This window comes from Pseudomonas cistanchae, from assembly GCF_054483635.1.
In genome coordinates, this window is record NZ_JBTLWN010000004.1 from 168,264 (window position 1) to 394,892 (window position 226,629).

The following is a 226,629-nucleotide window of genomic DNA, read 5'->3' on the forward strand; positions in this document are numbered from 1 at the left end:
TGTGCTGCACAGCCAGGCCGGGCAGAGCGCTGAAGACAAGCAGCTGTCGCTGCAACAGGCGATTCAGCAGCACTATCAGGCCCTGCATGGCCTGGCCGAAGCGAAGCGCGATGCGCTGGGCGGCGCGCTGCCGATCATCGCCACCGGCCACCTCACCACCGTTGGCGCCACGGCCAGCGACTCGGTCCGCGAGATTTACGTGGGCAGCCTGGAGGCCTTTCCCAGCAATGCCTTCCCGGCCGCTGCTTACATCGCCTTGGGGCATATCCACCGGCCGCAGAAAGTCGCCGGGCTGGAACACATCCGCTACTGCGGCTCGCCGATTCCCTTGAGCTTCGATGAAGCCAGGCAGCAGAAGGAGGTGCTCCTGGTCGAACTGGATAGCGCTGGCCTGCGGGCGGTTACTCCACTGGCGGTGCCCTGCTTTCAGCCGCTGCTGTCGCTGCGCGGTTCGCTGGACACACTGCAGCAGGCGATTCGCGCGGCGGCCGAGCAGGGCAGTGCGGCGCAGCCGGTGTGGCTGGAAGTGCTGGTCAGCACCGATGATTACCTGAGCGACCTGCATGTGCGCGTCGCCGCGCTGTGCGAAGGCTTGCCGGTCGAGGTGTTGCGCATCCGCCGCGAGCGAGGTGCGGCAAGTGCGTCCTTGAGTTCCGCGACCCGGGAAACCCTCGACGAGCTGACCACCGACGATGTATTCGCCCGCCGCCTGGCCAGCGAGGCGCTGGACGAACCCTTGCAGCAACGCCTGCAGCAACTCTACCGACAGACCCTCGCCGAGCTGCGCGACTAGCTGGCGCAGGCCATGCGCTTCGTCGGTTGCCCGCGGTGAAAGGCTGAACGCGCGTACCGCAGCACCGGTCACCTATGAACACCTTCATAGGAGAGCAGCATGTCTGAGTTCGATCAGCCGCTCGCGGCCACCCACAGCACGGCCGACGCCGGCATTCTCACCAGCACCGAACGCACCCTGTCCCTGGTCGGCGGCGGCATGCTGCTGGCCAACGGCCTGCGTCAGCGCGGCGCGCTCGGCTGGTTTCAGGTCGGCCTCGGCTCGCTGATCGCGGCGCGGGGTGCGAGCGGCCATTGTCGGCTCAAGCAGGCCATCACGCCGTCGCCCTGGGAGCAGCAGCTGCGACAGGAATACGGCTGGCACACCGTCGAAGCCTGCATGCGCACCGTGACCATCGGCAAACCCCGCAGCGAGGTGTTCGCGCTGTTCAGCGACACGGCCAAGCTGGCGCAGGTGCTGGGCCGCGTCGAGCGTATCGAGCAGATGGACAACAAGCGCTTTCGCTGGACGGCCACCGGCCCGCTTGGCAAACCGGTGCACTGTATCGCCTACCTCGATCACTCCAGAAGCGACCAGCAGATCGTTTGGGTGTCCGAGGCGGATGCCATGCTGCCGCACCGTTGCACCCTGAATTTCGCCGATGCGCCGCACGGTCGTGGCACCGAAGTACGGGTGCTGCTGGCCTGCGCGCCACCCGGTGGAGCCCTGGGCTATGGCGCCGCCTCGCTGCTGAGCAAGCTGTCCGGCAACCTGCTGATGCGCGAGCTGCGCCGGATCAAGCAGTACCTGGAAACCGGCGAAGTCTCCACCGCGCAGATCAAGCAGAGCGCGCCGACCGAGCGAGCCGCCCAGGCCCGCATCGACGCCGAGCCGCAATGGGAGGTGCACCCATGAGAGCCTTGACCTGGCAGGCCCCGAACAAGCTGCAGGTGGACACCGTACCTGACCCTTCGATCATCAACCCGCGCGACGTGATCCTGAAAGTGATCATGTCCTCGGTATGCGGCTCCGATCTGCATCTGCTTGGCGGTTATGTGCCGGCGATGAAGCCTGGTGACATCATCGGCCATGAGTTCCTCGGCGAGGTGGTGGAAACCGGCTCGGCGATCAGCGGTTTCGCCAAGGGCGACCGGGTGATCAGCATTTCCATCATCGGCTGTGGTGATTGCGAGCACTGCAAGCGCAGCGATTTTTCCTGCTGTGACAACTCCAACCCCAACCCCGAGGCGACCGATCTGGCGTACGGCCAGCCGTGCGCCGGGATCATCGGCTACAGCCATGCGTTCGGCGGTTACGCCGGCAGCCATGCCACCTACATCCGCGTGCCCTATGCCGACGTCAACCTGTTCAAGGTGCCGGACGGGGTGAGCAACGAGCAGGCGGTGTTCGTTTCCGATGCGGCGCCCACCGGCTATTTCGCCGCCGATATCGCTGAAATCCAGCCCGGCGACACCGTTGCGGTGTGGGGCTGCGGCGGCGTTGGCCAGATGGCGATTCGCAGCGCCTACCTGCTCGGCGCCGAACGGGTGATCGCGATCGACCGCTTTGCCGATCGCCTGGAACTTGCCGAGCGACGGGCCGGCGCCATCACCATCAACTACGAAACCACCAACGTGCACGAGGCGCTGCTGGAGTTGACTGGCGGCCGCGGGCCGGATCGCTGCATCGATTGCGTCGGCATGGAAGCCCACGGCACCGAGCTCGATTACGCCTACGACAAGACCAAGCAGATGCTGCGCCTGCATACCGAGCGCGGCACGGTGCTGCGCCAGGCCATTCGGGCCTGCCGCAAAGGCGGCACGGTTTCGGTGATCGGCGTGTACGGCGGCGTGCTGGACAAATTCCCCATGGGCGCGATCGTCAACAAGGCGCTGACCCTGCGCTCTGGCCAGCAACCGGGGCAACGCTATGCCGGCAAGCTGTTCGAACATATCCAGAAAGGCGAGCTGGACCCTGCCTACCTGCTGACCCACCCGATGAGCCTGGAGGAATCGCCGAAGGGCTACGAGCTGTTCAAGGAGAAGTCGGAAAGCTGCATGCGCGCGGTCTTTATGCCTTGAGCTGTAAAACCCAGTCTGTGGTACGACATTGCCATGGGGCAGCCGGACTCGGCTGCTTCGGCTAGGATAGCGGGTCCGGCAAACCGCCTGTTGCGAGCCCACCCTGCGCGATGAAAATCCTCAGCCTGCGTCTGAAAAACCTCAATTCGCTGAAGGGCGAGTGGAAGGTCGACTTCACCGCCGAGCCGTTCAGGAACAACGGTCTGTTCGCCATCACTGGGCCCACGGGTGCGGGCAAGACCACCTTGCTCGACGCCATCTGCCTGGCCCTCTATCACCGCACGCCGCGCATGAGCACGCTGTCGGCGAGCAGCAACGAGCTGATGACTCGGCACACTGCCGACTGCCTGGCCGAGGTCGAATTCGAGGTCAAGGGCGTCGCCTATCGCGCGTTCTGGAGCCAGCGCCGCGCCCGCGGCAAGGCCGATGGCGCGCTGCAGGCGCCCAAGGTGGAACTGGCGGCGGCCGACGGGCAGATCATCAGCGACAAGATTAACGAAAAGCTGCGCGAGACCGAGCGGCTGACCGGGCTGGATTTCGAACGCTTCACCAAGTCCATGCTGCTGGCCCAGGGTGGGTTCGCCGCCTTTCTCGAGGCCAACGCCAATCAACGCGCCGAGTTGCTGGAGGAGCTGACCGGCACCGATATCTACGGGCAGATTTCCCAGCGCGTGTTCGAGCGCACGCGTGAGGTGAAGGCGGCCCTCGACCAGTTGCGCGCCAAGGCCTCTGGGGTCGAGCTGCTGAGCGACGAGCAGCGGGCGGCGCTCAGCGATGAAGCCGAGCGGCTGGGTGTCGATGAGGTCCGCCTGCTCGCCGAGCAGGCCGAGTTGCAGCGCCAGCGTGGCTGGTGCGAGGAACTGAGCAAGGCGCAGCAGCAGCTACAGACCACTGCATTGGCCGTGCAACAGGCGCAGCAGCAGCTGCAGGCCGCGCAACCGCAACTGGCGCAACTGGCGGCCAGCGAGCCGGCTGCCCGATTGCAGCCGCTGTACCGTGAATGCCAGGCGGCGCAGCAGGCGCTCAGCCAGTGCGAGCATGCCCATGGCGCCACACGAACCGAACAGCAGGAGACCGCGCGGCAGATCGTCGACGGCCTGTGGCAGGCCCGGCAGCTTAGCCAGCAGGTACTGCAAGCCTGCGAGCAGGCCGCCGCTGCGCTGGCCGAGCAACGCCAGCAGTTACAGCAGCAGCTGACAGCCAAGGCCCGGCATGGGCAACTGGGCGAGCAGCTCGGTGTCTGGGCCAGCCGGCTCGAGGCCTTGCAGCAACTGACTGCCGAGATCGAGATGTTGGCCGACCGCCAGCGCCAGGCCGAGCAGAATGCGCAGGCCCTCGCCGCGCAACTGGGCCAGCAACAGGCGCAGCTGGATGAGCAGCAGACGCAGCTGCTGACGGCGCAACAGCTTGAAAGCGAGCACCTGCAGCAGCTCGATGCGCTTTTGGCCGGGCGCAGCGAGGCGGCGTTGCGCGAGCACTGGCAGCAGCTGCATGGTCGCGGCGTTGTGCTGGTGCAGTTGCAGCAGCTAGCCAGCGCCCGTGAGCAATTGGCCGCCGAGCAACAGGCGCTGCAGACCCAGGCGAAACAGCTGGGCGATCAGCACGCCTGCAAGGAACTGGAGGTCGGCGCATTGCGTGCCCGATACAAGGACCTGCAGCAGCAGGTGCGCGATCAGGAAAAGCTGCTGGAGCAGGAGCAGCGCATCCAGGCCCTGGAAAGCTACCGCAGCCAGCTGCAGGCCGACGAAGCCTGCCCGCTGTGCGGCTCCCATCAACACCCGGCAGTCGAGGCCTATCAGTCGCTCGACGTGTCGGCCAGTCAGCAGCGGCTGCAGACGAAAAAGGCCGAACTGGAAGCGCTGGCCAACACGGGTCAGCAACTGGCGGGGGAGCTGGCCAAGCTGGCCTCGCGGCTGGAACAGGGCCAACAGCAGCACCAACGCTGTGAACAAACCGCCAGCCAGCACACCGCCAGCTGGCAGCAACTGAGCCGGCAACTCGCCAGCGAGCTGGCCGACGCTGCAGCACTGGCGAGTTACGCGCAGCAGCACGCCGCCGACCTGCAGGCGCTGCAGCGCGAGCTCGAGCAGCTCGAGGGCTTGAAAAGCGCCCATGAACGGGCGCGGCTGGCGCGTCAGCAGATCGAGCAGGCGCATTCCGCCAGCCACCAGCAGCAGGCGTTGAGCACTCAGCAGTTGCAGCATCAGCAGGCGCAACTCGGCGAGATCGGCGAGCGATCACGCCAGCTGCTCGCCCAGCGCAGCGAATGCGAACAGAGTCTGGCCGAGGCGCTGGCTGAGTTCGGCTACAGCGTGCCGGCCGATAGCGCGCAGTGGCTGGACCAGCGCCGTGACGAATGGCGCACCTGGCAAGCGGCGCAGCTGCAGCGCCAGCACCTGGAGGAGCAGGCACTGCGCCTGGAGCATGAACTTGCCAGTGCCCGCACGCTGCAGGCGCAGTGGCAACAGCGCTGGGTGGCGGCGCACCATGAAGAGCTGGCGCCGTTGGCTGCGGTTGGCCATCCGCTGCAGGCGCTGCAGCACTGCCAGGCGCGGCTCGACGATGCGCAGAGCCGCCAGCAGCAATTGCAGGGCACCGCACGCACACAAGCCGAGCAGCTGCAGCGCGAGCGCGAAAACCTGCAGCAAAGTACTGCGCGCTGGCAGGCCGCGCTAGCCGCGAGCCCGTTTACCGACGAGGCGGCGTTCCAGGCCGCATTGCTCGACGACCCGCAGCGGCTGACGCTGACCCAGCTCAAGGAGCGTCTGCACCAGGGCTTGACCGAAGCCCAGGCGTTGCAGGTGGCGGCGCAGCAGCAACTGGCAGCGCTGCAGGACGCACCGGCCAGCAGCCTGAGCCGCGAGCAGCTTGATGACGCGCTGCAGGCGGTTGGCGGCCAGCTGAAAGTCCTCAGTCAGCGCCAGGGCGAACTGCGCGCCGAATTGCATGGCGACCAGGCGCGCCGGCAGGCCCAGCAGGGCCTGTTTGCCGAGATCGCCAGCCTGCAGGGCGCCTACGATCTGTGGCAGCAACTCAACAGCCTGATCGGCTCCGCTGACGGCGCCAAGTACCGCAAGTTCGCCCAGGGACTGACCCTGGACCACCTGGTCTACCTGGCCAATCAGCAGCTCGCGCGGCTGCATGGTCGCTATCAGCTGACGCGCAAAGGCAGCGGCGAACTCGAGCTGGAGGTGATCGATACCTGGCAGGCCGACGTGGCCCGCGACACCAAGACCCTGTCCGGTGGTGAGAGTTTTCTGGTCAGCCTGGCGCTTGCCCTGGCCCTGTCCGATCTGGTCAGCCACAAGACCAGCATCGATTCGCTGTTTCTCGACGAGGGCTTCGGCACCCTCGATGGCGAAACCCTGGAAGTGGCGCTGGATGCGCTGGACAGCCTGAACGCCAGCGGCAAGATGATCGGCGTGATCAGCCATATCGAAGCGCTCAAGGAGCGCATCCCGGTGCAGCTCAAGGTGCACAAGGGACTAGGCATGGGTTACAGCGGGCTGGATAAGCGCTTCGCGGTCACCGATTAGGCTGCTGACCTTGGCGTCCGACTTTGCCAGGATCGTGTTGACGGTATTGCCGCCCTTTGCGCACAGCGTAGCCGCCCGGGGCGCTGCAAAGCCCGCGAGTCGTCGCGCGCTGCTTGGCGCGGGTCCGCTGGCGGCGCATGATCGCCACTTGCCCCGTCGAGCAACCCTTATGCCCAAAACCCCGGCTCCACCGTCCGCTTCTGCCCTTGGTCGTTTCTTCAAACTGGCTGGCACCGCGACACGCATCGGCGGCAGCGTGCTGGGGCAGCGGTTGTTGCCAGGAAAAGCGACAGTCGACTGGCAGCCGGTCGGCGACCTGTTGAGCGAGGTGCTGGGGGAAATGAAAGGCCCGGTGCTGAAACTCGGGCAAATGGCCTCGCAATGGCAGGGCGTGCTGCCGGAGCCGGTCGCACAAGCCTTGGCGAGGCTGCAGAACCGCGTACCGGCGTTGCCGTTCAGTGCCCTGCAAAGCCATCTGCAACAGGTCTATGGCGCTGACCTGGGGCAGTTTTTCCAGCATATCGACGAGCAGCCGTTCGCCGCCGCATCGCTGGGCCAGGTGCACCGCGCGGTGGCGCTGGACGGTCGCACCGTGGTGCTCAAGGTGCAGTACCCCGGCATCGCCGACATCTGCGCCGCGGACCTGCGTCAGGTGCGTCGGCTGTTGCCGCTGGGGCGGTTGTTCCGGGCGCCGGCCGCGCAGCTGGAAGCGGTGTATCAGGAGCTGGCCAGCGTGATCGCCGCGGAACTGGATTACGCCGCCGAGCTGCGCCGCTTGCAGCAGTTCCGCGCGCATTTTGCCGCCTGGCCCGACCTGCGATTGCCGCAGCCGCAGGAAGACCTGTGCCGCCCCGGCGTGCTGGCACTGAGCGAGGAGCGCGGGCTGCCGTTCGCCGATGTGGGCCAGGCCAGCCTTGAAGTGCGCGAACGCCTGGCACATACCCTGGTGCGTTGGCTGAGCGCCCAGGCGTTCGACCTGGGCGTGCTGCACGCCGACCCGCACCCCGGCAATTTCGCCTACAGCGCTGCGGGTGAGTTGGTGGTGTATGACTTCGGCTGTGTGCAGGAGCTGTCACCGGTCCTGCTCGATGCCTATGTGCGGGCCTATCAGGCCCTGCAGGCACGCGATGGTGAACGGCTGGAGCAGGCCTTCCAGGCATTGGGCAACCGCCAGCCGGAGTCACCCACGCCCTACGGTCTGTACCGCCAGTTGCACGGCCTGCTGGGACCGCTGCTGCAACCGGGCGCCACCTGGGATTTCGCTGAAATCGCCCTGCATGAACAGGTGCAGAAGCTGTTGCCGGACGTGTTTGGCGCCCTTGGTAGCCTGCAGCCTGCGGCGGCGACCTTGCTGGTCAATCGCACCCTTGAGGGGCATTACTGGAACCTCAGCCGCCTGGGCGTGCCCCTGCCCCTGGCGGATTTGCTGGACGCGCGGATCGCGTCCCGCTGACGCGGCTACAGCGCGCTTGCAGGCGCCACCGCGGCGGGAGCGTCCAGCTGGTATTTGCCCTGTTGCAGGTCGTCGAAGTAGCGCTGATAGCGGCCGCTGTCGCGATAGTGCTGCAGGCGATGGTTGAAGCGTTTGAGCAGCGCCGGGCTGCCGGCGAGGCTTTTCGGCAGCATCAGGTAGCTGTGGTTGACCAGCAGCGGTTTGGGATGGTGGGTGATCTTGGCTCGGTCTTCGGCATTGAAGTGGCGCAGCAGGGCGGCGTAACCCACGTTGAGTTCCTGTGGGTAGAGCACAACGCGTTCCTTGAGCAGTTTCTCGAAGTTCTGCTGGTCCGACGACACGCGCTCAATCTTGACCTTGCCGCTGGCGAGAAATGCGTCGAATGCCGGTCCGTAGCTGTACTCCAGGCCGCCGCCCAGGGTCATGCCGGTCAGGTCGTCGAAGCGGCGCCAGTCGAACGGCAGACTCTTCAGGTGAAAGAACACGAATTGTTCGTCCAGCAGCGGCGCGCTGAAGAGAAATTCGGCCTCACGGTCGGCCTTGTGCATCCAGATCGCGCTGGCGTCGAACTTTCCCGCGGCGGCTGCTGCATAGGCGCGTGGCCAGGGCAGGAACTGGAAGCTGACCTGATAGCCTTCGTCGGCCAGCAGGTCGCTGATCAGGTGGGCGACCACGCCGTTATGTTTCAGCGCGCTGGAGAGATAGGGCGGCCAATCGCCGACGCTGATCGTCAGCGTCTGCTTCTCGCTCGCCTGGGCACCCAGGCACAGCAGCAGACACAGGCTGGCGATCAGTCGTTTGCTCATGCGGTTTCCTCGGTCGGATGCAGCCGTGCTGACAAAGGCGAGGCGCCCAGGATGCGGGCCTCGATTGGAGCATCTCGGGCGGCGGGCCGGCAAGCGCAACCCTGTGGCGTGGAAGCGATGATGACAGTGTAGTTGGGCACCGGTGGAGATGCGTCGGGCGTCACGACGGCCCCGTCGAAGTGCCATAAATGCGTCATCAGACCGTCACTTTGGCTGTGGAGACTGCTGCGGTTTTGCCCGTTTCCATTCTCTGTATAAGGATGTTTGCCAATGCTGCGTATTCCCGCGCTGTGTGCGCTCTTCGCCCTGGCGCCACTGGCCTCGGCGCTCGAACTGAAACCGCTGGCAGTTTACCGCAGCGGCTTTTCGGGTGGAACCGAAATCGTCAACGTGCAGGCGTCGAGCATGCGCGTGATCGTGTCCAACAGCGCCGAAGGCCTGGTGGATATTCTCAAGCTCGATCCGGCCGGCGATCTGAGCCGGATTGCCCGCCATGCGCTGGTGGAGAAAGGCACAGGCGAAATCACCTCCGCAATCTTCCACCCCAGCGACGACCTGTTCGCGATCTGCGTACGCGACCGCGACGGCCTGAAGAACGGCCGGGTCGAGTTCCGCGCGGCAGCTGACGGTGCGCTGCTTGGCAGCGTGGAAATCGGCGTATGGCCGGACAGCCTGGCCTTTTCGCCCACCGGCGATTTCGTCGTGGTGGCCAACGAAGGCGAAGGCTATGTGCGCGACGGCGACGGCTTTCGCAGCGGTGAAGGCTCGATCAGCCTGATCGACCTGCGTCAGGGCGTGGCGAGCGCCACCCACACGCTGATCCAGCTGCCGGATCTGGCCGGTGTCGCAGGCACCACCCAGTCCGAGCACAAGCGCCTGCTGGAGCGGGTGATCGACGGCGAGGAAATGAAGATTCCGTTCGGCACCAGCCCCGAGCATATCGAGCCGGAATACGTGACCTTCAGCCCCGATGGCGCGCAGGCGTATGTCAGCCTGCAGGAAAACAACGCAATTGCTGTGGTCGACGTGCTGCAAGGCAAGCTGGCCAAGGTGTTCGGTGTGGGCACAGTGCGTCACGCAGCGGATATCGAGGACGACGGCGCCTATGCGGCGAATGGCGAGCTGTTCGCCCTGCGCGAGCCGGATGCACTCAGTGTCAGTGCGGATGGCCGCTACTTGCTGACTGCCGACGAAGGCGACACCGACCCGAAAATCGCCAAGACCAAGGCCGGCCTGCCCAGCGGTGGCGGACGCACGATCAGCGTGTTCGCGGCCGACAGCGGCGAGTTGCTCGGCGATACCGGCGGCCAGCTGGACCAGATGGCGGCCAAGGCGGGCGTCTATCCCGATGGGCGCAGCCCGAACAAGGGCAGCGAGCCGGAAGGCGTGGTGAGTTTCGACGCGTTTGGCAAGCGCCTGGCCGTTGCAACCCTGGAGCGTGCCGACGCCCTGGCGTTGATCGACCTGCAGCAACCGGCGCAGCCCAAAGTGCTGCAGGTGGTGGGTGCGGGCGAGGGCGCGGGCTCCGGCGACCTGGCACCTGAAGGGCTGTCCCATGTCGAGCACGAAGGCCGGCATTTCCTGGTTACCGGCCTGGAAAAGAGCGGCAACGTCGCGCTGTTCGAACTGGTCGAGTAAGCCCTCTGGCGCGTCGACGACGCGCCACGTTCGTTGACAATCGGCGCAATGCCGATACGCCAACCGCACCTTCGCGGTTGGCGTTGTCATATCCCCTGACAGTTACCACTGCAACGCAGGCGCCGTGCGATGGCATCCTGCTGAACACGCGGGCCGTTGATTGGCTTGTGCGCGTTTGTCACGCGCGACATCCTCTAGGCTTGTGGCAAAACAACACTGGCAAAACAATAAGGTGGGTAAGCCATGTCTTTATCGGGTAGCAAATTCGCGCGCCTGCTCGCGGTGCTGGCGCTGTGTTCGGCAGTCGGTGGCGTGCAGGCACAGCAAGCGGTAGTGGTCGGCTCGAAGATCGACACCGAAGGCGCAGTGCTGGGGCAGCTGATCTATCAGGCGTTGCAGCGCGGTGGCGTGCCGGTCGAAGACCGCACCCAGCTGGGCGCGACCAGCATCGTGCGCAACGCGCTGATCGCCGGGGAAATCGGCATCTACCCGGAATACACCGGCAACGGCGCGTTCTTCTTCGACAGCGCCGAGAGTGGCGTGTGGAAGGACGCCGAGCGGGGCTACGCCAAGGTCAAGGAACTGGACCTGGCCGCCAATAAACTGGTCTGGCTGCAACCGGCGAATGCCAACAACACCTGGGCGATGAGCGTGCGCGGCGATCTGGCACGCGAGCATGGGCTGAAAACCCTGGATGATCTGGCCCGCTACCTGAAGGACGGCGGCGACTTCAAGTTTGCTGCCAGCGCCGAGTTCGTCGAGTCGCCCACTGCGCTGCCGGCGTTTCAGCAGGCCTATGGGTTCACCCTGGACGCCGACCAGTTACTGATTCTCGCGGGCGGTAACACCGCCGCCACGATTCGCGCCGCGTCGCTACAGACCAACGGCGTCAACGCGGCCATGACCTATGGCACCGATGGAGGCCTCAGTGCGCTGGACCTGCTGGTGCTGGAAGACACCCGCGGCGTGCAGCCGGTCTACCAGCCGGCGCCGCTGGTGCGCGAGGACGTGCTCAAGGCCCACCCGCAGATCGCCGAGCTGCTGCAGCCGGTCTTCGCCGCGCTGGACCTGCAGACCCTGCAACGCCTGAACGGTGAGGTGGCGGTTGAGGGCGCGGAGCCGGCCAAGGTGGCGGCAACCTTCCTCGACAGCCTGGGCCAATAATGCCCGCATGAGACCCGTCAATACGGTGATCCCGTTGCTGGCGCTGATGGCGCTGGCGTTGCTGTGGAACCTGGATTTCATCAGCGTGCACGCCAACCGCATCGCCCCGGGGAGGGGCGTGGGGCTCATGGCTGCCCTGAGTCTCGGCTGGGCATTGACGCTCAGCGGCCTGCTGCTGGGCTGCGCAGCGCTCGCCTGGAAGACGCCGAGATACGGATTGATCATGCTCGCCCTGGCGCTGTTGGCCGTGCAGTTGCCGTTCGGCCTGGCCTGGGCCATCGAGCGGCATATCGATGGTGACTTGCCCCACGGGCGAGTTGCACTCGGCGCGGGGTTCTGGAGCCTGGTGTTTCTGCTCGGCCTGCTGCTGATCGAGGTGCGTCAGCGCGTGCGCTTGCCGCGGCTGTGGCTGGGTGTGATCGCCGCGACGCTGCTGCTCGCGACGGCGTGGATCGTTGCTCAGCAATGGCTGGAGCCCTTGGCCTTGCTACGCGAATACGCTGCGCGAGAAAGCCAGTTCGCCGCTGCCTTGTCCAGCCACCTGGCGCTGGTGGGCGGTGCGGTTGGGCTGAGCCTGCTGCTCGGGTTCGCCATCGCCCTGGTGATCAGCCGTTTCCCGGCTGCGCAGAAGAGCAGCATCGGCATGTTGAACGCGATCCAGACCATTCCCAGCCTGGCGCTGTTCGGCTTGCTGATCGCGCCGCTCAGTTACCTCGCCGCGCGCTACCCGCTGCTGCAAACGCTGAACATCGGCGGTATTGGCTGGGCGCCGGCGCTGCTGGCGCTGGTCGCCTACAGCCTGTTGCCCATCGTGCGCAACAGCTGCGTCGCCCTGAACGACGTGCCGCCTGCGGTGATCGAGGCCGCGCAGGGCATGGGCATGAGCCCCTGGCAGGTGTTCGTGCAGGTGCGTCTGCCGCTGGCCATGCCGTTGATCATCGAGGGCGTGCGCATCACCACCATCCAGGCGATCGGCCTGACTGCCGTGGCGGCGCTGATCGGCGCGGGCGGTTTTGGGACCTTTATTTTCCAGGGCTTGGGCCAGGCGGCGATGGATCTGGTGATCCTCGGCGCACTGCCCATTATCGTCCTGGCGCTGCTGGCGGACGCCCTGTTCAGTCTGTTGGCGCGGCGCTACGCGGGAGGCGAGCGGTGATGATTGAGTTGAACAATGTCAGTAAAACCTTTGGCTCGATTCGCGCGGTGGATTCGATTTCCCTGACCGTGCAACCCGGTGAGCTGTGCGTGCTGGTCGGTACGTCGGGCTGCGGCAAGTCGACCAGCCTGCGCATGATCAATCGGCTGATCGAGCATTCGGCCGGCAGCATCCGTATCGATGGCGAGGACATCGATCGCATCGACCCGCAGCAGCTGCGACGGCGCATCGGCTATGTGATTCAGAGCACCGGCCTGTTTCCACACTGGACGGTGGCCCGCAATATCGCCGTGGTGCCGAGCCTGCTCGGCTGGCCAGCCGCACGGGTTCAGGCGCGGGTCGACGAGCTGTTGCACCTGCTCGGCCTGGAGCCAGCCGAGTTTGCCGGCAAATACCCCAGCCAGCTCTCGGGCGGGCAGGCCCAGCGGGTTGGCGTGGCGCGGGCGCTGGCCGGCGATCCGGATATTCTGCTGATGGACGAGCCCTTCGGTGCGCTCGATCCGATTACCCGCGACAGCCTGCAGAACGAGCTGCTGCGGATTCAGCAACAGGTGGCCAAGACCATCGTGTTCGTCACCCACGACATGGACGAAGCGCTGAAGCTGGCGACCCGCATCGTGGTCATGGACAAGGGGCGGATCGTGCAGCAGGACAGCCCACAGGCACTGTTGGCCAAACCGGCCAATGCCTTTGTCGAAACTCTGCTGGGTGGCCAGGAGCGCGGCCTGAAGCAGGCTGGTCTGCTGCAGGTGAGCAGCCTGATGCAGCGCCTGCCGAAGGCGCTGCCAGCGCCCGTAGGCGCGAGTGTCGACGCCGCTGCCAGCCTGCGTCAGGCGCTGTCGGTGATGCTCTGGCACCGTTGCAAACGCCTGGCGGTGGTTGATGGCGACGGATTGCAGATCGGTGTGCTGCACCTCGGCGCGCTGCTGGAAGACGACCAGTGCTGAGCGCATCCGCCATGCCTGCCGCGCGGCGCCAGGGCGGCGGGTGGCAGCCGCTGCTGTGGTTGGCGGTGCTGCTCGCGGCGACATTCGGCCTCGGTGAACTGGACGCGCTGTTTCGCCTGTTCGAGCCGGATTCCCGCACAGTTATCTACAACCGCGCGCCGTTTATCGAGCTGCTGGGCAGTCACCTCGGCCTGGTCGCGCTTGCCGCTGGCGTATCGACACTGATCGGCGTTGCGGCCGCGGTGGCGGTGACCCGGTCCTGGGGTGAAGACTTTCTGCCGCTTGCCGGGCAGGTGGCGTCGATCGGCCAGACCATTCCGCCGGTGGCGGTGCTCGCCCTGGCGGTGCCGGCACTTGGCTTTGGCAACCTGCCGACGCTGTTCGCGTTGATTCTCTACGGGCTGTTGCCGATTTTGCGCAATGCCCTGGTGGGGCTGCGCGGAATCGACCCGGCAGTATTGGAGGCGGCGCGCGGCATGGGCATGTCACCGTTGCAGGTGCTTTGTCGGGTCGAACTGCCGCTGGCGTTCACCGTGATAGTCGCGGGCGTGCGCACCTCGGTCACGATCAATATCGCCACCGCCGCCATCGGTTCCACCATCGGCGCCAGTACCCTGGGCGACCCGGTGATTTCCGGGCTGGTCACCGGCAATAGCGCGTTCATCCTGCAGGGCGCGATCCTGATCGGCCTCCTTGCGATGACGGTCGACAGCCTGTTCGAGCAATTGCAGCGCCGTGTCTCTCCCCTGGGCAGCGCTGCAGACTAGTGGGCGCTTTTCCTCGTGCCCGTGGCCCGCTAGAGTGCGCCGGCGCACAGCGAAATCGCTGAGGGCGCGTGAGCGGAGAGGGCCAGATGGCGGCGATGTCGTGGTGGGTGGTGGGTTGTTTCGTGTTGACCTACCTGGGCATGGCCGCGGGCGGCATCCGTGGCCTGCGTGTCGATCGCAGCTGGATCGCCGCGGCCGCTGCGGTGCTGTTGCTGATCAGCGGCGCGCAAACGCCAGGTGCCGTTGCCAGCCATCTGGATGCCGGCGCGCTGTTGCTGTTGCTGGCCCTGATGCTGATGTCCGCGCAGTTCGAGTTTTCCGGCGTCTACGCCTGGCTCAACGAGCGCCTCAGCCGCTATGCCGAGCGGCCGGCGCTGGTGTTGTTCGGTGTGGTGCTGCTGGGCGGGGTGTTGTCCGCCGTGCTGGTCAACGACATAGTCGCGTTCGCCCTGACTCCCTTGCTGTGCCACAGCCTATTGGCGCGCGGCCTCGACCCGCGGCCGTTTCTGCTGGCGCTGGCCCTGGCCTGCAATGCCGGCTCCTGTGCCAGCCTGATCGGCAACCCGCAAAACATCCTGATCGGCCAGGCCGGCGGCCTGGATTTCTGGTCTTACAGCCTGATCGCGCTACCACCGGCGCTGGTGACCCTGGCGGTCATCTATGTCTGCATCTGGCTGCAGTGGCGCACTCGCTGGGGCGTGGCCAAGCCACTGGTGGCGGATGAAACCCCGGTGGCGCGTATCTACGGCAGGCGCAGTTATCTCAAGCCGCTGCTGGCGACCTTGGTGCTGCTGGGCCTGTTTTCCACCGATCTGCCGCGCGAGCTCTCCGCGCTGCTGATCGCTGCGCTGGTGATGATCTCCCGCCGCGTCGACAGCCGCGACTATGTGCACCGGGTGGACTGGAACCTGCTGTTACTGTTCGCCGGGCTGTTCGTGGTGACCGGCGCGGCGCTGAGCCTGCCAGAAGTGGCCGGGCTGACGAATGACCTGGCTGAGGCCGGGATGCTGCCCAGCGGCATGGTATCGCTTGCCGCTGCGTCCCTGGTGGCAAGCAACCTGATCGGCAACGTGCCCTTCGTCATGTTGCTGCTGGGCATCGTGCCGGATGCCTCCGAGGGGATGCTGATCGGCCTGGCGATCATGTCGACCCTGGCCGGCAACCTGCTGCTGATCGGCAGCGTGGTCAACCTGATTGTTGCCGAAAGCGCTCGCCGCCAGGGCGTGGTGTTGGGGTTTGCCGACTTCGCGCGCAGCGGCCTGCCGGTGACGCTGCTCAGCATGACCCTGGCCGGCCTGTGGCTGGGGCTGGGCGGCTGGTTGCCCTGGTAACCAGGGGCGCCGCGATGGTGGACAAGGCTGCGCCATGTCCACCCTACCAAAGCGCACTTCAAGGGCAGCCAAACGCTCGCGCAAGACCTCGGCGCGCACAGTTTGCTCGTATCACCAGCGGTTGCGGCGCCAGTTCTGCTGCTGCTCGGGGGTGAGAAATGTCCAGGCAACGAAGCGGCTTTGCTTCTGGCCTTGGGCCATTTCCACGGTGCGCACGTCCAGCGCGCCGACCTTGTTCAAGGCGCTGTAGACGCCGGGCAGGTTACTGGCCTTGGAAATCAGGCTGGTGAACCAGAACACCTGCTGACCGACCTCGGCGCTTTCCTTGATCAAGCGGCTGACGAACGCCGCCTCACCGCCCTGGCACCAGAGTTCGGCCGCCTGACCGCCGAAATTCAGCACCGGCAGCTTGCGCTTGGGGTCGAGCTTGCCCAGGTTGCGCCATTTGCGTGTGCTGCCGCTGCTGGCCTCTTCCGCGCTGGCGTGGAAGGGCGGGTTGCACAGGGTGACCTCGAAACGCTCATCGGCGTGCAGTACCCCCTGGAAAATCTGTCGAGCGTCGGGTTGCAGGCGCAGCTCGATGGCATCCGCCAGGCCTGGGTTGCCCTGGACGATGGCGCTGGCCGAGGCGATGGCGTTCGCGGCGATATCGGTGCCGAGAAAGCGCCAGGCATATTCGCGGTGGCCCAGCAGCGGGTAGATGCAGTTGGCGCCCACGCCGATATCCAGCGCGCGCACCTGGGTGCCACGCGGTATTTCGCCGCCATTGCTGCTGGCCAGCAGGTCGGCCAGGTAATGCAGGTAATCGGCGCGACCAGGGATCGGCGGGCACAGGTAATCCGCCGGAATATCCCAATACTGGATGCCGTAGAACTGCTTGAGCAGCGCTCGATTGAACACCTTGACCGCCGCCGGGTTGGCGAAGTCGATGCTCTCCTTGCCATACGGATTGATGATCACGAACGCCGCCAGCTCCGGGCTGGTCTTGATCAGCGCGGGAAAATCGTAGCGGCCCTGATGACGGTTGCGCGGGTGCAGCTGGCCTTTTTCGGCTTTTGCGCTGCTGGGGGCGCCGTGCTTTTGCTGCGGACGGTGGCGAGGTGTGGACATGCGGGGCTGATCGTCGTCGGGAAAGCGCTCATGTTCCCATAGCAGCGAGCGCTTTGCAGGGGGCCGAGGTGTCTGGGCAGAAATCATCCCGGGTATCGCGTTGCTCAACCCAGGCCACGGGCAAGGTCAGGGGTAGCCGAGGGTCGCGCGGATCTGCGGCAGGTGCGCGGTGATCCAGTGGCGGTCGATAGCGCCCCAACTGCGGATCATGTAGTAGCCGGCGTTGTTACGCTCGCCGGGGTGTTGCACGAAGGCGCAGTCGATATCCAGGTCGGCGAGGGCAGCCAGAGTGTCCTGGGCGGTGCGCCTTGGCATGCCGGTGGCGTCCATCAGCGCGGCGACACTGACGGCGCTGCCGCTGTCGATCAGCCAGGCTACGTAGAGGCGTCGGTAGAAGCTGGTTTTGGTCTTGCTGATGTCCATTCGCGCCTCGGCTCAACAGGTTCGGCTGGCATCGCGGCGCCGGAGCGCGCGGTGTCGGCTGGAGAAAAACAGACGGAGAAAGGTTTTCACCACCAGGGCAGGCAGCAGCGGATCGACGCTCAGCTCGTCGATCACCCGCGTGCCGCCGCCCTGGGCTTCAATGCGCCGCTGATGTCGCCACAGGCGCATGCCGGTCATGGGCGACTCCTCGACAAAACCGACCCCTGGGTGCAGTTCGAGCAGGGTAAGGCGCGAGGTGCCCAGGGGCAGGCAACCGAACAGCCATAGCCAACTGGTGAACAGCGGCTGGCCGGGCTTTACGTCGACATCCTCGAGGTTGCGCACCTCTCGCGGCATGCTCATCCACAGCAGCGGGCGCATCTCCGCGCGCAGGCAGCTGACATCGGTGATCCAGCGCCAGACGATGTCCGGGCTGGCCTTGAGGGTCGATTCGAAGCGCAGTTCGATCGGCGCTGGCGGGTTTATCGTCATGCCAGCGTGGCGAGGCCGATATAGGTGGCCGCGCCGGCGATGTAGCCCATGAATGCCAGCAGGGTGATCTTCTTCAGGTACCAGATGAAGTTGATTTTCTCCATGCCCATGGCCGCCACACCGGCCGCCGAGCCGATGATCAGGCAGCTGCCACCGGTACCCGCGCAGTAGGCGAGCATTTCCCAGAAAGTGCCGTTGACCACGAAGTTGCTCAGCCAGGCGCTGTCTTCGCCGACCGCCACGACTGCCAGCGCCTCGGGGCTGACCAGCGGATACATCTTCATCGCGCCCGCGACCAGCGGTACGTTGTCCACCACCGAGGACAGCAGGCCGATGGCGATGTTGATCGCATAGACATTGCCCAGGCTTTCCTTCAGCGCGGTGGCGACCTGGGTCAGGTGGCCCGCAGTCGCCAGGCTGGACACTGCCAGCAGGATACCGAGGAAGAACAGCACGCTGGTGGTGTCGACTTTACGCAAGACGCCGACCACCGAAAGCGGGTGCTTGTCCTCGTCATTCTTGCCTCGGTGCAGCACCTCGGTGACGACCCAGAGCACGCCCAGGCCGAACAGGATGCCCATGTACGGCGGCAGGTGGGTCACGGTCTTGAACACCGGCACGAACAGCAGCGCGGCGATGCCGAGCACGAATACCAGGTTGCGTTCGAACGGGGTGGTGGGGTCGCGACGTTCTTCCTCGCTTTCAACCAGTTCGGGCCGAACGAATTCGCCTTTCATGGTGAAGCTGAGGAAGATCAGCGGCACCAGCAGGCAAACCAGGCTGGGGATGAACAGCTGGGTGATGATGCCGCTGGCGGTGATCTGGCTGCCAATCCAGAGCATGGTGGTGGTCACGTCGCCGATCGGCGACCAGGCGCCTCCGGCGTTCGCGGCGATCACCACGATGCCCGCATAGAACCAGCGCTCCTGCTGTTCGCTGATCAATTTGCGCAGCAGCGAAACCATGACGATGGTGGTGGTCAGGTTGTCCAGCGCGGCGGACAGGAAGAACGTGATGAAACCGATCATCCAGAGCAGATGCACGCGCTTGCTCGTGCGGATGCGGTCGGTGATCACCTTGAAGCCTTCATGGGCATCGATCAGCTCGACGATGGTCATGGCGCCCAGGAGGAAGAACAGGATTTCCGAGATTTCGCCGAGATGATGGCGCAGCTCACCGCTGACGCCATGGCCTTCGCTGCCTTGCAGCGCCGGCAGGATGCTGTCGGCGCCCAGTACCAGAACGGTCCAGCAGACCACCGCGGTGAGGATGGCCGAAGCGGCCTTGTCGATTTTGAGGGGGTGTTCCAGGGCTATGCAGAGATAGCCGACGACGAAAAGTAGAGCCATTAGTGCATACATGAAGTCATTCCGTGGCTGTTATTGTTTTGGGGTCCCGCATGCTTGCAAGCTATCTGCCGCCGCCCTGGAGCGGTTGCGGCAGATAAGAAAAAGCCCGCTGTCTTGCGACGGCGGGCTTGGTTTGGATCACAGGTTGGCGATCTTCTCGCGCTGCTCTGCCATCTTGCCGAGCGCCTGTTCGGCTTCGGCCAGCTTGGCGCGCTCCTTGTCGAGCACTTCGGCCGGCGCCTTGGCGACGAAGCCTTCGTTGCTCAGCTTGCCGCCGACGCGCTGCACTTCACCGGAGAGGCGGGCGATTTCCTTGTCCAGGCGCGCCAGCTCGGCGTCCTTGTCGATCAGCCCGGCCATCGGCACCAGCACCTGCATATCGCCAACCAGAGCGGTGGCGGACATCGGCGCTTCTTCGCCCGCTTCCAGTACGCGTACCGACTCCAGCTTGGCCAGCTTGTTCAGCAGCGGCGCGTTGTCGGCCAGGCGGCGGCGGTCTTCGTCACTGGCGTTGGCCAGGATGATATCGATGCGCTTGGCCATGGAGATTTTCATCTCGCCACGGATCTGCCGCAGGCCGAGCATCAGCTGCTTGACCCACTCGATATCGCCTTCGGCGGCGGCATCAATGCGGCTCTCATTAGCCACCGGCCAGGCCTGCAGCATGATGGTCTCGCCCTGCTTTTCACCTTGGGTGACACCTGCTTGCGCCTTGATGCGCTGCCAGATTTCTTCGGTGATAAACGGCATAAACGGATGGGCCAGACGCAGCGCCACTTCCAGCACGCGGATCAACGTGCGGCGGGTGCCACGCTGGCGTTCGATCGGTGCGGTTTCGTCCCACAGCACTGGCTTGACCAGCTCCAGGTACCAGGCGCAGTACTCGTCCCAGATAAATTCGTAGAGCGCTTGCGCGGCCAGGTCGAAGCGGAAGGCGTCGAGGTGGCGGGTCACGTCCTGCTCGCAACGCTGCAGGGAGGAGATAATCCAGCGGTCTACTGGGGACAGCTCAACCGGCTCGCCATTGACGCCAGTGTCCTGGCCGTCGGTGTTTTCCAATACGAAGTTGGCGGCGTTCCAGATCTTGTTGCAGAAGTTGCGGTAACCCTCGACGCGGCCCATATCGAACTTGATATCGCGACCGGTGGAGGCCAGCGCCAGGTTGGTAAAGCGCAGGGCGTCGGTGCCATAGGCGGCGATGCCCTCGGGGAACTCAGCGCGGGTCTGCTTGGCGATCTTCTCGGCGAGCTTGGGCTGCATCATGCCGCTGGTGCGTTTCTCCAGCAGCTCGTCCAGGGTAATGCCATCGACGATATCCAGCGGGTCAAGCACGTTGCCCTTGGACTTGGACATCTTCTGACCCTGGCCGTCGCGCACCAGGCCGTGCACGTACACGGTCTTGAACGGGATCTGCCCGGTCAGGTGGGTGGACAGCATGATCATCCGGGCAACCCAGAAGAAGATGATATCGAAGCCTGTTACAAGAACATCCGTGGGGTGGAAGGTCTTCAGTTCGGCGGTCTGCTGCGGCCAGCCGAGGGTGGAGAAGGTCCACAGGCCGGAGCTGAACCAGGTGTCCAGCACGTCTTCATCCTGACGCAGGTTGGCGTCGCCGAGGTTGTGGGTGGCGCGTACTTCTGCCTCGTCGCGGCCGACATAGACGTTGCCGGCATCGTCGTACCAGGCCGGAATACGGTGGCCCCACCAGAGTTGGCGGCTGATGCACCAGTCCTGGATGTCGCGCATCCAGCTGAAGTACATGTTTTCGTACTGCTTGGGCACGAACTGGATTTCACCGCTCTCGACCACGGCGATGGCTTTATCCGCCAGCGGCTTGGTGCTGACGTACCACTGGTCGGTCAGCCACGGCTCGATGATGGTGCCGGAGCGGTCGCCTTTCGGCACTTTCAGGGCGTGGGCGTCGATGCTTTCCAAGAGGCCTGCGGCCTCGAAGGCGGCAACGATCTGCTTGCGTGCCTCGAAACGATCCAGGCCGGCGTATTCGGCCGGCAGGCTGCAGTCGATCTGGCTGTTGACGCTGCCATCGACATTGAACGCCTGGACCTGTGCGAGCACGGCGGCGTTCTTGTCGAAGATATTCAGCAGCGGCAGGTTGTGGCGCTTGCCGACTTCATAGTCGTTGAAGTCGTGGGCTGGGGTGATCTTCACGCAGCCGGTGCCGAACTCGGGGTCGCAGTAATCGTCGGCGATGATCGGGATACGGCGGCCAACCAGTGGCAGCTCGACGAAGGTGCCGATCAGGGCTTTATAGCGCTCGTCTTCCGGGTGCACGGCCACGGCGCTGTCGCCGAGCATGGTTTCCGGGCGAGTGGTGGCGACGATCAGGTAACTCTTGCCGTCGGCGGTTTTATTGCCGTCGGCCAGCGGGTAGCGCAGGTTCCACAGGCTGCCTTTCTCGTCGTGGTTTTCCACTTCGAGGTCGGAGATGGCGGTGTGGAATTTGGTGTCCCAGTTGACCAGACGCTTGCCGCGGTAGATCAGGCCATCTTTATGCAGACGCACGAAGGCTTCTTTGACTGCTTCGGACAAGCCTTCGTCCATGGTGAAGCGCTCGCGCGACCAGTCCACCGAGCTACCCAGGCGACGGATCTGCCGAGTGATGGTGCCGCCGGACTGCTCCTTCCATTCCCAGACTTTCTCGAGGAATTTCTCGCGACCCAGGTCGTGGCGGCCAATGCCGTCGGCGGCCAGTTGGCGCTCAACCACCATCTGGGTGGCGATACCAGCGTGGTCGGTGCCCGGCTGCCACAGGGTGTTGCGGCCCTGCATGCGGCGGAAACGAATCAGACAGTCCATGATCGAGTTGTTGAAACCGTGGCCCATGTGCAGGCTGCCGGTGACGTTCGGCGGCGGGATCATGATGGTGTAGGGCTCGCCGGAACCTTGTGGGGCGAAGTAGTTGTTCGCCTCCCAGTTCTGGTACAGGGCGGTTTCAATGGCGTTCGGCTGGTAGGTCTTGTCCATGCGCGGCGGGACCCTTATGACGGCTAGACGGAAAAGCCGGCGAGTATAACGCCTTGCGTCGTCAGCCATAAGGCCGGCAAAGACGGCCGGTTTTAGGGGGGCAGACGCACTTGCGGCCGCTGCAGATGTTTTGGTGCGCGCGGCGCGCCCTACCTGTTAGTTTTTGCGCGGCGGTAGCAGGCGCGTAAGGCGCGCTTCCAGGCGGCGTTTCAGTTCGGCTTCGATCTGCGGAACGAAATCGTCGATAACGTCCTGCAGAATCAGCTGGGCGGCGGCGCGCAATTCTCCATCGAGGTGCTTTACCTCGTTGGTGAGTGTGCTGCGCAACTGGGCGCCAATCGGTGCCGAGGTTTGCGGCGTTGCTACGGTGTGGTGGCCGGGTATCGGTTTGGCTGCGGGGGTGACGATGTCGGAGAGCAGCGGGATGGTGTCGGGATCGAGCGAGTCCATCAGCACGGGCGGTTCGAGCGAACCTTCGCCCAGCAGTTCGCGGATCGACTCCAGGTCGTTCAGCAGTTGGGCGGGTTGTTGGGGCGGTTTCGGGTTATCCATGGTGCGGAACTAGAGTTCGACTCGTTTCGGGTCATAGCCACGTTGGCGATAACTGACAAAATTTTCTCGGCACGCGCTGAGCAGCTCAGGTTGCTGATTGACGATCTCGATGACGCGAGTGAAGCGCTCAACCTGAGGTGAAATCGTGCTGCTCAGATTAATCAAGACAGCGTGGGCATGCCCGGGTTCATCGTCGAGGCCGATGGCCACGGGCGCCGTGGGGTCTTCCTGGTGCAGATCGTGGGGAACGAAAGCTTCGGCCTTGAAGCTCCAGAGCAGTTCGTCGAGTTCGCTGCATTGCGCAGCATCGCTGCCACGCAGAAACACCGGAACGCCGGCGCGCCACGCCTTCATGGCGAGCTGGCAGGCCGCGCGCAGGCGGTCTGCCGGAGTCGCCGACGACAATACGTAAAACTCGATTCTCACTGCACCCGGTCCAGCAGGTACTGCGTCAGCAGCGGCACGGGGCGGCCACTTGCGCCTTTGTCCTTGCCGCCGCTGACCCAGGCCGTGCCGGCCACATCAAGGTGCGCCCAGGCGTAATTCTTGGTGAAGCGCGAGAGGAAGCAGCCCGCGGTGATGGTGCCGGCTTTCGGCCCGCCGATGTTGGCGATGTCGGCGAACGGGCTGTCCAACTGCTCCTGGTATTCGTCGAACAGCGGCAGTTGCCAGGCGCGGTCGTCGGCGGTCTGACCCGCAGCGAGCAGCTGCTGCACCAGGGCGTCGTTGTTGCCCATCAGGCCCGAGGTGTTGCTGCCCAGGGCGACGATGCAGGCGCCGGTCAGGGTGGCAACATCGATCACTGCCTGCGGCTTGAAGCGCTCGGCATAGGTCAGCGTGTCGCACAGCACCAGACGGCCTTCGGCGTCGGTGTTGAGAATCTCCACGGTCTGCCCGCTCATGGTCGTGACGATATCGCCAGGTCGGGTGGCGCGGCCGCTCGGCATGTTCTCGGCACAGGCCAACAGGCACACCAGGTTGATCGGCAGCTGCATCTCCAGCACGGCTTTCAGAGTGCCGAACACGCTGGCGGCGCCGCACATGTCGTACTTCATCTCATCCATCCCGGCGGCTGGCTTGATGCTGATGCCGCCGGTATCGAAGGTGATCCCTTTGCCGACCAGAGCGAAGGGTTTGTCGGTTTTCTTGCCGCCCTGATAGTTCAGCACGATCAGCCGTGGCGGCTGCTCGCTGCCCTGGGACACGGCGAGAAAAGCACCCGCGCCAAGTTCGCTGAGCTTCTTCTCGTCGAGTATCTCGACTTTAAGATTTTTGTGGGCCTTGCCCATGGCTTTGGCTTCTTCCGCCAAGAAGCTGGGGTGGCACAGGTTCGGCGGCAGGTTGCCGAGGTCCTTGGTAAACGCCATGCCCGCAGCGATTGCCTGAGCGTGGCCGGTCGCGCGCTCGACCTCGGCCAGGCTGGCCTTGTCGCTGAGCAGGGTGAGTTTCTTCAGCGCGCTGGCATCGGCCTTCTGGCTTTTGAACCGGTCGAATACGTAGGTGGCGTCTGCCAGGCTTTCCACCATCAGGCGGGTTTTGCCGTAGGTGTCGCGACCTTTGACAGCCACGTCCTGCAGGGCCAGTACCGCATCGGCGCCGCCCAGGCCCTTCAGCACGCCATAGATGGCAGTGCTCAGCTTGCGCAGCTGTCGGTCGCCGAGCTCGGCGTCCTTACCGATGCCGACCAGCAGCACGCGCTCGGCCTTGAGGTTGGGCACACTGTGCAGCAGCAGCGTTTGGCCGAGCTTGCCGGCCAGGTCGCCGCGCTTGAGCACTGCGCTGATATTGCCCGCGCTGACGCTGTCGATAAGCTGGCCGATTTCGCCGAGGGTACGACCTTCACCCACCGGGATGACCAGGGTGGCGGTTTTCAAGGTTTCTGGACGAGCGCTTTTGACGATAAATTCCATTGCGTGGAGTCCCCAAGACAACGAGTCGGTATTGCAGGATAATGCCGGTCATTTTTCCGATGGTTCATCTATCCGGTGAACCGGCAAGCAGTGCGGCTAGTTTGATCGTAGCCGCCTGAGCCTGACAACCCTGGAGTGTCTGGTTTGATCGTCTTCCGTTATTTGTCTCGCGAGGTAATGCTCACCCTGAGCGCGGTCAGCGCCGTGCTGTTGGTGATCATCATGAGTGGCCGTTTCATCAAGTACCTGGCGCAGGCGGCCCAGGGCCTGCTCGACCCAGGCGTACTGTTCTTGATCATGGCGTTTCGCCTGCCGGGGTTTCTCCAGCTGATTCTGCCGCTGGGCTTGTTTCTCGGCATCTTGCTTGCCTACGGTCGCCTCTATCTCGACAGCGAAATGACGGTGCTTTCGGCCACGGGCATGAGCCAACAGCGCCTGTTCGGTTACAGCATGGCACCGGCGCTGCTGGTGATGCTGCTTGTCGCGTGGCTGAGCATGGGCCTCGCCCCGCAAGGGCTGGAGCGAGTCACCCAGGTGTTCAACGAGCAGGACGCGCTGACCGAATTCGACACCCTGGTGCCTGGGCGCTTTCAATCGATGCGCGACGGTTCGCGGGTGACTTATACCCAGGAGCTGGCGGACGACCGCAGCGAGCTGAGCGGCATCTTCATTTCAGAGAAGCGTCTGTCCGAGAAAGACAAGGAAGAGCGCGGCATCACCGTACTGGTCGCCGAATCCGGTCGGCAGGAAATCCAGCCCGATGGCAGTCGCTACCTGATTCTGCAGAACGGCTATCGCTATGACGGCAACCCAGGGCAGGCCGACTACCGGGCGATTCAGTACGACACCTATGGCGTTCTGCTGCCCAAGCCTTCGGTCAGTGGCGATGTCAGTGAGCGCGAGGCTATCCCGACCCGTGAGCTGATCGGCAGCGAGGACCTGCGCCTGCAATCGGAGTGGCAGTGGCGCCTGTCGTTGCCGCTGCTGGTGCTGGTGGTGACCTTGCTGGCGGTACCACTTTCGCGGGTCAATCCACGCCAGGGCCGATTCCTCAAGCTGTTGCCGGCAATCCTTCTCTATATGGCGTATCTGGCGCTGTTGATTGCCGCCCGCGGCGCGATGGAGAAAGGCAGCATTCCACCGGCTCTGGGCTTGTGGTGGGTGCACGGGATATTCATCGTGATCGGGCTGGTGCTGCTTTATTGGGAAACGCTGCGCCTGAAGCTCGCCAGCCGTCGTTACGCCAAGGAGGTCGCCCGTGGTTAAGCTGGATCGATACATCGGTGGGCAGATAGTCACCGCCATTCTGGCCGTGCTTGGCATCATTGTCGGCCTGGCGCTGCTATTCGCCTTTATCGACGAGCTGGGCGACGTCGAGGGCAGTTACAGCCTGCTGGACGCGGCCTGGTATGTGTTGCTTACCGTGCCGCGGCGCTTGTACGAGATGCTGCCGATGGCCGCACTGGTGGGCTGCCTGATCGGTCTGGGCGGCCTGGCAAGCAGCAGCGAGCTGACAGTGATGCGCGCAGCGGGCGTGTCCGTAGGCCGAATCGTCTGGGCGGTAATGAAGCCGATGCTGGTGCTGATGCTGGCCGGCATTCTGATCGGCGAATACCTGGCACCGTTCAGCGAAAACAAGGCGCAGGCAAACCGGGCCATGGCCCAGGGCGGCGGTGAAGCACAAAGCTCCAAGCGCGGCCTCTGGCACCGGCAAGGCGAAGAATTCGTGCACATCAACGCAGTGCAGCCCAATGGCGTGCTGTTTGGTGTGACCCGCTATCGGTTCGATGAGCAGCGCCGCCTGCTGTCGTCAAGTTTCGCCCGGCGTGCTGAATACCAGGGCGACCACTGGCAGCTGGAAGGCGTGGCGACCACCCAGTTTGGCGAGGGCAGTACCGAGGTGGTCAAGGCCGCCAGCGAGCGTTGGGATGTGCAGTTGAATCCGGAATTGCTCGGCACCGTTGTGCTGGAGCCCGATGCATTATCGATGTCCGGGCTCTGGCGTTACACCCATTACCTGGCCGAGCAGGGGCTGAACAACGGTCGCTACTGGCTGGCATTCTGGACCAAGGTGCTCCAGCCGCTGGTCACGGCTGCGCTGGTGTTAATGGCAATTTCCTTCATCTTCGGCCCTTTGCGTTCGGTCACGCTTGGCCAGCGGGTATTCACCGGCGTTCTGGTGGGCTTTGCGTTCAAGATCACTCAGGACTTGCTGGGGCCGTCGAGCCTCGTATTTGGTTTTTCGCCGCTGCTCGCCGTGCTGATCCCAGCGGGAATCTGCGCCCTGGCGGGTTGCTGGTTGCTGCGCAGGGCCGGTTGAGCGCAAATCCTGGGTAATAAAAAGCCGGCTTCGCCTTGTAGGTGAAGCCGGCTTTTTTCTGCTCGTTATTTCTTGTGAATGTTCTTCGGCAATTGCACGGTCCGACTCTCGGAGTAGATGTCGTGCCAGCTGCGCTTCTCCTTGTCCCATAGCACCCACAGAAAGCCGAGCCCAACGATAAGCCATGAGCCGATCGCGACCAGAAAGCGCAGGGCGGCCTGCCACAGGCTGATGGCCGTGCCATCGGCGTTTTGAATACGGATGCCCCACACCTGCATGCCGAGCGTCTGGCCGCTGTGCGTCCAGAACTTGGCAAAGAAGGCGAACAGGCTGAGAAACAGCACCGTGGACAACACGGGATCGCCATCCAGCGCGCCGGAGTCGGACAGCTGGCGAAGCTGTTGCTCGCCGTAAAACCCCATTAGCACGAGCTTGTAGGCGAAGGTCACGACTATCAGCAGGGCGACGCACAGCAGAAAGTCATAAAACATGGCCGCCAGACGGCGAATCAGGCCGGCAGTGGGAAAGTCTCCCTGGGGGCGCAGTAAGTGTTTTGGCATGATGGGCTCACGGCTTTAAAAAAGCGGGCGCGCAGCTTGGAACATCCGCAGGCATAAAAAAACCCCCAATGTCACCATCGGGGGTTCTTCGCAATAACAGGCTTATTCCTGAACTTGAACCTGATCGGCTTGCATGCCTTTCTGGCCCTGCACCGCTATGAAGCTGACCTTTTGCCCTTCTTTAAGGCTTTTGAAGCCGCTGCCTTCGATCGCGCGGAAATGCACGAAGAGGTCGGGACCGCTTTCGGGGGTGATAAAACCAAAACCTTTCTCATCGTTGAACCACTTGACGGTACCGCTCTGACGATTCGACATGTCTGTATTTCCCTGAAACTTGAGTTGATGACAGCCTCCACGGGAGAGGCTGAGACACTGGTTGCAAGGCGTTATACGAAGTCGAGCGGGATGTAGCGGATCTTGACGATCTACTGCACCAGGTCACGATTTACGGCGACCCATGCAAACACAGTTGCGAAAACTCTACGCCAACTCAAAGGCAAATGCCAACCCCCGGAAAGCCTGCGTTTCAAGCCATTACGGCAGGTTTTTTGGATGGTTGACGATAGGGTATGGCGCACGTGGGCGGAGCAGATTTTTGCCGCGATCGGCGTCGCCAAAAATGCCCAATTCGAGCCCGCAGAATGGGTCGTGAAATCGAGAAGTCGCAGGTCGATTCAGGTGGTCGAGAGCGTCAGAAGAGGTGCGTATTCACTTTTCTATCGCCCACAAAAAAGGCCTTGATGATCAAGGCCTTTCTTTGAATCTATGGTGCCCCGGGGGAGACTCGAACTCCCACTTCTTTCGAAAACGGATTTTGAATCCGCCGCGTCTACCGGTTCCGCCACCGGGGCACAATGGCGGCGCAGTATAGGGATGCCTTTGGGGCAGGTCAATGCACTTGCGTGGTCAGCATGCATGTTTTCCGGTAAGCTTTGCCGCCCTGCAAGACGACCCCTTCCGCTATGCGCGTTGCCGACTTTCATTTCGAGCTGCCTGACGCCCTTATCGCTCGCCATCCGCTTGCCGAACGCCGTGCCAGCCGTTTGCTGGTGCTCGATGGCGCCAGCGGTGAACTTGCCCATCGCCAATTCGGCGACCTGCTGGAATACCTTCGCCCGGGCGATCTGATGGTGTTCAACGACACCCGGGTGATCCCGGCGCGTTTGTTTGGCCAGAAAGCTTCTGGTGGCAAGCTTGAAGTGCTGGTCGAGCGCGTGCTCGATAGCCATCGGGTGCTGGTGCATGTGCGCTCGAGCAAGTCGCCCAAGCCCGGTTCGAGCATTCTCATCGACGGCGGTGGCGAAGCCGAGATGGTGGCGCGCCACGGGGCGCTGTTCGAGTTGCGCTTTGCCGAGGAGGTATTGCCGCTGCTCGACCGCGTCGGCCATATGCCTTTGCCTCCTTATATAGATCGGGCAGATGATGCCGCGGATCGCGAGCGTTATCAGACGGTGTATGCCGCACGCGCCGGTGCCGTAGCGGCGCCGACTGCCGGCCTGCATTTCGATCAGGCATTGTTGGCCGCGATTGCCGCGAAGGGCGTTGAAAGCGCCTTCGTCACCTTGCATGTCGGTGCGGGCACCTTCCAGCCGGTGCGGGTCGAGCGAATCGAAGACCACCACATGCACAGCGAGTGGCTGGAGGTCAGCCAGGATGTGGTCGATGCCGTGGCCGCTTGCCGTGCGCGTGGCGGTAGGGTGATTGCCGTCGGCACCACCAGTGTGCGTTCTCTGGAAAGCGCCGCGCGCGATGGCGTGCTCAAGGCGTTTAGTGGTGACACCGATATCTTTATCTACCCCGGCCGACCGCTGCATGTGGTCGATGCGCTGGTGACCAACTTCCATTTGCCGGAGTCGACTTTGTTGATGCTGGTGTCGGCGTTCGCCGGTTACCCGGAAACCATGGCGGCCTATCGGGCTGCGGTTGCCGAGGGTTATCGCTTCTTTAGTTACGGTGATGCCATGTTCATCACCCGCAATCCCGCACCGCGCGGGCCAGAGGTTTGAGTATGTCGCGCAGCTGTCGCATGTCCTTTGAATTGTTGGCGACCGATGGCAAGGCGCGCCGCGGCCGTCTGACCTTTCCACGTGGGGTGGTGGAAACCCCGGCGTTCATGCCGGTGGGGACTTATGGCACGGTCAAAGGCATGCTGCCGCGCGACATCGAGGCGATCGGCGCGCAGATGATTCTGGGCAATACCTTCCATCTTTGGTTGCGCCCAGGCACCGAGGTGATCAAACGTCACGGCGACCTGCACGACTTTATGCAGTGGCAGGGTCCGATTCTCACCGACTCCGGTGGTTTCCAGGTGTTCAGCCTTGGCGCCATGCGCAAGATCAAGGAGGAGGGCGTGTACTTCGCCTCGCCAGTCGATGGCGCGAAGGTCTTCATGGGGCCGGAAGAGTCGATGCAGGTTCAGCGCGACCTCGGCTCTGACGTAGTGATGATTTTTGACGAGTGCACGCCGTATCCGGCGGAGTTCGATGTGGCCAAGCGCTCCATGGAATTGTCGCTGCGCTGGGCCAAGCGTTCCAAGGAAGCCCATGGCGACAGCAGCGCTGCGTTGTTTGGCATCGTCCAGGGCGGTATGCATGAAGAGCTGCGCATGCGCTCGCTGGAAGGTCTGAACGAACTGGATTTCGACGGGTTGGCGATTGGCGGCCTGTCTGTTGGCGAGCCGAAAGACGAGATGATTCGCGTGCTCGATTACCTGCCGGCGCAACTGCCGGCGGACAAGCCGCGTTATCTGATGGGTGTGGGTAAGCCGGAGGATCTGGTCGAGGGCGTACGCCGCGGCGTCGATATGTTCGATTGCGTGATGCCAACGCGCAATGCGCGAAATGGCCACCTGTTCGTGGACACGGGCGTGCTGAAAATTCGCAACGCATTCCATAAACAGGATGATGCTCCGCTGGATTCGACCTGCGATTGTTACACCTGTAAACACTTCTCCCGCGCCTACCTGCACCACCTGGATAAATGCGGCGAGATGCTCGGCAGCATGCTCAATACAATCCACAACTTACGTCACTATCAGCGCCTGATGGCTGGTTTGCGCGAGGCTATTCAACAGGGTACATTGGCCGCCTTTGTCGATACCTTCTATGCCAAGCGCGGGCTTCCGGTGCCGCCGCTCAACTGATTGATCTACGTTTTAACGACCTTTGAACAGGAGTGTTACATGAGCTTTTTGATTCCCGCTGCGTACGCTGATGCAGCTGCCCCGGCCGCTGGCCCCGCAGGTACCGGCTTTGAGTGGGTATTTCTGGTTGGCTTTCTGGTCATCTTCTATCTGATGATCTGGCGCCCCCAGGCCAAGCGCGCCAAAGAACACAAGAACTTGATCGGCAACCTGCAGAAGGGCGACGAGGTGGTAACCAGCGGCGGTATCGCTGGCAAGGTCGCTAAGGTCAGCGATGATTTCGTGGTCATCGAAGTCTCCGACACGGTCGAGCTGAAAATCCAGAAGGTTGCCATCGCCGCCACGCTGCCTAAAGGCACGCTGAAAGCGATCTAAGTTCCACTCTTCACCATTCGACGGGGCGCTTAATGCGCCCCGCGTCATAACGGGCGGCGTCATGCTCAACAAATTCCCCCTCTGGAAGTACCTGCTGATCCTGGCTGTGCTGGCGATCGGCTTTATTTATTCTGCGCCCAATCTGTACCCGGACGACCCGGCGATCCAGATCAGTGGCAACAGCACGGCCATGCAGGTCGAGCAGGCTGACCTCGATCGCGCCAGTCGTGCGTTGCAGGAAGCCGGCATTGCGGTAAAGGGGTCGAGCGTAGCCGCCCAAGGCCGCGCTGGATTGCTGCGCCTGACCAACCAGGCTGATCAGTTACCGGCCAAAGACGTTGTGCGCAAAGCGCTCGGCGAAGACTTCGTGGTGGCCTTGAACCTCGCGCAAACCACGCCGCAGTGGCTGCGCAACCTCGGCGCCGGTCCGATGAAGCTGGGTCTGGATTTGTCCGGCGGCGTGCACTTCCTGCTGGAAGTGGATATGGACAAAGCGCTGGATGCTCGGCGCAAGGTTTACGAAGGCGAGGTCAAGAGCCTGCTGCGCAAGGAGCGGGTGCGCTATCGCAGCCTGCCTGAGGTCGATGGGGCGATCCAGCTGGGGTTCACCGACGAAGAAACCCTGGAGAAGGCCCGTCGCCTTATCAGCAAGGACTTCACTGACTTTGAGCTGAGCGCTGCCGAGCGCAGTGGCTTGCAAGTGCTGCGCCTCGCTCTGACCCAGGCGAAGCTCGCGGAGATTCGCGAATACTCCATCAAGCAAAACCTGACTACGGTACGTAACCGGGTCAATGAATTGGGTGTGGCCGAACCGCTGGTGCAGCGCCAGGGCGCCAACCGCATCGTTGTTGAGCTGCCGGGCGTTCAGGACACCGCCGAAGCCAAGCGGATTCTCGGCAAAACGGCCAACTTGGAGTTCCGTCTGGCGGCAGCGCCGGACGCATCTCGCGCCAGCAGCGAAGCCTTTGAGTTCCGTGAGGAGGGTCGACCTCCTGCGCAACTGGAGCGCGAGCTGATCATTACCGGTGACCAGGTTACCGACGCCCAGGCCAGCTTCGATGAAAACGGCAGCCCGCAGGTCAACATCCGTCTGGATGGCCATGGCGGCGAGCTGATGAACCGGGCGACGCGCAGCAACGTTGGGCGCAGCATGGCGGTGATCTTTATCGAGCAGAAGCCGACCGTGCGCTACATGCGTCAGGTCGTTGACGGCGTCGAGAAAGAGGTCGCGGTACAGAGTTTCGTCGAAGAGAAAAAGATCATCAGCCTAGCGACCATCCAGTCGCCGCTGGGTAGCCAGTTCCGCATCACCGGCCTTGATGGTCCGGGCGAGTCGACCGAGCTGGCGTTGCTGCTGAGGGCCGGTGGCCTGGCAGCGCCGATGTACTTCGCCGAGGAACGCACCATCGGCCCAAGCCTGGGTGCCGACAATATCGCCAAAGGTATCGATGCGTCGCTATGGGGCATGCTGTTCGTGTCCCTGTTCATCATTGCCATCTATCGCGTATTTGGCGTTCTGGCGACCATCGCGCTGGGCTTCAACATGGTCCTGCTGCTGGCGTTGATGTCGCTACTCAGCGCCACGCTGACGCTGCCGGGTATTGCCGGTATCGTTCTGACGATGGGTATGGCGGTGGACGCCAACGTGCTGATCTTCTCGCGGATACGCGAGGAAATCGCCAACGGTATGTCGGTACAGCGTGCCATTCATGAGGGTTTCGACCGTGCCTACTCGGCCATCGTCGACTCCAACCTCACCACGTTGCTCGTCGGCGGGATTCTGTTTGCCATGGGCACCGGCCCGGTCAAAGGCTTCGCAGTGACCCTGTCGCTGGGCATTCTGACGTCGATGTTCACTGCCATTCTGGTGACGCGCGCCATGGTCAACTTGAGCTTCGGCGGGCGTGACCTGAAGAAGTTGTGGATATAAGGACTCAGATGATGCGTACGATTAACTTTATGGGCACGCGCAACATTGCGTTCGCCATCACCGTATTACTGACTGTTATCGCGCTGGGTAGCCTGGCAACCAAGGGTCTGAACTTCGGTTTGGATTTCACGGGCGGTACCCAGATCGAACTGGGGTACGAGCAGCCTGCGGATCTGGGCAAGATTCGCCAGCGCCTGGCCGAAGCTAATTATGGCGACGCGGTCGTGCAAAGCTTTGGTGCTACCACCGATGTGGTGGTGCGCATGCAGGGCGATGATCCTGACCTGGGCAACAAGGTTGCGGCTGTGCTGCAGCAGTCAGGCGACAAGTTGCAGGTGAAGAAGGTCGAGTTCGTGGGGCCGCAGGTAGGGGAAGAGCTGCGCGATCAGGGCGGCCTCGGCATGCTGCTGGCGCTTGGCGGCATCATGCTCTATCTGGCCTTCCGCTTTCAGTGGAAGTTCTCCATGGGCGCCTTCGTTTCCCTGGTGCATGACGTGATCATGACCCTGGGTGTGCTGTCGTTTTTCCAGATCACTTTCGACCTGACCGTACTGGCTGCATTGCTGGCCATCATTGGTTATTCGCTGAACGACACCATCGTGGTGTTCGACCGCGTTCGGGAAAACTTCCGCGTGCTGCGCAAGACCAGCCTGATCGACAATATCAACATCTCGACGACCCAAACTCTCCTGCGGACCATGGCGACCTCGATTTCGACGCTGCTGGCCATTGGCGCACTGTTGATCTTCGCTGGGGATAATCTGTTTGGGTTCTCCATCGCGCTGTTTGTCGGCGTATTGGTCGGTACCTATTCATCGATCTATATCGCAAACGTTGTGCTGGTCTGGCTCAACCTGAACGTGGATGACCTGATTCCGCCCGTCGTCGCCGAAGAAGTGGATGATCGTCCATAACTCGTTAGGTAGATAAGCTGAACTTTCCGAATGGATTTATGGTCCTAGGCACAGGGAAAGCTAATTCAGGAGGTTGTTATGAACAAGTCGATGATTGTGGGTGCCGTGCTCGGTGCGGTAGCAGTTACGGCGGGTGGCGCTGTTGCAACGTATAGCCTGGTTGGCGGCCCTGAGTATGCTGAAGTACTCGCGGTGAAGCCGGTTAACGAAACCATCAAAACTCCGCGCGAAGTTTGCCAGGACGTAACCGTTACCCGGCAGCGTCCGGTCAAGGACCAGCATCAGATTGCGGGTACGGCCATCGGTGCGGTAGTGGGTGGTTTGCTTGGTAATCAGGTCGGTGGCGGCAACGGCAAGAAGCTGGCCACTGTCGCGGGTGCGGTTGGCGGCGGCTACGCTGGCAACAAAGTGCAGGAGAATATGCAGTCCCGTGATACGTACACAACGACCGAAACGCGTTGCAATACTGTGACTGACACCAGTGAAAAGCTGGTCGGTTACGACGTGAAATACGAGCTGGATGGCAAGGTTGGCCAGGTTCGTATGGAGAGCGATCCAGGCAGTCAGATTCCCGTGAAAGACGGCAAGCTGGTTCTGGCTAAGTCGGCAGACTGATTAAATCGCGTAAAAAAAAGCGCCCCGAGGGGCGCTTTTTTTTATGGGTTCGAATCAGCGTTTCAATGACCCTGACAGGTGTGGTTGTATAGCTGTTAGGACGGCCTTGAAGCACTTGGTGTTGCCCGCGACGATTTGGCCCTTCTCGAGAAACTCGTGGCCACCGCTGAAATCGCTGATCAGTCCGCCCGCTTCCTGGATCAGCAGAGCGCCAGCCGCCATGTCCCATTCGGACAGGCCAAACTCCCAGAACGCATCGTAGCGCCCGGCAGCGACGTAGGCGAGATCCAGGCTGGCGGCGCCAGCGCGGCGGATGCCTGCGGTCTGGCCGACCAGATTGCGGAACATGCCCAGGTAGCTTTCCAGGTTATCCATCTGGCTGTCACGGAAAGGAAAGCCGGTACCCAGCAAAGCGCCATCCAGGCTTTTTCGGGTGCTGACGCGCAGGCGGCGCCCATTTAGCGCCGCACCGCGACCGCGACTGGCAGTGAATTCTTCCTGACGTACCGGGTCGATGACCACGGCGTGCTCTAGACGACCACGGTATTTGCACGCAAGGCTGACTGCGAAATGGGGAACGCCGCGAACAAAGTTGGTCGTGCCGTCCAGCGGGTCGATGATCCACAGGTAGTCGGCGCCTTCGCCGCTCCCTTCGATCAAGCCACCTTCCTCGCCGAGAAAGCCGTGGTTGGGGTACGCCTTGCGCAGTGCCTGAATGATCAACTGCTCGGCCGAGCGGTCGATTTCGGTCACATAATCTTTGGCATCTTTCTCGTCGACCGAGATGACGTCCAAGCGTTCGATCGAGCGGAAGATCATTTCACCGGCGCTACGGGCTGCGCGCAGCGCGATATTCAGCATAGGCTGCATGGATGTTTCACCTGGGTCGTTAAAGAAAGCCGGCCATGTTAGCAGAAAACCCTTCCTGATGAAGTGCCGTCTGTGTCCTGCATGGCATTACTGAGGGGGGGGCTGTAAGATTTGCTCCCCCTCCGGTGTCTGTGTGAGTGTCTGCGTTGCTGGAAAATATTCGCGTCGTTTTAGTCAATACCAGTCATCCCGGCAATATCGGTGGCGCTGCGCGTGCCATGAAGAATATGGGTTTGTCGCGGCTGGTACTGGTTGACCCACTGGATTTCCCGAGTGCCGATGCAGTTGCGCGGGCCTCAGGTGCGACGGACATTCTAGACAGCGCCGAGGTTGTCGCCACACTTGAGCAGGCGCTGGTCGGCTGCACGCTGGTACTTGGCACCAGTGCGCGTGATCGGCGGATTCCGTGGCCATTGCTTGATCCGCGCGAGTGTGGTGTTACCTCCTGCGAGCAGGCCATGCAGGGCGCCGAGGTTGCGCTGGTGTTTGGTCGCGAATATGCGGGTCTGACGAACGAGGAACTGCAGCGTTGTCATTTCCATGTGCATATTCCGTCCAATCCCGAATTCAGCTCGCTTAATCTGGCTGCGGCGGTTCAAGTGCTCGCGTACGAGGTGCGAATGGCCTGGCTGGCAGCGCAGGATCAGCCCACCAAGACGCTCAAGCTGGAGACGACGGCGATTCACAGCTCTCAGCCCGTCACGGCAGACGAGCTTGAGTCGTTTTACGCACACCTTGAGCTTGCCTTGGTCGAGATCGGCTTTCTCGATCCCGCCAAGCCGCGGCACTTGATGAGCCGCTTGCGGCGCCTGTACGGGCGCAGTGCGGTCAGCAAACTGGAAATGAATATCTTGCGCGGGATTTTGACTGAAACCGTCAAGGCTGCGCGCGGTGAGCACCATAAGCAGGGGAAGTCAGATGTTTGAGCGTATGCGAGAGGATATCCAGAGCGTCTTTCACCGTGACCCTGCTGCCCGCAATACGCTGGAGGTGGTGACCTGCTATCCCGGTCTGCACGCGGTGTGGCTGCATCGCATCGCTCACGGGCTCTGGTCTTCGGGCTGGAAGTGGCTCGCTCGTTTGGTGTCGAATTTCGGCCGCTGGATGACCGGAATTGAGATCCATCCTGGAGCAAAAATCGGGCGGCGATTCTTCATCGACCACGGCATGGGTATCGTTATCGGTGAGACTGCTGAGATCGGCAATGATGTCACCCTTTATCAGGGCGTAACGCTTGGCGGTACCAGTTGGGATAAAGGCAAGCGCCATCCGACTCTGGAGGACGGCGTCGTGGTGGGGGCTGGCGCCAAGGTGTTAGGGCCGTTCACCGTCGGCGCAGGGGCCAAGATTGGCTCGAACGCCGTGGTCACCAAGGCGGTGCCCGCAGGCGCGACAGCGGTTGGTATCCCCGGGCGAATCATTGTCAAGATTGATGACGAGCAGGAGGCAAAGCGTCAAGCGATCGCAGAGAAGCTTGGTTTCGACGCCTACGGCGTCAGTCAGGATATGCCCGACCCTGTCGCCCGCGCCATTGGTCAGTTGCTTGACCATCTGCACGCAGTGGACGGGCGCCTGGAAGGCATGTGTGGCGCCCTGAAGGCGTTGGGCAGCGACTATTGCGCGAAAGACCTGCCGCAACTGCGTAACGAGGATTTCGCGGGTGTGGTCAAAGAGGTGGACAGCAAGCCCGCTGGCTGATGCGTGCTTGCCGGCAGTTTGCTATGCTGCGCGCCTTTCAAAGCCGCCAATCCCGAGTAAAACGATAGGTCTAATAGTTGACTTAATTACTCGGGAATAGGATACTCGCGTCAAATTGTGCTCCCGTGGTAATCCTCGATGCGACTGACAACCAAAGGCCGTTACGCCGTCACCGCCATGCTCGACCTGGCGTTGCATGCGCAGCATGGGCCGGTGTCTCTTGCCGATATTTCCGAGCGGCAAGGCATCTCTCTTTCCTACCTCGAGCAACTGTTCGCCAAGCTTCGTCGCGGTAATCTGGTGTCCAGTGTGCGCGGTCCGGGAGGTGGCTATCAGCTGTCGCGGGCCATGCAGGGCATCCAGGTGGCCGAGGTGATCGACGCGGTCAATGAGTCGGTTGATGCCACGCGTTGTCAGGGCCAGGGTGATTGCCACTCGGGCGATACCTGTCTTACGCACCATCTGTGGTGCGACCTCAGTCATCAGATTCATGAATTTCTAAGCGGCATCAGCCTGGCCGATTTGGTGACTCGACGCGAAGTGCAGGAAATCGCACATTCTCAGGATCAGCGTCGTCACAACGGCAGGACGCCCCAGCTAGACAAAATTGCAGCGTCCACCATCGATTGATATAGGGCGCCGGCCTCCATGGCCACACCTGATAGGAGAGAACCAATGAAGTTGCCGATTTACCTGGATTACTCCGCTACCACGCCGCTTGATCCGCGTGTGGCGCAGAAGATGAGCGAGTGCCTGCTGGTTGACGGCAATTTTGGTAACCCTGCATCGCGCTCCCATGTGTTCGGTTGGAAAGCCGAGGAAGCGGTAGAGAACGGGCGTCGCCAGGTTGCCGAGTTGGTCAATGCCGATCCTCGCGAGATCGTCTGGACCTCTGGGGCCACCGAGTCGAACAACCTGGCGATCAAAGGCATCGCGCATTTCTACAGTAGCAAGGGCAAGCACATCATCACCTCGAAGATCGAGCACAAGGCGGTGCTGGACACCACCCGCCAGTTGGAGCGCGAAGGGTTCGAAGTGACCTACATCGAGCCCGGCGAAGACGGTCTGGTCACCCCAGCGATGGTTGAGGCAGCATTGCGCGAAGACACGATTCTCGTGTCGATCATGCACGTGAACAATGAAATCGGCACCATCAATGACATCGCTGCCATTGGTGAGCTCACCCGCTCGCGCGGCGTGTTTTTTCATGTCGATGCTGCGCAGTCCACGGGCAAGGTGGCCATCGACCTGGAATCGCTCAAGGTCGACTTGATGTCGTTCTCGGCGCACAAAACCTACGGTCCGAAAGGCGTCGGTGCGTTATTCGTGCGCCGTAAGCCGCGTGTTCGCCTGGAAGCCCAGACCCATGGCGGTGGCCATGAGCGCGGCATGCGCTCCGGCACCCTGGCAACTCACCAGATCGTTGGCATGGGCGAGGCGTTCCGCATCGCCAAAGAGGAAATGGCTCAGGAGAACCTGCGCATCCAGGCTTTGCGTGATCGCTTCTTCAAACAGGTGGACGGTCTCGAAGAGTTGTATGTGAACGGCAGCATGAGTGCACGCGTGCCGCACAACCTCAATCTGAGTTTCAACTATGTCGAGGGCGAGTCGCTGATCATGGCGCTCAAGGATCTGGCGGTGTCCTCGGGCTCGGCCTGTACCTCGGCCTCGCTTGAGCCGTCCTATGTGTTGCGGGCTCTGGGCCGCAACGACGAGTTGGCCCATAGCTCGATCCGTTTCACCTTCGGTCGCTTCACCACCGAGGATGATGTTGATTACGCCGCGCAGAAAGTGCGCGAGGCGGTCACCAAGCTGCGCGAATTGTCGCCGCTCTGGGACATGTACAAAGACGGCGTCGACATCTCCAAGATTGAGTGGGCGGCGCACTAAGTAGTCGCCGAAGAGCGATTCTCTGATGAGGAAGGAATACCAGCATGGCTTACAGTGAAAAGGTTATTGACCATTACGAAAACCCGCGCAACGTCGGCAAGATGGACGCGGAAGATCCCGATGTCGGCACCGGCATGGTCGGTGCGCCGGCGTGCGGCGACGTGATGCGCTTGCAGATCAAGGTCAACGAGCTGGGCGTGATCGAAGACGCCAAGTTCAAGACCTACGGCTGCGGCTCCGCGATTGCTTCCAGCTCCCTCGCTACCGAGTGGATGAAGGGCAAGACACTGGACGAAGCGGAAACCATCAAGAATACCCAGCTGGCTGAAGAGCTGGCATTGCCGCCGGTTAAAATCCACTGTTCGGTACTCGCTGAAGACGCCATCAAGGCGGCCGTTCGCGACTACAAGCAGAAGAAAGGTCTGATTTAAGGAGGTCTCGATGGCTATCAGCATGACCGAAGCTGCCGCTCAACATGTTCGTCGTTCCCTCGACGGGCGCGGCAAGGGCGAGGGCATTCGCCTGGGCGTACGCACCACCGGATGCTCTGGCTTGGCCTACGTGCTGGAGTTCGTCGATGAGACCGCCAGCGAGGACCAGGTGTTCGAAAGCCATGGCGTCAAGGTGATCATCGATCCCAAAAGCCTGGTTTACCTAGACGGTACGGAGCTGGACTTCGTCAAGGAAGGGTTGAACGAAGGCTTCAAGTTCAACAACCCCAACGTGCGTGGCGAATGTGGCTGCGGCGAGAGCTTCAATATCTGAGGCGCGTTGTGGGCAGTCCTTGTCATTTTGCTTTGTTCGAGTTGCAGCCGAGCTTCCGCCTGGATCTCGAGCAGTTGGCCGTGCGCTATCGCGAACTGGCGCGCAACGTCCATCCGGACCGCTTTGCCGATGCCAGTGAGCGCGAACAGCGCATTGCGCTTGAACAGTCCGCCAGTCTCAATGAGGCGTATCGCACGCTGAAGAATGCTCCGCAGCGCGCCCGTTACCTGCTGGCCTTGCGTGGCCCGGAGCTACCGCTGGAAGTCACGGTGCAAGACCCGGATTTTCTGATGCAGCAGATGCAGCTGCGCGAAGAGCTGGAAGACTTGCAGGACAGCGCTGACGTGGCCGGGGTGGCGGTGTTCAAACGTCGCTTGAAAACCGCTCAGGACGAGCTGAATGAACGCTTTGCCGTTTGTTGGGATGACGCAGCGCGACGCGAAGAGGCCGAGCGCCTGATGCGCCGCATGCAGTTTCTCGACAAGCTCTCTCACGAGGTTCGCCAGTTGGAAGAGCGCCTCGACGATTAACGCTGGCACTCCCCGTGGCGTGCCAGATATCCAGATAAGCATTGATTAATCATGGCCCTACTGCAGATCGCTGAGCCCGGACAAAGCCCACAGCCACACCAGCGTCGGTTGGCGGTCGGGATAGACCTGGGCACCACCAATTCGCTGGTCGCTGCAGTGCGCAGCGGGTTGTCCGAGCCGCTTGCGGATGACCTCGGTCGTGTCATCCTGCCGTCAGCAGTGCGTTATCACGCAGCGCACGTCGAAGTGGGCGATGACGCCAAGGTCGCCGCGTCGAGCGACCCGCTGAATACCGTACTCTCGGTCAAGCGCCTGATGGGGCGAGGCCTGGCGGACGTCAAGCAACTTGGCGAACAGCTGCCTTACCGGTTTGTCGGTGGCGAATCGCACATGCCGTTCATCGAGACGGTGCAGGGGCCGAAAAGTCCCGTCGAGGTTTCTGCCGAAATTCTCAAGGTCCTGCGTCAGCGCGCTGAGGCTGCGCTGGGTGGCGAGTTGGTAGGGGCGGTCATCACCGTGCCAGCCTACTTCGACGATTCGCAGCGCCAGGCCACCAAAGATGCCGCGCGCCTGGCCGGTTTGAACGTGTTGCGTCTGCTCAACGAGCCAACCGCTGCGGCCGTCGCTTATGGCTTGGATCAGCATGCCGAAGGACTGGTGGCCATTTACGACCTGGGCGGCGGTACTTTCGATATTTCCATCCTGCGCCTGACCGGCGGCGTGTTCGAGGTGCTTGCCACTGGCGGCGATAGCGCACTGGGCGGTGATGACTTCGATCATGCCATTGCTGGCTGGATCGTCCAGCAAGCCGGGGTTTCCGCCGACCTGGATCCGACGCAGCAACGGCTTTTGCTTGAGGCTGCCTGCGCGGCCAAAGAGGTGTTGAGTGCGAGTGCGCAAGCGTCGCTCAGTTACGGGAGCTGGCAAGGTCAACTCAGCCGCGAAAGCTTCGATGAGCTGGTTGAACCCATGGTCGCCCGCAGCCTCAAGGCATGCCGTCGGGCTGTTCGCGATGCTGGTATCGAACTGGAAGACATCCAGGCGGTAGTCATGGTTGGCGGCTCGACCCGTGTGCCGCGGGTGCGCCAAGCTGTCGCCGAGCTGTTCGGGCGTGAACCGCTGACCGATATCGACCCCGATCAGGTCGTCGCGATCGGCGCGGCGATCCAGGCCGACGCCTTGGCCGGCAACAAGCGCGGCGAAGGCGAAGAGTTATTGCTGCTGGATGTGATCCCGCTATCGCTCGGCCTGGAAACCATGGGCGGGCTGATGGAGAAGGTGATCCCGCGAAACACCACCATTCCGGTCGCGCGTGCCCAGGATTTCACCACCTACAAGGATGGTCAGACGGCCATGCTGGTGCATGTTCTTCAGGGCGAGCGTGAGCTGATCAGCGATTGCCGCTCCCTGGCGCGCTTCGAATTACGCGGCATCCCGCCGATGGTTGCAGGCTCGGCCAAAATCCGCGTGACCTTTCAAGTCGATGCCGATGGGCTGCTCAGCGTGGCGGCTCGTGAGCTTGTATCGGGTGTGGAAGCAAGCATTCAGGTCAAGCCATCCTATGGCCTTACCGATGGGGAAATTGCCCGGATGTTGCAGGATTCGTTTCAGAACGCCGGCGATGACAAAGAAGCCCGAGTGCTGCGCGAGCAGCAGGTGGACGCGCAGCGTCTGCTGGAAGCGGTCGAAGCCGCCTTGCTGGCCGATGGCGAGCGCCTACTGGATGGCGACGAGCGTTTGGCGATTGATGCCCAGATGCAGCAATTGCGCGAGCTGATGGCGGGGAACGACGGGCAGTCCATCGAGCAGGCGACCAAGCGCCTGACCCAGGTGACCGATGCGTTCGCGGCGCGTCGTCTGGATGCCACGGTCAAGGCCGCGCTGGCAGGTCGCCGTCTTAACGAGATCGAGGAATAAACATGCCGCAAATCATTTTTTTGCCCCATGCCGTGTTCTGCCCGGATGGGCTGGTCGTGGACGTCGAGCCTGGCGTCTCCGTTCTTGAGGTTGCGCATGACAACCATATCGAGATGGAAAGCGCCTGCGGCGGTGTCTGCGCCTGCACCACCTGCCACTGCATCGTGCGCGAAGGCTTCGAATCGCTGAATGAGGCCGACGAGTTGGAAGAGGATCTGTTGGACAAAGCCTGGGGCCTGGAAGCGCAATCGCGTCTGGCCTGCCAGGCGATTGTCGGGAATACGGACCTGACGGTCGAGATTCCCAAGTACTCGCTCAACCACGCTGCCGAAGCGCCGCACTGATTCAGGGAGCTGTCATGAGTCTGAAATGGGCTGACGTTTTGGAAATTGCCATTCAACTGGCAGAGCAAAAACCCGAAGTCGATCCGCGCTTTGTTAATTTTGTCGACCTGCACCGCTGGGTCGTTGGGCTGGCGGATTTCTCCGATGACCCGCAACGCGGCGGTGAGAAAGTACTTGAGGCCATACAGGCCGCGTGGATCGAGGAAGCTGATTGATCCAGGCGCGTTCCGGCCCTGGCCTACGCATTTAATCAGAACCCGCGTATAATTCGCGGGTTTAATTTTTCGCTTTAATCCTATGTTTTCTGGAGTTTCACATGGCTGTTCAACGTACGTTTTCCATCATCAAACCAGACGCTGTCGCTAAAAATGTTGTTGGCGAAATCGTCACCCGCTTTGAAAAAGCCGGTCTGCGTGTCGTAGCGTCGAAAATGGTTCAGCTCTCCGAGCGCGAAGCGGCCGGTTTCTACGCCGAGCACAGCGAGCGCGGCTTCTTCAAGGATCTGGTTAGCTTCATGACTTCCGGTCCGGTAGTTGTTCAGGTTCTGGAAGGTGAAAACGCCATCGCCAAGAATCGCGAGCTGATGGGCGCTACCAATCCTAAAGAAGCTGCTGCCGGTACCATCCGCGCTGATTTCGCCGTATCCATCGACGAAAACGCTGTTCACGGCTCCGACTCGGAAGCTTCTGCTGCTCGCGAAATTGCTTACTTCTTCGCTTCCACCGAAGTCTGCGCTCGCATTCGCTAAGCGAATCGGGTGAGGGTGAAGCCATGACTGAAACTACCGGTAAAACCAATCTGCTGGGTCTGACCCAAGTAGAAATGGAGCAGTTCTTCGAGCGTATCGGGGAAAAACGTTTCCGCGCCGGTCAGGTGATGAAGTGGATTCACCACTTTGGCGTCGATGATTTCGATGCCATGAGCAATGTCAGCAAGGCCTTGCGCGAAAAGCTCAAGGCCTGTGCTGAAATCCGTGGCCCGGAAGTGGTCAGCGAAGATATCTCCACCGATGGCACGCGCAAGTGGGTGGTGCGAGTGGCGTCGGGCAGTTGTGTGGAAACCGTGTATATCCCCCAGGGCTCGCGCGGCACGCTTTGTGTCTCGTCGCAGGCCGGCTGTGCGCTGGATTGCAGTTTTTGCTCGACTGGCAAACAAGGTTTCAATAGCGATCTGAGTGCTGCCGAAGTGATCGGTCAGGTTTGGATCGCCAACAAGTCGTTCGGCAGCGTGCCAGCGAAGATCGACCGCGCCATCACCAATGTGGTGATGATGGGCATGGGCGAGCCGCTGTTGAACTTCGACAATGTCGTCGCCGCCATGAAAATCATGATGGACGACCTCGGTTATGGCATATCCAAGCGCAAGGTGACGTTGTCCACGTCCGGCGTGGTGCCGATGATCGACAAGCTCGGTGAAGTGATTGACGTGTCCCTGGCGCTGTCGCTGCACGCGCCCAATGATGAGTTGCGCAACCAACTGGTACCGATCAACAAGAAGTACCCGCTGGAAATGCTACTGGCAGCGTGCAAGCGTTATGTCTCGCGTCTTGGCGAAAAGCGCGTGCTTACAATCGAATACACCCTGCTCAAGGATGTAAACGATAAGACTGAGCACGCTGAGGAAATGATCGCACTTCTCAAAGATGTGCCTTGCAAGATCAACCTGATTCCGTTTAATCCCTTCCCCCACTCCGGCTACGAGCGTCCGAGCAACAATGCCATTCGCCGATTCCAGGACCTGCTGCACAAAGCCGGGCACAATGTCACCGTGCGCACTACGCGGGGCGAGGATATTGATGCGGCTTGTGGCCAGTTGGTCGGTCAGGTTATGGACCGTACCCGCCGTAGCGAGCGCTATATTGCTGTGCGTGAATTGAGTAGCGAGGCCGAGACGCCGAGTTCCGCCGCCAATCGAACTTAAGGGAGGATACCCATGACTCTGCGCCCAGCGCTTTTCCTGCTTATTGTCGTCAGTCTGTTAGCGGGCTGCGTATCAACTGGCGATGTTGATCCGATGAAAACCGATAAAGGCCGAGATGAGGCGCATGACGCTTACGTACAGTTGGGTATTGGTTACGTCCAGCAGGGTGCGACCGCACGGGCGAAGGTGCCGTTGAAGAAAGCCCTGGAGCTTGATCCGTCCAGCGCGGATGCTCATGCGGCATTGGCATTGGTATTCCAGATCGAGATGGAAGCGAAACTGGCCGATGAACACTTTCGCAAAGCCTTATCGCAGAAGAGCGACGACGCCAGGCTGTTGAATAACTACGGCAGCTTTCTCTACGAACAAAAGCGTTACCAGGAGGCACTCGAGCGCTTCCAGAAAGCTTCGCAGGATACCCTCTACCCCGAACGTTCGCGGGTGTTCGAGAACCTCGGGCTGACCTCGCTGGAGCTCAATCAGCCCGCGCAGGCAAAAGCCTATTTCGAACGGTCATTGCGCCTCGATAGTCGCCAGCCGATCGCGCTGCTGCAGATGGGCCTGCTGTCCTTCGCTGACAAGGACTACGTACCGGCCCGTCGCTATTACGAGAGCTACAGCGCCGTAGCTGCGCAGAATGCTCGCAGCCTGTTGCTGGGCGCTCGCTTGGCAAAAATTTTCGACGACCGCGACAAAGCCGCCAGCATCGGCTTGCAGTTGAAGCGTTTTTATCCCGGTACGCCGGAATATCAGCAATACCTTTCGGAGCAATGATGAAAGCGGCGCCCCCTGAAGTTGCCACAGCCCCTCGCGTCAATCCCGGTGAATCCCTGCGCAAGGCCCGAGAAAGCAAAGGCTGGACAGTTGCCGAAGTTGCAGGCCAGCTCAACCTGACCGTTCAGCGTTTGGGGCAGATCGAAGCCGGCGCGTTCGACAAATTGCCGGGGCACACCTTTGCCCGTGGTTATATCCGCACCTACGCCAAGTTGCTTGGTATGGACCAGAATCGCCTGGTCATGGAGTTCGACCAGCTGACCGGCAGCGACGCTGCGGGAAGCTCGGTGCACAGCCTTGGACGGATAGAAGAACCGGTTCGCTATTCGCAGGGCATCCTGCGGTTTGTCAGTTTCATTTTGCTGCTTGCCCTGGCTGGTATCGGTTTTTATTGGTGGCAGGGGCAGTCGAGCAATCAGGCGCAGCAGTCTGCGACCAGCATTGGCCACGTCGAAGTGGAGGGCGCCGATGGCGCGACCCAGATTCACGTGCTCGACGAACCCGAGGATCAGGCTGTCGCTGATGCCCAGGTGGGCACCGAGCTGAATTTGCCCAGCGTTTCTGCTGAGGTTGCCGCACAGCCGCAACCCGCTGCGCCTGCGCCTGGTGATGAATCCGCTCCGCTCGAGCCCGGGATTGTTCAAACGCCGGCGGGTGAGCCTGCGGCTACCGCCGAGTCAACGCCATCGACGCCGGAAGCAGCGGTAGATGCCGGCGAAACCGACGCGGCGGCCTCATCAGCTGATATGCCTGCAGAGCCAGCTGTAGCTGAGGCAGCGCCTGTACTCGCAGCAGGAGAAGGGCTGGTGGCCGTGCAGTTCACTGCGGACTGCTGGGTACAACTGCGCGATGCATCAAACAAGGTGGTTTTCAGTGGTCTCAAGCGTGAAGGCGAAAATCTGCGCCTGGTCGGCAAGGCGCCGCTGGAGCTGCGCCTTGGGTTCGCTCGCGGGGCCCAGGTCAGCTATAACGGCGAACCGGTGAACGTGGCGCCCTTTGTCACAGGCGAAACTGCGCGCATCAAGTTGGGTGGGCAATAAGATGCATGGTGAATCACCGATCAAACGTCGTGTTTCTCGCCAGATCTGGGTGGGCTCGGTACCGGTAGGCGGCGATGCACCCATCGCTGTGCAGAGCATGACCAACACCGATACCAACGATGTGGCAGCAACCGTCGCCCAGGTCCGTCGGCTGCAGGATGCTGGCGCCGACATCGTGCGCATCTCGGTGCCCGATATGGACGCCGCCGAGGCATTCGGCCGCATCAAGCAGCAAGTCAGCGTACCCTTGGTCGCGGATATTCATTTCGATTACCAGATCGCCCTGCGGGTCGCTGAGCTGGGTGTCGACTGCCTGCGCATCAACCCGGGCAATATCGGTCGCGAGGACCGCGTGCGGGCCGTCGTGGAAGCCGCACGTGACCGTGGAATCTCGATTCGCATTGGGGTCAACGCCGGCTCGCTGGAAAAGGACCTGCAGAAGAAATACGGCGAGCCTACTCCCGAAGCGCTGGTCGAGTCGGCGCTGCGCCATGTCGAACACCTGGACCGTTTGAACTTCCCGGACTTCAAGGTCAGCGTCAAAGCTTCTGATGTGTTTATGGCGGTCGAGGCCTATCGCCTGCTGGCCAAACAGATCGAGCAACCGCTGCACCTGGGCATCACCGAAGCTGGTGGGTTGCGTTCGGGCACCGTGAAGTCGGCGGTGGGCCTGGGCATGCTGCTGGCCGACGGGATTGGCGATACCATTCGCATCTCCCTGGCTGCCGACCCGGTCGAGGAGATCAAGGTCGGCTTCGACATCCTCAAGTCGTTACGCCTGCGTTCCCGTGGCATCAACTTCATTGCCTGCCCGAGCTGCTCGCGGCAGAACTTTGATGTGGTCAAGACCATGAACGACCTTGAAGGGCGTCTGGAAGACCTGCTGGTGCCGCTGGACGTCGCGGTGATTGGTTGTGTGGTCAACGGTCCGGGTGAAGCCAAGGAGGCTCATATCGGGTTGACCGGTGGCTCGCCCAATAACCTGATCTACATCGATGGCAAACCCTCCCAGAAGCTGAACAACGTCAACCTGGTGGATGAGCTGGAAAAGCTGATTCGCCAGAAAGCGGCCGAGAAGGTTGCGGCAGACGCTGCCCTGATCGTACGCAGCTAGTGCCGTTAAGGAATTGAATTGAGCAAGCCCCTGCAAGCCATTCGTGGCATGAACGACATCCTGCCTGAGCAGACCCCGCTCTGGCGTTACTTCGAAGGTAAGGTCAGCGCATTGCTGGATGGCTATGGCTACCGGCAGATTCGCATGCCGATCGTTGAGTTCACCGAGCTGTTCAAGCGCTCGATCGGTGAGGTCACCGATATCGTCGAAAAAGAGATGTACACCTTCGAAGACCGCAACGGCGATTCGCTGACCCTGCGCCCCGAGGGTACGGCGGCCTGCGTGCGAGCGGTGCTCGAGCACGGTCTGTCCGGCGGCGGCCAGACCCAGAAGCTGTGGTACATCGGGCCGATGTTTCGCCACGAGCGTCCGCAGAAAGGACGCTACCGCCAGTTCCATCAGATTGGCGTGGAAGCGTTCAATATCGACGGTCCGGATATCGACGCCGAGCTGATTGTCCTGACGTGGCGGTTGTGGGGCCTGCTCGGCATTCGCGACGCGGTGACGCTGGAATTGAACAGCCTGGGCACCAGTGAAGCACGCGCCGTGTATCGCGACGCCTTGGTCGAATATCTGTCGGCCCGTGCCGATCAACTCGATGAAGACAGCCGCCGACGTCTGACCAGCAATCCGCTGCGGGTGTTGGATAGCAAGTCACCAGAAACTCAGGCGCTGCTGGCCGACGCGCCGAAGATGGCGGATTACCTGGACGAAGCGTCGCGCATGCATTTCGACGGGCTCAAAGCGCGCCTGGATGCTGCGTGCATTCCCTATGTGATCAACCCCAAGCTGGTGCGCGGTCTGGATTACTACAGCAAGACCGTCTTCGAGTGGGTCACCGATCAGCTCGGTTCGCAAGGCACCGTATGCGCCGGCGGCCGTTACGATGGTCTGGTCGAGCAGATGGGCGGCAAGCCTACTACCGGCGTCGGTTTTGCCATGGGCATCGAGCGTTTGGTGCTGTTGATCGAAACCTTGGGTAAAGTGCCGGCAGAAATCGCCCGTCAGGTCGACGTCTACCTGTGCGCCTTGGGCGAACCCGCGGAGTTGGCTGCGTTGGCCCTGGCTGAACATTTGCGTGATCAATTGCCGGGCATAAGGCTGCAGGTCAATGCGGGTGCCGGCAGCTTCAAGAGCCAGTTGAAGAAGGCCGATAAGAGTGGCGCCTTGTATGCCCTGGTATTGGGTGAAGACGAACTGGCCCAGCAAGTGGTAGGTTGCAAGCCGCTGCGGGACCGGGGTGAACAACAGAGCATCGTCTGGAGCGCTCTAGCCGAGCGTCTGGCAACCTGCCTCGAGCAGGCTTAACGCATACAAACCGAATTAGCGGATAGGAGTATTGGGGTGGTTTCGCGTACCGATGATGAAGAGCTGGCCGTAGTCAAGGAATGGTGGCAGCGCAACGGCAAGCCGCTGCTGGTGGGTTGCGTATTGGCGTTGATCGCGGTATTCGGCTGGCAGGGCTGGCAGGCCTATCAATCCAATCAAGCCCAGGGCGCCTCGGCGGTTTACCAGCAATTGCTGGAAACCGCGCTGAACCCGAGTGGCAAGCCCGATACGGCCAAGGTGGCCGAGCTGGCTGGAAAGCTCAAAAACGAATTTGGCGGTACTCACTACGCCCAGTACGGCAATCTGTTCGTGGCCAAGGTGGCGGTCGAGTCCGGCAAACTGCACGATGCAGCCGCTGAGCTGCAGGTCATTGTCGATAAGCCGGCCGATGCGACCCTGGCAGAACTCGCTCGTCAGCGCTTGGCCCGCGTGTTGGCTGCTCAGGACAAAGCGGAAGAGGCATTGAAACTGCTGGAAGGCGACGCCGATAAGGCATATGTCGCCAGCCGGGAGGAGCTCAAAGGCGATCTGCTGGTCAAGCTTGGTCGCAGCGATGACGCCCATGCCGCCTACCTCAAGGCCAAAGCCGCACTGTCCGAGGACGCCGCGGTCGGCGGCCTGCAAATGAAGCTCGACGACCTGGCCAAAGGGGATGCATGACGTGATGCGTTGGAAAAATGCCGCATTGCTGGCCCTCGCCGTTATGGCCGTGGGTTGCAGCAGCAACAGCAAGAAAGAACTGCCACCCGCCGAGCTGCCGAAGTTCGAGCGCGAGGTGCAACTGCAGAAAGAGTGGAGCCGCTCGATTGGCGAAGGCCAGGGCGAAACCTTCAACATGCTGGTGCCCGCAGTAGAAGGCGACAGCATCTTCGCCGCCGACGTCGAAGGTCTGATCGTGGCGCTCGACCGCATGAGCGGCAAAGTGCTCTGGAAACAGGATCTTGAGGCGCCGGTATCCGGTGCGGTCGCTGCCGGTTACGGCCTGGTGGTGCTGGGTACCTTGAAAGGCGAGGTCATCGCCCTCGACGCCAGCACTGGCGAAGAGAAATGGCGCGCTCGGGTGCCAAGCGAAGTGCTCGCAGCCCCTGCGATAAATGGCGATATCGTGCTGGTACAGACCCAGGATGATCGCCTGGTTGCCTTGGATTCTGATACCGGCAGCCAGCTGTGGTTGTTCGAAAACACCCCGGCCGTGTTGACGTTGCGCGGTACCGGCAGCCCGGTACTGACCAACCGGTTGGCAATTGCCGGCCTGTCCAGCGGCAAGGTCATCGCCCTCGACGCCCAGCGTGGCATCCCTGTCTGGGAGCAGCGTGTCGCTATTCCGCAGGGTCGTTCCGAGCTTGAGCGAGTCGTGGACATCGACGGCGGTCTGCTGCTGTCGGGCGGTACGCTGTATGCGGTCAGCTACCAGGGTCGCGTGGCCGCCATGGACCTGGAAAGCGGGCGTATTCTCTGGCAGCGCGAAGCCTCCAGTTCGGTCGGCGTGGCCCAGGGCTATGGCAGCGTTTACGTGAGCCTGGCCAACGGCACCGTCGAGGGTATCGACGAGCGTTCCGCTTCGGCTCTGTGGAGCAACGATGCGCTGGCTCGCCGTCAGCTGTCGGCGCCGGAAGTGTTCTCCAGCTACGTCGCGTTTGGCGATCTGGAAGGCTATCTGCACTTAATCAGCCAGGTGGACGGTCGTTTCGTCGGCCGCGAGCGTGTTGACAGCGACGGCCTGCGTGCCCGTCCGCTGGTCGTGGGCGACTGGCTGTACGCCTACGGTAACGGCGGCAAGTTGGTGGCGATGACCATCAAATGACCCCAGGCTGACGCCTTGGCTATGCTGCACAGCATTCACGCTGTGCAGCGGGGCCAGTGCAACGATCCCGGCCGCTGCTATGCAGCGGCCTTTGTATTTTCTGAAATAACGAAGTGGAGAGCCTGATGGTTCCCGTAATTGCCCTGGTGGGCCGCCCGAACGTGGGCAAGTCCACGCTGTTCAACCGCTTGACCAAAAGCCGCGACGCGATTGTCGGCGACCTGTCCGGTCTGACCCGAGATCGCCAATACGGCGAGGCCAAGTGGCAGGGCCGCACCTATATCGTCATCGACACCGGTGGTATCTCCGGCGACGAGGAAGGTATCGACGCGAAAATGGCCGAGCAGTCGCTGCAGGCCATCGAAGAGGCCGATGCTGTGCTGTTTCTGGTCGACGCTCGCGCCGGGCTGTCTGCTTCGGACCAGATGATTGGCGAGCACCTGCGTCGGCGCAACAAGCGCAGCTTCCTGGTCATCAACAAGGTCGACAATATCGACGCCGACCTGGCCCGCGCCGAGTTTGCCTCCATGGGCATGGGCGAATCCCTGGCGATTGCCGGCGCCCATGGTCGGGGCATCACCCAGATGCTCGAAGCGGTGCTGGGTTCCTTCCCCAAGGATGCCACCGAGCCGGAAGAGGGCGAGGAAGAGGAAATCGTCCTCGAAGGTCAGGAAGCCAAGCGCATCCCCGGCCCCAGCGAGAAGGACGGTATCAAGCTGGCGATCATCGGTCGGCCGAACGTTGGCAAGTCGACCCTGGTCAATCGCATGCTCGGTGAAGACCGGGTGATCGTCTATGATCAGCCCGGCACCACTCGCGACAGCATCTACATTCCGTTCGAGCGCGATGACGAGAAGTACACGCTGATCGACACCGCCGGCGTGCGCCGCCGCGGCAAAATCTTCGAAGCGGTGGAAAAGTTCTCCGTAGTAAAAACCCTGCAGGCGATCCAGGATTCCAACGTCGTGGTGTTCGTCATGGACGCCCGCGAGGGTGTGGTCGACCATGACCTCAACCTGCTCGGCTTCGTGCTGGAAAGCGGCCGCGCTCTGGTAATCGCCCTGAACAAATGGGACGGCATGGAGCCGAGTGAGCGCGACTACGTGAAGGTCGAGCTGCAACGCCGGTTGTTCTTCGTCGACTTTGCAGATATCCACTTTATCTCGGCGCTGCACGGCACCGGCGTGGGCAACCTGTACAAGTCGGTGCAGGCCTCGTTCAAGTCGGCGATCACTCGCTGGCCGACCAACCGTCTGACCACGATTCTTGAAGACGCCGTCAGCGATCACGCGCCGCCGATGGTCAACAATCGCCGCATCAAGTTGCGCTATGCCCACCTGGGTGGTGCCAACCCGCCGCTGATCGTGATTCACGGCAACCAGGTCGAGGCGGTGCCCAAGTCCTATGTGCGCTACCTGGAGAACACCTACAGGCGCGTACTCAAGCTGGTCGGCACGCCGATTCGGATTGAATTCAAAGGCGGCGAAAACCCTTACGAGGGTAACAAGAACACCCTCACGGACCGCCAGGTGAACAAGAAGCGTCGCTTGATGAGCCACCACAAGAAGGCCGAAAAGAAGCGCAAAGACAAGCGCTGAGGCGGGATTGATCGCTCTGCAAAGGCACCTTCGGGTGCCTTTTGCGTCTCTGGTCGATCGGCTATCCTGCCGCATCGTTGCATGCTCCGGTCCTAGGCTTTTCTGCCGAGGCGAACGCGGCCCCAAACGGCCGACTCGCTTGGCGTCACCACGTTGGAGTCACCATGCTCAGCAAACTGCCGAACGTCGGCACCACCATCTTTACCCGCATGTCGCAGCTCGCTGCCGAAACGGGCGCACTCAACCTGTCCCAGGGCTTTCCTGATTTCGATGGCCCGCAAGGTTTGCGCGATGCGGTGGCTCGGCATATCGCCGCGGGCCATAACCAGTACGCCCCGATGACCGGCCTACCGGCACTGCGCGAGCAAGTGGCTGCCAAGATTGCCCGCTGTTACGGCCGTGCGCTCGATGCGGAGACCGAGGTCACCATAACGCCAGGCGCGACTCAGGCGATCTTCTGCGCCATCCATGCGTTGATCCAGCCTGGCGATGAAGTGATTGTTTTCGATCCCTGCTATGACAGCTACGAGCCTGCTACGCAGCTGGCCGGAGGACGCTGCATCCACGTACCACTCGCGCCACCGGGATTCGCCATCGACTGGCAGCAACTGGCGGATGCCGTCAGCGACAAAACGCGACTGATCGTGATCAACAGCCCGCACAACCCCAGCGGCGCGCTTATCTCGCGCGCCGAACTGGACCAGTTGGCGCAGCTGATCCGCGATCGCGACATCTATCTGCTCAGCGACGAGGTTTACGAACACCTGGTGTTCGATGGCGTTGCCCACGCCAGCGTCCTCGCCCACGAGGAGCTGTATCAGCGCGCGTTCGTGGTCAGCTCCTTCGGCAAGACCTATCACGTCACTGGCTGGAAGACCGGTTATGTGGTCGCGCCGCCAGCCTTGAGCGCGGAGCTGCGCAAGGTCCACCAATACGTCAGCTTCTGTGGCGTGACGCCACTGCAGTGGGGGCTGGCCGACTATATGGCCGAGCAGCCAGGCCATGTCGAGGAGCTGCCGGCGTTCTACCAGGCCAAGCGCGACCTGTTCTGCAATCTGCTCGACGGCTCCCGGTTCACATTTACCCGTACGGCGGGGACCTACTTTCAGCTCGTCGACTATTCGGCGATTCGCGATGACCTCGACGACGTGGCGATGGCCGAATGGCTGACCCGCGAGCATGGCGTAGCGAGCATCCCGGTGTCGGTGTTCTATCAGCGGCCGCCGGAAGGCCTGCGCCTGGTGCGGTTGTGTTTCGCCAAGCGCGAAGACACCCTGCGGCTGGCAGCGGAGAAATTATGCGCGATCTGAGCCAGTTGCCTGACCTTGAGTTGGCGCTCGTGCAGAGCGAGCTGGCCTGGCAGGACCCGGCGGCGAACCGGGCGCATTTTCAACAGCTGATATCGCAGGCCAGTGGCGCTGATCTGATCGTGCTGCCGGAAATGTTCAGCACCGGGTTTTCCATGGATTCAGCCGCCCTGGCCGAACCGGAGTCCGGCCCGACCAGCGAATGGATGCTGGAGCAGGCCGCCGAATTGCGGGCCGTCATTGCAGGCAGCCTGATCATCCAGGCTGAGGATGGCAGCTACCGGAACCGCCTGTTATGGGCGCGACCGGACGGCAGCATGGCGCACTACGACAAGCGCCATCTGTTTCGCATGGCAGACGAACACCAGCATTACCGTGCAGGCACGCAACGGCAGTTGCTGGAACTCAAGGGCTGGCAGATTCGTCCACTGATCTGCTACGACCTGCGCTTCCCGGTATGGAGCCGCGATTCGCAGCACACCGACTTGCTGCTCTACACCGCCAACTGGCCCGCCGCCCGTCGGCAGCACTGGAACCGCCTGTTACCAGCGCGGGCGATCGAAAACCTGTGTTATGTGGCAGCGGTCAATCGGGTGGGTGAGGACGGCAAGGGGCATGGCTACAGTGGCGACTCCCAGGTGTTGGATTATCAGGGCGAGACGCTGCTGAATGCGGGCGCGGCGTCAGGCGTGTTTCACATAACGCTCAAGGCGGCCGACCTGGCGGCGTATCGCGAGCGCTTCCCGGCTTACCAGGATGCCGATCCGTTCGAGTTTAGCGAGCAGTAACGCGAGCACCCCACACTCGACCAGGCGCCGCAACGCGAGCTGCTGGCGTTTGCTGGTCGACCTTCTCATCCATAGGTAACCTCATGAATGAACCCGTGCCATTGACAGTCGAGGACAAGCGTCTGGTCGTCGGCGATAAGGTGTTCAACACCCCGGTCGAGGTCACGCTGGACGTGATTGGCGGCAAGTGGAAAGCGCTGCTGGTCTACCACCTGATGACTGGGCCGCTGCGTTTCTCCGAACTCAAGCGACTGGTGCCGCAGATCACCGAGAAGATGCTCACCCAGCAGCTGCGTGAGCTGGAGCGTGCCGGCGTGGTAAGTCGCAAGGTGTTTGCCGAAGTCCCGCCGCGTGTGGAATACCGGGTGACGGAGCACGGCATGACCCTCAAGCCCGTGCTGGAGGCCATGTGCGCATGGGGCCGCAGTCACTGGCAACAGCAGGGCTGAAGGGAGCTAGGTGGGTCGTCTGGCCACGCTGTGCTCAATCAAAACCCGCCCATGGCGGATTTTATCGTTTTGGTTCAGGCCGCCTGAGCATCGGCCTGATTCAGGGCGCGGTTCAAGGCGCTGAACAGGGCGCGGAAGCTTGCCGTGGTCAGGTTTTCGTCGATGCCGACGCCATGCAGGGCGCGGCCGCCATTGACCCGCAGCTCGATATAGGCCGCAGCCTTGGCATTGCTGCCGGCGCCGATGGCGTGCTCGCTGTAATCCATGATTTCCACGGCCACCGGCAAGCCCGCCACCAGGGCTTCCAACGGGCCTTTGCCGATGCCGCGCCAGTGCTGGCTTTCGCCACCGCTGAGCACCTCGACGTCGACCGCACTGGTGCCGTTTTCTTCCTGCAGGCGATGGCCTTTCAGGGCGTAGGGCGCGGTGGCCTGCAGGTATTCGCGGTCGAGCAGCTGGTAGATCTGCCCAGCGCTCATCTCCAGGCCGAGGCGGTCGGTTTCCTTCTGCACTACCTGGCTGAATTCGATCTGCATGCGCCGCGGCAGGCAGATGCCGTACTCCTTCTCCAGCAGGTAGGTGATGCCGCCCTTGCCGGACTGGCTGTTGACGCGGATCACCGCCTCGTAGCTGCGGCCGATATCAGCCGGATCGATCGGCAGGTAGGGTACTTCCCAGATGCCGTTCGGATCCTGCTGGCTGAAGCCCTTGCGGATCGCATCCTGGTGCGAGCCGGAAAACGCGGTGTGCACCAGGTCGCCGACATAAGGGTGACGCGGGTGCACCGGTATCTGGTTGCACTCCTCGACCACCTTGCGCACGGTGTCGATATCGGAAAAATCCAGGCCCGGGTGAATGCCCTGGGTGTAGAGGTTGAGCGCCAGGTTGACCAGGTCGACGTTGCCGGTGCGCTCGCCGTTGCCGAACAGGCAGCCTTCGACGCGGTCGGCGCCGGCCATCAGGCCCAGCTCGCTGGCGGCCACGCCGGTGCCGCGGTCGTTATGGGTGTGCAGGCTGATCAACACGCTGTCGCGGCGGCTGATATGGCGGCCAAACCATTCGATCTGGTCGGCATAGACATTCGGCGTGGCCACTTCCACGGTCGCCGGCAGATTGAGGATCGCCTTGTTGGCCGGCGTCGGTTGCCAGACATCGAGCACCGCATCGCAGACCTCCACGGCGAATTCCAGCTCGGTGGAGGTGAAGATCTCTGGCGAGTACTGGAAAGTCCACCGGGTGTCCGGCTGCAGGGCTGCAAGTGCCTTGATGATGCGCGCGGCGTTAACAGCGATGTTCACCACGCCGGCCTTGTCCTGATTGAAGACGATACGGCGGAAGCTCGGCGCGGTGGCGTTGTAGACATGCACGATGGCTTTTTTCGCCCCGACCAGCGATTCGAAGGTGCGGGTGATCAGGTCCTCGCGGGCCTGGGTCAGCACCTGGATGGTGGTGTCGTCAGGGATATGGCCGCCCTCGATCAGCTCGCGAACGAAGTCGAAGTCGGTCTGCGAAGCCGAGGGGAAGCCCACTTCGATCTGCTTGATACCGACCTGCACCAGGGTCTTGAAAAAGCGCGTCTTCTTTTCAGCGTCCATCGGCTCGATCAGCGACTGGTTGCCGTCGCGCAGATCCGAACTGCACCAGATCGGTACTTCGGTGATGGTCTTGGATGGCCAGGTGCGATCCGGCAGGTCGATAGCTGGAAACGCGCGGTATTTGCTAGATGGGTCTTTAAGCATGCTCATGGGGCATTCCTTCTGACAGCGGCCGTTAATGCGACGGCCAGGCTGAATAACTAATCGAGGAGGGCGCGGGCTTCAGTTACGCAGTCGCTGGCTGACCAGGCAGAGGTTTGCGTGTTGCCGCAGCAGAATCAGGGTGTGGAAGTTGTTCATGCATCAACCCTAACCAGGGTGGAGAAAAGTGGCAAGCAATGCTAAAAAAATGGTGATAACCCGCTCGTAGGGAGTAAATCCGAAAATAAATTGCGCGTTATAACAGTGTGGTGAGATTAAATTGCGCCAAAGGATTTCTGGTCGACGCTATCGCAGAAATTCCAGGCTGATTGCACGAAACAGATCGGTGCCTGCATGTTCCAGCCACTCGAATGCAACCATTTCGCGCGAAACGATCACCGCGCCGGCCTGTTGCATCCGGGCCAGCGCGAGGTTTTTGTCACTTGGCTTGCGCGAGCCGATCGCCTCTTCGACCACGAACACCTGGCGACCGAGCGCGAGCAGGTCGAGCACGGTTTGCAGTACGCATACATGGGCTTCGCTGCCACACACCACGAACTGCTCGCGTTCGCCACCGGGGCGGTTGAGCAGCTCGCCTTCGCTGACCGCCGAGAAATGCAGCTTTTCGATGATGGCGGAGGGCGCGTGCCCTTCACGCAGCGATGCAATGGTCTGCCCGAGCCCCTGGCTGTATTGCTCGGTCAACAGCACCGGCACGGCCAGGCGCCGCGCCACCTGTTGCAACCACAGGCTGTTGTCAGCAAGTGCCTGGCTGTTGGCGATAACAGGGAACAGGCGGGTCTGAATGTCAATGATCAGCAGCGTGGAGGCTGTCGCGCTGATGCGTGCGGTCGAGCCCTTCGCCGATGTCATGGGGTAAAGGCGCCGATGAAGATTGCCGGGTCGACCCGTGCATCGTTGAGGCTGACGTTCCAGTGCAGGTGGGGGCCAGTGGCCCGGCCTGTTGCGCCGACCTTGCCGAGCACCGCGCCGCGTTGCAGCTCGTCGCCGACCTTCACGTCGATTGCCGACAGGTGACAGAACATGCTGATCAGGCCCTGGCCATGGTCAACGAAGACGGTATTGCCGTTGAAGAAGTAACTGCCGGTCAGGATTACCTTGCCGGCCGCTGGCGCCTTGATCGGCGTGCCACTGTTGGCGGCGAAATCCAGCCCTGAATGCGGATTGCGTTCCTCGCCATTGAAGAAGCGGCGCAGGCCGAACGGGCTCGACAACGGACCCTTGACCGGTTTGTCGAACAGCAGGTTGCTCGGCTGGCGAGCGCTGAACTGCTGGTAGGCGCGGGTCTGCTCGGCCAGCTCGCGCTCGATACGCTTGAGGTTCTGCGGGTTGGGCGTGACCTGCTCCTGATTCTTGAGCGTGATGCGCTGCTCGGCATAATGCTTGGCGCCCACCTCGAAGCTCAGCGTGGTGGTGCCATTGAGCGTGATTTCCTGCGGCCCCGGACGGGTCGTCAGTGGAAGGCCGACGATGGCGATCCAGCGTTGGCCGTCTTCGTGAATCACCAGCACCGGCTTATTCTGATAGCGCACGGTTGGCGCACTCGTGGCCGGGCCGAGGTCGACCACGGCAACGCCGCCAGGCACCGGCTTGTTCAGCAGGCGGCTGATGAAGCCCTCGGCCTGGGCGGGCGCGGCGAGGCAAAACACGAGCATCAGGGTAAGCAAGCGTGACATGGGTCAATCCAGCAACGAAAGGGTGATGGGCGCAAGGTGGTTGTCTTCGACGCGCACCTCCAGTTGGCCTTCGCCAAGGCGCGCGGTCAGGCGCTGCCCCGGCTGGGTGTCAGCGGCACTGCGGATGGCGCGGTTGCGCTCGTCCAGCAGAATGCTGTAGCCACGCCCCAGGGTAGCCAATGGGCTGACCACGTTCAGCGTCTGCATGTGATTCTGCAACTGCAGGCGACGGGTTTTCAGCCCTTCACGCATTGCGCGGGGCAGGCGTTCGGCGAGGCTGTCGAGGCGCTGACGCAACAGCCGCAGATTGCGCTCTGGATGCTGGCCGCTGAGGCGGGTGTGCAGCCGCTCCAGGCGTTCGCGACGGGTGCTGAGCTGTCGCTCGAAGGCGCGTTGCAGGCGCATCTCCAGGTCATCGAGGCGTTGCGCCTGCTGACGCAGGCGCTCGCCGGGGTGACGTACCCGGCGGCTCAGGCCATCCAGGCGCATGCGTTCGCGTTCCAGATGGTTGTGCATGCGCAGTACCAGGCGTCGGCGCAGGCTGGTCAGGCGCAGGGCCAGGTCAGAGCTGTCGGGTGCAAGCAGTTCGGCGGCGGCGGAGGGCGTAGGCGCGCGCACGTCGGCGACGAAGTCGCTGATCGATACATCGGTTTCGTGGCCCACCGCGCAGACGATCGGCGTCTCGCAGGCGGCGACTGCGCGGGCCACGATTTCCTCGTTGAAACTCCATAAGTCTTCCAGCGAGCCGCCGCCGCGCGCCAGGATCAACGCATCGAAGCCCTGGCGGTCGGCCAGTTGCAGGGCGCGAACGATCTGCCCGGCGGCGTCGCGACCTTGCACGGCGGTGGGTATCAGCGTCAGTGCAACATGCGGTGAGCGGCGGCGGAATACGCTGATGATGTCGCGGATCACCGCGCCGGTGGGCGAACTGACGATGCCGATGCGCTTCGGGTGGCTGGGCAGGGCGATCTTGCGTTCAGTAGAGAACAACCCCTCAGCGCTGAGCTTTTCCTTCAGGGCTTCGAAGGCCAGGCGCAGCGCGCCGTCGCCCGCCGGCTCGACCGCATCGATAATCAGCTGGTAGTCGCCGCGGCCCTCGAACAGCGAGACCTTGCCGCGCACCCTGACGGACAAACCGTCGCGCAACGCCTGGCGAACCTTGGCCGCGTTCTGTCGGAACAGCGCGCAGCGCACCTGGGCCTGGCTATCCTTGAGGGTGAAATAAACGTGGCCCGAGGCCGGCTTGGCCAGGTTGGAAATCTCTCCCTCGACCCAGATGCCGCCGAACACTTCTTCGAGCAATAAGCGCGCACGGTTGTTCAACTGGCTGACGCTGAGGACTTCGCGGTCGAGGTTGAGCCGTTGGAAAGGGTCTTTGATCATGGTCCGCATGATAAAGGCTTTGCCAGGCGGACCATAGGTTGTTTGCCTTGACGGACAGGGCCACTGGACTAAGCTGCGCGCCTTTTACGTCAATCGAGCCTGTCATGAGCGAACAGCAAGCCATCATCGTGCCGCAGATCTCGAGCTTTCCCGGCCATGAGGCGAGGGCGCGGGTGGTGGTGCGTTGGTTGGTCCAGCAGAACATCATCGAGCCCCAACTGAGCACCTGCGGCCGCACATTCAAGCAGATGGGCCACGCCATCGCTCCTGGCGCGCGAGCAGTCGTCGAGCAGCCGCAGCTGCTGCCGTTCAATCAGCCGGTCAACGGGCTGGAAATCGTCTACAAGCGCTGCATCTTTACGCCGACCAGCGGGTTTCTGGAGGAGGCCGGTTGTCCGCAGTGCAGGCAGGAGGTTGGCGAGGCGCTGTTCGACAGCCTGGAAGAATGGATGCCGGGCCACAGCGACAACTTCAGTTGCCCTCAATGTGGCCATGAAGACGACATCAATGGCTTCCTGTTCCTGCAACCCTGCGGTTTTTCCAACCTGGGTTTCATTTTCAACAACTGGGCGCAGGCGTCTTTCAAACCCGCATTTCTCGATGAGTTCGCCGCCCGGCTGGGCTATCCGGTCTCGGTGGTACGGGTCGATCTGTAGCCGGCCCGCCCGTTTCCGCAACACGGCGCGGGCAGGTCGATAGTTTGCATTGAGTGGGTGGGCCTGGCTGAGTATAATGGCGCGCTTCCAATTTCCCGCCCGGGAGCCCCCGCCATGCTGCGTATCAGTCAAGAAGCTCTTACCTTCGACGACGTTCTACTTATTCCAGGTTATTCCGAAGTTCTGCCGAAGGACGTCAGCCTCAAGACTCGCCTTACCCGTGGCATTGAGCTGAATATCCCGCTGCTTTCAGCAGCCATGGATACCGTCACCGAAGCCCGTCTGGCGATTGCCATGGCCCAGGAAGGCGGCATTGGCATCATCCACAAGAACATGACCATCGAGCAGCAAGCGGCCGAAGTGCGCAAGGTCAAGAAGTTCGAAGCGGGCGTGGTCAAAGACCCCATCACCATCGAAGCAGACGCCACCGTGCGTGACCTGTTCGAGCTGACCCGTCTGCACAACATCTCCGGCGTACCGGTGCTGTCGGATGGCGACCTGGTCGGCATCGTCACCTCCCGCGACGTGCGTTTCGAGAACCGCCTGGATGCCACCGTGCGTGAAGTGATGACGCCGAAAGAGCGTCTGGTCACGGTCAAGGAAGGCGCCGACAAGAACACCGTGCGCGAATTGCTGCACAAGCATCGCATCGAGAAGGTGTTGATCGTCGATGAGGCGTTCCATCTCAAGGGCATGATGACCGTCAAGGACATCGAAAAAGCCAAGGCCTACCCGCTGGCCAGCAAGGACGACCAGGGTCGCCTACGCGTTGGCGCGGCGGTCGGTACTGGCGCCGATACTGGTGACCGGGTTACCGCGCTGGTTGCCGCTGGCGTCGACGTAGTGGTGGTGGACACCGCCCACGGTCACTCCAAAGGCGTCATCGATCGCGTGCGCTGGGTCAAGCAGAACTTCCCGGACGTCCAGGTGATCGGCGGCAACATCGCGACTGGCGATGCCGCCCGTGCACTGGCTGAAGCCGGCGCCGATGCGGTGAAGGTAGGTATCGGCCCAGGCTCGATCTGCACCACGCGGATCGTCGCGGGCGTCGGCGTGCCGCAGATTTCCGCCGTGGCCAACGTTGCCGCAGCGCTGGCCGGCACCGGTATTCCGCTGATCGCCGATGGCGGCATCCGCTTCTCCGGCGACCTGTCCAAGGCCATAGTCGCGGGCGCGTCCTGCGTGATGATCGGCTCGATGCTGGCGGGTACCGAAGAGGCGCCGGGCGAGGTCGAGCTGTTCCAGGGCCGCTCTTACAAGGCCTATCGCGGCATGGGCTCGCTGGGCGCCATGTCCCAGGCCCAGGGCTCCTCGGACCGTTACTTCCAGGATTCCTCCGCTGGTGCCGAGAAGCTGGTGCCCGAAGGTATCGAAGGCCGCGTGCCGTACAAGGGCGCAATGAGCGCCATCGTGCATCAGTTGATGGGCGGCTTGCGTGCGTCCATGGGTTACACCGGTTGCGCGACCGTCGAAGACATGCGTACCAAGCCCGAGTTCGTGCGCATCACCGGCGCCGGCATGGCCGAGTCCCATGTGCATGACGTTCAAATTACCAAAGAAGCACCGAACTATCGCGTTGGTTGATTTTTGATCAGTTGATATGAAACACGGGGCTGTCGCTGTTCCTACAGGGCAGCCCCGATTCATTTGCAATTCCGCTACGAGAGACGGCCATGGCTCACCAAGACATCCACGCCCACCGCATCCTGATCCTGGATTTCGGTTCCCAGTACACCCAGCTGATCGCCCGTCGCGTGCGCGAGATCGGCGTGTATTGCGAGTTGCATCCGTTCGACATGAGCGACGAGGACATTCGCGCTTTCGCTCCGCGGGGCATCATCCTCGCCGGTGGTCCGGAGTCGGTGCATGAAGCCAACAGCCCCCGCGCGCCGCAGGTGGTGTTCGACCTCGGCGTGCCGGTGCTGGGCATCTGCTACGGCATGCAGACCATGGCCGAGCAGCTCGGTGGCAAGGTGCAGGGTTCGGATGTGCGCGAATTCGGTTACGCCCGTGTCGATGTGGTCGGCAAGGGCCGTCTGCTGCAAGGCATCGAAGACCATATCGATGACGACGGCGTGTTTGGTCTGGATGTGTGGATGAGCCACGGTGACAAGGTCACCACGTTGCCGGAAGGTTTCCACATCCTCGCCAGCACCCCGAGCTGCCCGATCGCCGCTATGTCCGATGACACGCGAGCTTATTACGGTGTGCAGTTCCACCCGGAAGTGACCCACACCAAGCAGGGTGGACGCATCCTGTCGCGTTTCATTCTGGAAATCGCCGGCTGCGAAGCGCTGTGGACGCCGTCGAATATCGTTGAGGACGCCATCGCCAGCGTGCGCGCCCAGGTCGGTAGCGCCAATGTGCTGCTTGGCCTTTCGGGCGGGGTGGATTCCTCGGTCGTTGCGGCGCTGTTGCACAAGGCGATTGGCGATCAGCTGACCTGTGTGTTCGTCGACAACGGCCTGCTGCGCCTGCATGAAGGCGAGCAGGTAATGGCCATGTTCGCCGAGAACATGGGCGTCAAGGTGATCCGCGCCAACGCCGAGCAGCAGTTTCTCGACAACCTGGCCGGCGAAGCCGATCCAGAGAAGAAGCGCAAGATCATCGGCCGCACGTTCATCGACGTGTTCGATGCCCAGGCCAGCAAGCTGGACAACATCAAGTTCCTCGCCCAGGGCACCATCTACCCGGACGTGATCGAGTCGGCTGGCGCGAAAAGCGGCAAGGCCCACGTGATCAAGTCGCACCACAACGTCGGCGGTCTGCCGGAAGAGATGAACCTGAAGCTGGTCGAGCCGCTGCGCGAACTGTTCAAGGACGAAGTGCGCCGCCTCGGCCTCGAACTTGGCCTGCCGTACGACATGGTCTACCGCCACCCATTCCCGGGTCCGGGCCTGGGCGTGCGCATCCTTGGTGAAGTGAAGAAGGAGTACGCCGACCTGCTGCGGCGCGCCGACCATATTTTCATCGAAGAGCTGCGCAAGGCTGACTGGTACCACAAGGTCAGCCAGGCATTCGTCGTGTTTCAGCCGGTGAAATCGGTTGGCGTGGTGGGCGACGGTCGCCGTTACGCCTGGGTCGTGGCCCTGCGTGCGGTTGAAACCATCGACTTCATGACTGCCCGTTGGGCGCACCTGCCTTACGAGCTGCTGGAAACCGTCAGCGGTCGCATCATCAACGAAATCGACGGCATTTCCCGCGTTACCTACGACGTATCGAGCAAGCCGCCCGCGACCATCGAATGGGAATGATCCTGGGTGACAGATAAAAGAACCGGCTTAGGCCGGTTTTTTTATGGGCCGCTGCGGCTGCTGGTGGGCGACTGCAGCGCCATATTGAACGCCCCAGGACGCGCCGAAGTCGCGATCCGACCCGCCGCAGTGCTCATGCGCAGCAGCTCGTTGCGCGCCTTCCGTCCCAAGCGGTTTGTCGTGAAGCTGAATTAACCCCGCCATGGACTGTCAGCTACCCGGTAAGCCGACGGACTTGTTTCAGCAGCCAACGTCGGCTCTGCGCCTGAGGCGCACCGCTTGAAAAGGAGAACGCAGATGGAGGCAGCCAACGGCGCCCGCCCACGTACGATCAACCCACCGGTGTTCTACACCGCCGCCGCCTTGATTCTGGTCCTGGTCGTTTTCGCCGCCGCCGCGCCTGAGGTGGCGCAGAGCCTGTTCGGCCAGATCCAGGCGTGGATCATCGCCAACGTCAGTTGGTTCTACATCTTGACCGTTGCCATCATTCTGCTCAGCGTGGTGTTCCTCGCGGTCAGTCGCTATGGCGATATCAAACTCGGCCCTGACCACAGCGAGCCGGATTATCGCAATTTCACCTGGTTCGCCATGCTGTTCTCCGCGGGCATGGGCATCGGCCTGATGTTCTTCGGCGTCGCCGAGCCGGTGATGCATTTCATCGATCCGCCAAGGGGCGACCCGGAAACGGTTACCGCGGCCAAGGAGGCGATGAAGATCACCTTCTTTCACTGGGGCCTGCACGCCTGGTCGATCTACGCCATCGTCGCCCTGATCCTGGCGTTCTTCAGCTACCGCCACGGCTTGCCGCTGACCTTGCGCTCCGCGCTGTATCCGCTGATCGGCGAGCGCATTTACGGGCCGATTGGGCATGCGGTGGATATTTTCGCGATCATCGGCACCGTACTGGGCGTGGCCACCTCGCTGGGGTTGGGCGTGTCGCAGATCAACAGCGGGTTGAACCATCTGTTCGGCCTGCCGGTGAGCGTAACGGTGCAGGTGGGGTTGATCATCGGCACCTGTCTGCTGGCCACCGTGTCAGTGGCCAGCGGCCTGGACAAGGGCATTCGCCTGCTGTCCGAAGGCAATCTGGTGCTCGCGCTTATCCTGCTGCTGTTTGTGCTGGTTCTCGGCCCAACCGTGTTTCTGCTGCAGGCCTACGTGCAGAACACCGGCGCTTACCTGTCGGAAATCGTCAACAAGACCTTCAACCTGTATGCCTACGAACCGACCGACTGGATCGGCGGCTGGACGCTGTTCTACTGGGGCTGGTGGATCGCCTGGTCGCCGTTCGTGGGGATGTTCATCGCGCGGATTTCCCGAGGCCGGACGATTCGCGAATTCATCAGCGGTGTGCTGCTGGTGCCGGCCGGCTTCACCCTGTTGTGGATGACGGTGTTCGGTGACGGCGCGCTGCACCTGATTCTGGTGGACGGCGTGCGCAGCCTCGCCGACACGGTGAACCAGGACAGTTCCCTGGCGCTGTTCGCCTTTCTCGAACAGTTTCCCCTGAGCGGTGCGGTGTCGATGATCGCCATCGCCATGGTGGTGGTGTTTTTCGTTACCTCGGCGGACTCCGGGGCCCTGGTGGTGGACCTGCTAGCCTCCGGCGGGCAGGACCGGACGCCTGTTTGGCAACGCATCTTCTGGTCGTCATTGATGGGCGTGGTGGCCATCGCACTGTTGCTCGCCGATGGTTTGACGGCGCTGCAGACCGCGACCATTGCCAGCGCCTTGCCGTTTTCGATCATCATCCTGGTTGCGATCTGGGGCCTGTTCAAGGCACTCAAGCTGGACGCCACCAAGCGCGGGATTCGTTTCCAGTCGATTAGCCTGTCGCGGCCAGAAGGACGCTCGACGGAAGGCTGGCAGCGGCGCTTGCGCAGCATGGTGATGATGCCGCGACGGGCCGACGTGACGACCTTTCTCAATGAGGTGGTGCAGCCCGCCTGCGATGCGGTAGCGGATGAGCTGCGCCAGCAGGGCTTCGAGGTCACCCTCAGTCGCGGCGATGACGGCCGTGTCAGCCTGCAGGTTCAGCACGGCAGCGAGCTGGATTTCCTGTATGCCGTGCGTCCACGCGCATTCGCCCAGCCAAGCTTCGCCCTGCGCGACGCCAATCCCGACGAGGAGGCGCGCAAGTATTTCCGGGCCGAGGTGTACCTTAATGAGGGCGGACAGGACTACGACATCATGGGCTGGAGCCGTGATGGAGTGATCGGCGACATTCTCGATCAGTACGAGCGCCACCGATATTACCTGCACGTGGTGCGCTGATCGTCATGCGCCGAATCTAGATGCTCGGGACCTCCGCCGAACACGCCAATGGACGTGTTCGGCACTGCCGGTAAAGTGCGTGGCTGGCCAGTTCAGTCGTCGCTTGCAATGTAGCGCTTCTGGCAACCTTCGCAGAAATAGCTTTGCCGGTTGGTCAGGCCCAGCTTGGCTTTTACCAATGGGATCTGGCAGCGTGGACACGTCCCCTGCCGGTGCGCCTGCCAGTGTTGTTTGAGCACGAACGCCTTCTTCCATTTCAGGAAGTCGAAGGCGTATTGATGGGTCTCGGTGACCAGCTCCTGCAGCTTGGCGGCGGGTAACGCGCCAAGCTTGGTCATCGGGTGCACCTTGATGCGAAACAGCACCTCGTTTTTGAAGATGTTGCCGGCGCCGGCGAATATCTGCTGATCGAGGATCGCGTCGCATGCCAGTGTCCCCGGCATGCCTTGCAGTTTTTCCAGTGCGCGGCCGGCGTCCCACTGCTCGGACATGATGTCGGTGCGCCAGTCGTAGCGCTGCTCGAGCGGCTCTTCGATCAGCTCGACCGAGCAACCATAGAAATTCAGCTCGCCGTTATCGAAGCCCAGGCTCAGGCGTGGCGTGGCTTCCTTGCGTTCGTCGATGCGGTAGCTGCCAAACAGCAGCAGGTGGATGCGAACCGAAGCGTCTTCCAGTTCAATCAGGAAGTGTTTGCCCCAGCTGCGCAGCGAGCGCACGGTCTGGCCAAGCAGTCGGTTGAGATCGACCTTGCTGTTGCCCTCGACGCGAAGGATTTTGTGGCCGGAAAACTGCGCGGTTTCTTCGCGCAAGATGACGATACTGGGACCTTCGGGCATATCTTGGCTCTCTTGATTGGCCACGGGGTAGATGCTGGATAGACCGCCGCGCTGGCAGCGGAGTTGCGACTAAATCTCTCGGTCAGGCGGCGCGAAGCCGGGTTCGGGCGGGAAGGGGTTGGCGCTGGTCCGTCAGTTGATGAGAAACTGTTGCGTTTGTTGGCGCCGACAGTCTTCAGCAAGCGCGAGCGCACTCGATTTATCGGCAGGAGGTGCAGACGTATGCCGTTTACCCGCAGACAGATTCTTGCCGGCCTGGCGGGGCTGGGCGTGGTTGGTCTGGGCGCTGGCGGTGCTCGGTACTGGCTGGGCCGGCCGCTGGTGGCGGCCGAATACGATTACCAGCTGATCGCTGCGCCGCTCGATCTGGAGTTGGTGCCTGGCCACATCACGCCAGCCTGGGCCTATGGTGGTCAGGCGCCGGGCACCGAGCTGCGGGCCAGGCAGGGCGAATGGCTGCGGGTGCGCTTCATCAATCGGCTCGATGTGCCCACGACCATTCACTGGCACGGTATTCGGTTGCCGCTGGAAATGGACGGCGTGCCCTACGTGTCCCAAGCGCCGGTATTGCCCGGCGAGTATTTCGATTACCAGTTCAAGACGCTGGATGCGGGCAGCTTCTGGTATCACCCGCATGTCGCCAGTGGCGAGCAACTGGGCCGCGGGTTGGTCGGTGCCTTGATCGTCGAGGAGCGTGAGCCCAGCGGTTTTAAGCATGAGCGCACGCTCAACCTGAAGAGCTGGCATATCGACTCGCAGGGTGCATTCACTGATTTCAGCGTACCGCGCGAGGCGGCCCGCGGTGGTACGCCGGGGCGCCTTAGCACTGTGAACGGCGAGCATGCGCCCACACTTGATCTGCCTGCCGGGCAGGTGGTGCGCCTGCGCGTGCTGAACCTGGACAATACCTGGACCTATCGCCTCAACCTGCCGGACGCCGATGCCCGCATTTACGCCCTGGACGGCAATCCGGTGGCGCCGCGACCGTTGGGCGAGGCTTACTGGTTGGGCCCCGGCATGCGCATCGAGCTCGGGCTGAAGGTGCCGGCTGCGGGCACGCAGCTGTCGTTGCGCAACGGGCCGTTGCGCCTGGCCACCTTGCGCGCAGTCGGCGCAGATACCACGCCCGCCGAGTGGCCGCCGGCTTTGCCGGCCAACCCGATTGCCGAGCCCGATCTGGCCAGTGCCGAAACCCTGCGGTTCAATTTCGAATGGGCCGGCGCCGTCTCCACCGGGTTGGCGCAAGGTGCGGCCCACAGCTTCTGGCAGATCAACGGCGAGGCCTGGGACATCAACGACAAGACGTGCGCCGACCGGCCGATTGCGCGACTGCAGTTGGGCAAGAGCTATATCTTCGAGCTGCGCAACCTGAGCCAGTACCAGCACCCGATCCACTTGCACGGGATGACCTTCAAGGTGTTGCGCTCGAATCGCAAGACGATCATTCCTTATTTCACCGACACCTATTTATTGGGCAAGAACGAGCGCGCCCAGGTAGCGCTGGTTGCCGACAATCCGGGGGTGTGGATGTTTCACTGCCACGTGATTGACCATATGGAAACCGGCCTGATGGCCTCCATCGAGGTGGCGTAGGGTGCTGGCTCTGCGCAGGCTTCGCGGTATTTCTCTCGACGGAGTCGAGTCATGAAAAGACCTCAGATCATCGACCGCAGCCAGGATGCGCACTTCATGCGCGAGGCGCTGGCATTGGCCGCCGAAGGCGCGGTGCTTGGCGAGGTGCCGGTCGGCGCCGTGCTGGTGCGGGAGGGCGCGATCATCGGGCGCGGGTTCAACTGCCCGATCTCCACCCATGATCCCAGCGCCCATGCCGAGATGGTGGCGATCCGGGCAGCGGCACTGGCGGTTGACAACTACCGGCTACCCGGCAGCACGCTGTACGTCACGCTTGAACCCTGCAGCATGTGCGCCGGGTTGATCGTGCATGCGCGGGTAGCGCGCGTGGTATACGGCGCGACCGAGCCCAAGGCCGGTGTGGCGTCGAGCCGTGGCGAGTTTTTCAGTCAGGCGTTTCTCAATCATCGGGTGCTGGTTGAAGGCGGCGTACTGGCCCAGGAATGCAGCACCGCGCTGAGCGAGTTCTTCAAGGCGCGGCGCGAGCAGCGCGAGCCCTAGCGGGCGAGCGCGACTTACAGCGGCGGCAGCTGCTCGTCGGGTTTTTCCTTGTTCACGCCGGGCACGTGCATGTTGCCGACGGCGACCTGGCCGCCCTCGAGCTGAGGTTGCGTGACCCAGGTGAGGATGTCGTAGTAACGGCGGATGTTGCGCACGAAGTGCACGGGCTCGCCGCCGCGGGCATAGCCGTAGCGGGTTTTGCTGTACCACTGCTTTTGCGACAGGCGGGGCAGGATCTTCTGCACATCCAGCCATTTGTTTGGGTCCAGGCCCTCGGCCTCGGTTAACTTGCGCGCATCTTCCAGGTGGCCGCCGCCGATGTTGTAAGCGGCCAGCGCGAACCAGGTGCGGTCTGGCTCCAGAATGCTTTCCGGCAATTGCGCCTTTACATGGACGATGTATTTCGCGCCGCCATCAATGCTTTGCTTAGGGTCCAGGCGGTCGGAGACGCCCATGGCCTGGGCGGTTCGCAAGGTCAGCATCATCAGCCCGCGGACCCCGGTCTTCGACGTGGCAGTCGGCTGCCACAGCGATTCCTGATAGCCCATGGCCGCGAGCAGGCGCCAGTCCAGCTCATTTTTCTGCGCGGCCTGGCGGAAGAACTTCTCGTAGCGGGGCAGGCGTTGCTGCAGGTGTTTGGCAAAGGTGTAGGCGCCAACGTAACCCAAGACATCGACATGGCCGTAATAGCGCGCCTTGAGGCGATCGAGTACGCCGTTCTCATGGGCGCGGCGGATGAATGCATTCACTTCATTGAGCAGCGACGCATCTTCGCCGGGCGCCACGGCCCAGCCCAGGGCCTGCGAATCGCCCAGGTCGAAGGCCACCCGCACGTTGGGGAAGTACACCTGGTTCATCGCCAGCTCGTTCGAATCCACCAGGGTGAGGTCGATCTGGCCTTCATCGACCATGCGCAGCAAATCCACCACTTCCACCGCGGCGGATTCCTCATATTGCAGTTCCGGCAGGTCGCGTTTCAGCTCAGCGAGCTGTTCGGCGTGGCTGCTGCCTTTGAGCACCAGAATGCGTTTGCCGAGCAGGTCTTGAGCGCGGGTCGGTCGGGGCTGGCCGTTGCGGTAGATGATTTGCGGGGTGACTTGCAGATAGGGCAGGGAAAAGCGCGCGGATTGCTTGCGGCCTTCGCTTGCAACCAGTCCTGCGGCTGCCAGTGCCGGCCCGTTTTCCCGGTTCAGGCTGGAAAACAGCTCGTCGAGACTGTCAGCCGTCTCGATCTGCAGTTCCACACCGAGGTCGTCGGCGAAGCGTTTGACCAGCTCGTATTCGAAACCGGTTTCGCCGTTGCGGTCCTGGAAGTATGTAGCCGGGCTGTTGCGGGTGATCACCCGCAGTACACCCTCCGCCTGTACGCGCTCGATTGCACTGGGTTCTTCAGCACAAGCGCCGAGCAGCAGGAGGATTCCGACCGCCGACAGCCAGAGGGCGCAGCGCAAGCGGAACACGGATTGGGCAAACATTGGCGCAGTATACGCAAAGCTTTCAATGTGCCATATCTCGACAGCGGATGGCTTCTCTGCTAGCGCCGCAGCGGGGTTTGATCCTTGTCACGGGTGCCGCGGCGAACGCTTTAGGCTAGAATACGCGGCCTCAAAGTACACCCCCTTCCCAGAGGCTGTCTCCGATGTTGATCCTGCGCGGCGCTCCCGCCCTTTCTGCTTTCCGCCACGGTAAATTGCTTGAGCAACTGACCAGCAACGTACCCGCTGTGACCGGGCTGTATGCCGAGTTTGCGCATTTTGCCGAGGTGACCGGTGTGCTCGGCGCCGATGAAGAGCAGGTGCTGGCCCGGTTGCTGAAGTACGGCCCGAGTGTGCCAGTGCAGGAACCCAGCGGACGGTTGTTCCTGACGGTCCCGCGGTTTGGCACCATCTCGCCCTGGTCGAGCAAGGCCAGCGACATAGCCCGCAACTGCGGGCTGGCGAAGATCCAACGCATCGAGCGCGGCATCGCCTATTACGTCAGTGGCGAGCTGAGCGAAGCGGATGCGCAGCAGGTGGCAGCGTTGCTGCATGACCGCATGACCCAACTGGTGCTCGGCCAGCTGGAAGACGCAGCGGCATTGTTCAGCCACGCTCAGCCCAAGCCGCTGTCCGTTGTGGACGTGCTGGGCGGTGGTCGCGCTGCGCTGGAAAAGGCCAACGTCGAGCTGGGCCTGGCCCTGGCCGAAGACGAGATCGATTACCTGGTCAGCGCCTTCCAGGGCCTCAGGCGCAACCCGCACGACATCGAACTGATGATGTTCGCCCAGGCCAACTCCGAGCATTGCCGGCACAAGATCTTCAATGCCAGCTGGGACATCGACGGCCAGAACCAGGAGAAATCCCTGTTCGGCATGATCAAGAACACCTACCAGATGCACAGCGAAGGCGTGTTGTCCGCATACAAGGACAATGCCTCGGTCATCGTCGGCCACACCGCCGGGCGTTTCTTCCCCAATCCTGAAACCCGCCAGTACGGCGCGGTGCAGGAGCCGGTGCACATCCTGATGAAGGTGGAAACCCACAACCACCCGACGGCCATAGCGCCGTTCCCGGGTGCGTCCACCGGTTCCGGCGGCGAGATTCGCGACGAAGGTGCTACCGGTCGTGGGGCCAAGCCGAAAGCCGGCCTGACCGGTTTCACCGTCTCCAACCTGAACATCCCAGGTTTCGAGCAGCCCTGGGAACAGCCTTACGGCAAGCCCGAGCGCATCGTCACGCCGCTGGACATCATGATCGAGGGTCCGCTGGGCGGTGCCGCGTTCAACAACGAGTTCGGCCGTCCGGCCCTGACCGGTTACTTCCGTACCTTCGAACAAGCGATCAACACGCCCCACGGCGAAGAGGTGCGCGGCTACCACAAGCCGATCATGCTCGCCGGCGGTATGGGCAATATCCGCGAAGAGCACGTGCAGAAGGGCGAGATCACCGTCGGCGCCAAGCTGATCGTGCTCGGTGGCCCGGCCATGCTCATCGGTCTGGGCGGCGGCGCCGCTTCGTCGATGGCCACTGGCGCCAGCTCCGCGGATCTGGATTTCGCCTCGGTACAGCGTGAGAACCCGGAGATGGAACGCCGCTGCCAGGAGGTCATCGACCGCTGCTGGCAGATGGGCGACCAGAATCCCATCGCCTTCATCCATGACGTCGGCGCTGGCGGCATCTCCAACGCCTTCCCGGAACTGGTCAACGATGGCGGCCGTGGCGGACGTTTCGAGCTGCGCAACGTGCCCAACGACGAGCCAGGCATGGCCCCGCACGAGATCTGGAGCAACGAATCCCAGGAACGTTACGTGCTTGCCGTCAGCGCCGTCGACTTCGAGCGCTTCCAGGCCATCTGCGAGCGTGAGCGCTGCCCGTTTGCCGTGGTTGGCGAAGCCACTGCAGAGCCGCAACTGACCGTTACCGACAGCCATTTTGGCAACACGCCGGTGGACATGCCGCTCGAAGTGCTGCTCGGCAAGCCGCCGCGCATGCACCGTTCGGTAACCCGTGAAGCCGAGCTGGGCGACGAGTTCGATGCCAGCGAAGTGGCCATTGATGAAGCCGTCACCCGCGTTCTGCATCACCCTGCCGTGGCCAGCAAGAGCTTCCTGATCACCATCGGCGACCGCACCATCACCGGGTTGGTTGCCCGTGATCAGATGGTAGGCCCGTGGCAGGTGCCGGTGGCCGATTGCGCGGTTACCGCCACCAGCTTCGATGTCTACACCGGCGAAGCCATGGCCATGGGCGAGCGCACCCCGCTGGCGCTGCTGGACGCTGCGGCGTCCGGGCGTATGGCGATTGGCGAAACCCTGACCAATCTGGCTGCGTCGCAGATCGAGAAGATTTCCGACATCAAGCTGTCCGCCAACTGGATGGCCGCTGCCGGCCACCCGGGTGAAGACGCCCGTTTGTACGACACGGTGAGAGCGGTCGGCATGCAGCTGTGCCCTGAGCTCGGCATCACCATCCCGGTGGGCAAGGACTCGATGTCGATGAAGACCAGGTGGAGCGAAGAGGGTACGGAGAAGAGCGTCACCTCGCCGTTATCCTTGATCGTCACCGGCTTTGCGCCGGTCAGCGATATTCGCAAAACCATGACCCCGCAGTTGCGAATGGACAAGGGCGAGACCGACCTGATCCTGATCGACCTGGGTCGCGGGCAGAACCGCATGGGCGCCTCCATCCTCGCCCAGGTCTACGGCAAGCTTGGCCAGAAAGCGCCGGATGTCGACGACGCCGAAGACCTCAAAGCCTTCTTTGCAGTAATCCAGGGCTTGAACGCCGACGGTCGTTTGCTGGCGTACCACGACCGCTCCGATGGCGGGTTGCTGACCACCGTGCTGGAGATGGCGTTTGCCGGCCACTGTGGCCTCAACCTGGCGCTTGACTCGCTGGCGGGCAGCGCCGAAGAGCTGGCGGCGGTGTTGTTCAACGAAGAGCTGGGCGCGGTGATCCAGGTGCACCAGGACGCAACGCCTGAAGTGCTGACCCAGTTCAGCGCAGCAGGTCTGGATTGCGTCGCCGTGATCGGCCAGCCGGTGAACAACGATGAAGTGGCGATTCACTTCAACGACAAGCCGGTCTTTGTTGGCCAGCGTCGCCTGTTGCAGCGGCAGTGGAGTGAAACCAGCTACCGCATTCAGCGCCTGCGCGACAACGCCCAGTGCGCGGACCAGGAATTCGATGTGCTGCTCGAGGAGGACAATCCGGGCCTCAGCATCAAGCTCGGTTTCGACGTCAACCAGGACATCGCTGCTCCCTATATAAAGAAGGGCGTTCGTCCTCAGGTTGCGGTGCTGCGCGAGCAGGGCGTCAACGGCCAGGTGGAAATGGCCGCGGCCTTCGACCGTGCCGGCTTCAACGCCATCGATGTGCATATGAGCGACATTCTCAGTGGCCGTGTCAGCCTGGACGAATTCAAGGGCCTGGTCGCTTGCGGCGGTTTCTCCTACGGTGACGTGCTGGGCGCCGGCGAAGGCTGGGCCAAATCGATCCTGTTTAACAGCCGCGCTCGCGAGGGCTTCCAGGCGTTCTTCGAGCGCAAGGACAGCTTCTCCCTTGGCGTGTGCAACGGGTGCCAGATGATGTCCAACCTGCACGAGCTGATTCCCGGCAGCGAATACTGGCCGCATTTCGTGCGCAACCGTTCCGAGCAGTTCGAAGCCCGAGTGGCGATGGTGCAGGTTCAGGAGTCGGCCTCGATCTTCCTGCGCGGCATGGCCGGTTCGCGCATGCCGATCGCGATTGCCCACGGCGAAGGCCATGCCGAGTTCGAAAGCGAAGAAGCCTTGCTGGAAGCCGACCTGTCGGGTTGCGTGTCCATGCGCTTCATCGACAACCATGGCAAGGTCACCGAAACCTATCCGGCCAACCCCAACGGCTCGCCGCGCGGGATTACCGGCCTGACCAGCCGTGACGGCCGCGTGACCATCATGATGCCGCACCCGGAGCGGGTGTTCCGCGCCGTGCAGAACTCGTGGAAGCCGGACGAGTGGCAGGAAGATGGCGGCTGGCTACGGATGTTCCGCAATGCCCGTGTCTGGGTGGATTGATGGTCGGTGCGCCGGCTGATGCCTGATCAGCCGGCGCCAATCCTGCCCGAGGTGCGCCAGGTCCAGCCTGGCGATTCTCTGCTGTTGTGTCGCTGCGGGCGTTCGCCCAGGCTCCCCGATTGTCTGGCTCCGTGCGCTGATGGGTGTGAACTCAGACCTGTTCGGCCACAGTTGCTCCTGCTCTGTCGCTGTGCCAAGTCCGCTCGCTTGCCTTATTGCGATGGCAGCCATGCACCGCCCGCTAGCGGTTTCAAGGACAGGTGGCGACGCTTTTGGCATGGCTGAACAGCCGGTCCGACTGAGCGCATCTGTCGCCCATATCTGTCGCTTGCAGCTGTAGTGCAAGTGAACGTGCGCGCCCCTGGCGAGTCGAAAACTTCAGGCTGTGATGCCCGCCACTACTAAGGGTGGGGGCAAAATGCCATTATTTTGTGGCATGCTTAGTCAGCTGCCTAGTTTTCCTGCCTGCGGAGATGTTGATGTACAAACTGTGTTTCTACGTCCCGGAAACTCATCTGGACGAGGTCAAAAAAGCCGTATTCGCTGCTGGCGGCGGCCGCATCGGCAACTACGACAGTTGCTGCTGGCAGACCCTGGGCCAGGGTCAGTTCCGACCGCTTGAGGGCAGCCAGCCTTTTATCGGTCAGGTGGGTGCCATCAAGCAGACGGCGGAATGGAAAGTCGAGCTGGTGGTGGCCGATGAGCTGATTCACGAATCCGTCAAGGCGCTGAAAAACAGCCATCCCTACGAGACACCGGCGTTTGAGGTATGGCGGCTCTCTGATATCCAGTTCTGATCGCTATTGTGCGAGAAAAGCAAAGGCGCCCAAGGGCGCCTTTGTTATGTCCGGGTGTTGGCCCTCAGGGCCGTATTTCGATCAGCGTGCCGTCCTTCACCAAACCCCAGACTTCGCGCATGTCGGCATTTTTCATGGCGATGCAGCCTTCAGTCCAGTCGAGAGTATGGAAGAACCATTCGGGGTATTCGTCATCCAGCGGCGTGCCGTGAATCATGATCATGCCGCCTGCCGGTACGCCCTTAGCGCGGGCCTTACTCTGATCACGTGCGTTGGGGTAGGAGATATGCAGCGAGAGCTGGTATTTCTCACTGGTCTTGCGCCAGTCGATCCAATACAGGCCCTCTGGTGTGCGCAGGTCGCCTTCGCGTTCCTTGGCTCCGTCGGGCTGTTTGCCCAGGGAAATTCGATAGGATTTCAGTGGCTGGCCGCGGCTCAGCAGTTGCAGGGTACGTTCGGATTTGACCACCAGGACTTTATCGACCTGTCGTGTTTCCAGGCCTGGCGTAGCGGCTGCCGAAACGGCGCCCGCAACGGAAAAACAGATGAGTGCGAACAACCAGCGCATTGGAGCGTTATCCCACAAAGTTAGAAGTGTTTCGATAATGGGCGCGCAGGGCTTCGAGCGGTTCATTGCGAACCGGGTAGACGTGCTGCTGCCTGTCGGCGAAGTAGCATTCTAAGGTACGGCCTATGGTCGGGAAAGCCAGCTCGGACCAAGGGATCTCCGACTCGAGGAACAGCCGTACGTCGAGGCTTTCCTCGCCTGCGGCGAAGTCCAGGTCGACCAGCTCGGCGCGGAACAGCATATACACCTGATTGATATGCGGCAGATCGAAGAGCGTATACAGACTCAGGTCGCGTACCCGGGCGCAGGCTTCTTCCGCGGTTTCACGGGCGGCGGCTTGCTCGAGGGTTTCGCCGTTTTCCATGAAGCCTGCCGGCAGCGTCCAGTAACCGCGCCTCGGTTCAATGGCGCGGCGGCACAGCAGAACCTGTTCGCCCCATACCGGCAGGCAGCCGGCGACGATTCGCGGGTTCTGGTAATGCACGGTGGTGCAATGGCCGCAGACATGCCGCAGGCGATTGTCGCCGGGTGGGACGAGTTGGGAAACGGGGTTGCCGCAGTGGCTACAGAATTTCATGCCGGTTCCTCGTGGCTGGCCAGATATCTTTGCGCGCCAATGGGCCCTCCGGCAAGCGAATGATCGGTGCTTTGCGCGATGTGCTTTGGCTCGGGACTTGGGCCGCGCGACGCTTTCGTGCAATCATCTGACCCAGAATCGAGACTTGAGAATGCCCATGCTGGACGAGTTGATCCATCGCATGCGGGACTATAGCCCGCGCCTTCTGGAGGCAGAACGCAGCTACCCGGAAGCGGCGGTGCTGATACCCATCACCCGCGGCGATGAGCCAGAAGTGGTCCTGACATTACGCGCCAGCGGCCTGTCGACCCATGGTGGCGAAGTGGCTTTTCCGGGCGGTCGACGCGACCCGGAAGATGCGGACCTTATTCATACGGCGCTGCGCGAAGCCGAGGAAGAAATAGGCCTGCCGCCCGGTCTGGTCGAAGTCATCGGCCCGCTGAGCACGCTGATCTCGCTGCACGGCATTCAGGTCACGCCCTATGTCGGTCTGGTGCCGGATTTCGTCGAGTATCAACCGAACGACGGTGAGATCGCCGCCGTCTTCAGCGTACCGCTGGCGTTTTTTCGCGATGATCCGCGCGAGGCTACGCACCGCATCGACTACTTCGGGCGGAGCTGGTACGTGCCCAGTTACCGCTTCGGCGAATACAAGATCTGGGGGCTTACCGCGATCATGCTGGTTGAGCTGGTCAATCTGATTTACGACGATACCGCCATCGATATGCATGTGCCGCCCGAGCATTTCGTCACGCTCAGGTAAGGCGCCGTACTTTTCCGAGAGGTCACCGAATGAACTATCGCCTGGGTTCCTCCCATGTCGAACTGCACCCCGAAAGCTGGGTCGCGCCCAATGCCACGCTGGTGGGCAAGGTCAAGCTCGATGCCGGCGCGAGCATCTGGTTCAATGCCGTGCTGCGCGGCGATAACGAGCTGATCCATATCGGCGAGAACAGCAACGTGCAGGATGGCACGGTGATGCACACCGACATGGGCTTTGCGCTGAACGTCGGCAAGGGCGTAACCATTGGCCATAACGCCATGTTGCATGGCTGTTCGGTGGGGGATTACAGCCTGGTGGGTATCAATGCGGTCGTGCTCAACGGTGCCAAGATCGGCAAGTACTGCATTATCGGCGCCAACGCGTTGATCGCCGAAGGCAAGGAAATCCCCGACGGCTCGCTGGTGGTTGGCTCGCCCGGCAAGGTGGTGCGCGAGTTGACCGAGGCGCAGAAGAAGATGCTCGAAGCCAGCGCCGCCCATTACGTGCACAACGCCCAGCGCTACGCCCGTGATCTGCAGGAGCAGGGCGATTGACGCAGCCGCAGGAGCGTCCGGTCGCCTCGCCTTGCGTGCATGTCTGCGCATTGGACGATGAGGATATCTGTATCGGCTGCCAGCGCACGGTCGCCGAAATCACCCGCTGGGGTCTGATGGACAACGCCGAGCGCCGTGAGGTGCTGGTGCTCTGCCATACACGCGCGAAAGCTAAAGGCATTCTGCTGTAACTTTCTTGATCAGTTTGAGGATTCACCATGCCCCGTGTCGGAACCCCTTTGTCGCCGAGCGCGACCCGTGTGCTGTTGTGTGGCTCTGGCGAGCTGGGCAAGGAAGTGGTGATCGAGTTGCAACGTCTGGGCGTCGAGGTGATCGCCGTGGATCGCTACGCCAATGCCCCGGCTATGCAGGTGGCCCATCGCAGCCATGTGATCAACATGCTCGACGGCGACGCGCTGCGGGCGGTGATCGAGCTGGAGCAGCCGCACTATATCGTGCCGGAAATTGAAGCCATCGCCACCGCGACCCTGGTCGAGCTGGAGAATGAAGGCTTTACCGTGATTCCCAGCGCCCGTGCGGCGCAACTGACCATGAATCGCGAAGGTATCCGCCGCCTGGCCGCCGAAGAGTTGGGCCTACCGACTTCGCCCTATCGGTTTGCCGACTCCTTCGACGAGTGCCACGCGGCGGTGGAGGCGATTGGTTTTCCCTGCCTGATCAAACCGATTATGAGTTCCTCCGGCAAAGGGCAGTCGGTATTGAAAAGTCTGGATGATCTGCAAGCGGCCTGGGAGTACGCCCAGGCGGGCGGTCGTGCAGGCAAGGGTCGGGTCATCGTCGAAGGTTTTATCGACTTCGATTACGAGATTGCCCTGTTGACGGTACGTCATGCTGGCGGCACCACGTTCTGTGCGCCTGTTGGTCATCGCCAGGTCAAGGGCGATTACCAAGAGTCCTGGCAGCCGCAGCCAATGAGCGCCAAGGCTCAGGCCGAAGCCGAGCGCATCGCTCTGGCGGTTACCGGTTCGCTGGGTGGGCGTGGGCTGTTTGGTGTTGAACTGTTCGTCAAAGGTGATCAGGTGTGGTTCTGTGAGATATCGCCGCGTCCGCATGACACCGGCCTGGTCACCCTGATTTCTCAGGATCTGTCCGAATTCGCCCTGCATGCGCGGGCGATTCTCGGTTTGCCGATTCCGGCGATTCGTCAGTTCGGCCCATCGGCTTCTGCGGTGATATTGGTCGAGGGCGAGTCGCAGCAGGTCAGCTTCGGCAATCTGGGCGCGGCACTGGCCGAGCCGGATACGGCGCTGCGCCTGTTCGGCAAGCCCGAAGTCAGCGGGCAACGGCGCATGGGCGTTGCCCTGGCGCGCGATGAGTCGCTGCAGGCGGCGCGCGCCAAGGCGACCCGTTCGGCCCAGGCGGTAAATGTCACGCTGTGAGCTCGCTGCGTAGCTGGAGCTGGTGGTTGATCTTGCTGGCGGCGCTGCCGCTGGCGTTACCGCTGGCGCTGCTGACGCGCCGGAAAACAGTACGCATGCCTGTCGCGGGTGGACCGCAATCCGGTGTGGCGGGCGCCGAACTGGCCGGCACGCCGCTGCGCTTGCTGGTACTGGGCGAGTCGACTGCTGCCGGTGTGGGAGTGGCCTGCCAGGCGCACGCATTGGTCGGTCAGTTGGCTGGCGCCCTGGCAGCTCGTCATAACCGTCCGGTGAGGTGGCGGGCCTGTGGCGAAAACGGCATCACCGCGGCGCAAGCCTGTCGGCGTCTGCTTCCGCACGTCGAGAACGAGCCGGCTGATCTGGTGCTGCTGGTGTTCGGCGTGAACGACAGCACGGCGCTCAGTTCGCTACGCCGCTGGCGGGAAGCACTGAGCGTCATGGCGCTGCATTTCTCAGCCCGTGGCGCTCAGGTGGTGTTCAGCGCCGTGCCGCCGATCCGGCATTTCAGCGCGTTGCCCTGGGTGTTGCGCTGGTTATTGGGCGCGCGGGCGCAGTTGCTCGACCGTGAACTGCAGCGCATAGCGCCCGTGCTCGGCGCCAGTCACTGCGAGGTAGCGGTGCGTTTCTCTGCGGATTATCTGGCGCCTGACGGTTACCACCCGTCACGCCTGGGCTACCAGCTGTGGGCCGAGGGCCTCAGTCAGGCAATTATTCTGCAGTCGGTTCCGGCTTCGCCTTCGTGCTCGCCTGCCAGACCCTGACGCTTTTCACCCGGTTCTCCGAGGACTGCAGAATTTCCAGGCGATACGGCCCAATCTTCAGGCACACCGCGCTGTCCGGGATGCTTTCCAGGGCTTCGGTGATCAGACCGTTCAGGGTTTTCGGGCCATCGCAGGGCAGGTGCCAGTCAAGCGACTTGTTGACCTCGCGAATGTAGGCTGCGCCATCGATCACCTGGGTACCGTCTTCCTGAGGATGGATGTCGGGGCTGCGCAGGGTGTCCTGATTGCTGAAGTCGCCGACAATTTCTTCGAGGATGTCTTCCAGTGTCACGATGCCGATGACGTCGCCGTACTCGTCGACGACGATGCCGATGCGGCGCTTCTGCTTCTGGAAGTTGATCAGCTGGGTCGACAGCGGAGTGCTTTCCGGCACGAAGTAGGGTTCGTTGCAGGCGCCAACCAGGGCCTCTTTGCTGAGCTGGTTATGGGTCAGCAGCCGAGCGATCTGGCGCATGTGGACGATGCCTTCGATCTGGTTGATATCGTGGCGGAACAGCGGCAGGCGGGTATGGGTCGTTGTGGTCAACTGGTTGATGATGGTTTCCAGGTCATCTTCCAGGTCGATGCCGGTGACTTCGTTGCGCGGGATCATGATGTCGTTCACCGTCACTCGCTCCAGATCGAGAATGCCCAGCAGCATGTTCTGACGGTTCTTCGGCAAGTCGTGGCCGGACTCACGCACCACACTGCGCAGTTCTTCGGTCGTCAGGCTTTCGTCGTTCTTGCTGGCCGGATCAAGGCCAAGCAGCCGGAGCAGGCCGTTGCTGATCCAGCCGAGCAGGATCACCAGCGGGTAGAACAGCTTTTGCAGCAGCAACAGGGGCAGGCTGAACGGATAGGCAACCAGCTCCGGACGCAGTGCGGCCAGGGTTTTTGGGGTGATTTCACCGAAGATCAACAGCGCCAGGGTCAGGCCAATGGTGGCGATGGCAATGCCCGCTTCGCCCCATATCTGCAGAGCCAGGACCGTCGCGATCGAGGAGGCGAGAATGTTGACGAAGTTGTTGCCGATCAGGATGGTGCCCAGCAGCCGGTCCGGTCGGCTCAGCAGGTCGCTGACGCGTTTGGCCCCGCGGTGCCCCTCTTTGGCGAGGTGACGCAAGCGATACCTGTTGAGGCTGAGAATGCCGGTTTCCGAACTGGAGAAGAATGCCGAACAGGCAAGCAGGAAAATCAGCAGGCCGATCAGAAAACCAGGGTGTGCATTGTCCACGGTATATGCCTGAAGCTAGATATGCAGGATGAATTCGCGGACCAGCTTGCTGCCGAAATACGCCAGCATCAGCAGGCAGAAGCCTGCCAGGGTCCAGCGAATCGCTTTGTGTCCGCGCCAGCCGAGTTGATGGCGACCCCACAGCAACACGGCGAAAACCACCCATGCGAAGCACGAAAGGATGGTCTTGTGCGCGAGGTGCTGGGCGAACAGGTTTTCGATAAACAACGCTCCGGACAGCAGCGACAGCGACAACATCAGCCAGCCTGCCCACAGGAAACCGAACAGCAGGCTCTCCATGGTTTGCAGCGGCGGGAAGTTCTTGATCAGCCCGGACGGGTGCTTGTGCTTGAGCTGGTGATCCTGCAGCAGTACCAGCAGCGATTGCAGCACGGCGATCGTGAGCATGCCGTAGGCGATGACCGAGAGCAGGATGTGCAGGCGGATGCCGGGCTGCTCCATGATCGGCTGGCTGGTGCCGGTCGGCATGAACTGCGCGAGCAGCACCGTCAGACAGCCTAAGGGGAAAAGCAGCATCAGTAGGTTTTCAACCGGGATGCGAATGCAGGACAGCAGCGTCAGCAGGATTACGGCATAGGCAATCAGGCTGGCGGCATTGAAGAAATCCAGACTCAGGCCGGCTTCACTGTGCATCTGCATGAACAGACTGCCGCCGTGGAAGAACAGCGCACACACGCCGAGCAGCGCCAGCAGACGTTTATCCGGGGTGCCGCGCTGGCTGAGGCGCAGGCCTTGATAGAGGGCGGCGCCGGCGTAAAGAAAGGCGGCAGCCAGGCTAGGCAGCAGAGGGTGCATAAGTCCTTGTTGAGCGGGCCCGAAAGGCGCTGAGTGTGTCACACCAGGTTGTTTCACGAAAGACCGTTGGCGGTGTCGGTGCCGCGGACACTTCGCTATAATCCGCGACCTGCTGCAAGCCCACCCCTGGCTCAATAGGCCTGAAAGGAACGCGCATGTTCGAAAATCTGACAGACCGCCTCTCGCAAACCCTGCGAAATGTCACTGGCAAGGCCAAGCTGACCGAAGACAACATCAAGGACACCCTGCGTGAAGTGCGCATGGCCTTGCTTGAGGCTGACGTCGCGCTGCCGGTGGTCAAGGATTTCGTCAACAAGGTCAAGGAGCGCGCGGTCGGCACCGAGGTGTCGAGAAGCCTGACTCCGGGCCAGGCATTCGTGAAGATCGTCCGTGCCGAACTCGAAGAGCTGATGGGCGCGGCCAACGAAGACCTGGCGCTGAACGCCGTACCGCCAGCCGTGGTGCTGATGGCGGGCCTGCAGGGTGCGGGTAAGACTACCACCGTGGGCAAGCTGGCGCGCTTCCTTAAAGAGCGCAAGAAAAAGACCGTACTGGTGGTGTCTGCCGACGTCTATCGTCCAGCAGCGATCAAGCAACTGGAAACCCTGGCCAATGATATTGGCGTGACCTTCTTTCCCTCCGATATCAGCCAGAAACCCGTGGCGATCGCGGAGGCGGCGATCAAGGAAGCCAAGCTCAAATTCATCGACGTGGTGATCGTCGATACTGCCGGACGCCTCGCCATCGATGTTGAAATGATGGAAGAGATCCAGGCGCTGCATGCGGCGATCAAGCCAATCGAGACGCTATTCGTGGTCGATGCCATGACCGGCCAGGACGCCGCCAACACCGCCAAGGCCTTCAACGATGCGCTGCCGCTGACGGGCGTGGTGCTGACCAAGGTTGACGGTGACGCGCGCGGCGGTGCGGCATTGTCGGTGCGGGCAATCACCGGCAAGCCGATCAAGTTCATCGGTATGGGCGAGAAGAGCGAGGCGCTCGAGCCCTTTCACCCTGACCGGATTGCCTCGCGCATTCTCGGCATGGGTGATGTGCTCAGCCTGATCGAGCAGGCCGAGCAGACCCTGGATCGCGAGAAGGCCGAGAAGCTCACCAAGAAACTGAAGAAGGGCAAGGGCTTCGACCTCGAAGACTTCCGCGACCAACTGCAACAGATGAAGAGCATGGGCGGCCTTGGCGGCCTGATGGACAAGCTGCCGCAGATGGGTGGCGTCAACCTGGCGCAGATGGGCAATGCCCAGGGCGCTGCCGAGAAACAATTCAAGCAGATGGAGGCGATCATCAATTCGATGACGCCCGCGGAGCGCCGCGACCCGGAAATCATCAGCGGCTCGCGCAAGCGCCGCATCGCCATGGGTTCCGGTACCCAGGTGCAGGACATCGGGCGCTTGATCAAGCAGCACAAGCAGATGCAGAAAATGATGAAGAAATTCACTGCCAAAGGCGGTATGGCCAAGATGATGCGCGGTATGGGCAGCATGATGCCGGGCGGCATGCCGAAGATGTAAGGCGCATGAGCGGGGCTCTGCATGTGCTGCTCAGTGCCTTTAGGTCAGGCATTTCCATCATTCGGAAAAAGGCTTTGCAAAAGCCCCGATAATCCTTAGAATATGCGGCCTTTCGGGCCTAGTGCCCTATGCGTGCATTTCAGTTTTGCAGCACCGACTACAGGAACGAAGTTCAATGGTAACCATCCGTCTTGCCCGTGGCGGCTCTAAAAAGCGCCCGTTTTACCACCTCACCGTGACCAACAGCCGCAATGCGCGCGATGGTCGTTTCGTTGAGCGTATCGGTTTCTTCAACCCCGTTGCTTCGGGTGCCGAAATCAAGCTGTCCGTTGACCAAGAGCGTGCTACTTACTGGCTCAGCCAGGGTGCACAGCCGTCTGAGCGCGTTGCTCAGCTGCTCAAGGAAGCTGCTAAGGCTGCTGCCTAAGCATTATGAGCATGACGCCAGCTCCCGCCGAGGACCTTGTAGTTCTCGGCAAGATTGTCTCGGTGCATGGCGTGAAGGGTGAAGTGAAGGTGTTTTCCTTTACCGAGCCTTTAACCAACGTGCTCAATTACCCTCGCTGGACGCTCAAGCGCGACAACGAGGTTAAGCAAGTCGAAATAGCCAGTGGGCGCTTGCAGGGCAAGGTCCTGGTAGCGCGTCTCAAGGGGCTCGATGATCGCGAAGTGGCACGTACCTATGCCGGCTTCGAGATTTGCGTACCCCGCGGGCAGTTACCGGAACTCAGCGAAGGCGAGTTCTACTGGTATCAGTTGGAAGGTCTCAAAGTCATTGATCAGGCAGAGCAGTTGCTCGGCACAGTCGATCATCTGTTCGAGACCGGCGCCAACGATGTGATTGTGGTCAAGCCCTGCACCGGCAGCCTGGATGATCGTGAACGACTGTTGCCCTATACCGAGCAATGCGTGTTGTCGATTGATCTGGCCGCTGGCGAAATGCGGGTCGACTGGGATGCGGACTTCTAAGCCTGATGCCAAATCTGCGCGTTGGAGTCATTACGCTGTTCCCGGAAATGTTCACCGCAATCAGCGATTACGGCATTACCAGTCGGGCGGTGAAGCAGGGTTTGTTGCAATTGACCTGCTGGAACCCGCGTAGCTACACCTCGGATCGTCATCACACAGTGGATGACCGGCCGTTCGGTGGTGGCCCCGGTATGGTGATGAAGATCAAGCCACTCGAAGACGCTTTGCGTGAGGCGAAGCAGGCTACAGGTGGTGCGGCCAAGGTGATTTACCTGTCGCCGCAAGGTCGCCAGCTGACGCAGTCAGCAGTACGCGAGTTGGCCAATGAGGAGGCATTAATCCTGATTGCCGGCCGCTACGAAGGCATTGATGAGCGCTTTATTGAGGCGCATGTCGATGAAGAATGGTCGATTGGGGACTACGTCCTGTCCGGCGGTGAGCTGCCGGCCATGGTGCTGATCGACGCGGTAACGCGCCTTTTGCCTGGTGCATTGGGTCATGCAGATTCGGCCGAGGAAGACTCCTTTACGGATGGCTTGCTCGACTGCCCGCACTACACCCGCCCGGAGGTGTATGCGGATAAACGTGTTCCTGACGTGTTGCTTAGCGGCAACCACGAACACATCCGGCGCTGGCGTTTACAGCAGTCCCTTGGTAGGACCTGGCAACGCCGCGCTGATCTTCTGGAAAGCCGCTCGCTTTCTGGAGAAGAGAAGAAGCTGCTGGAGGAATACATCCGCCAGCGGGACGATAGTTAACGTATCGATGACAGGCCAGACGGTTTGTCTTAGGAGCGCAGCATGACCAACAAGATTATTCAGCAGCTCGAAGCTGAGCAGATGAGCAAAGAAATCCCGACTTTCGCACCAGGCGACACCATCGTCGTTCAGGTTAAGGTGAAGGAAGGTGATCGTCAGCGTCTGCAGGCGTTCGAAGGCGTTGTAATCGCCAAGCGTAACCGCGGCCTGAACAGTGCATTCACCGTTCGCAAAATCTCCAACGGTGTCGGCGTTGAGCGTACTTTCCAGACCTACAGCCCGCTGGTCGACAGCCTGGCCGTCAAGCGTCGCGGTGATGTGCGCAAAGCCAAGCTGTACTACCTGCGTGACCTGTCCGGTAAGGCAGCACGTATCAAGGAAAAGCTGGCATAAGCCACGCTTTCTTGAAAAAAAGCAGCCTTCGGGCTGCTTTTTTCGTTTCTGGGGTAGGCTGTCCAGCAGGTTTGTCGTACTGGCTTGTGCTGGTGAAGAGAGACACACAGCTGCGCGGCATCACGTGACAGCTTCAGACAGGAAAAAGACATGACTCCCCGAGAGCAAGAAATCCAGCGGCGCGCCGCCTTGTCGGAAACCCGGGTGACCAAGGCGGTGTTTCCACTCACCACCAATCATCACAATACCCTGTTCGGCGGTACGGCTCTGGCCTGGATGGATGAAGTGTCCTTCATCGCCGCCACACGTTTCTGTCGCCTGCCGCTGGTGACGGTTTCGTCTGATCGCATCGACTTCAATCATCCGATTCCGGCCGGGTCGATCGTCGAACTTGTCGGGCGAGTAATCAAGGTCGGCAACACCAGCCTAAAGGTTGAAGTCGAAGTCTTCGTTGAGAGCATGTACCAGGATGGTCGCGAGCGCGCCATCAGTGGTGTGTTCAGTTTCGTGGCGATCGACGACAAGCAGAAACCCGTGCCGGTGCTGGCGGACTATCCCTTGCCCGCGAGCCGCTGACAGCGAATTTTGTCCGGTGCTACCGCCATGGGACACTCGCGCAATTGACTACCGCCAGGCTGAACGATGCCCGCCATAGACCACCCGCTGATTGACCGCTTCCTCGATGCCTTGTGGCTGGAAAAAGGCCTGTCCGTACATACCCGCAGTGCCTATCGCAGCGATCTGGCGTTGTTCAACGGCTGGCTGCAGGGGCGTAATCTGGAGTTGGCAAGTGCGGGGCGCGAGCTGATCCTCGATCACCTCGCCTGGCGCATGAACGAAGGCTACAAAGCTCGCTCGACGGCTCGACTGATTTCCGGCTTGCGCGGCTTCTATCGCTTTCTGCTGCGTGAAGGCGTGATCGCTGCCGATCCAACCGTGCAGGTAGACTTACCCCAGCTCGGCCGGTCGCTGCCGAAATCCATGTCGGAAGCGGATGTCGAGGCCTTGCTGGCTGCGCCTGATCTGGACGACCCCATCGGTCTGCGTGATCGCGCGATGCTCGAGGTGCTCTATGCCTGCGGCCTGCGGGTCAGCGAATTGATCGGGCTGACGCTTGAGCAGGTCAATTTGCGCCAGGGAGCGCTGCGGGTTTTCGGCAAGGGCAGCAAGGAGCGCCTGGTGCCGATGGGGGAGGAAGCGATCGCCTGGGTCGAGCGTTACAACAAGGAGGCGCGAGCGCTGTTGCTCAACGGCAACCCCAGCGACGTGTTGTTTCCCAGCTTGCGCGGCGAGCAGATGACGCGGCAGACGTTCTGGCACCGTATCAAGCACCACGCCAAGGTCGCCGGAATCGCCAAGAGCCTGTCGCCGCATACCTTGCGCCATGCCTTCGCGACTCATCTGCTCAACCACGGCGCGGATTTGCGTGTGGTGCAGATGCTGCTGGGTCATAGTGATCTGTCTACCACGCAGATTTACACCCACGTCGCCCGCGCGCGCTTGCAGGCGTTGCATGCGCAGCACCATCCGCGCGGCTGAGTTGGCCGTCCGGCTCCTGTCGTCGGCCTTTGGGCGCTTCTATGATAGGCTTCGCCAACCGCTAAAAGACCGCTGCAACATGGCTGCGAGCCGCGCTCCCAGCGCTGCCACCGTCTGCAAGACATTCATCGCTCGATAGGAGTTTTCATGGGTTTTAACCGTATTTTCGCCGCTGTGGCCTTGAGTCTTGTCAGCAGCCTCAGCTTGGCTGCCGATGCCGACGAGGCCATTCGTAAAACCCTGCAGTCACTGCAGCCGGACCTGCCTATCGAAGCCATCGCTGAAAGTCCGATGCCGGGGCTTTACCAGGTGCAGCTCAAGGGCGGCCGCATGCTGTATGCCAGCGCAGACGGTCAGTTCGTCATGCAGGGCTATCTGTTCCAGTTCAAGGATGGTCAGGCGGTGAATCTCACCGAGCAAGCCGAGAGTGTGGCCGTCGCGAAAACCATCAACGCCATTCCCGTCTCGGAAATGGTGGTGTTTGCCGGTAAGCAGCCGAAAACACACATCACCGTGTTCACTGACACCGATTGCGGCTACTGCCAGAAGCTGCACAGCGAAGTGCCCGAGCTCAACCGCCTGGGTGTCGAGGTGCGCTACCTGGCATTCCCGCGCCAGGGTCTGGAGAGCCAGGCCGCCAAGGAACTGGCCAATGTCTGGTGCGCGAAGGACAGCCAGGAGGCCATGAACCGCGCGAAAACGCAGCAGAGCGTCGCCGACGTCGAGTGCGATAACCCGGTCGCCAAGCAGTTTGCCCTGGGCCAGATGATTGGCGTTAGCGGCACCCCAGCCATCGTGCTGGCGAATGGCAAGGTCATTCCCGGCTATCAGCCTGCCGCGCAACTGGCGAAAATCGCCCTGGAGTCCAACTAGTCGCGCAGTGCGCTGGATTGACTAATAAACAGCCGCTTCGTATGGTGCGGCTCTTTTTCCACGGCCGGAGCTTGCTCCGGCCGTTTTACGCAGTGCAGATGGGGAGTTCAGTGTGAAACCGGTGAAAGTAGGCATCTGTGGGCTGGGTACCGTTGGTGGCGGTACGTTGAATGTACTCAAGCGAAATGCCGAGGAAATTACCCGGCGCGCAGGGCGTGGTATTGAAGTTGTCCAGATTGCCATTCGCTCGCCCAAGCCGCAGTACGACACGACCGGTATTAGCATGACCAGCGATGCCTTCGAGCTGGTGAACAACCCCGAGATCGATATCGTTATCGAGTTGATCGGCGGTTACACCCTGGCCAAGGAGCTGGTGCTCAAGGCCATCGAGAATGGCAAGCATGTGGTCACCGCCAACAAGGCACTGATCGCCGTGCACGGCAATGAGATCTTCGCTAAGGCCCGTGAGAAGGGTGTGATCGTCGCCTTCGAAGCGGCCGTTGCCGGCGGCATCCCGGTGATCAAGGCGATTCGTGAAGGCCTGGCGGCCAACCGCATCAACTGGCTGGCCGGTATCATCAACGGCACTGGCAACTTTATCCTCAGCGAAATGCGCGAGAAGGGTCGCACCTTCGAAGACGTACTGGCCGAGGCGCAGGCGCTGGGTTATGCCGAAGCCGATCCGACCTTCGACGTCGAGGGCATCGACGCCGCGCACAAGCTGACCATCCTGGCTTCGATTGCCTTTGGCATTCCGCTGCAGTTCGACAAGGCCTACACCGAAGGCATCACCAAACTGACCACTGCTGACGTGAACTACGCCGAAGCGCTGGGCTATCGCATCAAGCACCTGGGCGTGGCCCGTCGTACTGACGCCGGTATCGAGCTGCGCGTACACCCGACGCTGATCCCGGCAGATCGCCTGATTGCCAACGTCAACGGCGTCATGAACGCGGTGATGGTCAACGGCGACGCCGCCGGCAGCACGCTGTTCTACGGCGCCGGCGCCGGCATGGAGCCGACCGCGTCCTCGGTGGTGGCCGACCTGGTCGATGTGGTCCGCGCCTTGACGGCGGACCCCACCAACCGCGTGCCACACCTGGCCTTCCAGCCGGACTCGCTGTCCGATCACCCGATTCTGCCGATCGAGGCCTGCGAGAGCGCGTATTACCTGCGCATCCAGGCCAAGGATCATCCCGGCGTACTGGCACAGGTGGCGAGCATCCTGTCGGAGCGCGGAATCAATATCGAATCGATCATGCAGAAGGAAGTCGAAGAGCATGACGGCCTGGTCCCGATGATTCTGGTGACCCACCGGGTGGTCGAGGCGCAGATCAACGAGGCCATCAGTGCGCTCGAAGCCCTGGAAGACGTTGTCGGCAATGTTGTGCGGATTCGCGTCGAACAACTCAATTAACCGATAACAGCAGCTCTCACCGACAACAGCGTCGAGCCAAAGCCGCAATCCTCAAGCCATTTCACCGGCTTCGGGCATCTAGGCAGGCTCGAGGCTCATACCGAAGGTTTGTACCCATGCGCTATATCAGCACCCGCGGCCAGGCACCGGCCCTGAATTTCGAAGACGTGCTCCTGGCCGGTCTGGCGACTGACGGCGGTTTGTATGTGCCGGAGAACCTGCCGCGCTTTACGCAGGAGGAAATCGCATCCTGGGCCGGTTTGCCTTATCACGAGCTGGCCTTTCGGGTAATGCGCCCGTTCGTGGTTGGTAGTATCCCCGACGCCGACTTCAAGAAGATTCTCGAAGAAACCTATTCGTCGTCGGAACAGGGCGTGTTCGCCCATAGCGCCATTGCGCCGTTACGCCAGTTGGGTGGTAACGAGTGGGTGCTGGAGCTGTTCCACGGGCCGACCCTGGCGTTCAAGGATTTCGCCTTGCAGCTGCTGGGTCGACTGCTCGATTACGTGCTGGAAAAGCGTGGCGAGCGCGTGGTGATCATGGGCGCCACTTCCGGTGATACCGGCTCGGCGGCCATTGAAGGCTGCCGTCGCTGCGACAATGTCGACATCTTCATCATGCATCCGCACAAGCGGGTGTCCGAAGTGCAGCGTCGGCAGATGACGACGATTTTCGGCGACAACATTCACAACATCGCCATCGAAGGTAACTTCGATGACTGCCAGGAAATGGTCAAGGACAGCTTCGCCGATCAGAGCTTTCTCAAGGGCACGCGCCTGGTTGCGGTTAACTCGATCAACTGGGCGCGGATCATGGCCCAGATCGTCTACTATTTCCACGCCGCCCTGCAGCTGGGCGGGCCGGCGCGCTCGGTGGCGTTTTCGGTGCCGACCGGCAACTTCGGCGATATCTTCGCCGGCTACCTGGCGCGCAACATGGGGCTGCCGATCAGTCAGTTGATCGTTGCCACCAACCGTAACGACATCCTGCATCGCTTTATGAGCGGTAATCAGTATGTGAAGGGCGATCTGCACCCGACTCTGTCGCCATCCATGGACATCATGGTCTCGTCGAACTTCGAGCGTTTGCTGTTCGACCTGCACGGGCGCAACGGTGCCGCTATCGCCGCGCTGATGGCTAACTTCAAGCAGGGCGGTGGTTTCAGCGTGGAGGATGACCGTTGGACCGAGGCGCGCAAACTGTTTGACTCCCTTGCGGTGGACGATGCGCAAACCTGCGAAACCATTGTCGAGGTGTTCAAGGAGAGCGGCGAGTTGCTCGATCCGCACACTGCGATCGGCGTGCGTGCAGCCCGCGAGTGCCGCCGCAGCCTGGCAGTGCCGATGGTGATTCTGGGTACCGCCCATCCGGTCAAGTTTCCTGAAGCGGTTAAAAAGGCAGGGGTTGGTCAGGCGCTCGCTTTACCTGCTCACCTGGAAGATCTGTTCGAGCGTGAAGAGCGCTGCACCGTGGTGGCCAATGACCTTCGTGCCGTTCAGAACTTCGTCAGTCAGCATGGCAACCGTGGCAAACCGCTGTAAGCCTGCCTGTCTGAATATCAGAAAGCCGGTTGCCGTGAGGTACCGGCTTTTTTTATGGGGCTATGCTTGCAGCAGTTGTGCGGGTTAAGGGTGCTCATCATTGTCGGGTTGTCGTCATCGTGAGGCCGTTGAAGTTGAGCAACTTGAGGTAGCGTGATGAAACGGGGTAGTAAAATCATTCTGAGCTGCGTGCTGGGCTGGTTAGGCATGACAAGCCCAGCGGCAGCGGCCACGTTTGAAGTCGGCTTCTATGACTATCCGCCGATGATGATCGAGCATGACAACAGCGGTATCTATAAAGACATATTCGATGAGTTAAGCCTGTTGCTCGGTGACGTTTTCAACGTGCGTTATTACCCGTATCCGCGTATCGGCCTGTTGTTCAATAGTGGGGAGTTGGATATCGAGCCGGGTGTTTATGCCGGATGGATGCGCGGGCAGCCGGTGCCTGGAGAGTTCTCGGTGCCATTTGGCAAGATTGTGGATGTCATGGTGTTCGCCCCGGGCAAGGCATTTCCCGTGAACAAGCCGGAAGATCTGCGGGGCAAGGCATTGGGTTTGGTTCGTGGTTATGCCTACCCCGATCTACGCGCGCTGATCGACGCCGGCCAAATCGACCGACGCAACGGCCTGAGCGAGATGCAGCTGTTGGAAATGCTGTCGGTCTCGCGCTTCGATCAGATCGTCATCAACAAGGCGGTGGCGCAATACAATATTCTGAAGGTGCCCGAATACCAGAAGTTTGAAGTCGGCAACTCCATCAGCGTGTTTGATGTGAGTATGCGTGTTCATCCGCGCAACAAAGCCTGGTTGTCCCGATTGGATAAAGCCATTCTCGAGTTAAAGCGTAACGGCGTTATCGAGCGTATCTACGCGAAGTATGGCGTACACCTTTAAGTCGGTAATTTCCCGCTGGCTATGCAATTACTGCCAGCATGAATCAGATAACGCCGTCGCGACGCAGTGCGGCGATCTGCTCGCTGCTGTAGCCCAGTCGACTGAGAACAGGCTCGTTGTGTTCACCCAATTGTGGACCGGTCCATTCCACGCTGCCTGGCGTGTCGGAAAGCTTAGGCACGATGCCGGGCATCTTGAACGGCTTGCCATCCGGCAGTTTCGCGCTAAGCAGCATCTCGCGAGCCAGGTATTGCGGGTCGCTGAACATGTCCTCGGCGCTGAAGATGCGGCTGGCCGGTACTTCGGCCAGATTCAGCGTAGCCAGCACCTGGTCCAGCGGTAGCGAGCCGACCCAGCGGTCGATCACGCCATAAATCTCATCGCGTCGCGCGTCGCGACCATCATTGCTGGTCAGTGTCACGTCGTCGGCCAGGTCCTGGCGGTCGATGGCCTGCATAAAACGCTTGAAGATCGCATCGCCGTTGGCGCCGATCTGAATATGTTTGCCGTCGCCGCTGGTGTGGATCGAGGAGGGCGTAATGCCGGGCATGATGTTGCCGGTGCGCTCACGGATAAAACCGAACACATCGAACTCCGGCACCATGGACTCCATCATGGCGAAGATCGCCTCATACAGCGCCACGTCGACCACCTGTCCGCTGCCGCCGTTGACCTCGCGATGACGCAGCGCCATCAGCGCGCCGATCACGCCCCACAGCGCGGCAATCGAATCGCCAATCGAAATGCCGGTGCGTACCGGCGGACGGTCCTCGAAGCCGGTGATATAACGCAGCCCGCCCATGGACTCGCCCACCGCGCCGAAGCCTGGTTGATCCTTCATCGGGCCTGTTTGACCGAAGCCCGACAGGCGCACCATCACCAGTTTGGGGTTCAGTGCATGCAGCACGTCCCAGCCCAGGCCGAGCTTCTCCAGCACGCCGGGGCGGAAGTTCTCGATCAGGATGTCCGCCTCGCTCAGCAGCTTCTTCAGCACCTCACGACCGGCTTCATGCTTGAGATTTAGTGTGATCGACTGCTTGTTGCGCGCCTGTACAAACCACCACAGCGAAGTGCCCTCATACAGCTTGCGCCACTTGCGCAGCGGGTCGCCGCCGTCCGGTGACTCGACCTTGATCACCTCGGCACCGAACTCGGCGCAGATGCGCGAGGCGAACGGCCCGGCGATCAGGGTGCCAAGCTCAATCACTTTCAGGCCGGCGAGGGGTTTGCTGGGCTGTTGCATGCGCTGTCATCCATCAGGCTGTGGCCGCGACTCTAACGTGAGTCAACCGCATCGGGTAGACTTGCCGGCTTATTCGACCAGTCAAGAAGCCCCGTCCATGGCCCTGCCGTCTACCACTTACAAAATTGAGCTGAACCTCACCGACATGGACCGCAGCGTCTATGAGAGCCTGCGCTTCACTGTGGCCAAGCACCCCTCGGAAACCGAAGAGCGCTTGGCGGCGCGGCTGGTGGCTTATGCCTTGTTCTATCATGAGCACCTGGCGTTCGGTCGTGGCCTGTCGGATGTGGACGAGCCGGCATTGTGGGAAAAGAGCCTGGATGACCGCGTGCTGCACTGGATCGAAGTCGGCCAGCCGGACAGCGACCGCATCACCTGGTGCTCGCGGCGTACAGAGAAGTTCAGCCTGGTGGCCTACGGCAATCTGCGTGTATGGCAGACCAAGGCGCTCGATCCGGTGCGCAGCCTGAAAAATATCAATGTCGTCGCCCTCGACCAGGAAGCCCTGGCCAAACTGGCTCTGGATATGCCGCGCTCGCTGAACTGGAGCGTGATGATCAGCGACGGCGAACTGTTTGTCACCGATGAGCGTGGCCAGCATGAGCTGCCCATCGAGTGGTTGGCTGGCGAGCGCTGAATCGCTGCTTTATGCGGGAGACGGCTTCCGTAGCCCGGATGAAATTCGGGGGCTGTTGAGGCCCGATCACACCCCGGATTGCATCCGGGCTACGTATCTGAATGGCCGCTACGTTTTGATTCCGGCGGGTTGCATCCGCCCTATATGACAAAGAATAAACATGCGTATCGAGTCCCGCCCGCTGCCTGAAACCCTGCCTGACCTTGGCGCTCTGCCGCCGCTGTTGACCCGCCTGTATGCCGCCCGCGGCGTGCAATCCGCCGTCGAGCTGGACAAGGGCTTGGCGCGGCTGATTCCGTATCAGCAGCTCAAGGGCATGGATGCGGCGGTCGAGCTGCTGGTGCAGGGTTTGCAGCAAGGCCAACGCATGCTGATCGTCGGCGATTTCGATGCCGATGGTGCTACCGCCAGTACGGTGGGGGTGCTTGGTTTGCGCATGCTCGGCGCGGCGCATGTCGATTATCTGGTGCCTAATCGTTTCGAATACGGCTACGGCCTGACCCCGGAAATCGTCGCCGTGGCCCTGCAGCGCCAGCCTGATCTGCTGCTGACTGTGGACAACGGCATTTCCAGTGTCGAGGGTGTGGCGGCGGCCAAGGCTGCCGGGCTGGCCGTGCTGGTTACCGATCACCATTTGCCCGGTGCCGAGTTGCCGGCTGCGGATGCCATCGTCAATCCCAACCAGCCGGGTTGTGAGTTCCCCAGCAAGGCGCTGGCTGGGGTTGGGGTGATGTTCTATGTGCTGTTGGCGCTGCGTGCGCGGCTGCGTGAGAAGGGCTGGTTTACCGTGCAGCGTCCGGAGCCAAATCTCGGCGAGCTGCTTGATCTGGTAGCCCTGGGCAGCGTGGCTGACGTGGTGCCGCTGGATGCCAACAACCGCATCCTGGTGCATCAGGGCCTTGCGCGGATTCGTGCCGGCCGGGCACGGCCGGGTTTACGCGCAATTCTTGAAGTGGCGGGGCGCGATCATCGGCGCATCACCTCCACTGATCTGGGTTTTATCCTCGGCCCACGGCTGAATGCGGCGGGGCGGCTGGATGATATGGCCCTGGGTATCGAGTGCCTGCTCTGTGAAGACGAAGCCCTGGCCCGCGATATGGCGGTGCAGCTCGATCAGCTCAATCAGGACCGCAAGGCCATCGAGCAGGGCATGCAGCGTGAGGCTTTAGCCCAGCTCAAGGACCTGCCCCTGGCGGATATGCCGTTCGGCCTGTGCCTGTTCGATGCGGAATGGCACCAAGGTGTGATCGGTATCCTCGCCTCGCGTTTGAAGGAGCGCTATCACCGACCAACCATCGCCTTCGCCGATGCGGGGGATGGTGTGCTCAAGGGTTCCGCTCGCTCGGTGCCGGGGTTTCATATCCGTGATGCGCTGGACGCGGTGGCAGCCAAACACCCACAGCTGATCAGCAAGTTTGGCGGGCATGCGATGGCGGCCGGGTTGTCGCTGCGTCAGGAAAATTTCGGCGCGTTCGCCGTCGCGTTCGATGCCGAAGTACGCCGCCAACTGTGCGAGGACGATCTCACCGGCCGGCTGTTGTCCGATGGCGCTCTGGCGATCGAAGAGTTTCATCTGCCCCTAGCCAAGGAGCTGCGCAACGCCGGGCCTTGGGGCCAACATTTCCCCGAGCCGATGTTCCATGGCGTGTTCCAGCTGGTGCAGCAGCGCATCGTTGGCGAGCGGCATTTGAAAGTAGTGTTGAAGAGCGAGTGCGGCAGCGTGCAACTCGACGGCATAGCCTTTGGCGTGGACCGCGAGGTCTGGCCGAACCCGACCGTGCGCTGGGTCGAATTGGCGTACAAGCTCGACGTCAACGAATACCGCGGGCAGGAGACCGTGCAGTTATTGATCGCCCACCTGATGCCGCGCTGACGCGCGTCTCAGCTTCGGTTGGGCAGGCTGGCGGAGCCGTCGGCGAGAGCGCGCTCGCTCAGGTCGTTCCAGCGCGCGAGAAAATTCGCCGGTTGGCTGACCTGCTGCGGCGCTTTCGCAAGGAACACGCCCAGGTTATTGAAGGAATAAACCGGTAGCAGGTCGCGGCGTTCGCTGGCGATTCGCACGCGTGAGTCGAGGTTGTCGAGAATCAGCGGTTGGGCGCTTGGGCTGGGGTAATAAGCCAGAACCATATGCGCCTGGTTGCGGGTCAGGTCTTTCACATAGGTCAGGCGCAGCTTTTCGGCAGCTACACCCAGCTGCAGCAGGCCAAAGTACTTGGCAATCGCAAAATCTTCGCAATCGCCCCGGCCACGGGTGATCGCCTGGGCTGGCGTTGCCCAGTAGTCGTGCTCGCCCCATACGTCCTGATCGCTGGCAAAGGCGACCGAGCGGTTGACGAATTGGTTGACCCTTTCCAGCAGAACCCCGTCTTCGGCATCGCCGCCATTCGCAAGCAGGCTATGCCAACTGCTCAGGCGCATGTCGCCCAGCGAGCGATTGAAGCCATCACCATTGCCGGATGGCAGCTCGGCCGCCAGCGCAGCGCCAGGCAGCACGCTACTGGCAAGCAGAATGCGCAGCAGCCGAAATGTGCAAGAGGAGAGAATGCGCATGGACTGAATCCGGCTTGGGCCAGTGGATAGCCGCGGCCTATGGACAATTGGGTGAAGTCATCTTATCGACGCCAAATACTAAACGCCCAGAGGCACGTTGTGACGCCGCACGCTATTTGGGAAAAATGTTCCCGCCAATGCGAAACAGCGCAGACCTCGCAATATCGCGAAGCACTCTGGTTGGCAGGTCGAGAACTGTGGACGCATAGAATCGGTCTCTATGACCAGTTCCCCTTATGGAGATACCCGATGAATACCCGAGGCTTGCTCGATCAGTTGCTCAAATCCGGTCAGGACATGCTGCACAAGCAGTCTTCGAAAACCGCTGGTAAACCCGGTAACGGCGGGCTTGCGGGCGGTCTGGGCGGTTTATTGTCCGGCGGCTCGGCCGGTGGCCTGGGTGGTTTGCTCTCGGGCGGCAGTTCCAGTTCCGGCGGCCTTGGCGGACTGATGTCCGGCTCGGGGGGCGGTGCTCTGGCCGCCGGTGCCATGGGGCTGCTGCTTGGCAACAAAAGCGCGCGCAAGTTGGGCGGCAAAGCGCTGACCTACGGCGGGCTGGCCGCATTGGGTGTGATCGCCTACAAGGCCTACGGTAATTGGCAGGCGCAGCAGGCCAACGCTCCCCAAGGCGAGCCGCAAACCCTGGATCGCTTGCCTGCGCCCCAGGTCGAGCTGCACAGCCAGGCCATCCTGAAGGCGCTGGTCGCAGCGGCCAAGGCCGACGGCCATGTGGATGCCCGCGAACGCGAGATGATCGAAGGCGAAATCGGCAAATTGACCAACGACGTCGAACTGCAACGCTGGCTTGAAGCCGAACTGAACAAGCCGCTCGACCCCGCCGAAGTCGCACGCGCGGCAACCACACCGGAAATGGCTGCCGAAATGTATATCGCCAGCGTGTTGATGGTCGATGAAGAACATTTCATGGAGCGTGCCTACCTGGAAGAACTGGCCCGCCAGCTGAAGCTTGATCCGGCTCTGAAAATCGAGCTGGAAGCTCAGGTGAAACTGCTGCCAGACGCCAACTGATCTCCGACCACGCAAATTGTGTGGAGGTAAAACTCCACACAATCGCCACCGCAGCTACAAACTCTTACCACAAAGCAACCTCAGCATGGTCCCCGTGTTTGCATAACTCACGGGGAGTTTCTCCATGTTTCATTGTTTATCTATTCCTAGGATCAGTCTCGGCCGCTGGCTTGTGCTGCTGCTCGCTTTGGTTCTGTCTCAGCCTGCGCTGGCCAGCGAGCAATCCGCCGCCGAGCATAGCGAAAGCCCTTATTTCGCGGTGCAGAGCGGCGACCCCAGAGTGGATCGTTTGCCGCTCAAGGCCACTAAAGTCGAGGTGCGGGTGCTCGGGGTGATCGCCGATGTAAGGGTCGTTCAGCAATACCGCAATGAGGGCGCGCGGACGCTTGAGGCTCGTTACGTGTTTCCCGGTTCGACCTGCGCGGCGGTGTATGGCATGACCGTGCGCCTGGGCGATCGCGAACTGCGGGCGCAGATCCGCGAAAAGCAGGAGGCCCAGAAGGAATACCAAGAAGCCAAGAGTGCCGGCAAGACCGCGGCCCTGCTCGAACAGCACCGCGAAAACTTGTTCCAGATGAACGTCGCCAATATCCTGCCCGGCGATGTGGTCGACGTGGAACTGCGTTATACCGAGTTGCTGTTGCCCACCGATGGCGTTTACAGCTTCGTTTTCCCTACCGTGGTCGGGCCGCGCTACAACGGCAGCGCTGGCAGCGAGAGCCACAAGGCTGGATCTTGGGCCAGCACGCCTTATCTGCCCGAGGGCGAAGCGACGCGCGACGCTTTTTCGCTCGCGGTCGAGTTGCAGTCGCCGGTGCCGCTGGCCGATATCCGCTCGCCGAGCCACAACATCGAGCTGCAACAGACCACGCCGAGCCAGGCGCGGGTCAGCCTGGGTGCCGAGGCGGGGCAGAGCAATAACCGCGATTTTATCCTCGACTATCGCTTGAGCGGCGCCAGTTTCAAGAGTGGCGTGCTGCTGTCCAAGGGCGCCGAAGAGAACTTTTTTCTGGCTTTGATCGCACCGCCGGCGAAGGTGAAAAGCAAGATGCTGGTGCCGCGCGAATATATCTTCGTGGTGGATATTTCCGGCTCCATGCATGGCTTCCCGCTGGATACCGCCAAGCGCCTGCTGAAGAATCTGGTCGGGAGTTTGCGTCCGGTCGACAGCTTCAATGTCCTGCTGTTCTCCGGCAGTAGCACCATGCTCGCCGATGAGTCCCAGGCGGCCACCCCGGCGAATATCGCGACTGCGCTGGATATGCTCGACACCACGATGGGCTCGGGTGGCACCGAGTTGCTGCCAGCGTTGCGCAAGGCCCTGGCGGTGCCGAGCGATCCCGAGCGGGCGCGCAGCTTTGTGGTGGTTACCGATGGCTTTGTGTCAGTGGAGCGCGAATCCTTCGAACTGGTGCGCAACAATCTGGACAAAGCCAATATGTTCGCCTTCGGTATCGGCAGTTCGGTCAATCGCCAGCTGATCGAGGGCCTGGCGCGGGCCGGGCAGGGCGAGCCCTTCGTCGTTCTTAACGAGGCTTCAGCGGACGAGCAGGCCGAGCGCTTCCGGCAGATGATCGATGCGCCTGTGCTGGCCAACCCGCAGGTGCGTTTCGATGGTTTGGAGGTCTATGACGTCGAACCCGTGGCCTTGCCGGACCTGTTCGCCCAGCGGCCGTTGGTGGTGTTCGGCAAATGGCGCGGCGAGGCGCGCGGCAGCCTGCAAGGGGAAGGGCGGGGCGCGGCCGGGCCATATCGAGTTGAGGTGCCGATCAAGCCCGAGATGGCCAGCGCTGGCAATCAGGCACTGGGCTATTTATGGGCACGGCATAAGGTCGCCAGCCTTACCGATCAGGAAACCCTCGAAGGCGGCTATGTCCATAGTCAGGCGATTCTCGATCTGGGCCTGAAATACAGCCTGCTGACGCCCTACACCTCGTTTATCGCCGTGGATGAACGGGTGCGCAACCCCGATCCGGCCGTTGCCGCCAGCGTCAAGCAGGCGTTGCCGCTGCCTCAGGGCGTGAGCAATCAGGCAATTGGCGCGGTAGTGTCGAGCACGCCGGAACCCAGTGCCTGGTTGATGTTGCTGATCGCGGCCCTGGGCATGGGCTGGCTGGCGCGCCAGCACGCTCGCCAGGAGCAGGCATAAATGATGCGTGCGCTACCCATGGCGTGGCCGCGCGCTTGGGCCAACCCGCCGAGTTGGTTGTGGTTGCTGCTACCGGCATTGGCGCTGTGGCCGGTGTGGCAGTGGAGCGCACGGCGATTGAGCGATGGCTCCGACGACCCCTTCGGCATAGTCGCACTGCTCGCGTTACTGCTGATGCTCTGGCGCCAACGTCGCCAGTTGTCGGCCGCGCCACGATTGCCTTGGTTGCTGCTGGCATTGCTGCTCTGCGCGGCGGCCGCGCTGGCGCCAGGGGTGCCGCCGCTATTGCGCGCGGTAGTGGCGGTGCTGGCGTTGTTCGCCGGAGTGTTGGCCCTACGCGCGCCTAGCCAGGCGCTGCTGGCTTGGCTCGGACTGGGCTTGCTGGCGCTGCCGATCATGTCGTCCTTGCAGTTCTTTATCGGTTATCCGCTGCGGTTGCTGACCGCCGAAGTCAGCGCCTGGTTGCTACGCGCTGGCGGGCTGGAGGTATTGCGCCAGGGCAGTACGCTGGAAGTGGCCGGGCAGTTGGTGATGGTCGATGCGCCCTGTTCGGGTATCCAGATGGCCTGGGTCGCCTATTTCACCGCCTTTGCTACCGCAGCCTGGCTGCGAATGAGCGATCGCCAGTTGCTGCGCCGTTTGCCGCTGCTCGGGGTGTTGATACTGGCCGGCAATATTCTGCGTAATAGCCTGCTGATCCTGCAGGAAACCGGGCGCCTGGATTGGCCCGCCTGGATGCACGAGGGCACCGGCTTGCTGGTATTTGTCGCAGTCTGCGTGTTGGTGTTGCGCTATGTCGCTGCGGGGGCTAGGCCTGGGTCGCCGGTTGCCAGCCCGGCGTACAGACGGCCGCTAGAACCTACGGTGCAGTGCGGGATGGCGCTGGCATTCGCCATGTTGGCGCTATGGCCTTTGCTGAAGCAGCCGGCGACGGCCGAGCGGGCTTATGGCGATTTCGTGGAATGGCCCACTCGCTTCGCCGGTCAGCCATTACGGCCGCAGGCCCTGTCGGCAGTGGAGCAGCGCTTCGCCACGCAATTTCCCGGCGCCATTGCTCGTTTCAGTGCGGGAGGTCGCTTGGTGACACTGCGCCATGTCACTCGGCCCACGCGCAAATTGCACCCGGCGGCCGATTGTTACCGCGGCCTGGGCTATCGCATTCAGGCCATGCGTCTGGAACAGCGTACCGAGGGTTTTGGTCTGCAGCGCTGCTTCGTTGCGGACGGGCATGGGGTGCGGTTGCGGGTCTGCGAATATATCGAGGACGCCAACGGTCGGACCTTCAGCGACAACTCGGCCTGGTACTGGGCGGCTCTTGCCGGCGACTCGCCGGGACCGTGGCGCGCGGTGAGCACGGCCGAGACGGCGCCATGACTCATATCATTCAGCATGCTTATCTCAGACCAAAAGGTCATCCCCAGGGCTTGTAGTGAGGCTAGGCTGGTGTCCATTCGAATCGCGATGGCCGAAGCGAGATTGCCAATGCATCAACTTAAAGAGAAATACGACTACCTGATCGTTGGTGCCGGGCCCGCCGGTTGCCTGCTGGCCAACCGGCTGTCCGCCGACCCGGCGGTCAGTGTGCTGCTGCTGGAGGCGGGTGGGCGTGATAATTACCCCTGGATTCACATTCCGGTCGGCTACCTCTACTGCATCGGCAACCCTCGCACCGACTGGTGTTATGACACCGCGCCCGAGCCTGGCCTGAACGGTCGTTCGCTGAAATACCCGCGTGGGCGTGTGCTGGGGGGCTGTTCTTCGATCAACGGCATGATCTACATGCGTGGCCAGGCGCGCGACTACGACGGCTGGGCCGCCGCAGGCAACTCCGGTTGGGCCTGGCAGGACGTCCTGCCGCTATTCAAACGCACGGAAAACCATTACGGCGGCGGTGACGCCCTGCATGGCGGTACCGGAGAGTGGCGGGTCGAACAGCAGCGGCTGACCTGGGATTTGCTCGAGGCCTTTCGCCAGGCCGCTGGGCAGAGCGGCATTGCCAGCATCGAGGATTTCAATACCGGTGATAACGAAGGCTGCAGCTACTTTCAGGTCAACCAGCGGCGCGGGGTTCGCTGGAACGCGTCCAAGGCCTTTCTCCGGGATATCCGCAAGCGTCCCAACCTGCGCGTACTGACCGATGCCGACGTGCAGCGGGTGGTTCTCGCCGATGGTCGTGCGGACGCTCTCTGTGTGCGCTGGCAAGGGCGCGAACAGACCATCAGGGCGCACCGTGAAATTGTCCTGTGTGCCGGTGCGATAGGCACGCCGGCACTGCTGCAGCGCTCCGGGATAGGCCCGCGCGGCCTGCTGCAGCGGCTCGGCATTGGCGTGCGGCATGAGCTGCCGGGCGTGGGCGAGAACCTGCAGGATCATCTGCAGCTGCGGCTGATCTACAAGGTCAGCGAAGTCCCGACGCTGAACCAGATCGCCGGAAGTCTGTGGGGGAAGATGGGCATGGGTGTGGAGTACCTGCTCAGCCGCAGCGGGCCCTTGTCCATGGCGCCAAGCCAGTTGGGTGCGTTTGCCCGCTCCAGCGCCGCGCAGCCGTCGGCCAACCTGCAATACCACGTGCAACCGCTGTCGCTGGAACGTTTTGGCGAGCCGCTGCACGCGTTTCCGGCGTTTACCGCCTCGGTCTGCAACCTGCGGCCGTACAGCCGCGGTAAGGTCGAAATCCGTTCGCTGAACAGCGCCGAAACTCCGCTGATCCAGCCCAATTATCTGAGTGATGCACGGGACCTGGAGGTGGCTGCCGATGCCATTCGCCTGACCCGGCGCATCGTTGCTGCGCCTGCGCTAGCGCCATTCAGGCCTGAGGAATACAAGCCTGGGCCGAGCTATCAGAGCGAAGAGGACCTCCAGCGCGCTGCGGGCGAGATCGGTACCACCATCTTCCATCCGGCAGGCACCTGCAAAATGGGCATGGGCGGCGATGCGGTCGTGGACGCGCAATTGCGCGTGCACGGCGTGCCGGGGCTGCGGATTGCCGATGCCTCGATCATGCCGACCATCGTCTCGGGCAACACCTGCTCGCCGGTGCTGATGATTGCCGAGAAAGCCGCGCAGTTGATCCGCGCCCACCCCTGATAGGGGCACGCGGCTTCAGTGGCGTTTGGTGGTCAGGCTATGAAATACCGCGCAGTTCTTGCCGGCGTGCTTGGCGCGGTAGAGCGCCTGGTCGGCCAACTCCAGTGTCTCGCCGATATTGCTGCTGTCCATGGGCCAGAGTGCGCCGCCAATGCTGCAGCCGATTTGCACTTCGGTATTGCTCAGGGGCATCGGTTGCTGCAAGGACTGCAGCGCACGTTGCGCGACCAGTTGGGCCTGGACCAAGCCGTCCCTGCTAGGTACCTGCAACACCATCAGGAACTCATCGCCGCCCAGGCGCGCAACGAAATCGCCATCGCGCAGGCAGCTGCGCAGGCGAGATGCGAATTCTTGCAGCAACAGATCGCCTGCTGCATGGCCGAACTTGTCGTTGACCGGCTTGAAGCCGTCCAGGTCCAGGTAAAGCAACGCCAGGCAGCTGTGTTGCGACTGGCAGCGCTGCTGGGCGTGGGGTATGTATTTTTCCAGCGCAGCACGGTTGGGCAGGCCGGTCAGCGGGTCGTGGTGGGCGAGCGTCTCCATTCGCCCGAGCGCTGTTTGCTGATGGGTCAGGCTCTCTACCAGGTGGCGGATCGACTGGCTCAACTGAGCAATTTCGCGGGTGCCGTCGAGGTCCGGGATTTCAGTGAGTTCGCCCGCGCTCAAGCGGTCGGCGGCACTGGCAATCTTGCGGAGCGGCTCGGTGAAGTAGCCGGTGAGCACCCAGCCGAGAAATGCGAACACCGCTGCCAGCGCGGCGCCCCAGATCAGGATGATCTGTTGCAGTTCGTGGACCGGTGCATCCGCTTCCTCCACCGACTGGCGGGCAATGATCGTCCAGCCCAGGCCCGGATAGTCCTTGTAGCCCTGGCTCGGGGCAAAACCGGTCAGGTAGCTCTTGCCATCCGGCCATTCCTGCACCGCCCAGGTGCTCTTGGTTTTGTTGAGGTTGTCGAGCGCCGGCAGGTGCAGGCGCTGGCCGATCATCTCCTTGGGCGCGAGCAGCACGGTGCGGTCGGTACCGATGACGAAAAACTCGACGCTGCGCCGTTTCTGGATGGGCTCCAGGATCGCCAGGCGCACGTCATCGGCCCAGGACCAGGACAGATGGGACGCCAGCACACCGACCAGACTGCCGTCCTGGGCCTTTACCGGCAGGCTGATATCGACGAACTTCATCGCCTCGCCGGTCGGGTTAGGCAGCAGTTTGGCCAGCAGCACGGCCTCATGGACGTCGCCGATAAACAGGCCCTGCTTGCCTTCGAGGTACACCGGGCGCTGGGCGATGCTGACGTTTTCCAGAATGCCGTTGCTGGAGGCGAGTACCGTGCCTGCCGCGTCGGTGAAGCCGATCCAGGCGATGCTCGGGAACTCGGCCTGCAAGCGGTCGAGCAGGCCGCGTACCTCGCTGATGTTCTTGGGGTCGCTCAGTGCGCGCAGTTGCCCGAGCACCTGAAGCATGCCGGCGCGGGCTTCCATGTCACGGTCCAGGCGGTCGACCATCATGAACGAGACCTCCGCCAGGTCGCGACCGATCTCTTCGCGGATCCGCTGACTGGAGTCCTGGCTGATGACGGTGCCAAGCAGCCAGCTGAGCGCACCTACCAGCAGGGCGATGAGAATGGCGAAACGGCTGCGCAGGCTGTGCGATCGGCGCATGGGACGGTAGTTCCTTGGCAAGCTGAAAGGGAGTGCGCCAAGTATAGTGCGCCGCCGGTCTGATGGCACTTTGCGGCGACGGCCACTGCGCCTGCCAGCATCGGTCCGACTCGGGTATACTCCCCGGCTTTTCCGAAAGTTTGACCTGCGAGTGCTGCCTGCCATGGAAATCAACCCGATCCTGAATAGCATCAAGGACCTGTCCGAGCGCACCCAGACAATTCGGGGGTATCTTTGACTACGATCAAAAGCATGATCGTCTTGTTGAAGTAAACCGCGAACTCGAAGACCCGAACGTCTGGAACAACCCGGAATACGCACAGAATCTGGGGCGTGAGCGCGCGTCCCTGGCGTTGATCGTCGAAACCCTCGACGACCTCGACAGCAGCCTTGGCGATTCCCGCGACCTGTTGCAAATGGCCGCCGAAGAAGACGACCAGGCTGCGGCGGACGACGTCGCCGCCGAAGTCGAGCGGCTGCGCGATATCCTCGAGAAGATGGAGTTCCGCCGCATGTTCAGCGGTGAAATGGACCCCAACAACGCCTACCTGGATATCCAGGCCGGCTCCGGCGGCACCGAAGCCCAGGACTGGGCCAACATGCTGCTGCGCATGTACCTGCGCTGGGCCGATAAGCGCGGTTTCGACGCCACCATCATGGAGCTGTCTGCCGGTGAAGTCGCCGGGATCAAGGGCGCGACCCTGCATATCAAGGGCGAGTACGCCTTTGGCTGGTTGCGTACCGAGATCGGCGTGCACCGCCTGGTGCGCAAGAGCCCGTTCGACTCCGGCAACCGTCGCCACACCTCGTTTACCGCGGTGTTCGTCTCGCCGGAAATCGATGACAACATCGAAATCGAGATCAACCCGGCCGACCTGCGCATCGATACCTACCGCTCCTCTGGCGCTGGTGGTCAGCACGTAAACACCACCGATTCGGCGGTACGTATCACCCACGTGCCGACCAATACCGTGGTCAGTTGCCAGAACGAACGTTCGCAGCACGCCAACAAAGACACCGCGATGAAGATGTTGCGTGCGCGTTTGTACGAGCAGGAAGTGCAGAAGCGCAATGCGGCTTCGCAGGTGCTGGAAGACTCCAAGTCGGATATCGGCTGGGGTCACCAGATCCGCTCCTACGTCCTCGACCAGTCGCGGATCAAGGACCTGCGTACCGGAGTCGAGCGCAGCGACTGCGTCAACGTGCTCGACGGCGACATAGACGACTATCTGGTGGCAAGCCTCAAACAGGGGCTTTAACGACACGCAATGTAGGTTGGGCTTGGCAGCGCTCCGCAGAGCTCGGCCAGGCCCAACGAGCGGCGCTGCATTTGCGTAGGACCGGCCTGGTGGCCGGATGTTGGGCATCGCTGCGCTCAGCACCAACCTACGATTATCAGGAAAGACCAAAGACCATGAGCGATCAACAACTCGACCACCACGAACTGCTGCAGGAAGAAAACAAGCTGATCGCCCAGCGCAAGGAAAAGCTTGCGGCCGTGCGCGAGCAGGGCAATGCCTTCCCGAACGATTTTCGCCGCGACAACTACTGCGCGGACCTGCAGAAGCAGTACGCCGAGAAGACCAAGGAAGAGCTGGAAGCTGCAGCCATTCCGGTCAAGGTGGCCGGGCGCATCATGCTCAACCGTGGCTCGTTCATGGTGATTCAGGACATGACCGGGCGCATCCAGGTCTACGTCAACCGCAAGACCCTGTCCGAAGAGACCCTGGCTGCGGTGAAGAGCTGGGACATGGGCGACATCATCTCCGCTGTCGGCACCCTGGCCCGTTCCGGCAAGGGCGACCTGTACGTGGAAATGACCGAAGTGCGCCTGCTGACCAAGTCGCTGCGCCCGCTGCCGGACAAGCACCACGGCCTCAGCGACACCGAGCAGCGCTACCGTCAGCGCTACGTTGACCTGATCGTCAACGAAGACGTGCGCCAGACCTTCCGCGTGCGTTCGCAAGTCATTGCGCATATCCGCAGCTTTCTCATGAAGCGTGACTTCCTCGAAGTGGAAACGCCGATGCTGCAGACCATTCCCGGTGGCGCCGCGGCCAAACCGTTCGAGACTCATCACAACGCCCTGGATATGCAGATGTTCCTGCGCATCGCACCTGAGCTGTACCTCAAGCGTCTGGTGGTTGGTGGGTTTGAAAAAGTCTTCGAGATCAACCGCAACTTCCGTAACGAAGGCGTTTCGACCCGGCACAACCCCGAGTTCACCATGTTGGAGTTCTACCAGGCCTACGCCGATTACGAAGACAACATGGACCTGACCGAGGAGCTGTTCCGCGAGTTGGCCCAGCTGGTGCTCGGCACCACCGACGTGCCGTATGGCGACAAGGTGTTCCACTTCGGCGAGCCGTTCGTGCGCCTGTCGGTGTTCGACTCGATCCTCAAGTACAACCCGGACATCACTGCTGCGGACCTCAATGACATCGATACCGCCCGCGCCATCGCCAAAAAGGCCGGTGCCAAGGTGCTCGGCTTCGAAGGCCTGGGCAAGCTGCAGGTGATGATTTTCGAAGAGCTGGTCGAGCACAAGCTGGAGCAGCCGCACTTCATTACCCAGTACCCGTTCGAGGTGTCGCCACTGGCCCGTCGCAACGACGATGATCCGAGCGTTACCGACCGCTTCGAGCTGTTTATCGGTGGCCGCGAGATCGCCAACGCCTACTCCGAGCTGAACGATGCCGAAGACCAGGCCGAGCGCTTTATGGCCCAAGTCGCGGACAAGGACGCCGGCGATGACGAAGCCATGCACTATGACGCCGACTTCGTCCGCGCCCTGGAATATGGCATGCCGCCGACCGCCGGTGAAGGCATTGGTATCGACCGCCTGGTGATGCTGCTGACCAACTCACCGTCGATTCGCGACGTGATTCTGTTCCCGCACATGCGTCCGCAGGCCTGACGGTCCTGAAGCCGCCTCCGGGCGGCTTTTTCTTGTCCGCAGGCACCGTGTCTGCAGTGCTGCCGTGACGAATTTTTTGCTGTTGCTTCGATTCAAGTCGCCGAGGAGGATCGCACCGTGACTGCCAAGCCTACCCAGGAAACCGCTACCGGCGTCGCCCATGCGCTCGCCGGAAGCGTCAAATACCAGGGCCGCAAGGCCAGCAGAGAAGGCAGCGAGCAGCGCCGTCAGGCGATTCTCGACGCTGCCATGCGCATCATCGTGCGCGAGGGCGTGCGGGCCGTACGCCACCGTGCAGTCGCCAGCGAGGCGGCGGTGCCGTTATCGGCGACCACCTATTACTTCAAGGACATCAACGTCCTGATCTCCGATACTTTCGCCCTGTTCGTCGAGCGCAGCGCCGCCTACATGGCACATTTCTGGAGCAGCACCCAGGGCGTGTTGCAGCAACAGGTCAGCCGCCTCGACGGCAGCGTTGCGGCACGCCGCCATCTGGCCAATGAAATCGCCCGGCTGGCGGTGGAGTACGTGCGTCACCAGTTGCTCAACCGCCGCGATCACCTGCTCGCCGAGCAGGCTTTCCAGCAGGAGGCGTTGCTCAACCCACGCCTGCACGGGCTGGTGCGGGCGCACCGGCGCATCGTGCTGCAGGGCGTGATGCAGTTCTTTGAAGTGCTGGGCTCGCAACAACCCGAGCAGGATGCCAAGCTATTGACGGGGATTATTGCGCGGATGGAGTATCAGGGCCTGCTCGACGGTGTCGAACACCTGGATAACGAAGATATGCTGGCCATTCTCAAGCGCTACATGCATCTGGTCCTGGGGCTCTGATGCCCTGCATGAGGATGAGCCAAGCCGACCTGCTGGCGGATAACGCGCGAACCGATTTCACAAGGAGAACCCCATGAGAGCCTGGCGCGTACTGGTCGCCTTGTCCTTCCTGCTGCTGAGTGGTTGCCTGGTTACCTTCAACGACCCAATTCCGGCCAACGAGCCCGCGCCGATTCCGCTGCTGGGCGAATGGACGCGCAAGAACGAGTGGGGCGAGCAGACCTATCTGCAGGTCAGCCGCGCCGGCTCGAACGTCTACAAGGCCAAGGCCTATGTCGACGATCCGGACAACCTCGAGAGTGTCGAAGAGTTCGGTTTCACCGTGGCCCACCATGGCCAGCGCTGGTACCTTTCAGCCGGGCTGCCGAAACGCCTAGGCGCCAATTTCGCCATCGCCGGCTTCGAACTGACGGTCGAGAACGAGCTGGTGCTGTACAACCTGGACGTCGACCGGGTGCTGCAGGAGCTGGAGCAAGGCAGCCTGGAAGGTGCAGTGGTGGACACGCCCCTGGGCGACGCCGCTCTGATCACCAGCCCGCTGGATAAGGTATTCGCTTACCTGGACGATCAGGCCAACTCGGACGTATTTATCGAAGTCGCGCGTTATCAACGCGTAGGCCAATAGAGTCAAATTGCGGGGCAATGAGGGGCCGATGAACAGTCACATAGGGTTGGACGACTATCAGCTGCGAGTACGGGCATTGTCCGACCGCATCGTCGAGGCGCAAACGCCGATTCGTATCCTGGACGCGGTGAAGTGGGACGATAGTATCCGCAACGAATTCCTCAAGCACAATGGCAAACGGCTGCCGAATGTTGATCGCGCCTATTACGAAGGTCGCCCGCTGGCCTTCGATGCACCGGCGAAAAAGCTTGAATTCCAGAACATCGAGCGCGACATCACCCGCCAGCTCGGCCAGTTCAACCCGGCCGGGCAGATCATGCGGCGCATGTGCCGCGAGTACCGCATGGTCATTCGCATGCTCGAAGCGCGCGGCACCGAAGACTTCGGGCTGATTTCCCAGGAGCTGTATGGCGCCGCCTCGGACGCCTTCCATTCCGGTGACCCGACGCTGGCTGACCTGGGGATGATGTTCTCCGACTTTCTCAATAACATCGCAAATCGCGGCGACCTCAAGGACGAACCAAAAACCCTGACCGCCAAGCATGCGGTCGAATTGCTGCAAAGCCGCTTGAACAAGGTGTTCGGCGAAGCGGAGGGCACCATCAGGGTGTTCGAGTCCGACGGTATCCTCGCTGACGCTGCAGCGGGTGCGGACTACATCAAGATCCGCAGCGATGCCATGTTCAACGACCGCGATGTTAAGGCGCTGGAGGTTCATGAGGGCCTGGTGCACGTCGCGACCACCTTGAATGGCCTCAATCAGCCGGTGTGCACCTTCCTCGCCAAAGGTCCGCCTTCGTCGACCGTGACCCAGGAAGGCCTGGCGATCCTCATGGAAGTGATCGCCTTCGCCTCCTATCCGACCCGCCTGCGCAAGCTCACCAACCGCACCCGCGCGATCCACATGGCGGAGGAGGGCGCTGATTTCCTCCAGGTGTTCGATTTCTACCGCGAGCAGGGCTTCAGCCAGGAAGAAAGCTACAGCAACGCCAACCGGGTATTTCGTGGCTCTACGCCCACCGGGATGCCTTTCACCAAGGACCTGTCCTACCTGAAAGGTTTCATCATGGTTTACAACTACATCCAGCTCGCCGTGCGCAAAGGTAAGCTGGAGCAGATTCCCCTGCTGTTCTGCGGCAAAACCACCCTCGAAGACATGCGTACCCTGCGCCGTCTGGTCGATGAAGGCTTGGTCGTTGCGCCCAAGTACCTGCCGCCGCAGTTCAGCGACCTGAATTCGCTGTCGGCGTGGATGTGTTTTTCCAACTTCCTGAACCATTTGAGTTTGGATCGAATCGAAGCCGACTACGCCAATATCCTCTAGGAGCTACTGCGCTCGGTCATGCGGCGTTGCCCACGACCTGAAAAATGCTCATTTACAGTCGTAAACTCCGCTTTTTCAGATCGTGCGCGCCTGGCCTGACCTTCGCTCGTGACGCTCCTAGCCCTTCAATAGGTTAATCGTAGCCCGGATGCAATCCGGGGCGATTTTCCCGCATTGCCAGGAGCTCCCCATGCCCAGCCATCAACTCGAATACGAAATCCTCGGTGCGTCGGCGCAAAGCGTCGAGATCATTCTCGATCCGGGCGAGACTGTCATCGCCGAGGCCGGGGTGATGAATTACATGAGCGACGGCGTGCGTTTCGAAACGCGCATGGGCGACGGCTCCGCCAGCGGCGTGCTGGGCAAGCTGTGGGGGGTCGGCAAGCGCATGCTGACGGGCGAGTCGCTGTTCATGACGCATTTCTCCAATGGCGGGAAAAGCCAGGCGCGGGTGGCGTTCGCCGCGCCTTATCCAGGCACTGTAGTGCCGATCGATCTCAAGCAGATCGGCGGCACCCTGATCTGTCAGAAGGATGCCTTTCTCTGCGCCGCGTACGGCACGGCCCTGGGCATCAGTTTCAACAAACGCCTGGGCGCCGGGTTCTTCGGCGGCGAAGGCTTCATCCTGCAAAAGCTCGATGGCGATGGCCTTGCCTTCGTGCATGCCGGCGGCACAGTGATCCGCAAGGAGCTGAACAACGAGACGCTGCGACTCGACACCGGTTGCCTGGTGGGTTTCACCGCGGGCATCGATTACGACATCGCCCTGGCTGGCGGGCTGAAAAGCATGCTGTTCGGCGGCGAGGGGATTCTTCTGGCGACGCTCAAGGGCACCGGCACGGTATGGATTCAGAGCCTGCCGTTCTCGCGTTTGGCGGAGCGGGTGTACGAAGCCACGTTCAAGGCGCGTGAAGAAGTACGCGCCGGCGGCAAGAAGTAGCGCGCGCCGCAGTCAGACTTCGCGACACTTTGCCGCTGGCGCGGCGGGGCGATCTGGGTATCATCCGCCGTTGTCCGCGTATGCCGCCTACTGCGAGTGCCCTTATGAGCGAATTGAACCCAATCCCCCTGATCCTGACCGGTGTCGCCAGCGTCTGCGCCACGGTGGCGGTGCTGGGCTATTACGGCTACCTGCACATCGCCAAGCCGGAAGACGCCCTGCTGTTGTCCGAATTCACCATGCTCAAGACCGTGCCCGGTGAGGACTACAAGGTGACGCTGAAGCCTGCCAGCCAGGTTGCCCAGTGCATCGACGGCATCCTGGTGATGTTCGACCTGGAGCAGAAGGGTCTCAGCGGCGTGCTGGTCGACAGCCGCAAGCAGGCCGTACGTTGCAATAGCGAGGGCGGCGAGTAACTCTTCACAATTCACACATGCATAAAAAAGCCCCTTCATCAGGGGCTTTTTTATCGCGCTGGATCAGTAGGCGCTGGCGGCGGAGCGTGGCGCTACCGGCTGGTTGTCGTGGGAGATCGTTACTTCAACCCGACGGTTCATCGCCCGACCTGCTGCGGAGTCGTTGCTCGATACTGGGTACTGTTTGCCGTAACCCTGGGAGACGATGCGCTCCGGGCCGACCCCTGCTTTTACCAGCGCCATACGTACCGAGTTGGCGCGGCGCTCGGACAGGCTCAGGTTGTACGCATCCGAGCCGGTGCTGTCGGTATAGCCTTCGACGATCACCTTGCGGTCAGGATTTTCCTGAAGGAATGCGGCGAGGCTGCTGATGCTGCCCATGGCACCTGGCTTCAGCTCTGCACGATCAAGATCGAACAGCACATCGCCGAAGGTCACCAGGGTGCCGCGTTCCGTCTGCTTGGCATTCAGGCGCTCCTGCAGGCGTTTGATCTGCGCGTCACGGCCTTCCAGGCGAGCCTGGGCGCGCTGAGCAGCCATCTTGCTCAGGTTTTCTTCAGCGGTGCGCAGGTCAATGGTTTCCTTGGCCACTTCAATGCGCTGGTTGGCGAGGTAGGCCAGTTGGTCGACGCGACGTTCATCGGCACTTTCGCGATAGGCAGCCTCGGCCTTTTCTAGCATTTCGCTGGCTTCCTTGGTTTCCAAAGCAGCTACCTTGCTCGCCTGCGGATCGGTCTGCAGCGTGGAGAAGTTGCTGCGGGCCTGTTCCAGATTCACGTTTGGCTGCGATGAGCACGCAGCGAGGCCGACGCTCAGAGCCAGCAGGGCGGGGATCATTATTTGATTACGCATGGGGGTCATCCTTTATCAGTTAGCGGGTGGTCGGTCTGCAGGTTCAGCTCAGGGCGTCGGGCTGACTGCCGGCTGGATTGCGCGCTGACTTTCCTCTCGCAGTTCCTGAACGCCAGCCTGAGCGTCCTGCACAGCCTTTTCGGCTTTGGCGGCTTCTGCTTTACGCTCTGCCAGGCGGGCGTCCCATTCGGCCTGTTCGGCCAAGCGCTTGGCTTCTTCGTAATTTTCTTCGTGCATCTGCAGCTCGGCTTTCTGCAACTTGTCCTGAGCGGCTTTCATTTCCACGGCGGCGAATTCCGTCGCACCGGCACTTACCGCGCGATTGACGGCCGATTCGGTAACAGCCATCTGCTCGCTCGGAGGATTACCCGCGCAGCCAACCAGTAGCAGGCTGCTGCCGATGGCCAGTGCGGCCAGTTTCCAGGCCGGTAGATGGGTGCGTTGCTGTAGGGCGGTGTTGATGATCATGGTGTTCAACTCCATTGGTAATTTCCCGGATGTATTTGGCTCCCATGATGGTCACCAGCCAGCGCCTTGACCGAAGCCGTGAGGGCGTTCGCGCCTGCAATACATGCAATCTGCAGCGCCGTTCAGTCAGCGTGGCATGGTTTTGAGAGTCGGACGGACGGCGAAACGTTCATAAAAAATGACAGCGCGGCGAAGCCGGTTCAGGATTCATTGGCTGAAAGATCGACAAGCGTATTTTTTACTGAACGATGCGCGTGGGAGAAAGTCCGAGGCGCGGATTTACTGCGACATCCGGCCTTGAGCTCAGATGGAGGCGGACACAGCCAGGTTTATTCGGGCTGTGTAGTGAGCCGATGCAGGTGGGTGCGCGCCAGGCTGAGAAAACGCGGCGTCGGACCGATGTCCTCGTACAGCGGGTTGCCCAGTTCATCGGTACCGACCACCCGGTTGCCCTGCACATAGGGCAGGCTGGCTTCCAGTTCGATCAGCGCGGCGCCCAGCAGCTCACCGACCAATTGCTCGACGTTGCGTTTGGGATACATCTGCGCCAAGGCTTCGAGTCGCGCAGCTGACTCCACATCTAAATGAATGTGGTGACGCGTGGGCATCAGAGGCCCCTTGGCATGTTTTTCCCAGGCAGTGATCAGTTCGCGAATCTTCATAGTCGGCATCCCAAAGCGGCCGTTTGAGGGGTGGGAATGGCCGCTATCATCCAGCCTAGACCGCCTTGACTGGCGCTGCAGGTTGGCGTCGCGCCCTTGTAAGAAGTTGCCGCGCTGGGCACTCTTGAAGCGCGAGCACTCACGGAGGCATCAGCCATGGCGGAAATTGACGCGCGTTTGCGCGAAGACGTGCACCAGCTCGGCGAGCTGCTGGGCAATACCATCAGCGATCACCGCGGCGCCGATTTTCTCGACAAGATCGAGCGCATTCGCAAGGCCGCGAAAGGCGCCCGCAAGGGCTCGGTAGCCGGCGCCAAGCAGCTTGGCGCAACCCTCGATCAGCTTGCAGACGACGAGCTGCTGCCAGTGGCGCGGGCCTTCAACCAGTTTCTCAACCTGGCCAACATCGCCGAGCAATACCACCGCGTGCGCCGCCGCGCCGTCGGCGAGGCGGAACCGTTTGAAGCCAATGTATTGGTCGACGTGCTGCAGCGCTTGCTAGCGGCGGGGCAGGGGCGCGAGAGCCTGGCGCGCCAGTTCGGCCGGCTGGACATCGAGCTGGTGCTGACCGCCCACCCAACTGAGGTGGCGCGCCGCACCCTGATTCAGAAGTACGACGCGATTGCCGAGCAGCTCGCCGCCGGTGACCACGCTGATCTGTCGCAGGCCGAGCGCGAGCAGGTGCGCCAGCAGTTGCAGCGGCTGATCGCCGAGGCTTGGCATACCGAGGAAATCCGCCGCAGCCGGCCCAGCCCGGTGGATGAGGCGAAGTGGGGCTTTGCCGTCATCGAGCATTCGTTGTGGCATGCGCTGCCCAACGTGCTGCGCAAGGCCGACCAGGCGCTGCATGCCGCGACGGGCCTGCACCTGCCGTTGGAAGCTGCGCCGATCCGCTTCGCGTCATGGATGGGGGGCGATCGCGACGGCAACCCCAACGTCACCGCCGCCGTGACCCGTGAAGTATTGCTGCTGGCCCGCTGGATGGCGGCCGATCTTTACCTGCGCGATATCGATCAACTGGCCGCGGCCTTGTCCATGCAGCAGGCCAATGCCGAATTGCGTGCGCAGGTAGGCGACAGTGCGGAACCCTACCGCGCGCTGCTCAAGCAATTGCGTGAACGCCTGCGTGCTACCCGCAGCTGGGCCCAGGCGGCGCTGCGCGAGGCAGTGGAGCCACCGCCTGCGGTGTTGCATGACAACCGTGAGCTGCTTGCACCGCTGGAGTGTTGCTATCAGTCGCTGCACGACTGCGGCATGGGCGTGATCGCCGAAGGGCCGCTGCTCGATTGCCTGCGCCGTGCCGCGACATTCGGCTTGTTCCTGGTGCGGCTGGACGTGCGGCAGGATTCCACGCGTCACAGCGAGGCCATGAGCGAGATCACCGACTACCTCGGCCTTGGCCGCTATGCCGATTGGGACGAAGACGCGCGTGTGGCGTTTCTGCTGCGCGAGCTGGAAAGCCGGCGACCACTGCTGCCGGGGCATTTCAAGCCGAGCGGCGAAACCGAAGAGGTGCTGGCGACCTGCCGTGAGGTGGCCGCTGCGCCAGCCGCGTCCCTAGGCTCTTACGTGATCTCCATGGCTGGCGCTGCCTCGGACGTCCTCGCGGTGCAGCTGCTGCTCAAGGAGGCGGGCCTGCAACGGCCAATGCGCGTGGTGCCGCTGTTCGAGACCCTCAGCGACCTCGACAACGCCGGCCCGGTGATCGCACGTCTGCTCGGTTTGCATGGTTACCGGGCGCGACTGCATGGCCCGCAGGAAGTCATGATCGGCTATTCCGACTCGGCCAAGGACGCGGGTACTACCGCAGCGGCCTGGGCCCAGTACCGTGCGCAGGAGGTGCTGGTGCAGATCTGCCGCGAGCATCAGGTCGAGCTGCTGCTGTTCCACGGCCGTGGCGGTACGGTAGGGCGGGGCGGCGGTCCGGCCCATGCGGCGATTCTGTCGCAACCGCCAGGCTCGGTGGCCGGGCGTTTCCGCACAACCGAACAGGGCGAAATGATCCGCTTCAAGTTCGGCTTGCCGGATATTGCTGAACAGAACCTCAATCTGTACCTCGCCGCCGTGCTCGAAGCCACGCTGTTACCGCCGCCGACGCCGGAACCGGCTTGGCGTGAAATGATGGACAAGCTGGCCAGCGACGGCGTCACCGCTTACCGCGGCGTGGTGCGCGAGCACCCGCAGTTTGTCGAGTATTTTCGCCAGGCCACGCCGGAGCAGGAGCTGGGCCGTCTGCCGCTCGGTAGTCGCCCGGCCAAGCGCCGTGAAGGCGGTGTGGAAAGTCTGCGGGCGATTCCCTGGATATTCGCCTGGACCCAGACCCGGCTGATGCTGCCGGCCTGGCTTGGCTGGGAATACGCACTGTGCAATGCGCTCAAGCGCGGCGAGGGCGAGTTGCTGGGGCAGATGCGCGAGTACTGGCCGTTCTTCCGCACCCGCATCGACATGCTCGAGATGGTGCTGGCCAAGGCTGACATCACCATCGCACGGCTTTATGACGAGCGCCTGGTGGAGGCAGGACTGCACCCTCTGGGCGAGCATTTACGCGACCTATTGTCGCAGGCCATCGGTGCCGTGCTGGGCTTGACCGGGCAGTCCCAGCTGCTTGCGCACAGCCCGGAGACCCTGGAATCGATCAGCGTGCGCAACACCTATCTTGATCCCCTGCACCTGCTTCAGGCCGAGTTGCTGGCGCGCTCGCGGCAGCGCGAAATCCAAGCGGAGAGCCCTCTGGAACAGGCCTTGTTGGTCAGCGTGGCCGGTATTGCGGCAGGTTTGCGCAATACCGGCTAACGTCAGTGCGGGCCGACCCACAGCGCCGCACAAGCGGCGAAAGCCCTATGCCTACTGGGCTGGGAATGGTTCGCGGGGTAGGCGCCTATCAGACTTTTGGTGGCTTGTGCGGTGGGGGTGCGCTGTGTATCTTGATCGGCCTTTTGACGGTCTGGCACCCACGTGCAGCGCTGTCCGAACCATTCAGAGATTGGCCCCACGAGGCGAATCCGACGGTTTCTACTTTTAATTGAGGAGCACATCGATGCGCGTGATTCTGCTGGGTGCGCCCGGTGCCGGAAAAGGTACCCAGGCTGGTTTCATCACCAAGAAGTTTGGTATTCCGCAAATCTCCACCGGTGACATGCTGCGTGCCGCGGTCAAGGCCGGCACCGAACTCGGCTTGGTCGCCAAAAGCATCATGGACAGCGGCGGCCTGGTTTCCGACGACCTGATCATCAACCTGGTCAAGGAACGCATCGCCCAGCCCGACTGCGCCAATGGTTTCCTCTTCGACGGTTTCCCGCGCACCATTCCCCAGGCTGAAGCGCTCAAAGAAGCCGGCGTGAACATCGACCACGTGGTCGAGATCGCCGTCGACGACGAAGAAATCGTCAGCCGCATTGCCGGTCGCCGCGTGCATCCGGGCTCCGGCCGCGTCTACCACACCGAACACAATCCGCCGAAGGTTGCCGGTCAGGACGACGAAAGTGGCGAGGCGCTGATTCAGCGTGAAGACGACAAGGAAGAAACCGTGCGTCATCGCCTATCGGTCTACCATTCGCAGACCAAGCCGCTGGTGGACTTCTACCAGAAGCTCGCAGCAGCCAATGGCACGCCGAAATACAGCGCGATCGCCGGTGTCGGCTCGGTGGATCAGATCACCGCCAAGGTGCTCGCCGCACTGAGCTGATCCTGGGTGTCGCTGCCAATGGCCCGCTTGCGGGCCATTGGCGTTTCTACGGTGGGTTGCCAGCCGTGGAAACTGGCAAAAAGACCGGCAAACCGTTTTAATGCCCGCCCGTTTGTCGCACCTGTGTGAACCCCGATGACCACTCTGTTGGCCCTGGATACCGCCACCGAAGCCTGCTCAGTCGCATTGCTGCACGAGGGCGAGCTGATCAGTCACTACGAAGTGATTCCGCGCCTGCACGCGCAGCGGCTGCTACCGATGATCCAGCAGTTACTGGCACGCGCCGGTGTGCCGCTCTCAGCACTGGATGCGATTGCCTTCGGCCGCGGCCCCGGTGCCTTTACGGGCGTGCGTATCGCGGTCGGGGTGGTGCAGGGGCTGGCGTTCGCCTTGGATCGGCCGGTGCTGCCGGTATCCAACCTGGCGGTACTGGCCCAGCGAGCATTGCGCGAGCAACAGGCGAGTCAGGTCGCGGCTGCCATCGATGCGCGCATGGACGAGGTGTACTGGGGTTGCTATCGCGCTGAAGCAGGCGAGATGCGTCTGCAGGGTATCGAGGCGGTGTTGCCGCCCGAACAGGTCAGCCTGCCACGCGGAGCCGAAGGCGAATGGTTCGGCGCCGGTACGGGCTGGGGCACGTTTGCTGCGCGCATGCCGGTCGCCTTAGCCGCGCAGGATGCCGCGCTGTTGCCCCACGCCGAGGACCTGCTGAAGCTGGCCGGTTTCGCCTGGGCGCGTGGCGAGGCGGTCGTCGCTGATGAGGCGCAGCCGGTGTACCTGCGCGACAAGGTCGCCACCCCGAAACAGCCGCTGTAAGCGCGCGATTGCGTACCACCGATTTTCCGTTCGCGATCGTCTACCACGCCTTCTGTCGCGCGCTTGCTCTGGCGCATTGCCAAGGCAGGTCGTGGCGGCTAAATTGCCACTACTTTCACCCCCAGTTGGCTTACGCCGAGCAGTAGCTGATGCGGATCGACGCCTCCATACCTTCCTTTGCGCCAGATCGCGGCCCCCGTTCGGGGACGGCGGTCACGCCTTATCGCGAGGCTCAACGTGAGGTAGAGGCGCGTCGCGAGCAGCCGGTTTCACCAGCGGGGAGCCAGGGCTTCGAACAAACCCCTCAACTGCGCCGCGTGCAGGCGTCCAGCTCCAGTGCCGACAGCTTGCCGGTGCGCGTGCAGGACCTCGACTACCAACCCGCTGTCAGCAACCGCGCCGCCCAGGCCATTGCCAGTTACAGCTCGACTGCCGCATTCGCCAGCGCTGTGGATGCCCAGGAAGTATTGGGTCTGGATCTGTACGCGTAACCATTTCGGTACTTCATGCTTCCCTACTATCTAGGCTGCCCGTCGTGGAGTGCGCCAAGCTGGCGCGGTGTCGTTTACCCGCAGGCGGCGCCAGCAGGGGAATTTCTCGCTCACTACGCCAGCGTTTTCAATGCCGTGGAAGGCAACACCACGTTCTACGCGCAACCGTCCGCCGATACCGTGGCGCGCTGGGCCACGGCCATGCCCGCAGGTTTTCGCTTCTGCGCGAAGCTCCCGAGAACCGTCAGCCACTCCGCCGATCTGCGCGAGCAGCTTGCCGCGAGCGACGACTTTCGCCGCCTGCTGTCACCGCTGGGCGCGCGGGTGGCGCCATTCTGGCTGCAGCTGCCTGCCAGTTTCACCCCGCAGCGGCTGGCCGAGTTGCGCGCATTTATCGACCATTGGGGCGACGGGAACTTGGCCGTCGAGGTGCGTCACCCTGCATTCTTCGTCAGAGCCGAGGAGGAGCGGGCGCTGAACCGGCTGTTGCTTGAGCGCGGCATCGAGCGCATCTGCCTGGATTCGCGGGGGTTGTTCAGCTGCACCTCCCAGGCGACGGCCGTGCTGGACGCGCAATCCAAGAAACCACGCTTGCCACCGCGCCCCACCGCTTTCAGCCAGGCCCCGCAGCTGCGCTTTGTCGGCCATCCCGAGTTGGCCGCCAATGACCCGTTCATGGCGCCATGGCTGGATAAGGTCGCCGCCTGGATCGAAGAAGGGCGTATGCCTTATGTGTTTCTGCATACGTCGGACAATCAGCTCGCCCCGCAGCTGGCCCGGCGTTTTCACCAGCAGTTGAGCGAACGGTTGCCCGGTTTGCCGGCGCTTGCGCAGCCGGTGAGCGAACCTGAGGTCGAGCAGCTCGGGCTGCTTTGATAAAGTGGGCGCCCGATACGCTCGCAGCCCGATTTTCTATGACGTTGTTTCGCGGTTTTCTCCTGTTGTGCGTGTTGCTCGCCGGTGTATTGCTGACGGTGTGGCGTGGTGTGCTCGATGTGCCGCCCCGCTGGAATCCATGGGCACCGCTGGATATCCGCGAGACGCCAAACCTGCTGACGTCCTTCAAACTCTGGCGTCTGCAGGAAGACCCCGCGCTGTGCCAGCAAGCGCTGGCCACCTCTCCGCTGCGGTTTACCCCGCTTGCCGACAGCAACCCGAGCGCCGATTGTCCGTTGCACAACACCGTGCGCGTGCAGGGCTCGGGGGTGCGCTTCAGCAGCAGTTTCATGGCCAGCTGCCCACTCGCCACCGCGTTTGCCCTGTTCGAGCGGCACGGTTTGCAACCTGCGGCGATGGCGGTATTCGGCCAGCCGGTGACCCAGGTCGATCACGTAGGCAGCTTCGCCTGCCGTTCCATCGCCGGCAGCCAGCGGCGCAGCCAGCATGCCACTGCCAATGCGCTGGACATCGTTGGCTTTCGGCTGCAGGACGGGCGACGCATCAGCGTGCTGCGCGACTGGCCCAAAGAGGGGGCTAACGGCGAGTTTCTGCGCCAGGTGCAACAGGCCGCATGCGCCAGTTTCAACACCACCCTCGGGCCTGAATACAATGCGGCCCACCGCGACCATTTCCACGTGGACATGGGCCTGTTTCGTATGTGCCGCTGAGCCTTCACAGGTACAGGGTAGAGGCGTTCGCTGCGGCTGACGGCTGATAATTTCTGAGCATTTCGTATGAGTGAAAAACGCACCATGGCAACGATTCGTATGGACGCCTTGCTCCCCGAGCTAGCCGCCGCGGCGGCGGAGTGGGCGACTCGTCTGGGCCTTGTTCAAGGCGGCGAGGCGGAGTTCGCCTTGCAGCTAGGCGCGGCCGGTTTGCAGCTGGTCGAGCTCGGGCCTGGCGCGCCAGGTCCGGTACGGGTCGATTTCGTCGAAGGCGCCGCGGCGCATCGTCGCCTGTTCGGCGGCGGCACCGGGCAGATGATCGCCAAAGCGGTTGGCGTGCAAGCTGGCGTGCGACCCACGGTGCTCGATGCCACCGCAGGGCTGGGGCGTGATGCCTTCGTGTTGGCGAGCCTGGGGTGTGCCGTGACCCTGATGGAGCGCAACCCGCTGGTCGCGGCATTGCTGGAGGACGGCCTCGCTCGTGCGATGGGCAATGGCGAGGTGCGTGGGGTGGTCGAGCGTATGCGCCTGATAAACGGCAATGCCATCGAATTGATGAAGGCCTGGCAGGCCGAGCCTCCACAGGTGATCTATCTCGACCCGATGTTCCCGCACCGCGACAAGAGCGCGCTGGTGAAAAAGGAAATGCGCCTGTTTCGCCCGTTCGTTGGTGATGACTTGGATGCGCCGGCCCTGCTCGAATCGGCGCTGGCACTGGCCAGCCATCGGGTGGTGGTGAAGCGTCCGCGCAAATCACCGGTCATCGCCGGGGCTACGCCGGGCTATGCCCTGGAAGGCAAATCCAGCCGTTACGACATCTATCCGAAAAAGAAGCTGAGCCTCTAGGCCCGGCTGATCCGCTAGGGCTTGTACGCCCGCATGAACATGTCCACCGCATCGCGCACGTGATGTTCGGCCTCGGCCCCTTCCAGGGGTTTGCCGCAGCCGATCAGCAGGCGAAAGTTGGCGCCGCCCTTGATCAGGCAGAAGAATTGGTCGGCGGCATCATGCGGATTGGCGATGCGCAGCTTGCCTGCTTTGTCGGCCTGCTTGAGCAGGTGCTCCATCTCGCTGAGTACCCGTTGCGGGCCGGCGTCGTAGAACATCTTCGACAGTTTGGAATCCTGCGCCGCCAGGCTGACCATCACGCGGTGCAGCTCGACCGATTCGCGGCTGTTGATCAGCGTATGGAAGCCCCGGCCGATTTCCAGCAACTGGCGCTCGATGGGCGCACCCTCTGCCAGCTCGAACAGCAGCTCGGGCAGCTGATCCTCGCACTTGGCTTTTACCGCCGCGGAAAACAGCGTTTCCTTGTCGGTGAAATGGCTGTACACGGTGAGCTTGGAGACGCCTGCCTCGGCGGCGATGGCGTCCATGCTGCTGCCGTCGTAGCCGTTGCGCAGAAACAGGGTCTTGGCTGCTTCGAGGATGGCCTGGCGCTTGGCTGGGTCCTTGGGGCGACCTGGGCCGCTGGGTGGCAACATTTTGTTTGTCATCGGCAACTTTTAATACTGGACTGATGGGTTTGCTATTTTTACTATACTCCGCGGTACAAATATTCTAAACCTTCGCGAAGGTCACCCCATTATGTTGCGTCATGCGTTGTCTGTCGCTTTGCCCGCCTGCCTCGTTGGTCTACTTGCAGCCTGTGGCAACGGCGAACAGGTAGAAGCCCCGGTGCGCCCCGCCATGGTCGTGCAGCCGCAATTGGCGGGTGAAATGGCCGATACCTATCCAGGCGAGGTGCGGGCTCACCTCGAACCCGAACTGGCATTTCGGATCGGCGGCAAGGTGACCAAGCGCCTGGTCGAAGTCGGCGAGCGGGTCAAGAAGGACCAGCCGCTGGCGGAACTTGACCCCCGTGATGTGCGCCTGCAACTGGACGCCACCCGCGCCCAGGTCGCGGCGGCGGAAGCCAATCTGCGGCTGGTGCGTGCCGAGCGCGACCGGTATCGCACGCTCCTCGACCGCAACCTGGTCAGTCGTTCCCAGTTCGACAATGCCGAGAATACCTACCGCGCCGGTGAGGCGCGGCTCAAGCAGATCAAGGCCGAATTCAACGTGGCCGACAATCAGGCCGGTTACGCGGTACTACGCGCCTCCCAGGATGGCGTGATCGCCCGACGCATGGTCGAAGTCGGCCAGGTGGTCGCGGCCGGCCAGAGCGTCTTCGTACTCGCCGCCGATGGGGAGCGCGAGGTGCTGATCAATCTGCCAGAACAGGCATTCGAGCGCTTCAAGGTCGGTCAGGAAGTTGCCGTTGAGTTGTGGTCGCAGCCGGATCAGCGTTTCCCTGGGCGGATTCGTGAAATATCGCCCTCGGCGGACTCGCAGTCGCGCACTTTCGCCGCCCGTGTGGCCTTTACCGAAGGCAAGGTGCCGGCGGAGCTGGGCCAGAGCGCACGGGTGTTCATCGCCCACGACGGCGAAGTGCCGCTGGCCGTTCCGCTGTCCGCGTTGACTGCCGAGAAGGGCCAGCCCTTCGTCTGGGTGGTCGACCCGAAGGATTCCACCTTGCATCGCCGCAACGTGCGCACCGGTGCCTATGGCGAAAAGCAGGTGCCGGTGCTTGAAGGCCTGCAGGCCACCGACTGGGTGGTCGCTGCCGGCGTGCAGGTGGTGCGCGAGGGGCAGAAGGTGCGCCCGGTCGACCGGAATAACCGGATGGTCGACCTGGCAGCCAAGGAGTAACCCCGATGGACTTCAACCTATCCGCTTGGGCGTTACGCAATCGCCAGATCGTGTTGTACGTGATGTTGCTGTTAGCCGTGGTCGGCGCGCTGTCCTATAGCAAGCTCGGGCAGAGCGAGGACCCGCCGTTCACCTTCAAGGTCATGGTGGTCAAAACCAACTGGCCTGGGGCGAGCGCCGAAGAAGTGTCGCGCCAGGTCAGCGAGCGGATCGAGAAAAAGCTGATGGAGACCGGCGACTACGAGAAGATCGTTTCCTTTTCGAGGCCGGGCGAATCCCAGGTGATGTTCATTGCCCGCGATTCGATGCGTTCGGTCGACATTCCCGACCTCTGGTATCAGGTGCGCAAGAAGGTCAACGACATTCGCCACACCTTGCCCCAAGGCATTCAGGGGCCGTTCTTCAACGACGAATTTGGCACCACCTTCGGCAATATCTACGCGCTGACCGGCGAGGGCTTCGACTACGCCGTGCTCAAGGACTACGCCGATCGTATCCAGCTGCAATTGCAGCGGGTCAAGGACGTCGGCAAGGTTGAGCTGATCGGCCTGCAGGATGAGAAGATCTGGATCGAGCTATCCAATACCAAGCTCGCTACTCTCGGCCTGCCCCTGGCCGCGGTGCAACAGGCGCTGGAAGAACAGAACGCGGTGGCGACGGCGGGTTTCTTCGAGACCGCCACGGATCGCGTGCAGTTGCGTGTGACCGGGCGTTTCGAGTCGGTCGAGGAAATCCGCGATTTTCCGATCCGCGTGGCGGATCGCACTTTCCGTATCGGCGATGTCGCCGACGTCAGCCGCGGCTTCAGCGATCCGCCTGCCCCGCGCATGCGTTACATGGGCGAGGCCGCCATTGGCCTGGCCGTGTCGATGAAAGCCGGTGGCGACATCCTCACCCTGGGCGAGGCACTGGAAACCGACTTCGCCCGCCTGCAGGAAACCCTTCCGGCCGGCATGCAGCTGAATAAGGTGTCGGACCAGCCAGCTGCGGTGAAAACCGGCGTAGGCGAGTTCGTCCGTGTGCTCACCGAAGCCTTGATCATCGTCATGCTGGTGAGCTTCTTCTCCCTTGGCCTGCGTACCGGCCTGGTGGTGGCACTGTCGATTCCGCTGGTGCTGGCGATGACGTTCGCCAGCATGTACTACCTGGGGATTGGCCTGCACAAGATATCCCTCGGCGCGCTGGTGTTGGCGCTGGGCTTGCTGGTGGACGACGCGATCATCGCGGTGGAGATGATGGCGATCAAGATGGAGCAGGGCTTCGACCGGGTCAAAGCGGCCAGCTTCGCCTGGACCAGCACGGCGTTTCCCATGCTCACAGGCACCTTGATCACTGCCGCCGGCTTCCTGCCGATCGCCACCGCGCAGTCGGGCACCGGCGAATACACCCGTTCGATCTTCCAGGTGGTGACCATTGCACTGGTGGTGTCCTGGATCGCCGCCGTGGTGTTCGTGCCTTACCTGGGCGCAAAGCTATTGCCCGACCTGGCCAAACTGCACGCGGCCAAGCATGGCGGCAACAGCCAAGGTCACGACCCCTATTCGACGCCGCTTTACCAGCGCGTGCGCCGGGCCGTGGAGTGGTGCGTAAGGCGCCGCAAATTGGTCATTCTCTTCACCATCGGTCTGTTCATTGGCTCGATCCTGCTGTTTCGCTTCGTTCCGCAGCAGTTTTTCCCGGCGTCCGGCCGACTGGAGCTGCTGGTCGACCTGAAGCTTGGCGAAGGCGCTTCGCTGACCGCCACCGCCGCCGAAGTCGAGCGGCTGGAGAGCCTGCTGAAGGGCCGCGAAGGCATCGACAACTACGTCGCCTATGTCGGTACCGGCACCCCACGCTTCTACTTGCCGCTGGATCAGCAGCTGCCTTCGGCCAGCTTCGCCCAGTTCGTGGTGCTGGCAAAAAGCATCGAGGAGCGTGAGCAGATCCGCAGTTGGCTGATCGAGACCGTGGGCAAGGAATTCCCGACCCTGCGCACCCGCGTGTCACGTCTGGAGAATGGCCCGCCGGTGGGTTATCCAATCCAGTTGCGGGTTTCCGGCGAATACGTCGACGAGGTGCGCGAGATCGCCCGCGAGGTAGCGGCCAAGGTGGCCGAGAACCCGCACGTGGCCAACGTGCACCTGGACTGGGAAGAGCCGAGCAAGGTGGTGCGCCTGAACATCGACCAGGATCGCGCCCGCGCGCTTGGCGTCAGCACGGCGGACCTGTCGAAGTTTCTGCAAAGCTCGCTGACCGGCTCACCGGTCAGCCAGTACCGCGAAGGCAACGAACTGATCGAGATCCTGCTGCGCGGCGGCGTCAGCGAGCGGCAACAGCTAGGCCTGCTGCCCAGCCTCGCCGTACCGACCGACAACGGCCGCAGCGTGCCGCTGTCACAGATCGCCACGCTGGAATACGGCTTCGAGGAAGGCGTGATCTGGCACCGTAATCGCCTGCCAACCGTGACCGTGCGCGCCGACGTGTATGGCAAGGAGCAGCCGGCCAGCCTGGTCAAGCAGATCGTGCCGACGCTGCAACCGATTCGCGACGCGCTGCCAGACGGCTACCTGCTTGATGTGGGCGGCACCGTGGAGGAATCGGCGAAAGGGCAGAGCTCGGTGAACGCAGGTATCCCCTTGTTCATCGTGGTGGTGCTGACCTTGCTGATGCTGCAGCTCAAGAGCTTCTCGCGCTCGGCCATGGTGTTTCTCACCGCGCCCCTGGGGTTGATCGGCGTGACGCTGTTCCTGCTGATCTTTCGCCAGCCGTTCGGCTTCGTCGCCATGCTCGGCACCATCGCACTGTCGGGGATGATCATGCGCAACTCGGTGATTCTGGTCGACCAGATCGAGCAGGACATCGCCTCCGGGCTGAATCGCTGGGACGCCATCATCGAGGCCACGGTACGCCGCTTCCGGCCCATCGTACTGACTGCGCTGGCGGCAGTACTGGCAATGATCCCGCTGTCGCGCAGCGTGTTCTTCGGGCCGATGGCCGTGGCGATTATGGGCGGCTTGATCATCGCCACGGCGCTGACCTTGCTGTTCCTGCCAGCGTTGTATGCGGCATGGTTCCGTATCCATGAGCCGGAGCGGCAGACAGGCTGAACGTGAAGCGTTAGAAAAAAGCCAGGCTTAGCGCCTGACTTTTTTATGGCTGGCGATTAGAGGATTGCTGGCGTGCTGTCAGCTGGACTGCTGAAGATTAAAAAGCAAGGGCATGTTCCGGCGATGGTTGGCAATGGCTTTGAACATACCGGTGGACAAGCTTCGCGTTGTCCACCCTACGCCCCGCATATTGGCGATCCTGGCGTAGGGTGGATGACGCTTTTTTCATCCACCGTTGCGACGGTTGTCCGGGCTACTCGCTTTCTTACAGCGCCCCAAACACCTTCTTCGCCAAACTGGTCGCCGCACCAGCCGGGTTCTCGCGGATGCTGGCTTCCTGCTCGGCGATCATGGCGAACAGGCCGTCCAGCGCTTGTTCGGTCACGTAGCTTTCGACATTGGCGCTTTTCGCGTCCAGCACGCCGAAGCTCGCGGCCTGGCCGGCGAAGGCGTTGTATTGCTTGGCCAGGCCGACCTGGGCAGTGGCTTGCTGGACGATGGGCAGGAACTTGGCGCGCAGCTGTTCGCGGTTGGTTTTGTTCAGGTATTGGGTGGCGGAATCCTTCGGGCCGGCGAGGATGCCTTTGGCGTCCTGCACGGTCATCTTCTTCACCGAGTCGACCAGCAGCGCCTGGGCTTGCGGCACCGCGGCTTCGGCGGCTTTGTTCATGCTTGCTTCGAGTTGTTCGACCTGGGCGCCCATGCCCATCATCTTCATGGTTTTCGCCGCTTTGCCGAGGTTACCGGGCAGTTCAATGCGTACATCGGGGTTGTTACTGAAGCCGCCCGGGGCGCCGAGTTGCTTGACCGCGACCTGAGCGCCCTGGATCAACGCATCCTTGAGGCCACCGCTGGCGTCCTGCTGGGTCAAGTCGTTGAGTGACAGGGCCATTGCGCCAGTGGACAGCGCCAAGCCGGCTATGAGGGTGGTGATACGGAGCATGGGGAAAATCCTGATCAAGAAAGTCTAGCCAGAGCTTAGCGGAGCGTCGTCCATCGGCAAAGCCGGGGGCCTCGCCTGGCTGTTAATAAACGGGCAAAGCCGGAGATATTGAGTAGGCTTAGCCTTATGCCGACAGCTTTGAGCGAAGGGTGGTGATGAGCACATGTCTACTGCGGCTGTTTGCGCTGAATTAAGCGCGCCGATGAGGCTCTACAGCTTTATCAGCCAAAGCATCGACTTAGATCGGTTTGATGGCCTATTGCTGCTATGCTCGCGCCCTTTGGGCTCGCCCCCTTCGATCCCCTACGGAATGGCTGAGGACACTTGATGCCACCAATCGCTGAACCGTCCCGTCACCCGACACGTGCCGCCTCCAATTCAACGTCCACGCGCAAGGCGCTGCTGTTCATAGCCGCCTTGCTGCTGGTGCTGTTCGTGGTCGCCAGTGCGGCGCTGGTACAGATCGCCCTGCGGCAGAACACCCGGGCGGTCGAGCAAAGCCTGTTCTATGCGGAGAAGGCTACCCAGGCGCGGGAAAAAACCATGCTCGCCACCATCAGCGATTACGCCTACTGGGGTGATGCTTATCGTCATCTGCACGCCAAAGTTGATACCGAGTGGGCCTACACCCGGCAGAACCTGGGCCCCAGCCTGTATCCCGACTTTGGCTATGACGGCCTGTTTGTCATCGATGGCACCGGCAACACCACCTACGCGGTGATGGAGGGTGAACTGGTTGCGATGCAGGCAGAGCAGTGGTTGCAGCAGGATCTTGACGGCTTGGTGGAGCAGGCGCGCGAGCAGGCCGAGGACGAAGAGCCGGTGGTCGGCTTTGTGCTGGTGGACGGCCAGCCTGCGCTGGTGGCCGCATCCGGGTTTACCACCGGCGGCGATCCGCAGGTTGAGACGTTACCCGGCCCGGTCTCGGTCTTGGTGTTCGTCGATCTGCTTAGCCCTGAAAAGCTCAAGGCGCTGGGGAATGACTTCGGCATCGACAAACTGCGAGTGCCGGTCGACGAGCAGGACGCGCAAACGTCCCCAGCATTGCCACTGGCCACGCTGGATGGACGCAAGCTGCTGCTGCGTTGGGAGCCCGACCAGCCAGGCGAGCGCCTGCTCTACCTGATTCTGCCGATGCTGGCGTTGGCGGGCGTGATATTCGCCCTGATCACCTGGCTGACCCTGCGCCGCGCCATCGCGACGGCCAAGGAAATGGACGCCAGCTATGCCTCGCTGTACGCCAGTCAGACGGCGCTGGCAGCCAGCGAGGCGCGTTTTCGCGATGTCGCCGAAGCGGCCTCAGACTGGATCTGGGAAGCTGATTCGGAGCTGCACCTGACGTACCTGTCCACGCGCTTTCAAACTGTCACCGGGCACTCGACGAGCAAGTGGCTCGGCCGGCCTATCGATGAGTTCATCAAGTACCCCGGTGGTTTGCCGAGTTGGTTGAGCAGCCACGGCGCACGCGCGTCGGCGAAGGCCACGCTGCAGTGTCACTACCTCGCCACCGATGGCACTCAACGTACTTGCCGGCTGGCGCTGCGGCGGATCGAGGACGCCAACGTCCAGGGCGGTTACCGCGGCACGGTCAGTGACATCACCGAAGAGCTGGAAGCGCGCGCGCGGATCGAGCACTTGTCGGCGCACGATGCGTTGACCGGCTTGCCCAACCGCAACCACATGCAGGAATTCCTCGAAGGCAAGCTCAAGGCGCTGCCGACCGCGGAGAAGCCGCTGGTCATGCTGAGCATCGACCTGGATCGCTTCAAGCCGGTCAACGACTCGTTTGGCCATGAGGTGGGCGATCAGGTGTTGAGCGAAGTGTCCAAGCGTCTGCGGTTCGTCCTGCGCGAGGGCGACCTGGTGGCGCGCATGGGCGGCGATGAGTTCATCCTGATTGTCAGCGGCATTTCCTCCCAGCGCGAAGTGCAGCGGCTGTGCGAGCGGCTGATCGTTGGCATCGAGCAGCCGTTCGAGATCGATAACCACAGCATTTTCATCGGTGCCAGCATCGGCGTGGCGATGGCTCCGGCCGACGCCACCCAGGCCGAAGAGCTGCTGCGCTTCGCCGATATTGCGCTCTATGAGGCCAAGGAAGCAGGGCGCAACACCTGGCGCTTCTACGCCAATGACATGAACGAGCGGGTGATTGAGCGGCGCCAGCTGGAAACCGACTTGCGCAAGGCCCTGAAGGGAGACGAGCTGCGCCTTATGCTGCAGCCCCGATACAGCGTCACGGGCGAACGGCTGGTGGCCGCCGAGGCGCTGGTGCGCTGGCAGCACCCGCAGCGTGGCCTGCTCGGCCCTGATACTTTTATAAATATTGCCGAAACCACCGGTCTGATCGTGCCGTTGAGTTCCTGGATGCTGCGCGCCGCCTGCCGGGAAGCCATGAGCTGGGACGCAGATATTCTGGTGTCGGTCAACCTGTCGCCGGTCGAGTTTCAGCGCGGGCAACTGGTCGAACGGGTGAAGAATGCCCTCGAAGAAACTGGCCTGGCGCCTGGCCGGCTGGAGCTGGAGCTAACGGAAAGCGTGGTGCTCGACGACGCCCAGGGCGCGCTGGCGCTGATGCAGGAGCTCAAGCTGCTGGGCGTGCGGCTGTCGATGGACGACTTCGGCACTGGCTATTCCTCGCTCAGTTACCTGCGCACGTTCCCGTTCGATGGTTTGAAGATCGACCGCAGCTTTATTGCCGATCTGGGCGGCTCCGACGACAGCCACGCGATCATCAAGGCCATCATCGGCCTCGGCCGGGCGTTGTCGCTGACGGTGACGGCGGAGGGCGTCGAGTCGCAGGAGCAGCTCGATGTGTTGCGCCAGTGCGATTGCGAAGAGGCGCAAGGCTTCTTCCTGGACCGGCCGATGTCGCCGGAAGAGCTGCGCCGGCTGCTGTAGCGCACGCCAGCCAGCGCTGCCAAGGCAAACTGGCCGGCGTTCTAGCCGGCCGCGGCGTGATTGCCAGCGCAGGCGATCAGGTCTGCTCCAGCGCTTCCTCGTTTCTGTCCATCGCCACCTGGCGAATCGACAGGCGAATTTCTGCGGGCAATACCCGTTTCGCTGCGCCTTCCGCCAGCTCGTTGAGCAGCGGGTGATGGCTGAGCTTGCCAGCCTCGTCCTGGCGCAGCACGCCTTCGTCGAGCAGGGTCTGGATAAAGTGGCGGAACAGGCTCTTGTCGAAGAACTCAGGTGCATTGAGTCCATGCAGGATCGACAGACGTTGGGCCATCACCGTGCACAGATTTTCCAGCTCTTCGGCGCTGATTGCGTTCTGCCCGGCGTTGAGCAGCAGCGCGGTGGCCATGTAGAAGCGCTGGAGCGTCTGCACGATGGCGCGCGCCAGCAGGGTCAGCAGGACGAACTCGCGCGAGCTGGGCGCTGGGCGCACGTACATCTCGCCATCGAGCTTGAGCAGGCCCTGCTCGACGAAGGCAGCCAGCCACTGATCGACTACCGCATCCAGTTCATCCAGCTCCCAGCGGATAAACAGCTCCGACTGCAAGTAAGGGTAGAGCGCGCGGGTGAAGCGCAGAATCTGCTCGCGGTTGATCCGCGCACTGCTCTGGAAGAAGCTCGCCAGCAGCGCCGGCAGAGCGAAGATATGCAGCACGTTGTTGCGGTAGTAGGTCATCAGAACGGCGTTCTGCTCGTCCAGATAGAGAATCTTGCCGAGGGCGTCCTTCTGCTCGGCGAGCAGGTTCATCTTCTGCACGTATTCGATCAGCGCCTGGCCGTTGCCTTCGGGCAAGGTAGTGTGCGGCGAGTAGGGCACACGGCGCAGCAGGGCCAGGTACAGGTCGAGCACTCGCGCCAGGGCGCGATCATCAAGCGCCAGGCGGCTGGTGGAGAGCAGCGCCAGGGCCACCAGATTGACCGGGTTGATTGCCGCCGCCTCGTTCAGGTGCTGGGCCACGCGTTCGCCAAGGCGATGGGTCGCACCGTTGAGCCAGTCGGGGCGGAAGTCTGCGCCGTAGCTCTGGCTGCGCCAGTCCGGTTGCTGCTCGTCGAGGAATTCAGCCAGTTTGATCGGCTCGCCGAAGTTGACCCAGACATGGCCGAAGCGCTGCTTGAGCGCGCCGATGACTTTGAAGATATCGAAGATCGATTCCTTCTTCTTGCTCGCGCCGCGCAGCTCGCCCAGATAGGTGCGGCCTTCCAGCACGCGCTCGTAGCCGATGTATACGGGCACGAAGACCACCGGCAGGCGGTTGCTGCGCAGGAAGCTGCGCAGGGTGATGGCCAACATACCGGTTTTCGGCTGGAGCATGCGCCCGGTGCGCGAGCGGCCGCCTTCGACGAAATACTCGACCGGGAAGCCCTTGCTGAACAGGGTGTGCAGGTATTCGTTGAACACGGCGGTGTACAGCGGGTTGCCCTTGAAGGTGCGGCGCATGAAGAAGGCGCCGCCACGCCGTAGCAGGCTGCCGATTACCGGCATGTTGAGGTTGATGCCGGCAGCGATATGCGGCGGCGTCAGGCCGTTGCGAAACAGCAGATACGACAGCAGCAGGTAATCGATATGGCTGCGGTGGCAAGGCACATAGATCACCTCATGGCCCTGGGCGACTTCCTGCACGCCCTCGATGTGATTGACCTTGATGCCGTCGTAGATCTTGTTCCAGAACCAGCTCAGCACCAGTTCGAGGAAGCGAATCGCGGTGTAGGTGTAATCCGAGGCGATCTCGTTGCCGTAGCGCAGGGCCTGCGCCTCGGCCTTTTCCACAGAGATTTTTTCGCGCTCGGCTTCCTCGATGATCGCCTGGCGGACTTGCGGGCCGTGGACCAGGCCTTTGACCAGGTTGCGCCGGTGCGACACGTCCGGGCCGATGACGGCGGACTTCTGGTTGCGGAAGTGCACGCGCAGGATGCGATGGACCATGCGCAGCGTGCGTTCGTGGCCTTTGTCCTGCTCCACCAGGGTGCGCAGGTGGATCGGCGTGGAGAACTGCACGCGGGTCTTGCGACCGAGAATCAGGATGCTGACCAGTCGGCGCAGGCGCCCGGTCACCGCCCAGCTGTCAGCGAACAGCAGTTTCCACGGGCTGGTTTCGCGGTCCGGCGACTGCCCCCAGAACACGCTCACCGGCACGATCTGCGCATCGTCCACGGCATGCTGGCGGAGCGCGCTGACCAGGCGTTCAAGGGTGGGCGAAATACCGCGCTTGTCCTGGCGGCCGAGCCAATCGGGCTCCGGCGACAGGTAGAAGAATGCGGCGGGTTCCAGGAGCTCCCCAACCGCCACCGGCAACACTGGGCGTGGCAGGCCGGCCTTGCGGCACTCGGCATCGACCACCGCAAGGTCACTGAGGGACGGTTGCTGCAGCACGTAGAACACCGGCTTGCTGCGGTCGAGCTTGAGGGTAAAGGCCGACTGGTTGATGGTTTCCGAGCGTACCCAGAGGTACAGCAGGCGGTGCAGGGTGCCGAATACAAGGCGACGAAATGGGGATCGGGTCATACGGAGTCTGCGGACTTCGGGGAGCGAGCAACGGCTCGGGGCGCCTAGTGTGCCGGATCGGCCGTCCGCCAGCAAAATCTTGTAAATACTTGATTCGCAAACCCTAGATTGCTTCGGCGCAGCCCATGCAGCCCGCTGGGGCGGCCCTGACGCAGGGGCTTCTGCCCAGGGCGTCAACGCGGTTGGCAACCGTACCCGGTGACCTGGCAGTTCCCGGCTTGCACCGGCGGCAGGCGACTCCTTATATTTCGCCAGCACTTTTCAGCCCGGCTAGCGTCCGCACGGGTGGCTGGCCGGGCCTGTTTACCGCAACGGTGAAAGGCCAATGATCGAAATAAAAAACCTAACCAAGCGTTTTGCGCAAAAGATCGCGGTGGACGACCTGTCCTTCCGCGTGCAGCCGGGTGAGGTGCTGGGCTTTCTCGGCCCCAACGGCGCCGGCAAGTCCACCACCATGAAGATGTTGACCGGCTTCCTCGCGCCGACCTCCGGCACCGCCAGCATCCTCGGCTTTGATATACGCCAGGACCGGCTCAAGGCCCAGCGCCAGATCGGTTACCTGCCGGAAGGCGCGCCCTGCTATGGCGACATGCGGGTACGCGGCTTCCTCGAATTTATCGCCGAGGTGCGCGGCTTCAAGGGTGGCGAGAAGCGGGAGCGGGTGGCCAGGGCGGTGGCCCAGGTCGAGCTTGAAGCCGTGCTGGATCAGAGCATCGAAACCCTGTCCAAGGGCTTCAAGCGTCGCGTCGGTCTGGCCCAGGCGATCCTGCACGATCCCAAGGTGCTGATCCTCGACGAACCCACCGACGGCCTCGATCCCAATCAGAAGCACCAGGTGCGAGGGCTGATCCAGAGCCTGGCGCGGGACAAGATCGTGATCATCTCCACCCACATTCTTGAAGAGGTGTCGGCGGTCTGCACCCGCGCGGTGGTGATTGCCCACGGCAAGCTGCTGGCCGATGGTTCGCCGCTGGAGCTGGAAAGCCGCTCGCGCTATCACCAGGCCGTTACCCTGGTGGCGGATGAGCCGCTGGACCGCGCTGCCCTGGCCGCGTTGCCGGGCGTGGCAGGGGTGGAAGAAAACGCCCTGGAACACAGCCTTAGCGTACTGGCCAGACCGGGCGAGGTGATCTTCCCGCAGGTTAATGGGCTGATCGCCGAACGCGGCTGGAAGGTGCGTGAATTGAACGTCGAGCGCGGGCGGCTGGATGAAGTGTTTCGCAGCCTGACCCGTGGGGAGGTGGTATGAGTCAGTTGCCGGTGGTTTTCAAACGCGAGCTGGCGAGCTATTTCGCCACGCCGCTGGCCTATGTGTTTATCGTGATTTTCCTGGTGCTGTCCGGGGTATTCACCTTCTACCTCGGCGCGTTCTTCGAGAGCGGCCAGGCTAATCTGATTCCGTTTTTCAACTTCCACCCTTGGCTGTACCTGTTTCTGGTGCCCGCTATCGCCATGCGTTTGTGGGCCGAGGAGCGCAAATCCGGCACCATCGAACTGCTGATGACCCTGCCGATCAGCCGTTTCGAGGCGGTTACCGGCAAGTTCCTCGCCGCCTGGGTGTTCGCCGGCCTGGCGCTGCTGCTGACCTTCCCGATGGTGATCACCGTCAACTACCTGGGCGAGCCGGACAACGGCGCGATCGTCACCGGCTATATCGGCAGCTGGCTGCTGGCCGGTGCTTACCTGGCGATTGGCGCGTGCATGTCGGCCCTGGCGAAGAATCAGGTGATCGCCTTTATCCTGGCGGTCAGCGTGTGCTTCCTGTTTATCGTCAGCGGCTTCCCCATGGTGCTCGACGGCTTCAGTGGCTGGGCGCCGCAATGGCTGGTGGATGCGGTGGCGTCCCTGAGCTTCCTGACCCGTTTCGATGCGATCAGCAAGGGCGTGATCGATTTGCGCGACCTGCTGTATTTCCTCACCCTGATCGCCGCCTGGCTGGCCGCGACCGCGGTGGTCATCGACCTGAAGAAAGCTGACTGAGGATGCCCATGAAAAAGCTGATGGTTTCCAGCGCCGGGCTTGCACTCATCGCCCTGGCGTTTCTTGCCTTCAACCTGTTTTCCAGCCTGAGCCTGAGTGGCGTACGCCTGGACCTGACCGAGCAGAAGCTCTACACCCTGTCCGCCGGCACCGAGCAGATTCTCGCCGAGCTGGATGCGCCCATCGAACTGAGCTTCTTCTACTCGGATGCCACCGCCAAGGACCTGCCCGCGCTGCGCAATTACGCCAGGCGCGTCGAGGAAATGCTCAAAGCCTACCAGCGCGAGGCGGGCGACAGGCTCAAGCTGACGGTAATCGACCCTGAGCCGTTTTCCGCCGAAGAAGACAAAGCCGCCGAGTTCGGCTTGCAGGGTATTCCGCTGCAGCAGGGCGGCGACTCGATCTACTTCGGTCTGGCCGGCAAGAATGCCGACGGCGATGTGCAGGTGATCCCGTTCTTCGCCCTGGATCAGGAGGAGTTTCTCGAGTACGAGCTCAGCCGTCTGGTGCAAAGCCTGGCCAAGCCCAAGCGGCCGGTGGTGGGCGTATTGTCCGGCCTGCCGGTCAACGGCGGGTTCGACATGATGGCGCGCCAGCCGCAGCCGGCCTGGATGCTGCTCGAGGAAGTACGCCAGCTGTTCGCCATCGAAAGCCTGAAAAACGATGTCGACCTGATCCCCGAAGACGTCTCGGTGTTGTTGCTGATCCACCCCAAGCAACTGCCCGAGCAGACGCTGTATGCCATCGATCAGTTCGTCCTGCGCGGCGGCAAGCTGCTGGCCTTCGTCGACCCCTACAGCGAAGCCGACGTGCAGGGCGACATGCCTGGCGCGATGGCGATCGACAAGTCGTCCAGCCTGGCGCCGCTGTTCAAGGCCTGGGGCCTGCGCATGGTGCCGGACCAGGTGCTTGGCGACGGCTCCTACGCAATGTCCGTGAGCATGGGCCAGGGCCAGCGGCCGGTGCGCCATGCCGCCTGGCTGAGCCTGCCGAAACAGGCGCTGAACCAGGACGACATCACCACCGCGTCGCTGGAAACCATCACCGTCGCCACGGCCGGCATGCTGGAGCCGCTGGAGGGCGCCAAGACGACTTTCCTGCCGTTGCTGCAAAGCTCCGCCTACGCCATGCCGTTCGACGTGAAGCGCTTCGGCATGTTGGCCAATCCCGAAGAGCTGATCCGCGAGCTGGAGCCGACTGGCGAGCGTTATACCCTCGCCGCACGGATCAGCGGGCCGGCGCAGTCCGCCTACCCGGACGGTATCGAAGGGCAGAAGGATGGCCTCAAGCAGGCGGACAACATCAACGTCATCGCGGTCGCCGACACCGACATGCTCACCGACCGCATGTGGGTGCAGGTGCAGGACTTCTTCGGCCAGCGCATCCCCCAGCCGTGGGCGGACAACGCCGGTTTCGCGGTCAATGCCCTGGATAACCTGACCGGTTCCCAGGCGCTGATCAGCGTGCGCTCGCGGGGGCGTTTCAGCCGGCCGTTCGAGGTGGTCGAGGCGATTCAGCGCGAGGCGGAAGTGCGCTTCCGAGAGAAGGAACAGGCGCTGCAGGCCCGTCTGACGGAAACCGAACAGCAATTGGCGGCCTTGCAGCAGAACGACGACCCGAGCAAGGCGCTCGAGCTGTCGCCGGAGCAAGAGGCGGCGGTGCAGCGCTTCATTCAGCAGAAGCTGCAGATTCGCAAGGAGCTGCGCGAGGTGCGTTACCAGCTGAATGCCGATATCGAGGCCCTTGGACGGGCGCTGAAGTTCGTCAATATCGCCCTGGTGCCGCTGCTGCTGACCCTGGGCGTGCTGGCGCTGTGGCTATGGCGGCGGCGCAAGCGCGCTTGATCGACCCGATTAGCCTGAATTCGGCCAGGTTGCGGCCTGGTAGATCTCGAATCGCAGGGCGGACATGCCGCAGGCTTGTCCGCCATTGCGGCGCCCGCGGTGGACCAAAACCGCGTGAGGTCCACCCATCTACGTGCGCTTCCAAGTTCGGCTGCACTGACACGCGCTAACCGACCACATACCGGCTAGGGCCTTAGCCGGTGCGCCAGGTGATCTCTTCCACGCCATCGGCGCTGATGCGCATCCAGCGGTCGGCCTGCTCGTCCTGCTCTTCTTCCTGCCAGCCACCGGGGGCGCAGCGTACCTCGACGTTGAGTGCGGCAAAGGCTGCCTGGGCGCAGGCCAGGTCATCTGCCCAGGGCGTGGCGGCGCTTTCCAGGTACAGGCTGTGCCATTTGCCGACGGCCTTCGGCAGCCAGGTCACCGGCACGTCGCCGGCCTGGCATTTGAAGGTCTGACCCTTCTGTTGCCAAGGTGTGCAGGCACCGAGTGCTTCGCTGAGCCAGGCGGCGATGGCGACGTGGTCGGCGTCTTTCAGGTAGATCTCGATATCCGGTTGACGCATGGCAAGCCTCTGTTGAGCGGGGCGTTAGGGCGGCCGCGTGTGCAGGCAACGGCCGAATGTGGAGAAGCCAGTGTGGCGCTACGTTAGTGAATCGCCGGTGGACAGGCGCTCACTCGCGACGGTCCTGATCCTTTTCGATCCAATCGTAGCGTATGGCGACCGTCACCTCTAAGGGCTCGGCAATCACAGCCGCGCGCCGTTCGGCACTCGCGCGCCAGCCGTGCGGGGTCATGGCCAGCAGGTCGGCGCGGGCTTCGTTACTGGTCAGCTGTAACGAAAACGTCAGGGTTTCGCTGTGGGCTGCATGCATGCCCTCGGGAATCAGTTCGAGGTGCTTCTGGTCGTCGTAGTCGCGAACCTCGTCATACAGCTTTTGCCGCAGTTCCATCAGGTGCATGCGGGTCGGCCCCATGCGCAGTAAACCACCGCCGGGCGCGAGCAGGCGCTTGGCTTCCTGCCAGTCCAGCGGGCTGAATACACTGGCGAGCAGCTGACAGCTGGCATCCGCCAGGGGTACGCGCGCCATGCTCGCCACCAGCCAGTTGAGCTGGGGCGAGCGCTTGCAGCCGCGCTTGATCGCCTCGCGGGAAATATCCAGGGCGTAGCCGTCGGTCTGGGGCAGGGCGTCGCCAAGCTGTGCGGTGTAATAACCCTCGCCGCAGCCGATATCCAGCCAGCGCCGCGGCGCGCGTTCGGCCGCCAGCTCGGCCAGGCGTCTGGCCAGCGGCGCGTAATGGCCGCCCTCGAGAAAGCGCCGCCGCGCCTCGACCATCGCGGCGTTGTCGCCAGGGTCGCGGCTGTTTTTGTGCTGCACTGGCAGCAGGTTCAGATAACCCTGGCGGGCGCGGTCGAAACGATGGCCGGCGGGGCAGACCACGCCGTTATCGACGGCGCCGAGCGCGCCCTGGCAGAGGGGGCAGGCGAGCATCAGGCGAGCAGGTTGACGAGGGTTTGGTAGTAGATCTCGGTCAGCACATCCAGATCGCTGGCCAGCACGCGCTCGTCGATCTGGTGGATGGTGGCGTTGACCGGGCCGAGTTCGACCACCTGAGTGCCCATGGTGGCGATAAAGCGTCCATCCGAGGTGCCGCCCGAGGTCGATGGGTGGGTTTCGCGGCCAGTCACGGCCTTGATGCTGGCGGCGACGCCGTCAAGCAGCGCGCCGGGCTCGGTGAGGAACGGCAAACCGGACAACGCCCACTCCACCTGATAATCCAGGCCGTGTTTGTCGAGGATCGCGTTGACCCGCTGCTGCAGACCCTCGACCGTGGATTCGGTGGAGAAGCGGAAGTTGAATACCGCCTTCAGCTCGCCGGGGATCACGTTGGTCGCACCGGTGCCGGCGTTGAGGTTGGAAATCTGGAAGCTGGTCGGCGGGAAGAAGGCGTTGCCATCGTCCCAGTGCTCCGCCGCCAGTTCCGCCAGCGCCGGCGCTGCGAGATGAATCGGGTTTTTCGCCAGGTGCGGGTAGGCGACATGGCCCTGCTGGCCGAGCACCGTCAGGGTGGCGCCGAGCGAGCCGCGGCGCCCGTTCTTGACCACGTCGCCCACCAATGCGGTGCTCGAGGGTTCGCCGACGATGCACCAGTCCAGACGCTCGTTGCGCGCCTTGAGGCGCTCGACCACGGCCTTGGTGCCGTGATGGGCAGGGCCTTCTTCGTCGCTGGTGATGAGGAACGCGATGCGTCCACGGTGCTGCGGGTAAGCGCCAATGAAGCGCTCGACGGCGATGATCATCGACGCCAGGCTGCCCTTCATGTCCGCCGCGCCGCGGCCGCAGAGCATGCCCTGTTCATCGATCAGCGCATCGAATGGCTGGTGCTGCCACGCCTGCAGCGGGCCGGTCGGGACCACATCGGTGTGGCCGGCAAAGCACAGCACGGGACCGTCCAGTTCGCCGTGGGTCGCCCAGAAGTTGTCCACGTCCTCGATCCGCATCGGCTCGATCGCGAAGCCGAGTGCTGCAAGGCGGCGCATCATTAGCTCCTGGCAGCCTTCGTCAAACGGGGTCACGGACGGGCGCCGGATCAGATCGCAGGCGAGCTCGAGGGTGGGGGTGAGGGTGGTCATTGCAGCTCCGGGCGGCATCAGGCGGAAAGGTCGCCATCTTAAAGCAAAACGGCGGCCATTGGCCGCCGCAAGCAGGTGCGAAAAACGTTCGATCAGGCAGCGACCGCCTCGTCCGCCGGCTCTTCATGGGGCGGCGGCAGGGACGACAGCAACGCCATGATCAGCGCCGCCAGGTACGGTAGCGACTGCACCAGCAGCATGGCGACCCAGAACTTGGTGTCGGCACTCGGCAAGCCTTGGGCGATGGTGATCCCGGCGGCGGCGCCCCACAGCAGGAGCATGATGAACAGCTCCTCGCGGGCTTCCGCAAGGGCGACCATCAGGCCGTGGCTGCTGCGCATCTTCGGTGTGCGGAAGAACGGAATGCTGGTGGTGAAGAAGCCGTACAGCACCGCCTTGGCGATGGTGTGCGACAACGCCAGGCCTGCCAATGCGGCGCAGAAAGCATCCTTGAGGTTGACCCCGACCGCGCGCCGATAGAGGAAGACGATCTTCGCCACCTTGAATACGAACAGCGCCAAGGGCGGAATCGCGAAGATCAGCAGCGGCGGGTCGACCCGCTGCGGCACGATGATCATCGCCGCCGACCAGAGCAGCGCACCGACGGTAAAGAAGATGTTCAGACCGTCCGCCACCCACGGCAGCCAGCCGGCGATGAAGTGGTAGCGCTGGCCGGGCTTGAGCTCTGAGTCCTTGCCGAGAAACAGGCTGCGGGCGTGGCCCTTCATGATCTGGATGGCTCCGTAAGCCCAGCGGAAGCGCTGCTTCTTGAAGTCGATGAAGGTGTCCGGCATCAGGCCCTTGCCGAAGCTGTCGTGGGCATAGGCGGCGGCGTAGCCTTTCTTGAACACGCGCAGGCCTAGTTCGGCGTCTTCGCAGATGGTCCAGTCGGCCCATTGCAGCTCGTCCATCACCGTGCGGCGAATCATGGTCATGGTGCCGTGCTGGATGATCGCGTTGCGGTCGTTGCGGGTGACCATGCCGATATGGAAGAAGCCCTTGTACTCGGCGTAGCAAAGCTTCTTGAAGGTGCTTTCCTGGTCGTCGCGGTAATCCTGGGGCGACTGCACCACGGCGATCTTCGGATCGGCGAAATGCGGCACCATGTGCTTGAGCCAGTTAGGGTCGACGCAGTAATCGGAGTCGATCACTGCCACCACTTCGGCGTCCGGCGCGGTGTGCGGCAGGATGTAATTCAGCGCGCCGCCCTTGAAGCCGGCCAGCGGCGCGACGTGGAAGAACCTGAAGCGCGGACCGAGCTGTTCGCAATACGCTTGCACCGGCTCCCATACGGCGGGGTCCTTGGTGTTGTTGTCGATGATCAGGACTTCGAAATCCGGGTAATCGAGGTTGGCCAGAGCATCGAGGGTCTGTTTGACCATCTCCGGCGGCTCGTTATAGCAGGGCACATGGATAGACACCTTGGGCCGGTAGGCGGTGTCCGAGAGGATCGGGCAGAACGGCCTGCGCCGCGCGCTGGTCCAGACGGTCTCCGCCAGTTCATGGGCCTCGGTGAGCAGGACGATGAACACGCCAAAGGCGCCGAAACCGAGCAGCAGGCCGACGATGATGCTGAACCAGGTGCTGTATTGCTGGCTGTAGTCATAGCCGATCCACACCAGTACTGAGCCGCCGGCAAAGGCGACGAAGGTCAGGAAGGTGCGTCCGCGCTGACGCAGGGCGCTGCCGTCGATCAGCAGCAAGGCCAGCGCGAGCAGGGCCATGACCACCGAGGCGATGGCGAGCAGGCGCCATTGCGGGATGGCCACGACCGGGCCTTCGAAATTGAATTTCGCCTGTCGATCAAGGTTGTACACGCCCCAGTAGGCGCCCACGGAACCTTCGTCGCTGGCTTTCCAGGGTTGGTCAAACGCCTCGATGACGAAGTAGTTGTAGCCCTGGGCATTCAGGGCGTTGACCAGGGTACGCAGGTAGATCGCCTGGTCCGCTGGCGACGCGTCTGCGCCGCCGCGCATTCGGCCGTTGCTCGGCCAGCCCACTTCGGAAAGCAGCAGCGGTTTTTTCGGGAACAGCTTTTTCAGGTCACGCGCACGTTCGAGGACGAACTGGGTTGAGTCCTCCATGGGCACGAATTCCCAGTAGGGCAATACGTGGGCTGCGATCAGGTCAGTGTGTTTGGCCAGTTCCGGGTGTTCCTGCCAGATATGCCACTGCTCGGACGTGGTCACCGGCACTTTGACGGCCGCGCGTACCCGGTCGAGAAAGCCGATCAGCCGCTCGGGCGTTATCTCGCTGCGAAACAAGGCCTCGTTGCCGACCACCACGCGCACCACGCTGCGCGAGCTGTTGGCGATTTCGATGGCCTTGACGATTTCGCGCTCGTTGCGCTCCTCGTCAGGGCTGATCCAGATGCCCAGGGTTACGCGCAGGCCGAACTCTTCCGCAAGCTTGGGGATATTGCCGAGCGGGCCATCGACCGAGTAGGTGCGGATGTTGTCGGTCTGGGTGGCCAGCAGTTCGAGGTCGGCACGCATCTGCGCGTCGCTTGGGTAGGTATCGTTCTGCGGGTTCTGTCCCTGGCGGAACGGCGAGAAGGAATACCCGGATATCTGCTCGGGCCAGTCGGGGGCGGTAACGGGGCGGTTGTACAGGGCCCAAATGCCGGAAAAAAGGGCGGCAATGGCCAGAACCATCACCAGATTGATACCGAATTTGCGCGAAGGCATAGCGTTATAAGGTTCCGCAGGAGTGGAGCGAAGAGGAGCCGACGAGCGTCGGATGGCGCATGCTACTCCGCCGCTGTAGGGCTGTATAGCGATGCTGGGCGCTTGCCGTGGCGGTACGTTGGAGCAAAGCGGGCAAGGAAAGTTCGTGGTTTATCCCAGGCCTCAGGGGGCGGTTTGAGCCGCGGGCCCGCTCGAGAGAATGGGCGCTTGGGTGTGGCGGGCGAGCTTCCTATAATGCGCGCCTGCCACGACTGGGGAGTTGCGAGAATGGGGATCGACGAACAACGCTTTGCGGGGGTGGCGCGCCTGTACGGCCGCGAAGGCGCCGAGCGTCTGGCTGCCGCACACGTTGCGGTGGTCGGGATTGGCGGCGTCGGGTCCTGGGCGGCCGAAGCCCTCGCGCGTTCGGGGGTAGGCGAAATTTCGCTGTTCGACCTGGACGATGTCTGCGTCAGCAATACCAATCGCCAGCTGCATGCGCTGGACAGCACGGTCGGCCAAGCCAAGGTCGAGGTCATGGCCGCCCGTATCCGCGCAATCAACCCGGCGTGTCGGGTGCATGCGGTGGCGGATTTCGTGACCCGCGAGACCATGGCCGAGTACATCACCGAGCAGCTCGACGCGGTGATCGATTGCATCGACAGCGTCAACGCCAAGGCTGCACTGATTTCCTGGTGCAAGCGGCGCAAGATCCAGGTGATCACCACGGGCGGCGCGGGCGGGCAGATCGACCCCACGCAGATCCAGGTCGGCGACCTGAACAAGACCTGGAACGATCCGCTGGCGTCCAAGGTGCGCTCGACCCTGCGCCGCGACTACGGTTTTTCCCGCACGCCGGGGCGTAACTACAGCGTGCCCTGCGTGTTTTCCAGCGAGCAGCTGCGCTACCCCAAACCGGATGGAACTGTCTGCCAATACAAGGCCTTTGCCGGCGAGGGCACCAAGCTCGACTGCGCTGGTGGTATGGGGGCGGTGATGATGGTGACGGCGACGTTCGCCATGGTTGCGGTCGCGAAAACCGTGGAGAAACTGGTGGCGGGTACCCGGCGACCTGCAGAGCGGGCGAAATAGGCAACCCTAAGCGTTATCCGCCAGTTCGCGCATGCGCTGCAACACCGCCCTCAAGCCGTTGCTGCGCGATGGCGAGAGTTGGCGGGACAGGTTCAGTTGAGCGAACCAGTCGGCGAGATCGATTTCGTCGAGTTGCGCGCTCGACAGCCCATTGACCCTTGCCAGCAACAATGCGATCAGCCCGCGGATCAGTCGGGCATCGCTGGCGGCGCGGAAGTGCCAGTGGCCTTCCTTAATCTCTCCCACCAACCAGACCTGGCTTTCACAACCGTGCACGCGAGTGTCCTCGTTGCGTTCCTCGGCGGCGAGCGGGGTTAGTCGTTCGCCCCACTGCATCAGCAGGCGTGCCCGCTGCTCCCAGCCCGCGCACGCGATAAACGCGGCCAGGGCCTCCAGCGCGTCGGGAGGCAGGCTCACCGCAACAGCTCCAGGGCTTTATCCAGACCGGCAAACAGGCGCTGCAGGTCGCTTTCATCGTTATAAAGGCCCAGCGACACCCGTATCGCCCCGGCCAGCCCAAGGCGTTGCATCAGCGGCATTGCACAGTGATGGCCGGCGCGTACGGCGATGCCTTGCTCGGTCAGCAGGTGGGCGAGATCAGCGTTGTGCACGCCATCGACGACAAAGCTGGCGAGCGCTACCTCGGGTGTGCCCACTAGGCGAACGCCATCGCGCGCCGCCAGGCCAGCCAGCAACTTGGCATGCAGCGCAGCCTCGTGCTCAGTCACCGCAGCGCCGTCCAGGCTGCCCAGGTAGTCCAGGCTGGCGCCCAGGGCGATCACGCCGCTCACCGGCGGCGTGCCGGCTTCGAAGCCCAAGGGCGCAGGGCGAAACTGCGCGCTGCGGTAATCGGCCTGGGCCACCATCTCGCCGCCGAACTGCCAGTGCCTGAGCTGGCGCAGCGCTTCTGCACGGCTGTACAGAACGCCGACACCGTCCGGGCCATACAGCTTGTGGCTGGAGCAGATATAGAAGTCGCAGGCCAGCGCCTGCATGTCATGGCGACCGTGGACCACGCCCTGGGCACCATCGACCACCGTGATGGCACCCTGAGCGGCCGCCAGGCGTAGCAATTGCTCCAGCGGTTGCCAGCGGCCAAGCACGTTGGACAGTTGGCTGACGGCCAGCAGCTTGGTGCGCGGCCCGATCAGCTGCGCCGCCTGCTGCAGGTCGATCGTGCCGGCGGCATCCAAAGGCAGCACCACCAGTTCCAGCCCACGACGCAGCGCTAGCTGTTGCCAGGGCAGCAAGTTGGCGTGATGTTCCAGCGCGCTGATCGCGACCTCGTCGCCTGGCTGGAAACGGTCTTCGAGGCCATAGGCCAGCAGATTGAACGCCTCGGTGGCGCCACGGGTAAGAACGATCTGCTCGGACGTTTCGGCATTTAGCCACTGCGCCACCTTTACCCGCGTCGCCTCGAACGCCCGGGTCGCCCGTTCGCCTGGCAGGTGCTGCGCGCGGTGCACATTGGCAGCGCCGCTGGCGTAGTAGCCGAGCAGCGCATCCAGCATGATCTGCGGTTTCTGAGCAGTGGCCGCGTTGTCCAGGTAAATCTGGCCTTCTGCCTCAAGGGCCAGAATGCCAGGGAAATCAGCGCGCCAGGGAGAGTGGATAGGCATGGGAAAGCTGCCAAAAACCTGCGAGGGAAAACTGTGGGTCCAGCGCTGTCGTGGTGACAGCGCCGGCCCGGTTTTTCAATTGTGCGCGTGCAGGGCTTCGTTCAATTCGATCGCGGATTTGTGGGTTTTGCACTCCACGGCACCGGTCTGCGAGTTGCGGCGGAACAGCAGGTCGGGCTGGCCGGCCAGCTCGCGCGCTTTCAGCACCTTGACCAGTTGGTTGTCGCCATCGAGCAGCGCCACCTTGGTGCCTGCGGTGATGTACAGGCCGGACTCCACGGTGTTGCGGTCGCCGAGTGGAATGCCGATGCCGGCGTTGGCGCCAATCAGGCAGCCTTCACCCACCGAGATGACGATATTGCCGCCACCGGACAGCGTGCCCATGGTCGAGCAGCCGCCGCCCAGGTCCGAGCCCTTGCCGACGAATACCCCAGCGGAAACCCGGCCTTCGATCATGCCTGGGCCTGCGGTGCCGGCATTGAAGTTGACGAAGCCTTCATGCATCACGGTGGTGCCTTCACCCACGTAGGCACCCAGGCGAATGCGCGCGCTGTCGGCGATACGTACGCCAGCCGGCACCACGTAGTCGGTCATTTTCGGGAACTTATCCACCGAGAAAACTTCCAGCAGTTCGCCTTTGAGGCGCGCTTCCAGTTGGCGCTCGGCCAATTCGCCTAGATCGACTGCGCCCTGGCTGGTCCAGGCAACGTTCGGCAGCAGCGGAAAGATGCCGGTGAGGTTCAAGCCATGGGGCTTGACCAGGCGATGGGAAAGCAGGTGCAGCTTGAGGTAGGCTTCGGGGGTGCTGGTCAATGCCGCGTCTTCGGCAAGGAAGGTCGCGACCAGTGGCTTGTGGCTTTCCGCCAGGCGAGTGAGCAGCGCGGCCTGAATGGGATCGACACCTTTCAGCGCTTCGGCGAGCTCGCCAGCCTGCGTATTGGTGAAAGTGATGGCCTGGTTGCCGCCCTGGTAACCCAGCTTGTCGGCGATTTTGCTCACCAGCTCACTCGATGGGTTGAGCAGCGGCTGGGCGTAGAACACTTCCAGCCAGGTATTTTGACGGTTCTGAGTGCCGACGCCGAACGCCAGGCTGAAAAGGGTAGTGGTCATGCAAGGTTCCTTAACGCGAATTCGAGAGATGCGGTGTTCAGACCAGCTCGGCTGTATAGGCCGCGGGCTTGAAACCAATCAGGGTTTTACTGCCCAGATCCAGCACCGGGCGTTTGATCATCGACGGCTGAGCGAGCATCAACTCAATCGCTTTACTCTGGTCGAGGTCGGTTTTCTGCGCCTCGTCCAGCTTGCGGAAGGTGGTGCCGGCACGATTCAGGACCGTTTCCCAGCCATGCTCGTCACACCATTTTTCCAGGTTGCCCCGGTCGATGCCGAGGGCTTTGTAATCATGCAATTCGTAGTTGACGCCATGCTCTTCCAGCCAGGTGCGCGCCTTCTTCATGGTGTCGCAAGCTTTGATGCCGAACATGCGTAACGCCTTACCCTGCACGGTCGTGCTCCTTGAACGGGTTATCAAGGGCCGGATTATGCCACGGCATCATGTCTGGCTGGTTGCATTGCGCTCCTCAGCCATGGTTTTCGACACCATCTGGAAACAAGAAGGATATGGCAAATTGATTTGAATATGATGTTAAAAGCGTCGATTTGTGTGCGTAAAGACGCTAAAGAGCCGTTTATCGCTCTAGGGTCCTAAGTTGCGTCTCGAAACGTTACCCTTCGGCGGCCTTTTTGTTAGGCGATCAAGGTGATCGTCAACGTTAACTGCCCGCACGTAGTAGCCGGATGCAAGTTGTGCAGGCATGTCCAGCGGATGCATATGATCGATCTCAATCATTGGAATCTGACGATTCCCGAGCAGAATCCTGCGCAGATAATCCACACCAAAGTGATGAAAGCGGGCTACCGCGACAAATACTTCTACCGCACCAATTCAGGGGTGGTGTTCTGGGCGCCGGTCACCGGCTCGTCCACCAAGGGCAGTGAGTTTCCGCGAAGCGAGCTGCGGGAAACCTTCAGTGATGGCAAGCAGCGCAATTGGTACTACAAGGATGGAGCGCACAGTCTGCATGCGTCGCTGACGGTAAAGAGGGTACCGTCGAGCGGGCGCATCGTGGTCGGCCAGATTCACAGCAAGGACAGCTCGAAGCCGCTCCTGAAGATTCTCTATCACCGGGTTGGCGGTACCGGTTACGTGTATACCGAGCTGCGCAAGAAGCCTGGCGATGCCGATAGCCCGGCAGTCATGACCTACACAGGTATGCCGCTCAACCAGCGCTTCAATTATCAAATTGACGTGTCGAAGAAGGGCGAGCTGCGGGTGGAGGTCAGCGGCCTGGTGCACAAAACCCGGATCAACTCGGCATGGGCGAAAAAGCGCCTCTACTTCAAGGCCGGCGTGTATACCCTGGACAACCGGGGGCCCTCAAAGGAAGGTGGCCGTGCCGAATTCCACAGGCTTCGCGTCTCGCATCGGCAGTAGGCTGCGGTGACGCCCTGATAAGGGGCGCTGAGGTTGATCAGCCCTGGCGCACGAAGTCGCGAATGCGCTCGGCCGCTTCCATGCACTCAGCCAGCGGTGCGACCAGGGCCATGCGTACCCGGCCGGCGCCAGGGTTGTTGCTCTGGACTTCGCGCGACAGGTAGGAGCCAGGCACCACGGTGACGTGCTGGCGGGCGAACAGGTCGCGGGTAAAGGCTTCGTCGTCGCCTGGAGTTTTGGCCCACAGGTAGAAACCGCCATCGGGGCGCTGCACATCCAGCACACCCTCCAGAATCGCCAGCACCGCATCGAACTTCTCGCGATAAAGATCGCGATTGGCTTTGACGTGGGCTTCGTCGTTCCAGGCCGCCACGCTGGCCAGTTGGGTCTGAACCGGCATCGCACAGCCGTGGTAGGTGCGGTAAAGCAGGAAGGCCTTGAGGATGTCGGCGTCGCCCGCCACGAAACCGGAGCGTAGCCCTGGCAGGTTGGAGCGCTTGGACAGGCTGTGGAACACCACGCAGCGTTTGAAATCACTGCGGCCCAGCTCGGCGCATGCGCTCAGCAGGCCAGCCGGCGGGTTGCTTTCGTCGAAATACAATTCGCTGTAGCACTCGTCAGCGGCGATCACGAAGTCGAACTCATCGGCCAGGGCAATCAGCTTCTTCAGTGTCGGCAAAGGAATCAGCGCGCCGGTCGGGTTGCCCGGCGAGCAGAGAAAGAGGATCTGGCAACGCTGCCACACCTCACTGCTGACGGCGTCGAAGTCCGGATTGAAGCCATGGGCTTCGAGGCACGGCAGGTAGTGGGGTTGCGCGCCGGCGAGCAGCGCTGCGCCTTCGTAGATCTGATAGAACGGATTGGGGCTGACGACTAAACCGTCCACACCGCGCTGGACCACCGCCTGGGTGAAGGCGAACAGTGCTTCGCGCGTGCCGTTGACCGGCAACACGTGGCGCGCCGGGTCGAGCCAACCGGCTGGCAGGTTGAAGCGTCGGCCGCACCAGCTGGCGATGGCTTCGCGCAGCGCCGCAATGCCCAGGGTTGTCGGGTAGACCGCCAGTTGATCGAGATTGGCACTCAGCGCGGCGGCAACGAACTCGGGCGAGCGATGCTTGGGCTCGCCGATCGACAGTGCAATCGGTTTTTTGTCGCTGGGCGGTTGGGCACTGGCAAGCAGGGCGCGGAGCTTCTCGAACGGGTAAGGCTGCAGCTGGTTCAACGCGTTATTCATGTTTCGTTCCTGGCTACTGCAAGCGCCCGACATTCGAGCCTGCGCTTGTCGCTAATGGCGGAAAGTCGCTGCCGCCACTGTCAAATGCTGATTCGGTTGATGTCGTTCTTTGTCCCGTTAGCATCCGAAAGCTGCAGGACGATGGCTTCCTGCAGGCGGATGCACAGCTCGGGGTCGGACAGCGGCTGGTTGTTGGCGTCGGTGACGAAGAACACGTCTTCGACCCGCTCGCCAAGGGTGGCAATCTTGGCGTTCTGCAGCGAGAGGTCGAAGTCGAGGAAGATTCGCCCGACTCGCGCCAGCAGGCCCGGTCGATCCGGGGCAGTCAGCTCGAGGATGGTCACTGGCCGATGGGCGTCGTTGTGAATGGTCACCTGCGGGGCGAACGCGAAATGCTTGAGCTGGCGCGGCACGCGGCGCTGGATGATGTTCGGGTAGTCATCCGGATTTTTCAGCGCGTCGATCAAACCCTGGCGAATCTGCTTGATCCGCGCGGGATTGTCGCCAATCGAATCGCCTTCGGCTTCCAGCACGATGTAGGTGTCGAGGGTGAACTGGCTGGTGGACGTCAGAATCCGTGCGTCATGGATGCTCAGGTTGAGTTGGGCCATGGCCGCCACGGTCACGGCGAAAAAGTCGTGCTGGTCTTCGGCGTAAATGAATATCTGCGTACCGCCCTCGAACTCGCGCTGGGTGGTTTCCTTGATCAGCACCAGCGGGTTGCCGTCATTGGGGTGCTGGAGAATCGCCTCGGTATGCCAGACCACGTCATTGGCGGTGTGACGCAGGAAGTAATCGTCGCCAAGCTGCGACCACAGCTGTTCAGCGTCGTCCGGGTCGGTGCCGCCGCGAACGAGGATGTCCAGTGCCGCACTTTGGGTCAGGCGGATCTGTTCTTCCCGATCCAGCGGGTTTTCCAGGCCGCGGCGCAGGGCGCGCTTGGTCTCGGTATACAGCTGGCGCAGCAGCGTGGCGCGCCAGGAGTTCCACAGCGTCGGATTGGTGGCGTTGATATCAGCCACGGTCAGCACATACAGGTAATCCAGGCGGGTCTGATCGCCGACCAGGCGGGCGAAATCGAAAATCACCTGGGGATTGGACAGGTCCTTGCGTTGGGCTGTCGTCGACATGACGAGGTGGTTCTGCACCAGCCAGACGATCAGCTTGGTGTCCCAATTGGGCAATTGGTGGCGCACGCAGAAGGCGTGCGCGTCCACTGCGCCGAGTTCGGAATGGTCGCCGCCACGCCCTTTGCCGATGTCATGGTAAAGCCCCGCGAGGTAGATCAATTCAGGCTTGGCCAGCTTACCGATCAGCTTGCTCGCCAGCGGGAATTTTTCCGACATCTGGGTGTTCTGGGTGTACTGCAGTTTGCGCAGGTGCTTGATCAGGTTGAGCGTGTGCGCATCGACCGTATAGATATGAAAGAGGTCGTGCTGCATCTGGCCGACGATCAGGCCGAACTCCGGCAGATAGCGGCCGAGAATTCCGTAGCGATTCATCCGGCGCAGGTTGCGGTGAATGCCCTGCTCGCATTTGAACAGCTCGATGAACAGGCTGGTATTGCGAATATCGTTGCGGAAATCGTCGTCGATCAGGTAGCGGTGATCGCGTAGCAGGCGAATGCTGTCGGCGCAGACGCCATTGATTTCCGGGTGCTGGGCCATCAGCACGAAGATTTCCAGAATCGCGAACGGTGTGCGCTTGAACACGTTGGGGTGGGTGACTTCGATATAGCCGTCGCGCAGCTGGAAGCGGCTGTTGAGCGGCGTGGCCAGGCTGCTTTCGCCTGCGCGCAGAATCTCTTCCTCGAAGTGCTGGTTGATCAGGTCGCTCAGCTCGGCGATGTCCATCACCACTCGGTAGTACTTCTGCATGAAGCGCTCGACCGCCAGCTTAGCGTCACCATCCTGGTAGCCCAGCAGGCTGGCGATGGCGCGCTGGTGGTCGAACAGCAGGCGGTCTTCGGCCCGTCCGGCCAGCATGTGCAAGGCGTAACGTACCTTCCACAGGAAGTCCTGGCTGGAGGCAAGCAACGCATATTCGCTTTCCAGGAGAAAGCCCTGGCCGAGCATTGCGTGAAGATTCAGCGTGCCGAAGTGGCGTCGGGCAACCCAGAGAATGGTCTGGATGTCGCGCAGGCCGCCCGGGGAGCCTTTGACGTTGGGTTCCAGGTTGTACTCGGTGTCGTTGTATTTGGCGTGGCGAGCCTGTTGCTCCTCGCGCTTGGCCAGAAAGAACTGTCTGCTCGGCCACATCTCGGCAGTGCTGGTGACCGCCTGCATGCGCTGGCGCAGGCGCTCCGGGCCGGCAATGGTGCGGCTTTCCATCAGGTTGGTGACAACTGTCAGATCGGCACGGCCTTCTTCCGCGCATTCGGCCACCGAGCGCACGCTCTGGCCGACTTCGAGGCCAATGTCCCACAGCAAGGTGAGAAAGGACTCGATGGGCTCGCGGAAGGTCTCGTGGTCATCGTTATCGAGCAGGATCAGCAGGTCGATATCGGAATAGGGATGCAGCTCGCCACGGCCGTAGCCGCCCACCGCCAGCAGCGCGATAGCCGCATCTTCACTCCAGGCCAGGCGATCCCAGGCTTCGCGCAGGATCTGATCGGTAAACCAGGCGCGGTCTTCAACCAGGCGGCGTACGTCGCGGCCTTCCTTGAAGCGCGCATCCAGCACCTCATGGGCGCGGCGGATGGCTTTCTTGAAAGCTCCGATCGGGCTGGCTTTCAAGGCCAGTTCCGCCTGGAACTGGCCGCGGTCGAAGAGTTCGTGATCTACCTGCGGCATGCAGCGGCCTTCCTTTAATAAGGGCGGCGATCAGGCCGACATGCGTGGAATGGTGTCGTCACTGCGCAAGGTGAAGATCTCGTACCCATCAGCGGTGACCAGAATGGTGTGCTCCCATTGCGCCGAGAGCTTGCGGTCCTTGGTGATAGCAGTCCAGCCGTCGCCAAGCAGGCGGGTTTCGGCGCGGCCCTGGTTGATCATCGGTTCGATGGTGAAGGTCATGCCTTCCTTCAGCTCCATACCCGTGCCGGCACGGCCGTAATGAAGGATCTGCGGTTCTTCGTGAAATACCGCGCCAATGCCATGGCCACAGTATTCGCGCACCACGGAAAAACCGTTCTTCTCCGCGTGTTTCTGGATCACTTCACCGATATCGCCCAGACGCGCGCCGGGGCGCACCTGTTCGATACCTTTATACATGCACTCCTGGGTGACCTTCGCCAGGCGCTCGGCCCACTCCGGCACTTTGCCGACCATGAACATCTTGCTGGTATCGCCGTGGTAACCATCCTTGATCACCGTGATATCGATGTTCAGCACGTCGCCTTCCTTAAGCGGCTTGTCGTTGGGGATGCCATGACAGACCACGTGGTTGATCGAGGTGCAGATCGACTTGGGGAAGCCTTTGTAGTTGAGCGGGGCGGGAATGGCCTGTTGCACGTTGACGATATAGTCGTGGCAAATGCGGTCCAGGTCCTCGGTGGTGACCCCGGGTTTGACATGTTCGCCGATCATTTCCAGCACCTCGGCGGCCAGGCGGCCGGCGACGCGCATTTTCTCGATTTCATCCGGCGACTTGATGGTGACGGTCATAGAAGCTCTCGGGCACGTATCAAAAAAAGAGGGCTATGTTAGCAGCTTCATCGCCTCAAGCCATAAGCGCTCGGCGCCGGCACGCCGGGCCGATGATCTACAGCTGTAGCTTGCGCCTGCCCTTTATGGTATAAAACCCGCCGCTTTACGGGCCACAGGCTCGCAAGCATAAACCCACACACGTATCGACACGGTTTCCTGGGTGCCTTTCGACAGGTTCGAATGGTTGGAAATTGGGATGCGTGGAGGCCTAACCCGACTTATCAAGGAACTATCATGTCCCAAGTCAACATGCGCGATATGCTGAAGGCCGGTGTGCACTTCGGCCACCAGACCCGTTACTGGAACCCGAAAATGGGCAAGTACATTTTCGGCGCGCGCAACAAGATCCACATCATCAACCTCGAAAAAACCCTGCCGATGTTCAACGACGCGCTGTCGTTCGTCGAGAAGCTGGCTTCGGGCAAAAACAAGATTCTGTTCGTCGGTACCAAGCGTTCCGCTGGCAAGATCGTTGCTGAAGAAGCAGCACGTTGCGGCTCGCCGTACGTCGATCATCGCTGGTTGGGCGGCATGCTGACCAACTACAAAACCATCCGCGCCTCGATCAAGCGTCTGCGTGATCTGGAAGTTCAGTCCCAGGACGGCACTTTCACCAAGCTGACCAAGAAAGAAGCCCTGATGCGCACCCGTGATCTGGAAAAACTGGATCGCAGCCTGGGTGGTATCAAGGACATGGGCGGTCTGCCAGACGCTCTGTTCGTGATCGACGTTGACCACGAGCGCATTGCTATCACCGAAGCCAACAAGCTGGGCATCCCGGTTATCGGCATCGTCGATACCAACAGCAGCCCGGAAGGCGTTGACTACATCATCCCAGGCAACGATGACGCCATCCGCGCCATCCAGCTGTACATGGGCGCCATGGCTGATGCAGTAATGCGCGGTCGTAACAACACTGGCGTTAGCGGCGACGAGTTCGTCGAGCAAGCGCCGGCTGCTGAAGCGGCTGAAGGCTGAGTAGTTAACGCCTAGCGTTTACTCAGTACGCAAAAAGGGGGCTAGGCCCCCTTTTTGCCACTTGCAAACCCTGGTCGGCAAGATTGCCTTTTGTGCCCGAGGCAGCGGCCGACAAGCGTGTTTACAGAATTGAACGCCCGCACCGCCGGGTGGAATGGTTAAAAACCTATCCAAGAGGAATTTGAAATGGCAGAGATTACTGCAGCGTTGGTCAAAGAACTGCGCGAGCGTACTGGCGAAGGCATGATGGATTGCAAAAAGGCCTTGACCAAGGCCGGCGGCGACATCGAAAAAGCCATCGACGACATGCGTGCTTCCGGCGCAATCAAGGCTGCCAAGAAAGCAGGCAACATCGCTGCTGAAGGCGCCATCGCAGTCAAGGTTGCCGAAGACGGCAAATCGGCCGTGATCCTCGAAGTCAACTCGCAGACCGACTTCCTCGCTCTGCAGGACGATTTCAAGAATTTCGTCAACAGCAGCGTTGAAAAAGCCTTCGCCGAGAAGCTGACCGATGCCGCTCCGCTGATCGCTTCCCAGGAAGCCGCTCGCGAGGCATTGGTGGCCAAGGTTGGCGAGAACGTCAATATTCGCCGTCTGGCCCGTGTTGAAGGTGACGTCGTCAATGCCTACCTGCATGGCAACAAGATCGGCGTTGTGGTTGTACTGAAGGGCGGCGACGCCGAGCTGGCCAAGGACATCGCAATGCACGTTGCGGCCAGCAACCCGGAATTCCTGCTGCCTTCGGAAGTGTCTGCTGACGCGATCGAGCGCGAGAAGGCCGTGTTCATGAGCCTCAATGAAGACAAGATCAAGGGCAAGCCGGCTGATATCGTCGAGAAGATGGTCGGTGGTCGTATTCAGAAGTTCCTCGCTGAAGCCAGTCTGGTTGAGCAAGCCTTCGTCAAAGATCCGGAAATCAAGGTCGGCGCCCTGGCCAAGAAAGGCGGTGCTGAAATCGTTTCCTTCACCCGCTTCCAGGTAGGTGAGGGCATTGAGAAGCCGGTCGACAACTTCGCTGAAGAAGTAGCCGCCCAACTGGCTGCCAGCAAGCAGTAAGACGCTTTATAGTTGTTGCCCCGAAGAGGCTGCCCGCTTATGCGCGCGGCCTCTTTTTCAAATACGGGTCGGCACGTGTGGTAACTGGCTTGCTGTGCGCATTGCACAATAGGTCGGGAGTACGGTCGAAGTACTCAATGAAAAGCGGGTGGCAACGCCTGGAAGAATTCAAACGCCGCAGGAGAGACTGGTAATGGCTCAGCAGGTGAGTGGTCGTCAACCACGCTATAAACGCATTCTGCTCAAACTTAGCGGCGAGGCCCTGATGGGGTCGGAAGATTTTGGTATCGATCCCAAGGTGCTGGATCGCATGGCGCTGGAAGTCGGCCAGCTGGTCGGCATCGGCGTACAGGTGGGTCTGGTGATTGGTGGCGGCAACCTGTTTCGCGGTGCGGCGCTCTCGGCGGCTGGCATGGATCGGGTTACCGGCGACCACATGGGTATGCTGGCCACGGTGATGAATGCCCTGGCCATGCGCGATGCCTTGGAGCGTTCGAATATCCCGGCCATCGTCATGTCGGCGATTTCCATGGTCGGCGTGACCGATCATTACGATCGGCGTAAGGCGCTGCGCCATCTGAAAACCGGTGAGGTGGTGATTTTCGCCGCTGGCACTGGTAATCCGTTTTTCACCACCGATTCGGCTGCCTGCCTGCGCGCCATCGAAATCGATGCCGACGTGGTGCTGAAGGCGACCAAGGTGGACGGCGTCTACACTGCCGACCCGTTCAAGGACCCGCATGCGGAGAAGTTCGATCGTCTGACCTACGATGAAGTACTCGATCGTAAGCTGGGCGTGATGGATCTGACGGCCATTTGCCTGTGCCGCGATCACAAGATGCCGCTGCGCGTCTTCAATATGAATAAACCCGGTGCCCTGCTCAATATTGTGGTGGGCGGCGCCGAAGGCACTCTGATCGAGGAAGATGAAAAATGATCAACGAGATCAAAAAAGACGCCCAAGAGCGTATGCAGAAAAGCCTGGAATCGCTGGCTCATGCATTCAGCCGCATTCGTACCGGCCAGGCTCACCCCAGCATTCTGGGTGGGGTAATGGTGCCGTATTACGGCTCCGACACACCCCTTAATCAAGTCGCCAACGTGACCGTCAAGGATGCCCGTACCCTTCAGGTCGTGGCATTCGAGCGCAATATGCTGGCCGCGGTCGACAAAGCGATCCAGAGTTCCGGTCTGGGCTTCAATCCGACCAACCTGGGCGAGCTGCTGCTGATTTCCATGCCGGCACTCACCGAAGAAACCCGCAAGGGTTTCACCAAGCAGGCGCGTGATGCGGCTGAAGACGGTCGCGTAGCCGTGCGTAACATTCGTCGTGATGCCTTGAGTCAGCTGAAGGATCTGGTCAAGGAAAAGGAAATCAGCGAGGACGAGGAGCGTCGTGCCGCGGACGATATCCAGAAGCTGACCGATCGGTTCGTCGCGGAAATCGAAGTGGCGGTGAAGCAGAAAGAAGCGGATCTGATGGCTGTTTAACGGCCAGGATATCGTCATGAAGAACACCAGCTCCGCCGCCCAGGTGGCCGTGCCGCGCCATGTGGCGATCATCATGGATGGCAATAATCGCTGGGCCAAGAAGCGTCTTCTGCCAGGCGTCGCCGGCCATAAGGCGGGTGTCGATGCCGTTCGCGCGGTCATCGAGGTCTGCGCCGAGGCCGGCGTTGAAGTACTGACCCTGTTCGCCTTCTCCAGTGAGAACTGGCAGCGTCCGGCCGATGAGGTCGGTGCGCTGATGGAGCTGTTCCTGGGCGCACTGCGCCGCGAAGCCAAAAAACTCAATGACAACGACATCAGCCTGCGCATCATCGGTGACCGTTCGCGGTTTCACCCGGAGTTGCAGGCCGCGATGCGCGATGCCGAGGCCCAGACGGCGGGGGAGAAGCGCTTCGTCCTGCAGGTGGCGGCCAACTATGGCGGGCAATGGGATATCGCCCAGGCTGCGCAGCGCTTGGCCCGTGAAGTTCAGGGCGGCCATCTGCGTCCGGAGGACATTACCCCGGAGCTGCTGCAAAGCTGCCTTACCACTGGCGATTTGCCGCTCCCTGACCTGTGCATCCGTACGGGTGGCGAGCATCGCATCAGCAATTTCCTGCTCTGGCAGCTTGCTTACAGCGAGCTGTATTTTTCCGACCTGTTCTGGCCGGATTTCAAGCACGACGCAATGCGCCGGGCGTTGGCGGATTTCGCAACGCGGCAGAGACGCTTTGGCAAAACCAGTGAACAGGTCGAGAACGAGGCGCGCGCATGCTTAAACAACGAGTGATTACTGCATTGGTATTGTTGCCAATCGCACTGGTGGGGTTTTTCCTGCTCGACGGTGGGCTGTTCGCGTTGTTCATCGCGGCGGTCGTGACCCTGGGGGCGTGGGAATGGGCGCGCCTGGCCGGGTTCGACGGCCAGGGTGTACGCATTGCCTATGGCGCGCTGGTCGCGGCATTGCTGTTTGGCCTGTACCAGGTTCCCGCGCTGGCACTCTGGGTGCTCTCGTTAGGCATCATCTGGTGGGTGGCGGCGACCTTCATGGTCATCGGCTATCCCGGCAGCAGCCGATACTGGGGCAGCGGCGCCGGAAAGTTGTTGATCGGTCTGTTGATCCTGCTGCCGGCGTGGCAAGGTCTGGTGTTGCTCAAGCAGTGGCCCTTGGCCAACGGTCTGATTCTGGCGGTGATGGTGCTGGTCTGGGGGGCGGACATCGGCGCCTACTTCTCAGGCAAGCGTTTCGGCAAACGCAAGCTGGCGCCACGGGTAAGCCCGGGCAAAAGCTGGGAGGGGCTGATTGGCGGCCTGCTCACCAGCATGCTGATAACCGTGCTCGTGGGTTTCTATCGTGACTGGGGGTTGGCTGACTTTATCCTCGCTGTTGCAGGCGCTGCAGTGGTGGTGTTGCTGTCGGTGGTGGGTGACCTGACCGAGAGCATGTTCAAGCGTCAGTCTGGGATCAAGGACAGCAGCAATCTGCTGCCGGGGCATGGCGGCATACTGGACCGGATCGACAGCCTGACCGCGGCGGTTCCCGTATTCGCAGCGCTGCTCTGGCTGGCCGGTTGGGGCGCTCTGTGACGCAGCCGCAACAGATCACGGTGCTGGGTGCTACCGGCTCGATTGGCCTGAGTACGCTGGATGTGATTGCGCGACACCCTCAGCGTTACCAGGCATTTGCCTTGTCCGGCTTCAGCCGGCTGGTCGAGCTGGAAGCGCTGTGCATGATCCACCGCCCGCGTTATGCGGTGGTGGCCAGTGTGGAGGCCGCCCGTGATCTGCAAGGTAGCTTGAGCGCGGCGGGCCTGGGTACACGGGTGCTGCACGGTGAAGCGGGTTTGTGCGAGGTCGCGGCCCATCCCGAAGTCGATGCGGTGATGGCGGCCATCGTCGGCGCGGCAGGGTTGAAGCCGACGCTGGCGGCCGTGGAGGCGGGCAAGAAAGTGCTGCTCGCCAATAAGGAGGCGCTGGTAATGTCCGGCGCGCTGTTTATGCAGGCAGTACGTCGCAGTGGCGCCGTGTTGCTTCCCATCGACAGCGAGCACAATGCAATTTTCCAGTGTTTGCCGGGCGACTATTCTCGCGGGCTCGCGCAAGTGGGTGTGCGCCGCATCCTGCTGACGGCCTCCGGTGGCCCTTTTCGCGAGACCCCGCAGGAGCAGTTGGCTGCCGTTACCCCCGAGCAGGCGTGCGCGCACCCCAACTGGTCGATGGGGCGCAAGATTTCCGTCGATTCAGCCAGCATGATGAACAAAGGTCTCGAGTTGATTGAGGCCTGCTGGCTGTTCGACGCCAAGCCGGCGCAGGTCCAGATTGTCATCCATCCGCAGAGCGTGATTCATTCGCTGGTCGATTATGTCGATGGTTCGGTGCTGGCCCAGTTGGGTAATCCGGATATGCGTACACCTATCAGTCATGCATTGGCCTGGCCTGAGCGAATCGACTCGGGCGTGTCGGCCCTCGACCTGTTCGCGATCGGCCGACTGGACTTCCAGGCCCCCGACGAGCAGCGGTTTCCGTGCTTGCGCCTGTCGCGCCAGGCGGCCGAAGCGGGTGGAACGGCGCCGGCGATGTTGAATGCGGCCAATGAAGTGGCGGTCGCGGCCTTTCTTGAGCGGCGCATTCGCTTCCCGGAAATCGCGAGTATCATCGATGACGTTTTGAATACGGAGACCGCGGTTGCGGTTGAAAGCCTGGAGACGGTGCTGGCGGCGGATTGTCGCGCCCGAGAACTGGCTGAGCACTGGCTTAATCGCCCCCGACGCGGAGAAGCTTGATGAGCGCGCTTTACATGATTGTCGGCACCCTGGTCGCGGTAGGGGTGCTGGTTACGTTTCACGAGTTTGGTCACTTCTGGGTGGCTCGACGCTGCGGCGTGAAGGTGCTGCGGTTTTCGGTGGGTTTCGGCTCGCCGCTGTTGCGCTGGCATGATCGGCACGGTACGGAGTTTGTAGTTGCCGCCATTCCACTCGGCGGCTACGTGAAAATGCTCGATGAGCGTGAAGGCGATGTGCCGCCCGAGCAGGTCGATCAGTCGTTCAATCGCAAGAGTGTGCGTCAGCGCATTGCCATCGTTGCGGCTGGCCCTGTCGCAAACTTCATTCTTGCCATCGTGTTTTTCTGGCTGGTGGCCATGCTGGGTAGTCAGCAGGTGCGGCCAATCATTGGTGCGGTCGAGCCCGGCAGCCTGGCTGCCGAGGCCGGGTTGCAGGCTGGCCAGGAAATCGTGGCAGTCAACCAGCAGGCCACCAGCGGCTGGGCGGCAGTCAATCTGCAGCTGGTTCGGCGTCTTGGCGAGACCGGCACCTTGTCGGTCAGCGTGCTCGAGCCGGGTTCGACGGTCGAGAGCCAGCGGCAGATTGCATTGAGTGAATGGCAGAAGGGCGTCGGCGATCCTGATCCGATCGGGTCGTTGGGCATTCGCCCATGGCGACCCTCCCTGCCTCCTGTTCTAGCTCAGCTCGACCCGGAAGGACCTGCAGCAACAGCCGGCTTGAAGGTCGGCGACCGGTTATTGGCGATTGATGGTCAGCCGCTCGATGACTGGCAGCATTTGGTTGATCGGTTGCGGGTGCTGCCAGGCAAGGCGATTGTGCTGCAGATCGAGCGAGCGCAAGAGCGCCTTGAGTTACCGGTTACTCTTGCTGCCAAGGGCGAGGGCGCCGCGCGCAGTGGCTACCTCGGCGCTGGTGTAGCGGGCGTTGAATGGCCGCCAGAAATGCTCCGTGAGGTAAGCTTCGGGCCGCTTGAAGCGGTCGCCGAGGGTTTTCGGCGGACCTGGGCCATGAGCCTGCTGACGCTCGATTCATTGAAGAAAATGCTCTTCGGCGAGCTCTCGGTAAAAAACTTGAGCGGGCCGATAACCATTGCTAAAGTGGCGGGCGCTTCGGCTGAGTCGGGTTTGGGGGACTTTCTAACGTTCCTGGCCTACCTGAGCATAAGTCTGGGGGTTCTCAATCTGCTGCCAATCCCGGTTCTCGATGGGGGGCATCTGCTTTTTTATCTGGTGGAATGGGCGCGTGGCCGGCCTTTGTCCGACCGGGTGCAGGGTTGGGGGATGCAGATAGGCATCAGCTTGGTTGTGGGGGTGATGTTGCTCGCCCTCGTCAATGATCTGGGTCGACTGTAGCCATTACTGAATTACAAATCTGTCGCCTAGAGCGGCAGATTTTTTTATCGTCAGTTGGAATAAGAAAGGACTTCATGAAACGTCTGCTGCTACCTGCGGTTCTTGCCGCATCGATGATCGCCGAAGTTCACGCCGAGTCCTTCACCATTTCCGATATCCGCGTCAACGGCCTCCAGCGGGTTTCTGCGGGCAGCGTCTTTGGTGCCTTGCCGCTCAACGTTGGCGAGCAAACGGATGACCGTCTGCTTGTGGACGCTACACGTGAGCTGTTCAAAACCGGCTTCTTTCAAGACATCCAGCTTGGCCGCGATGGCGATGTGTTGGTGATCACCGTGGTCGAACGGCCCTCGATCTCCGGTATCGAAATCGAAGGCAACAAAGCCATCAGCAGCGAAGACCTGCTCAAAGGCCTCGACCAATCGGGGCTTGCCGAAGGTGAGATTTTCCAGCGTGCCACGCTTGAGGGCGTGCGCAACGAACTGCAGCGTCAATACGTGGCGCAGGGCCGTTACTCGGCACAGATCGAAACCGAGGTCATCCCTCAACCACGCAATCGCGTGGCATTGAAGATCAACATCAACGAAGGCTCAATTGCCGCCATTCAGCACATCAACGTCGTTGGCAACTCGGTGTTTTCCGACGAGGACCTGATCGACCTGTTCGAGCTGAAAACCACCAACTGGCTGTCGTTCTTCCGTAACGACGACAAATACGCCCGTGAAAAGCTCTCCGGCGACCTGGAACGCCTGCGCTCTTACTACCTGGACCGCGGCTACATCAACATGGACATTTCGTCCACTCAGGTTTCCATTACTCCTGACAAGAAGCACGTCTATGTCACGGTCAACGTGGACGAGGGCGAGAAATACAGCGTCAGCGAAGTGAAACTCTCCGGTGACTTGAAAGTGCCGGAAGAGGATATCAAGGCACTGCTGCTGGTGAAGGAAGGTCAGGTGTTCTCGCGTAAGGTGATGACCACCACCTCCGAATTGATTACCCGCCGCCTGGGTAACGATGGCTACACCTTCGCCAACGTCAACGGTGTGCCGGAGGCAAATGACGACGACAAGACCGTCGCGATCACCTTTGTCGTCGATCCTGGCAAGCGTGCCTACGTCAACCGCATCAACTTCCGCGGCAATACCAAGACCGAAGACGAAGTGCTGCGCCGAGAGATGCGTCAACTCGAAGGTGGTTGGGCGTCGACCTACCTGATCGATCAGTCGAAAACCCGTCTTGAGCGCCTTGGCTACTTCAAGGAAGTCAACGTCGAAACCCCTCAGGTGCCGGGCACCGACGACCAGATCGACGTGAACTACAGCGTGGAAGAGCAGGCCTCCGGCTCCATCACCGCCAGTGTGGGTTTCGCCCAGAACGCGGGCCTGATTCTCGGCGGCTCGATCAGCCAGAACAACTTTCTCGGCAGCGGTAACAAGGTCAGCATTGGCTTGACCCGCAGCGAGTACCAGGAGCGCTACAACTTCGGCTTCGTCGACCCTTACTGGACGGCCGACGGCGTCAGCCTGGGCTACAACGCCTTTTACCGCACGACCGATTACGACGAGCTCAATACCGACGTCTCCAGCTATGCAGTGGACAGTTATGGCGCAGGCGCAACCATTGGTTACCCGATTAGCGAAACTGCGCGTCTGACCTATGGCCTGACGATTCAACAGGACACCATCAGTACGGGTATTTATACCGTCGACGAAATCTTCGATTTCATCGAGGCGGAAGGCGACAGCTACCTCAACCTGAAAGCGTCGATTGGCTGGTCCGATTCCACCCTGAACCGCGGCGTAATGCCTAATCGCGGGCATTCGCAGAGCCTTGTGTTCGAAACTACGGTGCCGGGCAGCGATCTGTCGTTCTACAAACTCGACTACCGCGGTCAAGTGTTCAAGCCGCTGAGCGAAAACTACACGCTGCGCTTCCATACGCAGCTGGGTTATGGCGACAGCTTCGGCTCCACCTCGGACATGCCGTTCTACGAACACTATTACGCAGGTGGTTTTAACTCGGTGCGTGGCTTCGAGGACAGCAGTCTAGGGCCGCGCAGTACACCGAGCGATGGTACTAATCCGGGTACCGAGAATGATCCTGACGATGATCCATTGCCATTCGGCGGTAACGTGCTGATCCAGGGTGGCGTCGAGTTATTGTTCCCGATGCCCTTTGTAAAAGATCAGCGTTCCTTGCGTACGGCTTTTTTCTGGGATGTGGGTAACGTCTTTGACACCGCGTGCTCGGCCCGTGATTGCAGCGGAGTCGATGCTGGCGAGCTGGCGAGTTCGGTTGGTCTGGGGCTGACCTGGGTCACTGCACTGGGTCCGCTGAGCTTCAGCTTGGCCATGCCGATCGTCAAACCGGACGATGCAGATACCCAGGTTTTCCAATTCTCTCTCGGTCAGACGTTCTAAGCAGCTGACCCCAACAACGACAACAGTTTTGCAGGAGTGCATCGTGCGTAAGTTGACCCAACTGGTTTTATTGAGTGCCGCTCTGCTGGCAACTCCAGCATTCGCTGAAATGAAGGTCGCGGTATTGAACTATCAAATGGCCTTGCTCGAATCCGACGCTGCCAAGCGCTATGCGGTGGACGCCGAGAAGAAGTTCGGCCCGCAGCTGAACAAGCTGAAGACCCTGGAAAGCGATGCCAAACGTATTCAGGACCGTCTGGTCAAGGACGGCGAGAAGATGCAGACCGCCGAGCGCGAGCGTCTTGAGTTGGAGTTCAAGCAGAAAGCCCGTGACTTCCAGTTCCAGTCCAAGGAATTGAACGAAGCCAAGGCGGTAGCTGATCGCGACATGCTGAAAACCCTCAAGCCCAACCTGGACAAGGCGGTAGAGGAAGTGATCAAGAGTGGCAACTTCGATCTGGTCCTCGAGCGCGGTGCGGTGATTGATGTCAAACCTCAGTTCGATATCACCCGCCAGGTCATCGAGCGTATGAACAAGCTGCGCTGATAATGGGCGCAGTGCAGTTTTCCCTCGGTCAGTTGGCCGAGCGGTTGGGCGCCACGCTCCGCGGCGCGCCGGATACCCTCATTCGCGGGCTGGCTTCCTTGCAGGATGCCGGCCCCGGGCATTTGAGCTTTCTTGCCAACGCCCAGTACCGCAAGCACTTGACGGGTTGCCGCGCCGGTGCGGTTTTGCTCAATTCTGCAGATGCCGAAGGCTATGTGGGCGCGGCGTTGATCGTGGCCAATCCATACCTGGCTTACGCGCAGCTGTCCCACCTGTTCGATCCGAAACCCCAGGCGGCGACGGGCATTCATCCGACTGCATCGGTTGCCGCCGACGCCCGGGTCGATGGGAGTGCCAGCATCGGCCCGTATGTTGTGATCGAGAGTGGTGCACAGATTGGCCCAGGGGTAACCCTCGGGGCCCATTGCGTTGTTGGTGCCCGCTCGATAATCGGCGAAGGCGGGTGGCTTGCTCCGCGCGTGACCCTCTATCACGACGTGCGTATCGGCAAGCGTGCGGTGATCCAGTCAGGCGCAGTGATCGGCGGCGAAGGCTTCGGCTTCGCCAATGAGAAGGGCGTATGGCAGAAGATCGCGCAGATCGGTGGTGTCAGCATTGGAGACGACGTCGAAATCGGTGCCAACACCACCATCGACCGTGGCGCCCTGGCCGATACCCTGATCGGCAACGGGGTCAAACTCGACAACCAGATCATGATCGCGCACAACGTCCAGGTCGGCGACAACACCGCCATGGCCGGTTGCGTCGGTATTTCCGGCAGCACCAAGATTGGCAAGAACTGCATGATCGCTGGCGGCGTTGGCATGGTCGGGCATATCGAGGTGTGCGATGGCGTGTTCGTCACCGGAATGACCATGGTTACCCGTTCGATTACCGAGCCCGGCGCCTATTCTTCCGGTACGGCCATGCAGCCCGCGGCGGAGTGGCGTAAAAGCGCCGCGCGTATTCGCCAGCTGGATGACATGGCACGGCGGCTTCAGCAGTTGGAAAAGCAGCTCGCCGCGGTGACCCCGAACACCAACGCCTCATCTGATGCCTGAGCCGGCGATCGCTGTGCTCCCCTTCTTTTACTACAGGCTTCTCTGGACATGATGGACATCAACGAAATTCGCGAATACCTGCCCCACCGCTATCCATTCCTGCTGGTGGACCGGGTCGTGGATCTGGATATTGAAGGCAAGAGCATTCGCGCCTATAAGAATGTCAGCATCAATGAGCCATTTTTCAACGGGCACTTCCCTGAACACCCGATCATGCCGGGCGTATTGATCATCGAAGCGATGGCCCAGGCCGCCGGTGTACTGGGTTTCAAGATGATGGGGCTGAAGCCGGCGGATGGCACCCTGTACTACTTTGTTGGCTCCGATAAAATGCGTTTTCGCCAACCGGTTGTACCTGGCGATCAACTTATTCTCGAAGCCAAGCACCTGAGCAACAAGCGCAGTATCTGGAAGTTCGAATGCAAAGCCAGCGTGGACGGTAAGGAAGTCTGTTCAGCTGAAATCATTTGTGCGGAACGCAAACTATGAGTTTGATTGACCCTCGCGCCATTATCGACCCCAGTGCCAGGTTGGCTGACGACGTTGTCGTCGGCCCCTGGTCGATTGTCGGGGCCGATGTGGAGATTGGCGAGGGTAGCGTGATTGGCCCCCATGTGATTCTCAAAGGGCCGACCAGGATCGGTAAGCACAACCGCATCTATCAGTTTTCCTCGATTGGTGAAGACACGCCAGATCTCAAATACAACGGCGAGCCGACCCGCTTGCAGATCGGCGATCACAATGTGATTCGCGAGGGTGTCACCATCCACCGTGGCACCGTGCAGGACCGCAGCGAGACCACCCTGGGCGATCACAACCTGATCATGGCCTACGCCCACATCGGCCATGACAGCGTCATCGGCAATCATTGCATTCTGGTCAACAACACCGCGCTTGCCGGCCATGTGCATATGGACGACTGGGCCATCCTGTCGGGCTATACGCTGGTGCATCAGTTCTGCCATATCGGTGCCCACAGCTTTTCCGGCATGGGCACCGCCATTGGCAAGGACGTGCCCGCCTATGTCACGGTGTTTGGCAACCCCGCCGAAGCACGCGGCATGAATTTCGAAGGCATGCGCCGCAGGGGCTTCAGTGCCGAAGCCATTCAGGCTTTGCGCCGCGCCTACAAGATCGTTTATCGCCAGGGCCTGACGGTCGAGCAGGCCCTGGGCGAACTTGCTGAATCCTCTGCGCAATTCCCCGAGGTCGCGCTGTTTCGCGATTCCATCCAGGCGTCCAGCCGCGGCATCACGCGTTAAACCATGACCAGTCCATTGCGTGTTGCGCTGGTGGCCGGTGAGGCGTCCGGCGACATTCTCGGTGCCGGTTTGATGCAGGCGCTGAAACAACGCCATGCCGACGTCGAATTCATCGGAGTCGGCGGTCCGTTGATGCAGGCACAGGGCCTCGTATCCTATTTCCCTATGGAGCGCCTGGCCGTCATGGGCCTGGTCGAAGTACTCGGCCGTCTGCCGGAATTGCTCTCGCGCCGCAAACGTCTGCTGAAGACCTTGATCGAGGCGAAGCCGGACGTGTTTATCGGCATCGATGCGCCGGATTTCAATCTGGACCTTGAGCTCAAGCTGCGTCGGGCCGGGATCAAGACCGTCCACTACGTCAGCCCCTCGGTCTGGGCCTGGCGGCAGAAGCGCGTATTCAAGATCCGCGATGCCTGCGACCTGATGCTGACGCTGTTTCCGTTCGAGGCGCAGTTTTATGACGCGCACCAGGTCCCCGTGAGGTTCGTTGGCCATCCGCTCGCCGATGCGATTCCGACGCAGGCCGATCGGGCGGCTGCGCGCGACGCCCTGGATCTACCGCACGATGGTCATGTCGTGGCGCTGCTGCCGGGAAGTCGTGGTGGCGAAGTCGCTCGTCTGGGCGGCTTGTTTCTCGATACGGCGGTGCGCCTGCGCACCCTGCGCCCCGGCGTGCGCTTTGTCCTGCCATGTGCCAACCCGGAGCGGCGCAAGCAGTTGGAAGAGCTGCTCGTCGGTCGCGACCTGCCCCTGACCCTGCTCGATGGTCGTTCCCATGACGCCCTGGCCGCCTGCGACGCGGTGCTGATTGCCTCCGGTACGGCGACTCTGGAAGCCCTGTTGTACAAACGGCCAATGGTGGTGGCCTATAAGGTTGCGCCACTGACGTATCAGATTCTCAAACGGCTGGTTAAAAGTCCCTATATTTCCTTGCCCAACCTGCTGGCTGAGCGCCTGCTGGTGCCCGAGCTGATTCAGGACGCCGCGACGCCGGAAGCCTTGGCTCAGGTGTTGGCACCACTGCTTGAGGGTGGCGAGGAGCAGACGGTCGGCTTCGGTGTGATTCATCGTGCGTTGCGCCGTGATGCCTCGATCCAGGCGGCCGACGCGGTGCTGACTGTGGCAGGGCGCGGCTGATGCAACTGGGGCTGGATTTCACCCTGGTCGAGGAATTGGTCGCTGGCGTCGATGAAGTCGGCCGCGGCCCGCTGTGCGGCGCGGTGGTTACCGCTGCGGTGATTCTCGATCCATCGCGGCCGATACTTGGTCTCAACGATTCGAAGAAGCTCACCGAGGCACGCCGGGAAAAGCTGTTCGACGAGATCTGCGAAAAAGCCCTGGCCTGGTGCATCGCCCGCGCCGAGGTCGAGGAAATCGACCGTCTGAACATTCTCCACGCGACCATGCTGGCCATGCAGCGTGCCGTCGAAGGTCTGAGCGTCACGCCGCGACTGGCGCTGATCGACGGTAATCGCTGCCCGGTGTTGCAAGTACCCAGCACGGCCGTGGTCAAGGGCGACAGCCAGGTGCCGGCAATCGCCGCAGCCTCGATCCTGGCAAAAGTCAGTCGCGATTGGGAAATGCAGCGCTTGGACACGGACTACCCGGGCTACGGTATCGCTGGGCACAAGGGCTACCCGACCCCGATTCATTTGGAAGCGCTGCGGCGCCTGGGCCCCACGCCGATTCATCGACGTTCCTTTGCCCCAGTGCGCGAACTGCTGCAAACCTGAGCACTCGCAAGCTCACACTTGGCTACGGAAGCGGGCGCCAGGCTGATGTTTTTTCCAAGGCCCGGTACAATCCGGGCCTTGTTGTTTCAGTGTTTCAATGGGATCGCCATGACCGCTTCGTTCGTCCACCTGCGTTTGCATACCGAATTTTCCCTGGTCGACGGCTTGGTAAGGGTCAAACCGCTGGTCAAGTCGGTGGCGGCTGCAGGGATGCCTGCGGTGGCGGTTACCGATCAAAGCAACATGTGCTCGCTGGTCAAGTTCTACAAGGCGGCGATGGGGGCTGGCATCAAACCTATCTGCGGCGCCGACATCTGGCTGGCCAGCGCGGACGAAGACGGCCCGCTAAGCCGCATGACGCTGCTGGTGATGAATGCCAAGGGCTATCGCAACCTCACCGAACTGGTCTCCCGTGGCTGGACTGAAGGCCAGAGCAATGACCTGGTAATCATCCGGCGCGAGTGGGTCAAGGAAGCGTCCGAAGGGCTTATCGCCTTGTCCGGCGCGAAGGAGGGCGAGGTCGGTCATGCCTTGCTCAATGGCGATCCAGCTGAGGCGCAGGCGGTGCTGCAGGAGTGGCTGGCGGTATTTCCGGAGCGCTTCTACCTGGAGGTGCAGCGCACCAGCCGGGTTAACGACGAAGAGCATCTGCACCTGGCCGTCGAACTGGCGGAGAAGGTTGGCGCGCCACTGGTGGCGACTAACGATGTGCGTTTCCTCAAACAGGACGATTTTGCCGCCCATGAAACCCGCGTGTGCATCGGTGAGGGCCGCAGCCTGGATGACCCACGCCGGCCGCGCAGCTATTCCGACCAGCAGTACCTGAAAACCCCGGAAGAGATGTGGGAACTGTTCAGCGACTTGCCCGAAGCGCTGGAAAACACCGTCGAGATCGCCAAGCGCTGCAACATCGAAGTGCAGTTGGGCAAGCACTTCCTGCCCGACTTCCCGGTGCCAGCCGGCATGACCATGGACGAATATTTTCGCAAGGTCTCCTTCGATGGCCTCGATGAACGCCTTGCAGTGCTGTTGCCGAGGGACACACCCGATTACGAAGCGAAGAAGCAGGTATACGTCGACCGGCTGAATTTCGAGCTGGATATCATCATCCAGATGGGCTTCCCCGGTTATTTCCTGATCGTAATGGACTTCATCAAGTGGGCGAAGAACAACGGCGTGCCGGTCGGCCCCGGCCGTGGTTCAGGTGCCGGCTCGCTGGTAGCCTACGTGCAGAAGATCACCGATCTCGACCCGCTGGCCTATGACCTGCTGTTCGAGCGCTTCCTCAACCCCGAGCGGGTCTCCATGCCCGACTTCGACGTCGACTTCTGCATGGACGGGCGCGATCGGGTCATTGAATACGTGGCCGAGAAATACGGCCGCAACGCGGTCAGCCAGATCATTACCTTCGGCACCATGGCGGCCAAGGCGGTTGTGCGTGACGTGGCACGGGCCCAGGGCAAGTCCTATGGCCTGGCGGATCGTCTGTCGAAGATGATTCCTTTCGAAGTCGGCATGACCCTGGAAAAGGCCTACGAGATGGAGGAACCGCTGCGCGAGTTCCTCAAGGTCGACGAGGACGCCCGGGAAATCTGGGACATGTCGCTGAAGCTCGAAGGCATCTGCCGCGGTACCGGCAAGCATGCCGGCGGCGTGGTAATCGCCCCGACCAAACTCACCGACTTTTCACCGATCGCCTGTGACGACGAGGGCGGCGGCCTGGTGACCCAGTTCGACAAGGACGACGTGGAGTCGGCGGGCCTGGTGAAGTTCGACTTCCTCGGTCTGCGTACGCTCACCATCATCAAGTGGGCGATGGAAACCATCAACCGCGAGCAGGCCAAGAAAGGCCTGGGGCCACTGGATATCGATTTCATCCCGCTGGATGACAAGCCGACATTCAGCATGCTGCAGAAAGCCGAGACCACTGCGGTGTTCCAGCTCGAATCCCGCGGCATGAAGGAACTGATCAAGAAGCTCAAGCCAGACTGCCTGGAAGACCTGATCGCCCTGGTGGCGTTGTTCCGACCGGGCCCGCTGCAATCGGGCATGGTCGACGACTTCATCAACCGCAAGCACGGCCGTGCCGAGCTGGCCTACCCGCACCCGGATTATCAGTACGACGGGCTGCGCCCGGTACTGGCGCCGACCTACGGCATCATCCTGTACCAGGAACAGGTGATGCAGATTGCCCAGGTCATGGCGGGTTATACCCTCGGCGGTGCGGACATGCTGCGCCGTGCCATGGGTAAGAAAAAACCCGAGGAGATGGCCAAGCAGCGCGGCGGCTTCATCGAAGGCTGCGCCAACAACGGAATCGACGCAGACCTGGCGGGCAACATCTTCGACCTGGTGGAAAAGTTCGCCGGTTATGGCTTCAACAAGTCGCACTCGGCCGCCTACGGCCTGGTTTCCTACCAGACCGCGTGGCTCAAAGCCCACCACCAGGCGCCGTTCATGGCGGCAGTGTTGTCGGCGGATATGCACAACACCGACAAGGTCGTGACCCTGATCGAGGAGTGCCGCAGCATGAAGCTGCGCCTCGATGCGCCTGATGTGAACACCTCGGAGTTCAAGTTCACCGTCAACGACGAAGGCTGGATCGTTTACGGCCTGGGCGCGATCAAGGGCGTGGGCGAGGGCCCGGTCGAGGCGATAGTCGAGTCGCGCAAGGACGGTCCGTTCAAGGATTTGTTCGACTTCTGCTCGCGAGTCGACCTCAAACGCATCAACAAGCGCACCCTGGAAGCGCTGATTCATAGCGGTGCACTCGATCGGCTGGGGCCGTATTTCCATGAAGAGCTGAAAGCTTATCAGGCCAATATCGACCGCAATCGTGCGGTGCTGCTGGCGGCGATGGAGGAAGCGGTGCAAGCCGCCGAACAGACCGCGCGCAGCCACGACAGCGGCCACATGGACCTGTTTGGCGGCGTGTTCGCCGATGCCGAAACCGATGTCTATGCCAATCATCGTCGCGCTCGCGAGCTGTCGCTGAAGGAGCGCCTCAAGGGCGAAAAGGACACCCTGGGCCTGTACCTGACCGGCCACCCGATTGATGAATACGAAGGCGAAGTCAGGCGTTTTGCCCGTCAGCGCATCATCGACCTTAAACCGTCCCGGGAAAGCCAGACCGTTGCTGGTTTGATCGTCAATCTGCGGGTGATGAAGAACAAGAAGGGCGACAAGATGGGCTTTATCACCCTGGACGACCGTTCCGGGCGAATCGAAGCCTCCTTGTTCGCTGAAGCCTTCAACAGCGCCCAGGCCCTGTTGCAAACCGACGCGCTGGTGGTGGTCGAAGGTGAGGTCAGCAACGATGATTTTTCCGGTGGCCTGCGCCTGCGTGCCAAGCGCGTCATGAGTCTGGAGGAAGCCCGCACCGGTCTGGCCGACAGCCTGCGACTAAAGCTCGCCAGTACGGCGCTGAAGGGCGACCGTCTGCGCTGGCTGGCGGAGCTGTGCAGCAAGCACCGCGGCGCCTGCCCGATCACCGTGGAATACAACCGCGAGGATGCCCGTGCGCAATTGCAGTTCGGCGAAACCTGGCGCATCGAACCGGCCGACAGCCTGATTCAGGCTTTGCGTGACCAGTTCGGACGAGACAACGTCTTTTTGCACTACCGCTGATTTCGCGGGGCTCAGGCCCCGTCCATCAGCCGCGACACCCGCCGTATCGATTCGATTGGTGCGGGGCGGGTGTCGACCTGAATGCGCCTGCTGCTATAAGGTAGGGCGCACCCCGGCCACCTGGCCGTCGACGCAAGACGGATGACTATGAACCCGAATTTTCTCGATTTCGAACAGCCGATCGCCGACCTGCAAGCCAAGATCGAAGAGCTTCGCCTGGTGGGTAACGACAACTCGTTGAACATCTCTGACGAAATCACGCGCCTGCAAGACAAGAACAGCAGCTTGACCGAAAGCATTTTCGGCAACCTAACCAGTTGGCAAATCGCCCAGCTGGCTCGTCATCCGCGGCGCCCCTATACCCTGGATTACCTGCAACACATCTTCACCGAGTTCGACGAGCTGCACGGTGATCGGCACTTCTCCGACGACGCTGCGCTGGTAGGTGGCGTCGCCCGCCTGAACGGTCAGCCGGTGATGGTAATTGGTCACCAGAAAGGCCGCGACGTGCGCGAGAAAGTTCGCCGTAACTTCGGCATGCCGCGCCCCGAAGGCTACCGCAAGGCCTGTCGTCTGATGGAGATGGCCGAGCGTTTCAAGATGCCGATTCTGACGTTTATCGATACGCCGGGCGCCTACCCTGGCATCGACGCCGAAGAGCGTGGGCAGAGCGAAGCCATCGCCTGGAACCTGCGGGTGATGGCACGCCTGAAGACGCCGATCATCGCCACCGTAATCGGTGAAGGTGGCTCCGGTGGCGCGTTGGCAATCGGCGTGTGCGACCAGTTGAACATGCTTCAGTATTCCACTTACTCGGTGATTTCGCCGGAAGGCTGCGCCTCGATTCTGTGGAAGACCTCGGACAAGGCGCCCGATGCGGCCGAGGCGATGGGTATTACCGCCGAGCGCCTTAAGGGCCTGGGCATCGTCGACAAGGTCATTGCCGAGCCCCTTGGAGGCGCCCACCGCGAGCCGGCGGCTGCGGCCGAGTCGATCCGTCAGGAGCTGACCGAGCAATTGCAGATGCTGGAGAAGTTCGATACCGAGGCACTGCTGGCGCGGCGTTATGAGCGTCTGATGAGCTACGGCATCGCCTAAGCAGCAACGTCCGTGCCGGTGGGCTTGGCGCCCATCGGTACCGCTAGAACCCCATTCCTATGTCCCTCTCAATCCGGTTGTTGGCAGCCCTGGCACCCTGGCGTAACGCACCGGCCTGGCGCATTGCGCTGTCGGGCGGTCTGGATTCCACCGTGCTGCTGCATCTGCTCGCCTCCCAGGTGCAACGCGAGTCCCTGCCAGCGCTTTCCGCGCTGCATATAAGCCATGGATTGCAACCCGTTGCCGAGCAATGGCCGGCTCACTGCCGTCAGCTGTGCGACGCGCTTGGGGTGCCGTTACAGGTCGAGCAGGTTCGGGTGCCAGCGGGCGCGAGTATTGAGCGCGCCGCACGCGAGGCTCGTTATGTCGCTTTCGAAGCGGCACTGGCGCCAGGCGAAGTGCTGCTGCTGGCCCAGCATCGCGATGATCAGGCCGAGACCCTGTTGTTTCGTCTGCTGCGCGGCGCTGGTGTGCAGGGGCTGACGGCCATGCCGGTCAGCCGGCCGCTGGGCAAGGGCAGGCTGTTGCGCCCGCTTCTGCAGTGTTCGCGTGCCGAACTTCTGGCCTATGCCCATCAGCATCAGCTGACCTGGGTGGAAGACCCATCGAATGTCGACAGCCACTTCTCGCGCAATTACCTGCGCCATCAGGTGATGCCGACGTTGCTCGCGCGCTGGCCGCAAGCGACGCAGAGCATCGCCCGGGCCGCGCAGCATTTGACCGAGGCTGCGCAGCTGCTCGACGAGTTGGCGCAGCAGGACCTGATGGCGGCGCAAGCGCCGTCAGCCTTGGCCTGGCTTGAACTGCCCAGTCTTTCATTGCCCGCCTTGGCGGCTCTTGGTGATGCGCGCCAGCGCAATGCATTGCGTTACTGGCTAAGAGCCTGGACACCGATGCCGGATAGCGATCATTGGGCTGGCTGGGAGTCGATGCGCGACGCCAAGAACGTAGCTGCACCGATGTGGCGCCTGGCTGCTGGCGAAGTGCACCGCGCCGACGGACGGTTGTGGTGGCTGAGTGGCGATTGGTTGAAAAAACCTGCACTGCCGCTAGGTCCGCCATCGGCGAACGAATGGCTGCAATTGCCGGACAACGGCGCTGTACGCCTGAATGGAGAACTGCCCGACGGGGCGTTGCGCATTTCGTACCGCTGCGGTGGCGAGTCGATGAATCTCCCGGGGCGCGGCCATCGTGACCTGAAGCGCCTGCTCAACGAGCATCATCTGCCCGTTTTTCTGCGGGGCCGTGTGCCGCTGCTATGGCGTGACGGAGAGCTGCTGGCCGTCGCGAATGTGCCCGGTCTAGATGGCCCGGCGGACCGGGGCTGGCAATTGAGCTGGCGGCCGCCGACGAACGATCAAGGTTTGAGCTGGTAGGGCCTTTCCGGTAGACTACGCTCCCGTCTTATTAGAGCTTTTACAGATTCCATTTCGTCAAGAAAGCTGGGTCGGTAGTCGCCTGTCAGTTGCTGCAATTTGTACTCGATGGCTTCGGCCCTCCTTCGCTTTCCCGGCGGCGCAGACCGCTTAACGCAGACTTCTAGGGTTTTTATGACGCGCTACATATTCGTCACGGGTGGTGTTGTTTCTTCTTTGGGGAAAGGCATCGCCTCGGCTTCATTGGCGGCTATCCTGGAGGCGCGGGGCCTGAAGGTCACGATGCTCAAGCTGGATCCCTATATCAACGTCGATCCGGGCACCATGAGCCCGTTCCAGCACGGCGAAGTGTTCGTCACCCACGACGGCGCCGAGACCGACCTGGACCTGGGCCACTACGAGCGGTTCATCCGCACCACCATGACCCAGAACAACAACTTCACCACCGGCCGCGTTTACGAAGACGTGCTGCGCCGCGAGCGCCGTGGTGATTACCTGGGTGCGACCATTCAGGTCATTCCGCACATCACCGACGAGATCAAGCGCCGCATCATCAAGGGTGCCGGCGATGCCGACGTGGCCATGGTCGAGATCGGCGGGACGGTGGGCGACATCGAGTCGCAACCGTTCCTCGAGGCCATCCGCCAGTTGCGCGTGGAAGTCGGCGCCAAGCGCGCCATGCTGATGCACCTGACTCTAGTGCCTTATATCGCCACTGCCGGCGAGACCAAGACCAAACCGACCCAACATTCGGTCAAGGAATTGCGCTCCATCGGCCTACAGCCTGACGTATTGATTTGCCGCTCGGACCATCCAGTCGATGTTTCCTCGCGGCGCAAGATCGCGCTGTTCACCAACGTCGAAGAGCGCGCGGTGATTTCCCTGGAAGACGTCGACACCATCTACAAGATCCCGGGCGTTCTGCACGCCCAGGGTCTGGACGATTTCGTCGTCGAGCGCTTCGGCCTGGAGTGCGGCGGTGCCGATCTGTCCGAGTGGGATCGCGTGGTCGATGCCAAGCTCAACCCGGAGAAAGAAGTCACCATTGCTATGGTAGGCAAGTACATGGAACTGCTGGACGCCTACAAGTCGCTGATCGAAGCGATGAGCCATGCCGGCATCCAGAACCGGACCAAGGTCAACCTGCGTTATATCGACTCCGAAGACATCGAGAACAAAGGCACCGCGTTGCTCGAAGACGTGGACGCCATTCTGGTGCCGGGCGGCTTCGGTCTGCGTGGCGTCGAAGGCAAGATCAAGACGGTGCAGTTTGCTCGGGAAAACAAGATTCCTTACCTGGGAATCTGTCTCGGCATGCAGGTCGCGGTGATCGAGTTTGCCCGCAACGTGCTGGGCTGGACCGATGCCAACTCCACCGAGTTTGATACCAGCAGCCAGCACCCGGTGGTTGGCCTGATTACCGAATGGCAGGACGCGACCGGTGTTACCGAGCAGCGCAGCGACAGTTCTGACCTGGGCGGCACCATGCGCCTCGGTGCCCAGGACTGCCAACTGATGGCCGGCTCCAATGTGCGTGACTGCTACGGTCAGGATGTGATCGTCGAGCGTCACCGCCACCGTTACGAAGTGAACAACAATTTGCTGCCGCAGTTGATCGAGGCAGGCCTGAAGGTCACTGGTCGCTCGGCCGATGGGGCACTGGTTGAGGTAGTCGAATCGCCTGATCATCCGTGGTTCGTCGCCTGTCAGTTCCACCCTGAGTTCACCTCGACACCGCGCGACGGTCACCCGTTGTTCAGCGGTTTCGTCAACGCCGCCCTGGCGCAGAAAGCGAAGAAGGCATAAGGACATGGCACAGAAAATCATCAAGGTTGGCGCTATCGAAATCGCCAACGACAAGCCGTTCGTGCTGTTCGGCGGCATCAATGTCATCGAGTCCCGCGACTTGGCCATGCGTGCCTGCGAGGAGTATGTGCGGGTCACCGAGAAACTCGGCATTCCTTACGTGTTCAAGGCCAGCTTCGACAAGGCCAACCGCTCTTCGGTAACGTCCTTCCGTGGCCCGGGCCTGGAAGAGGGCATGAAGGTCTTCGAAGAAATCAAGAAGACCTTCGGCGTGCCGGTGATCACCGACGTGCACGAGCCGCATCAGGCGCAGCCGGTGGCGGACGTGTGCGACATCATCCAGCTGCCCGCGTTTCTGTCACGACAGACCGACCTGGTGGTGGCCATGGCCAAGACCGGCGCGGTGATCAATATCAAGAAGGCGCAGTTTCTCGCGCCCCAGGAAATGAAACATATCCTGGCCAAGTGCGAAGAGGCCGGTAACGATCAGTTGATCCTCTGCGAGCGCGGTTCCTCGTTCGGTTATAACAACCTGGTGGTGGACATGCTCGGCTTCGGCATCATGAAGCAGACCAACTACCCGGTATTCTTCGACGTGACCCATGCGTTGCAGATGCCCGGTGGCCGCGCGGACTCCGCTGGTGGTCGGCGCGCCCAGGTCACCGACCTGGCCAAGGCTGGCATGAGCCAGGGTCTTGCGGGGTTGTTCCTCGAGGCACATCCAGACCCGGACAATGCCAAATGCGACGGTCCCTGTGCCTTGCGCCTGGAAAAGCTTGAGCCCTTCCTCACCCAGCTCAAGCAATTGGATGATCTGATCAAGAACTTTCCCCCGATCGAGACTGCCTAACACGGCCGTTCTCCGGTAAAGTGCCGGCCGGGCATAATCTGACTGGCTGGTCAGTTCTTCCGTTTTTCTGTTGAGGAAAGACGGGTTTCCTTCGGTGGTTCTGTTTCGTCAACTTTTGGAGTGCTAAACGCAATGGCAAAGATCGTCGACATCAAGGGTCGTGAGGTTCTCGACTCCCGTGGCAATCCCACCGTGGAAGCCGATGTAGTTCTCGACAATGGCATCGTAGGCAGCGCCTGTGCGCCGTCCGGTGCGTCCACCGGTTCCCGCGAAGCGCTGGAACTACGTGATGGCGACAAAGGCCGCTACCTCGGCAAAGGCGTATTGAAAGCCGTCGCCAACATTAATGGCCCGATCCGCGATCTGCTGCTGGGCAAGGACCCGGTTGATCAGAAGGCGCTGGATCAGGCCATGATCGCCCTCGATGGCACCGAGAACAAAGGCAAGCTTGGCGCCAATGCCATCCTCGCCGTGTCCCTGGCTGCAGCCAAAGCCGCTGCCCAGGACCAAGACCTGCCGCTGTACGCGCACATTGCCAATCTGAACGGCACCCCAGGCCAGTACTCCATGCCGGTGCCGATGATGAACATCATCAACGGCGGCGAGCACGCCGATAACAACGTCGATATCCAGGAATTCATGGTGCAGCCGGTTGGTGCCAAGACGTTCGCCGACGGCTTGCGCATGGGTACCGAGATTTTCCATCACCTCAAGGCGGTGCTCAAAGCCCGTGGCCTGAGCACCTCGGTCGGTGACGAGGGCGGCTTCGCGCCAAACCTGGCATCCAACGAAGATGCGCTGGCGGCGATTGCCGAAGCCGTGGCCAATGCCGGCTACACGCTGGGCGACGACGTCACCCTGGCGCTGGACTGCGCGTCCAGCGAGTTCTTCGAAGATGGCAAGTACGACCTGGCTGGCGAAGGCAAAGTCTTCGATGCTGCCGGTTTCGCCGACTACCTGGCAGGTCTGGCCGAGCGCTACCCGATCATCTCCATTGAAGACGGCATGGATGAGTCCGACTGGGCGGGCTGGAAGGTACTGACCGACAAAATCGGCGCCAAGGTGCAGCTGGTCGGCGACGACCTGTTCGTCACCAATACCAAGATTCTCAAGGAAGGCATCGACAAGGGCATCGGCAATTCGATCCTGATCAAGTTCAACCAGATCGGCACCCTGACCGAAACCCTGGAAGCCATTCAGATGGCCAAGGCTGCCGGTTATACCGCTGTGATTTCGCACCGCTCCGGCGAGACCGAAGACAGCACCATCGCTGATCTCGCGGTCGGTACTGCTGCCGGCCAGATCAAGACCGGTTCGCTGTGCCGTTCCGATCGTGTGTCCAAGTACAACCAGTTGCTGCGCATCGAAGAGCAACTGGCTGGCAAGGCCCCGTATCGCGGTCGCGCCGAGTTCCGCGGCTGAGAACGGCGCCGGTTTTTCGAGTCTGGCGATGTCATGGTAAAAGAGGGGCGGCGTTAGTCGCCCCTTTTTCGTATGGAAATTCTGGCTGATATGCGTAGTTCCTATTGGTTGATTGGCATATTGATGCTGCTGCTGGCTGGCTTGCAGTATCGGCTTTGGGTGGGCGATGGCAGCCTTGCCCAGGTCACCGAGCTGAAGCAGCAGATCGCCGATCAGCGTGGGGAAAACCAACGCCTGCTGGAGCGCAATCGCATCCTTGAAGCCGAGGTGATGGAGCTGAAAAAGGGCATGGAAACCGTTGAGGAGCGTGCTCGGCAGGAGCTGGGCATGGTCAAAGAGGGCGAAACCCTCTATCAGTTGGCCGAATGAACCCTGTCGTATTGCCCGCGTTCTGGGCGCTTATTCCGGCGGCCGGGGTTGGCAGTCGCATGGAGGCGGACCGGCCCAAGCAATACCTGGAGCTGGCCGGCAAAACCATCCTTGAACATACCCTTGGCTGTTTTCTCGATCACCCGCAGCTGCGCGGCGTGGTTGTCAGCCTGGCGGCGGACGATCCCTATTGGCCGAAGCTGAGTTGTGCCCGCGATGCGCGTATTGCTCGGGCCGATGGCGGCCTCGAGCGCGCCGACTCGGTGTTGAACGGCCTGCTGCGCCTGAGCGAGTTGGGCGCCCATGAAGTGGATTGGGTGCTGGTGCACGATGCGGCGCGCCCCAATCTGCAGCGCGCCGATCTTGACAGGCTGCTGAGTGAGCTGGCGGACGACCCGGTCGGCGGGCTGTTGGCCGTGCCCGCGCGCGATACGCTGAAACGCGCCGGGCCCGACGGGCGGGTTTCGGCCACGGTGGACCGCGCGCTGATCTGGCAGGCTTACACGCCGCAGATGTTTCGCCTGGGCAGGTTGCGCGATGCACTCGGCGCCGCCTGTGGGGCGGGCATCGCGGTAACCGACGAAGCATCGGCGCTGGAGTGGGCAGGATTGGCGCCGCGATTGATCGAGGGGCGTGCTGACAATCTCAAGATCACCCGCCCGGAAGATCTGCTGGGTCTTGCTCGTCTCTGGCAGGCCAAGCAACCCTGATCCGCGATCGCTGCCCTCGGCCGGCTCTATTGCCCTGCGTACTCGGTGCGGCGCAACAGGCCCGCTTTGAGGAAATCGATCAATTGCCGCACCTTGGGTGACAGATGACGTTGCTGCGGGTACAGCGCCCAGACGGCGGTGTCCGGTGGTTGTTGACTCTCGAGCAGGGATACCAGAGCGCCGCTGCGCAGATGTTCCTGCACGTAATAATCAGGCAACTGGCACAAGCCCAGCCCGCGCAGCGCGGCATCGAGCACCGCCTGGCCGCTGTTGCAGCGCCAGTTGCCCTGCACGCGCTGGCTTGATTCGCGGCCATCGAGCTGAAAATTCCAGACCTCCGAACTGCCAACAAGGCAGTTGTGCCGGCTGAGCTCCGACAGACTATGGGGGCGACCATAGCGCTGCAGGTACGCAGGCGCGCCGCACAGGTAAAGCTGCCGGGGTGCCAGACGTGTGGCGACCAGTCGCGACTCCTGCAGACGACCCAGGCGTATGGCCAGATCCAGCCCTTCGTGCAGCAGGTCGAGGGTGCGATTGCTCAGCTCGATATCGACGCGAAGCTGCGGGTGTCGGCCCATGAAGTCGGTCACCAGCGGCACGATAAAGCGCTCGCCGTAAGCGACTGCACAGGTCATGCGCAGCAGGCCTTTGGGTTCGCTGCCAAGGTCGCCGACGGCGCGCAGCGCTTCTTCGCGGGCGTCCTGCAAGCGTTGGCAGTGCTGCAGGAAGGTGTGCCCAGCCTCGGTCAGGGCGACCCGGCGGGTACTGCGGTAGAACAGCCGGGTTTGCAGCCGTTCTTCCAAGCGAGCGACTTGCCGGCTGACCTGCGACGACGACAGCCCGAGACGCTCGGCCGCGGCCGTGAACTGGCCGCTCTGGGCAACCGCGACGAACTCATCCAAACCTTCCCACTGGTTCACCTTCACCCTCCAATACCCAGCACAATCCAGCGCAGATTATCCCTGTAGAGAAATAATGTTTTGTATTTTGGTGGATTGTCTACGGTCGGCACTGATCTACACTCCGCGCCACCGTCGAATTCCTGGAGCGCTGTCATGATCAAATCCCGAGCCGCAGTTGCCTTTGCCGCCAACCAGCCGTTGCAGATCGTCGAGGTGGATGTCGAGGCGCCGAAAGCGGGCGAGGTGCTGGTACGTATTGTCGCCAGCGGCGTATGCCATACCGATGCCTACACGCTGTCCGGTGAAGATTCGGAAGGCGTATTTCCCTGCATTCTGGGGCATGAAGGCGGCGGCATTGTCGAGGCGGTAGGCGAGGGGGTGACCTCCCTGACGGTCGGCGACCACGTGATTCCGCTGTATACGGCCGAGTGCCGGCAGTGCAAGTTCTGCACGTCTGGCAAAACCAACCTGTGCAGCGCCGTTCGCGCCACCCAGGGCAAGGGCCTGATGCCGGACGGCACCACCCGCTTCTCCTATCAGGGCCAGCCGATCTACCACTACATGGGCTGTTCAACCTTTTCCGAGTACACCGTGCTGCCGGAAGTCTCCCTGGCAAAAATCCCCCAAGAAGCGCCGCTGGAAAAGGTCTGTCTGCTCGGCTGCGGCGTCACCACCGGTATCGGCGCAGTGCTCAATACCGCGAAGGTGGAAGAGGGCGCTACGGTGGCCGTCTTCGGCCTTGGCGGCATTGGCCTGGCGGCGATCATCGGAGCGAAGATGGCCAAGGCGTCGCGGATCATCGCCATCGACATCAACCCGGCCAAGTTCGCCGTGGCCCGCGAGCTGGGTGCGACCGATTTCATCAATCCCAAGGAGTTCGCCAAACCGATCCAGGAGGTCATCGTCGAGATGACCGATGGCGGTGTCGACTATTCCTTCGAGTGCGTCGGCAACGTCCAGCTGATGCGCGCTGCGCTGGAATGCGCGCACAAGGGCTGGGGCGAGTCGGTGATCATCGGCGTCGCTGGCGCCGGTCAGGAAATCACCACTCGGCCGTTCCAACTGGTTACCGGGCGAGTCTGGCGCGGGTCGGCGTTCGGTGGAGTGAAGGGCCGTACCGAGCTGCCGGGCTACGTCGAAAAAGCGCAGAAGGGCGAAATCCCGTTGGATACCTTCATCACCCACACCATGGGCCTGGAACAGATCAACGAGGCCTTCGACCTGATGCACGAAGGTAAGAGCATCCGGACCGTTATCCACTTCTGAGTCTAGGGTGCGCCGTGCGCACCACCTGATCGTCGGTGCGCGTAGCGCACCCTACGGAGACGCCCATGACCCTTGAAATCGTTTCGAGTAACAAGAGCTGGGGCGGCTGGCACAAGCGCTACCGGCACCGCTCTAGTGTGCTCAATTGCGACATGGTATTTGCTGTCTATCTGCCACCTCAGGCGGAGCAGGGCGCGAGGTTGCCGGTGCTTTATTGGTTGAGCGGGCTGACCTGCAGCGATGAAAATTTCATGCAAAAAGCCGGTGCGCATCGGCTCGCCGCCGAGCTGGGTTTGATCATCGTGGCCCCCGACACCAGCCCGCGCGGGGCGGATGTGCCGGATGACCCGGACAGTGCTTGGGATTTTGGCCTGGGCGCTGGCTTCTATCTCAACGCGACCCAGGAGCCCTGGGCGCGGCATTACCGCATGCACGACTATGTGGTGCAGGAATTGCCCGCACTGATCGAGGCGAACTTTCCAGTGTCGGATAAGCGCGGCATCAGCGGCCATTCGATGGGTGGCCATGGCGCGCTGGTCTGCGCATTGCGCAACCCCGGCCGCTACCAATCGCTTTCGGCGCTGGCGCCGATCAGCAACCCGATGAACTGCCCCTGGGGTGAAAAGGCGTTTTCCCGGTACCTGGGCGACGACCGCGCGCGCTGGCGTGAGTGGGATGCCTGCGCGCTACTCGCCGAGGCAACCGAGCGGCTGCCGATCTTGATCGATCAGGGCGATCGTGATGACTTCCTTGACGCTCAGCTCAAGGCTCAAACCCTGCAGAGCGCTGCGGCAGCTGCCGCTCATCCATTGACCCTGCGTCTGCAACCAGGCTATGACCATAGCTACTACTTTATCGCCAGCTTCATTGATGACCATCTGCGTCATCATGCCGAAGCGTTGAAACAACAGAAGGCGTAGCAAGCTGCCTTCTGTTCACCGCGAGTCCTGTAGAATCACGCCCTGACTTTTGCAGGGCCTGATTTTTATGAAGAACAGCATGCGTATTGGCCATGGCTATGACGTGCACCGCTTCGGCGAAGGCGCGTTCATCACCCTTGGCGGTGTACAGATTCCTCACCGTTTCGGGCTGATCGCCCATTCCGATGGCGACGTGCTGTTGCACGCCTTGAGCGACGCGCTGCTGGGGGCTGCGGCGCTCGGTGATATCGGCAAGCATTTCCCGGACACCGATCCTACTTTCAAGGGGGCCGACAGCCGTGCCTTGCTGCGTCATGTGCTTGGGCTGGTGCAGGCCAAGGGTTGGCAGGTCGGCAACGTCGACGCCACCATCGTTGCCCAGGCGCCAAAGATGGCGCCGCATATCGAACACATGCGCGCACTGATTGCCGCCGACCTGCAGGTCGAGCTGGATCAGGTCAACGTCAAGGCGACCACCACGGAAAAGCTGGGCTTCACTGGCCGGGAGGAAGGTATCGCGGTGCACGCCGTCGCCTTGTTGGCCGCGCAATGAATGAACAGGAACTGCTCGGGCCGCGAGCCCATGGCGCGTCCTGCGGTACGGCGGTGCTCAAGGCCGTCGCCGAAGACTTTCAGGTCGATGAAGTGCTGGATATCCCGCTGGCCGGCGAAGGTGAACACCTGTGGTTGTGGGTGGAAAAGCGCGAGTTGAACACGGAAGAAGCCGCCAAACGCATCGCCCGAGCGGCCGGTGTGCCGCTGCGGATGATCAGCTACGCGGGGCTGAAGGACCGCCAGGCGCTGACGCGCCAGTGGTTCAGCCTGCACCTGCCAGGCAAGGCCGATCCGAACCTGGGCGCTGCTGAAAACGAAAACCTGAGCATCCTCAAGCAGGTTCGTCACCTGCGCAAACTGCAGCGCGGCGCCCATGCCGCGAATGGCTTTACCTTGCGCTTGACCCAGTTGAACGCTGATCACGAGGCCTTGGATAAGCGCCTCAGGCAGGTTGCTGCCCAGGGCATTCCCAACTATTTCGGCCTGCAGCGCTTTGGTTTCGAGGGCGGCAATATCGCTCACGCGCGGCATTTCGCTGAACGCAAGACACTGCCCGAGCAACGCAATGTGCGTTCGCGGGTGCTTTCAGCCGCGCGCAGCTACCTGTTCAATCGGGTATTGGCGGAGCGGGTGGCGGCCGGTAGTTGGAACCAGGCACTGCTGGGCGATCTGCTTGCGTTCACCGACAGCCGCAGTTTCTTCCCTGCCGGTGAACAGGAGTGCAGCGACCCACGCCTGGCGATTCTCGACCTGCACCCGACCGGGCCACTGTGGGGGGCAGGGAAATCCAGCGCCAGCGGCGTTGCGCAGATGCTCGAGCAGAAAGTCGGTCAGCAGGAAGGCCCATTGGTCGATTGGTTGGCAGAAGCGGGCATGACCCACGAACGACGTATCCTGCGCCTCCCCATCGGCGGTTTGACGTGGCATTATCCCGGGCCTGACGTTCTGCAACTGGAATTCGTCCTGCCGGCTGGATGCTTCGCCACCGTATTGGTGCGCGAACTCGTCGATCTGCTGCCGGCAGGGCAGACGGACAACCCATGCGTATTCTGATTTCAAATGATGACGGCGTGGCAGCACCGGGCCTTGCCGCGCTGCACGCTGCCCTGGCCGACTACGCCGACTGTACGGTGATCGCGCCGGACCAAGACCGTAGTGGTGCCAGCAGCGCCTTGACCCTCGACCGGCCTTTGCATCCCTGTTACCTGCCCAACGGGTTTATCAGCCTCAACGGGACGCCCACCGACTGCGTGCACTTAGGCCTCAACGGGCTGCTCAGCCATGAAACCGACCTGGTGGTGGCGGGTATCAATATGGGCGCCAATCTGGGCGATGACGTGCTGTATTCCGGCACCGTGGCAGCGGCGCTCGAAGGGCGGTTTCTCCAGCGCCCGGCGTTTGCTTTTTCATTGGTGTCGCGCTTGCCGGATAACCTGCCGACGGCGGCCTATTTCGCCCGCAAACTGGTCGAGGCCCATGAACAGCTGGACCTGCCGCCGCGTACCGTCCTCAACGTCAATATCCCCAACTTGCCCCTGGAGCACGTCCGTGGCGTTCAGTTGACCCGGCTGGGCCATCGCGCCCGCGCCGCTGCGCCGGTCAAGGTGGTCAACCCGCGGGGCAAGGAAGGATATTGGATCGCGGTAGCCGGCGATGCCGAGGACGGCGGACCGGGCACCGACTTCCACGCGGTGATGCAGGGTTACGTATCGGTCACCCCGCTGCAGTTGGACCGCACGTTTCAGGAAGGCCTCAACAGGCTGCAACCTTGGCTGGAGGGCTTGCTCTGATGAGACGCGAGCAAGACGAACTGCACCGCGGCATTGGCATGACGTCGCAACGCACCCGCGAACGATTGATTCAGCGCTTGTACGAGGAAGGATTGTCCAACGCCCGGGTACTCGAAGCAATCCGGCGCACGCCACGCCACTTGTTCGTCGACGAGGCCTTGGCTCATCGCGCCTACGAAGACACCGCGCTGCCGATCGGGCACAACCAGACTATTTCCCAGCCCTACATGGTCGCGCGCATGAGCGAGCTGCTATTGGCGGCGGGGCCGTTGGACAAGGTGTTGGAGATCGGTACGGGGTCGGGTTATCAGACGGCGATTCTGGCGCAGCTGGTCGAGCGGGTGTTCAGCGTTGAGCGCATCCAGGTGTTGCAGGACCGAGCCAAGGAACGCATGACCGAACTGAACCTGCGCAACGTGGTGTTTCGCTGGGGCGATGGTTGGCAAGGCTGGCAGGCGTTGGCGCCTTACAACGGCATTATTGTCACGGCCGCTGCGGCCGAAGTACCGCAGGCGCTGCTCGACCAATTGGCGCCTGGGGGCCGGCTGGTCATCCCGGTGGGTGCCGGGGATGAGCAGGAGTTGTTGCTGATCATCCGCGAAGAACAGGGTTTTTCCCGGCATGTGCTCGACGCCGTACGTTTCGTCCCGCTGCTTAACGGGCCACTGGCCTGATTGCATTCGACCGGAATTCCATGAATAAACATGTTCTGCTCTTTATGAAGGGCAGCGCCATGGGCGCTGCCGATGTGGTGCCAGGTGTTTCGGGCGGTACCGTTGCCTTTATCACCGGTATCTACGACGAGCTGCTGCGCTCTATCGCCAGTGTGCCTGTCGCATTGGGCTTGTTGCTGCGCGGCCGAGTTATCGCTGCCTGGCAAGCGGCGAATGCGACGTTCCTGCTGGTGCTGTTGCTGGGCATACTCACCAGCGTGCTGAGCCTGGCGCGCCTCATCACCTACTTGCTGGAGCAACACCCGATTCCGGTGTGGTCATTTTTCTTCGGCTTGATTCTGGTGTCCTCGCATCTGGTCGCCCGCGATATCGAACGTTGGCGTTGGGATCGCATCGCAATTTTTTGCTTAGGCGCTTTTTTTGCCTACTGGATTACCGTTGCGGCACCTGTGCAGTGGGGTACCGATTCGGTCAGCGTGTTCTTCGCTGGTGCGATTGCCCTCTGCGCAATGATCCTTCCGGGCATCTCCGGTAGTTTCATTCTGGTGTTGCTTGGCCTTTATTCCTTCGTTCTGGGTGCGGTAAAAGATTTCGATCTGGCAGTGCTCGCACTGTTCTGCAGCGGCTGCCTGGTCGGCATCGTCTGCTTCGCCAGCTTTCTGCGTTGGTTGCTGGCGCGTTGGCGGGATCTGACCCTGGCGTTTCTGACGGGCCTGATGCTGGGCTCCCTGAACAAGATCTGGCCCTGGAAAGAAACCCTCACGTGGTATGTGGATAGCCACGGCCAACAGGTGCCGTTGCTGCAGGCCAACATACTGCCGGCACGCTTTGCTGAAATCAGTGGTCAAGATCCTCAGCTGCTTGTGGCCGTTTTACTTGCGGCAAGCGGTGTAGTGCTGATTTTGGGCTTGGAGCGATTGGCCGGTCGTCGCCAGCAAAACACTGGTTGTGATGAATAAATCCGGCACAATGCATCGCATCAATTACCAGGCTGACGCCAGTAGGGAGAAACGGGTGGGTTGCACGGCCATGCAGTTACGGGGTTTTCGACACGGCACACGCTTACTGCTAGCGGGTTTCGTTGTTACGGCGCTGCTCAGCGGCTGTGCGAGCCCGCCTGCCGGCGGTGTGCAGGTCGTTGATCGTAACAACCGCGGCGCCGCACCGATGCAGCGTCAACCCGTTACCAACGGCCAATACCGGGTACAGCGCGGCGACACGCTGTACTCCATCGCGTTTCGCTTTGGCTGGGATTGGAAAGCGCTGGCTGCGCGCAATGGCATCGCGCCGCCTTACCTGATCCGGGTTGGCCAGGTAATCCGCTTTGATGGACAACCGCAACCGGTCGCCACTCCTCCATCCAGAGTGGTAACGCCCACCGTGGTAACTGTCCCTCAGCCGGCAAGCCGCCCACCTGTGGTGGTGCAAACCCCCGCTCAGGGCAAGCCTCCCGCCGTCGTTTCGCCTCCAGTTTCCACCCCTGTGAAGCCTATGCAGCGTTCGGCATCTGGCTGGGTTTGGCCGGCCCAGGGGGCTCTAGTCGGGCGTTTTTCCTCAAACGGTAGTTTGAATAAAGGCGTTGATATCGCTGGGGAATTGGGACAGCCTGTTTCGGCTGCGTCTGATGGTTCAGTGGTATACGCCGGGAGTGGTTTACGGGGCTACGGCGAATTAGTGATCATCAAACACAACGATACCTACGTAAGTGCCTACGGCCATAACCGCAGGTTGTTGGTGAAGGAGGGGCAAAAAGTCAAAGCCGGGCAGACGATTGCCGAAATGGGTTCCACAGGAACCGACCGGGTGAAACTTCACTTTGAAATTCGCCGTCAGGGTAAGCCTGTAGATCCGCTGCAATACTTGCCTCGCCGTTGATCTTTTGTCAGCCTGTCCATCACGTGGGATAGAGGGGCTCGGGAGTTGCCACGGAATTCGGCGTCGCCTGGGCTTGCTGTAGAACTCAGCAGGGGACAACCAAAATGGCTCTCAATAATAATAAAGAAGCGCCTGATTTTGATGTTGACGATGAAGTGCTCCTCATGGAGACCGGCATTGTTCTAGATGATGTCAATGACGACGCAGACGCGCCCGTCGCTCGCACCAAGACCAAAGCAAAACCGGCCACCAGTGCCAAGCAGCACAAGTACATCGACTATACCCGGGCGCTAGACGCCACTCAGCTTTACCTCAACGAAATCGGTTTTTCCCCCTTACTGACCCCAGAAGAAGAAGTCTACTTCGCGCGTTTGGCGCAGAAGGGCGACCCGGCTGGGCGTAAGCGCATGATTGAAAGCAATCTGCGCCTGGTGGTTAAGATTGCCCGTCGCTACGTCAATCGCGGTTTGTCGCTGCTTGATCTGATCGAGGAGGGCAATCTGGGTTTGATCCGCGCCGTAGAAAAATTCGACCCAGAGCGCGGCTTCCGTTTTTCCACCTACGCCACCTGGTGGATCCGGCAAACGATCGAACGGGCGATCATGAATCAGACCCGCACCATTCGTCTGCCCATCCATGTAGTGAAAGAACTCAACGTCTATTTGCGCGCCGCTCGCGAACTGACCCAGAAACTCGACCACGAGCCTTCGGCTGAAGAGATTGCCAATCTGCTGGAAAAACCGGTAGGCGAGGTAAAGCGCATGCTCGGGCTCAACGAGCGGGTATCGTCGGTCGACGTCTCCCTGGGACATGACTCCGATAAAACCCTGCTAGATACGTTGACCGATGATCGTCCGACTGACCCGTGCGAGTTGTTGCAAGACGATGATCTCTCGCAGAGCATCGATCAGTGGCTGTCCGATCTGACCGACAAGCAGCGCGAAGTCGTGGTACGCCGCTTCGGCTTGCGCGGTCATGAAAGCTGCACCCTTGAGGAGGTCGGCCAGGAGATTGGCTTGACCCGTGAGCGGGTACGGCAGATTCAAGTCGAAGCGCTCAAGCGATTGCGGGAAATATTGGAGAAGAACGGCTTGTCGAGCGACTCCTTATTTCAGTAATGGCTTTCTCATACTTCGCCGGGCGTTAAACCATAATGCCGCTCCGCCACGCAGAGCGGCATTATGGTTCTGGAATAGGTAAATCCTCCACATCTTCACCGGACCCGCTCGCTCTACGCGGGCGAGCGACGGTAATCAAAGCTATTACTCCCCTCACATACTGAAACCAGCGGTCTTTTCTGCGCCGAGCCGAGCGCTCTCTGCAGCAAGACGCAGCGCGGCGTCTTATTCGGGACAACCTCATGTATCAGCGCAGCGAGAGCCACTTGCACCGGTGGCGGCTGTCGGCTTTGGTCTTGTAAGCATTCGCCTGGCCTGGCTTTTTGTTGGCAGCCTTGTAAGTGATTACTTACAAGGCTTGTAAGCCATCCTAGGAAAGAAGCGCATGAATCTGGCGTTATTTTCTCAACGATTTAATTTAAGTGTTTGATATATATTGTTTTTAAATATTAGTTTGTGTGGGCTTGTAGCTGATGATGGGAGATTGCGTGGCTTGTCTGCCATTCAGAAGTCGCTAATATCAACCACGTGCTCAGGGACAAGCACAGGTTGTTAAGGATGACAGCCAGGAGATCGAAGGACGCGATTCATCAGGATGATGAGTTGGGAAACACAGGGAATAGGGACAAAAGAGTGGGCGGGTAAAACCGCCCCTTTTTTTCGCCTGCAGAAAAGTAAAAACCCGCGCAAGGCGGGTTTTTATCAGAGCGAGGTTTGAACCTAGCGCTCCAGGTGTTCCAGTTTGTCTTTCACGCCATCCCAGTCTTCGGCATCGGCCAACGCTTCCTTCTTTTCGGTGATGTTCGGCCACACCTCAGCCAGGTCAGCATTCAGCTCGATAAATTCCTGCATGTCCTCGGGCACCTCGTCTTCGGAGAAGATGGCCTGGGCCGGGCATTCCGGTTCGCAGAGTGCACAATCAATGCACTCATCCGGGTGAATCACCAGGAAATTCGGGCCTTCGTAGAAGCAGTCCACCGGACAGACTTCCACACAGTCGGTGTATTTGCACTTGATGCAGTTGTCGGTGACGACGAAGGTCATTTCTAGTTCTCTCCTCAGGCTACGGCTGGGGAGCCGCTTAATATGCAGCTCCTTGGCTTTGGAATAAGACTGCGGCACCAGGCTAATAGGCCGCGACATTCCAAAGCGCGCGGGATTCTAACAGCTTGCACGGGGCGGGCGTTAGATTCGCGTCTTCCATGTATATAACAGTTCCAGAGCTTTACGCGGAGTCAGATCATCCGGGTTGATCTTCTGTAATTCCTCCAGCAGTGGATGGGGCAGGCTGGCAAACAGATCGCTCTGCAGGGGCGTAGCCGTCTGTCCGGGCGCGGCGGGGGACAAATCATGGGGCAGGCTGGTGGTTTCCAGGCGCGCCAGATGCTCGCGGGCGCGCAGGATCACATCGCTCGGTACGCCTGCCAGTTGCGCCACTGCCAAGCCATAGCTTTGACTGGCCGGGCCCGGCAGCACATGGTGCAGGAACACGATACGTTCGTTGTGTTCGGTGGCGTTGAGGTGCACATTGGCGACAAGCGGCTGGCTTTCCGGCAACACGGTCAGTTCGAAGTAGTGTGTAGCAAACAAGGTATAGGCGCGCAGCTTCGCCAGTTGCTCGGCTGCTGCCCAGGCGAGCGACAGACCATCGAACGTGCTGGTACCGCGGCCCACTTCGTCCATCAGCACCAGGCTACGTTCCGTAGCGTTGTGCAGGATGTTGGCCGTCTCGCTCATTTCCACCATGAAGGTCGAGCGCCCGCCAGCAAGGTCATCACTTGAGCCGATGCGGGTAAAAATGCGGTCGACTAACGACAGCCTGCAACTGGCTGCCGGGACGAAACTGCCAATATGCGCCAGCAGCACGATCAACGCGGTCTGGCGCATATAGGTGGATTTACCACCCATGTTCGGGCCCGTGATGATCAGCATGCGCGTGTCATCGTTCAGGTTCAGGTCGTTGGCCACGAACGGCGTCGTCAGCACCTGCTCGACCACCGGATGGCGACCTTGCTCGATGTGCATGCACGGCTCGTCGACAAAGCGCGGGCGATTGAGGTCCAGGGTCAGCGCGCGCTCAGCCAGGTTGCTCAGTACATCCAGTTCGGCGAGCGCGGCGGCGCTATCCTGCAGCGGGCCGAGATGGCCAATCAAGCGTTCAAGCAGTTCGTCGTACAGCATCTTTTCCCGAGCGAGGGCGCGGCTCTTGGCCGACAGTGCCTTGTCTTCGAACTCCTTGAGCTCGGGCGTGATAAAGCGTTCTGCACCTTTCAGGGTTTGCCTACGGATGTAGTCGGCTGGCGCCGATTCGGCCTGCTTGCTTGGCAGCTCGATGAAATACCCATGTACGCGGTTATAGCCGACCTTGAGGTTGGCCAGGCCGGTGCGGGCTTTTTCTCGCACCTCCAGATCCATCAGGTACTGGCCGGCGTTTTCGCTGAGCGATTGCAGCTCGTCCAGCTCGGCGTCGTAACCGGTTTTCAGCACGCCGCCATCGCGGATCACCGCTGGCGGATTGTCGATAATGGCGCGCGCCAGCAGCTCTGCCAGTTCCGGATAGGTGCTGACGATGGTCGCCAAGGTTGACAGGTGCTGGCAGTCGAGCGAGCCCATCGCCTGTTGCAGTTCGGGTAGCGCCGCCAGGGCATCGCGCAAGCGCGCCAGGTCTCGGGGGCGAGCATTGCGTAGGCCGATTCGCGCCAGGATCCGCTCCAGGTCACCGATTTCCTTGAGCTGTGGCTGCAAGGTCTCGAAGCGGTAGCGTTCCAGCAGGCAGGCAATCGATTCCTGCCGGGCCTCCAGAATGGTGCGGTCGCGCAGCGGGCGATTCAGCCAACGACTGAGCAGGCGACTGCCCATGGCGGTCTGGCAGCGGTCGACCACCGATTGCAGGGTGTTCTCGCGCCCGCCAGCGAGGTTGACGTCCAACTCCAGATTGCGCCGGCTGGCGCCGTCAAGAATCACCGTATCGTCGAGGCGCTCATGATGCAGGCTGCGCAGGTGCGGCAGGGCGGTGCGCTGAGTTTCTTTGGCGTACGTCAGCAGGCAGCCGGCAGCGCCGATGGCCAGGGTCAGATTCTCGCAGCCGAAACCTTTCAGGTCCTGGGTAGCAAACTGTTGGCATAGGCTCTTGTTTGCACTGTCGCGCTCGAAATCCCAGGGCGCACGGCGACGGCAGCCACGGCGCTTTTCAGCGGGCAGACCTTGCGGCCAGTCGTCCGGGATCAGCAGCTCTACCGGGTTGAGACGCTCGAGCTCGGCCAGCAAATTCTCCCAGCCCTTGATCTCCAACACGCTGAAGCGGCCGCTGGTGATATCCAGTACGGCCAAGCCAAATAGTCGCTCATCACCCAGCACGGCGGCGAGCAGGTTGTCGCGGCGCTCGTCGAGCAGCGCTTCGTCACTGACCGTGCCTGGGGTGATGATGCGCACCACCTGCCGCTCAACCGGACCTTTGCTGGTTGCGGGATCGCCGATCTGCTCGCAGATGACCACCGACTCGCCCAGTTTGACCAGTTTGGCCAGGTAGCCCTCCAGCGAGTGGTAGGGAATCCCGCACATGGGAATGGCCTGGCCGGCGGACTGGCCACGGGCGGTAAGGGTGATATCCAGCAGCTTGGCGGCCTTTTTCGCGTCCTCGTAGAAGATCTCGTAGAAGTCGCCCATGCGGTAAAACATCAGCTGTTCCGGGTGCTGATTTTTCAGCTTCCAGTACTGCTGCATCATCGGCGTGTGAGAACTGAGGTCGCTTTGGCTCATCGTTTTAACTGTCCGGCTGAATCGCAAAAGCGCCTAGTGTACGGTATCGCCCAGGCTGGCTTTAACCCCGGAGTGCAGATGACTGTGAATGAACACGCTTTGACCTCGCTGGCTGCTGAGTTGGGTCGGCGACTGCTGGATATCGCTGCCCAGGTCGCCACCGCGGAGTCGTGCACGGGCGGCGGTATTGCCGAGGCGATAACCCGAATTCCCGGAAGCTCGGCTTGGTTTGAGGCCGGTTACGTGACCTATTCCAACGCGCAGAAAACCAGGCAGCTGGCGGTGCCGGAGCAACTGTTCGGTCAGGTCGGTGCGGTAAGTCGCGAAGTGGTCGAAGCCATGGTAAGCGGTGCCCAAGCGCAAAGCGGTGCGCGCTTTGCTGTCGCTGTAAGCGGAGTGGCCGGGCCGGATGGCGGCTCGCCGGAGAAGCCCGTTGGCACTGTTTGGCTGGCATGGGCTGATGGCGAGCGGCTATTCAGCCAACGTCGTCAGTTTGAGGGGGACCGAGCCGAAGTTCGCCGACAAACGGTCGAAGCCGCATTGGCTGGGCTATTGCGGCTAGTTACGCAAGAAAATCCAAACGCGGGGTAGGCGGGCGACTTGCCCTGTGGAATAATACTGTCTACTTATACAGTTGTTGGTGGCCGCTAGCTGGCCCTTCTTGATTACGTGAGGACTTAAATGGACGAGAATAAGAAGCGCGCCTTGGCGGCAGCCCTGGGCCAGATCGAAAAACAATTCGGCAAAGGCGCGGTCATGCGCATGGGCGATCACGATCGCCAGGCGATCCCGGCTATCTCCACCGGTTCGCTGGGTCTGGACATCGCGCTGGGCATTGGCGGTCTGCCGAAAGGCCGTATCGTCGAAATCTACGGCCCTGAGTCTTCCGGTAAAACCACCCTGACCTTGTCGGTGATCGCCGAAGCGCAAAAGCTTGGTGCTACCTGCGCCTTCGTCGACGCCGAGCATGCGCTCGACCCTGAGTACGCTGGCAAACTGGGCGTCAACGTTGACGACCTGCTGGTGTCGCAGCCGGATACCGGCGAGCAGGCCCTGGAAATCACCGACATGCTGGTGCGCTCCAACGCCATCGACGTGATCGTGATCGACTCCGTGGCGGCCCTGGTGCCGAAGGCGGAAATCGAAGGTGAAATGGGCGATATGCACGTCGGCCTGCAGGCCCGTCTGATGAGCCAGGCGCTGCGCAAGATTACCGGCAACATCAAGAACGCCAACTGCCTGGTGATCTTCATCAACCAGATCCGCATGAAGATCGGCGTGATGTTCGGCAGCCCGGAAACCACCACTGGTGGTAACGCGCTGAAGTTCTACGCTTCGGTTCGCCTGGACATCCGCCGTACTGGCGCGGTGAAGGAAGGCGACGAAGTGGTCGGTAGCGAAACCCGCGTCAAAGTGGTGAAGAACAAGGTAGCCCCGCCGTTCCGCCAGGCTGAGTTTCAGATTCTTTATGGCAAGGGCATCTACCGCAACGGCGAAATCATCGACCTGGGCGTGCAGCTTGGCCTGCTGGAAAAATCCGGTGCCTGGTACAGCTACCAAGGCAACAAGATCGGCCAGGGCAAGGCCAATTCGGCCAAGTACCTGGAAGACAACCCGGAAGTGGCTCGCACTGTTGAAGGCCTGATTCGCGAGAAGCTGCTGGTGGTCAGCGCTCCGGTCAAGGCAAACGCCACGGCAGACGAACTGGCTGATGCGGACGTCGACATCTAATTCTTAAGCGATGATAAGCACCGTTCTGGATAACCCCGTCGCGGTTCGGCGGGCGGCCATGGATCTGTTGGCCCGGCGCGAACATGGCCGTGTCGAGCTTGGGCGCAAGCTGCGTAAGCGTGGTGCTACGCAAGAATTGATCGACGCCGCGCTCGACCGGTTGACGGAAGAAGGGTTATTGTCCGAGGCGCGCTATCTGGAGAGTTTTGTCAGCTACCGGGCGCGCTCGGGCTATGGTCCGCTGCGTATTCGTGAAGAGCTGACCCAGCGTGGGTTGGCACGAGCCGATATCGAGCAGGCGTTACGTGACAGTGGCATTGATTGGCACGAGCAACTGAAGGATACCTGGCAGCGCAAGTATGCGGGCCGCTTGCCGAGCGACATGCGTGAGCGAGCGCAACAGGGGCGCTTTCTCAGTTACCGCGGTTACCCGTTGGACCTGATCGGCCGCTTGTTAAGCGGTTCGGACGAAGACTGATTTCCCCTTTAAGCCCGTTGCTTGCGCAACGGGTTTTCTTTTTTGTCCGTGGGTTGATGGTTGAAAGTGCCTGGAATACCTGATGACTGTTACTTACGACAAGTCCAGGTGCATGAGCAAGGCGTCGGGCCGGCCTAACGGACGCTTGCCCAGTTCTGCGGAACGTTGATGAAGTCCACCAGTTCGCGTAGGCGACCGTGGTCGCGAGCATTGAAATGGAATACCAGGCGAGTCATGTCGTGAAACTCGGGTTCGTCGTTTTCCGCTTCGCTTGCCGCTTGCTGTTGATAATTGCCGCTGAGACAAAGGTCGGCAAACTCCCGATCAAGGGTTTGCAGCGCTGCATCATTCAAGGGGCGATTCATGCGAATCAGCAGGTTGCCCTTGAGCCAGCGGGTTGAATGGAAATTCCGGTAGAAGCTGGCAATTTCATCACCTGCTTCTTCGGCGCTGTGTACCAGCCGCATCAACTGCATGTCGGTTGGCAGAATGTAGCGCCGCTCCTGCAATTCCTCCCGAATGAAACGCAGGGCCTCCTCCCAATAGCTGCTTCCCGGTTCGTCGAGCAGAACGATTGGCACCAGCGGGCTTTTGCCGGTCTGGATCAGCGTTAACACTTCCAGGGCTTCATCCAGTGTGCCGAAACCACCCGGGCACAGCACCAGCGCATCGGCCTCCTTGACGAAGAACAGTTTGCGCAGGAAGAAAAAGCGAAAGGACAGCAGGTTTGGGGTACCGCCCACGGTGCGGTTGGCATCCTGCTCGAAGGGCAGGGTGATGTTGAAGCCAAGGCTGTTGTTCAAGCCAGCGCCTTCGTGGGCCGCCGCCATGACGCCACCGCCTGCGCCGGTAATCACCATCATGTCGAGGCGTGACAACGTCTCACCCAGCTCGCGGGCGAGGCGATAGGTGGGGTGATCCTTGGGAGTGCGCGCGGAGCCGAATACGGTAACTTTGCGACGACGCTTGAACGGCTCCAGATTACTGAAGGCATGTTCCATTTCACGCAGGGTCTGCAGCATGATTTTCGCGTCCCAGCGATTGCGATCCGCCTGGGCCATGCGCACGACGGTGGTTAGCATTTCGTGATACAGCGGCGTGTTCGGGCTTTCAGACGGTGCGGCCAATGCGAGCAACTCGGCTATCTTGTTGCCGAGGTCTGCGCTGCTGGTTTGTACATGGCGAGATAGGTAGTCGTCTGCTTCGTAAGGCATTCAGTTTCTCCTGTCACAGGCGGGAGATCTTCGAACGAGGAAGCGCCCGACCTTGAGGAAAGTATGGTCGGGCTTTTGTGCTAGGCGGACAAATGATCCTTTGGTACGGCAGGTTTCAGGCGTGAAGCAGGTAACTACCCCGAGCATTCAAGCCACTGCATAACGGCCGATGGGGGCGAGCGTTATTGTCCGCAATCGCTTCGGGCGATGCGTTCGGTCGTAACCGGGCGATTTGTCTGGTATTCGCTGAACTCGTACCGCAACACCGCACCGCGTGCGAGCAGTTGGCGATAGCCAGGATTGCTGCACACGCTGGAGGCCAGTTGAGCACGAACGGTATCGGGGTTGCCGCGCATCTGTGCGGCATGGGCGGGCCGCACGCTGAGGTGATTGATCAGCTCATTGCCTTCTACGGTGTAGCCCTGGTCGAGAATGTCTTCATTGATTGCCCGTGGGGTGCCGACACTGCTTTCCCGCGCGACCTGCTCAAGGGCCTTGTTCAGCTCGAAATTCTTCAGCGAATCGGCTTGTGCGGCCAGAGGCAGACTCAGGGCCAGGGATAAAGCGGCGAGGCGTAGCATGGGGTTCTCCACGATGAGTTCGACATTTCAACAGCTATAGGGACAGGTATAGGCGATTCGGGTTCAGCAGGCTGCATCTTACGTGTGTGCTGGCAGGCGGGCATACCTTGATGACAAGCCGGCGGTTTCATTGCCGGTCTTTGTTAGACTGCCGCGCCTGTCACCTGCGGATCAAACATGCCCTTTATTCTCGTTGTGTGGTTTCGTTGATATGAGCCACGCCGTTGCACGATTGCGCGCCGCCCGTATCGCGCGCAGCGCAAAACCCTTCCTCGCGCGCGGCAGCAATGCGGTGCGTTGCCAGGCCTGTCGCCTTGCCGTCAGCCACTGCCTGTGCGCCTGGCGCCCGCGAATCGCGGCGCAATCGGGTGTGTGTTTGTTGATGCATGATGTTGAAGCGCTCAAGCCGAGCAATACCGGCTGGCTGATCGCCGATGTGCTGGCGGACACTTGCGCGTTCGGCTGGCAGCGCACCGTGGTCGAGCCCGGCCTGCCGGCGCTGCTCGACGACCCGCAATGGCAGCCTTACCTGGTGTTTCCTGGGGAGTATGTGGCACCCAAGCGGGTCGTCAGTTCGGTGGTGGTTGCGCCCGGCAAGCGGCCACTGTTCGTATTGCTTGATGCAACCTGGACGGAGGCCCGCAAGATGTTTCGCAAGAGCCCCTATCTCGACGCCTTGCCGGTACTCAGCCTGCAGCCGGAGCAGCTGTCACGTTATCGTTTGCGCCGTTCCAGTCGCGATGACCATCTGTGTACCGCCGAAGTGGCTGCGCTCTGCCTGGAGCTGGCCGGAGACCAGCTTGCCGCGGATGGCCTGAATGCCTACCTGGACGTGTTCAGCCAGCATTACCTGGCGGCCAAGGCACCCCGCGCGGTGGACCTGAGCGACCCGCTGCACCAGCGCCTGCGCGAGTTTCTTCCGGCCGACTAGCCTGGGCATCTGTATGCCGCGACAGGGCATCCACTGCGCTAGGGCAGTTTTTTCGGCCACAGCTGGGCCAGCAGCATGCCGCTGAACATCAATGCGCAGCCGACATAGCCACGTGTTTCCAGCGACTCACCCAGCAGCCAGGCCCCGGCAATCGCGGCAAACACTGCTTCCAGCGAGAGGATGATGGCGGCGTGGGAGGCGATGGCATGCTTTTGCGCCACTACCTGCAAGGTGAACCCTACAGCCACGCCGAACAGTCCGCCGTAAAGAATTGCCGGACCTGCCGCAACAATCGCGCCGAGCTGAATTTCTTCGAACAGCAGCGCAAGTATCAGGCTGATTACCGCGCAAGTGACGAACTGCACCACGGCCAGGCGTAACGGATCATGGCGCCGGGCGAAGATACCCACCATCAGCACATGGATGCCCCAGACCACCGCGCCGGCAAGCTGCAGCCAATCGCCAGAGGCAACCTGAAACCCTTCGCCAACGCTGAGCAGGAACATTCCGATCACCGCCAGCGATGCACCGAGCCAAATGCCCAGCCCGGTCTTCTGGCCGATGAACAGCCCGAGCAGCGGCACGATGATCACGTACAGGCCGGTGATGAAGCCGGAATTGGTCACGCTGGTGAAGAGCAGGCCGACCTGCTGCAGGTTGATCCCAAGCGCCAAGGCCAACCCCATCAGCCCGCCACCCAACAGCAGGTGCCGGTTCAGCGCCGGCATCGCAACGGCGGTGATCCGGCGTTCAAGCAGAGGTAGTAGTGGCAAGAGCACCAGTGCGGCCAGGCTGAAGCGCAGGCCGCTGTAGAGAAAGGGCCCGATCGAGTCCATTCCTAGGCGCTGGGCGACGAATGATGATCCCCAGATCATGGCCGTCAGCAGCATCAGCAGATCGGCACGCAATGCCTGGCTTCGCATAGCTACACTCTCTCCGGGCAAAGGCGCAGACTGTGCCGGAAAGCGCCACGCTTGACCACCCTGTCGCTGCTCGGCATGCTTGGCGCCGATTTAGGCGCATTTTCCCTTTATTGCTGCCCTTCGCGGAGTGTTCTGTCTTCCGCCGGGTTGGCCCGAAGCCTACTTATATAACAAGAACAGGATCTGCCATGGCCGCTTATGAAATCCTGATTGCCGACGATCATCCGCTGTTTCGTAGCGCGCTCCAGCAGGCGCTGACCCTGGGCCTAGGCCCTGAGGTTAGCCTGGTGGAGGCTGCGAGCATTGCAGAACTCGAAGCCTGCCTGGCCCAGAAAGCCGACTGGGACCTGGTCCTGCTCGATTTGAACATGCCTGGCGCCTACGGCTTTTCCGGCCTGGTCCTGCTCCGCGGCCAATATCCGCAGGTGCCGGTGGTGATGGTGTCTGCTCAGGAAGAGCCTTCCGTCGTGGCGCGTGCGCGGGAGTTTGGTGCCAGCGGCTTTATTCCCAAGTCCAGCCCGCTGGATGTCATCCAGAAAGCCGTACAAGTAGTGCTCGATGGTGATACCTGGTGGCCGCCGCAAACCCAGGAGGACGCCACCCTCTCGGCCGAGGCGAAGGCGGCCAGTGCCGGCCTTGCCAGCCTGACTCCGCAGCAGTTCCGCGTCCTGACGATGGTCTGCGATGGATTGCTGAACAAGCAGATCGCTTATGAACTCGGCGTGTCCGAGGCGACCGTCAAGGCGCATGTCACCGCGATTTTTCGCAAGCTCAGCGTGCGCACTCGCACCCAGGCCGCGCTGCTGTTGCAGCACCTGGAATCGATACCGAACCGCTGATACCCCTACTAAAACCTGGGCCGGCGCGGATGTCGTCGGCTTCTATTGCAGTGGTTCGTTCCCCTATGTCGCCATTCAAGGGCCATACCGGCCTTAAACGTATTTTCAATGCCACGGGTTATTCACTGGACGGTCTGCAGGCCGCCTTTACCGGCGAAGCGGCTTTTCGCCAGCTCGTGCTGCTCAATGTGGTGCTGATCCCGTTCGCGTTCTTTTTCGACGTCAGCCCGGTCGAGCGCGCGCTGATGATTGCGGTCTGTCTGTTGGCCCTGATCGTGGAACTGCTCAATTCCGCCGTCGAAGCGGCGATCGATCGCATATCGCTGGAGCTGCATCCGCTTTCGAAAAATGCCAAGGACATGGGCAGCGCGGCGCAGCTGGTTTCGCTGGTTCTGATCGGCAGCGTCTGGCTGACCATTCTGATCGGCTGACGGCTCCTCAGCGAATGATCGGCAGCACGATCTCGTCGCTGCGTCTGACGCCTGCGGTCAGTGCCCGGCACAGTTCGACGAACTCACGCATAGCCGCGGTCTGGTATTTCTGCTTGTGCCAGATGAAGTAGAACTGTCGACGCAGGTCCAGCGTCGGCGTTTCCACCGCCACCAGGCTGCCCCGGCGAAAGGCGTCGCGCAGCGCCAGGCGCGATATGCAGCCAATCCCGAGTCCCGACTCCACCGCGCGCTTGATCGCTTCGGTATGTTCCAGCTCGAGGCGGATGTTCAATGTGCTGGGATGGTGACGCATTGCCTGGTCGAAGGTCAGGCGGGTACCTGAGCCCTGTTCGCGAAGAATCCAGGCTTCCTGGGTGAGTTCCTCAAGCGTCGCCACGCCGCGTTGGGCCAGCGCATGCTGCGGCGCGCAGAACACCACCAGCTCATCCTCGACCCAGGGCAGCACCTCGATATCGGGATGTTGGCAGTCGCCCTCGATCAGGCCCAGGTCCAGCTCGTAATGGGCGATCTGCTGTACGACATAGGCGGTGTTGTGCACGGTGAGTTTCACCCGGCACTCCGGGTGGCGTTGCATGAAACTGCCGATCAGTAGCGTTGCCAGGTAGTTGCCAACCGTCAGGGTTGCGCCAACGCTGAGCGAGCCGAAACCGCTCTTGCCGCCGAGCAGGCGCTCGATTTCCTTGGCCTGATCGATCAGCGCCACGGCTTGTGGCAGCAGCTGACCGCCCAACGAGTTGAGCGCCAGGCGTTTGCCCACTCGATCAAATAGCTGGCAGTCGGTCTGGCGCTCCAGTTCGGTCAGTGAAGTACTGGTGGCCGATTGCGACAGCGAAAGCGACTGCGCCGCGCGGGAAACGCTTTCCTGCTGGGCCACGGCGACGAAAACCTGAAGTTGCCTAAGGGTAAATCGCATATCTATATAACCGATAATCTATATCTTAATAATCCACTTAACAGATATTCTGCGCCCCCCTAAAATGTCGCGCAACCCACCCATAGGGTGTTCGCGACTTTTCGAGGAAGCCAGCATGAGCAATTTGAACGTCGAGCGTGTGCTCAGCGTCCATCATTGGAACGACACCCTGTTCAGTTTCAAGACGACCCGCAACCCTGGGCTGCGGTTCGAGAACGGTCAGTTCGTGATGATCGGTCTGCAGCAGGACAATGGTCGTCCGCTGATGCGTGCCTACTCCATCGCCAGCCCGAACTACGAGGAGTACCTGGAGTTCTTCAGCATCAAGGTTCAGGACGGTCCGCTGACCTCGCAGCTGCAGCACCTCAAGCCAGGCGACGAGTTGATGGTCAGCCGCAAGCCCACCGGCACCTTGGTGCTGGATGACCTGCTGCCAGGCAAGCACCTGTACCTGCTCAGCACGGGCACGGGCCTGGCGCCGTTCATGAGCGTGATCCAGGACCCCGAGACCTACGAGCGTTACGAGAAGGTGGTGCTGGTTCACGGCGTTCGATACGTCAACGAGGTGGCGTATCGCGAGTTCATCACCAAGCATCTGCCGCGGAACGAGTTCTTCGGCGAGGCGTTGAAAAGTAAACTCATCTACTACCCGACTGTGACCCGGGAAGAGTTCGAAAACCAGGGGCGCCTGACCGATCTGATGCGCAGCGGCAAGCTGTTTCGCGACATCGGCCTGCCGCCGATCAATCCGCAGGATGACCGCGCGATGATCTGCGGCAGCCCGAGCATGCTCGACGAAACCAGCGAAGTGCTCGACAGCTTTGGCCTGAAGATCTCCGCACGCATGGGCGAGCCTGGTGATTACCTGATCGAGCGCGCCTTCGTCGAGAAGTAGCCGCGCCGGTTAACGAAAAGCTCGCCTATTGGCGAGCTTTTTTATTGGCCGCTCGGGCACGTCAGGCGCTTGCCTGTTGCACCTGGGCGTTAGCCTGGCTGGCAATCTGATAGCGGTTGCCGCCGTTTTTCTTCACCTGGTACATGGCCTTGTCGGCCTGGTTGAGCAACTGCTGCTCATCCGCGCCATGCTCGGGATAGAGCGCGATGCCGATGCTCGGCAGCGCCAGATGATGGTGACCGTTAAGGTCGAATGGTTCGTTGAGAGCCCTGCGGATTTTCTCGGCAACCAGAATGGCTTGTTCGCACGAGTGGAAATGCTCGACCAGCACCACGAATTCGTCGCCGGCGAAACGCGCGACGGTATCGGACTCACGGACGCATTGCCTGAGTCGCTGCGCGACCAGTTGCAGCAACAGGTCGCCGCTGGCATGGCCCAAGGTGTCGTTGACCTGCTTGAACTTGTCCAGGTCAAGAAACAGCAAGGACAACTGCGATTGCTCCCGGCGTGCGCGGGCCAGGGCATTGACCAGTCGATCATGGAACATTGCCCGGTTTGGCAGCTGGGTCAGCTGGTCGTACTGCGCCATGAACGTCAGGTGATTCATCATCTGCTGCCGTTCGATGGCTGCGGCCACCTGGGTCGAGACGAACTGCAGCAGCTCCTTGTCCTTGTCGGTGTAGGGCGCGCCAGCCGAGTAGCTTTGCACGATCAGCGCGCCGATGGTGCCCTGGTGCGAGTTGAGCGGCACGCCCAGCCAGTACAGGGAGTCGCACGCCATGCTGCGCAGGTGTTCCGGCAGCTTGGTCAGGGTTTCCGGGGACAGCAGCAGGGTTTGCCCGGTTTTGATGATCTCGGCGCCCAGCGTACTGGCGTCCAATTTGTGCGGGGCCGGGGCCTGATGATGCAGGTCGACGTGATAAGGAAAACTCAGTTCATCGGTTTTCCGATCGTAAAGCGCCACTGAGAAGTTCAGCGCGGGCAGCAGTTCGCCAACGATCAGGTGAATACGCTGGAACAGGGTCGGCAGGTTGGAAGCGGTCAGCGCCGCCTCGGAAATCGCATAGATGGCCGCCTGAATCGAGTCGTTGCGCTTGCGGTCACTGATGTCGTGGGCAACGGCGATGCGCAGTTGATCCTTATCGGACCAGCGTGCCGACCACATGATATGCACGGTCTCGCCGTTCTTGCGGATATAGCGATTCTCGAAGTTCGGCTTGTTGCTGCCGGACATGACTTCCCCGGCCGCCTGCAAGGTTCTGGCGCGGTCGTCGGGATGAACCATGTCGATCATGACTTTGCCGATCATTTCATCGGCGGTGTAGCCGAATATGCGTTCGCACGCGGCGCTGACGAAGACGAAGTGACCTTCCTTGTCGACCACGCAGATAGCGTCGAGCATCAGATCGACGATGTTGTTCAGCGGAGCAAGCGTGGTCTTTTTCATAGGTGTAGTACTTCATGACGCCGACGCGGTGCGGGCTGGCACAATGCTATTGCAGCGCGCCTAGGTAAACCTTAGCTGCAGACGGTGAATCGGGATACCACCTGGAGCAACAATAATTCCGCCATGCATCAGGTTATCGGCGGCCTTGCCGCGGCGTTTAGCCGGTCAAGATGGGATTGCCATCACCTCTAGCACGCGGATCTGCCCGGCATGGGCATAATGCCAGCGCACATCCACATCCCAGAAACGCGCACCGTAGCGGCGTTCCGGCAGAGGTATTTGATACGCCGGTCGCGGGTCCTGCGCCAGACACTGCTCGATCAGCTCGACCAAAGGTTCGCCCAGACGCAGGCCGTGCTCACGCGTCTGGGCCAGCGCCTCCGGTTGCCAGGTTACTTCAATCAATGGCGGTGCACCTGCAGCGATCCCGTTGAAAGCATCGGCGACGCTATCGGCGTAGGGCACGTAGGGTTTGATATCCAGCACTGGCGTGCCATCGAGCAGGTCGATACCCGATAGCCAGAGTCGACCGGCTTCGACCCGGTCCAGCTTGACCACCGACTGGCCAATGCCATTGGGCCTGTGGGTGGCGCGGGTGCTGAACACGCCGACCGACTGATTGCCGCCCAGGCGCGGAGGGCGCACCTTCAGGCGCGGCTTGTCTTCCAGGGTCTGGTGAAAGATGAACAGCAGCCAGACATGACTGACTTGCTCCAGCCCCTGTACCGCTTCGCCCGTGTCGAAGGGCGCCAGAAGCTCCAGCACGCCTCGCGCAGCGGGCGCAAGCTGCGGCTGGCGGGGAATGGCGAACTTCTCCTTGAAGCAGGAGCGAACGAAACCTATGGGCGAAACGGAGTAGGACATGGCGGCGCGGCCTGCTGAAAACGCCGCCATAGTACCTGACTCGCGCGCGTGGCTGACTAGAGGTGAAATCCACCGTCGATGGGAATGATCGCGCCGGTCATGTAAGCCCCCGCTGTGCTGGCCAGGCTTATCGCCAGTGCAGCCATCTCTTCCTCGCGACCCCAGCGTTTCATCGGGATCAATGCGGTGTCTTCGGCCATGGCGGCTTCATCGCCGGCAATATGCTGGGTCATCTTGCTTGGAAAGCGTCCCGGAGCGATGACGTTGACGTTGATGTGCTGGCCGACCAGCTCGCGGGCAAGCATGCGCGACAGCTGATGCAGCGCCGCCTTGCTCGGGCCGTAGGCATAGGCGTCTTCGCCGTGGGAAGTGATGCCTGCGACCGAGCCGATATTGATCACCCGCGCCGGACTGGCCGCGCTGCCGGCCTTGCGCAGCAGCGGCAGCAACTGCTGGATGCAGCTGAATACCGAGGTCACGTTGAGCTGCATGACCTTTTCCCAGCCTTTGACCGGATAGCTTTCCAGGGGCGCGCCCCAGGTGGTGCCGGCGTTGTTGACCAGGATATCCAGGCCCTCGATCTTTTCCGCCAACTGCGCGGCCAATACCTGCACGCCTTCTTCGCTGGCCAGATTGGCTGGCATGCCGTGGCAGGTACCGAACGCCGAGAGTTCGGCGGCGGTCTGGGCGCAGGCCTCGCCGTCACGGGCGCAGACGTAAACCGTCGCGCCAGCCTCGACAAACGCCTTGGCGATCATCTTGCCGATGCCGCGCGTACCGCCGGTAACCAGCGCAGTGCGGCCTTGAAGGGAAAAATAGGGATGCATGGCGAATCCTTTTCACGGATATGTGCCGCTACCCTAATCGGGCGAACCTCGTCTGGCAGTCATTATTGCGCTTGGAAATACGGCGCCATGCAGCAGGGGTTACGGTCCTGCATGTAGGCGCTATCTGATAGCGCCGGAGGACGAAAGGCTTAGACGCGTACGCGCGAGGTCAGGCCCTTGAGGAAGTTGCGTAGAAACTGGTCGCCACAGGTGCGGTAGTTGCTGTGGCCGAACTTGCGGAACAGCGCACTCATTTCCGGTTTGGAGACGGGGCAATCGACGCTGTTCATGATCGCGTGCATGTCGTCTTCCTTGAGTTCGAAGGCCACGCGCAGTTTCTTCAGCACCATGTTGTTGGTGATCGGCAGTTCAAAGGGTTGCGCCGGGCGACTGTCGTCCTTGCCGCGCTTGAAGTAGACGAGACCGTCGAGCACGTGCGCTATCAGCTCGTCGTCGCAGGCGAGAAAGCCGTCCTCGTCTTCTTTCTTGAGCATGGCGCTGAGGTCATCCAAGGCTACCTGTTTACCGCTGAGTTGAATGATCTCGGCCATCTGCGCGTCGTTGACATCGAGCATATAGCGCAGGCTGCGCAGCACATCGTTATTGAGCATGGGATTGTCCTGAAAGGGGTCGTCGCTGATACGCGTCGATCAAAAATTAAAAACGTTCTTTGGCAGCCAGGTAACGCCATTGGCCCGGCTGAACCTTGGCCATCGGCACTCCGCCGATGCGGATACGCTTCATGCCCAGCACCTTGAGGCCGACGCTGTTGCACATGAATACGATTTGTCCCGGCAGCGGGTTCTTCAAGGCGAAGCGCAGGCGGGTTTCGTTCTGCCAGCTGACCTTGCACGGCGGCAGAGCAGTGCCATTGAAGATCAGACCGTGGTTCAGGCGTTTCAACTCGCTGGGGCTCAAGGCGCCGATGACTTCGACGACATATTCTTGTTCCAGCTTGCTCACGTCTTCCTTGAGCTTGCGTTCGATGCGCCAATCCTGGGTCAGCACATGCAAGCCATCGGCACCAGCCTGCATGGGGATGCAGCTGGTCAGGCGAGCAAAATGACCTTTCAACGGGCGAATACCCGAGTGGTCGTCTGGCCACTGACTGGCCGGGCCGATGGATTCCACTGCTCGATCAGGAAAGTGTCCGGACGGCACGTGCAGCAACAGGGTGATGGGCTCAAGGGGCGTCAGTTGCGCATTTGGCAGCAATTCGACGCGCTGCTCGGCGACCTTGAACTGCGGCTCTTCCACCACCACGCCGTCGACCGTCACCCAGCCGCCCTCGATATACAACTCGGCCTCGCGGCGCGAGCAGCCGATCACTTCGATCAGGCGTTTGGACAGGCGAATCGGTTCGGTCATGGGAACAGTCATCGGCAAAAAAGGGGAGCCATTGTAACTGGCCGGACGGCTTGTGCGCGGGCCAATGGGCAAACGGCGAGGGAAAACCCAGTGTTCAACGGAAGGGTGCGCTATCTCTCGGCAGGAGAGGGGCGGTCGTGCAGTAGATCCTCGACGTACAGCATCCGCGTCAGCACCATCAAGGCTGCCGTGAGGGGCGCGGCGAGTATCACCCCGAGCCCGCCGGCAATCACGCCGAAAAGTACCTGCGAGGTGATGGTAAGCGCTGGCGGCAGGTTTACCATCCGCTGCTGCAGCAACGGTGTGAGGATGTAGCTCTCGATTGTCTGAATTGCGATGTAGAGTCCCAGCACCCAGAGCATCTTGTCCGGCCCGGCGAGCGACGCGAGCAGCAGCGCCGGAACCAGCGAGAGCAGCGGACCGATATTGGGAATGAAGGACAGCAGGCCGGCTATCAGACCCAGTACCAACGCCAGCTCGATGCCGATCAGCCACAGGCCGAGGCCGGAGCACACGCCAATCAGTAGCATTGCCAACAGTTTTGCGGAAAGCCAGGCCCGCAGCGTGCTGCCGGTGGTGGTCAGTACCTGAGCAATGCGCGCCCGTTTACCAATGGGGACCAGGCGCAGGGCACCGTCGATGTACAAGCGCGGGTTGATGGCGAGAAACAGACCGATAAACAACGCGATGACGATATTGGCCAGGGAGCCGAACACCGATGAGAACACACCGGTAATCTTGCTCAGTGCGCCGGAGCCTTGCGGCAAGTCCTGCAGTTTGTCGCGCTGCTCAAGCAGCGCGCCTAGCCAGCGGGAATCCTCTGTGCGTTCGCGCAGCCGTTCCCAGGCGCGAGGGAGTTGTTCACCGAGCGAGTCGAGCTGACTCGACACGTCAGCGGCCATAAATGCAATGCCGCCCACCACCACGGTGACCAGTGTGGTCATAGCGACAGCGAGGGCGGTTTTGTAAGGCAGGCCGGAGTAGTCGCTGATCAGCTGACCTGCACCATTGAAAAGTAAGGCCAGCAGGATGCCGGCAAATAACACCAGAAATACATCGGCAGCCAGCCACAGCACGACGAGAGCGACAGCTATCGCCGCAAACACGCTAGCCTGAATCAAGCTCTGCAGGGCAATCGCCCGAGGATCGTTATTCATCAGGCAAGTTTTGCCGTGAATAGCGCATCTGCAGAAAGTCCTGTGGCTGGCCTAAGTGCAGCAAATCAGAACACCAGCATGAACAGACCGATCACGACCAGCAGGCCGATAAGGAAGATGATGCCGATGGTGCTGCCGAGAAATTTCAGCATGGGAAGCTCCTTAATATCGTTGAGGTTCCCTATTACCGACTGGCTCGGCTACTCATCGTTCAGACAAATTACCGGAGCCCGCGCTGGTCAAGGCTGACAGAACCGGGAAGAAGAGGGGGAGGGCGCTATGGCAGGGCGAAATGAAAAGCGGCCCCGAAGGGCCGCTGGTCAATGTTTAGCCGCCGAGGTAGGCGTCACGGACTTTCGGGTCGTTCAACAGGTCATGACCACTGCCCTGCATGACGATGTGGCCGTTCTCCAGCACGTAGCCGCGGTCTGCCAGCTTGAGCGCCTGGTTGGCGTTCTGCTCGACCAGGAAGATGGTCACACCGTCCTTGCGCAGCTGTTCGATGATGTCGAAGATCTGCTGGATGATGATCGGCGCCAGACCCAGCGATGGTTCGTCAAGCAGCAACAGCTTGGGCTTGCTCATCAGCGCACGACCAATGGCGAGCATTTGCTGCTCGCCACCGGACATGGTGCCGGCGCGCTGAGCCAGACGCTCCTGCAGGCGCGGGAACAGGTGTAAAACCTTGTCCAGCTGCTCCTGAAACTCGCTCTTGGCCGTGAAGAAGCCGCCCATCACCAAGTTCTCTTCCACCGTCAGGCGGGAGAATACGCGGCGCCCCTCCGGCACCACCGCAATGCTCTTGCGCATGATGTCGGGCGTGTCCAGGCCGACCAGTTCCTCGCCCTGGTAGCGAATGCTGCCGCTGGTGGCCTGAGGGGAGCCGCACAGCGTCATCAGCAGCGTTGACTTGCCCGCGCCGTTGGCGCCGATCAAGGTAACGATCTCGCCCTGACGGACTTCGACGCTGACATCGTGCAGCGCCTGGATCTTGCCGTAGAAGGTGGAAACGTTCTCGAAATACAGCATCACGCTTCCCCCAGGTAGGCTTTGATCACGTCCGGGTTGCCGCGGATCTGCTCCGGCGAACCGTCGGCCAGGGGCGTGCCCTGGTTGATCACATAGATATGGTCGGAAATGCTCATGACCAGCTTCATGTCGTGCTCGATCAACAGCACGGTCACGTTGTGCTGGTCACGCAGCACACCGATCAGTGCCTTGAGGTCGTCGGTTTCCCGCGGGTTGAGACCGGCCGCAGGCTCGTCGAGCATCAGGATGCGCGGACGCGTCATCATGCAGCGGGCGATTTCCAGCCGACGCTGCTGACCATAGGCCAGCGTGCCGGCCGGGCGATTGGCGAATTCGGTCAGGTTGACCTGATCCAGCCAATGGGCGGCGAACTCCATGGCCTCGCGTTCGCTCTTGCGAAACGCGGGCGTCTTGAACAGGCCCGACAGGTAGTTGGTGTTGAGGTGGCGGTGTTGCGCCACCAGCAGGTTTTCCACCGCGGTCATGTCCTTGAACAGGCGCACGTTCTGGAACGTGCGCACCACGCCCTTGCGCGCGATCTTGTGGCCGGGCAGCCCTTCGATCTGTTCGCCGTCGAGGCGGATGCTGCCGCTGGTGGGCTGGTAGAAGCCGGTCAGGCAGTTGAATACGGTGGTTTTGCCGGCGCCGTTCGGCCCGATCATCGACACCACTTGTTTCTCGTTGACGGTCAGGGCCACGCCATTGACGGCCAGCAGGCCGCCGAAGCGCATGGACAGGCCGCTTACTTCCAGAATCGGGCGGCTCATCGTTTCAGCTCCAGATGGGGGCGCTGCATGGGCAGCAAGCCCTGTGGACGCCAGATCATCATCAGCACCATCAAAGCGCCGAACATCAACATGCGGTATTCGCTGAATTCGCGCATCAGCTCGGGCAACAGAATCATCACAATCGCGGCGAGGATGATGCCCAGCTGCGAACCCATGCCGCCCAATACCACGATGGCGAGGATGATCGCCGATTCAATGAAGGTGAACGACTGCGGTGTCACCAGGCCCTGGCGGGCAGCGAAGAAACTCCCGGCAAACCCGGCAAAGGTGGCGCCGATGGTGAATGCCGACAGCTTGATCACGGTCGGATTCATGCCGAGCGCACGGCAGGCGATTTCGTCCTCGCGCAGTGCTTCCCAGGCGCGGCCGATCGGCATGCGCAGCAGCCGGTTGATCACGAACAGCGTGACCAGCACCAGCAGCAGGGCGATCAGGTACAGGAAGATCACCTTGTTGATCGAGTTGTAGGCGATGCCGAAGAACTCGTGGAACGTCTGCATGCCTTCCGCGGCCTTGCGGTCGAACGACAGGCCGAACAGCGTCGGTTTGTTGATGTTGCCGATGCCGTTGGGTCCGCCCGTCAGCCAGGTCATGTTGTTCAGCAGGATGCGAATGATCTCGCCAAAGCCCAGGGTGACGATGGCCAGGTAATCGCCACGCAGACGCAACACCGGGAAGCCGAGAACGAAGCCGAAGAACGCCGCCATCAGGCCGGCGATTGGCAGGCACACCCAGAAGCCCAGGCCGTAGTAATACGACAGCAGCGCATAGCTGTAGGCGCCGACGGCATAGAAGCCGACATAACCGAGGTCGAGCAAACCCGCCAGACCGACCACGATGTTCAGGCCGAGGCCGAGCATCACGTAGATCAGGATCAGCGTGGCGATATCCACCGCGCCGCGGCTGCCGAAGAACGGCCAGGCCAGGGCGACCACGATCAGGCCAAGGATGATCCAGCGCTGGGTCGAGGGCAGGGTGAGGAAGTTGCTCGCCTGGCTCGGCATGCTCGGCAGCTTCGGTGCCTTGGCCCAGACATCGCTCAGCTGATGGCGGAACAACTGCCAGAAGAACATGGCAATTGCACAGCCGGCGATGGTCCAGAGCACGGCCGGACTGGCGCCTTCCACCTGCAGCTTGATGCCGATGGTGCTGAGCTTCAGACCGATGACCGGGTAAGCCACCGCCAGCACTAGCAGGGCGCTGAAGAACGCGGTCTTGAAGTTTTGTCTGATTGAGGTACTCATACTTTTTCAACCTCCGGACGACCCAGAATGCCGGTCGGTCGGAACAGCAGCACCAGTACCAGCAGCGTAAAGGCCACGACGTCCTTGTACTGATCGCCGAAGATATCGGCGCCAAACGCCTCGGCCACGCCGAGCACCAAGCCGCCCAATACCGCGCCGGGGATGCTGCCGATGCCGCCCAGTACCGCAGCGGTAAACGCCTTGATGCCCGCGAGGAAGCCCAGGTGGGGGTTGATCACGCCGTATTGCATGCCCAGCAGCACCGCAGCCACGGCCGCCAGGGCGGCACCGATGACGAACGTCAGAGCGATGATGTTGTTGGTGTTGATGCCGAGCAGGTTGGCCATCTTCAGGTCTTCGGCGCAGGCACGACAGGCGCGGCCCAGACGAGACCGCGAGATGAAGTACGTCAGGCCGACCATGACGAAGAAGGTGACGACGAAAATCAGCACCTGCATGTAAGAAATCACCACGCCATTCATGGTGCTTTCGCCAAACACGAAATTACCGGGCAGCAGGCTGGGGATGGCTTTGTCCTTGGAATCCTGCGCCAGCAATATCTCGTTCTGCAGGAAGATCGACATGCCGATCGCGGAAATCAGCGGGATCAGTCGATTACCGCCACGCAGCGGACGATAGGCCACCCGTTCGATGCTGTAGCCGTAAGCGCTGGCAATGATGATGCTGCCGGCGAACGCGGCGATCATCATCAGGGGCAGGCTGTCGATACCGAACATGGCAAGGCCGGCGATCGCGATGAAGGCTACGTACGAGCCAATCATGTAAACCTCGCCATGGGCGAAGTTGATCATGCCGATGATGCCGTAGACCATGGTGTAGCCGATGGCGATCAGGGCATAGGTGCTGCCAACGGTCAGCCCGTTAACCAGCTGTTGTATGTAGTGATAAAGATCAGGCATTGCCTAACTCCTGGGTCGTCACGCAAGGCAGCGCTTGTGGCGCAGCATGAAACCGGAATTCTTCTAATAAACAAAGCCCACTGCATGGCAGTGGGCTCTGGGTTCAGGCGGGAAGCCGCGTCTTAGTTAAGAGGCGCCTCGGTCTTGGTGCCGTCCTGGTGCCATTCGTACACCACGAAGCTGAAGTCCTTCAGGTCACCCTTTTCATCGAAGGCAAGGTTGCCGGTCGGGGTGTCGAAGGTGTTGGCGCGCAGGGCTGCGGCCACTTTATCGGTGTCGGTGCTGCCAGCCTTTTCGATGCCTTCGGCAATTACCTGCACAGCGGCATAAGCCGGGAAGACGAACGGACCGCTGGAGTCTTCGTTCTTGGCTTTGAATGCATCAACCAGTGCCTTGTTGCGTGGATCTTGGTCGAACGACTTCGGCAGGGTTACCAGCATGCCTTCGGAGGCTGGACCGGCGATCGCGGAGATCTCCTTGTTGCCCACGCCTTCCGGACCCATGAAGGTGACCTTCAGGCCTTTCTCGGAAGCCTGGCGCAGCAGCAGGCCCAGTTCCGGGTGATAGCCGCCGTAGTAGACGAAGTCGACGTTGGCCTGCTTGAGCTTGGCGATCATCGAGGAGAAGTCCTTGTCGCCAGCGTTAATGCCTTCGAACAGGACGACCTTGGTGCCTTTGGATTCAAGGGTCTGCTTAACCGCGGTGGCGATGCCTTCGCCGTACTGCTGCTTGTCGTGGATCACGGCAACGGCTTTTGGCTTGACCTGGTCGGCGATGTAGTTGCCGGCAGTCGGGCCTTGCAGGCTGTCGAGACCGATGGTGCGGAACACCAGCTGGTAACCGCGGGAAGTGATGTCCGGGCTGGTGGAAGCCGCGGTGACCATCAGAATGCCTTCGTCTTCATAGATGTCCGACGCTGGCTGAGTGGAGCTGGAGCAGAGGTGACCCACCACGAACTTGACTTCGTCGTTGACGATCTTGTTGGCAACGGCTACGGCTTGTTTCGGATCGCACGCGTCGTCGTAGACCACGCCTTCGAGCATCGCGCCGTTGACCCCACCGGCTTTGTTGATCTGCTCGATCGCCATCTTGGCGCCGACGAACTGCATCTCGCCGTACTGCGCAACAGCGCCGGTAACCGGGCCTGCGAGGCCGATCTTGATGGTGTCAGCCGCTAACGAGTAGCTGGCAACGCCGGCCATGGCCATGGCGGCAAACAGTTTGGAAATCTGCTTAGTAGCCTTGTTCATAGTGCTCCACTCTTTTTATGTTGTCGTTGTTGTAGTTCTTGCGGCCAAAGCTGCAGAACCGGGTTATTTACCCGGTCATCCCCCCGGCAACTGTACCGGTGCAGTGTAGAGCGCAGCTTCGCGCCTTGAAAAGCCGGCTGCCGAGGGCAAAACAGGGTGATGTCGCTAAATCGCAATAAACGTATAGAAATACGGCGTGATCTACCGCGCTCCGCCACCACAGGCTTCACTTGCCTGATCGATGCTCGGCGCTATCATGACGCCCGACCGAAATCGAGCCGCCATACAGGGCAAATCATGACTGAACAACCTAGCACCCTCTATGCCAAGCTGCTTGGAGAAACTGCGCCCATCAGCTGGCAAGAGCTGCAACCGTTCTTCGCCCGCGGCGCATTGTTATGGGTCGACGGCGCCCAGGATCTGATCGCAGTGGCCCAAGCCGTAGCGGAAAACGACCAGGCCAAAGTGGCCGCATGGCTCGGCACCGGGCAACTGAAAAAATTTGATGATTGTCGCGCCGAGGACCTGCTGCATCGCGATCCATCGCTCTGGGCAGTGGTCGTCGCCCCTTGGGTGCTGGTACAAGAGCGCGCAAAAGCGCCGGTGATGCACTGATTGAAGGCAGTGGCGTGCTTCGGTCTAGACTGCTCGGGTGTACGCCTCGCGGCTGCGCAACCTAGGCGCTGACCCAGCGCTGGCGAGCCCAGCCGCTGAGGGCGTCGACCGCCAGGACCAGCAACAGCATGGCCAGGATTACCGTCGCTGCCTGGGCTTGCTGAAACAGGCTGAGGCTGACGTAGAGCATCTGCCCCAGACCGCCGGCGCCGACGAAACCCAGTACGCTGGCCATGCGGATGTTGTTTTCCCAGCGGTACAGGGAATAGGCGATCAGCTGCGGCAACACCGTCGGCAGCGTGCCGTAGCAGAACGCGGCGATGTGCCCGCCGCCGTTCAGGCGAATCGCTTCAGCAGGCTCTTTCGCAGTGTTTTCCAGCGCTTCGGCGAACAGCCGGCCAAGTACGCCAGTGGTGTGCAGCGCCAGCGCCAGGGTGCCGGCGTTGGGCCCAAGGCCGGCGGCCAGCACCACGAGCGCGGCCCACACCAGTTCGGGAATGGCGCGCAACGCATTCAAGAGCAGACGCGCTCCACTCAGGGCCAGCCAGCCGAAGCGTCCGGCAGCCGGTAACGCCAGGGCCAGGCCGAGAATGGCTGCGAGCAGCGTGCCGATGGCCGACATGGCCAGAGTTTCCAGCCCGCCAGCGAGAATGGCGTTCATGTGCGGTGCAGAGAAGTCAGGCTGGGCGAAGCCGCTGGCGTAGCGGCCCATCTGGTTGAGGCTGTCGCCGCTGGCCAGCTTGCCCAGGTCGATGCCCAGGTACAGGAATGACGCGACCACGGCCAGCAGCAGCCCGAGCAACAGGCAGCAGTTGACCCAGCGCGAGGGCGGCTTCATAGCAACCTCGAGCGCAGCAGGCGGCTGACCTGGTCGGCCACCAGCACCAGGGCGAGGAAGGTCAGCAGCATGCTCGCCACTTCGCCGCCGGCGAACATGCGCATCGATAGGTCGATCTGCTGGCCAAGACCGCCCGCGCCGACGAAGCCCATGATCACCGAAGCACGAATTGCACACTCCCAGCGGTACACCGTGTAGGACAGCATCTCCGCCGCGGCATTGGGCAGCACGCCGTAGGCGAATGCGGCCAGACGCGGGCTGCCGGCAACCAGCAGAGCGCGGCTTGGGCGAGGGTCGACCGACTCGAAAATTTCCGCGTAGACCTTGCCGAGCATGCCGCTGTAAGTGATGGCGATAGCCAGCACCCCGGCCGTGGGGCCGAGGCCGACGGCGCGCACGAACAGCAGCGCCCAGACGATTTCCGGCACGCTGCGCAGCACGATCAGCAGGCCACGCGCCGGCCAGCGCAGGGCCTGCGCCCACCACGCCGGGCGTCCGCCGCGATGCAGTGCCGACAGCGACAGCGCGCGGCTGGCCAGCAGGGCGCCGGGAATCGCGATCAGCAGCGCCAGGGCCATGCCGGCTGTGGCGATGGCAAGAGTTTCCAGGGTCGCACGCCCTAGCAGCCGGAGAAACTCGCCGTCGTGGGCGGGCGGCCAGAAGTCGGCAAGAAAGCGGCCCATGTTGGCTGCGTTCTGCTCATCGATGAGTACTGCCAGATTCAGCTCGCTGAGTTGCAGCCCTGGCCATAGCAGCAGCAGGGCCAGCCCGGTCAGGAGCAGACGTGGCAGTGCTGCCGGATCGCGCAGAGCGGGGTTCAGCATCGCGGGATCTGCAGGCTTGTCTGCGCCGCTGGCATTGATACGGGCAGCGTTTGCAGCTGCTCGTTGGCGTAGAGCGCGTCGAGCTGCGCCGATGATAGGGCATCCGGGGGCAGATCAAAGAGGATTCGCCCGTCGCGTACGCCGATGATCCGCGGGAAATGCGCCATGGCCAGTTCCACCGCATGCAGGCTGGCGAGCAGCGTCATTCCGCGGCGCGTGACTTCCTCATTGAGCACGCTCAGCGTGTGCCCGGCCAGCACCGGGTCCATCGCCGACACCGGTTCGTCGGCAAGTATCAGCTCCGGTGCCTGATAGAGCACGCGGGCGATACCAACCCGCTGCAGCTGGCCCCCGGATAGTTGATCGCAGCGCGCGAACAGTTTGTCTGCCAAATCCAGACGTGCGAGCGCCCCCTGGGCGCCCTGCATATCGACTGGGTGCAGCAGATTGAGCAGGCTCTTGCCCAGCGACCATTGCCCCAGTTTGCCCGCCAGCACTGCAGTGACCACCCGCTGGCGGGGCGGCAGCGGCGGCGCCTGATGAATCAGGCCGATCCGCGCGCGCAGCGTTTGCCGCTGACGGGCGCTCAGTTGCCAGGGCTGCTGGGCGAGCAGCTCGATCTCGCCAGAGGTTGGCCTTAGATTGCTTGCGAGCAGGCGCAGTAGGCTGGTTTTGCCGGCGCCCGAAGGGCCGATGATCGCCAGCCGTTCGCCGCTGCTGACCTGTAGATCGATGCCGCTGAGCGCAACCTGGCCGTTGGCGTGGGTCAAGCCCACGCCGCGCAGGCTGACACTCACTTCAACAGGCCGGCCGCGTACGCTGCTTTTTCGATGCCCTGGTAGTTTTCGGCCTTGGTTTCGATAAAGCGGCTGGCGGCTTGCAGGTCGAGAATTGCCTTGTGCTCCGGCTTCGCCGGGTCGAGGGAGAGGAAGGCCGTTTTGATCTTGTCGCGCAGATCGGCATCAAGGGTGCCGCGCACCGTCCAGTTGTAATCGAAGTAGGGCGGAGTGGTGGCGATGACTTTGACTTTATCGGTATCGACCTTGCCGGCAGCAACCAGCTTGTCCCACACCGAGGCGTTGAGTACGCCGCCGTCGGCCTTGCCAGCCTGTACCCAGGCCGCGGTAGCGTCATGGGCGCCGGAGTAGGCGATGCGGCTGAAGAAGTTCTCTGGCTCAATGCCGTCCTGAACCATGAAGAAGCGCGGCATCAGGCTGCCGGAGGTCGAGGATACCGAGCCGAAGGCGAAGGTCTTGCCTTTCAGGTCCTGCAGCGACTTCACTGCCGGGTCAGCGCTGATGATCTTGCTGGTGAATTTCTCGTCTTCAGCACGCTGCACCAGGGGGATCGCCGGGTGCTGGCTGTCGGCGGTTTTCAGACGGGTCTGGACGAAGGTGAAACCGCCGAGCCAGGCCAGGTCGATGCGGTCGGCGGCGATGGCTTCGACCACGGCAGCGTAGTCGGATACCGGCACGAATTCGACCTGCATGCCCAGTTGCTGCTCCAGGTACGCGCCCAGGGGTTCGAATTTGCGCAGCAGTTCGGTCGGGGCTTCATCGGGGATGGCCGAGACGCGCAGCACGTCGGCGGCATGGGTGAGTGCAGCGGTAAAGCACAGGGCAACGCCTGCGGCGGCGGCCAGGGTACGTTTCAACATGGGGTTCTCCGGTTCAATAGCGGGGAAAGCCGGCGGAGTATAAAGGGATTGCAGCGCCAGGGTGGAGTGAAGCGTCGACGGGGCCTTGCCGACGCCGCTCGCAGTAGCCTGGCCTGCGTTAAGATGCGCGCCGTTATCCAATTGGAGATCGTTATGTCCACGCCGCTACCCGCCCTCGCGTTTGCCGGCATCGGCCTGATGGGGCTGCCGATGACCCGCCGGCTGTTGGCTGCCGGTTATCCGCTGACCCTGTGGAATCGCTCGGCAGACAAGTGCCAGCCCCTGGTGCAACTGGGCGGCAAGCAGGCGGCGCTGCCGTCGCAGCTGTGCGCCAATGCGGACATCGTGATGCTGTGCCTGGCCAATACCGAGGTCGTGCGCGAGGTGGTGTTTGGCGCTGGCGGGATCGTCGAAGCCGCCCGGCCGGGTCAGCTGCTGGTGGACTTTTCCAGCCTTGACCCGGCGACCACCCGGCAGATGGCCGCCGAACTGGACGCACGCACCGGCATGCGTTGGGTGGATGCGCCGGTGTCTGGCGGCACGCCCGGCGCGGAGAACGGCACCCTGGCGATCATGGCTGGCGGCCGGGTTGAGGACATCGAGCGGATACGGCCGGTTCTCGCTCACCTCGGTCAGCGCCTGACGCGCATGGGCGATGTAGGAGCCGGCCAGGTGACCAAGCTGTGCAACCAGATGATCGTCGCCTGCAATGCCCTGGTGATCGCCGAGGTGGTGGCGTTGGCCGAACAGGCGGGGGTCGACGCCGCGTTGATTGCTCCGGCGCTGGCCGGTGGTTTTGCCGATTCGAAACCCTTGCAGATCCTTGGCCCGCAAATGGCCGCGAGTCAGTTCGAGCCGATCAAGTGGCACGTGCGCACCTTGCTCAAGGACCTCGACGGCGCGGTCAAGCTCTCGCGCGAACTGGGCATGGCAGCGCCGCTCAGTGGCCTGGCTGCCCAGCTGATGCGCCTGCATGGCAGCCAGGGCAACCTGGAACGTGACCCGGCGACGCTGGTGCAACTCTATCGACAGCCTGACGAGGCGTAGCCACGCACCTGTTCAGGCCGCCTCGGCGGCAGCCGGTTAATCACGCAACGGGAAACGGATCATCGTCATGAAAATCGCCGCCAACCTCTCCATGCTGTTCACCGAGCTGCCGCTGGTCGAGCGGGTAGTTGCCGCTGCAGCTGCGGGGTTCGACGGGGTGGAAATCCAGTTTCCCTATGAGCTGCCTGCCATTCGCCTGAAGGAAGCATTGGCCGCGGCCGGCATGCCGCTGGTGCTGATCAACCTGCCGGCTGGCGATCTGATGACCGGCGGTGCGGGCCTGGCAGCAGTGCCCGCGCGCCAGGCCGATTTCGCCGCGGCGCTGCAACAGGCGCTGTCCTATGCTGCGATGGTGCGCCCGACATGCGTCAATGTGCTGCCAGGGCGGCTTGCTGCTGGTGTGCGCCGCGAAGACGCGTTGGCGACCCTGGTCGACAACTTGCGCAAAGCGGCAGCTGCCTTCGAACCACTCGGGATCCGGGTCATGGTGGAGGCGATCAACCCGGTCGACATGCCGGGCTTCCTGATCAATACCCCGGAGCATCTGTGCGAATTGCTCAAGCAGGTAAATCACCCGAACTTGTTCGCTCAGCTCGACTTCTACCACATGGCGCGGCAGGGGCTGGCGCTGCGCAGCTGCATCGAGCAATTGGCCGGTCGCATCGGTCACGTGCAGTTCGCCGACTGTCTGGGGCGCGGCGCCCCTGGTACGGGCCAGCTGGATTTCCAGTCAGCGATCAGCGCGCTGCGTAGCGCAGGTTACGAGGCGTGGTTGGGTGCGGAATTCAAGCCGGGGGACGGGGATACAGCAGCACATCTGGCCTGGCTGCAGGCCTGGCGCGCGGCGGGCTGGGTTTAGTTCGGCAGGCCGCCCGCCAGCGGGTAGAACTCGACCCGGTTGCGGCCCAGCTGCTTGGCGCGGTAGAGCATCTTGTCGGCGTAGTTCATCAGGGCGCTCAGGTCCTGGCCCGGTTGCCACTGCGCTACACCGAAACTGGCGGTGGTCCTGATCTGTTCGACCAGGGGCTGGGCAACCAGCATGGCCCGCAGCTTTTCCGCGATGGCGCAGGCCTGTTCGAGGCCGACGTGGGGCATCAGGATGATGAATTCCTCGCCACCCCAGCGGCACAGGCTCTCCGATTCGCGCAGCTGGCTTTTGACCCGCAGCGCCAAGGTACTCAACACCAGATCGCCCACTTCATGGCCATGCTGGTCGTTGACCCACTTGAAGTGATCGATGTCCATGAACACCAGCGACAACGGAAAGCCATAGCGTTCCGCACGCTTGAGTTCGCGGTCGGCGACCTCCTCGAACTTGCGCCGGGTTAGCTGCCCGGTCAGCAGGTCGGTATTGGCGAGGGTTTCCAGCTGCAGGTTGCTGTTGAGCAATTCGGCTTCCGCCTGGCTGCGCAGGCGGATTTCCTGGCGCAGGCGGCGCGTCAGGTGGGCGAAGCGCAGCGCCACGCCGGCCAGTATCAGCAGTGCCAGCAGCGCACCCGCCATCACCTGGTATAGCAGGCGATTGTCGGTGGGTTGCTTGCGGCTGTAGATGAAGCCGTCGAGCTTGATCGGGTCCTTCATCAGGCCCAGTTCCGCGTAATTGCGGGCGATGGTTTCCCAGCGCCCGGGGTTCATGTGCCCGATCTGGATGAAGTCCGGCATGATCAGTTTCTTCAATTCCTGGGCTTCGAAGCGCAGGTGTTCGATGCTTTTGTTCGATGCATAGCGGGTGTGGATCACCTGCACGCTTTCTTCGATATTTTCCAGGGCGTACTGCCAGCCGGCGAGGCTGGCCTGAACGAAAGCCTCGACCTGTTCCGGGCGCTCTTTGAGCACCGCCTCGCGGGTTGTCAGCACGTCGTTGTAATAATTGACGCCGTATTCGCGTGGGTTGATCAGGCGATAGTCGACGTTGCGCTGCTTCAGCCAGAACGGCTCGTTGGAGCTGTAACCGCTGTAGGCGTCGGTCTTGCCGTCGATCAGGTCTTGGGGATTGAAGCTGGTCGGCTCGATCTGGATCTGCTCGGCATCGACGCCTTCGCGCGCCAGGGTGATCAGCAGCTCGGTGCTTTCCGGCGCCGGCATCAGCATCGCGCGTTTGCCGATCAAGTCCTGTGGGGTGTAGATGTCGGAATCAGCCTTGACGATCCAGACAATCGGCGAGCTCTGCATGATCGCCGCCAGTGCAACGATCGGTTTGCCTGACATACGCGCGATCACCACGCCGCTGTTGGCCACCGCGAAATCGACCTGGCCGGCAAGCAGCGTATCGATGGGCTTGGGAATGCCGGGCCCGCCCTGGCGGATTTCGACGTCCAGCCCCGCCTGGCGATAGAAGCCTTTCTCCTGCGCCATGTAGTAGCCGGCAAACTGGAACTGGTGCAGCCAGCGCAGTTGCAGGCTTATTTTTTCCGCAGCCAGCGCGTCGCCGGCCAGCAACTGCCCGAGCAGCCAGGTGATCAGCAACGAGCCTCGCTTGCGTGCAGAACAGTGGGGAACCTGCGTAGGCATTGCGACCACCTGTGACCCGGGTGCGGCTTCTGGAACCTGGAGACTCTGAACGATCATGGCTTCCATGCAACCCGCTGGCAGGTGCCGACTGGCACCCACCGTGGGCCTGTCAGTGTTTTGCGGAGTAGTCGTTGAGGGAGATGACCCGCGTCTTGCCGATCCGGTGGCTGTAAATCTCGCGCAGGTACTTGATGGCTTTCTTGACGCTGTCGCGGCTCAGGCGAATGTCGTTGATCGACACGAACTTGTCCGGCTCGTGAATCAGCTCGCGGTACTTCTTCTCGTACATCGGCTTGATCGCGTACCAGTTGGTGTCGAGGATCTTCGCCGGGTTCTCGTATTCGTTGAGCATCGCGTCAACCCGCGCTTCGTCGAAGTCGTCGGCGACGATGAAGTCGAGAATGGCGGTATCCAGGCTGTCGTCGAAGCGGTGCAGGTCGCGGGCAAAGCAGCGCTTGATGAAGGCCACGATCAGCGTCAGGAAGTCGTCCGATAGGCACGGGCTCTTGACGATCAGGGTGGTCAGCGAAAGGTTGGCCGAGGCGCCGATCACCAGCGCATAGCGTTTCAGCGTGGTGTTGGGGAACAGGCTGTTGAGGTGGGTCTTGAGCCGATTCAGGTCCATGTAGGAAAGCTTGTAGTCCTTGGGCAGCGAGACGATCGACACCACCGAGGAGCAGTTCTTGAAGAAGTGCAGGTCGCTGAGTTCGCCGGCGTTGTAGTCGGATTTCTTGTATTGCTCCAAGGCTTCGCGGTAGCGCTTGGACTCGATCGGCAGCAGGCTGATGCCTTCGATGGCCTGGGTGACCTTGTTGAAATGCGGCAGGTCGATGGAGCGGAAGAACAGGTCGTCGATGTTCAGGCGCGGCTGTTCCTTGTCCAGCACGCGGAACTTGTCGACCATGGCAGGCACCTGCTCTGGTACCACGGATTCGGCATAGGCCACCGCGACCGGGCCGGCCAGGCTCATGAACAGGTCGTTGGCGTCCAGGCGGATGGTTTCGCCGATGTCGATGCCGGCGCGGCGGAAGTAGTTCTGGTCGTAGTCGGTGGTCACCGCCTGGGCGGTGAGGATGTTGAAGATCTGCTGGGAGATGTACTGGTTGGCGTGACGTTCCATGGCGTTGACGTCGATGTTCTGGATGTTGCCGTCATCGCTTTCTTCGGCGTAGCGCATGATGTCGTTGGAGATCAGCATCATAGCGTTCCACGGGCGGATGCGGCGCATCACGCTTTCTTCGCTGTTCTCCTCGTTGTCGAAGTTGTAGGAGAAGTCCCACTCTTCGGCGAGGTACTTGCACAGCAGGCGGCCGGCGTTGATGTGCAGGGCTTCGGACATCTCGCTGCGCTGGTCGGAGATATTCGGCAGGATGCAGATGCCGCTGGTGAAGATCGGTTCGAAGACGAAGCTGTGGTCGCGGTTTTCCGGGCTCTGGTCGGCATTCTTGGTATCGAAGGTCTTGCTCATGTAGGCGAATTGCTGGGCCAGGCCGAATTCCGAAGCCATGCCCGAGCCGGTACCGCCGCCCGCACTGAAGATGTAGAAATACAGGCGCGACTGGTTGGCCTTGATGCCGCAGGAGTCGATCAGGTAGCTGTGGATGAACTTCCAGTCGGCATTGGTGAAGCGCTGGGTGTCCTTGTTGAGGATGATCTTCGCCAGGTACTGGCCGAGGATCGGCGCGTTACCGGCGCCGCCGGCATGCACCTCGGAGAGGTCCATGATCTTCATCTTGCTGTAGTCGCTAAGGAAGCCGCTGGTCTCGCCCTTGCGCGAGAAGCGGATGCGCCCCTCGATGTCCTTGTCCAGGTCGCCGAGCATCACCAGCGGCTCGATCAGAAATACCGGCTTGCTGTCCTTGCTTGGCGCGCGTAGCAGGTTGTTGCGAATCCAGCGGCTAGGGCGGAAGTCCTGCTCGGCCACCGCCTTTTCTTCGTTGTTGAACTCGCTGAGGTAGAACTGCCGCGCGTTGTAGACCAGGGAGGCGACATCCAGGGCGATGTTCGAGCCGCAGCGGCCCAGGCCGATCAGGCAAACCGAGGGGAAATGCTGGACGCGCCGCTCGCTGTCGTCATCCAGCGGCGCCGGTGGAAACACCAGGTTGCGCAGGCCGTCGAGGTTATCGAGGATGCGTTCGATGTCGCTCTCGGTGAAATACATGTACTGCTCGGTGCTGTCCGCCAGCGCACGCACCGGCTCCGCGGACTTCGCAGGCGCTGGCGGTGGCGTGAGGAAGTTGTCGGCCAGGGTCGACAGGGTGGCTTCAGGCGTAGTGGCGGCGGCGTCTTTTTTTGTTTTCATGATCGACAACCCAAGCGAGTGAAAGAGTAGGCGGCAATTGGCCAGTGCTGGCTGATTCAGGCTTGTTTGTAGCATGAAAATTTGCAATTGGCGCTGTCGCGTAGCGTTTGAGGTTAGCCGCTGTTGCGCACCCGCGCGCAGGCCCAACGGCGAAATATCGCGGCCGCGGCGTAGCCCATTGCAGCCCATAGATATGGCGAATGGTGGCAGACACAAAAAAGCGAACTCTCTAGATTGCAGCGCAGTAAACTCAGCCCCGCTCCGCCAGGGTCGGTGGTGCCGCTCTACGACGGGCGTCAACAATAAAAAAATTGAGATGGACACATGCAGCAAACCCAACAAGCCGCCAACGCCTGGCGCATTCTGTTTCTGCTTTTTCTCGCCAATCTGTTCAACTTCTTCGATCGCACCATTCCGGCCATCATCATCGAGCCGATCCGCATGGAATGGAGCCTCAGCGACTTTCAGCTGGGGCTGATTGGCACCGCGTTCACCATCGTCTATGCGATTGCCGGCGTGCCGCTCGGGCGGATGGCTGATACCGGCGCGCGGCGCAAGATCATGGGCTGGGGCCTGACCGTCTGGAGCGGGCTGACCGCAGTCAACGGTCTGGCCTGGAATTTCTGGAGCTTTTTACTGATTCGCATGGGTGTCGGCATTGGCGAGGCCAGCTACGCACCCGCGGCCAACTCGCTGATCGGCGACCTGTTCCCAGCACACAAGCGGGCGCGGGCGATGGGTATCTTCATGCTCGGCCTGCCGATTGGCCTGCTGCTGGCGTTTTTCACCATTGGCGCGATGGTCAAGGCGTTCGACAGCTGGCGCGCGCCGTTCTTCATCGCTGCGGTGCCGGGGCTGATCCTTGCGCTGTTCATGTTCTTCATCAAGGAGCCCAAGCGCGGCGCGGCCGAGTCCGTCCAGGTAACCGCCACGGCAGTAGACAAGCCATTGCGCAAGGTCCTGGCGATTCGCACGTTCTGGTGGCTGGTGCTGGCTGGCCTGGCGTTCAACTTTGCCACCTACGCCTGCAACTCCTTCATGGTGCCGATGCTGCAGCGCTACTTCCTGCTGCCGCTAGAGCAGGCGGCCGTGGCGACTGGCGTGATCGTCGGCCTGACCGGGCTGGTCGGCCTGACGCTGGGTGGCTGGCTGGCCGACAAGATTCACCAGCGCTCGGAAACCGGGCGGCTGCTGTTCGCTGCCGTCAGCATGCTGATAGCCGCCGCTGCCACGGGCTACGCGCTGCTGGCCGGGCGGGTCGAGGTGGCCGTGTTCGTGGCGCTGTTCAGCATCGGCTGGTTGTTTGCCTACAACTTCTATACCTGTGTTTACACCGCGATTCAGGACGTGATCGAGCCGCGCCTGCGCGCAACTGCCATGGCCCTGTTCTTTGCCGGGCTCTATCTGCTTGGCGGCGGTCTTGGGCCATTGGCGGTCGGCCTGCTGTCGGACCATTTCGCCCAGGCCGCTATGCTCGCCGCCGGTGCCAGCGAGATGAGCGAAGCGTTCAAGGCCGTTGGTCTGCACGACGCCATGTACCTGATCCCGGTCGCCCTGTTCCTCACCATGCTGGCGCTGGTGCAGGCATCGCGCTGCTTCGTTAAGGATGCGGCGCGGATGCAAGCGGGCATGAGTGACACGGATGCGGCCGTGTAACTTCGCTGAAGCCGTACTCCGATGCACGAACAACAAGGCCCGCGGTTGCGGGCCTTGTCTTTACTGCGGTTTGTACTGCGGCTCGGCTTACCCGGCGACCAGCACGCGAATCGCTTCCAGGCGCAGCGCCGCCTTGTCGAGCATCGCCAGGCCCTGTTCGCGTTGCTGGCGCAAGGCTTCCAGTTCGCTGTCGCGTACGCTCGGGTTGACCGCCTGCAGGGCGGTCAACCGCGCCAGCTCTTCTTCGGTCTCGGCGGCCAGGCGGCGCTTGGCTTCCTCGACCCGGCTGACGTGATGCGGTGAAATTTTCGCTTCGCCGGCGCCGATCAACGGATTGAGGCTGTCGCGCTGAGCCTGGACGAACTTGTTGGCGCTGGCGCGCGGCACGGTTTCCAGTTGCTCGTTGAGCTTCTCGAAGGAGACCTTGGCGGCCAGGTCGTTGCCATTCGCGTCGAGCAGGCAGCGCAGGGCGATAGGCGGCAGGTAGCGGCCCAGCTGCAGGGCGCGCGGGGCGACCACTTCGCTGACATACAGCAGCTCGAGCAGCACGGTGCCGGGTTTCAGCGCCTTGTTCTTGATCAGTGCCACGCCGGTGTTGCCCATCGAACCGGAGCGCACCAGGTCCATGCCGCCTTGCACCATCGGGTGTTCCCAGGTGAGGAACTGCATGTCCTCGCGGGCCAGGGCCAGGTCGCGGTCGTAGGTGATGGTCACGCCTTCGTCGTCGCCCAGGGGGAAGCTGGCATCCAGCATCTTTTCGCTGGGGCGCAGGATCAGTGCGTTGTCGGAATGGTCCTCGCTGTCGATGCCGAAGGCGTCGAACAGCTGCTCCATGTAGATCGGCAGGGCGAACTGGTCGTCCTGCTCGAGAATCGCCTCGACCAGCGCTTCGCCTTCGCCGGCACCGCCGGAGTTGAGTTCGAGCAGGCGGTCACGGCCGGCGTGCAGCTCGCTTTCCAGGCGTAAACGCTCGGTTTTGGCCTCGTCCACCAGCACCTGCCACTCGCCATCGTCGCCGCTTTCCAGCAACGGCAGCAGGCGGCTGCCGAACTGGTGCTGCAGCGCGTTGCCAGTCGGGCAGGTGGCGAGGAAGGCGTTCAGCGCGTGGTGGTACCACTGGAACAGCCGCTCCTGCGGGCTGTTCTCCAGGTACGGCACATGCAACTGAATGCGGTGGTTCTGGCCAATACGGTCAAGACGGCCGATACGTTGCTCAAGCAGGTCCGGGTGCGCTGGCAGGTCGAATAGCACCAGGTGATGGGCGAACTGGAAGTTGCGGCCTTCGCTGCCGATCTCGGAGCAGATCAGCACCTGGGCGCCGAATTCTTCATCGGCGAAGTAGGCCGCAGCGCGGTCACGCTCGAGGATGCTCATACCCTCGTGGAACACCGTGGCCGGGATGCCGGAGCGCACGCGCAGGGCATCTTCCAGGTCCATGGCGGTTTCCGCGTGGGCGCAGATCACCAGGACCTTGAATTTCTTCAGCATCTTCAGGGTGTCGATCAGCCACTCGACGCGCGGATCGAAACGCCACCAGCGCTGGTCTTCATCGACATCGCTCTGCGCCTGGTAGCTGACTTCCGGGTAAAGGTCCGGGTGCTCGCCGACCGGCAGCTCCAGGTACAGGTCCGGGCTGGCCAGCGGATAGGGGTGCAGGTCGCGTTCGGGGAAGCCTTTAACTGCGGCGCGGGTGTTGCGAAACAGCAGGCGGCCGGTGCCGTGGCGGTCGAGCAGTTCGCGCACCAGACGCGCGGAGGCTTCGACATCGCCGTCGGTGACGGCCGCGAGCAGCGCTTCGCCACTGGCACCGAGAAATTCGTGAATGGTGGCGTGGGCCGCCGGCGACAGGCGGCCCTGGTCGAGCAACTCCTGCACCGCTTCGGCAACCGGCTTGTAGTGGGCGCTCTCGGCGCGGAACGCTTCGAGATCGTGGAAGCGGTTGGGGTCGAGCAGGCGCAGGCGGGCGAAGTGACTGTCCTGGCCAAGTTGCTCCGGGGTCGCGGTGAGCAGCAGCACGCCGGGAATCACTTCGGCCAGTTGCTCGACCAGGTTGTATTCGCGGCTGGCTTTTTCCGGGTGCCAGACCAGGTGATGCGCCTCGTCGACGACCATCAGGTCCCATCCGGCGGCGAACAGCGCGTCCTGGGCCTTTTCGTCCTCGCACAGCCATTCCAGGGCAACCAGCGCCAACTGGCAGTCTTCGAAGGGGTTGCTGGCGTCACTTTCGATAAAGCGCTCGGCGTCGAACAGGGCAACATCCAGGTTGAAGCGCCGGCGCATTTCCACCAGCCACTGGTGCTGGAGGTTCTCCGGTACCAGGATCAATACCCGATTGGCGCGCCCGGACAGTAACTGGCGATGAATCACCAGACCGGCCTCGATGGTCTTGCCCAGACCCACTTCGTCCGCCAGCAGCACGCGGGGAGCGATGCGGTCGGCGACTTCGCGGGCGATGTGCAACTGGTGCGCAATCGGCTGCGCACGCACGCCGCCCAGGCCCCAGAGCGAGGATTGCAGTTGCTTGCTGGTGAATTCGAGGGTGCGGTAGCGCAGGGCGAACCAGGGCAGCGGGTCGATCTGGCCGGCGAACAGACGGTCGCTGGCCAGGCGGAACTGGATGAAGTTGGACAGCTGGGTTTCCGGCAGGGTGACGTTCTGGTGCTGAGCGTTGAGACCGTGGTAGACCAGCAGGCCGTCGACGTCGTCGACTTGTTGCACGGTCAGCTTCCAGCCTTCGAAATGGGTGATTTCATCGCCCGGGGAGAAGCGCACGCGGGTCAGCGGCGCATTGCGGATGGCGTATTGGCGGGTTTCGCCGGTGGCCGGATAGAGCACGGTGAGCATGCGGCCGTCCTGCATGAGGACGGTTCCCAAACCCAGCTCTGCTTCGCTGTCACTGATCCAGCGTTGCCCCGGTTCATACTGCGCCATGCCTGTCTCCCGCGTGAAAAAGCCGATTATGGTAACGGAACGCGGCTGTAGGCCAAAGCCGCATTCGTGTTAAAACGACACTTAGTGCGGTTATCCGAGTCGAAAGTGTAGCGAGTGGACCTCAAGTCGGCGCTTCAATGGCCGACAGGGTGAGTACAAGGGAGAACCGAATCGTGTTGCCACCCATTCCCCATAGCCTGGTGCCGGTCACCGTCCAACAGGACGTGATCAAGCCTCGTCCCGACATTCCGCCGGTAACCCCAGCCGCCGAGAGTGCCAAGGAGAGCGGCGTCGGCCTGGATAAACGCCATCCGCAGGAAGCCGAAGAGCTGTTGCGCGAGGAGCAGCGACGCCGTCAGCGGCGCGGCTACACCCCGGAAGAGCTGGCAGAAGGTGAGGTGGCCGCAGCCGACGAAGCCTTGATCGAGGCGCTGCCACGGCAGGGTTTATGGGTGGATGTGGAAGTCTGAGTCACGCACACTGAGCCGCAGCTCAGCTCAATCCGGCGTACCGTGAACCTATTTGACGACAATTCCCTGCAACTGCCCAATGCCGACCTGAAACTTCACGTGGGCTGGTTGGACCGTGCCACCGCGGATCGCTGGCTGACCCAATTGACTGCCGAAACGCCCTGGCAACAGCCAGTCGTTCACCTATACGGACGTCAGCACCCGGTTCCGCGGCTGGTGGCCTGGTATGGCGATGCCGAAGCCCGTTATCGCTATTCTGGCCTGACCCACCAGCCACTGCCCTGGACCGCCTTGCTCGCGCAGATCCGCACGCAAGTGGTGACGGCGGTGGAGCAACCCCTCAACGGCGTGCTGCTCAACTATTATCGCGATGGCCAGGATTCCATGGGCTGGCACAGCGACGACGAAGCCGAGCTGGGGCGCGACCCGCTGGTGGTGTCGCTCAACCTCGGCGGCGCTCGACGCTTCGACCTGAGGCGCAAGGGCCAGACCCGCATCGAACATTCGCTGGTGCTCGAGCATGGCTCGCTACTGGTCATGGCCGGGCCGACGCAGCATTATTGGCAGCACCAAGTGGCGAAGACACGCAGCGCCTGCGCCCCGCGTCTGAACCTGACCTTCCGCTTAATCCGGCCATGCGAATGAGCAACGACAAACTGATCGACTTCGGCGCCGAGCGCGACAAGCGCATCCACGACCTGCGCGACAAGAAACTCAACGAGATGCGCGAGGCATTCGAGCAGGCCTTGCCGCTGCCCAAGGGCAAGAAAAAGCCCAAAAGCAAACCGAAAAAGCCCTGATTCAGGCGCGTCCCTGTCGGCACGCATTTCACGCCAGCTCGTGTTGGCTCACCTGCCGCTGTGTCGCCAGGCGCTCGACCAAGGCGTTCACCCTGCGCTCGGCGTCGGCGATAGACGCCGCGAGCTGTTCACCGCCAGCTTCCTGGTTCTCGATGGCAATGGTGTGCACGGTCGTGATGCCGATAAAGCCGAGGGCGGTTTTCAGGTTAGGTTCGAGATGGTTCATATGGGCCAGCGGCCCATCGGGCTCAAAGCCGACGCCGCCGCGGGAGGAGAGCACCACGGCCTGGCGAAAGCGGTCAGCTAGCCGGGGTACGAAGGGGTCGGCGTGGTTCGACGGGTCGAAGTCCACCGTCCGGCCGATGCGTACCACCTGATCCACCCAGGCCTTGAGCGTCGCTGGCATGCCGAAGTTATACAGCGGTGCGCCAATCACCAGGATGTCCGCCGCAATCAGCTCGTCGATCAGTTGATCGCTCTCGGCCAACACCTCGTCCATCCAGGCTTTGTGCTTTTCAGCGGGTGCAAAGGCCGCTTCGATCCACTTGCCATCGATAAACGAGGGCGGCGTCGCGCCTAAGTCGCGATAGGTAATCGTGTCCTTCGGCCGCTTGGCCTGCCACTGGCTAACAAACTGGTGGGTCAGTCGACGGCTGTGTGAGCCGTGTTCGTGGGTGCCGGACCGGCCGGGACGCGCGCTGGCATCCAGCTGCAGAATATGAGTCATGTTTAGTTCGCCTGTTCTGGTGAAATGGATTCATCTGTTATTGACAACGATCACATGCTAGGACAGGGTTTTTAGCGGCCACAAACGACCAATTTTTTGTTCTACAGATGAGTTGAATTCATTGATGAATCCTCGCCGATTACCATCGCTTTCGGCACTGCGCGCCTTCGAGGCGGCGGCGCGGCATGAAAGCGCGAAGCAGGCCGCTGAGGAACTGTCGGTGACTGCCACCGCCATCAGCCATCAGATTCGCGGGCTGGAAGCGTCCCTGGGCGTGGCGCTGTTCGTGCGCAAGCCTCGGCAGCTGGTGCTGACGGCTCAGGGCAGGGCGTTGCAGGAGGTATTGGGGGCGGCGTTCGATGCGATCGGTAGCGCTGTTGAGCAGCTGAAAACCGCGCCGGTGCGGCACGCCGTTACGCTTTCCACCACGCCTGCAATCGCCGTGCGCTGGCTGTTGTCCTGGATCTGTCTGTTACGCGACGCTCACCCGCAGATCGACCTGCGCATTCATGCTTCCCATGAGCCGGTCGCCCTGGACGGCGTAACGGCCGATCTGGCTGTTCGCTATGGTGACGGTCATTGGCCGGGGCTAGTGGCAGAAAAGCTGTTCGACAATATCTTCATACCCACCTGCAGTCCCCATCTGGGCCTGACGCAGGTAGCCGATTTGCCGCAGCATCCGTTGCTTCACTTCCGGCCGCAGCAGGTATCGACCTTTCCGATGGATTGGGCCGGTTGGCAGAAGCAGGCGCAGGTCCCCGGGCTCGATGTCAGCGCAGGCCTGGTGTTTTCCGATGAAACTCATGCGATTTCCGCCGCCATTGGCGGGCAGGGGGTCGCGCTGATGAGTCGTCCGCTGATTGCCGACGAACT

210 protein-coding genes and 1 tRNA gene (2 of these 211 running past the window's edge) are annotated in these 226,629 nt (G+C 61.7%); 141 read left to right on the forward strand and 70 right to left on the reverse strand.

All coding sequences use genetic code 11. The features are described 5' to 3' along the window. The 5 genes from sbcD to ACX0MV_RS13175 all read left to right on the forward strand — a co-directional run. Positions 1–793: the 3' portion of an exonuclease subunit SbcD gene (sbcD, locus tag ACX0MV_RS13155; RefSeq protein WP_458982964.1), read on the forward strand. Its footprint begins 422 nt before the window's first position; only the last 793 of its 1,215 coding nucleotides appear in the window; its start codon lies off the left edge, out of view; its stop codon occupies positions 791–793. A 99-nt stretch (positions 794–892) separates the two neighbouring features. Next, positions 893–1,687 carry an SRPBCC family protein gene (locus ACX0MV_RS13160; RefSeq protein WP_458982965.1) on the forward strand — a complete coding sequence of 265 codons (795 nt, stop codon included), beginning with the start codon at positions 893–895 and terminating at the stop codon, positions 1,685–1,687. Then, positions 1,684–2,853, forward strand: a complete 1,170-nt coding sequence (locus ACX0MV_RS13165) for a zinc-dependent alcohol dehydrogenase (RefSeq protein WP_458982966.1) — start codon at positions 1,684–1,686, stop codon at positions 2,851–2,853. The genes ACX0MV_RS13160 and ACX0MV_RS13165 overlap by 4 nt, the downstream gene beginning before the upstream one ends. Positions 2,854–2,963: 110 nt before the next feature. Then, complete coding sequence (locus ACX0MV_RS13170; protein WP_458982967.1) at positions 2,964–6,389, forward strand: SbcC/MukB-like Walker B domain-containing protein; 3,426 nt, start codon at positions 2,964–2,966, stop codon at positions 6,387–6,389. A 169-nt stretch (positions 6,390–6,558) separates the two neighbouring features. Then, entirely contained in the window at positions 6,559–7,842 is a 1,284-nt protein-coding gene (locus ACX0MV_RS13175) for an ABC1 kinase family protein (RefSeq protein WP_458982968.1), read from the forward strand. 5 nt (positions 7,843–7,847) lie between these two features. Here ACX0MV_RS13175 and ACX0MV_RS13180 read toward each other — a convergent pair whose 3' ends face one another. Then, positions 7,848–8,648 carry a substrate-binding periplasmic protein gene (locus tag ACX0MV_RS13180; protein ID WP_458982969.1) on the reverse strand — a complete coding sequence of 267 codons (801 nt, stop codon included), beginning with the start codon at positions 8,646–8,648 and terminating at the stop codon, positions 7,848–7,850. Positions 8,649–8,918: 270 nt separating this feature from the next. Here ACX0MV_RS13180 and ACX0MV_RS13185 point away from each other — a divergent pair, with 270 nt between their 5' ends. The 6 genes from ACX0MV_RS13185 (at position 8,919) to ACX0MV_RS13210 (ending at position 15,651) form a co-directional block, all read left to right on the forward strand. Beyond that, on the forward strand, positions 8,919–10,286 hold the full coding sequence (locus ACX0MV_RS13185; protein ID WP_458982970.1) for a choice-of-anchor I domain-containing protein: 1,368 nt from the start codon (positions 8,919–8,921) through the stop codon (positions 10,284–10,286). 243 nt (positions 10,287–10,529) lie between these two features. Continuing rightward, a complete protein-coding gene (gene osmF, locus ACX0MV_RS13190) occupies positions 10,530–11,450 on the forward strand; it encodes a glycine betaine ABC transporter substrate-binding protein OsmF (protein WP_458982971.1) in 921 nt (306 codons plus the stop codon). A 7-nt stretch (positions 11,451–11,457) separates the two neighbouring features. Further along, positions 11,458–12,606, forward strand: a complete 1,149-nt coding sequence (locus ACX0MV_RS13195; RefSeq protein ID WP_458982972.1) for an ABC transporter permease — start codon at positions 11,458–11,460, stop codon at positions 12,604–12,606. Next, positions 12,606–13,553 (forward strand): ABC transporter ATP-binding protein, encoded by a 948-nt coding sequence (locus ACX0MV_RS13200; protein WP_458982973.1) that lies wholly within the window; start codon positions 12,606–12,608, stop codon positions 13,551–13,553. The genes ACX0MV_RS13195 and ACX0MV_RS13200 overlap by 1 nt, the downstream gene beginning before the upstream one ends. An 11-nt stretch (positions 13,554–13,564) precedes the next feature. Then, on the forward strand, positions 13,565–14,320 hold the full coding sequence (locus tag ACX0MV_RS13205; RefSeq protein WP_458983201.1) for an ABC transporter permease: 756 nt from the start codon (positions 13,565–13,567) through the stop codon (positions 14,318–14,320). 86 nt (positions 14,321–14,406) lie between these two features. Continuing rightward, complete coding sequence (locus ACX0MV_RS13210; protein WP_458982974.1) at positions 14,407–15,651, forward strand: SLC13 family permease; 1,245 nt, start codon at positions 14,407–14,409, stop codon at positions 15,649–15,651. Positions 15,652–15,762: 111 nt separating this feature from the next. Here ACX0MV_RS13210 and rlmF read toward each other — a convergent pair whose 3' ends face one another. The 8 genes from rlmF to ACX0MV_RS13250 form a co-directional block, all read right to left on the reverse strand. Next, positions 15,763–16,761 (reverse strand): 23S rRNA (adenine(1618)-N(6))-methyltransferase RlmF, encoded by a 999-nt coding sequence (gene rlmF / locus ACX0MV_RS13215; protein ID WP_458982975.1) that lies wholly within the window; start codon positions 16,759–16,761, stop codon positions 15,763–15,765. Between the two features lie 126 nt (positions 16,762–16,887). After that, entirely contained in the window at positions 16,888–17,184 is a 297-nt protein-coding gene (locus ACX0MV_RS13220; RefSeq protein ID WP_458982976.1) for a winged helix-turn-helix domain-containing protein, read from the reverse strand. 12 nt (positions 17,185–17,196) lie between these two features. Then, positions 17,197–17,676, reverse strand: a complete 480-nt coding sequence (locus ACX0MV_RS13225) for a hypothetical protein (RefSeq protein ID WP_458982977.1) — start codon at positions 17,674–17,676, stop codon at positions 17,197–17,199. Further along, positions 17,673–19,037, reverse strand: coding sequence for a sodium:proton antiporter NhaD (nhaD, locus tag ACX0MV_RS13230; protein WP_458982978.1), 1,365 nt, complete (start codon positions 19,035–19,037; stop codon positions 17,673–17,675). The genes ACX0MV_RS13225 and nhaD overlap by 4 nt, the downstream gene beginning before the upstream one ends. Before the next feature lie 126 nt (positions 19,038–19,163). Beyond that, positions 19,164–22,010: a valine--tRNA ligase gene (locus tag ACX0MV_RS13235; protein ID WP_458982979.1), complete on the reverse strand. Its 2,847-nt coding sequence runs from the start codon at positions 22,008–22,010 to the stop codon at positions 19,164–19,166. Between the two features lie 156 nt (positions 22,011–22,166). Then, the gene (locus ACX0MV_RS13240) at positions 22,167–22,562 is read right to left on the reverse strand and encodes a DNA polymerase III subunit chi (RefSeq protein WP_458982980.1); all 396 of its coding nucleotides are present in this window, start codon (positions 22,560–22,562) and stop codon (positions 22,167–22,169) included. A gap of 9 nt (positions 22,563–22,571) precedes the next feature. Beyond that, a complete protein-coding gene (locus tag ACX0MV_RS13245; RefSeq protein ID WP_458982981.1) occupies positions 22,572–22,988 on the reverse strand; it encodes a DNA polymerase III subunit chi in 417 nt (138 codons plus the stop codon). After that, a complete protein-coding gene (locus tag ACX0MV_RS13250; RefSeq protein ID WP_458982982.1) occupies positions 22,985–24,472 on the reverse strand; it encodes a leucyl aminopeptidase in 1,488 nt (495 codons plus the stop codon). The genes ACX0MV_RS13245 and ACX0MV_RS13250 overlap by 4 nt, the downstream gene beginning before the upstream one ends. Positions 24,473–24,616: 144 nt before the next feature. Between ACX0MV_RS13250 and lptF (ACX0MV_RS13255) the strand changes: the two genes are divergently transcribed. Further along, positions 24,617–25,738, forward strand: coding sequence for an LPS export ABC transporter permease LptF (lptF, locus tag ACX0MV_RS13255; RefSeq protein WP_458982983.1), 1,122 nt, complete (start codon positions 24,617–24,619; stop codon positions 25,736–25,738). After that, a complete protein-coding gene (gene lptG, locus ACX0MV_RS13260) occupies positions 25,731–26,792 on the forward strand; it encodes an LPS export ABC transporter permease LptG (RefSeq protein ID WP_458982984.1) in 1,062 nt (353 codons plus the stop codon). The genes lptF (ACX0MV_RS13255) and lptG overlap by 8 nt, the downstream gene beginning before the upstream one ends. A 65-nt stretch (positions 26,793–26,857) precedes the next feature. Here the strand turns inward: lptG and ACX0MV_RS13265 are convergent, their stop codons facing one another. The 3 genes from ACX0MV_RS13265 to ACX0MV_RS13275 form a co-directional block, all read right to left on the reverse strand. Beyond that, complete coding sequence (locus tag ACX0MV_RS13265; protein ID WP_458982985.1) at positions 26,858–27,352, reverse strand: RDD family protein; 495 nt, start codon at positions 27,350–27,352, stop codon at positions 26,858–26,860. Between the two features lie 102 nt (positions 27,353–27,454). Then, the gene (locus tag ACX0MV_RS13270) at positions 27,455–27,667 is read right to left on the reverse strand and encodes a cold-shock protein (protein ID WP_458982986.1); all 213 of its coding nucleotides are present in this window, start codon (positions 27,665–27,667) and stop codon (positions 27,455–27,457) included. A gap of 451 nt (positions 27,668–28,118) precedes the next feature. Continuing rightward, positions 28,119–28,203 (reverse strand) — tRNA-Leu (locus ACX0MV_RS13275). Between the two features lie 111 nt (positions 28,204–28,314). Between ACX0MV_RS13275 and queA the strand changes: the two genes are divergently transcribed. From queA to ACX0MV_RS13305, 6 genes are all read left to right on the forward strand, one after another. Further along, a complete protein-coding gene (gene queA / locus ACX0MV_RS13280; RefSeq protein ID WP_458982987.1) occupies positions 28,315–29,358 on the forward strand; it encodes a tRNA preQ1(34) S-adenosylmethionine ribosyltransferase-isomerase QueA in 1,044 nt (347 codons plus the stop codon). A gap of 20 nt (positions 29,359–29,378) precedes the next feature. Continuing rightward, on the forward strand, positions 29,379–30,494 hold the full coding sequence (gene tgt, locus ACX0MV_RS13285; protein ID WP_458982988.1) for a tRNA guanosine(34) transglycosylase Tgt: 1,116 nt from the start codon (positions 29,379–29,381) through the stop codon (positions 30,492–30,494). 39 nt (positions 30,495–30,533) lie between these two features. Continuing rightward, positions 30,534–30,869, forward strand: coding sequence for a preprotein translocase subunit YajC (gene yajC / locus ACX0MV_RS13290; protein ID WP_458982989.1), 336 nt, complete (start codon positions 30,534–30,536; stop codon positions 30,867–30,869). Positions 30,870–30,930: 61 nt separating this feature from the next. Further along, complete coding sequence (secD, locus tag ACX0MV_RS13295; RefSeq protein WP_458982990.1) at positions 30,931–32,799, forward strand: protein translocase subunit SecD; 1,869 nt, start codon at positions 30,931–30,933, stop codon at positions 32,797–32,799. 8 nt (positions 32,800–32,807) lie between these two features. Continuing rightward, positions 32,808–33,713 carry a protein translocase subunit SecF gene (gene secF / locus ACX0MV_RS13300; RefSeq protein WP_458982991.1) on the forward strand — a complete coding sequence of 302 codons (906 nt, stop codon included), beginning with the start codon at positions 32,808–32,810 and terminating at the stop codon, positions 33,711–33,713. A 78-nt stretch (positions 33,714–33,791) separates the two neighbouring features. Then, positions 33,792–34,328 (forward strand): glycine zipper 2TM domain-containing protein, encoded by a 537-nt coding sequence (locus ACX0MV_RS13305; RefSeq protein WP_458982992.1) that lies wholly within the window; start codon positions 33,792–33,794, stop codon positions 34,326–34,328. A gap of 54 nt (positions 34,329–34,382) precedes the next feature. Here ACX0MV_RS13305 and suhB read toward each other — a convergent pair whose 3' ends face one another. After that, complete coding sequence (gene suhB, locus ACX0MV_RS13310; protein ID WP_458982993.1) at positions 34,383–35,198, reverse strand: type III secretion system regulator SuhB; 816 nt, start codon at positions 35,196–35,198, stop codon at positions 34,383–34,385. 146 nt (positions 35,199–35,344) lie between these two features. Between suhB and trmJ the strand changes: the two genes are divergently transcribed. From trmJ to ACX0MV_RS13420, 22 genes are all read left to right on the forward strand, one after another. Continuing rightward, complete coding sequence (gene trmJ / locus ACX0MV_RS13315) at positions 35,345–36,124, forward strand: tRNA (cytosine(32)/uridine(32)-2'-O)-methyltransferase TrmJ (protein WP_458983202.1); 780 nt, start codon at positions 35,345–35,347, stop codon at positions 36,122–36,124. After that, complete coding sequence (cysE, locus tag ACX0MV_RS13320; RefSeq protein WP_458982994.1) at positions 36,117–36,896, forward strand: serine O-acetyltransferase; 780 nt, start codon at positions 36,117–36,119, stop codon at positions 36,894–36,896. The genes trmJ and cysE overlap by 8 nt, the downstream gene beginning before the upstream one ends. Before the next feature lie 138 nt (positions 36,897–37,034). Next, the gene (gene iscR, locus ACX0MV_RS13325; RefSeq protein ID WP_458982995.1) at positions 37,035–37,526 is read left to right on the forward strand and encodes a Fe-S cluster assembly transcriptional regulator IscR; all 492 of its coding nucleotides are present in this window, start codon (positions 37,035–37,037) and stop codon (positions 37,524–37,526) included. A gap of 45 nt (positions 37,527–37,571) precedes the next feature. After that, entirely contained in the window at positions 37,572–38,786 is a 1,215-nt protein-coding gene (locus ACX0MV_RS13330) for an IscS subfamily cysteine desulfurase (protein ID WP_458982996.1), read from the forward strand. A 44-nt stretch (positions 38,787–38,830) separates the two neighbouring features. Beyond that, positions 38,831–39,217, forward strand: coding sequence for a Fe-S cluster assembly scaffold IscU (gene iscU / locus ACX0MV_RS13335; protein WP_458982997.1), 387 nt, complete (start codon positions 38,831–38,833; stop codon positions 39,215–39,217). A 10-nt stretch (positions 39,218–39,227) separates the two neighbouring features. Next, complete coding sequence (iscA, locus tag ACX0MV_RS13340; protein ID WP_458982998.1) at positions 39,228–39,551, forward strand: iron-sulfur cluster assembly protein IscA; 324 nt, start codon at positions 39,228–39,230, stop codon at positions 39,549–39,551. Between the two features lie 8 nt (positions 39,552–39,559). Next, complete coding sequence (gene hscB / locus ACX0MV_RS13345; RefSeq protein WP_458982999.1) at positions 39,560–40,081, forward strand: co-chaperone HscB; 522 nt, start codon at positions 39,560–39,562, stop codon at positions 40,079–40,081. Between the two features lie 51 nt (positions 40,082–40,132). Further along, the gene (gene hscA / locus ACX0MV_RS13350; protein ID WP_458983000.1) at positions 40,133–41,998 is read left to right on the forward strand and encodes a Fe-S protein assembly chaperone HscA; all 1,866 of its coding nucleotides are present in this window, start codon (positions 40,133–40,135) and stop codon (positions 41,996–41,998) included. Positions 41,999–42,000: 2 nt separating this feature from the next. Next, positions 42,001–42,342 (forward strand): ISC system 2Fe-2S type ferredoxin, encoded by a 342-nt coding sequence (fdx, locus tag ACX0MV_RS13355; RefSeq protein WP_458983001.1) that lies wholly within the window; start codon positions 42,001–42,003, stop codon positions 42,340–42,342. Positions 42,343–42,356: 14 nt separating this feature from the next. Further along, positions 42,357–42,557, forward strand: coding sequence for a Fe-S cluster assembly protein IscX (iscX, locus tag ACX0MV_RS13360; protein ID WP_458983002.1), 201 nt, complete (start codon positions 42,357–42,359; stop codon positions 42,555–42,557). Positions 42,558–42,658: 101 nt separating this feature from the next. Then, a complete protein-coding gene (gene ndk / locus ACX0MV_RS13365; RefSeq protein ID WP_458983003.1) occupies positions 42,659–43,090 on the forward strand; it encodes a nucleoside-diphosphate kinase in 432 nt (143 codons plus the stop codon). A 23-nt stretch (positions 43,091–43,113) separates the two neighbouring features. Continuing rightward, positions 43,114–44,262, forward strand: a complete 1,149-nt coding sequence (rlmN, locus tag ACX0MV_RS13370) for a dual-specificity RNA methyltransferase RlmN (protein WP_458983004.1) — start codon at positions 43,114–43,116, stop codon at positions 44,260–44,262. A gap of 12 nt (positions 44,263–44,274) precedes the next feature. After that, positions 44,275–45,036 carry a type IV pilus biogenesis/stability protein PilW gene (gene pilW / locus ACX0MV_RS13375; RefSeq protein ID WP_458983005.1) on the forward strand — a complete coding sequence of 254 codons (762 nt, stop codon included), beginning with the start codon at positions 44,275–44,277 and terminating at the stop codon, positions 45,034–45,036. Continuing rightward, positions 45,036–46,076, forward strand: coding sequence for a RodZ domain-containing protein (locus ACX0MV_RS13380; RefSeq protein ID WP_458983006.1), 1,041 nt, complete (start codon positions 45,036–45,038; stop codon positions 46,074–46,076). The genes pilW and ACX0MV_RS13380 overlap by 1 nt, the downstream gene beginning before the upstream one ends. A 1-nt stretch (position 46,077) precedes the next feature. After that, positions 46,078–47,190 (forward strand): flavodoxin-dependent (E)-4-hydroxy-3-methylbut-2-enyl-diphosphate synthase, encoded by a 1,113-nt coding sequence (gene ispG, locus ACX0MV_RS13385; protein WP_458983007.1) that lies wholly within the window; start codon positions 46,078–46,080, stop codon positions 47,188–47,190. Between the two features lie 18 nt (positions 47,191–47,208). Further along, positions 47,209–48,498, forward strand: coding sequence for a histidine--tRNA ligase (gene hisS / locus ACX0MV_RS13390; protein ID WP_458983008.1), 1,290 nt, complete (start codon positions 47,209–47,211; stop codon positions 48,496–48,498). A gap of 36 nt (positions 48,499–48,534) precedes the next feature. Continuing rightward, entirely contained in the window at positions 48,535–49,179 is a 645-nt protein-coding gene (locus ACX0MV_RS13395) for a tetratricopeptide repeat protein (protein WP_458983009.1), read from the forward strand. Then, complete coding sequence (bamB, locus tag ACX0MV_RS13400; protein ID WP_458983010.1) at positions 49,172–50,323, forward strand: outer membrane protein assembly factor BamB; 1,152 nt, start codon at positions 49,172–49,174, stop codon at positions 50,321–50,323. Before ACX0MV_RS13395 ends, bamB begins: the two co-directional genes overlap by 8 nt. Positions 50,324–50,448: 125 nt before the next feature. Further along, positions 50,449–51,921 carry a ribosome biogenesis GTPase Der gene (gene der, locus ACX0MV_RS13405; protein WP_458983011.1) on the forward strand — a complete coding sequence of 491 codons (1,473 nt, stop codon included), beginning with the start codon at positions 50,449–50,451 and terminating at the stop codon, positions 51,919–51,921. A gap of 164 nt (positions 51,922–52,085) precedes the next feature. After that, positions 52,086–53,231 (forward strand): pyridoxal phosphate-dependent aminotransferase, encoded by a 1,146-nt coding sequence (locus tag ACX0MV_RS13410; RefSeq protein ID WP_458983012.1) that lies wholly within the window; start codon positions 52,086–52,088, stop codon positions 53,229–53,231. Beyond that, positions 53,219–54,016: an amidohydrolase gene (locus ACX0MV_RS13415; protein ID WP_458983013.1), complete on the forward strand. Its 798-nt coding sequence runs from the start codon at positions 53,219–53,221 to the stop codon at positions 54,014–54,016. The genes ACX0MV_RS13410 and ACX0MV_RS13415 overlap by 13 nt, the downstream gene beginning before the upstream one ends. An 83-nt stretch (positions 54,017–54,099) precedes the next feature. Next, the gene (locus ACX0MV_RS13420; RefSeq protein WP_458983014.1) at positions 54,100–54,465 is read left to right on the forward strand and encodes a winged helix-turn-helix transcriptional regulator; all 366 of its coding nucleotides are present in this window, start codon (positions 54,100–54,102) and stop codon (positions 54,463–54,465) included. A 74-nt stretch (positions 54,466–54,539) separates the two neighbouring features. Here the strand turns inward: ACX0MV_RS13420 and leuA are convergent, their stop codons facing one another. The 4 genes from leuA to xseA form a co-directional block, all read right to left on the reverse strand. After that, complete coding sequence (gene leuA / locus ACX0MV_RS13425) at positions 54,540–56,210, reverse strand: 2-isopropylmalate synthase (RefSeq protein ID WP_458983015.1); 1,671 nt, start codon at positions 56,208–56,210, stop codon at positions 54,540–54,542. Between the two features lie 297 nt (positions 56,211–56,507). Beyond that, the gene (locus ACX0MV_RS13430; RefSeq protein ID WP_458983016.1) at positions 56,508–57,074 is read right to left on the reverse strand and encodes a hydrolase; all 567 of its coding nucleotides are present in this window, start codon (positions 57,072–57,074) and stop codon (positions 56,508–56,510) included. Continuing rightward, positions 57,071–57,898 (reverse strand): peptidoglycan DD-metalloendopeptidase family protein, encoded by an 828-nt coding sequence (locus ACX0MV_RS13435; RefSeq protein ID WP_458983017.1) that lies wholly within the window; start codon positions 57,896–57,898, stop codon positions 57,071–57,073. Before ACX0MV_RS13435 ends, ACX0MV_RS13430 begins: the two co-directional genes overlap by 4 nt. 3 nt (positions 57,899–57,901) lie before the next feature. Further along, positions 57,902–59,281: an exodeoxyribonuclease VII large subunit gene (gene xseA, locus ACX0MV_RS13440; RefSeq protein WP_458983018.1), complete on the reverse strand. Its 1,380-nt coding sequence runs from the start codon at positions 59,279–59,281 to the stop codon at positions 57,902–57,904. A 104-nt stretch (positions 59,282–59,385) separates the two neighbouring features. On the opposite strand from xseA, the gene ACX0MV_RS13445 reads away from it, so the two are divergent. The 4 genes from ACX0MV_RS13445 to ACX0MV_RS13460 all read left to right on the forward strand — a co-directional run bounded on the left by ACX0MV_RS13445 (position 59,386) and on the right by ACX0MV_RS13460 (position 65,465). Then, positions 59,386–59,937, forward strand: coding sequence for a sugar ABC transporter ATPase (locus tag ACX0MV_RS13445; protein WP_458983019.1), 552 nt, complete (start codon positions 59,386–59,388; stop codon positions 59,935–59,937). Between the two features lie 114 nt (positions 59,938–60,051). Further along, positions 60,052–61,521, forward strand: coding sequence for an IMP dehydrogenase (gene guaB, locus ACX0MV_RS13450; protein ID WP_458983020.1), 1,470 nt, complete (start codon positions 60,052–60,054; stop codon positions 61,519–61,521). 89 nt (positions 61,522–61,610) lie between these two features. Continuing rightward, a complete protein-coding gene (gene guaA, locus ACX0MV_RS13455) occupies positions 61,611–63,191 on the forward strand; it encodes a glutamine-hydrolyzing GMP synthase (RefSeq protein ID WP_458983021.1) in 1,581 nt (526 codons plus the stop codon). Between the two features lie 297 nt (positions 63,192–63,488). Beyond that, complete coding sequence (locus ACX0MV_RS13460; protein WP_458983022.1) at positions 63,489–65,465, forward strand: BCCT family transporter; 1,977 nt, start codon at positions 63,489–63,491, stop codon at positions 65,463–65,465. A gap of 92 nt (positions 65,466–65,557) precedes the next feature. Here ACX0MV_RS13460 and ACX0MV_RS13465 read toward each other — a convergent pair whose 3' ends face one another. Next, on the reverse strand, positions 65,558–66,301 hold the full coding sequence (locus ACX0MV_RS13465) for a DNA-formamidopyrimidine glycosylase family protein (RefSeq protein WP_458983023.1): 744 nt from the start codon (positions 66,299–66,301) through the stop codon (positions 65,558–65,560). A 222-nt stretch (positions 66,302–66,523) separates the two neighbouring features. Here ACX0MV_RS13465 and ACX0MV_RS13470 point away from each other — a divergent pair, with 222 nt between their 5' ends. Further along, complete coding sequence (locus ACX0MV_RS13470; protein ID WP_458983024.1) at positions 66,524–67,894, forward strand: multicopper oxidase family protein; 1,371 nt, start codon at positions 66,524–66,526, stop codon at positions 67,892–67,894. Between the two features lie 51 nt (positions 67,895–67,945). Continuing rightward, positions 67,946–68,434 (forward strand): tRNA adenosine(34) deaminase TadA, encoded by a 489-nt coding sequence (gene tadA / locus ACX0MV_RS13475; RefSeq protein WP_458983025.1) that lies wholly within the window; start codon positions 67,946–67,948, stop codon positions 68,432–68,434. Between the two features lie 14 nt (positions 68,435–68,448). Here the strand turns inward: tadA and mltF are convergent, their stop codons facing one another. After that, positions 68,449–69,909, reverse strand: coding sequence for a membrane-bound lytic murein transglycosylase MltF (mltF, locus tag ACX0MV_RS13480; RefSeq protein ID WP_458983026.1), 1,461 nt, complete (start codon positions 69,907–69,909; stop codon positions 68,449–68,451). Positions 69,910–70,073: 164 nt separating this feature from the next. Between mltF and purL the strand changes: the two genes are divergently transcribed. The 3 genes from purL (at position 70,074) to ACX0MV_RS13495 (ending at position 74,764) form a co-directional block, all read left to right on the forward strand. Next, entirely contained in the window at positions 70,074–73,967 is a 3,894-nt protein-coding gene (purL, locus tag ACX0MV_RS13485) for a phosphoribosylformylglycinamidine synthase (protein WP_458983027.1), read from the forward strand. Positions 73,968–73,985: 18 nt separating this feature from the next. Continuing rightward, positions 73,986–74,252 carry a CDGSH iron-sulfur domain-containing protein gene (locus ACX0MV_RS13490; protein ID WP_458983203.1) on the forward strand — a complete coding sequence of 89 codons (267 nt, stop codon included), beginning with the start codon at positions 73,986–73,988 and terminating at the stop codon, positions 74,250–74,252. A gap of 194 nt (positions 74,253–74,446) precedes the next feature. Then, the gene (locus tag ACX0MV_RS13495) at positions 74,447–74,764 is read left to right on the forward strand and encodes a YqfO family protein (protein WP_458983028.1); all 318 of its coding nucleotides are present in this window, start codon (positions 74,447–74,449) and stop codon (positions 74,762–74,764) included. A 64-nt stretch (positions 74,765–74,828) separates the two neighbouring features. On the opposite strand, the gene ACX0MV_RS13500 is transcribed toward ACX0MV_RS13495, so the two are convergent. Further along, positions 74,829–75,332, reverse strand: coding sequence for a L,D-transpeptidase family protein (locus ACX0MV_RS13500; RefSeq protein WP_458983029.1), 504 nt, complete (start codon positions 75,330–75,332; stop codon positions 74,829–74,831). Positions 75,333–75,339: 7 nt separating this feature from the next. Further along, positions 75,340–75,909: an NUDIX hydrolase gene (locus tag ACX0MV_RS13505; RefSeq protein ID WP_458983030.1), complete on the reverse strand. Its 570-nt coding sequence runs from the start codon at positions 75,907–75,909 to the stop codon at positions 75,340–75,342. Positions 75,910–76,066: 157 nt separating this feature from the next. Here ACX0MV_RS13505 and ACX0MV_RS13510 point away from each other — a divergent pair, with 157 nt between their 5' ends. The 5 genes from ACX0MV_RS13510 to ACX0MV_RS13530 are packed head-to-tail and all read left to right on the forward strand — an operon-like array spanning position 76,067 to position 79,387. After that, the gene (locus ACX0MV_RS13510) at positions 76,067–76,672 is read left to right on the forward strand and encodes a CoA pyrophosphatase (RefSeq protein ID WP_458983204.1); all 606 of its coding nucleotides are present in this window, start codon (positions 76,067–76,069) and stop codon (positions 76,670–76,672) included. Positions 76,673–76,701: 29 nt separating this feature from the next. Then, on the forward strand, positions 76,702–77,226 hold the full coding sequence (locus ACX0MV_RS13515) for a gamma carbonic anhydrase family protein (protein ID WP_458983031.1): 525 nt from the start codon (positions 76,702–76,704) through the stop codon (positions 77,224–77,226). Beyond that, positions 77,223–77,417: a DUF1289 domain-containing protein gene (locus ACX0MV_RS13520; RefSeq protein WP_458983032.1), complete on the forward strand. Its 195-nt coding sequence runs from the start codon at positions 77,223–77,225 to the stop codon at positions 77,415–77,417. Before ACX0MV_RS13515 ends, ACX0MV_RS13520 begins: the two co-directional genes overlap by 4 nt. Positions 77,418–77,444: 27 nt before the next feature. After that, entirely contained in the window at positions 77,445–78,626 is a 1,182-nt protein-coding gene (gene purT / locus ACX0MV_RS13525; protein WP_458983033.1) for a formate-dependent phosphoribosylglycinamide formyltransferase, read from the forward strand. Next, entirely contained in the window at positions 78,623–79,387 is a 765-nt protein-coding gene (locus tag ACX0MV_RS13530; protein ID WP_458983034.1) for an SGNH/GDSL hydrolase family protein, read from the forward strand. The genes purT and ACX0MV_RS13530 overlap by 4 nt, the downstream gene beginning before the upstream one ends. Here the strand turns inward: ACX0MV_RS13530 and ACX0MV_RS13535 are convergent. Together ACX0MV_RS13535 and ACX0MV_RS13540 are read right to left on the reverse strand one after the other, a co-directional pair. Continuing rightward, on the reverse strand, positions 79,335–80,621 hold the full coding sequence (locus ACX0MV_RS13535) for an HlyC/CorC family transporter (RefSeq protein ID WP_458983035.1): 1,287 nt from the start codon (positions 80,619–80,621) through the stop codon (positions 79,335–79,337). The genes ACX0MV_RS13530 and ACX0MV_RS13535 overlap by 53 nt on opposite strands. A 15-nt stretch (positions 80,622–80,636) precedes the next feature. Then, positions 80,637–81,437 (reverse strand): cytochrome C assembly family protein, encoded by an 801-nt coding sequence (locus tag ACX0MV_RS13540; protein ID WP_458983036.1) that lies wholly within the window; start codon positions 81,435–81,437, stop codon positions 80,637–80,639. A 155-nt stretch (positions 81,438–81,592) separates the two neighbouring features. Here ACX0MV_RS13540 and ffh point away from each other — a divergent pair, with 155 nt between their 5' ends. The 11 genes from ffh to ACX0MV_RS13595 all read left to right on the forward strand — a co-directional run bounded on the left by ffh (position 81,593) and on the right by ACX0MV_RS13595 (position 91,353). Then, on the forward strand, positions 81,593–82,966 hold the full coding sequence (gene ffh / locus ACX0MV_RS13545; RefSeq protein ID WP_458983037.1) for a signal recognition particle protein: 1,374 nt from the start codon (positions 81,593–81,595) through the stop codon (positions 82,964–82,966). Positions 82,967–83,141: 175 nt separating this feature from the next. Further along, positions 83,142–83,393 carry a 30S ribosomal protein S16 gene (gene rpsP / locus ACX0MV_RS13550; RefSeq protein WP_458983038.1) on the forward strand — a complete coding sequence of 84 codons (252 nt, stop codon included), beginning with the start codon at positions 83,142–83,144 and terminating at the stop codon, positions 83,391–83,393. 5 nt (positions 83,394–83,398) lie between these two features. Continuing rightward, entirely contained in the window at positions 83,399–83,935 is a 537-nt protein-coding gene (gene rimM, locus ACX0MV_RS13555; protein ID WP_458983039.1) for a ribosome maturation factor RimM, read from the forward strand. Positions 83,936–83,940: 5 nt separating this feature from the next. Beyond that, the gene (gene trmD / locus ACX0MV_RS13560) at positions 83,941–84,693 is read left to right on the forward strand and encodes a tRNA (guanosine(37)-N1)-methyltransferase TrmD (protein ID WP_458983040.1); all 753 of its coding nucleotides are present in this window, start codon (positions 83,941–83,943) and stop codon (positions 84,691–84,693) included. A 42-nt stretch (positions 84,694–84,735) separates the two neighbouring features. After that, positions 84,736–85,086: a 50S ribosomal protein L19 gene (rplS, locus tag ACX0MV_RS13565; RefSeq protein WP_458983041.1), complete on the forward strand. Its 351-nt coding sequence runs from the start codon at positions 84,736–84,738 to the stop codon at positions 85,084–85,086. Between the two features lie 150 nt (positions 85,087–85,236). Continuing rightward, positions 85,237–85,662: an acyl-CoA thioesterase gene (locus ACX0MV_RS13570; protein ID WP_458983042.1), complete on the forward strand. Its 426-nt coding sequence runs from the start codon at positions 85,237–85,239 to the stop codon at positions 85,660–85,662. Positions 85,663–85,728: 66 nt separating this feature from the next. Then, positions 85,729–86,625 carry a site-specific tyrosine recombinase XerD gene (xerD, locus tag ACX0MV_RS13575; protein ID WP_458983043.1) on the forward strand — a complete coding sequence of 299 codons (897 nt, stop codon included), beginning with the start codon at positions 85,729–85,731 and terminating at the stop codon, positions 86,623–86,625. A gap of 147 nt (positions 86,626–86,772) precedes the next feature. Beyond that, a complete protein-coding gene (locus ACX0MV_RS13580) occupies positions 86,773–87,498 on the forward strand; it encodes a thioredoxin fold domain-containing protein (protein ID WP_458983044.1) in 726 nt (241 codons plus the stop codon). A 112-nt stretch (positions 87,499–87,610) separates the two neighbouring features. Next, positions 87,611–88,915 carry a homoserine dehydrogenase gene (locus tag ACX0MV_RS13585; protein WP_458983045.1) on the forward strand — a complete coding sequence of 435 codons (1,305 nt, stop codon included), beginning with the start codon at positions 87,611–87,613 and terminating at the stop codon, positions 88,913–88,915. Between the two features lie 116 nt (positions 88,916–89,031). After that, a complete protein-coding gene (thrC, locus tag ACX0MV_RS13590) occupies positions 89,032–90,456 on the forward strand; it encodes a threonine synthase (RefSeq protein WP_458983046.1) in 1,425 nt (474 codons plus the stop codon). 156 nt (positions 90,457–90,612) lie between these two features. Then, on the forward strand, positions 90,613–91,353 hold the full coding sequence (locus ACX0MV_RS13595; protein ID WP_458983047.1) for a substrate-binding periplasmic protein: 741 nt from the start codon (positions 90,613–90,615) through the stop codon (positions 91,351–91,353). Between the two features lie 43 nt (positions 91,354–91,396). Here the strand turns inward: ACX0MV_RS13595 and ACX0MV_RS13600 are convergent, their stop codons facing one another. Further along, positions 91,397–92,596, reverse strand: a complete 1,200-nt coding sequence (locus ACX0MV_RS13600; RefSeq protein WP_458983048.1) for a CaiB/BaiF CoA transferase family protein — start codon at positions 92,594–92,596, stop codon at positions 91,397–91,399. A 97-nt stretch (positions 92,597–92,693) separates the two neighbouring features. Between ACX0MV_RS13600 and ACX0MV_RS13605 the strand changes: the two genes are divergently transcribed. Both ACX0MV_RS13605 and recJ read left to right on the forward strand, forming a co-directional pair. Next, positions 92,694–93,233, forward strand: a complete 540-nt coding sequence (locus ACX0MV_RS13605) for a YaeQ family protein (RefSeq protein ID WP_458983049.1) — start codon at positions 92,694–92,696, stop codon at positions 93,231–93,233. A 160-nt stretch (positions 93,234–93,393) separates the two neighbouring features. Then, positions 93,394–95,106, forward strand: coding sequence for a single-stranded-DNA-specific exonuclease RecJ (gene recJ, locus ACX0MV_RS13610; protein WP_458983050.1), 1,713 nt, complete (start codon positions 93,394–93,396; stop codon positions 95,104–95,106). A gap of 8 nt (positions 95,107–95,114) precedes the next feature. Here the strand turns inward: recJ and ACX0MV_RS13615 are convergent, their stop codons facing one another. After that, positions 95,115–95,783, reverse strand: a complete 669-nt coding sequence (locus ACX0MV_RS13615) for a transglutaminase-like cysteine peptidase (RefSeq protein ID WP_458983051.1) — start codon at positions 95,781–95,783, stop codon at positions 95,115–95,117. A 249-nt stretch (positions 95,784–96,032) separates the two neighbouring features. Here ACX0MV_RS13615 and ACX0MV_RS13620 point away from each other — a divergent pair, with 249 nt between their 5' ends. The 4 genes from ACX0MV_RS13620 to ACX0MV_RS13635 all read left to right on the forward strand — a co-directional run bounded on the left by ACX0MV_RS13620 (position 96,033) and on the right by ACX0MV_RS13635 (position 102,048). After that, complete coding sequence (locus tag ACX0MV_RS13620) at positions 96,033–96,812, forward strand: tellurite resistance TerB family protein (protein ID WP_458983052.1); 780 nt, start codon at positions 96,033–96,035, stop codon at positions 96,810–96,812. Positions 96,813–96,984: 172 nt separating this feature from the next. Continuing rightward, a complete protein-coding gene (locus tag ACX0MV_RS13625) occupies positions 96,985–98,961 on the forward strand; it encodes a VIT and vWA domain-containing protein (protein ID WP_458983053.1) in 1,977 nt (658 codons plus the stop codon). Beyond that, on the forward strand, positions 98,962–100,335 hold the full coding sequence (gene xrtQ, locus ACX0MV_RS13630; protein ID WP_458983054.1) for an exosortase Q: 1,374 nt from the start codon (positions 98,962–98,964) through the stop codon (positions 100,333–100,335). Positions 100,336–100,443: 108 nt separating this feature from the next. Next, the gene (locus tag ACX0MV_RS13635) at positions 100,444–102,048 is read left to right on the forward strand and encodes a GMC family oxidoreductase (protein ID WP_458983055.1); all 1,605 of its coding nucleotides are present in this window, start codon (positions 100,444–100,446) and stop codon (positions 102,046–102,048) included. A 15-nt stretch (positions 102,049–102,063) separates the two neighbouring features. On the opposite strand, the gene ACX0MV_RS13640 is transcribed toward ACX0MV_RS13635, so the two are convergent. After that, positions 102,064–103,707: a diguanylate cyclase domain-containing protein gene (locus ACX0MV_RS13640; RefSeq protein ID WP_458983056.1), complete on the reverse strand. Its 1,644-nt coding sequence runs from the start codon at positions 103,705–103,707 to the stop codon at positions 102,064–102,066. Between the two features lie 163 nt (positions 103,708–103,870). On the opposite strand from ACX0MV_RS13640, the gene prfB reads away from it, so the two are divergent. The 7 genes from prfB (at position 103,871) to ACX0MV_RS13675 (ending at position 110,760) form a co-directional block, all read left to right on the forward strand. Beyond that, positions 103,871–104,966, forward strand: a protein-coding gene (gene prfB / locus ACX0MV_RS13645; protein WP_458983057.1) for a peptide chain release factor 2 whose coding sequence is annotated in 2 segments (ribosomal slippage) — positions 103,871–103,942 and positions 103,944–104,966 — 1,095 coding nt in all. Because the reading frame shifts where the segments join, the coding sequence is not laid out codon by codon here. 155 nt (positions 104,967–105,121) lie between these two features. Beyond that, positions 105,122–106,624, forward strand: a complete 1,503-nt coding sequence (gene lysS, locus ACX0MV_RS13650) for a lysine--tRNA ligase (RefSeq protein ID WP_458983058.1) — start codon at positions 105,122–105,124, stop codon at positions 106,622–106,624. 117 nt (positions 106,625–106,741) lie between these two features. Then, complete coding sequence (locus ACX0MV_RS13655) at positions 106,742–107,455, forward strand: TetR/AcrR family transcriptional regulator (RefSeq protein ID WP_458983059.1); 714 nt, start codon at positions 106,742–106,744, stop codon at positions 107,453–107,455. Positions 107,456–107,528: 73 nt separating this feature from the next. Further along, positions 107,529–108,080 (forward strand): hypothetical protein, encoded by a 552-nt coding sequence (locus ACX0MV_RS13660; RefSeq protein WP_458983060.1) that lies wholly within the window; start codon positions 107,529–107,531, stop codon positions 108,078–108,080. Between the two features lie 28 nt (positions 108,081–108,108). Further along, the gene (locus tag ACX0MV_RS13665; RefSeq protein ID WP_458983061.1) at positions 108,109–109,404 is read left to right on the forward strand and encodes a flavohemoglobin expression-modulating QEGLA motif protein; all 1,296 of its coding nucleotides are present in this window, start codon (positions 108,109–108,111) and stop codon (positions 109,402–109,404) included. A 190-nt stretch (positions 109,405–109,594) separates the two neighbouring features. Beyond that, positions 109,595–110,344, forward strand: coding sequence for a TIGR00266 family protein (locus tag ACX0MV_RS13670; protein WP_458983062.1), 750 nt, complete (start codon positions 109,595–109,597; stop codon positions 110,342–110,344). 104 nt (positions 110,345–110,448) lie between these two features. After that, a complete protein-coding gene (locus tag ACX0MV_RS13675; RefSeq protein WP_458983063.1) occupies positions 110,449–110,760 on the forward strand; it encodes a PA3694 family proteiin in 312 nt (103 codons plus the stop codon). Between the two features lie 63 nt (positions 110,761–110,823). On the opposite strand, the gene lptF (ACX0MV_RS13680) is transcribed toward ACX0MV_RS13675, so the two are convergent. From lptF (ACX0MV_RS13680) to ACX0MV_RS13690, 3 genes are all read right to left on the reverse strand, one after another. Beyond that, complete coding sequence (gene lptF, locus ACX0MV_RS13680) at positions 110,824–111,612, reverse strand: lipotoxin F family OmpA-related lipoprotein LptF (RefSeq protein ID WP_458983064.1); 789 nt, start codon at positions 111,610–111,612, stop codon at positions 110,824–110,826. Positions 111,613–111,660: 48 nt separating this feature from the next. Continuing rightward, on the reverse strand, positions 111,661–112,095 hold the full coding sequence (locus ACX0MV_RS13685; protein WP_458983065.1) for a DUF4398 domain-containing protein: 435 nt from the start codon (positions 112,093–112,095) through the stop codon (positions 111,661–111,663). A gap of 314 nt (positions 112,096–112,409) precedes the next feature. Next, positions 112,410–112,742 carry a pilin assembly protein gene (locus ACX0MV_RS13690; RefSeq protein WP_458983066.1) on the reverse strand — a complete coding sequence of 111 codons (333 nt, stop codon included), beginning with the start codon at positions 112,740–112,742 and terminating at the stop codon, positions 112,410–112,412. A gap of 156 nt (positions 112,743–112,898) precedes the next feature. Here ACX0MV_RS13690 and ppc point away from each other — a divergent pair, with 156 nt between their 5' ends. The 7 genes from ppc (at position 112,899) to ACX0MV_RS13725 (ending at position 120,187) form a co-directional block, all read left to right on the forward strand. Beyond that, complete coding sequence (ppc, locus tag ACX0MV_RS13695; protein ID WP_458983067.1) at positions 112,899–115,535, forward strand: phosphoenolpyruvate carboxylase; 2,637 nt, start codon at positions 112,899–112,901, stop codon at positions 115,533–115,535. A 244-nt stretch (positions 115,536–115,779) separates the two neighbouring features. Then, positions 115,780–116,427, forward strand: a complete 648-nt coding sequence (gene adk / locus ACX0MV_RS13700) for an adenylate kinase (protein ID WP_458983068.1) — start codon at positions 115,780–115,782, stop codon at positions 116,425–116,427. Between the two features lie 135 nt (positions 116,428–116,562). Then, positions 116,563–117,243, forward strand: a complete 681-nt coding sequence (gene tsaB, locus ACX0MV_RS13705; RefSeq protein WP_458983069.1) for a tRNA (adenosine(37)-N6)-threonylcarbamoyltransferase complex dimerization subunit type 1 TsaB — start codon at positions 116,563–116,565, stop codon at positions 117,241–117,243. 149 nt (positions 117,244–117,392) lie between these two features. Then, positions 117,393–117,734, forward strand: coding sequence for a hypothetical protein (locus ACX0MV_RS13710; protein WP_458983070.1), 342 nt, complete (start codon positions 117,393–117,395; stop codon positions 117,732–117,734). A gap of 15 nt (positions 117,735–117,749) precedes the next feature. Further along, positions 117,750–118,610, forward strand: a complete 861-nt coding sequence (locus ACX0MV_RS13715; RefSeq protein ID WP_458983071.1) for a DUF72 domain-containing protein — start codon at positions 117,750–117,752, stop codon at positions 118,608–118,610. Between the two features lie 38 nt (positions 118,611–118,648). Then, positions 118,649–119,341 (forward strand): extensin-like domain-containing protein, encoded by a 693-nt coding sequence (locus ACX0MV_RS13720; RefSeq protein ID WP_458983072.1) that lies wholly within the window; start codon positions 118,649–118,651, stop codon positions 119,339–119,341. Positions 119,342–119,407: 66 nt separating this feature from the next. Continuing rightward, positions 119,408–120,187, forward strand: coding sequence for a class I SAM-dependent methyltransferase (locus tag ACX0MV_RS13725; protein WP_458983073.1), 780 nt, complete (start codon positions 119,408–119,410; stop codon positions 120,185–120,187). 14 nt (positions 120,188–120,201) lie between these two features. Here ACX0MV_RS13725 and ACX0MV_RS13730 read toward each other — a convergent pair whose 3' ends face one another. After that, positions 120,202–120,837, reverse strand: coding sequence for a TetR/AcrR family transcriptional regulator (locus ACX0MV_RS13730; RefSeq protein WP_458983074.1), 636 nt, complete (start codon positions 120,835–120,837; stop codon positions 120,202–120,204). Positions 120,838–120,928: 91 nt separating this feature from the next. Here ACX0MV_RS13730 and ACX0MV_RS13735 point away from each other — a divergent pair, with 91 nt between their 5' ends. After that, complete coding sequence (locus tag ACX0MV_RS13735; RefSeq protein WP_458983075.1) at positions 120,929–122,032, forward strand: efflux RND transporter periplasmic adaptor subunit; 1,104 nt, start codon at positions 120,929–120,931, stop codon at positions 122,030–122,032. Positions 122,033–122,037: 5 nt separating this feature from the next. Further along, a complete protein-coding gene (locus ACX0MV_RS13740) occupies positions 122,038–125,118 on the forward strand; it encodes an efflux RND transporter permease subunit (RefSeq protein ID WP_458983076.1) in 3,081 nt (1,026 codons plus the stop codon). Positions 125,119–125,383: 265 nt separating this feature from the next. Here the strand turns inward: ACX0MV_RS13740 and ACX0MV_RS13745 are convergent, their stop codons facing one another. Beyond that, on the reverse strand, positions 125,384–126,061 hold the full coding sequence (locus ACX0MV_RS13745; protein ID WP_458983077.1) for a DUF4197 domain-containing protein: 678 nt from the start codon (positions 126,059–126,061) through the stop codon (positions 125,384–125,386). Positions 126,062–126,388: 327 nt separating this feature from the next. Between ACX0MV_RS13745 and ACX0MV_RS13750 the strand changes: the two genes are divergently transcribed. Next, positions 126,389–128,959, forward strand: a complete 2,571-nt coding sequence (locus tag ACX0MV_RS13750) for a bifunctional diguanylate cyclase/phosphodiesterase (RefSeq protein WP_458983078.1) — start codon at positions 126,389–126,391, stop codon at positions 128,957–128,959. A 76-nt stretch (positions 128,960–129,035) separates the two neighbouring features. Here ACX0MV_RS13750 and plsB read toward each other — a convergent pair whose 3' ends face one another. Then, complete coding sequence (gene plsB, locus ACX0MV_RS13755) at positions 129,036–131,519, reverse strand: glycerol-3-phosphate 1-O-acyltransferase PlsB (RefSeq protein ID WP_458983079.1); 2,484 nt, start codon at positions 131,517–131,519, stop codon at positions 129,036–129,038. 325 nt (positions 131,520–131,844) lie between these two features. On the opposite strand from plsB, the gene ACX0MV_RS13760 reads away from it, so the two are divergent. From ACX0MV_RS13760 to ACX0MV_RS13770, 3 genes are read left to right on the forward strand one after another with little or no spacing between them, the layout of a single operon-like run. Then, positions 131,845–132,768, forward strand: a complete 924-nt coding sequence (locus tag ACX0MV_RS13760; protein ID WP_458983080.1) for an ABC transporter ATP-binding protein — start codon at positions 131,845–131,847, stop codon at positions 132,766–132,768. Beyond that, positions 132,765–133,499, forward strand: coding sequence for an ABC transporter permease subunit (locus tag ACX0MV_RS13765; RefSeq protein ID WP_458983081.1), 735 nt, complete (start codon positions 132,765–132,767; stop codon positions 133,497–133,499). Before ACX0MV_RS13760 ends, ACX0MV_RS13765 begins: the two co-directional genes overlap by 4 nt. Before the next feature lie 8 nt (positions 133,500–133,507). Continuing rightward, positions 133,508–135,343 (forward strand): GldG family protein, encoded by a 1,836-nt coding sequence (locus ACX0MV_RS13770; protein WP_458983082.1) that lies wholly within the window; start codon positions 133,508–133,510, stop codon positions 135,341–135,343. A gap of 193 nt (positions 135,344–135,536) precedes the next feature. Here ACX0MV_RS13770 and ACX0MV_RS13775 read toward each other — a convergent pair whose 3' ends face one another. The 4 genes from ACX0MV_RS13775 to ACX0MV_RS13790 form a co-directional block, all read right to left on the reverse strand. After that, on the reverse strand, positions 135,537–135,908 hold the full coding sequence (locus ACX0MV_RS13775; protein ID WP_458983083.1) for a hypothetical protein: 372 nt from the start codon (positions 135,906–135,908) through the stop codon (positions 135,537–135,539). 109 nt (positions 135,909–136,017) lie between these two features. Then, a complete protein-coding gene (locus tag ACX0MV_RS13780) occupies positions 136,018–136,836 on the reverse strand; it encodes a putative RNA methyltransferase (protein WP_458983084.1) in 819 nt (272 codons plus the stop codon). After that, on the reverse strand, positions 136,836–137,978 hold the full coding sequence (gene dapE, locus ACX0MV_RS13785; protein ID WP_458983085.1) for a succinyl-diaminopimelate desuccinylase: 1,143 nt from the start codon (positions 137,976–137,978) through the stop codon (positions 136,836–136,838). Before dapE ends, ACX0MV_RS13780 begins: the two co-directional genes overlap by 1 nt. Positions 137,979–138,070: 92 nt before the next feature. Next, the gene (locus ACX0MV_RS13790) at positions 138,071–140,665 is read right to left on the reverse strand and encodes a glycosyltransferase (protein ID WP_458983086.1); all 2,595 of its coding nucleotides are present in this window, start codon (positions 140,663–140,665) and stop codon (positions 138,071–138,073) included. Between the two features lie 267 nt (positions 140,666–140,932). Between ACX0MV_RS13790 and tcdA the strand changes: the two genes are divergently transcribed. Then, a complete protein-coding gene (gene tcdA / locus ACX0MV_RS13795) occupies positions 140,933–141,736 on the forward strand; it encodes a tRNA cyclic N6-threonylcarbamoyladenosine(37) synthase TcdA (RefSeq protein WP_458983087.1) in 804 nt (267 codons plus the stop codon). A gap of 6 nt (positions 141,737–141,742) precedes the next feature. Here the strand turns inward: tcdA and ACX0MV_RS13800 are convergent, their stop codons facing one another. The 4 genes from ACX0MV_RS13800 to ACX0MV_RS13815 all read right to left on the reverse strand — a co-directional run bounded on the left by ACX0MV_RS13800 (position 141,743) and on the right by ACX0MV_RS13815 (position 144,838). Continuing rightward, complete coding sequence (locus ACX0MV_RS13800; RefSeq protein WP_458983088.1) at positions 141,743–142,153, reverse strand: SufE family protein; 411 nt, start codon at positions 142,151–142,153, stop codon at positions 141,743–141,745. Continuing rightward, positions 142,150–143,355: an aminotransferase class V-fold PLP-dependent enzyme gene (locus ACX0MV_RS13805; protein WP_458983089.1), complete on the reverse strand. Its 1,206-nt coding sequence runs from the start codon at positions 143,353–143,355 to the stop codon at positions 142,150–142,152. The genes ACX0MV_RS13800 and ACX0MV_RS13805 overlap by 4 nt, the downstream gene beginning before the upstream one ends. Positions 143,356–143,430: 75 nt before the next feature. Next, positions 143,431–144,465 carry a 2,3,4,5-tetrahydropyridine-2,6-dicarboxylate N-succinyltransferase gene (gene dapD, locus ACX0MV_RS13810; RefSeq protein ID WP_458983090.1) on the reverse strand — a complete coding sequence of 345 codons (1,035 nt, stop codon included), beginning with the start codon at positions 144,463–144,465 and terminating at the stop codon, positions 143,431–143,433. Between the two features lie 37 nt (positions 144,466–144,502). Continuing rightward, positions 144,503–144,838, reverse strand: a complete 336-nt coding sequence (locus ACX0MV_RS13815; protein WP_458983091.1) for an ArsC family reductase — start codon at positions 144,836–144,838, stop codon at positions 144,503–144,505. A 348-nt stretch (positions 144,839–145,186) separates the two neighbouring features. On the opposite strand from ACX0MV_RS13815, the gene ACX0MV_RS13820 reads away from it, so the two are divergent. Continuing rightward, positions 145,187–145,849, forward strand: coding sequence for a polysaccharide lyase family 7 protein (locus ACX0MV_RS13820; protein ID WP_458983092.1), 663 nt, complete (start codon positions 145,187–145,189; stop codon positions 145,847–145,849). A 37-nt stretch (positions 145,850–145,886) separates the two neighbouring features. Here ACX0MV_RS13820 and dapC read toward each other — a convergent pair whose 3' ends face one another. The 3 genes from dapC to map form a co-directional block, all read right to left on the reverse strand. Further along, the gene (dapC, locus tag ACX0MV_RS13825; RefSeq protein ID WP_458983093.1) at positions 145,887–147,083 is read right to left on the reverse strand and encodes a succinyldiaminopimelate transaminase; all 1,197 of its coding nucleotides are present in this window, start codon (positions 147,081–147,083) and stop codon (positions 145,887–145,889) included. An 80-nt stretch (positions 147,084–147,163) separates the two neighbouring features. Next, positions 147,164–149,875 carry a [protein-PII] uridylyltransferase gene (locus ACX0MV_RS13830; RefSeq protein WP_458983094.1) on the reverse strand — a complete coding sequence of 904 codons (2,712 nt, stop codon included), beginning with the start codon at positions 149,873–149,875 and terminating at the stop codon, positions 147,164–147,166. Positions 149,876–149,905: 30 nt separating this feature from the next. After that, complete coding sequence (gene map, locus ACX0MV_RS13835; RefSeq protein WP_458983095.1) at positions 149,906–150,688, reverse strand: type I methionyl aminopeptidase; 783 nt, start codon at positions 150,686–150,688, stop codon at positions 149,906–149,908. A gap of 276 nt (positions 150,689–150,964) precedes the next feature. On the opposite strand from map, the gene rpsB reads away from it, so the two are divergent. The 23 genes from rpsB (at position 150,965) to ispD (ending at position 176,668) form a co-directional block, all read left to right on the forward strand. Further along, complete coding sequence (rpsB, locus tag ACX0MV_RS13840; RefSeq protein WP_458983096.1) at positions 150,965–151,708, forward strand: 30S ribosomal protein S2; 744 nt, start codon at positions 150,965–150,967, stop codon at positions 151,706–151,708. Between the two features lie 186 nt (positions 151,709–151,894). Continuing rightward, positions 151,895–152,764: a translation elongation factor Ts gene (gene tsf, locus ACX0MV_RS13845; RefSeq protein ID WP_458983097.1), complete on the forward strand. Its 870-nt coding sequence runs from the start codon at positions 151,895–151,897 to the stop codon at positions 152,762–152,764. 193 nt (positions 152,765–152,957) lie between these two features. Next, on the forward strand, positions 152,958–153,701 hold the full coding sequence (gene pyrH / locus ACX0MV_RS13850) for a UMP kinase (RefSeq protein ID WP_458983098.1): 744 nt from the start codon (positions 152,958–152,960) through the stop codon (positions 153,699–153,701). Continuing rightward, the gene (gene frr / locus ACX0MV_RS13855) at positions 153,698–154,255 is read left to right on the forward strand and encodes a ribosome recycling factor (protein WP_458983099.1); all 558 of its coding nucleotides are present in this window, start codon (positions 153,698–153,700) and stop codon (positions 154,253–154,255) included. Before pyrH ends, frr begins: the two co-directional genes overlap by 4 nt. A 16-nt stretch (positions 154,256–154,271) precedes the next feature. After that, entirely contained in the window at positions 154,272–155,042 is a 771-nt protein-coding gene (gene uppS / locus ACX0MV_RS13860; RefSeq protein ID WP_458983100.1) for a polyprenyl diphosphate synthase, read from the forward strand. Next, positions 155,024–155,839 (forward strand): phosphatidate cytidylyltransferase, encoded by an 816-nt coding sequence (locus tag ACX0MV_RS13865; protein ID WP_458983101.1) that lies wholly within the window; start codon positions 155,024–155,026, stop codon positions 155,837–155,839. The genes uppS and ACX0MV_RS13865 overlap by 19 nt, the downstream gene beginning before the upstream one ends. Then, positions 155,836–157,035 carry a 1-deoxy-D-xylulose-5-phosphate reductoisomerase gene (ispC, locus tag ACX0MV_RS13870; protein WP_458983102.1) on the forward strand — a complete coding sequence of 400 codons (1,200 nt, stop codon included), beginning with the start codon at positions 155,836–155,838 and terminating at the stop codon, positions 157,033–157,035. The genes ACX0MV_RS13865 and ispC overlap by 4 nt, the downstream gene beginning before the upstream one ends. Next, positions 157,035–158,387 (forward strand): sigma E protease regulator RseP, encoded by a 1,353-nt coding sequence (rseP, locus tag ACX0MV_RS13875; protein ID WP_458983103.1) that lies wholly within the window; start codon positions 157,035–157,037, stop codon positions 158,385–158,387. Before ispC ends, rseP begins: the two co-directional genes overlap by 1 nt. Positions 158,388–158,461: 74 nt before the next feature. Beyond that, complete coding sequence (gene bamA, locus ACX0MV_RS13880) at positions 158,462–160,807, forward strand: outer membrane protein assembly factor BamA (protein ID WP_458983104.1); 2,346 nt, start codon at positions 158,462–158,464, stop codon at positions 160,805–160,807. A gap of 43 nt (positions 160,808–160,850) precedes the next feature. Continuing rightward, complete coding sequence (locus ACX0MV_RS13885) at positions 160,851–161,354, forward strand: OmpH/Skp family outer membrane protein (protein ID WP_458983105.1); 504 nt, start codon at positions 160,851–160,853, stop codon at positions 161,352–161,354. A gap of 2 nt (positions 161,355–161,356) precedes the next feature. Next, a complete protein-coding gene (gene lpxD, locus ACX0MV_RS13890) occupies positions 161,357–162,415 on the forward strand; it encodes a UDP-3-O-(3-hydroxymyristoyl)glucosamine N-acyltransferase (RefSeq protein ID WP_458983106.1) in 1,059 nt (352 codons plus the stop codon). A 48-nt stretch (positions 162,416–162,463) separates the two neighbouring features. Continuing rightward, positions 162,464–162,904 carry a 3-hydroxyacyl-ACP dehydratase FabZ gene (fabZ, locus tag ACX0MV_RS13895; RefSeq protein WP_458983107.1) on the forward strand — a complete coding sequence of 147 codons (441 nt, stop codon included), beginning with the start codon at positions 162,464–162,466 and terminating at the stop codon, positions 162,902–162,904. After that, the gene (gene lpxA / locus ACX0MV_RS13900; protein ID WP_458983108.1) at positions 162,901–163,677 is read left to right on the forward strand and encodes an acyl-ACP--UDP-N-acetylglucosamine O-acyltransferase; all 777 of its coding nucleotides are present in this window, start codon (positions 162,901–162,903) and stop codon (positions 163,675–163,677) included. Before fabZ ends, lpxA begins: the two co-directional genes overlap by 4 nt. Before the next feature lie 3 nt (positions 163,678–163,680). Continuing rightward, a complete protein-coding gene (gene lpxB, locus ACX0MV_RS13905; protein WP_458983109.1) occupies positions 163,681–164,814 on the forward strand; it encodes a lipid-A-disaccharide synthase in 1,134 nt (377 codons plus the stop codon). Then, positions 164,814–165,410 carry a ribonuclease HII gene (rnhB, locus tag ACX0MV_RS13910; RefSeq protein ID WP_458983110.1) on the forward strand — a complete coding sequence of 199 codons (597 nt, stop codon included), beginning with the start codon at positions 164,814–164,816 and terminating at the stop codon, positions 165,408–165,410. Before lpxB ends, rnhB begins: the two co-directional genes overlap by 1 nt. A 108-nt stretch (positions 165,411–165,518) precedes the next feature. Then, positions 165,519–169,037: a DNA polymerase III subunit alpha gene (gene dnaE, locus ACX0MV_RS13915; RefSeq protein WP_458983111.1), complete on the forward strand. Its 3,519-nt coding sequence runs from the start codon at positions 165,519–165,521 to the stop codon at positions 169,035–169,037. Positions 169,038–169,184: 147 nt separating this feature from the next. After that, complete coding sequence (locus tag ACX0MV_RS13920) at positions 169,185–170,135, forward strand: acetyl-CoA carboxylase carboxyltransferase subunit alpha (RefSeq protein ID WP_458983112.1); 951 nt, start codon at positions 169,185–169,187, stop codon at positions 170,133–170,135. A gap of 59 nt (positions 170,136–170,194) precedes the next feature. Further along, on the forward strand, positions 170,195–171,511 hold the full coding sequence (gene tilS / locus ACX0MV_RS13925; RefSeq protein ID WP_458983113.1) for a tRNA lysidine(34) synthetase TilS: 1,317 nt from the start codon (positions 170,195–170,197) through the stop codon (positions 171,509–171,511). A gap of 174 nt (positions 171,512–171,685) precedes the next feature. After that, the gene (gene pyrG, locus ACX0MV_RS13930) at positions 171,686–173,317 is read left to right on the forward strand and encodes a CTP synthase (RefSeq protein WP_458983114.1); all 1,632 of its coding nucleotides are present in this window, start codon (positions 171,686–171,688) and stop codon (positions 173,315–173,317) included. A gap of 4 nt (positions 173,318–173,321) precedes the next feature. Further along, on the forward strand, positions 173,322–174,167 hold the full coding sequence (kdsA, locus tag ACX0MV_RS13935) for a 3-deoxy-8-phosphooctulonate synthase (protein ID WP_458983115.1): 846 nt from the start codon (positions 173,322–173,324) through the stop codon (positions 174,165–174,167). Between the two features lie 132 nt (positions 174,168–174,299). Next, on the forward strand, positions 174,300–175,589 hold the full coding sequence (gene eno, locus ACX0MV_RS13940) for a phosphopyruvate hydratase (RefSeq protein WP_458983116.1): 1,290 nt from the start codon (positions 174,300–174,302) through the stop codon (positions 175,587–175,589). A 90-nt stretch (positions 175,590–175,679) separates the two neighbouring features. Continuing rightward, a complete protein-coding gene (gene ftsB / locus ACX0MV_RS13945) occupies positions 175,680–175,958 on the forward strand; it encodes a cell division protein FtsB (protein ID WP_458983117.1) in 279 nt (92 codons plus the stop codon). Then, entirely contained in the window at positions 175,955–176,668 is a 714-nt protein-coding gene (gene ispD, locus ACX0MV_RS13950; protein WP_458983118.1) for a 2-C-methyl-D-erythritol 4-phosphate cytidylyltransferase, read from the forward strand. The genes ftsB and ispD overlap by 4 nt, the downstream gene beginning before the upstream one ends. A gap of 26 nt (positions 176,669–176,694) precedes the next feature. On the opposite strand, the gene ACX0MV_RS13955 is transcribed toward ispD, so the two are convergent. Then, positions 176,695–177,588 (reverse strand): LysR substrate-binding domain-containing protein, encoded by an 894-nt coding sequence (locus ACX0MV_RS13955; protein ID WP_458983119.1) that lies wholly within the window; start codon positions 177,586–177,588, stop codon positions 176,695–176,697. A 135-nt stretch (positions 177,589–177,723) separates the two neighbouring features. On the opposite strand from ACX0MV_RS13955, the gene ACX0MV_RS13960 reads away from it, so the two are divergent. The 9 genes from ACX0MV_RS13960 to rpoS all read left to right on the forward strand — a co-directional run bounded on the left by ACX0MV_RS13960 (position 177,724) and on the right by rpoS (position 185,768). Further along, positions 177,724–178,836 carry an S-(hydroxymethyl)glutathione dehydrogenase/class III alcohol dehydrogenase gene (locus tag ACX0MV_RS13960; RefSeq protein WP_458983120.1) on the forward strand — a complete coding sequence of 371 codons (1,113 nt, stop codon included), beginning with the start codon at positions 177,724–177,726 and terminating at the stop codon, positions 178,834–178,836. A gap of 65 nt (positions 178,837–178,901) precedes the next feature. Further along, the gene (fghA, locus tag ACX0MV_RS13965; protein ID WP_458983121.1) at positions 178,902–179,756 is read left to right on the forward strand and encodes an S-formylglutathione hydrolase; all 855 of its coding nucleotides are present in this window, start codon (positions 178,902–178,904) and stop codon (positions 179,754–179,756) included. Positions 179,757–179,835: 79 nt separating this feature from the next. Beyond that, a complete protein-coding gene (ispF, locus tag ACX0MV_RS13970) occupies positions 179,836–180,309 on the forward strand; it encodes a 2-C-methyl-D-erythritol 2,4-cyclodiphosphate synthase (protein ID WP_458983122.1) in 474 nt (157 codons plus the stop codon). After that, positions 180,306–181,364 (forward strand): tRNA pseudouridine(13) synthase TruD, encoded by a 1,059-nt coding sequence (truD, locus tag ACX0MV_RS13975; protein WP_458983123.1) that lies wholly within the window; start codon positions 180,306–180,308, stop codon positions 181,362–181,364. Before ispF ends, truD begins: the two co-directional genes overlap by 4 nt. Further along, a complete protein-coding gene (gene surE, locus ACX0MV_RS13980) occupies positions 181,352–182,101 on the forward strand; it encodes a 5'/3'-nucleotidase SurE (protein ID WP_458983124.1) in 750 nt (249 codons plus the stop codon). Before truD ends, surE begins: the two co-directional genes overlap by 13 nt. A gap of 38 nt (positions 182,102–182,139) precedes the next feature. Next, on the forward strand, positions 182,140–182,775 hold the full coding sequence (locus ACX0MV_RS13985) for a protein-L-isoaspartate(D-aspartate) O-methyltransferase (protein ID WP_458983205.1): 636 nt from the start codon (positions 182,140–182,142) through the stop codon (positions 182,773–182,775). Between the two features lie 20 nt (positions 182,776–182,795). Further along, positions 182,796–183,734: a polyprenyl-phosphate transporter gene (locus ACX0MV_RS13990; RefSeq protein WP_458983125.1), complete on the forward strand. Its 939-nt coding sequence runs from the start codon at positions 182,796–182,798 to the stop codon at positions 183,732–183,734. Between the two features lie 70 nt (positions 183,735–183,804). After that, the gene (locus ACX0MV_RS13995; RefSeq protein ID WP_458983206.1) at positions 183,805–184,650 is read left to right on the forward strand and encodes a peptidoglycan DD-metalloendopeptidase family protein; all 846 of its coding nucleotides are present in this window, start codon (positions 183,805–183,807) and stop codon (positions 184,648–184,650) included. A 104-nt stretch (positions 184,651–184,754) separates the two neighbouring features. Further along, the gene (rpoS, locus tag ACX0MV_RS14000; protein WP_458983126.1) at positions 184,755–185,768 is read left to right on the forward strand and encodes an RNA polymerase sigma factor RpoS; all 1,014 of its coding nucleotides are present in this window, start codon (positions 184,755–184,757) and stop codon (positions 185,766–185,768) included. Positions 185,769–186,488: 720 nt separating this feature from the next. On the opposite strand, the gene fdxA is transcribed toward rpoS, so the two are convergent. Together fdxA and mutS are read right to left on the reverse strand one after the other, a co-directional pair. Then, positions 186,489–186,812 carry a ferredoxin FdxA gene (gene fdxA, locus ACX0MV_RS14005; RefSeq protein WP_458983127.1) on the reverse strand — a complete coding sequence of 108 codons (324 nt, stop codon included), beginning with the start codon at positions 186,810–186,812 and terminating at the stop codon, positions 186,489–186,491. A gap of 141 nt (positions 186,813–186,953) precedes the next feature. Beyond that, positions 186,954–189,527 (reverse strand): DNA mismatch repair protein MutS, encoded by a 2,574-nt coding sequence (gene mutS / locus ACX0MV_RS14010; protein WP_458983128.1) that lies wholly within the window; start codon positions 189,525–189,527, stop codon positions 186,954–186,956. Positions 189,528–189,605: 78 nt separating this feature from the next. On the opposite strand from mutS, the gene ACX0MV_RS14015 reads away from it, so the two are divergent. From ACX0MV_RS14015 to recX, 3 genes are all read left to right on the forward strand, one after another. Next, the gene (locus ACX0MV_RS14015) at positions 189,606–190,118 is read left to right on the forward strand and encodes a CinA family protein (RefSeq protein ID WP_458983129.1); all 513 of its coding nucleotides are present in this window, start codon (positions 189,606–189,608) and stop codon (positions 190,116–190,118) included. A 90-nt stretch (positions 190,119–190,208) separates the two neighbouring features. After that, entirely contained in the window at positions 190,209–191,258 is a 1,050-nt protein-coding gene (gene recA, locus ACX0MV_RS14020) for a recombinase RecA (RefSeq protein WP_458983130.1), read from the forward strand. A 13-nt stretch (positions 191,259–191,271) separates the two neighbouring features. Continuing rightward, positions 191,272–191,736, forward strand: a complete 465-nt coding sequence (gene recX / locus ACX0MV_RS14025; RefSeq protein WP_458983207.1) for a recombination regulator RecX — start codon at positions 191,272–191,274, stop codon at positions 191,734–191,736. Between the two features lie 134 nt (positions 191,737–191,870). Here recX and ACX0MV_RS14030 read toward each other — a convergent pair whose 3' ends face one another. Both ACX0MV_RS14030 and ACX0MV_RS14035 read right to left on the reverse strand, forming a co-directional pair. Then, on the reverse strand, positions 191,871–192,950 hold the full coding sequence (locus ACX0MV_RS14030) for an LOG family protein (RefSeq protein WP_458983131.1): 1,080 nt from the start codon (positions 192,948–192,950) through the stop codon (positions 191,871–191,873). Positions 192,951–193,132: 182 nt separating this feature from the next. Next, on the reverse strand, positions 193,133–193,531 hold the full coding sequence (locus ACX0MV_RS14035; protein ID WP_458983132.1) for a quorum-sensing-regulated virulence factor family protein: 399 nt from the start codon (positions 193,529–193,531) through the stop codon (positions 193,133–193,135). Between the two features lie 211 nt (positions 193,532–193,742). On the opposite strand from ACX0MV_RS14035, the gene ACX0MV_RS14040 reads away from it, so the two are divergent. Continuing rightward, positions 193,743–194,462, forward strand: coding sequence for a tRNA-uridine aminocarboxypropyltransferase (locus ACX0MV_RS14040; protein WP_458983133.1), 720 nt, complete (start codon positions 193,743–193,745; stop codon positions 194,460–194,462). Between the two features lie 38 nt (positions 194,463–194,500). Here the strand turns inward: ACX0MV_RS14040 and ACX0MV_RS14045 are convergent, their stop codons facing one another. Further along, entirely contained in the window at positions 194,501–195,385 is an 885-nt protein-coding gene (locus ACX0MV_RS14045; protein ID WP_458983134.1) for a DMT family transporter, read from the reverse strand. 188 nt (positions 195,386–195,573) lie between these two features. On the opposite strand from ACX0MV_RS14045, the gene erdR reads away from it, so the two are divergent. Both erdR and ACX0MV_RS14055 read left to right on the forward strand, forming a co-directional pair. Then, positions 195,574–196,224 (forward strand): response regulator transcription factor ErdR, encoded by a 651-nt coding sequence (gene erdR, locus ACX0MV_RS14050; protein ID WP_458983135.1) that lies wholly within the window; start codon positions 195,574–195,576, stop codon positions 196,222–196,224. Between the two features lie 65 nt (positions 196,225–196,289). Beyond that, complete coding sequence (locus ACX0MV_RS14055; RefSeq protein ID WP_458983136.1) at positions 196,290–196,655, forward strand: diacylglycerol kinase; 366 nt, start codon at positions 196,290–196,292, stop codon at positions 196,653–196,655. Positions 196,656–196,662: 7 nt separating this feature from the next. Here ACX0MV_RS14055 and ACX0MV_RS14060 read toward each other — a convergent pair whose 3' ends face one another. After that, positions 196,663–197,589, reverse strand: a complete 927-nt coding sequence (locus ACX0MV_RS14060) for a LysR family transcriptional regulator (protein ID WP_458983137.1) — start codon at positions 197,587–197,589, stop codon at positions 196,663–196,665. Between the two features lie 115 nt (positions 197,590–197,704). Here ACX0MV_RS14060 and fpr point away from each other — a divergent pair, with 115 nt between their 5' ends. Beyond that, complete coding sequence (gene fpr / locus ACX0MV_RS14065) at positions 197,705–198,484, forward strand: ferredoxin-NADP reductase (RefSeq protein ID WP_458983138.1); 780 nt, start codon at positions 197,705–197,707, stop codon at positions 198,482–198,484. A 61-nt stretch (positions 198,485–198,545) separates the two neighbouring features. Here fpr and ACX0MV_RS14070 read toward each other — a convergent pair whose 3' ends face one another. The 12 genes from ACX0MV_RS14070 to ACX0MV_RS14125 all read right to left on the reverse strand — a co-directional run bounded on the left by ACX0MV_RS14070 (position 198,546) and on the right by ACX0MV_RS14125 (position 209,378). Further along, on the reverse strand, positions 198,546–199,931 hold the full coding sequence (locus ACX0MV_RS14070; protein WP_458983139.1) for a sensor domain-containing protein: 1,386 nt from the start codon (positions 199,929–199,931) through the stop codon (positions 198,546–198,548). A 165-nt stretch (positions 199,932–200,096) separates the two neighbouring features. Next, positions 200,097–200,795, reverse strand: a complete 699-nt coding sequence (gene tsaA / locus ACX0MV_RS14075; protein ID WP_458983140.1) for a tRNA (N6-threonylcarbamoyladenosine(37)-N6)-methyltransferase TrmO — start codon at positions 200,793–200,795, stop codon at positions 200,097–200,099. 56 nt (positions 200,796–200,851) lie between these two features. Beyond that, positions 200,852–201,622, reverse strand: a complete 771-nt coding sequence (locus ACX0MV_RS14080) for an SDR family oxidoreductase (RefSeq protein WP_458983141.1) — start codon at positions 201,620–201,622, stop codon at positions 200,852–200,854. Between the two features lie 149 nt (positions 201,623–201,771). Beyond that, a complete protein-coding gene (locus tag ACX0MV_RS14085; RefSeq protein ID WP_458983142.1) occupies positions 201,772–202,233 on the reverse strand; it encodes a YehS family protein in 462 nt (153 codons plus the stop codon). Positions 202,234–202,279: 46 nt separating this feature from the next. Further along, entirely contained in the window at positions 202,280–202,990 is a 711-nt protein-coding gene (locus tag ACX0MV_RS14090) for an rRNA pseudouridine synthase (protein WP_458983143.1), read from the reverse strand. A 110-nt stretch (positions 202,991–203,100) separates the two neighbouring features. After that, positions 203,101–204,147: an AI-2E family transporter gene (locus tag ACX0MV_RS14095; RefSeq protein WP_458983144.1), complete on the reverse strand. Its 1,047-nt coding sequence runs from the start codon at positions 204,145–204,147 to the stop codon at positions 203,101–203,103. Between the two features lie 65 nt (positions 204,148–204,212). Beyond that, on the reverse strand, positions 204,213–204,299 hold the full coding sequence (locus ACX0MV_RS14100; protein WP_442963444.1) for a small membrane protein YohP: 87 nt from the start codon (positions 204,297–204,299) through the stop codon (positions 204,213–204,215). Between the two features lie 175 nt (positions 204,300–204,474). After that, the gene (locus ACX0MV_RS14105; RefSeq protein ID WP_458983145.1) at positions 204,475–205,176 is read right to left on the reverse strand and encodes an ABC transporter ATP-binding protein; all 702 of its coding nucleotides are present in this window, start codon (positions 205,174–205,176) and stop codon (positions 204,475–204,477) included. After that, positions 205,176–205,943 carry a high-affinity branched-chain amino acid ABC transporter ATP-binding protein LivG gene (gene livG, locus ACX0MV_RS14110; protein ID WP_458983146.1) on the reverse strand — a complete coding sequence of 256 codons (768 nt, stop codon included), beginning with the start codon at positions 205,941–205,943 and terminating at the stop codon, positions 205,176–205,178. Before livG ends, ACX0MV_RS14105 begins: the two co-directional genes overlap by 1 nt. Next, positions 205,940–207,208 carry a high-affinity branched-chain amino acid ABC transporter permease LivM gene (locus ACX0MV_RS14115; protein WP_458983147.1) on the reverse strand — a complete coding sequence of 423 codons (1,269 nt, stop codon included), beginning with the start codon at positions 207,206–207,208 and terminating at the stop codon, positions 205,940–205,942. Before ACX0MV_RS14115 ends, livG begins: the two co-directional genes overlap by 4 nt. Beyond that, the gene (gene livH, locus ACX0MV_RS14120) at positions 207,205–208,128 is read right to left on the reverse strand and encodes a high-affinity branched-chain amino acid ABC transporter permease LivH (RefSeq protein ID WP_458983148.1); all 924 of its coding nucleotides are present in this window, start codon (positions 208,126–208,128) and stop codon (positions 207,205–207,207) included. Before livH ends, ACX0MV_RS14115 begins: the two co-directional genes overlap by 4 nt. Before the next feature lie 122 nt (positions 208,129–208,250). Beyond that, positions 208,251–209,378, reverse strand: a complete 1,128-nt coding sequence (locus ACX0MV_RS14125; protein ID WP_458983149.1) for a branched-chain amino acid ABC transporter substrate-binding protein — start codon at positions 209,376–209,378, stop codon at positions 208,251–208,253. Positions 209,379–209,675: 297 nt separating this feature from the next. Here ACX0MV_RS14125 and ACX0MV_RS14130 point away from each other — a divergent pair, with 297 nt between their 5' ends. Next, positions 209,676–209,993: a DUF2288 domain-containing protein gene (locus ACX0MV_RS14130; RefSeq protein WP_458983150.1), complete on the forward strand. Its 318-nt coding sequence runs from the start codon at positions 209,676–209,678 to the stop codon at positions 209,991–209,993. A gap of 61 nt (positions 209,994–210,054) precedes the next feature. Here the strand turns inward: ACX0MV_RS14130 and phnE are convergent, their stop codons facing one another. From phnE to ACX0MV_RS14150, 4 genes are read right to left on the reverse strand one after another with little or no spacing between them, the layout of a single operon-like run. Then, positions 210,055–210,831 carry a phosphonate ABC transporter, permease protein PhnE gene (gene phnE, locus ACX0MV_RS14135; protein ID WP_458983151.1) on the reverse strand — a complete coding sequence of 259 codons (777 nt, stop codon included), beginning with the start codon at positions 210,829–210,831 and terminating at the stop codon, positions 210,055–210,057. Next, positions 210,828–211,655, reverse strand: coding sequence for a PhnE/PtxC family ABC transporter permease (locus ACX0MV_RS14140; RefSeq protein ID WP_458983152.1), 828 nt, complete (start codon positions 211,653–211,655; stop codon positions 210,828–210,830). The genes phnE and ACX0MV_RS14140 overlap by 4 nt, the downstream gene beginning before the upstream one ends. Next, on the reverse strand, positions 211,649–212,452 hold the full coding sequence (locus tag ACX0MV_RS14145) for a phosphonate ABC transporter ATP-binding protein (protein WP_458983153.1): 804 nt from the start codon (positions 212,450–212,452) through the stop codon (positions 211,649–211,651). Before ACX0MV_RS14145 ends, ACX0MV_RS14140 begins: the two co-directional genes overlap by 7 nt. Beyond that, the gene (locus ACX0MV_RS14150) at positions 212,449–213,312 is read right to left on the reverse strand and encodes a putative selenate ABC transporter substrate-binding protein (RefSeq protein ID WP_458983154.1); all 864 of its coding nucleotides are present in this window, start codon (positions 213,310–213,312) and stop codon (positions 212,449–212,451) included. The genes ACX0MV_RS14145 and ACX0MV_RS14150 overlap by 4 nt, the downstream gene beginning before the upstream one ends. A gap of 153 nt (positions 213,313–213,465) precedes the next feature. On the opposite strand from ACX0MV_RS14150, the gene ACX0MV_RS14155 reads away from it, so the two are divergent. After that, positions 213,466–214,359, forward strand: coding sequence for an NAD(P)-dependent oxidoreductase (locus ACX0MV_RS14155; RefSeq protein ID WP_458983155.1), 894 nt, complete (start codon positions 213,466–213,468; stop codon positions 214,357–214,359). A gap of 67 nt (positions 214,360–214,426) precedes the next feature. Continuing rightward, the gene (locus tag ACX0MV_RS14160) at positions 214,427–215,218 is read left to right on the forward strand and encodes a hydroxypyruvate isomerase family protein (RefSeq protein WP_458983156.1); all 792 of its coding nucleotides are present in this window, start codon (positions 214,427–214,429) and stop codon (positions 215,216–215,218) included. Here ACX0MV_RS14160 and ACX0MV_RS14165 read toward each other — a convergent pair. Then, on the reverse strand, positions 215,215–216,870 hold the full coding sequence (locus ACX0MV_RS14165; RefSeq protein ID WP_458983157.1) for an ABC transporter substrate-binding protein: 1,656 nt from the start codon (positions 216,868–216,870) through the stop codon (positions 215,215–215,217). The two genes, ACX0MV_RS14160 and ACX0MV_RS14165, sit on opposite strands and share 4 nt — an antisense overlap. A 109-nt stretch (positions 216,871–216,979) precedes the next feature. After that, positions 216,980–219,172: a hypothetical protein gene (locus ACX0MV_RS14170; protein WP_458983158.1), complete on the reverse strand. Its 2,193-nt coding sequence runs from the start codon at positions 219,170–219,172 to the stop codon at positions 216,980–216,982. A gap of 324 nt (positions 219,173–219,496) precedes the next feature. Here ACX0MV_RS14170 and ACX0MV_RS14175 point away from each other — a divergent pair, with 324 nt between their 5' ends. Next, positions 219,497–220,828 (forward strand): spinster family MFS transporter, encoded by a 1,332-nt coding sequence (locus ACX0MV_RS14175; RefSeq protein WP_458983159.1) that lies wholly within the window; start codon positions 219,497–219,499, stop codon positions 220,826–220,828. An 87-nt stretch (positions 220,829–220,915) separates the two neighbouring features. Here the strand turns inward: ACX0MV_RS14175 and rapA are convergent, their stop codons facing one another. Further along, positions 220,916–223,759: an RNA polymerase-associated protein RapA gene (rapA, locus tag ACX0MV_RS14180; protein ID WP_458983160.1), complete on the reverse strand. Its 2,844-nt coding sequence runs from the start codon at positions 223,757–223,759 to the stop codon at positions 220,916–220,918. A 173-nt stretch (positions 223,760–223,932) separates the two neighbouring features. On the opposite strand from rapA, the gene ACX0MV_RS14185 reads away from it, so the two are divergent. From ACX0MV_RS14185 to ACX0MV_RS14195, 3 genes are read left to right on the forward strand one after another with little or no spacing between them, the layout of a single operon-like run. After that, positions 223,933–224,229 (forward strand): aspartate-semialdehyde dehydrogenase, encoded by a 297-nt coding sequence (locus ACX0MV_RS14185; protein ID WP_458983161.1) that lies wholly within the window; start codon positions 223,933–223,935, stop codon positions 224,227–224,229. Positions 224,230–224,271: 42 nt separating this feature from the next. Then, complete coding sequence (locus ACX0MV_RS14190) at positions 224,272–224,874, forward strand: alpha-ketoglutarate-dependent dioxygenase AlkB family protein (RefSeq protein ID WP_458983162.1); 603 nt, start codon at positions 224,272–224,274, stop codon at positions 224,872–224,874. Next, positions 224,871–225,029: a hypothetical protein gene (locus ACX0MV_RS14195; RefSeq protein WP_458983163.1), complete on the forward strand. Its 159-nt coding sequence runs from the start codon at positions 224,871–224,873 to the stop codon at positions 225,027–225,029. Before ACX0MV_RS14190 ends, ACX0MV_RS14195 begins: the two co-directional genes overlap by 4 nt. Before the next feature lie 28 nt (positions 225,030–225,057). On the opposite strand, the gene ACX0MV_RS14200 is transcribed toward ACX0MV_RS14195, so the two are convergent. Next, complete coding sequence (locus tag ACX0MV_RS14200) at positions 225,058–225,756, reverse strand: FMN-dependent NADH-azoreductase (RefSeq protein WP_458983164.1); 699 nt, start codon at positions 225,754–225,756, stop codon at positions 225,058–225,060. 124 nt (positions 225,757–225,880) lie between these two features. Here ACX0MV_RS14200 and ACX0MV_RS14205 point away from each other — a divergent pair, with 124 nt between their 5' ends. Further along, positions 225,881–226,629, forward strand: the 5' portion of a protein-coding gene (locus ACX0MV_RS14205) for a LysR substrate-binding domain-containing protein (RefSeq protein ID WP_458983165.1). Its footprint extends 172 nt past the window's final position; the window shows 749 of its 921 coding nt (coding positions 1–749); it begins with the start codon at positions 225,881–225,883; the stop codon falls past the right edge of the window.

Excerpts from the sequence above, each read along its gene's own strand:
- lysS (WP_458983058.1), top strand. The coding sequence starts at position 105,122 with ATGAGCGATCAACAACTCGACCACCACGAACTGCTGCAGGAAGAAAAC.
- guaB (WP_458983020.1), top strand. The coding sequence starts at position 60,052 with ATGCTGCGTATCAGTCAAGAAGCTCTTACCTTCGACGACGTTCTACTT.
- ACX0MV_RS14070 (WP_458983139.1), bottom strand. The coding sequence starts at position 199,931 with ATGAAAAAGACCACGCTTGCTCCGCTGAACAACATCGTCGATCTGATG.
- kdsA (WP_458983115.1), top strand. The coding sequence starts at position 173,322 with ATGGCACAGAAAATCATCAAGGTTGGCGCTATCGAAATCGCCAACGAC.
- ispG (WP_458983007.1), top strand. The coding sequence starts at position 46,078 with ATGCATGGTGAATCACCGATCAAACGTCGTGTTTCTCGCCAGATCTGG.
- ACX0MV_RS13505 (WP_458983030.1), bottom strand. The coding sequence starts at position 75,909 with ATGAAATTCTGTAGCCACTGCGGCAACCCCGTTTCCCAACTCGTCCCA.
- ACX0MV_RS14060 (WP_458983137.1), bottom strand. The coding sequence starts at position 197,589 with ATGCGATTTACCCTTAGGCAACTTCAGGTTTTCGTCGCCGTGGCCCAG.
- rseP (WP_458983103.1), top strand. The coding sequence starts at position 157,035 with ATGAGCGCGCTTTACATGATTGTCGGCACCCTGGTCGCGGTAGGGGTG.
- tsaB (WP_458983069.1), top strand. The coding sequence starts at position 116,563 with ATGACCACTCTGTTGGCCCTGGATACCGCCACCGAAGCCTGCTCAGTC.
- ACX0MV_RS13790 (WP_458983086.1), bottom strand. The coding sequence starts at position 140,665 with ATGCCTTCGCGCAAATTCGGTATCAATCTGGTGATGGTTCTGGCCATT.
- ACX0MV_RS14040 (WP_458983133.1), top strand. The coding sequence starts at position 193,743 with ATGAGCCACGCCGTTGCACGATTGCGCGCCGCCCGTATCGCGCGCAGC.
- ACX0MV_RS13200 (WP_458982973.1), top strand. The coding sequence starts at position 12,606 with ATGATTGAGTTGAACAATGTCAGTAAAACCTTTGGCTCGATTCGCGCG.
- ACX0MV_RS13415 (WP_458983013.1), top strand. The coding sequence starts at position 53,219 with ATGCGCGATCTGAGCCAGTTGCCTGACCTTGAGTTGGCGCTCGTGCAG.
- ACX0MV_RS13465 (WP_458983023.1), bottom strand. The coding sequence starts at position 66,301 with ATGCCCGAAGGTCCCAGTATCGTCATCTTGCGCGAAGAAACCGCGCAG.
- ACX0MV_RS13540 (WP_458983036.1), bottom strand. The coding sequence starts at position 81,437 with ATGCACCCTCTGCTGCCTAGCCTGGCTGCCGCCTTTCTTTACGCCGGC.
- ndk (WP_458983003.1), top strand. The coding sequence starts at position 42,659 with ATGGCTGTTCAACGTACGTTTTCCATCATCAAACCAGACGCTGTCGCT.
- ACX0MV_RS13495 (WP_458983028.1), top strand. The coding sequence starts at position 74,447 with ATGTACAAACTGTGTTTCTACGTCCCGGAAACTCATCTGGACGAGGTC.
- rplS (WP_458983041.1), top strand. The coding sequence starts at position 84,736 with ATGACCAACAAGATTATTCAGCAGCTCGAAGCTGAGCAGATGAGCAAA.
- ACX0MV_RS13740 (WP_458983076.1), top strand. The coding sequence starts at position 122,038 with ATGGACTTCAACCTATCCGCTTGGGCGTTACGCAATCGCCAGATCGTG.
- queA (WP_458982987.1), top strand. The coding sequence starts at position 28,315 with ATGCGCGTTGCCGACTTTCATTTCGAGCTGCCTGACGCCCTTATCGCT.
- tcdA (WP_458983087.1), top strand. The coding sequence starts at position 140,933 with ATGGGGATCGACGAACAACGCTTTGCGGGGGTGGCGCGCCTGTACGGC.
- ACX0MV_RS13615 (WP_458983051.1), bottom strand. The coding sequence starts at position 95,783 with ATGCGCATTCTCTCCTCTTGCACATTTCGGCTGCTGCGCATTCTGCTT.
- ACX0MV_RS13220 (WP_458982976.1), bottom strand. The coding sequence starts at position 17,184 with ATGGACATCAGCAAGACCAAAACCAGCTTCTACCGACGCCTCTACGTA.
- ACX0MV_RS13985 (WP_458983205.1), top strand. The coding sequence starts at position 182,140 with ATGACGTCGCAACGCACCCGCGAACGATTGATTCAGCGCTTGTACGAG.
- ACX0MV_RS13665 (WP_458983061.1), top strand. The coding sequence starts at position 108,109 with ATGAACAGTCACATAGGGTTGGACGACTATCAGCTGCGAGTACGGGCA.
- ACX0MV_RS13690 (WP_458983066.1), bottom strand. The coding sequence starts at position 112,742 with ATGAAGATTCGCGAACTGATCACTGCCTGGGAAAAACATGCCAAGGGG.
- lpxA (WP_458983108.1), top strand. The coding sequence starts at position 162,901 with ATGAGTTTGATTGACCCTCGCGCCATTATCGACCCCAGTGCCAGGTTG.
- ACX0MV_RS13725 (WP_458983073.1), top strand. The coding sequence starts at position 119,408 with ATGAGTGAAAAACGCACCATGGCAACGATTCGTATGGACGCCTTGCTC.
- ACX0MV_RS13305 (WP_458982992.1), top strand. The coding sequence starts at position 33,792 with ATGAACAAGTCGATGATTGTGGGTGCCGTGCTCGGTGCGGTAGCAGTT.
- ACX0MV_RS13780 (WP_458983084.1), bottom strand. The coding sequence starts at position 136,836 with ATGCTCGCCTGCCCCCTCTGCCAGGGCGCGCTCGGCGCCGTCGATAAC.
- ACX0MV_RS13510 (WP_458983204.1), top strand. The coding sequence starts at position 76,067 with ATGCTGGACGAGTTGATCCATCGCATGCGGGACTATAGCCCGCGCCTT.
- secD (WP_458982990.1), top strand. The coding sequence starts at position 30,931 with ATGCTCAACAAATTCCCCCTCTGGAAGTACCTGCTGATCCTGGCTGTG.
- ACX0MV_RS14200 (WP_458983164.1), bottom strand. The coding sequence starts at position 225,756 with ATGACTCATATTCTGCAGCTGGATGCCAGCGCGCGTCCCGGCCGGTCC.
- ACX0MV_RS14130 (WP_458983150.1), top strand. The coding sequence starts at position 209,676 with ATGACTGAACAACCTAGCACCCTCTATGCCAAGCTGCTTGGAGAAACT.
- map (WP_458983095.1), bottom strand. The coding sequence starts at position 150,688 with ATGACCGTCACCATCAAGTCGCCGGATGAAATCGAGAAAATGCGCGTC.
- rpsB (WP_458983096.1), top strand. The coding sequence starts at position 150,965 with ATGTCCCAAGTCAACATGCGCGATATGCTGAAGGCCGGTGTGCACTTC.
- ACX0MV_RS13250 (WP_458982982.1), bottom strand. The coding sequence starts at position 24,472 with ATGGAATTTATCGTCAAAAGCGCTCGTCCAGAAACCTTGAAAACCGCC.
- ACX0MV_RS14095 (WP_458983144.1), bottom strand. The coding sequence starts at position 204,147 with ATGAATAACGATCCTCGGGCGATTGCCCTGCAGAGCTTGATTCAGGCT.
- rpsP (WP_458983038.1), top strand. The coding sequence starts at position 83,142 with ATGGTAACCATCCGTCTTGCCCGTGGCGGCTCTAAAAAGCGCCCGTTT.
- pilW (WP_458983005.1), top strand. The coding sequence starts at position 44,275 with ATGACTCTGCGCCCAGCGCTTTTCCTGCTTATTGTCGTCAGTCTGTTA.
- dapE (WP_458983085.1), bottom strand. The coding sequence starts at position 137,978 with ATGACCACCCTCACCCCCACCCTCGAGCTCGCCTGCGATCTGATCCGG.
- fdx (WP_458983001.1), top strand. The coding sequence starts at position 42,001 with ATGCCGCAAATCATTTTTTTGCCCCATGCCGTGTTCTGCCCGGATGGG.
- ACX0MV_RS13420 (WP_458983014.1), top strand. The coding sequence starts at position 54,100 with ATGAATGAACCCGTGCCATTGACAGTCGAGGACAAGCGTCTGGTCGTC.
- fpr (WP_458983138.1), top strand. The coding sequence starts at position 197,705 with ATGAGCAATTTGAACGTCGAGCGTGTGCTCAGCGTCCATCATTGGAAC.
- mltF (WP_458983026.1), bottom strand. The coding sequence starts at position 69,909 with ATGTTTGCCCAATCCGTGTTCCGCTTGCGCTGCGCCCTCTGGCTGTCG.
- iscX (WP_458983002.1), top strand. The coding sequence starts at position 42,357 with ATGAGTCTGAAATGGGCTGACGTTTTGGAAATTGCCATTCAACTGGCA.
- ACX0MV_RS13600 (WP_458983048.1), bottom strand. The coding sequence starts at position 92,596 with ATGCAACAGCCCAGCAAACCCCTCGCCGGCCTGAAAGTGATTGAGCTT.
- ACX0MV_RS13500 (WP_458983029.1), bottom strand. The coding sequence starts at position 75,332 with ATGCGCTGGTTGTTCGCACTCATCTGTTTTTCCGTTGCGGGCGCCGTT.
- xseA (WP_458983018.1), bottom strand. The coding sequence starts at position 59,281 with ATGATCAAAGACCCTTTCCAACGGCTCAACCTCGACCGCGAAGTCCTC.
- ACX0MV_RS13735 (WP_458983075.1), top strand. The coding sequence starts at position 120,929 with ATGTTGCGTCATGCGTTGTCTGTCGCTTTGCCCGCCTGCCTCGTTGGT.
- fdxA (WP_458983127.1), bottom strand. The coding sequence starts at position 186,812 with ATGACCTTCGTCGTCACCGACAACTGCATCAAGTGCAAATACACCGAC.
- bamA (WP_458983104.1), top strand. The coding sequence starts at position 158,462 with ATGAAACGTCTGCTGCTACCTGCGGTTCTTGCCGCATCGATGATCGCC.
- ACX0MV_RS14160 (WP_458983156.1), top strand. The coding sequence starts at position 214,427 with ATGAAAATCGCCGCCAACCTCTCCATGCTGTTCACCGAGCTGCCGCTG.
- ACX0MV_RS13490 (WP_458983203.1), top strand. The coding sequence starts at position 73,986 with ATGCCTGATCAGCCGGCGCCAATCCTGCCCGAGGTGCGCCAGGTCCAG.
- guaA (WP_458983021.1), top strand. The coding sequence starts at position 61,611 with ATGGCTCACCAAGACATCCACGCCCACCGCATCCTGATCCTGGATTTC.
- ACX0MV_RS13445 (WP_458983019.1), top strand. The coding sequence starts at position 59,386 with ATGAGCGAACAGCAAGCCATCATCGTGCCGCAGATCTCGAGCTTTCCC.
- ACX0MV_RS13435 (WP_458983017.1), bottom strand. The coding sequence starts at position 57,898 with ATGTCACGCTTGCTTACCCTGATGCTCGTGTTTTGCCTCGCCGCGCCC.
- ACX0MV_RS13235 (WP_458982979.1), bottom strand. The coding sequence starts at position 22,010 with ATGGACAAGACCTACCAGCCGAACGCCATTGAAACCGCCCTGTACCAG.
- ACX0MV_RS13270 (WP_458982986.1), bottom strand. The coding sequence starts at position 27,667 with ATGTCGAATCGTCAGAGCGGTACCGTCAAGTGGTTCAACGATGAGAAA.
- ACX0MV_RS13685 (WP_458983065.1), bottom strand. The coding sequence starts at position 112,095 with ATGGAGTTGAACACCATGATCATCAACACCGCCCTACAGCAACGCACC.
- pyrG (WP_458983114.1), top strand. The coding sequence starts at position 171,686 with ATGACGCGCTACATATTCGTCACGGGTGGTGTTGTTTCTTCTTTGGGG.
- ACX0MV_RS13195 (WP_458982972.1), top strand. The coding sequence starts at position 11,458 with ATGAGACCCGTCAATACGGTGATCCCGTTGCTGGCGCTGATGGCGCTG.
- iscA (WP_458982998.1), top strand. The coding sequence starts at position 39,228 with ATGGCTATCAGCATGACCGAAGCTGCCGCTCAACATGTTCGTCGTTCC.
- tadA (WP_458983025.1), top strand. The coding sequence starts at position 67,946 with ATGAAAAGACCTCAGATCATCGACCGCAGCCAGGATGCGCACTTCATG.
- xerD (WP_458983043.1), top strand. The coding sequence starts at position 85,729 with ATGCCCGCCATAGACCACCCGCTGATTGACCGCTTCCTCGATGCCTTG.
- suhB (WP_458982993.1), bottom strand. The coding sequence starts at position 35,198 with ATGCAGCCTATGCTGAATATCGCGCTGCGCGCAGCCCGTAGCGCCGGT.
- rpoS (WP_458983126.1), top strand. The coding sequence starts at position 184,755 with ATGGCTCTCAATAATAATAAAGAAGCGCCTGATTTTGATGTTGACGAT.
- ACX0MV_RS13830 (WP_458983094.1), bottom strand. The coding sequence starts at position 149,875 with ATGCCGCAGGTAGATCACGAACTCTTCGACCGCGGCCAGTTCCAGGCG.
- dapC (WP_458983093.1), bottom strand. The coding sequence starts at position 147,083 with ATGAATAACGCGTTGAACCAGCTGCAGCCTTACCCGTTCGAGAAGCTC.
- ACX0MV_RS13205 (WP_458983201.1), top strand. The coding sequence starts at position 13,565 with ATGCCTGCCGCGCGGCGCCAGGGCGGCGGGTGGCAGCCGCTGCTGTGG.
- ACX0MV_RS13750 (WP_458983078.1), top strand. The coding sequence starts at position 126,389 with ATGCCACCAATCGCTGAACCGTCCCGTCACCCGACACGTGCCGCCTCC.
- ACX0MV_RS13170 (WP_458982967.1), top strand. The coding sequence starts at position 2,964 with ATGAAAATCCTCAGCCTGCGTCTGAAAAACCTCAATTCGCTGAAGGGC.
- pyrH (WP_458983098.1), top strand. The coding sequence starts at position 152,958 with ATGGCTCAGCAGGTGAGTGGTCGTCAACCACGCTATAAACGCATTCTG.
- fghA (WP_458983121.1), top strand. The coding sequence starts at position 178,902 with ATGACCCTTGAAATCGTTTCGAGTAACAAGAGCTGGGGCGGCTGGCAC.
- xrtQ (WP_458983054.1), top strand. The coding sequence starts at position 98,962 with ATGATGCGTGCGCTACCCATGGCGTGGCCGCGCGCTTGGGCCAACCCG.
- trmD (WP_458983040.1), top strand. The coding sequence starts at position 83,941 with ATGCCAAATCTGCGCGTTGGAGTCATTACGCTGTTCCCGGAAATGTTC.
- ACX0MV_RS13180 (WP_458982969.1), bottom strand. The coding sequence starts at position 8,648 with ATGAGCAAACGACTGATCGCCAGCCTGTGTCTGCTGCTGTGCCTGGGT.
- ACX0MV_RS13160 (WP_458982965.1), top strand. The coding sequence starts at position 893 with ATGTCTGAGTTCGATCAGCCGCTCGCGGCCACCCACAGCACGGCCGAC.
- ACX0MV_RS13595 (WP_458983047.1), top strand. The coding sequence starts at position 90,613 with ATGAAACGGGGTAGTAAAATCATTCTGAGCTGCGTGCTGGGCTGGTTA.
- plsB (WP_458983079.1), bottom strand. The coding sequence starts at position 131,519 with ATGACCCGATCCCCATTTCGTCGCCTTGTATTCGGCACCCTGCACCGC.
- purT (WP_458983033.1), top strand. The coding sequence starts at position 77,445 with ATGCCCCGTGTCGGAACCCCTTTGTCGCCGAGCGCGACCCGTGTGCTG.
- rlmN (WP_458983004.1), top strand. The coding sequence starts at position 43,114 with ATGACTGAAACTACCGGTAAAACCAATCTGCTGGGTCTGACCCAAGTA.
- ACX0MV_RS13745 (WP_458983077.1), bottom strand. The coding sequence starts at position 126,061 with ATGCTCCGTATCACCACCCTCATAGCCGGCTTGGCGCTGTCCACTGGC.
- eno (WP_458983116.1), top strand. The coding sequence starts at position 174,300 with ATGGCAAAGATCGTCGACATCAAGGGTCGTGAGGTTCTCGACTCCCGT.
- hscA (WP_458983000.1), top strand. The coding sequence starts at position 40,133 with ATGGCCCTACTGCAGATCGCTGAGCCCGGACAAAGCCCACAGCCACAC.
- ACX0MV_RS14090 (WP_458983143.1), bottom strand. The coding sequence starts at position 202,990 with ATGACCGAACCGATTCGCCTGTCCAAACGCCTGATCGAAGTGATCGGC.
- purL (WP_458983027.1), top strand. The coding sequence starts at position 70,074 with ATGTTGATCCTGCGCGGCGCTCCCGCCCTTTCTGCTTTCCGCCACGGT.
- ACX0MV_RS14125 (WP_458983149.1), bottom strand. The coding sequence starts at position 209,378 with ATGAACAAGGCTACTAAGCAGATTTCCAAACTGTTTGCCGCCATGGCC.
- adk (WP_458983068.1), top strand. The coding sequence starts at position 115,780 with ATGCGCGTGATTCTGCTGGGTGCGCCCGGTGCCGGAAAAGGTACCCAG.
- ACX0MV_RS13730 (WP_458983074.1), bottom strand. The coding sequence starts at position 120,837 with ATGACAAACAAAATGTTGCCACCCAGCGGCCCAGGTCGCCCCAAGGAC.
- ACX0MV_RS13210 (WP_458982974.1), top strand. The coding sequence starts at position 14,407 with ATGGCGGCGATGTCGTGGTGGGTGGTGGGTTGTTTCGTGTTGACCTAC.
- ACX0MV_RS13620 (WP_458983052.1), top strand. The coding sequence starts at position 96,033 with ATGAATACCCGAGGCTTGCTCGATCAGTTGCTCAAATCCGGTCAGGAC.
- erdR (WP_458983135.1), top strand. The coding sequence starts at position 195,574 with ATGGCCGCTTATGAAATCCTGATTGCCGACGATCATCCGCTGTTTCGT.
- ACX0MV_RS14150 (WP_458983154.1), bottom strand. The coding sequence starts at position 213,312 with ATGTTGAAACGTACCCTGGCCGCCGCCGCAGGCGTTGCCCTGTGCTTT.
- ACX0MV_RS13470 (WP_458983024.1), top strand. The coding sequence starts at position 66,524 with ATGCCGTTTACCCGCAGACAGATTCTTGCCGGCCTGGCGGGGCTGGGC.
- ACX0MV_RS14035 (WP_458983132.1), bottom strand. The coding sequence starts at position 193,531 with ATGCTACGCCTCGCCGCTTTATCCCTGGCCCTGAGTCTGCCTCTGGCC.
- thrC (WP_458983046.1), top strand. The coding sequence starts at position 89,032 with ATGCGCTATATCAGCACCCGCGGCCAGGCACCGGCCCTGAATTTCGAA.
- ACX0MV_RS13240 (WP_458982980.1), bottom strand. The coding sequence starts at position 22,562 with ATGGATAACCCGAAACCGCCCCAACAACCCGCCCAACTGCTGAACGAC.
- frr (WP_458983099.1), top strand. The coding sequence starts at position 153,698 with ATGATCAACGAGATCAAAAAAGACGCCCAAGAGCGTATGCAGAAAAGC.
- ACX0MV_RS14140 (WP_458983152.1), bottom strand. The coding sequence starts at position 211,655 with ATGCTGAACCCCGCTCTGCGCGATCCGGCAGCACTGCCACGTCTGCTC.
- tilS (WP_458983113.1), top strand. The coding sequence starts at position 170,195 with ATGTCCCTCTCAATCCGGTTGTTGGCAGCCCTGGCACCCTGGCGTAAC.
- ppc (WP_458983067.1), top strand. The coding sequence starts at position 112,899 with ATGGCGGAAATTGACGCGCGTTTGCGCGAAGACGTGCACCAGCTCGGC.
- ACX0MV_RS14015 (WP_458983129.1), top strand. The coding sequence starts at position 189,606 with ATGACTGTGAATGAACACGCTTTGACCTCGCTGGCTGCTGAGTTGGGT.
- surE (WP_458983124.1), top strand. The coding sequence starts at position 181,352 with ATGCGTATTCTGATTTCAAATGATGACGGCGTGGCAGCACCGGGCCTT.
- ACX0MV_RS13460 (WP_458983022.1), top strand. The coding sequence starts at position 63,489 with ATGGAGGCAGCCAACGGCGCCCGCCCACGTACGATCAACCCACCGGTG.
- ACX0MV_RS14170 (WP_458983158.1), bottom strand. The coding sequence starts at position 219,172 with ATGAAAACAAAAAAAGACGCCGCCGCCACTACGCCTGAAGCCACCCTG.
- ACX0MV_RS14055 (WP_458983136.1), top strand. The coding sequence starts at position 196,290 with ATGTCGCCATTCAAGGGCCATACCGGCCTTAAACGTATTTTCAATGCC.
- nhaD (WP_458982978.1), bottom strand. The coding sequence starts at position 19,037 with ATGTATGCACTAATGGCTCTACTTTTCGTCGTCGGCTATCTCTGCATA.
- ACX0MV_RS13815 (WP_458983091.1), bottom strand. The coding sequence starts at position 144,838 with ATGTTCGGCATCAAAGCTTGCGACACCATGAAGAAGGCGCGCACCTGG.
- ACX0MV_RS14105 (WP_458983145.1), bottom strand. The coding sequence starts at position 205,176 with ATGCTGTATTTCGAGAACGTTTCCACCTTCTACGGCAAGATCCAGGCG.
- ftsB (WP_458983117.1), top strand. The coding sequence starts at position 175,680 with ATGCGTAGTTCCTATTGGTTGATTGGCATATTGATGCTGCTGCTGGCT.
- secF (WP_458982991.1), top strand. The coding sequence starts at position 32,808 with ATGATGCGTACGATTAACTTTATGGGCACGCGCAACATTGCGTTCGCC.
- der (WP_458983011.1), top strand. The coding sequence starts at position 50,449 with ATGGTTCCCGTAATTGCCCTGGTGGGCCGCCCGAACGTGGGCAAGTCC.
- ACX0MV_RS13720 (WP_458983072.1), top strand. The coding sequence starts at position 118,649 with ATGACGTTGTTTCGCGGTTTTCTCCTGTTGTGCGTGTTGCTCGCCGGT.
- yajC (WP_458982989.1), top strand. The coding sequence starts at position 30,534 with ATGAGCTTTTTGATTCCCGCTGCGTACGCTGATGCAGCTGCCCCGGCC.
- ispD (WP_458983118.1), top strand. The coding sequence starts at position 175,955 with ATGAACCCTGTCGTATTGCCCGCGTTCTGGGCGCTTATTCCGGCGGCC.
- livG (WP_458983146.1), bottom strand. The coding sequence starts at position 205,943 with ATGAGCCGCCCGATTCTGGAAGTAAGCGGCCTGTCCATGCGCTTCGGC.
- ACX0MV_RS14100 (WP_442963444.1), bottom strand. The coding sequence starts at position 204,299 with ATGCTGAAATTTCTCGGCAGCACCATCGGCATCATCTTCCTTATCGGC.
- tsf (WP_458983097.1), top strand. The coding sequence starts at position 151,895 with ATGGCAGAGATTACTGCAGCGTTGGTCAAAGAACTGCGCGAGCGTACT.
- osmF (WP_458982971.1), top strand. The coding sequence starts at position 10,530 with ATGTCTTTATCGGGTAGCAAATTCGCGCGCCTGCTCGCGGTGCTGGCG.
- lpxB (WP_458983109.1), top strand. The coding sequence starts at position 163,681 with ATGACCAGTCCATTGCGTGTTGCGCTGGTGGCCGGTGAGGCGTCCGGC.
- ACX0MV_RS13770 (WP_458983082.1), top strand. The coding sequence starts at position 133,508 with ATGAAAAAGCTGATGGTTTCCAGCGCCGGGCTTGCACTCATCGCCCTG.
- ACX0MV_RS13380 (WP_458983006.1), top strand. The coding sequence starts at position 45,036 with ATGAAAGCGGCGCCCCCTGAAGTTGCCACAGCCCCTCGCGTCAATCCC.
- ACX0MV_RS13165 (WP_458982966.1), top strand. The coding sequence starts at position 1,684 with ATGAGAGCCTTGACCTGGCAGGCCCCGAACAAGCTGCAGGTGGACACC.
- truD (WP_458983123.1), top strand. The coding sequence starts at position 180,306 with ATGAATGAACAGGAACTGCTCGGGCCGCGAGCCCATGGCGCGTCCTGC.
- ispF (WP_458983122.1), top strand. The coding sequence starts at position 179,836 with ATGCGTATTGGCCATGGCTATGACGTGCACCGCTTCGGCGAAGGCGCG.
- ACX0MV_RS13605 (WP_458983049.1), top strand. The coding sequence starts at position 92,694 with ATGGCCCTGCCGTCTACCACTTACAAAATTGAGCTGAACCTCACCGAC.
- ACX0MV_RS13515 (WP_458983031.1), top strand. The coding sequence starts at position 76,702 with ATGAACTATCGCCTGGGTTCCTCCCATGTCGAACTGCACCCCGAAAGC.
- lptF (WP_458983064.1), bottom strand. The coding sequence starts at position 111,612 with ATGCGTAATCAAATAATGATCCCCGCCCTGCTGGCTCTGAGCGTCGGC.
- ACX0MV_RS13675 (WP_458983063.1), top strand. The coding sequence starts at position 110,449 with ATGAGCGAATTGAACCCAATCCCCCTGATCCTGACCGGTGTCGCCAGC.
- ACX0MV_RS13715 (WP_458983071.1), top strand. The coding sequence starts at position 117,750 with ATGCTTCCCTACTATCTAGGCTGCCCGTCGTGGAGTGCGCCAAGCTGG.
- ACX0MV_RS13865 (WP_458983101.1), top strand. The coding sequence starts at position 155,024 with ATGCTTAAACAACGAGTGATTACTGCATTGGTATTGTTGCCAATCGCA.
- ACX0MV_RS13710 (WP_458983070.1), top strand. The coding sequence starts at position 117,393 with ATGCGGATCGACGCCTCCATACCTTCCTTTGCGCCAGATCGCGGCCCC.
- ACX0MV_RS13330 (WP_458982996.1), top strand. The coding sequence starts at position 37,572 with ATGAAGTTGCCGATTTACCTGGATTACTCCGCTACCACGCCGCTTGAT.
- ACX0MV_RS14115 (WP_458983147.1), bottom strand. The coding sequence starts at position 207,208 with ATGAGTACCTCAATCAGACAAAACTTCAAGACCGCGTTCTTCAGCGCC.
- ACX0MV_RS14155 (WP_458983155.1), top strand. The coding sequence starts at position 213,466 with ATGTCCACGCCGCTACCCGCCCTCGCGTTTGCCGGCATCGGCCTGATG.
- dnaE (WP_458983111.1), top strand. The coding sequence starts at position 165,519 with ATGACCGCTTCGTTCGTCCACCTGCGTTTGCATACCGAATTTTCCCTG.
- rlmF (WP_458982975.1), bottom strand. The coding sequence starts at position 16,761 with ATGTCCACACCTCGCCACCGTCCGCAGCAAAAGCACGGCGCCCCCAGC.
- ACX0MV_RS13765 (WP_458983081.1), top strand. The coding sequence starts at position 132,765 with ATGAGTCAGTTGCCGGTGGTTTTCAAACGCGAGCTGGCGAGCTATTTC.
- ACX0MV_RS13760 (WP_458983080.1), top strand. The coding sequence starts at position 131,845 with ATGATCGAAATAAAAAACCTAACCAAGCGTTTTGCGCAAAAGATCGCG.
- iscU (WP_458982997.1), top strand. The coding sequence starts at position 38,831 with ATGGCTTACAGTGAAAAGGTTATTGACCATTACGAAAACCCGCGCAAC.
- ACX0MV_RS14080 (WP_458983141.1), bottom strand. The coding sequence starts at position 201,622 with ATGCATCCCTATTTTTCCCTTCAAGGCCGCACTGCGCTGGTTACCGGC.
- ACX0MV_RS14030 (WP_458983131.1), bottom strand. The coding sequence starts at position 192,950 with ATGCCTTACGAAGCAGACGACTACCTATCTCGCCATGTACAAACCAGC.
- ACX0MV_RS13775 (WP_458983083.1), bottom strand. The coding sequence starts at position 135,908 with ATGCGTCAACCGGATATCGAGATCTACCTGAAAGACGCCGACCACGTC.
- ACX0MV_RS13580 (WP_458983044.1), top strand. The coding sequence starts at position 86,773 with ATGGGTTTTAACCGTATTTTCGCCGCTGTGGCCTTGAGTCTTGTCAGC.
- ACX0MV_RS13175 (WP_458982968.1), top strand. The coding sequence starts at position 6,559 with ATGCCCAAAACCCCGGCTCCACCGTCCGCTTCTGCCCTTGGTCGTTTC.
- ACX0MV_RS13805 (WP_458983089.1), bottom strand. The coding sequence starts at position 143,355 with ATGCCTATCCACTCTCCCTGGCGCGCTGATTTCCCTGGCATTCTGGCC.
- rnhB (WP_458983110.1), top strand. The coding sequence starts at position 164,814 with ATGCAACTGGGGCTGGATTTCACCCTGGTCGAGGAATTGGTCGCTGGC.
- dapD (WP_458983090.1), bottom strand. The coding sequence starts at position 144,465 with ATGACCACTACCCTTTTCAGCCTGGCGTTCGGCGTCGGCACTCAGAAC.
- ACX0MV_RS13820 (WP_458983092.1), top strand. The coding sequence starts at position 145,187 with ATGATCGATCTCAATCATTGGAATCTGACGATTCCCGAGCAGAATCCT.
- iscR (WP_458982995.1), top strand. The coding sequence starts at position 37,035 with ATGCGACTGACAACCAAAGGCCGTTACGCCGTCACCGCCATGCTCGAC.
- bamB (WP_458983010.1), top strand. The coding sequence starts at position 49,172 with ATGCATGACGTGATGCGTTGGAAAAATGCCGCATTGCTGGCCCTCGCC.
- ACX0MV_RS13660 (WP_458983060.1), top strand. The coding sequence starts at position 107,529 with ATGAGAGCCTGGCGCGTACTGGTCGCCTTGTCCTTCCTGCTGCTGAGT.
- ACX0MV_RS13670 (WP_458983062.1), top strand. The coding sequence starts at position 109,595 with ATGCCCAGCCATCAACTCGAATACGAAATCCTCGGTGCGTCGGCGCAA.
- ACX0MV_RS13990 (WP_458983125.1), top strand. The coding sequence starts at position 182,796 with ATGAATAAACATGTTCTGCTCTTTATGAAGGGCAGCGCCATGGGCGCT.
- ACX0MV_RS13570 (WP_458983042.1), top strand. The coding sequence starts at position 85,237 with ATGACTCCCCGAGAGCAAGAAATCCAGCGGCGCGCCGCCTTGTCGGAA.
- ACX0MV_RS14175 (WP_458983159.1), top strand. The coding sequence starts at position 219,497 with ATGCAGCAAACCCAACAAGCCGCCAACGCCTGGCGCATTCTGTTTCTG.
- ACX0MV_RS13185 (WP_458982970.1), top strand. The coding sequence starts at position 8,919 with ATGCTGCGTATTCCCGCGCTGTGTGCGCTCTTCGCCCTGGCGCCACTG.
- rapA (WP_458983160.1), bottom strand. The coding sequence starts at position 223,759 with ATGGCGCAGTATGAACCGGGGCAACGCTGGATCAGTGACAGCGAAGCA.
- phnE (WP_458983151.1), bottom strand. The coding sequence starts at position 210,831 with ATGAAGCCGCCCTCGCGCTGGGTCAACTGCTGCCTGTTGCTCGGGCTG.
- ACX0MV_RS14195 (WP_458983163.1), top strand. The coding sequence starts at position 224,871 with ATGAGCAACGACAAACTGATCGACTTCGGCGCCGAGCGCGACAAGCGC.
- ACX0MV_RS13920 (WP_458983112.1), top strand. The coding sequence starts at position 169,185 with ATGAACCCGAATTTTCTCGATTTCGAACAGCCGATCGCCGACCTGCAA.
- ACX0MV_RS14045 (WP_458983134.1), bottom strand. The coding sequence starts at position 195,385 with ATGCGAAGCCAGGCATTGCGTGCCGATCTGCTGATGCTGCTGACGGCC.
- livH (WP_458983148.1), bottom strand. The coding sequence starts at position 208,128 with ATGCCTGATCTTTATCACTACATACAACAGCTGGTTAACGGGCTGACC.
- rimM (WP_458983039.1), top strand. The coding sequence starts at position 83,399 with ATGAGCATGACGCCAGCTCCCGCCGAGGACCTTGTAGTTCTCGGCAAG.
- ACX0MV_RS13430 (WP_458983016.1), bottom strand. The coding sequence starts at position 57,074 with ATGACATCGGCGAAGGGCTCGACCGCACGCATCAGCGCGACAGCCTCC.
- ACX0MV_RS13635 (WP_458983055.1), top strand. The coding sequence starts at position 100,444 with ATGCATCAACTTAAAGAGAAATACGACTACCTGATCGTTGGTGCCGGG.
- ACX0MV_RS13640 (WP_458983056.1), bottom strand. The coding sequence starts at position 103,707 with ATGCGCCGATCGCACAGCCTGCGCAGCCGTTTCGCCATTCTCATCGCC.
- fabZ (WP_458983107.1), top strand. The coding sequence starts at position 162,464 with ATGATGGACATCAACGAAATTCGCGAATACCTGCCCCACCGCTATCCA.
- ACX0MV_RS13995 (WP_458983206.1), top strand. The coding sequence starts at position 183,805 with ATGCAGTTACGGGGTTTTCGACACGGCACACGCTTACTGCTAGCGGGT.
- recA (WP_458983130.1), top strand. The coding sequence starts at position 190,209 with ATGGACGAGAATAAGAAGCGCGCCTTGGCGGCAGCCCTGGGCCAGATC.
- lpxD (WP_458983106.1), top strand. The coding sequence starts at position 161,357 with ATGGGCGCAGTGCAGTTTTCCCTCGGTCAGTTGGCCGAGCGGTTGGGC.
- ACX0MV_RS13225 (WP_458982977.1), bottom strand. The coding sequence starts at position 17,676 with ATGACGATAAACCCGCCAGCGCCGATCGAACTGCGCTTCGAATCGACC.
- ACX0MV_RS14085 (WP_458983142.1), bottom strand. The coding sequence starts at position 202,233 with ATGCTCAATAACGATGTGCTGCGCAGCCTGCGCTATATGCTCGATGTC.
- ACX0MV_RS13410 (WP_458983012.1), top strand. The coding sequence starts at position 52,086 with ATGCTCAGCAAACTGCCGAACGTCGGCACCACCATCTTTACCCGCATG.
- ACX0MV_RS13960 (WP_458983120.1), top strand. The coding sequence starts at position 177,724 with ATGATCAAATCCCGAGCCGCAGTTGCCTTTGCCGCCAACCAGCCGTTG.
- mutS (WP_458983128.1), bottom strand. The coding sequence starts at position 189,527 with ATGAGCCAAAGCGACCTCAGTTCTCACACGCCGATGATGCAGCAGTAC.
- uppS (WP_458983100.1), top strand. The coding sequence starts at position 154,272 with ATGAAGAACACCAGCTCCGCCGCCCAGGTGGCCGTGCCGCGCCATGTG.
- leuA (WP_458983015.1), bottom strand. The coding sequence starts at position 56,210 with ATGAGCATGCTTAAAGACCCATCTAGCAAATACCGCGCGTTTCCAGCT.
- cysE (WP_458982994.1), top strand. The coding sequence starts at position 36,117 with ATGTTTGAGCGTATGCGAGAGGATATCCAGAGCGTCTTTCACCGTGAC.
- tgt (WP_458982988.1), top strand. The coding sequence starts at position 29,379 with ATGTCCTTTGAATTGTTGGCGACCGATGGCAAGGCGCGCCGCGGCCGT.
- ffh (WP_458983037.1), top strand. The coding sequence starts at position 81,593 with ATGTTCGAAAATCTGACAGACCGCCTCTCGCAAACCCTGCGAAATGTC.
- recJ (WP_458983050.1), top strand. The coding sequence starts at position 93,394 with ATGCGTATCGAGTCCCGCCCGCTGCCTGAAACCCTGCCTGACCTTGGC.
- ACX0MV_RS14165 (WP_458983157.1), bottom strand. The coding sequence starts at position 216,870 with ATGCCTACGCAGGTTCCCCACTGTTCTGCACGCAAGCGAGGCTCGTTG.
- ACX0MV_RS13265 (WP_458982985.1), bottom strand. The coding sequence starts at position 27,352 with ATGCCAAAACACTTACTGCGCCCCCAGGGAGACTTTCCCACTGCCGGC.
- tsaA (WP_458983140.1), bottom strand. The coding sequence starts at position 200,795 with ATGTCCTACTCCGTTTCGCCCATAGGTTTCGTTCGCTCCTGCTTCAAG.